The 180,143-nt window shown below is 71.4% G+C and carries 169 protein-coding genes, 1 tRNA gene and 3 pseudogenes (1 of these 173 only partly in view); 66 read left to right on the top strand and 107 right to left on the bottom strand.

The window, feature by feature from the left end; translation table 11 throughout:
* Positions 1-590 precede the first annotated feature (590 nt).
* Positions 591-1,577 carry a tryptophan--tRNA ligase gene (trpS, locus tag AC067U_RS12245; RefSeq protein ID WP_478829552.1) on the top strand — a complete coding sequence of 329 codons (987 nt, stop codon included), beginning with the start codon at positions 591-593 and terminating at the stop codon, positions 1,575-1,577.
* Between the two features lie 54 nt (positions 1,578-1,631).
* On the opposite strand, the gene proC is transcribed toward trpS, so the two are convergent.
* From proC to AC067U_RS12220, 5 genes are all read right to left on the bottom strand, one after another.
* Positions 1,632-2,441, bottom strand: a complete 810-nt coding sequence (gene proC, locus AC067U_RS12240; protein ID WP_478829551.1) for a pyrroline-5-carboxylate reductase — start codon at positions 2,439-2,441, stop codon at positions 1,632-1,634.
* Between the two features lie 112 nt (positions 2,442-2,553).
* On the bottom strand, positions 2,554-3,306 hold the full coding sequence (locus tag AC067U_RS12235) for an ABC transporter permease (RefSeq protein WP_478829550.1): 753 nt from the start codon (positions 3,304-3,306) through the stop codon (positions 2,554-2,556).
* Positions 3,303-4,154, bottom strand: coding sequence for an ABC transporter ATP-binding protein (locus AC067U_RS12230; protein ID WP_478829549.1), 852 nt, complete (start codon positions 4,152-4,154; stop codon positions 3,303-3,305). The genes AC067U_RS12235 and AC067U_RS12230 overlap by 4 nt, the downstream gene beginning before the upstream one ends.
* 79 nt (positions 4,155-4,233) lie before the next feature.
* Positions 4,234-4,758 carry a hypothetical protein gene (locus AC067U_RS12225; protein ID WP_478829548.1) on the bottom strand — a complete coding sequence of 175 codons (525 nt, stop codon included), beginning with the start codon at positions 4,756-4,758 and terminating at the stop codon, positions 4,234-4,236.
* An 86-nt stretch (positions 4,759-4,844) separates the two neighbouring features.
* On the bottom strand, positions 4,845-5,144 hold the full coding sequence (locus AC067U_RS12220; protein ID WP_478829547.1) for a peptidase: 300 nt from the start codon (positions 5,142-5,144) through the stop codon (positions 4,845-4,847).
* Between the two features lie 106 nt (positions 5,145-5,250).
* Here AC067U_RS12220 and AC067U_RS12215 point away from each other — a divergent pair, with 106 nt between their 5' ends.
* Positions 5,251-7,425, top strand: a complete 2,175-nt coding sequence (locus AC067U_RS12215; protein WP_478829546.1) for a protein kinase domain-containing protein — start codon at positions 5,251-5,253, stop codon at positions 7,423-7,425.
* 74 nt (positions 7,426-7,499) lie between these two features.
* Here AC067U_RS12215 and ilvD read toward each other — a convergent pair whose 3' ends face one another.
* The 4 genes from ilvD to AC067U_RS12195 all read right to left on the bottom strand — a co-directional run bounded on the left by ilvD (position 7,500) and on the right by AC067U_RS12195 (position 12,113).
* Positions 7,500-9,350 (bottom strand): dihydroxy-acid dehydratase, encoded by a 1,851-nt coding sequence (ilvD, locus tag AC067U_RS12210; RefSeq protein ID WP_478829545.1) that lies wholly within the window; start codon positions 9,348-9,350, stop codon positions 7,500-7,502.
* 156 nt (positions 9,351-9,506) lie between these two features.
* A complete protein-coding gene (locus AC067U_RS12205; RefSeq protein WP_478829544.1) occupies positions 9,507-10,163 on the bottom strand; it encodes a TetR/AcrR family transcriptional regulator in 657 nt (218 codons plus the stop codon).
* Positions 10,160-11,080: a sugar phosphate isomerase/epimerase family protein gene (locus AC067U_RS12200; protein ID WP_478829543.1), complete on the bottom strand. Its 921-nt coding sequence runs from the start codon at positions 11,078-11,080 to the stop codon at positions 10,160-10,162. The genes AC067U_RS12205 and AC067U_RS12200 overlap by 4 nt, the downstream gene beginning before the upstream one ends.
* A gap of 106 nt (positions 11,081-11,186) precedes the next feature.
* Entirely contained in the window at positions 11,187-12,113 is a 927-nt protein-coding gene (locus tag AC067U_RS12195; protein WP_478829542.1) for a Ppx/GppA family phosphatase, read from the bottom strand.
* A gap of 62 nt (positions 12,114-12,175) precedes the next feature.
* Here AC067U_RS12195 and AC067U_RS12190 point away from each other — a divergent pair, with 62 nt between their 5' ends.
* Positions 12,176-12,991 (top strand): DUF3109 family protein, encoded by an 816-nt coding sequence (locus tag AC067U_RS12190; protein WP_478829541.1) that lies wholly within the window; start codon positions 12,176-12,178, stop codon positions 12,989-12,991.
* Positions 12,992-13,527: 536 nt separating this feature from the next.
* Here AC067U_RS12190 and AC067U_RS12185 read toward each other — a convergent pair.
* Complete coding sequence (locus AC067U_RS12185) at positions 13,528-15,447, bottom strand: RNA polymerase sigma factor (protein ID WP_478829540.1); 1,920 nt, start codon at positions 15,445-15,447, stop codon at positions 13,528-13,530.
* Between the two features lie 189 nt (positions 15,448-15,636).
* Here AC067U_RS12185 and radA point away from each other — a divergent pair, with 189 nt between their 5' ends.
* Together radA and disA are read left to right on the top strand one after the other, a co-directional pair.
* Positions 15,637-17,040, top strand: a complete 1,404-nt coding sequence (gene radA, locus AC067U_RS12180) for a DNA repair protein RadA (protein WP_478829539.1) — start codon at positions 15,637-15,639, stop codon at positions 17,038-17,040.
* Between the two features lie 139 nt (positions 17,041-17,179).
* Positions 17,180-18,304, top strand: coding sequence for a DNA integrity scanning diadenylate cyclase DisA (disA, locus tag AC067U_RS12175; RefSeq protein ID WP_478829538.1), 1,125 nt, complete (start codon positions 17,180-17,182; stop codon positions 18,302-18,304).
* Between the two features lie 42 nt (positions 18,305-18,346).
* On the opposite strand, the gene AC067U_RS12170 is transcribed toward disA, so the two are convergent.
* Together AC067U_RS12170 and AC067U_RS12165 are read right to left on the bottom strand one after the other, a co-directional pair.
* Positions 18,347-18,928, bottom strand: a complete 582-nt coding sequence (locus AC067U_RS12170; protein WP_478829537.1) for a hypothetical protein — start codon at positions 18,926-18,928, stop codon at positions 18,347-18,349.
* 5 nt (positions 18,929-18,933) lie between these two features.
* Positions 18,934-19,761, bottom strand: a complete 828-nt coding sequence (locus tag AC067U_RS12165) for a hypothetical protein (protein WP_478829536.1) — start codon at positions 19,759-19,761, stop codon at positions 18,934-18,936.
* Between the two features lie 170 nt (positions 19,762-19,931).
* Here AC067U_RS12165 and AC067U_RS12160 point away from each other — a divergent pair, with 170 nt between their 5' ends.
* The 7 genes from AC067U_RS12160 (at position 19,932) to AC067U_RS12130 (ending at position 26,135) form a co-directional block, all read left to right on the top strand.
* A complete protein-coding gene (locus AC067U_RS12160; protein WP_478829535.1) occupies positions 19,932-20,537 on the top strand; it encodes a phosphatase PAP2 family protein in 606 nt (201 codons plus the stop codon).
* A gap of 29 nt (positions 20,538-20,566) precedes the next feature.
* The gene (locus tag AC067U_RS12155; protein WP_478829534.1) at positions 20,567-21,460 is read left to right on the top strand and encodes an HhH-GPD family protein; all 894 of its coding nucleotides are present in this window, start codon (positions 20,567-20,569) and stop codon (positions 21,458-21,460) included.
* Between the two features lie 153 nt (positions 21,461-21,613).
* Complete coding sequence (locus tag AC067U_RS12150; protein WP_365117561.1) at positions 21,614-22,171, top strand: SigE family RNA polymerase sigma factor; 558 nt, start codon at positions 21,614-21,616, stop codon at positions 22,169-22,171.
* Entirely contained in the window at positions 22,159-22,827 is a 669-nt protein-coding gene (locus tag AC067U_RS12145) for a hypothetical protein (RefSeq protein ID WP_478829533.1), read from the top strand. The genes AC067U_RS12150 and AC067U_RS12145 overlap by 13 nt, the downstream gene beginning before the upstream one ends.
* 16 nt (positions 22,828-22,843) lie before the next feature.
* Positions 22,844-23,551, top strand: a complete 708-nt coding sequence (gene cseB / locus AC067U_RS12140) for a two-component system response regulator CseB (protein WP_478829532.1) — start codon at positions 22,844-22,846, stop codon at positions 23,549-23,551.
* 8 nt (positions 23,552-23,559) lie between these two features.
* Positions 23,560-24,873 carry a two-component system sensor histidine kinase CseC gene (gene cseC / locus AC067U_RS12135; RefSeq protein WP_478829531.1) on the top strand — a complete coding sequence of 438 codons (1,314 nt, stop codon included), beginning with the start codon at positions 23,560-23,562 and terminating at the stop codon, positions 24,871-24,873.
* 104 nt (positions 24,874-24,977) lie between these two features.
* A complete protein-coding gene (locus AC067U_RS12130) occupies positions 24,978-26,135 on the top strand; it encodes a LamG-like jellyroll fold domain-containing protein (protein WP_478829530.1) in 1,158 nt (385 codons plus the stop codon).
* A 105-nt stretch (positions 26,136-26,240) separates the two neighbouring features.
* Here AC067U_RS12130 and AC067U_RS12125 read toward each other — a convergent pair whose 3' ends face one another.
* Together AC067U_RS12125 and AC067U_RS12120 are read right to left on the bottom strand one after the other, a co-directional pair.
* The gene (locus tag AC067U_RS12125) at positions 26,241-26,789 is read right to left on the bottom strand and encodes a M23 family metallopeptidase (protein ID WP_478829529.1); all 549 of its coding nucleotides are present in this window, start codon (positions 26,787-26,789) and stop codon (positions 26,241-26,243) included.
* A 418-nt stretch (positions 26,790-27,207) separates the two neighbouring features.
* Positions 27,208-29,730: an ATP-dependent Clp protease ATP-binding subunit gene (locus AC067U_RS12120; RefSeq protein ID WP_478829528.1), complete on the bottom strand. Its 2,523-nt coding sequence runs from the start codon at positions 29,728-29,730 to the stop codon at positions 27,208-27,210.
* A gap of 441 nt (positions 29,731-30,171) precedes the next feature.
* Here AC067U_RS12120 and AC067U_RS12115 point away from each other — a divergent pair, with 441 nt between their 5' ends.
* Positions 30,172-30,792, top strand: a complete 621-nt coding sequence (locus AC067U_RS12115) for an SCO3374 family protein (protein ID WP_478829527.1) — start codon at positions 30,172-30,174, stop codon at positions 30,790-30,792.
* Here the strand turns inward: AC067U_RS12115 and AC067U_RS12110 are convergent.
* The 7 genes from AC067U_RS12110 to AC067U_RS12080 all read right to left on the bottom strand — a co-directional run bounded on the left by AC067U_RS12110 (position 30,774) and on the right by AC067U_RS12080 (position 35,552).
* Complete coding sequence (locus AC067U_RS12110) at positions 30,774-31,112, bottom strand: histone-like nucleoid-structuring protein Lsr2 (RefSeq protein ID WP_478829526.1); 339 nt, start codon at positions 31,110-31,112, stop codon at positions 30,774-30,776. The two genes, AC067U_RS12115 and AC067U_RS12110, sit on opposite strands and share 19 nt — an antisense overlap.
* A gap of 160 nt (positions 31,113-31,272) precedes the next feature.
* Positions 31,273-31,827 carry an amino-acid N-acetyltransferase gene (locus AC067U_RS12105; protein ID WP_478829525.1) on the bottom strand — a complete coding sequence of 185 codons (555 nt, stop codon included), beginning with the start codon at positions 31,825-31,827 and terminating at the stop codon, positions 31,273-31,275.
* A gap of 9 nt (positions 31,828-31,836) precedes the next feature.
* Entirely contained in the window at positions 31,837-32,355 is a 519-nt protein-coding gene (locus tag AC067U_RS12100; protein ID WP_478829592.1) for a BlaI/MecI/CopY family transcriptional regulator, read from the bottom strand.
* Between the two features lie 250 nt (positions 32,356-32,605).
* Positions 32,606-32,773 (bottom strand): hypothetical protein, encoded by a 168-nt coding sequence (locus AC067U_RS12095; RefSeq protein WP_478829524.1) that lies wholly within the window; start codon positions 32,771-32,773, stop codon positions 32,606-32,608.
* 14 nt (positions 32,774-32,787) lie between these two features.
* Complete coding sequence (locus AC067U_RS12090) at positions 32,788-33,501, bottom strand: hypothetical protein (protein ID WP_478829523.1); 714 nt, start codon at positions 33,499-33,501, stop codon at positions 32,788-32,790.
* Positions 33,502-33,633: 132 nt separating this feature from the next.
* Entirely contained in the window at positions 33,634-34,110 is a 477-nt protein-coding gene (locus AC067U_RS12085) for a CAP domain-containing protein (RefSeq protein ID WP_478829522.1), read from the bottom strand.
* Positions 34,111-35,099: 989 nt separating this feature from the next.
* Positions 35,100-35,552, bottom strand: a complete 453-nt coding sequence (locus AC067U_RS12080; RefSeq protein ID WP_478829521.1) for an ATP-binding protein — start codon at positions 35,550-35,552, stop codon at positions 35,100-35,102.
* Between the two features lie 200 nt (positions 35,553-35,752).
* Here AC067U_RS12080 and AC067U_RS12075 point away from each other — a divergent pair, with 200 nt between their 5' ends.
* Genes AC067U_RS12075 through AC067U_RS12065 form a run of 3 tightly spaced genes read left to right on the top strand, consistent with a single transcriptional unit; the run spans position 35,753 to position 37,052 of the window.
* Complete coding sequence (locus AC067U_RS12075; RefSeq protein ID WP_478829520.1) at positions 35,753-36,604, top strand: helix-turn-helix domain-containing protein; 852 nt, start codon at positions 35,753-35,755, stop codon at positions 36,602-36,604.
* Positions 36,605-36,618: 14 nt separating this feature from the next.
* On the top strand, positions 36,619-36,786 hold the full coding sequence (locus tag AC067U_RS12070; protein WP_478829519.1) for a DUF397 domain-containing protein: 168 nt from the start codon (positions 36,619-36,621) through the stop codon (positions 36,784-36,786).
* Positions 36,783-37,052 (top strand): hypothetical protein, encoded by a 270-nt coding sequence (locus AC067U_RS12065; protein WP_478829518.1) that lies wholly within the window; start codon positions 36,783-36,785, stop codon positions 37,050-37,052. The genes AC067U_RS12070 and AC067U_RS12065 overlap by 4 nt, the downstream gene beginning before the upstream one ends.
* A 628-nt stretch (positions 37,053-37,680) precedes the next feature.
* Here AC067U_RS12065 and AC067U_RS12060 read toward each other — a convergent pair.
* The 5 genes from AC067U_RS12060 to AC067U_RS12040 form a co-directional block, all read right to left on the bottom strand.
* Positions 37,681-38,490 carry a type III pantothenate kinase gene (locus tag AC067U_RS12060; RefSeq protein ID WP_478829517.1) on the bottom strand — a complete coding sequence of 270 codons (810 nt, stop codon included), beginning with the start codon at positions 38,488-38,490 and terminating at the stop codon, positions 37,681-37,683.
* Positions 38,491-38,493: 3 nt separating this feature from the next.
* On the bottom strand, positions 38,494-39,516 hold the full coding sequence (gene nadC, locus AC067U_RS12055; RefSeq protein WP_478829516.1) for a carboxylating nicotinate-nucleotide diphosphorylase: 1,023 nt from the start codon (positions 39,514-39,516) through the stop codon (positions 38,494-38,496).
* Between the two features lie 2 nt (positions 39,517-39,518).
* The gene (locus AC067U_RS12050) at positions 39,519-41,303 is read right to left on the bottom strand and encodes an L-aspartate oxidase (RefSeq protein ID WP_478829591.1); all 1,785 of its coding nucleotides are present in this window, start codon (positions 41,301-41,303) and stop codon (positions 39,519-39,521) included.
* 95 nt (positions 41,304-41,398) lie between these two features.
* Positions 41,399-42,472 (bottom strand): pantoate--beta-alanine ligase, encoded by a 1,074-nt coding sequence (panC, locus tag AC067U_RS12045; RefSeq protein ID WP_478829515.1) that lies wholly within the window; start codon positions 42,470-42,472, stop codon positions 41,399-41,401.
* A gap of 11 nt (positions 42,473-42,483) precedes the next feature.
* On the bottom strand, positions 42,484-43,395 hold the full coding sequence (locus tag AC067U_RS12040) for a Rossmann-like and DUF2520 domain-containing protein (protein ID WP_478829514.1): 912 nt from the start codon (positions 43,393-43,395) through the stop codon (positions 42,484-42,486).
* A gap of 168 nt (positions 43,396-43,563) precedes the next feature.
* Between AC067U_RS12040 and AC067U_RS12035 the strand changes: the two genes are divergently transcribed.
* Positions 43,564-44,802, top strand: a complete 1,239-nt coding sequence (locus tag AC067U_RS12035; protein ID WP_478829513.1) for a threonine aldolase family protein — start codon at positions 43,564-43,566, stop codon at positions 44,800-44,802.
* Positions 44,803-44,889: 87 nt separating this feature from the next.
* Here the strand turns inward: AC067U_RS12035 and AC067U_RS12030 are convergent, their stop codons facing one another.
* Positions 44,890-45,090 carry a hypothetical protein gene (locus AC067U_RS12030; protein ID WP_478829512.1) on the bottom strand — a complete coding sequence of 67 codons (201 nt, stop codon included), beginning with the start codon at positions 45,088-45,090 and terminating at the stop codon, positions 44,890-44,892.
* A gap of 155 nt (positions 45,091-45,245) precedes the next feature.
* Here AC067U_RS12030 and AC067U_RS12025 point away from each other — a divergent pair, with 155 nt between their 5' ends.
* Positions 45,246-45,728 (top strand): DUF5937 family protein, encoded by a 483-nt coding sequence (locus tag AC067U_RS12025; protein ID WP_478829511.1) that lies wholly within the window; start codon positions 45,246-45,248, stop codon positions 45,726-45,728.
* A 186-nt stretch (positions 45,729-45,914) separates the two neighbouring features.
* Positions 45,915-47,462 carry a M28 family metallopeptidase gene (locus tag AC067U_RS12020; RefSeq protein WP_478829510.1) on the top strand — a complete coding sequence of 516 codons (1,548 nt, stop codon included), beginning with the start codon at positions 45,915-45,917 and terminating at the stop codon, positions 47,460-47,462.
* Positions 47,463-47,566: 104 nt separating this feature from the next.
* Here the strand turns inward: AC067U_RS12020 and AC067U_RS12015 are convergent, their stop codons facing one another.
* Positions 47,567-48,559 carry an SAM-dependent methyltransferase gene (locus AC067U_RS12015; protein ID WP_478829590.1) on the bottom strand — a complete coding sequence of 331 codons (993 nt, stop codon included), beginning with the start codon at positions 48,557-48,559 and terminating at the stop codon, positions 47,567-47,569.
* 149 nt (positions 48,560-48,708) lie between these two features.
* Here AC067U_RS12015 and AC067U_RS12010 point away from each other — a divergent pair, with 149 nt between their 5' ends.
* Both AC067U_RS12010 and AC067U_RS12005 read left to right on the top strand, forming a co-directional pair.
* Complete coding sequence (locus tag AC067U_RS12010) at positions 48,709-49,914, top strand: sensor histidine kinase (RefSeq protein ID WP_478829509.1); 1,206 nt, start codon at positions 48,709-48,711, stop codon at positions 49,912-49,914.
* A 23-nt stretch (positions 49,915-49,937) separates the two neighbouring features.
* Positions 49,938-50,615: a response regulator transcription factor gene (locus AC067U_RS12005; protein ID WP_478829508.1), complete on the top strand. Its 678-nt coding sequence runs from the start codon at positions 49,938-49,940 to the stop codon at positions 50,613-50,615.
* Between the two features lie 62 nt (positions 50,616-50,677).
* Here the strand turns inward: AC067U_RS12005 and AC067U_RS12000 are convergent, their stop codons facing one another.
* The 3 genes from AC067U_RS12000 to AC067U_RS11990 all read right to left on the bottom strand — a co-directional run bounded on the left by AC067U_RS12000 (position 50,678) and on the right by AC067U_RS11990 (position 53,402).
* Entirely contained in the window at positions 50,678-51,301 is a 624-nt protein-coding gene (locus AC067U_RS12000) for a hypothetical protein (protein ID WP_478829507.1), read from the bottom strand.
* A 221-nt stretch (positions 51,302-51,522) separates the two neighbouring features.
* Positions 51,523-52,896: a PH domain-containing protein gene (locus AC067U_RS11995; protein WP_478829506.1), complete on the bottom strand. Its 1,374-nt coding sequence runs from the start codon at positions 52,894-52,896 to the stop codon at positions 51,523-51,525.
* Complete coding sequence (locus AC067U_RS11990) at positions 52,893-53,402, bottom strand: PH domain-containing protein (protein WP_478829505.1); 510 nt, start codon at positions 53,400-53,402, stop codon at positions 52,893-52,895. Before AC067U_RS11990 ends, AC067U_RS11995 begins: the two co-directional genes overlap by 4 nt.
* Positions 53,403-53,482: 80 nt before the next feature.
* Between AC067U_RS11990 and AC067U_RS11985 the strand changes: the two genes are divergently transcribed.
* The 3 genes from AC067U_RS11985 to AC067U_RS11975 all read left to right on the top strand — a co-directional run bounded on the left by AC067U_RS11985 (position 53,483) and on the right by AC067U_RS11975 (position 55,850).
* On the top strand, positions 53,483-54,625 hold the full coding sequence (locus tag AC067U_RS11985; protein WP_478829504.1) for an NADH-quinone oxidoreductase subunit D: 1,143 nt from the start codon (positions 53,483-53,485) through the stop codon (positions 54,623-54,625).
* Positions 54,626-54,683: 58 nt separating this feature from the next.
* The gene (locus AC067U_RS11980) at positions 54,684-55,544 is read left to right on the top strand and encodes an arylamine N-acetyltransferase family protein (RefSeq protein ID WP_478829503.1); all 861 of its coding nucleotides are present in this window, start codon (positions 54,684-54,686) and stop codon (positions 55,542-55,544) included.
* A gap of 96 nt (positions 55,545-55,640) precedes the next feature.
* Entirely contained in the window at positions 55,641-55,850 is a 210-nt protein-coding gene (locus tag AC067U_RS11975; protein ID WP_478829502.1) for a hypothetical protein, read from the top strand.
* A gap of 10 nt (positions 55,851-55,860) precedes the next feature.
* Here the strand turns inward: AC067U_RS11975 and AC067U_RS11970 are convergent, their stop codons facing one another.
* Positions 55,861-56,724, bottom strand: coding sequence for an NAD(P)-dependent oxidoreductase (locus tag AC067U_RS11970; RefSeq protein WP_478829501.1), 864 nt, complete (start codon positions 56,722-56,724; stop codon positions 55,861-55,863).
* A 147-nt stretch (positions 56,725-56,871) separates the two neighbouring features.
* Here AC067U_RS11970 and AC067U_RS11965 point away from each other — a divergent pair, with 147 nt between their 5' ends.
* Positions 56,872-57,456, top strand: coding sequence for a TetR/AcrR family transcriptional regulator (locus tag AC067U_RS11965; RefSeq protein ID WP_478829500.1), 585 nt, complete (start codon positions 56,872-56,874; stop codon positions 57,454-57,456).
* A gap of 16 nt (positions 57,457-57,472) precedes the next feature.
* On the opposite strand, the gene AC067U_RS11960 is transcribed toward AC067U_RS11965, so the two are convergent.
* The 6 genes from AC067U_RS11960 to AC067U_RS11935 form a co-directional block, all read right to left on the bottom strand.
* Complete coding sequence (locus AC067U_RS11960; RefSeq protein WP_478829499.1) at positions 57,473-57,967, bottom strand: DUF3180 domain-containing protein; 495 nt, start codon at positions 57,965-57,967, stop codon at positions 57,473-57,475.
* Between the two features lie 71 nt (positions 57,968-58,038).
* Positions 58,039-58,638, bottom strand: coding sequence for a 2-amino-4-hydroxy-6-hydroxymethyldihydropteridine diphosphokinase (gene folK / locus AC067U_RS11955; RefSeq protein ID WP_478829498.1), 600 nt, complete (start codon positions 58,636-58,638; stop codon positions 58,039-58,041).
* Entirely contained in the window at positions 58,635-58,994 is a 360-nt protein-coding gene (gene folB / locus AC067U_RS11950; RefSeq protein WP_478829497.1) for a dihydroneopterin aldolase, read from the bottom strand. The genes folK and folB overlap by 4 nt, the downstream gene beginning before the upstream one ends.
* A gap of 123 nt (positions 58,995-59,117) precedes the next feature.
* Positions 59,118-59,561: a nuclear transport factor 2 family protein gene (locus AC067U_RS11945; RefSeq protein WP_478829496.1), complete on the bottom strand. Its 444-nt coding sequence runs from the start codon at positions 59,559-59,561 to the stop codon at positions 59,118-59,120.
* Between the two features lie 57 nt (positions 59,562-59,618).
* A complete protein-coding gene (gene folP, locus AC067U_RS11940; RefSeq protein ID WP_478829495.1) occupies positions 59,619-60,491 on the bottom strand; it encodes a dihydropteroate synthase in 873 nt (290 codons plus the stop codon).
* A gap of 60 nt (positions 60,492-60,551) precedes the next feature.
* Entirely contained in the window at positions 60,552-62,477 is a 1,926-nt protein-coding gene (locus AC067U_RS11935; protein WP_478829494.1) for a phosphatidylglycerol lysyltransferase domain-containing protein, read from the bottom strand.
* A 151-nt stretch (positions 62,478-62,628) separates the two neighbouring features.
* Here AC067U_RS11935 and AC067U_RS11930 point away from each other — a divergent pair, with 151 nt between their 5' ends.
* The gene (locus AC067U_RS11930; RefSeq protein WP_478829493.1) at positions 62,629-63,738 is read left to right on the top strand and encodes an alpha/beta hydrolase; all 1,110 of its coding nucleotides are present in this window, start codon (positions 62,629-62,631) and stop codon (positions 63,736-63,738) included.
* A gap of 59 nt (positions 63,739-63,797) precedes the next feature.
* On the opposite strand, the gene AC067U_RS11925 is transcribed toward AC067U_RS11930, so the two are convergent.
* Complete coding sequence (locus AC067U_RS11925) at positions 63,798-64,745, bottom strand: ABC transporter ATP-binding protein (RefSeq protein ID WP_478829492.1); 948 nt, start codon at positions 64,743-64,745, stop codon at positions 63,798-63,800.
* 142 nt (positions 64,746-64,887) lie between these two features.
* On the opposite strand from AC067U_RS11925, the gene AC067U_RS11920 reads away from it, so the two are divergent.
* From AC067U_RS11920 to AC067U_RS11905, 4 genes are all read left to right on the top strand, one after another.
* On the top strand, positions 64,888-65,577 hold the full coding sequence (locus AC067U_RS11920; RefSeq protein ID WP_478829491.1) for an ABC transporter permease: 690 nt from the start codon (positions 64,888-64,890) through the stop codon (positions 65,575-65,577).
* Positions 65,574-66,266 (top strand): ABC transporter permease, encoded by a 693-nt coding sequence (locus AC067U_RS11915; protein ID WP_478829490.1) that lies wholly within the window; start codon positions 65,574-65,576, stop codon positions 66,264-66,266. Before AC067U_RS11920 ends, AC067U_RS11915 begins: the two co-directional genes overlap by 4 nt.
* Positions 66,267-66,278: 12 nt before the next feature.
* Positions 66,279-67,262: an ABC transporter substrate-binding protein gene (locus AC067U_RS11910; RefSeq protein WP_478829489.1), complete on the top strand. Its 984-nt coding sequence runs from the start codon at positions 66,279-66,281 to the stop codon at positions 67,260-67,262.
* Between the two features lie 83 nt (positions 67,263-67,345).
* A complete protein-coding gene (locus AC067U_RS11905; RefSeq protein WP_478829488.1) occupies positions 67,346-68,512 on the top strand; it encodes a coiled-coil domain-containing protein in 1,167 nt (388 codons plus the stop codon).
* Positions 68,513-68,569: 57 nt separating this feature from the next.
* Here AC067U_RS11905 and folE read toward each other — a convergent pair whose 3' ends face one another.
* The 6 genes from folE to dacB all read right to left on the bottom strand — a co-directional run bounded on the left by folE (position 68,570) and on the right by dacB (position 76,155).
* Positions 68,570-69,175, bottom strand: coding sequence for a GTP cyclohydrolase I FolE (gene folE / locus AC067U_RS11900; RefSeq protein ID WP_478829487.1), 606 nt, complete (start codon positions 69,173-69,175; stop codon positions 68,570-68,572).
* A 118-nt stretch (positions 69,176-69,293) separates the two neighbouring features.
* Complete coding sequence (ftsH, locus tag AC067U_RS11895; protein ID WP_478829486.1) at positions 69,294-71,330, bottom strand: ATP-dependent zinc metalloprotease FtsH; 2,037 nt, start codon at positions 71,328-71,330, stop codon at positions 69,294-69,296.
* A 227-nt stretch (positions 71,331-71,557) separates the two neighbouring features.
* On the bottom strand, positions 71,558-72,097 hold the full coding sequence (gene hpt, locus AC067U_RS11890) for a hypoxanthine phosphoribosyltransferase (RefSeq protein ID WP_393573026.1): 540 nt from the start codon (positions 72,095-72,097) through the stop codon (positions 71,558-71,560).
* Between the two features lie 40 nt (positions 72,098-72,137).
* Entirely contained in the window at positions 72,138-73,154 is a 1,017-nt protein-coding gene (gene tilS / locus AC067U_RS11885) for a tRNA lysidine(34) synthetase TilS (RefSeq protein ID WP_478829485.1), read from the bottom strand.
* Between the two features lie 200 nt (positions 73,155-73,354).
* The gene (locus AC067U_RS11880) at positions 73,355-74,491 is read right to left on the bottom strand and encodes a zinc-dependent metalloprotease (protein WP_478829484.1); all 1,137 of its coding nucleotides are present in this window, start codon (positions 74,489-74,491) and stop codon (positions 73,355-73,357) included.
* Positions 74,492-74,676: 185 nt separating this feature from the next.
* Positions 74,677-76,155, bottom strand: a complete 1,479-nt coding sequence (gene dacB / locus AC067U_RS11875) for a D-alanyl-D-alanine carboxypeptidase/D-alanyl-D-alanine endopeptidase (RefSeq protein ID WP_478829483.1) — start codon at positions 76,153-76,155, stop codon at positions 74,677-74,679.
* A 150-nt stretch (positions 76,156-76,305) separates the two neighbouring features.
* On the opposite strand from dacB, the gene AC067U_RS11870 reads away from it, so the two are divergent.
* Together AC067U_RS11870 and AC067U_RS11865 are read left to right on the top strand one after the other, a co-directional pair.
* Complete coding sequence (locus AC067U_RS11870) at positions 76,306-76,797, top strand: inorganic diphosphatase (RefSeq protein WP_125541818.1); 492 nt, start codon at positions 76,306-76,308, stop codon at positions 76,795-76,797.
* A gap of 118 nt (positions 76,798-76,915) precedes the next feature.
* Positions 76,916-78,646: a threonine/serine exporter family protein gene (locus AC067U_RS11865; protein ID WP_478829482.1), complete on the top strand. Its 1,731-nt coding sequence runs from the start codon at positions 76,916-76,918 to the stop codon at positions 78,644-78,646.
* A gap of 157 nt (positions 78,647-78,803) precedes the next feature.
* On the opposite strand, the pseudogene AC067U_RS11860 reads toward AC067U_RS11865, so the two are convergent.
* A pseudogene (locus AC067U_RS11860) lies at positions 78,804-79,451 on the bottom strand (VTT domain-containing protein); the annotation flags it as partial.
* Positions 79,452-79,567: 116 nt separating this feature from the next.
* Positions 79,568-80,329 (bottom strand): MerR family transcriptional regulator, encoded by a 762-nt coding sequence (locus tag AC067U_RS11855; protein WP_478829481.1) that lies wholly within the window; start codon positions 80,327-80,329, stop codon positions 79,568-79,570.
* 135 nt (positions 80,330-80,464) lie between these two features.
* On the opposite strand from AC067U_RS11855, the gene AC067U_RS11850 reads away from it, so the two are divergent.
* Both AC067U_RS11850 and AC067U_RS11845 read left to right on the top strand, forming a co-directional pair.
* Positions 80,465-80,917: a hypothetical protein gene (locus AC067U_RS11850; RefSeq protein ID WP_478829480.1), complete on the top strand. Its 453-nt coding sequence runs from the start codon at positions 80,465-80,467 to the stop codon at positions 80,915-80,917.
* Positions 80,918-80,934: 17 nt separating this feature from the next.
* A complete protein-coding gene (locus AC067U_RS11845; protein ID WP_478829479.1) occupies positions 80,935-81,063 on the top strand; it encodes a hypothetical protein in 129 nt (42 codons plus the stop codon).
* 108 nt (positions 81,064-81,171) lie between these two features.
* On the opposite strand, the gene AC067U_RS11840 is transcribed toward AC067U_RS11845, so the two are convergent.
* The 6 genes from AC067U_RS11840 to AC067U_RS11815 all read right to left on the bottom strand — a co-directional run bounded on the left by AC067U_RS11840 (position 81,172) and on the right by AC067U_RS11815 (position 86,757).
* Complete coding sequence (locus tag AC067U_RS11840; protein WP_478829478.1) at positions 81,172-81,954, bottom strand: ABC transporter permease; 783 nt, start codon at positions 81,952-81,954, stop codon at positions 81,172-81,174.
* Complete coding sequence (locus AC067U_RS11835) at positions 81,951-82,940, bottom strand: ATP-binding cassette domain-containing protein (protein WP_478829477.1); 990 nt, start codon at positions 82,938-82,940, stop codon at positions 81,951-81,953. Before AC067U_RS11835 ends, AC067U_RS11840 begins: the two co-directional genes overlap by 4 nt.
* Before the next feature lie 123 nt (positions 82,941-83,063).
* Positions 83,064-83,660: a PadR family transcriptional regulator gene (locus AC067U_RS11830; RefSeq protein WP_478829476.1), complete on the bottom strand. Its 597-nt coding sequence runs from the start codon at positions 83,658-83,660 to the stop codon at positions 83,064-83,066.
* 38 nt (positions 83,661-83,698) lie between these two features.
* Positions 83,699-84,211, bottom strand: a complete 513-nt coding sequence (locus tag AC067U_RS11825) for a DinB family protein (protein ID WP_478829475.1) — start codon at positions 84,209-84,211, stop codon at positions 83,699-83,701.
* A gap of 138 nt (positions 84,212-84,349) precedes the next feature.
* Positions 84,350-85,807, bottom strand: a complete 1,458-nt coding sequence (locus tag AC067U_RS11820) for an aldehyde dehydrogenase family protein (protein WP_478829474.1) — start codon at positions 85,805-85,807, stop codon at positions 84,350-84,352.
* 71 nt (positions 85,808-85,878) lie between these two features.
* Complete coding sequence (locus tag AC067U_RS11815) at positions 85,879-86,757, bottom strand: helix-turn-helix domain-containing protein (RefSeq protein ID WP_478829473.1); 879 nt, start codon at positions 86,755-86,757, stop codon at positions 85,879-85,881.
* A gap of 381 nt (positions 86,758-87,138) precedes the next feature.
* On the opposite strand from AC067U_RS11815, the gene AC067U_RS11810 reads away from it, so the two are divergent.
* Positions 87,139-87,621: an ATP-binding protein gene (locus tag AC067U_RS11810; protein WP_478829472.1), complete on the top strand. Its 483-nt coding sequence runs from the start codon at positions 87,139-87,141 to the stop codon at positions 87,619-87,621.
* A 133-nt stretch (positions 87,622-87,754) separates the two neighbouring features.
* Here AC067U_RS11810 and AC067U_RS11805 read toward each other — a convergent pair whose 3' ends face one another.
* The 4 genes from AC067U_RS11805 to AC067U_RS11790 form a co-directional block, all read right to left on the bottom strand.
* The gene (locus tag AC067U_RS11805; protein WP_365110730.1) at positions 87,755-88,000 is read right to left on the bottom strand and encodes a DUF397 domain-containing protein; all 246 of its coding nucleotides are present in this window, start codon (positions 87,998-88,000) and stop codon (positions 87,755-87,757) included.
* 99 nt (positions 88,001-88,099) lie between these two features.
* Positions 88,100-88,276 (bottom strand): hypothetical protein, encoded by a 177-nt coding sequence (locus AC067U_RS11800; RefSeq protein WP_478829589.1) that lies wholly within the window; start codon positions 88,274-88,276, stop codon positions 88,100-88,102.
* Positions 88,277-88,396: 120 nt separating this feature from the next.
* Positions 88,397-88,930 carry a chloramphenicol phosphotransferase CPT gene (gene cpt / locus AC067U_RS11795; RefSeq protein ID WP_478829471.1) on the bottom strand — a complete coding sequence of 178 codons (534 nt, stop codon included), beginning with the start codon at positions 88,928-88,930 and terminating at the stop codon, positions 88,397-88,399.
* Between the two features lie 53 nt (positions 88,931-88,983).
* On the bottom strand, positions 88,984-90,195 hold the full coding sequence (locus AC067U_RS11790; RefSeq protein WP_478829470.1) for a DUF2786 domain-containing protein: 1,212 nt from the start codon (positions 90,193-90,195) through the stop codon (positions 88,984-88,986).
* A 507-nt stretch (positions 90,196-90,702) separates the two neighbouring features.
* Between AC067U_RS11790 and AC067U_RS11785 the strand changes: the two genes are divergently transcribed.
* Positions 90,703-92,571 carry a bifunctional 3'-5' exonuclease/DNA polymerase gene (locus tag AC067U_RS11785; RefSeq protein WP_478829469.1) on the top strand — a complete coding sequence of 623 codons (1,869 nt, stop codon included), beginning with the start codon at positions 90,703-90,705 and terminating at the stop codon, positions 92,569-92,571.
* Positions 92,572-92,691: 120 nt separating this feature from the next.
* Here the strand turns inward: AC067U_RS11785 and AC067U_RS11780 are convergent, their stop codons facing one another.
* The 5 genes and pseudogenes from AC067U_RS11780 to AC067U_RS11760 form a co-directional block, all read right to left on the bottom strand.
* Positions 92,692-94,026, bottom strand: a complete 1,335-nt coding sequence (locus AC067U_RS11780; protein WP_478829468.1) for a hypothetical protein — start codon at positions 94,024-94,026, stop codon at positions 92,692-92,694.
* Positions 94,027-94,193: 167 nt separating this feature from the next.
* A pseudogene (locus AC067U_RS11775) lies at positions 94,194-94,619 on the bottom strand (sigma factor); the annotation flags it as partial.
* Between the two features lie 57 nt (positions 94,620-94,676).
* Positions 94,677-95,153 carry an N-acetyltransferase family protein gene (locus AC067U_RS11770; RefSeq protein ID WP_478829467.1) on the bottom strand — a complete coding sequence of 159 codons (477 nt, stop codon included), beginning with the start codon at positions 95,151-95,153 and terminating at the stop codon, positions 94,677-94,679.
* Positions 95,154-95,209: 56 nt separating this feature from the next.
* The gene (locus AC067U_RS11765; protein ID WP_478829466.1) at positions 95,210-95,422 is read right to left on the bottom strand and encodes a hypothetical protein; all 213 of its coding nucleotides are present in this window, start codon (positions 95,420-95,422) and stop codon (positions 95,210-95,212) included.
* 246 nt (positions 95,423-95,668) lie between these two features.
* Positions 95,669-96,268, bottom strand: coding sequence for a hypothetical protein (locus AC067U_RS11760; protein ID WP_478829595.1), 600 nt, complete (start codon positions 96,266-96,268; stop codon positions 95,669-95,671).
* Between the two features lie 547 nt (positions 96,269-96,815).
* Here AC067U_RS11760 and AC067U_RS11755 point away from each other — a divergent pair.
* Complete coding sequence (locus tag AC067U_RS11755) at positions 96,816-97,022, top strand: hypothetical protein (protein ID WP_478829594.1); 207 nt, start codon at positions 96,816-96,818, stop codon at positions 97,020-97,022.
* On the opposite strand, the pseudogene AC067U_RS11750 reads toward AC067U_RS11755, so the two are convergent.
* Positions 96,998-97,138, bottom strand: a pseudogene (locus tag AC067U_RS11750) (helix-turn-helix domain-containing protein); the annotation flags it as partial. The gene AC067U_RS11755 and the pseudogene AC067U_RS11750 overlap by 25 nt on opposite strands.
* Before the next feature lie 214 nt (positions 97,139-97,352).
* Here AC067U_RS11750 and AC067U_RS11745 point away from each other — a divergent pair.
* On the top strand, positions 97,353-98,087 hold the full coding sequence (locus tag AC067U_RS11745; protein WP_478829465.1) for a DUF4232 domain-containing protein: 735 nt from the start codon (positions 97,353-97,355) through the stop codon (positions 98,085-98,087).
* A 496-nt stretch (positions 98,088-98,583) separates the two neighbouring features.
* On the opposite strand, the gene AC067U_RS11740 is transcribed toward AC067U_RS11745, so the two are convergent.
* From AC067U_RS11740 to AC067U_RS11715, 6 genes are all read right to left on the bottom strand, one after another.
* Positions 98,584-102,045, bottom strand: a complete 3,462-nt coding sequence (locus AC067U_RS11740) for a DEAD/DEAH box helicase family protein (protein ID WP_478829464.1) — start codon at positions 102,043-102,045, stop codon at positions 98,584-98,586.
* Positions 102,046-102,133: 88 nt separating this feature from the next.
* Positions 102,134-103,309 carry a restriction endonuclease subunit S gene (locus tag AC067U_RS11735; protein WP_478829463.1) on the bottom strand — a complete coding sequence of 392 codons (1,176 nt, stop codon included), beginning with the start codon at positions 103,307-103,309 and terminating at the stop codon, positions 102,134-102,136.
* Positions 103,306-104,826: a type I restriction-modification system subunit M gene (locus tag AC067U_RS11730; protein WP_478829462.1), complete on the bottom strand. Its 1,521-nt coding sequence runs from the start codon at positions 104,824-104,826 to the stop codon at positions 103,306-103,308. Before AC067U_RS11730 ends, AC067U_RS11735 begins: the two co-directional genes overlap by 4 nt.
* Positions 104,827-105,031: 205 nt before the next feature.
* The gene (locus tag AC067U_RS11725; protein WP_478829461.1) at positions 105,032-105,514 is read right to left on the bottom strand and encodes an NUDIX domain-containing protein; all 483 of its coding nucleotides are present in this window, start codon (positions 105,512-105,514) and stop codon (positions 105,032-105,034) included.
* Between the two features lie 110 nt (positions 105,515-105,624).
* Complete coding sequence (locus AC067U_RS11720; RefSeq protein ID WP_478829460.1) at positions 105,625-105,774, bottom strand: hypothetical protein; 150 nt, start codon at positions 105,772-105,774, stop codon at positions 105,625-105,627.
* Between the two features lie 13 nt (positions 105,775-105,787).
* Positions 105,788-106,531, bottom strand: coding sequence for a creatininase family protein (locus AC067U_RS11715; protein ID WP_478829459.1), 744 nt, complete (start codon positions 106,529-106,531; stop codon positions 105,788-105,790).
* Between the two features lie 115 nt (positions 106,532-106,646).
* Between AC067U_RS11715 and AC067U_RS11710 the strand changes: the two genes are divergently transcribed.
* Entirely contained in the window at positions 106,647-107,210 is a 564-nt protein-coding gene (locus AC067U_RS11710) for an HD domain-containing protein (RefSeq protein ID WP_478829458.1), read from the top strand.
* Here the strand turns inward: AC067U_RS11710 and AC067U_RS11705 are convergent.
* Positions 107,198-107,665 carry an NUDIX hydrolase gene (locus AC067U_RS11705; protein ID WP_478829457.1) on the bottom strand — a complete coding sequence of 156 codons (468 nt, stop codon included), beginning with the start codon at positions 107,663-107,665 and terminating at the stop codon, positions 107,198-107,200. The genes AC067U_RS11710 and AC067U_RS11705 overlap by 13 nt on opposite strands.
* The gene (locus AC067U_RS11700; protein ID WP_478829456.1) at positions 107,652-108,425 is read right to left on the bottom strand and encodes an XRE family transcriptional regulator; all 774 of its coding nucleotides are present in this window, start codon (positions 108,423-108,425) and stop codon (positions 107,652-107,654) included. Before AC067U_RS11700 ends, AC067U_RS11705 begins: the two co-directional genes overlap by 14 nt.
* 95 nt (positions 108,426-108,520) lie before the next feature.
* On the opposite strand from AC067U_RS11700, the gene AC067U_RS11695 reads away from it, so the two are divergent.
* The 9 genes from AC067U_RS11695 (at position 108,521) to AC067U_RS11655 (ending at position 114,823) form a co-directional block, all read left to right on the top strand.
* Positions 108,521-109,213 (top strand): HAD family hydrolase, encoded by a 693-nt coding sequence (locus AC067U_RS11695; RefSeq protein ID WP_478829455.1) that lies wholly within the window; start codon positions 108,521-108,523, stop codon positions 109,211-109,213.
* A gap of 110 nt (positions 109,214-109,323) precedes the next feature.
* Positions 109,324-110,226 carry a radical SAM protein gene (locus AC067U_RS11690; protein WP_478829454.1) on the top strand — a complete coding sequence of 301 codons (903 nt, stop codon included), beginning with the start codon at positions 109,324-109,326 and terminating at the stop codon, positions 110,224-110,226.
* The gene (locus tag AC067U_RS11685) at positions 110,219-110,860 is read left to right on the top strand and encodes a P-loop nucleotide/nucleoside kinase family protein (protein ID WP_478829453.1); all 642 of its coding nucleotides are present in this window, start codon (positions 110,219-110,221) and stop codon (positions 110,858-110,860) included. Before AC067U_RS11690 ends, AC067U_RS11685 begins: the two co-directional genes overlap by 8 nt.
* Positions 110,778-111,452 carry a class I SAM-dependent methyltransferase gene (locus tag AC067U_RS11680; RefSeq protein WP_478829452.1) on the top strand — a complete coding sequence of 225 codons (675 nt, stop codon included), beginning with the start codon at positions 110,778-110,780 and terminating at the stop codon, positions 111,450-111,452. Before AC067U_RS11685 ends, AC067U_RS11680 begins: the two co-directional genes overlap by 83 nt.
* Positions 111,449-112,036: a class IV adenylate cyclase gene (locus AC067U_RS11675; protein ID WP_478829451.1), complete on the top strand. Its 588-nt coding sequence runs from the start codon at positions 111,449-111,451 to the stop codon at positions 112,034-112,036. The genes AC067U_RS11680 and AC067U_RS11675 overlap by 4 nt, the downstream gene beginning before the upstream one ends.
* Before the next feature lie 35 nt (positions 112,037-112,071).
* Positions 112,072-112,425: a hypothetical protein gene (locus AC067U_RS11670; protein ID WP_478829450.1), complete on the top strand. Its 354-nt coding sequence runs from the start codon at positions 112,072-112,074 to the stop codon at positions 112,423-112,425.
* Between the two features lie 136 nt (positions 112,426-112,561).
* On the top strand, positions 112,562-112,729 hold the full coding sequence (locus AC067U_RS11665; RefSeq protein ID WP_478829449.1) for a hypothetical protein: 168 nt from the start codon (positions 112,562-112,564) through the stop codon (positions 112,727-112,729).
* A gap of 88 nt (positions 112,730-112,817) precedes the next feature.
* Positions 112,818-114,029, top strand: coding sequence for a JmjC domain-containing protein (locus AC067U_RS11660; RefSeq protein WP_478829448.1), 1,212 nt, complete (start codon positions 112,818-112,820; stop codon positions 114,027-114,029).
* A complete protein-coding gene (locus tag AC067U_RS11655; protein ID WP_478829447.1) occupies positions 113,963-114,823 on the top strand; it encodes an aldo/keto reductase in 861 nt (286 codons plus the stop codon). The genes AC067U_RS11660 and AC067U_RS11655 overlap by 67 nt, the downstream gene beginning before the upstream one ends.
* Here the strand turns inward: AC067U_RS11655 and AC067U_RS11650 are convergent.
* Positions 114,811-115,668, bottom strand: coding sequence for a hypothetical protein (locus AC067U_RS11650; protein ID WP_478829446.1), 858 nt, complete (start codon positions 115,666-115,668; stop codon positions 114,811-114,813). The genes AC067U_RS11655 and AC067U_RS11650 overlap by 13 nt on opposite strands.
* A gap of 527 nt (positions 115,669-116,195) precedes the next feature.
* Between AC067U_RS11650 and aspS the strand changes: the two genes are divergently transcribed.
* Both aspS and AC067U_RS11640 read left to right on the top strand, forming a co-directional pair.
* Positions 116,196-117,512, top strand: a complete 1,317-nt coding sequence (gene aspS / locus AC067U_RS11645; protein ID WP_478829445.1) for an aspartate--tRNA(Asn) ligase — start codon at positions 116,196-116,198, stop codon at positions 117,510-117,512.
* Between the two features lie 205 nt (positions 117,513-117,717).
* Entirely contained in the window at positions 117,718-118,230 is a 513-nt protein-coding gene (locus AC067U_RS11640; RefSeq protein ID WP_478829444.1) for a hypothetical protein, read from the top strand.
* A 67-nt stretch (positions 118,231-118,297) separates the two neighbouring features.
* Here the strand turns inward: AC067U_RS11640 and AC067U_RS11635 are convergent, their stop codons facing one another.
* From AC067U_RS11635 to AC067U_RS11615, 5 genes are all read right to left on the bottom strand, one after another.
* Positions 118,298-120,016, bottom strand: coding sequence for a relaxase/mobilization nuclease domain-containing protein (locus AC067U_RS11635; RefSeq protein WP_478829443.1), 1,719 nt, complete (start codon positions 120,014-120,016; stop codon positions 118,298-118,300).
* Between the two features lie 5 nt (positions 120,017-120,021).
* The gene (locus AC067U_RS11630) at positions 120,022-120,573 is read right to left on the bottom strand and encodes a MobC family plasmid mobilization relaxosome protein (protein WP_478829442.1); all 552 of its coding nucleotides are present in this window, start codon (positions 120,571-120,573) and stop codon (positions 120,022-120,024) included.
* 475 nt (positions 120,574-121,048) lie between these two features.
* Entirely contained in the window at positions 121,049-121,903 is an 855-nt protein-coding gene (locus AC067U_RS11625) for a DUF2637 domain-containing protein (protein WP_478829441.1), read from the bottom strand.
* Between the two features lie 359 nt (positions 121,904-122,262).
* A complete protein-coding gene (locus tag AC067U_RS11620; protein WP_478829440.1) occupies positions 122,263-123,546 on the bottom strand; it encodes a DUF3631 domain-containing protein in 1,284 nt (427 codons plus the stop codon).
* A 230-nt stretch (positions 123,547-123,776) separates the two neighbouring features.
* Positions 123,777-123,971 carry a hypothetical protein gene (locus tag AC067U_RS11615; protein WP_401169985.1) on the bottom strand — a complete coding sequence of 65 codons (195 nt, stop codon included), beginning with the start codon at positions 123,969-123,971 and terminating at the stop codon, positions 123,777-123,779.
* A 129-nt stretch (positions 123,972-124,100) separates the two neighbouring features.
* On the opposite strand from AC067U_RS11615, the gene AC067U_RS11610 reads away from it, so the two are divergent.
* Both AC067U_RS11610 and AC067U_RS11605 read left to right on the top strand, forming a co-directional pair.
* A complete protein-coding gene (locus tag AC067U_RS11610; protein WP_478829439.1) occupies positions 124,101-124,781 on the top strand; it encodes a helix-turn-helix domain-containing protein in 681 nt (226 codons plus the stop codon).
* Positions 124,778-126,388: a tyrosine-type recombinase/integrase gene (locus tag AC067U_RS11605; RefSeq protein ID WP_478829438.1), complete on the top strand. Its 1,611-nt coding sequence runs from the start codon at positions 124,778-124,780 to the stop codon at positions 126,386-126,388. The genes AC067U_RS11610 and AC067U_RS11605 overlap by 4 nt, the downstream gene beginning before the upstream one ends.
* Positions 126,389-126,510: 122 nt before the next feature.
* Here AC067U_RS11605 and AC067U_RS11600 read toward each other — a convergent pair.
* The 11 genes from AC067U_RS11600 to bldG form a co-directional block, all read right to left on the bottom strand.
* Positions 126,511-126,584 (bottom strand) — tRNA-Thr (locus AC067U_RS11600).
* A 122-nt stretch (positions 126,585-126,706) separates the two neighbouring features.
* Positions 126,707-128,287 (bottom strand): alpha/beta hydrolase, encoded by a 1,581-nt coding sequence (locus AC067U_RS11595; protein ID WP_478829437.1) that lies wholly within the window; start codon positions 128,285-128,287, stop codon positions 126,707-126,709.
* Positions 128,288-128,440: 153 nt separating this feature from the next.
* Positions 128,441-129,652: a DNA polymerase III subunit delta' gene (locus AC067U_RS11590; RefSeq protein ID WP_478829436.1), complete on the bottom strand. Its 1,212-nt coding sequence runs from the start codon at positions 129,650-129,652 to the stop codon at positions 128,441-128,443.
* 245 nt (positions 129,653-129,897) lie between these two features.
* The gene (tmk, locus tag AC067U_RS11585) at positions 129,898-133,212 is read right to left on the bottom strand and encodes a dTMP kinase (protein WP_478829435.1); all 3,315 of its coding nucleotides are present in this window, start codon (positions 133,210-133,212) and stop codon (positions 129,898-129,900) included.
* A gap of 191 nt (positions 133,213-133,403) precedes the next feature.
* Positions 133,404-136,250, bottom strand: coding sequence for a type I DNA topoisomerase (gene topA / locus AC067U_RS11580; protein WP_478829434.1), 2,847 nt, complete (start codon positions 136,248-136,250; stop codon positions 133,404-133,406).
* A gap of 298 nt (positions 136,251-136,548) precedes the next feature.
* The gene (locus tag AC067U_RS11575; protein ID WP_478829433.1) at positions 136,549-136,746 is read right to left on the bottom strand and encodes a hypothetical protein; all 198 of its coding nucleotides are present in this window, start codon (positions 136,744-136,746) and stop codon (positions 136,549-136,551) included.
* Between the two features lie 115 nt (positions 136,747-136,861).
* Positions 136,862-138,385 carry a DUF7059 domain-containing protein gene (locus tag AC067U_RS11570; RefSeq protein ID WP_478829432.1) on the bottom strand — a complete coding sequence of 508 codons (1,524 nt, stop codon included), beginning with the start codon at positions 138,383-138,385 and terminating at the stop codon, positions 136,862-136,864.
* 197 nt (positions 138,386-138,582) lie between these two features.
* Positions 138,583-139,149, bottom strand: coding sequence for a small secreted protein (locus AC067U_RS11565; protein ID WP_478829431.1), 567 nt, complete (start codon positions 139,147-139,149; stop codon positions 138,583-138,585).
* Between the two features lie 150 nt (positions 139,150-139,299).
* Positions 139,300-141,678: a sodium-translocating pyrophosphatase gene (locus tag AC067U_RS11560; RefSeq protein WP_478829430.1), complete on the bottom strand. Its 2,379-nt coding sequence runs from the start codon at positions 141,676-141,678 to the stop codon at positions 139,300-139,302.
* A gap of 284 nt (positions 141,679-141,962) precedes the next feature.
* Positions 141,963-142,391, bottom strand: a complete 429-nt coding sequence (locus tag AC067U_RS11555; RefSeq protein ID WP_478829429.1) for an ATP-binding protein — start codon at positions 142,389-142,391, stop codon at positions 141,963-141,965.
* A gap of 78 nt (positions 142,392-142,469) precedes the next feature.
* On the bottom strand, positions 142,470-142,811 hold the full coding sequence (bldG, locus tag AC067U_RS11550) for an anti-sigma factor antagonist BldG (RefSeq protein WP_365110777.1): 342 nt from the start codon (positions 142,809-142,811) through the stop codon (positions 142,470-142,472).
* Positions 142,812-142,892: 81 nt separating this feature from the next.
* Between bldG and AC067U_RS11545 the strand changes: the two genes are divergently transcribed.
* Entirely contained in the window at positions 142,893-145,346 is a 2,454-nt protein-coding gene (locus AC067U_RS11545) for a DEAD/DEAH box helicase (protein ID WP_478829428.1), read from the top strand.
* On the opposite strand, the gene AC067U_RS11540 is transcribed toward AC067U_RS11545, so the two are convergent.
* The 7 genes from AC067U_RS11540 to ssd all read right to left on the bottom strand — a co-directional run bounded on the left by AC067U_RS11540 (position 145,312) and on the right by ssd (position 150,351).
* The gene (locus AC067U_RS11540; RefSeq protein ID WP_478829427.1) at positions 145,312-145,698 is read right to left on the bottom strand and encodes an Rv3654c family TadE-like protein; all 387 of its coding nucleotides are present in this window, start codon (positions 145,696-145,698) and stop codon (positions 145,312-145,314) included. The genes AC067U_RS11545 and AC067U_RS11540 overlap by 35 nt on opposite strands.
* Positions 145,695-146,024 carry a TadE family type IV pilus minor pilin gene (locus tag AC067U_RS11535; RefSeq protein WP_478829426.1) on the bottom strand — a complete coding sequence of 110 codons (330 nt, stop codon included), beginning with the start codon at positions 146,022-146,024 and terminating at the stop codon, positions 145,695-145,697. The genes AC067U_RS11540 and AC067U_RS11535 overlap by 4 nt, the downstream gene beginning before the upstream one ends.
* Positions 146,025-146,112: 88 nt before the next feature.
* Entirely contained in the window at positions 146,113-146,310 is a 198-nt protein-coding gene (locus AC067U_RS11530) for a DUF4244 domain-containing protein (RefSeq protein ID WP_478829425.1), read from the bottom strand.
* Between the two features lie 36 nt (positions 146,311-146,346).
* On the bottom strand, positions 146,347-146,847 hold the full coding sequence (locus AC067U_RS11525) for a type II secretion system F family protein (RefSeq protein WP_478829424.1): 501 nt from the start codon (positions 146,845-146,847) through the stop codon (positions 146,347-146,349).
* Between the two features lie 260 nt (positions 146,848-147,107).
* Entirely contained in the window at positions 147,108-147,986 is an 879-nt protein-coding gene (locus AC067U_RS11520) for a type II secretion system F family protein (RefSeq protein WP_478829423.1), read from the bottom strand.
* Positions 147,983-149,131, bottom strand: a complete 1,149-nt coding sequence (locus AC067U_RS11515; RefSeq protein ID WP_478829422.1) for a TadA family conjugal transfer-associated ATPase — start codon at positions 149,129-149,131, stop codon at positions 147,983-147,985. The genes AC067U_RS11520 and AC067U_RS11515 overlap by 4 nt, the downstream gene beginning before the upstream one ends.
* Positions 149,128-150,351, bottom strand: a complete 1,224-nt coding sequence (gene ssd, locus AC067U_RS11510) for a septum site-determining protein Ssd (RefSeq protein ID WP_478829421.1) — start codon at positions 150,349-150,351, stop codon at positions 149,128-149,130. Before ssd ends, AC067U_RS11515 begins: the two co-directional genes overlap by 4 nt.
* Positions 150,352-150,804: 453 nt before the next feature.
* Between ssd and AC067U_RS11505 the strand changes: the two genes are divergently transcribed.
* Complete coding sequence (locus AC067U_RS11505; protein ID WP_478829420.1) at positions 150,805-151,665, top strand: HAD family hydrolase; 861 nt, start codon at positions 150,805-150,807, stop codon at positions 151,663-151,665.
* A gap of 450 nt (positions 151,666-152,115) precedes the next feature.
* On the opposite strand, the gene AC067U_RS11500 is transcribed toward AC067U_RS11505, so the two are convergent.
* A complete protein-coding gene (locus tag AC067U_RS11500) occupies positions 152,116-152,937 on the bottom strand; it encodes a Fic family protein (RefSeq protein ID WP_478829419.1) in 822 nt (273 codons plus the stop codon).
* 109 nt (positions 152,938-153,046) lie between these two features.
* On the opposite strand from AC067U_RS11500, the gene AC067U_RS11495 reads away from it, so the two are divergent.
* On the top strand, positions 153,047-154,126 hold the full coding sequence (locus tag AC067U_RS11495; RefSeq protein WP_478829418.1) for an ATP-binding protein: 1,080 nt from the start codon (positions 153,047-153,049) through the stop codon (positions 154,124-154,126).
* On the opposite strand, the gene AC067U_RS11490 is transcribed toward AC067U_RS11495, so the two are convergent.
* Positions 154,095-155,399 carry a polysaccharide deacetylase family protein gene (locus AC067U_RS11490; protein WP_478829417.1) on the bottom strand — a complete coding sequence of 435 codons (1,305 nt, stop codon included), beginning with the start codon at positions 155,397-155,399 and terminating at the stop codon, positions 154,095-154,097. The two genes, AC067U_RS11495 and AC067U_RS11490, sit on opposite strands and share 32 nt — an antisense overlap.
* A 228-nt stretch (positions 155,400-155,627) precedes the next feature.
* Here AC067U_RS11490 and AC067U_RS11485 point away from each other — a divergent pair, with 228 nt between their 5' ends.
* The 5 genes from AC067U_RS11485 (at position 155,628) to AC067U_RS11465 (ending at position 163,206) form a co-directional block, all read left to right on the top strand.
* Positions 155,628-157,901: a SulP family inorganic anion transporter gene (locus tag AC067U_RS11485; protein ID WP_478829416.1), complete on the top strand. Its 2,274-nt coding sequence runs from the start codon at positions 155,628-155,630 to the stop codon at positions 157,899-157,901.
* A gap of 197 nt (positions 157,902-158,098) precedes the next feature.
* Positions 158,099-160,096: an acetate--CoA ligase gene (gene acs / locus AC067U_RS11480; protein ID WP_478829415.1), complete on the top strand. Its 1,998-nt coding sequence runs from the start codon at positions 158,099-158,101 to the stop codon at positions 160,094-160,096.
* Positions 160,097-160,341: 245 nt separating this feature from the next.
* On the top strand, positions 160,342-161,751 hold the full coding sequence (gene nhaA / locus AC067U_RS11475) for a Na+/H+ antiporter NhaA (RefSeq protein ID WP_478829414.1): 1,410 nt from the start codon (positions 160,342-160,344) through the stop codon (positions 161,749-161,751).
* Positions 161,752-161,791: 40 nt separating this feature from the next.
* On the top strand, positions 161,792-162,250 hold the full coding sequence (locus AC067U_RS11470) for a phage holin family protein (protein WP_478829413.1): 459 nt from the start codon (positions 161,792-161,794) through the stop codon (positions 162,248-162,250).
* A complete protein-coding gene (locus tag AC067U_RS11465) occupies positions 162,247-163,206 on the top strand; it encodes an alpha/beta fold hydrolase (protein ID WP_478829412.1) in 960 nt (319 codons plus the stop codon). The genes AC067U_RS11470 and AC067U_RS11465 overlap by 4 nt, the downstream gene beginning before the upstream one ends.
* Positions 163,207-163,606: 400 nt before the next feature.
* Here AC067U_RS11465 and AC067U_RS11460 read toward each other — a convergent pair whose 3' ends face one another.
* The 3 genes from AC067U_RS11460 to nth form a co-directional block, all read right to left on the bottom strand.
* Positions 163,607-164,809: a MarP family serine protease gene (locus AC067U_RS11460; protein WP_478829411.1), complete on the bottom strand. Its 1,203-nt coding sequence runs from the start codon at positions 164,807-164,809 to the stop codon at positions 163,607-163,609.
* A gap of 13 nt (positions 164,810-164,822) precedes the next feature.
* Positions 164,823-165,584, bottom strand: coding sequence for an NUDIX hydrolase (locus tag AC067U_RS11455; RefSeq protein ID WP_478829410.1), 762 nt, complete (start codon positions 165,582-165,584; stop codon positions 164,823-164,825).
* Between the two features lie 119 nt (positions 165,585-165,703).
* A complete protein-coding gene (gene nth, locus AC067U_RS11450) occupies positions 165,704-166,489 on the bottom strand; it encodes an endonuclease III (RefSeq protein ID WP_478829409.1) in 786 nt (261 codons plus the stop codon).
* 297 nt (positions 166,490-166,786) lie between these two features.
* Between nth and AC067U_RS11445 the strand changes: the two genes are divergently transcribed.
* Complete coding sequence (locus AC067U_RS11445) at positions 166,787-167,461, top strand: Crp/Fnr family transcriptional regulator (protein ID WP_003981529.1); 675 nt, start codon at positions 166,787-166,789, stop codon at positions 167,459-167,461.
* 185 nt (positions 167,462-167,646) lie between these two features.
* On the opposite strand, the gene AC067U_RS11440 is transcribed toward AC067U_RS11445, so the two are convergent.
* The 4 genes from AC067U_RS11440 to AC067U_RS11425 form a co-directional block, all read right to left on the bottom strand.
* A complete protein-coding gene (locus AC067U_RS11440; protein WP_478829408.1) occupies positions 167,647-168,492 on the bottom strand; it encodes an MBL fold metallo-hydrolase in 846 nt (281 codons plus the stop codon).
* Entirely contained in the window at positions 168,489-169,394 is a 906-nt protein-coding gene (locus AC067U_RS11435; RefSeq protein ID WP_478829407.1) for an NUDIX hydrolase, read from the bottom strand. The genes AC067U_RS11440 and AC067U_RS11435 overlap by 4 nt, the downstream gene beginning before the upstream one ends.
* 129 nt (positions 169,395-169,523) lie before the next feature.
* A complete protein-coding gene (locus AC067U_RS11430; protein ID WP_478829406.1) occupies positions 169,524-169,988 on the bottom strand; it encodes a RidA family protein in 465 nt (154 codons plus the stop codon).
* On the bottom strand, positions 169,985-170,146 hold the full coding sequence (locus AC067U_RS11425; RefSeq protein WP_007264966.1) for a Sp36 family protein: 162 nt from the start codon (positions 170,144-170,146) through the stop codon (positions 169,985-169,987). Before AC067U_RS11425 ends, AC067U_RS11430 begins: the two co-directional genes overlap by 4 nt.
* Positions 170,147-170,192: 46 nt before the next feature.
* Between AC067U_RS11425 and bagA the strand changes: the two genes are divergently transcribed.
* Complete coding sequence (gene bagA / locus AC067U_RS11420; RefSeq protein ID WP_478829405.1) at positions 170,193-171,182, top strand: ATPase BagA; 990 nt, start codon at positions 170,193-170,195, stop codon at positions 171,180-171,182.
* Complete coding sequence (gene bagB / locus AC067U_RS11415; RefSeq protein ID WP_478829404.1) at positions 171,179-172,525, top strand: ATPase BagB; 1,347 nt, start codon at positions 171,179-171,181, stop codon at positions 172,523-172,525. Before bagA ends, bagB begins: the two co-directional genes overlap by 4 nt.
* A gap of 35 nt (positions 172,526-172,560) precedes the next feature.
* Here the strand turns inward: bagB and AC067U_RS11410 are convergent, their stop codons facing one another.
* Both AC067U_RS11410 and AC067U_RS11405 read right to left on the bottom strand, forming a co-directional pair.
* Positions 172,561-172,911: a WhiB family transcriptional regulator gene (locus AC067U_RS11410; protein WP_365111031.1), complete on the bottom strand. Its 351-nt coding sequence runs from the start codon at positions 172,909-172,911 to the stop codon at positions 172,561-172,563.
* Positions 172,912-173,453: 542 nt separating this feature from the next.
* Positions 173,454-173,768 (bottom strand): hypothetical protein, encoded by a 315-nt coding sequence (locus AC067U_RS11405; RefSeq protein WP_478829403.1) that lies wholly within the window; start codon positions 173,766-173,768, stop codon positions 173,454-173,456.
* Positions 173,769-173,844: 76 nt separating this feature from the next.
* Between AC067U_RS11405 and AC067U_RS11400 the strand changes: the two genes are divergently transcribed.
* Positions 173,845-176,130, top strand: a complete 2,286-nt coding sequence (locus AC067U_RS11400) for an NACHT domain-containing protein (RefSeq protein ID WP_478829402.1) — start codon at positions 173,845-173,847, stop codon at positions 176,128-176,130.
* 102 nt (positions 176,131-176,232) lie between these two features.
* Positions 176,233-178,563, top strand: coding sequence for a transglycosylase domain-containing protein (locus AC067U_RS11395; protein ID WP_478829401.1), 2,331 nt, complete (start codon positions 176,233-176,235; stop codon positions 178,561-178,563).
* Positions 178,564-178,701: 138 nt separating this feature from the next.
* Here AC067U_RS11395 and AC067U_RS11390 read toward each other — a convergent pair whose 3' ends face one another.
* Positions 178,702-179,163 (bottom strand): GatB/YqeY domain-containing protein, encoded by a 462-nt coding sequence (locus tag AC067U_RS11390; protein ID WP_478829400.1) that lies wholly within the window; start codon positions 179,161-179,163, stop codon positions 178,702-178,704.
* Between the two features lie 76 nt (positions 179,164-179,239).
* Between AC067U_RS11390 and AC067U_RS11385 the strand changes: the two genes are divergently transcribed.
* A protein-coding gene (locus tag AC067U_RS11385; protein WP_478829399.1) for a metallophosphoesterase crosses the window boundary here: on the top strand, positions 179,240-180,143 show its 5' portion. 35 nt of this gene lie beyond the right edge of the window; 904 of the gene's 939 nt are visible here — the first part of the coding sequence; it begins with the start codon at positions 179,240-179,242; the stop codon falls past the right edge of the window.

Below are 180,143 nucleotides of genomic sequence, written 5' to 3'. Positions count from 1 at the left end.
CCTCGGCGCTTTCCGGTTCCGGCGCTTTCGCGCTTTTCCCTTTCGGCGTTTCCGACTCTATCAGATCCTTGCGGGCCTGACTCCCAGTCAGCGGGTTTGTCTTCCTGGCTCGTTGAGCCGTTCCGACGAGGTGAGACCTTAGCGGAATCCTTGCCCCCGACCTAATCGGTGGCCGTGTCTTTCGGACACGGATTCCTCATTCGCAAATACGCATGAAAACGAGACGACGAAGTGCGTCGTTCGTTCGAATGAGTGGTGCGGAATGGCTGTCCGGGGACCGACCGGAGTCGACGCTCACGTCGGACAACTCGGAGTACTTTACGGACCTCGGAAGTCTGTGTCAACCCCCGTCCTGGCTCCCTGATCAAACCCCGGGCAGGGGCCGCCGCTCGGCTCTACGCTGGGCCCCATGACCACGCATGCACTCGCGCTCAGCCTTCGCTGGTGGGCCGCCTGACGGCGGCCCACCTTCGACGCGAGCACGCATGCGCTCCACGGCCGCCGCCTCGGCGGCCGTTCGTGTTTCTGCCCCTGGGCAGTCGGTCGCCGAGTACCGGCAGCCACCGACAACGACAGGGAGCACGACGGACATGGCAAGGGTCTTCAGCGGGATCAAGCCGAGCGGGCACATGACACTGGGCAACTACCTGGGCGCCGTACGGCAATGGGTCGCCGCGCCCGACGACGGGCTGTTCTGCGTCGTCGACCTGCACGCGCTGACCGTGGAGCACGATCCGGCACGGGTACGGCGGCTGAGCCGCCAGGCTGCGGGGCTGCTGCTGGCCGCAGGGCTGGACCCGGAGCGGTGCACCCTCTTCGTGCAGAGCCACGTGGACGAGCACACCCGGCTGGCGTACCTGCTGGAGTGCACCGCGTCCGACGGGGAGCTGCGCCGCATGGTGCAGTACAAGGAGAAGACGGCGAAGGCGCGGACCTCCGGGGAGCAGGTGCGGCTGTCGCTGCTGACCTATCCGGTGCTGATGGCCGCGGACATCCTCGCGTACGGGACGGACGAGGTGCCGGTGGGCGAGGACCAGCGGCAGCACGTCGAGCTGACCCGGGATCTGGCGGTGCGGTTCAACCAGCGGTACGGGCACACGTTCACGGTGCCGCGGGCCACGCTGCCGCCGGTGGCCGCGCGGGTGATGAACCTGCAGGAGCCGACCTCGAAGATGGGGAAGTCCGATGACTCCGGTCCGGGCATCGTCTATCTGCTCGACGAGCCGGAGACGGTGGCGCGAAAGGTGATGCGGGCGGTCACCGACAACGAGGGCGGGGTCGTGTACGACCGGGTGGCGCGGCCGGGGGCGGCGAACCTGCTGGACATCCTGGCCGCCTGTACGGGCGGGGACCCGGAGCGGCTGGCCCGGGAGTACGACGGGTACGGGGCGCTGAAGCGGGACGTCGCGGAGGCGGTGGTGGAGGTGCTGCGGCCGGTGCGGGAGCGGCACGCGGAACTGGCGGCGGATCCGGCCGCGGTGGAGCGGGTGCTGCGGGCGGGGGCGGAGCGGGCCCGGGGCCTGGCCCGGCCGGTGGTGGACCGGGCTTACGAGGCGATCGGGCTGCTCGTGCCCTGAAGGCCGGTGGCCGTCGGGCGGCGGGGCCCCGCGGGTGCGGGGCCCCGCTGCCGGTCAGCTGTTGCCGGAGGCGAGTTCGCGGCTGCGGTCGCGGGCGGCTTCGAGGGCGGCGATGAGGGCGGCCCGTACGCCGTGCTTCTCCAGCTCGACGATGGCGTTGATGGTGGTGCCGGCCGGGGAGGTGACGGCCTCGCGGAGCTTGACCGGGTGCTCGCCGCTGTCGCGGAGCATCACGGCGGCGCCGATGGCGGCCTGGACGATGAGGTCGTGGGCCTGGGCGCGGGGCAGGCCGAGGAGGATGCCGGCGTCGGTCATGGCTTCGACGAGGTAGTAGAAGTACGCCGGGCCCGAGCCGGAGAGTGCGGTGGCGGCGTCCTGCTGGGACTCGGGGACCCGGAGGGTCTTGCCGACGCCGCCGAAGATCGCTTCGGTGTGGGCGAGGTCGGCCGCGGTGGCGTGGCTGCCGGCGGAGATGACCGACATGGCCTCGTCGACGAGGGCGGGGGTGTTGGTCATGACGCGCACGACGGGGGTGCCGGGGGCGAGCCGTTCCTCGAAGAAGGAGGTGGGGATGCCGGCGGCGCCGCTGATGACGAGGCGGTCGGCGGGGACGTGCGGGGCGAGTTCCTCCAGGAGCTTGCCCATGTCCTGCGGCTTGACGGTGAGGATGAGGGTGTCGGCGCGCTTGGCGGCTTCGGCGTTGCTGACGGCCTCGACTCCGTAGCGGGTGCGCAGTTCCTCGGCGCGTTCGGCTCGGCGGGCGGTGACCAGGAGCTTCGAGGCGGGCCAGCCGCCGCGGATCATGCCGCTGAGCAGGGCCTCGCCGATCTTGCCGGTGCCGAGGACTGCGACTGTCTGGGTCATGCGGACTCACCTCGCCGAACGTCTTGAAAGCTCGTACGGCGTCATCCTCGCACCCGGGCCGTGGTCCGGGGTGGGCTGTCCGATGCGTGGTCAGGGGGCCGGGGGCTGCCGGTCAGGCGGTGCGGCGACGGAGGGTGGCGGCGCCGAGGGCGAGGACGAGCAGGGCGCAGCCGGCGACGACCAGGACGTCGCGGACGAAGGTGGCGGTCATGTCGGTGTGGGTGAGGACCTCGTTCATGCCGTCGACGGCGTAGGACATGGGGAGGACGTTCGAGATGCCTTCCAGGAGGGGCTGCATGGTGTTGCGGGCGGCGAACAGGCCGCAGAGGAGGAGCTGGGGGAAGATCACGGCCGGCATGAACTGGACGGCCTGGAACTCGGACGCGGCGAAGGCGGAGACGAACAGGCCGAGGGCGGTGCCGAGGAGGGCGTCGAGCAGGGCGACGAGCAGCAGCAGCCAGGGGGAGCCGACGACGTCGAGGCCGAGGACCCAGAGGGCCGTGCCGGTGGCGAGGAGGGACTGGACGACGGCGAGGCTGCCGAAGGCGAGGGCGTAGCCGGCGATGAGGTCGGCCTTGCCGAGCGGCATGGCGAGGAGGCGTTCGAGGGTGCCGGAGGTGCGTTCGCGGAGGGTGGCGATGGAGGTGATGAGGAACATCGTGATGAGCGGGAAGATGCCGAGGAGGCTGGCGCCGATGCCGTCGAAGGTGCGCGGGCTGCCGTCGAAGACGTAGCGCAGGAGCGTCAGCATCAGGACGGGGACCGCGAGCATCAGGGCGATGGAGCGCGGGTCGTGGCGGAGCTGGCGCAGGACGCGGACGGCGGTGGCGGTGGTGCGGGCCGTGCTGTACGTGGTGGCGGTCATGGCTGGGGCTCCCGGGGGCGGAGGCTCGCCCGGCGGAGGTTCGCCTCGTCGACGAGGTGGAGGAAGCCGGCTTCGACGGTCTCGGACCGGGTGCGGGCGCGGAGGGCGTCGGGGGTGTCCTGGGCGAGGATGCGGCCCTCGCGCATGAGGAGGAGGTCGTGGCAGCGCTCGGCCTCGTCCATGACGTGGGAGGAGACGAGGAGGGTGGTGCCCCGGGTGCGGGCGATCTCGTGGAAGAGGTTCCACAGGTCGCGGCGGAGGACGGGGTCCAGGCCGACGGTGGGTTCGTCGAGGACGAGCAGTTCGGGGGTGCCGAGGAGGGCGACGGCGAGGGAGACCCGGCTGCGCTGGCCGCCGGAGAGCCGGCCGGCGAGGGCGTGGGTGTGGGCGGCGAGGTCGACGTCGGCGATGGCCCGGTCGACGTCGGCGCGGCGGGATTCGGCGGCGGCGCGGCCGGGGTTGAGGACGGCGGCGAAGTAGTCGAGGTTCTGGCGGACGGTGAGGTCGTCGTAGATGGAGGGGGCCTGGGTGACGTACCCGATGCGGGAGCGGAGGGCGGGGTGGCCGGCGGGGTGGCCGAGGACGTCGAGGGTGCCGGTGACGTGGGCCTGGGTGCCGACGACGGCGCGCATGAGGGTGGTCTTTCCGCAGCCGGAGGGGCCGAGGAGGCCGGTGATGCGGCCGCGGGGGACGTCGAAGTCGATGCCGTCGATGACGGTGTGGAGGGTCCGTCCGGTACCGCGGCGGACGGTCAGGGCGCGGGCGCGGACGGCGGGTGGGCCGTCGGGTGTTGCGTCAGGAGGGCCGTCGGGGGGTTCGAGCGGCTGGCCGCCTTCAATATTCCTCATGTGATGAATATTGCTCCTGGCGGTGCCGGGGCGTCAATGGTGGTGACGCTCCGGCCGGACGGCTTCTTGCGCTTCCGGACTACTTCTTGCGCTTGGGGCGGCGGGCGGCCGGGTTGCCGGTACGGGCGCTGCGGCGCCGGGTGTACTCGGTGAGGGCCTTCTCGTACTCGGCGCGGTGCAGCGCCTCGCCGGGGGCTTCCTGGAGGCAGCGGAGGAAGTACGCGATGAGCGAGCCGATGAAACCGATCATCTTCAGGCCCTTGAGGGACGCCTCGTCGGAGGACGGCCGCCGGCGGCTCTTGAAGGATTCCCAGGTCTTGAAGAAGGCGATGGCGCTGGAGATCGCGAAGAGGACGACGACCGAGATGGAGAGGAAGGGGCCGACGTCGCCGATCTCCAGGCCCTCGTATGCGGCGCGCAACAGGAAGGCGGCGGCGATGGCGGTGATCAGGGATCCTGCAGCCATGCCGGCTCGGCGCAGGGCGTAGCCGTTGTCGTGGTTCACCCAGGTGGTGCCGAAGAACTTGATCGGCTCGGGCTGGGGGCCGGCGGGGGCCTTGTCGGCCTTGTCCTGCTGCTGCGCCTGCTGCTGCTCGTCGCTCACGCCTGCGATTATCCCCCGCCGGGGCGGGAGCGGCCGGAGCGGTCCGGGTGCCGGACGGCCCCGGCCACCGGGGCTGCGCGGACGGGTCAGCCGCAGCGGTTGGCGACGTAGCCGTCGCTGCCGGTCTTGACGTAGGCGTCCGAGACGAACTGGCCGTTGCCGACGCAGTCCCAGATGTTCGTGGTGCCGTACGGGCCGGAGATCGTGGTCCCCGTGGTCTGGCAGTTGATCGTCACCCACGCACCCAGCGGCAGGACCTTCACGACCGAGTAATTGGTGCCGGGCCCACTGCGGACGTTCACCCGGTAGCCCGGTGCGACCGGATACGAGTCGCCCGAGTCGGCCGTGAGGGTCTGCGCCTCGGCCGACTTGTTCTCCATGTCCATTGATTTCTCCCCCCGTTGAGCGTCCCGCTCGACGACTCGCGCAGGGTAGCAGGACATGGCTGAATCGCATGCACCATCGACTAGGCTCCCCCGGGGGTGGTTGCCGATGCGGTCGGCACGTTCGGAACAGGCCGAATTTCCCGAGTACGCCGGGCAGTACCGGCTGGAATCCGTGCTCGGTTCCGGCGGCATGGGCGTCGTGCATCTGGCCACCTCCGCGTCGGGGCTGCGGCTCGCCGTGAAGGTCGTGCACGGCGAACATGCCGTGGATCCGGAGTTCCGGGCGCGATTCCGGCAGGAGATCGCCGCGGCGCGGCGGGTGAGCGGGGCGTTCACCGCGCCCGTCGTGGACGCTGATGCGGATGCCGAGCGGCCGTGGATGGCCACTCTGTTCATCGACGCGCCGACGCTCGCCGAGCGGGTGCGGGGAGGGGTCCTCGACGGGCCCGAGGTCGCGCGGCTGGGGGCCGGACTGGCCGAGGCGCTGCGGGACATCCACCGGGCCGGAGTGGTGCACCGGGACCTCAAGCCGAGCAATGTGCTGATGGCGGCCGACGGGCCGAAGGTGATCGACTTCGGTATCTCCCGTCCGTACGACAGTGACCTGCGGACGGAGACCGGGAAGCTGATCGGGACTCCGCCGTTCATGGCGCCGGAGCAGTTCCAGCGGCCTCGGGAGGTCGGGCCTGCGGCGGACGTTTTCGCGATGGGGTCGGTGCTGGTGCACGCGGCGACCGGGCGGGGGCCGTTCGACTCGGACAGCCCGTACATCGTGGCGTACCAGGTGGTGCACGACGAGCCGGACCTCACCGGTGTCCCGCCTCGGCTGGCCCGGATCGTGGAGCGCTGCCTGGCGAAGGAGCCGGGCCTGCGGCCGTCGGCGGACGAACTGATCGCGGAGCTGCGCGCGGCGGCCTACCCGACGTCGGAGGACACGCGCGCCTTCATTCCGCAGCCCAGGCGTCCCATCAGGTCGGAGGCCTCGGCCCCCTCCCCCGCCGACGAGCCGACTCACCGGCGGGCGCGGGACGAAACGGCGCCCCCGGCCCCCGGACCCCCGGCCGGCAGTCGGTCGGGGCTGCGCGGTCTGCGTCACCGGACCATGGCGATCGCCGCTGCCGGACTGCTGCTGGCGTGCGCGGCGCTCGGCGGGTACTTCGCCGTCAGCACGTCCACGCCGGGGGAACGCCGTACCGCTGCGGGTTCGGGAAGGCCGACGTCGTTCCTCCCGTGGGCGGTACGGCTCGGGGAGGAGCGGGCGGCCAACCGGACGCCGGCCTGTGCCTGGGCCTCCGGTGCCCTGTACTGCTCGGCCACCGGAATCGCAGCCGCGCGTGTCGAACCCGGGAACGGTGCTCGGACCTGGTCGGTTTCCGCGGGCTCCGCCAGTGCGACGGGCACGGCCCAGAACAGTGCGCCGCGGTCAGCCGGAAGGCTCCTGATCACGGTGCCGGACGGAAGTGAGAGGCTGCGCGCGCTCGACCCCGCGTCGGGCGCCGAGCGCTGGCAGAAGCGGCTGCCCGGTGGCGCGAAGGTGATCGTCGCGGGCGACCGGGTGCTGGTCATCGGCGTCGACGGCGGGGTAACGGCGCTGGACGTGGCGACGGGCAGTGTCCGCTGGGACCGGCAGGTGGCGGGGGTGGGCTCGCTGTGGGCCGTCGGTCCCGGCGACGGGGCCGGCGAGCGGTTGTACGTGGCCACGCCGAGCGCTGATGCCGCGACGACGCGGATCTCGGCGGTCGATCCGGCGACCGGCCACGAGCTGTGGCAGGTCACGACCCCCGGGCTGGTGGAACCGGTCGGTGTCACGCGGGGCACGCTCCACCTGTTGCTGAACGACAAGCGATCCCGGGCGGGGGCGGTCGTCCGTCTCGATCTCGGCACCCGCACGACGCGGACACTCCGACTCTCCGCGCCGATTTCGCAGCCACAGGCGGAGGTCGCACCCGACGGCGTGATGTACGTGTTCGGCACCGGAGGCACGTTGACCGCAGTGGGCGATCGGGCCGAGCTCTGGCGCCTGGAAACCGGAGCGCCTCTCGCCTCCCACCCGGTTCCCTCGGACGGCCGGGTGTACCTGATGGCGTCGGACGGGCGGCTGCTCGCGGTCGACGCGGCCGTCGGCCGGCTGGTCGGGCAGACGGATCCCCGCATGGGCACCGGGCCCAACACGTATGCGGGCACCAGGCCCGCGCCGGTCGTCGCCGGGGGGCGGGTGTTCGGGATGGCGCCCGACGGGTCGGTGTTCGCCGTGGACGCGGCGGATCCCGGGGCGTGGTGACGCCGTGACGGCGAACCCCGCCGGTCCGGGAGGGCGGCGGGGTTCGCGGGGAAGCGGGGCGGGGGCCCGGCGGGTCAGCCGAGCTTCGAGACGTCGCGGACGGCGCCCTTGTCGGCGCTGGTGGCCATCGCCGCGTAGGCGCGCAGGGCCGCGGAGACCTGGCGTTCGCGGTTCTTCGGGGCGTAGACGCCGCCGAGGGCCTCGCGGCGGGCGGCCAGGGTCTCCTCGTCGACCAGCAGCTCGATGGAGCGGCTCGGGATGTCGATGCGGATGCGGTCGCCGTCCTGGACCAGGGCGATGGTGCCGCCCGAGGCCGCCTCCGGGGAGGCGTGGCCGATGGACAGGCCCGAGGTGCCGCCGGAGAAGCGGCCGTCGGTGATCAGGGCGCAGGTCTTGCCCAGGCCGCGGCCCTTGAGGAAGGAGGTCGGGTAGAGCATCTCCTGCATGCCGGGGCCGCCGCGCGGGCCCTCGTAGCGGATGACGACGACGTCGCCGTGGGTGACCTGCTTGGAGAGGATCTTCTCGACGGCCTCGTCCTGGGACTCGCAGACCACGGCCGGGCCCTCGAAGGTCCAGATGGACTCGTCGACGCCGGCGGTCTTCACGACGCAGCCGTCGACGGCGATGTTGCCCTTGAGGACCGCCAGGCCGCCGTCCTTGGAGTACGCGTGCTCGACGGAGCGGATGCAGCCGCCCTCGGCGTCGAGGTCGAGGCTCTCCCAGCGCTCGGACTGGGAGAAGGCGGTCGCGGAACGCTTGCAGCCCGGGGCCGCGTGCCACAGCTCCATGGCCACCTCGGAGGCGGTGCCGGAGCGGGCGTCCCACTTCGACAGCCAGTCCTCCAGGTTGGCGGAGTGGACCGTGGTGACGTCCTTGTTCAGCAGGCCGCCGCGGTGCAGCTCGCCGAGGATGGCGGGGATGCCGCCGGCCCGGTGGATGTCCTCCATGTAGTACGTGCCGCCGGGCGCGACGTTCGGCGCGACCTTCGCCAGGCACGGGACGCGGCGCGAGACCTCGTCGATGTCCTTCAGGTCGTAGTCCAGGCCGGCCTCCTGGGCGGCGGCGAGGAGGTGGAGGATCGTGTTGGTGGAACCGCCCATCGCGATGTCGAGGGCCATGGCGTTCTCGAACGCCTGGCGGGACGCGATGTTGCGCGGCAGGACCGAGTGGTCGTCCTGCTCGTAGTGGCGCTTGGTGATCTCGACGATGGTCCGGCCGGCCTCCTCGTAGAGGGCGCGGCGGGCGGTGTGGGTGGCGAGGACCGAGCCGTTGCCGGGCAGGGCCAGGCCGATGGCCTCGGCCAGGCAGTTCATCGAGTTGGCGGTGAACATGCCGGAACAGGAGCCGCAGGTCGGACAGGCGTTCTCCTCGATGCGGAGGATGTCCTCGTCCGAGACGCTCTCGCTGACCGCGCTGACCATCGCGTCGACCAGGTCGAGCTTGCGGACGGTGCCGTCGACCAAGGTGGCCTGGCCGGCCTCCATCGGGCCGCCGGAGACGAAGACCACCGGGATGTTGAGGCGCATGGCGGCCATCAGCATGCCGGGGGTGATCTTGTCGCAGTTGGAGATGCAGATCAGGGCGTCGGCGCAGTGCGCCTCGACCATGTACTCCACGCTGTCCGCGATCAGGTCGCGGGAGGGGAGGGAGTAGAGCATGCCGGCGTGGCCCATGGCGATGCCGTCGTCGACCGCGATGGTGTTGAACTCGCGGGGGATGGCGCCGGCGGCCCGGATGGCGTCGGAGACGATGCGGCCCACGGGGGCGAGGTGGGTGTGGCCGGGCACGAACTCCGTGAAGGAGTTGGCGACCGCGATGATCGGCTTCCCGATGTCCTCGCTCGCTACGCCCGAGGCGCGCATCAGGGCGCGCGCGCCCGCCATGTTGCGGCCGTGGGTGACGGTGCGGGACCTCAGCTCGGGCATCGGGTTCAGCTCCCCATGAGTATGGACATTGCTCACTACGAGGCTACGCCTCCTGATCGCGATACGGACAGGGCGTCCGGATCTCGGGACGGGAGGGTCAGTCTTCGGTCAGGGTTCCCTCAGGTCGGGCCGCCCTCGGGCCGGATCGCCATCGGATCAGGCTTCCGTCAGGTACCGCTGCAGGGTGGGCGCCACGAGTTCGACGATGGCCTCCGGGTCCGCGGACGCGAGGGGCTCGACCTGGACGACGTACCGGAGCAGCGCGATGCCGACCATGTGGGAGGCGGCGAGCTCGGCGCGGAACGTCGGCTCGGGGACGTCGAGGTCGGCCGCCACCCGCTCCAGGACGCGGCGCAGCACCAGCTGCCGGAGCACCTTGGCGGCGGCCTCGTGGGTGAGCGCGGACCGGATCACGGCGAGCAGCGGGGCGCGGGTGACCGGGTTCTCCCAGACGCCGAGGAAGTAGCGGGTGAGGCGTTCGCCGATGCCTTCGGGGCCCTCGCCGATCACGGCGGGGACGATGAGGGCGGGCTCCATGCTGACCTCGACGGCGGCGGCGAAGAGGTCGTCCTTGGTGCCGAAGTAGTGGTGGACCAGGGCCGGGTCCACGCCCGCGGCCTTGGCGACGCCGCGTACGGAGGTCTTGTCGTAGCCGCGCTCGGCGAAGACCTCGCGGGCTGCGAGGCGGATGCGTTCCTGGGTGCTGGGGCCGTCGTCGGCCGCGTCGCGGGGCGGGCGGCCGGGGCCGCGGCGGGGGCGCGGGGGTTCGGCTGCGCCGGCGGGGCCGGCCGGGCCGCGGGCGGAGGGGCTCATGAGCGCGGCACCCGCCGGTGGGCGTCGCGCCCGGCGGGCTTCGGGCCCGCGGGGGTGGCCGGATGCGGGGCGGCCCGGCGCGGGACCTGGGTGGTGGCGTTCGCGGCGGCGCCCGTGGCGGTGGCCAGGTGCAGGCGGGTGAAGGCCAGCGCCTCGGCGAGGTCGGCCTCGCGCTCCGCGGAGGACATGGCCCGGCGGGTGTTGACCTCGATCACGACGTGGCCGTCGAAGCCGCTCAGCGCGAGGCGTTCGAGCAGCTCGGCGCAGGGCTGGGTGCCCCGGCCGGGAACGAGGTGCTCGTCCTTGGCGGAGCCGTTGCCGTCGGCGAGGTGGACGTGGGCGAGCCGGTCGCCCATCCGGTCGACCATGGCGATGGCGTCGGTCCGGGCGGTGGCGGTGTGCGAGAGGTCGACGGTGAAGTGGCGGTAGTCGTCCTTGGTGACGTCCCACTCGGGGGCGTAGGCGAGCATCTCGCGGTCGCGGTAGCGCCAGGGGTACATGTTCTCGACGGCGAACCGTACGTCGGTCTCCTCGGCCATCCGCCAGATGCCGGTGACGAAGTCCCGGGCGTACTGCCGCTGCCAGCGGAACGGCGGGTGTACGACGACGGTGGACGCGCCGAGCCTTTCGGCTGCCGCCCGGGCGCGGCGGAGCTTGGTCCAGGGGTCGGTGGACCACACCCGCTGGGTGATCAGCAGGCAGGGGGCGTGGACGGCCAGGATGGGCACCTGGTGGTGGTCGGACAGCCGCCGCAGAGCTTCGACGTCCTGGCTGACCGGGTCGGTCCAGACCATCACCTCGACGCCGTCGTAGCCCAGGCGGCCTGCGATCTCGAAGGCGGTAGCAGTGGACTCGGGGTAGACCGAGGCAGTGCTCAGCGCGACCTTCGCGTTGGGGATCCGGACGGGTTCTGCCACGGGGACAGCGTACGGGCCGCTCAGCCGGGCGGCCCGGCCCGGGGGAAAACCCGTCCCTCCCCTCGGGCCCGCTCCGGCCGCTCCGGCCCGCTCAGGCCGGGCGCCCCTAACCCATGTGGTCCAGCCGTCGGAGGATCAGTCCCTCGCGCAGGGCCCAGGGGCAGATCTCCAGCTGGTCCACGCCGAAGAGGTCCATCGCGGCCTCGGCGACCATCGCGCCCGCCAGGAGCTGGCCGGAGCGGCCGTCGGAAACGCCCGGGAGCTCGGCGCGCCGGGCCGCCGTCATCGACGCGAGCCGCGGGACCCATTCCTCCAGGGCCTTCCGGCTCAGGTCCCGCTGCACGTACAGGCCGGCCGCCGAGCCCGCCGCGCCCGCGATCCGGGCCAGCTGCTTGAAGGTCTTGGACGTGGCCACCACGTGGTCGGGGGTGCCGAAGCGGCTGAACTCGCCGACCGACCGCGCGATCTGCGCCCGCACGTGCCGGCGCAGCGCCCTGACGTCCGCCTCGTCCGCGGGGTCACCCTGCAGCCAGCCGGCCGTGAGCCGCCCGGCGCCCAGGGGCAGCGAGACCGCCGCGTCCGGGTCCTCGTCGATGCCGTAGGCGATCTCCAGCGAGCCGCCGCCGATGTCCAGCACCAGCAGCTTCCCCGCCGACCAGCCGAACCAGCGGCGGGCCGCCAGGAAGGTCAGCCGCGCCTCGTCCTCCCCGCTCAGTACCTGCAGCTCCACGCCGGTCTCGGCCTTCACGCGGTCGAGCACCTCGTCCGCGTTCGGTGCCTCCCGCACCGCGGAGGTCGCGAACGGCAGGACCTCCTCGCAGCCCTTGTCCTCGGCCGCGATCACCGCGCCCGCGATCACCGAGACCAGCCGCTCCACTCCCTCCGGGCTGACCGCGCCGGAGTCGTCGAGCAGCTGCGCCAGCCGAAGTTCCACCTTGTGCGAGTGCGCGGGGAGCGGCCGCGCACCCGGGTGCGCGTCCACCACCAGCAGATGGATCGTGTTCGAACCCACATCAAGGACACCGAGTCTCATATGCGAAACGCTACTGGCCCGGACGAGGATGGGTGACCCTAGGGGCGCTTAGGCTTGGGTTTGTGCCGAATACGAAGAAGGCCAATACGAAGAAGACGGCGAAGACGGCGAAAACGGCCGGGCCGGCCGTCGAGCCCGATGAGAAGGGCCTCGACTTCCCCCGGGCCTGGGTCGAGTTCCCCGACCCCGCCGACGAGGAACAGGTCTTCCGCTGCGACCTGACCTGGCTCACCTCGCGCTGGACCTGCATCTTCGGCAGCGGCTGCCAGGGGATCAAGGCCGGGCGGGCCGAGGACGGCTGCTGCACGCTCGGCGCCCACTTCTCCGACGAGGACGACGAGAAGCGCGTCGCACAGCACGTGGCACGGCTGACCCCCGACCTGTGGGAGTTCCACGACGTCGGCAGCAAGACGGGATGGACCCAGTTCGACGACGACGGGGAGAAGCAGACCCGCCGCTGGAAGGGCGCGTGCATCTTCCTGAACCGGCCCGGCTTCGCGGCCGGCGCCGGCTGCTCCCTGCACATCCTGGCCCTGAAGGAGGGCCGGGAGCCGCTGGAGACCAAGCCGGACGTCTGCTGGCAGCTGCCGATCCGGCGGACCTACGAGTGGATCGACCGGCCCGACGACACCCGGGTGCTCCAGGTCACGATCGGCGAGTACGACCGGCGCGGCTGGGGTCCGGGCGGCCACGACCTGCACTGGTGGTGCACGTCGGCGACGTCCGCGCACGGGGCCGGCGAGCCGGTCTACGTCTCGTACCGGGCCGAGCTCACCGAACTGATGGGCAAGGACGCGTACGCCGTGCTGGTCGAGCTGTGCGAGGCCCGGCTGGCCTCGCTGCTGCCGATGGCGCCCCATCCGGCCGACCCGGTCTGAGTACTGTGATGCCGTGACGCCGTGATGCCGTGACGCCGTGACGCCGCGATCACGGTTCCCGGTGGTCCGGGTCCGGTGGTTCCAGCGCTGGGAGGGGTCGTGCGCAGACATGTCCGGGTGGTGGCGGGGGCGGCGGTGTCGCTGCTGGTGATCACGGCGGCCGCGGCGTGCGGGCCGGCGGACGGGGGTGACCCGGCGCCGGGCTCCTCGCCCCCGGGGACGACCTCGGCCGCGGTCACCGCGTCGCCGACGCCCACGACCACAGGCACAGGTGCCGGCACCGGCGCCGGCACGGCCGGCCCGACGCCGGCTTCCACGTCCGCTCCCTCGCCCGCGTCGACGTCCGTGGCCACGCCCCCGGCGGGCGGGAGGCCGACGGGCACGACGGCGCCCGCTTCCTCCTCCGCGCCGGCTCCTTCGTTGACCGGCACGCCGGCCAGGCCCGAGCCGAAGCCGCCGGTGTCCCCGTCCGTGCCTCCGCCGCGGGACTAGCGGGGCCGGAGGGACCAGCGGGACCAGAGCAACCGGGGTGTTCGTCAGGGGCCTGAAGGGGCCGGGGAAACGGTTCCGCCCGAGGAGGGCTCCGGGGTCGGGATCGGGGTCGACGTCTCGGTGGGCACGGGCTCCGGCGTGGAGGTGGCCGTCGGGCTCGGAGTCGGCGTCGGTGTGGGGCCCGGGGGGTCCGTGGGCGCCGGTGTCGGCGTGGGTGTGGGGGTGGCGGCCGGGGGCGGTTTCGGAGTGGCGGGCGGGCGGCCGCGGCCCTGGATCGCGATCACCGCGTCGCCCGGTTCCACGCCGACCCGGCCGGTCCACGGGCCCGCCGGCTGGCCGGCCCGGTCCACGGTGATCCACAGGGTGACCGATTCTCCCGGTGCCAGCGTGCCCCAGGTCCGCTCCGCCCGCAGCCACGGTGCGTCCGACCAGAGCCGCCACTGCACCGGGGCACCGCCCGACGCGGTGAGCCGGAGGTGGGTGATGCCTCCGCGGGAGACCGCGTCCACCTCGATCCGGCCCGGCCGGGCCGGGCCCGGCGGGGTGCCGGTGGGGGCTCCGGTACTGATCACCTCGACCGAGACGTCGGAGTCCGGGTGCGCCCGGCCGTTGTCCGCGAAACCGGGCGAGGCGCCGGCGCGGGCGGCGTTGCCCGCGTTCTCGTACGCCGGGTAGGGGCCGCCGTCCGGCTGCGCGGGTTCCTCGGCGCCACTGGCGGAGATGCGGGTCGCGCCCGCTCCCCCGGTGGGCTCGCCGGTGCTGGGAGCGCCCCGGTAGGCCGCCCACAGGGCCAGCACCGGCGCGGCCACCACGGTGGCGACCACCGTGGTGGTGACCGCCCGGGCCCGGATCCGGTCGCGGCGGGCGGCGCGGTCCCGGGGGTGCATCGGGAAGCCGGTACGGGTGAACCGGGGCGCGGTGGCGCGCACGGAACGGGCGGCGCCGATCCGGGCCGCGTGGACCGCCCCGCGCGGGGCGGGGACCAGCGGGAGGGCCGCCGTACGGGTGCCGCCGGAGCCGGGCCAGGGACCGCCGGCCCCGACCCGCTCGGCGAGCCGGCGGCAGCGCGGGCAGTCGTCGACGTGCCGGACCAGCTCGACGCGCAGCGTGGTGGAGAGCAGGATCTCGCTGTCGCCGGCGAGCCGGGCCAGGGCCGGACAGACGCCGGTCTCGACGACGGCGAGGGCGGCGCGGGTCCGCTCGACCTCGCAGGCGGCGCCGGAGAGCAGCTCGCGCGCGACGGCCGGGGGCGTGCCGAGCACGGCGGCGAGTTCGGGCACGGCGAGCCGGTGCCGGACGGCGAGTTCCAGCGCCTCGCGCTGCTCGGGGGTGGTACCGGCGGCTTCCGGCCAGGCGAGCCGGGCCAGCTCGGCCTGCTCGGCCGGCTCGGCAGCCTGCCGGTGGTCGGCCCCGGCCCCGGCCCCGGCCTCGGTGTCGTTGTCGTCGTAGGTGCCCGGGGCCGACGTACCGGAGGTCACGGGCGGGGCCGTCGACCCGGCGTGGGCGGCCGGTGCGCCGGTCTCCGGGCCGATCGTGCGCCCCCTGTGCTCCGGCGCACGCCCTGCGGAGTGCGCGCCCCCCGCTGCGGACCCCGGAGCGGCCCGTCCCGCCGGCCGGCCTTCGGTCCGTCCCGATCCCCGTACCGGTCTGCCGTGCCGGACGGCCCGCCGCTGCTCGCCGAGGCGGCGCAGACAGGCCCAGCGGGCCAGCGCGTACAGCCAGGACCGGCGCTCGCCCTCGCCGGGACACCGTCCCGGGTAGCGCTCGGCCACCGCCAGGACCTCGCCGAGCACCGCGACGGCGGCCCCGTGATCGCAGAGCACGGACAGGCAATAGGTGAAGAGGCCGTCCAGGTACGGCTCGTGCGGGGAGGCGGGCGGCTGCTCCTCCTCCGAGGGGGTACGCCCGTGCGCCCGGTGTGCGCCGGTGCACGTGTCGGGTTGTGCCTGACTGCTGCTGGTCACTGGGCGACCGTAGGCGGCGGGCCGGTGACGCCTTGGAAGCCTTGGGCAGTTTTAACCCTTACGGGTGACCAGATCGGCCAAAACAGGACAGCCTCCCTGACGCCCGCGGCCCGCGCCGACCCACCCACCGCCCCGCCCACCCCCGCCCGCGGCCCGGGCCTGTCGGTGGCGGCCGTTACGGTGGGGCGCATGGCTGCCCGTACATCCCGCTCATCCGCCAAGGACCGGCCGTCCTACCGCTGCACCGAATGCGGCTGGACGACCGCGAAGTGGCTCGGCCGGTGCCCCGAGTGCCAGGCCTGGGGCACGGTCGAGGAGTACGGCACCCCCGCCGTGCGGACCACCGCCGCCGGGCGGGTCTCCTCCGCCGCCCTGCCCATCGCGCAGGTGGACGGCCGGCAGGCGACGGCCCGGAGCACCGGGGTGGACGAACTGGACCGGGTCCTCGGCGGCGGGCTGGTGCCCGGCGCGGTGGTGCTGCTGGCCGGCGAGCCGGGCGTGGGCAAGTCCACGCTGCTGCTGGACGTGGCGGCGAAGGCGGCGAGCGAGGCGCACAAGACCCTCTACGTCACGGGCGAGGAGTCGGCGAGCCAGGTACGGCTGCGGGCGGACCGGATCAACGCCCTCAGCGACCACCTCTACCTGGCGGCGGAGACGGACCTGTCGGCGGTGCTCGGGCACCTGGACGCCGTACGGCCCTCGCTGCTGGTCCTGGACTCGGTGCAGACCGTCGCCTCGCCGGAGATCGACGGAGCCCCCGGCGGCATGGCGCAGGTCCGGGAGGTGGCCGGGGCGCTGATCCGGGCCTCCAAGGAGCGCGGCATGTCCACCCTGCTGGTGGGCCACGTGACCAAGGACGGCGCGATCGCCGGACCGCGGCTGCTGGAGCACCTGGTGGACGTGGTGCTGCACTTCGAGGGCGACCGGCACGCGCGGCTGCGCCTGGTGCGCGGCGTGAAGAACCGGTACGGCGCGACGGACGAGGTCGGCTGCTTCGAGCTGCACGACGAGGGGATCACCGGGCTGGCGGACCCTTCCGGGCTGTTCCTGACCCGCCGGGCGGAGCCGGTCCCGGGCACCTGTCTGACGGTGACCCTGGAGGGGCGGCGCCCGCTGGTCGCGGAGGTGCAGGCGCTGACGGTGGACTCGCAGATCCCCTCGCCCCGGCGGACCACCTCGGGTCTGGAGACTTCCCGCGTCTCGATGATGCTGGCGGTGCTGGAGCAGCGCGGCCGGATCAGCGCGCTGGGCAAGCGGGACATCTACTCGGCGACGGTGGGCGGGGTGAAGCTCTCGGAGCCGGCCGCGGACCTGGCGATCGCGCTGGCCCTGGCCTCGGCGGCGTCGGACACCCCACTGCCGAAGAACCTGGTCGCCATCGGCGAGGTCGGTCTGGCGGGCGAGGTGCGGCGGGTGACCGGCGTCCAGCGGCGGCTCGCCGAGGCGCACCGGCTGGGCTTCACGCACGCCCTGGTCCCGGGCGATCCGGGCAAGGTCCCGCCGGGCATGAAGGTGATCGAGGTGGCGGACATGGGCGACGCCCTGCGGGTCCTTCCGCGCAGCCGGCGGGCCCCCGCCAAGTCGCCGGAATAGTCGGTTCCGCCCCGTGTTCCCGGGCCCGGGCCCGGGAAGCTCCGGCGGGGCCACAGCATGCGCCGGTAGACTTTGGGCTGGTCCGCCCACCCCCGCGCACGCGGGGCGGGGCGGCGAAACCCGCGACCGGAGGAGTGCAGTGGCAGCCAAGGACGGGGCAGCAGCATCCGGAAAGTCCGGCGCGAGCTCCAAGCACGACGCGTTGATGCGCGCGTCGCTGACCGCCGTCGCCCCTGGTCAGGCCCTGCGTGACGGCCTGGAGCGGATCGTCCGCGGCAACACCGGCGGACTGATCGTCCTCGGCATGGACAAGGCCGTCGAGGCGATGTGCACCGGCGGTTTCGTACTGGACGTGGAGTTCACCGCCACCCGGCTGCGGGAGCTGTGCAAGCTCGACGGCGCGGTCGTCCTGGACAAGGACATCACCAAGATCCTGCGGGCCGGCGTGCAGCTGGTCCCGGACGCGTCCATCCCCACCGACGAGACCGGCACCCGGCACCGCACCGCCGACCGGGTGTCCAAGAGCTGCGGCTTCCCGGTGGTGTCCGTCTCCCAGTCGATGCGGCTGATCGCGCTCTACGTGGACGGGGAGCGCCGGGTCCTGGAGGAGTCCGGGGCCATCCTGTCCCGCGCCAACCAGGCGCTGGCCACCCTGGAGCGGTACAAGCTGCGGCTCGACGAGGTCGCGGGCACGCTGTCCGCGCTGGAGATCGAGGACCTGGTCACCGTCCGCGACGTGACCGCGGTCGCCCAGCGGCTGGAAATGGTCCGCCGGATCGCCACCGAGATCGCCGAGTACGTGGTCGAGCTCGGCACCGACGGCCGCCTGCTCTCCCTCCAGCTGGACGAGCTGACGGTGGGCATCGAGGCGGAGCGGGAACTGGTCATCCGCGACTACGTTCCCGAGCCCACGGCGAAGCGTTCCCGCACGGTGGACGCGGCGCTGGCCGAGCTGGACTCGCTGACCCACACGGAGCTCCTGGAGCTGCCCGTGGTCGCCCGCGCGCTCGGCTACACCGGCTCCCCGGAGAACCTGGACTCCGCGGTCTCGCCGCGCGGCTACCGGCTGCTGGCGAAGGTGCCGCGGCTGCCCGGGGCGATCATCGAGCGGCTGGTCGAGCACTTCGGCGGGCTGCAGAAGCTGCTCGCGGCGAGCGTGGACGACCTGCAGACCGTCGACGGCGTCGGCGAGGCCCGCGCCCGCAGCGTCCGCGAGGGGCTGTCGCGGCTGGCGGAGTCGTCGATCCTGGAGCGGTACGTCTGACGCCCCCGGTCGTCCAGCGCAATCAGCAGTACCAGGGGGGCGTCAGGAGGAGAGCTCCGGGTCCGGCTCGTCGCCCGGCTCCGGCTCCGCCGAGGGCGGTCCCGACGGCGGGGATCCGCTCGGCTTCTTCCCATGGGCTCCGTCGCACCACAGGTTCACCCTGACCAGCGTCGTGCCGTCCCGGTCCGGCCGGGGCGACGCGGTAGCCGTCCAGTTCCCCTTGCGCAGGCTCAGCGCGGCGATCGCGGGGTCGAGTGCGAGTCCGTCCTGCCAACCCCGCTCCCGGGCTTTCGCCTCGCTCTTGCGGAGCGCCGTGTCCACCGCCCCGGCGTCCGCTCCCGGGCCGTTCGACGCGGTCCCGGCGAGCCGTCCGGTCAGCCACTCCGTGCATTCGAACTGGATCATGTCCTGCGGGTCTCGGGCGACGGTGAAACCGGCCGCCTCCAGGGAGTCGGTCAGCTCCCGCACCACCGTGTCCACGGGGAGGGGCGGGCCGGAGTACCGCGGGGGCAGCGGCCCGAGGTCCTTCAGGGGATGGGCGCAGGCGGTCGCCGCGAGCAGCAGGGCTGCCGCGGCGGACAGCAGCCCGGTGGTTCGTATCCGCGCCCTCCGCACGTTCGGCACCGCCCTCAGTCCTGCTTGATCACGAAGGAGATCTGGGCGACGGGCATGCCGGGGGCCTTCACCTCGACCATGTACGTGCCGGCCACCGCGCTGCCCTCGGGCGGGTTCGCGCACTGACCGGCGGCGCTGAACTTCCGGTCCCACTCCAGCGTCTGGCTGGTCTGGCCCTGCGCGGTCACCCGGTAGAAGACGTTGCCGGGGCCCGGCGGGCAGTGGTCGGAGGACCAGACCGCCTTGCTGGTGCTGCCCTGAATGATGGTCAGCACGGCCTGCCTGGGCCCGAGATCGACCTTGCAGCTGGTGCCGGAGACGTTGCGCGCGACGAGTTCCAGGCGCGGCCGCTCGCCCGCCTCGTACTCGTTCTTCGCGCTCTTGACCTCCCAGCGGAGGGAGTTGGGCGCGCAGGTGGGCAGCGGGGAGGTCGCCGGGACCTGGCCGGCGCCGGCACCGCCGGACCCGCCGCCGGTACCCGTACCGCCGGAGCCGCCGCCCGTGCCGCCGCCCTGGTCGCCGTTCTTGCCGCCGCCGGAGTCCCCGCCGGTACCTCCCGAAGCGGAACCGCCGCCGGAGCCCGTACCGCCGCCTCCCGACTCGTCGCGGCCGCCCGGGGCTCCGGTGATGGCCGGGCCCTTGCCGGGGGCGCCGGGGGTGATGGAGGCGAGGGGATCAGGCCCGTTGCCCCCCTTGCCGTTGTCGTTCACCTTGCCCCCGCCGGAACTGACGGTCCATACGGCGAGGAGCGCGAGGAGCGCCACGACGGACGCCAGAACCGCCCTCCGTCGCCAGTAGATGGAGGAGGGAAGCGGCCCGACCGGATTGCGCAGTGATCCCACGGAGGGAACTCTACGAGAGTCCGGGAGTCGATCAGTGCCCCACATGCCGGGCGGCACAGGTGTTTTGGCGATGATCAGTCCGGAGGGGTGCGCGTGACCTCGGGCAACTGCGGGGATCCGGCCATCGGCGAGGCGAACCCACCAGTCCGCTTTACATACTCTTGGTGTTCATGGACAGCTCCGCGCTCTATCGCGACATCACCGACTTCGCGCACACCACCCCCGGTTGGGTCCGGACGACGGCCGAGGTGTGGACCGAACTCGGCCTGCTCCTCTTCGGAGTTCTGTTCCTCGCCCTCTGGTGGCGGGCCCGCGGCCTCGGCCCGCACGCCTTCGCGGCCGCCCTGCTCGCACCGCTGGTCACCGCCTTCGGGTACGTCGTCTCGGAGCTCGTGAAGTCCTTCATAGAGGAGGAACGTCCCTGCCGGGCCGTGGCCGGCGCGGCCGCCCCGCTGATCGACTGCCCCGCCTACGGCGACTGGTCCTTCCCCAGCAACCACTCCGCGATCGCCGGGGCCGCCGCGATCGCCATCGCCCTGGTCCTGCCCCGGCTGGCCCTGCTGACCGTGCCGATGGCCCTGCTGATGGCCTACTCCCGCGTCTTCACCGGCGTGCACTACCCCCACGACGTCGCGGTCGGCCTGCTCCTGGGCGGCGCGGTGGCCGCCGTCCTGATGATCCTGCTCACCGGTACGACCAGTCGGCTGATCAGCACCGTCCGCTCCAGCGGGGTCGGCCCGGCGGTCTGGTTCACCGGTCCGGGCCCGGCGCGGTAGGCCCCGTTCGTGCCAGGATGCGGAGTGTCATGACTGCTACCTCCGCCGCCGCGCACGCACTCCACGCCCCCGTCCTCGACTGGTTCGACCAGAACGCCCGCGACCTGCCCTGGCGCCGCCCCGAGGCCGGCCCCTGGGGCGTGATGGTCAGCGAGTTCATGCTCCAGCAGACCCCGGTCAAACGGGTACTGCCCGTGTACGAGCAGTGGCTCGCCCGCTGGCCCCGGCCCGCCGACCTGGCCGCCGAGGCCCCCGGCGAGGCCGTCCGCGCCTGGGGCCGGCTCGGCTACCCCCGCCGCGCCCTGCGCCTGCACGGAGCCGCCGTGGCCATAACGGAGCGCCACGGCGGAGACGTACCGAGCGACCACGCGCAGCTGCTGGCCCTGCCCGGCATCGGCGAGTACACGGCCGCCGCCGTGGCCTCCTTCGCGTACGGGCAGCGGCACGCGGTCCTCGACACCAACGTGCGCCGGGTCTTCGCCCGGACCTCCACCGGCGTCGAGTACCCGCCGAACGCCACCACCGCCGCCGAGCGGCGCCTCGCCCGGGAGCTGCTGCCACAGGACGAGGCCACCGCCGCCCGCTGGGCCGCCGCCTCCATGGAGCTCGGCGCCCTGGTGTGCACCGCGAAGAGCCCCGACTGCGCCCGCTGCCCGGTCGCCGGCCTGTGCGCCTGGCGGCTCGCCGGGAAACCCGCGCACGACGGGCCCCCGCGCCGCGGGCAGACGTACGCCGGCACCGACCGGCAGGTCCGCGGCAAACTCCTGGCCGTCCTGCGCGAGGCGGTCGGCCCGGTTCCGCAGGCCGTGCTGGACGCCGTCTGGGACGAACCCGTGCAACGGGCCCGCGCACTGGACGGACTGGTCTCCGACGGCCTGGTGGAACCCCTCGCCGGCGGCACCTACCGGCTGCCCCGCACATAAGCGGAACCTGTTTGTCAGTACCGCTGTTACACAACCTATGGCTAGCCGTGCGCCCACCGTGGTCTGGACCGGACAGCCTCGTGACAACGCGTCCGTACCTTCGAATCCACAAGCGACGGACGCGAAACGGTTGAGGAACGGAGGCGGTCTGAGATGGCGCACGGCGAGGTACTCGAATTCGAAGAGTACGTACGCACCCGGCAGGACGCGCTGCTGCGCAGTGCCCGGCGCCTGGTCCCGGACCCCACCGACGCCCAGGACCTCCTGCAGACCGCGCTCGTCCGCACCTACGGCCGCTGGGACGGCATCGCCGACAAGTCCCTCGCCGACGCCTACCTCCGCCGCGTCATGATCAACACCCGCACCGAGTGGTGGCGCTCCCGCAAGCTCGAAGAGGTCCCCACCGAGCAGCTCCCTGACGCCTCCGTCGAGGACGGCACCGAGCAGCGCGCCGACCGCGCCCTCCTCATGGACATCCTGAAGGTTCTCGCGCCCAAGCAGCGCAGCGTCGTGGTCCTGCGACACTGGGAACAGATGAGCACCGAGGAGACGGCCGCGGCGCTCGGGATGTCGGCGGGAACCGTGAAGAGCACTCTGCACCGGGCACTGGCCCGGCTCCGCCAGGAGCTGGAGAGCCGCGACCTGGACCTGAGGGCGCTGGAGCGCGGTGTCCACGTGCGTGACGAGGGGCGGGAGCGGTGCGCGGCCTGAGCGGCAGAGGTTCGCTGGTACTGGTGTCGGCGGGGGCGGTGGTCCTCGTCGGCACCGCGCTGTTCGTTGTGGGCTGCGCCTCCGGGGGCACCGGCCTCAAGGACGGCGGACCGGCCCGCACCGAGACGGTGGCCAAGACGGCCCCACCGCCGCTCCCCACCGGAAGCGGCGCGGCTTCCGCGCCGAAGGTGAAGATCGACCCGGTGGCACTGCTGAAGGCCGACCCGAAGGTCAGCCCGGAGATCAAGCGGGACCTCAAGCCGTGCACCGGCAAGGAGTTCCCGATCGACGTCAGCTACGGCAAGGTGACCGGCAACGACGTCCCCGACGTGGTGGTCAACGTCCTGTCCTGCGCCGACGCCATGGGGCTCGGCTCGTACGTGTACCGGGAGGACGACGACCGTCCGGGCACGTACGAGAATGTCTTCTCGGACGAACAGCCGCCCGTCTACGCCGAGATCGACCGGGGCGACCTGGTGATCACCAAACCGGTGTACGGCAAGAGCGACGCGCTCGCCTACCCCGAGGGGGAGGACGTGATCACGTACCGCTGGAGCGGCGCCAAGTTCACCGAGCACGACCGCGTGCACACCGATTACAGCAACGTGGTCGACGGCGGGGGCCAGCCCGCTCCGGCCGTGACAGAGAAGAACTAAAGGCGAGGCTTCCGCAATGGCCGAGACCCATGTGCTGTTCGTCGAGGACGACGACGTCATCCGCGAGGCCACGACCCTCGCCCTGGAGCGGGACGGATTCACCGTGACCGCCATGCCCGACGGCCTGTCGGGCCTGGAGTCGTTCCGGGCCAACCGCCCCGACATCGCCCTCCTCGACGTGATGGTGCCCGGCATGGACGGCGTCAGCCTGTGCCGCCGGATCCGCGACGAGTCCACCGTCCCGGTCATCATGCTGTCCGCGCGCGCCGACTCCATCGACGTGGTCCTGGGCCTGGAGGCGGGCGCCGACGACTACGTCACCAAGCCCTTCGACGGATCCGTGCTGGTCGCCCGGATCCGCGCGGTACTGCGCCGCTTCGGGCACGCGGGCGGCCCGGGCGCGGGCGGGAACGGCCAGGGCGACCCGGCCGCCGAGCGCGGCGTGCTCAGCTTCGGCGACCTGGAGGTCGACACCGAGGGCATGGAGGTCCGCCGGTCCGGGACCCCGGTGGCGCTGACCCCGACCGAGATGCGCCTGCTGCTGGAGTTCTCCTCGGCCCCCGGCACCGTCCTCTCCCGTGACCGGCTGCTGGAGCGGGTCTGGGACTACGACTGGGGCGGCGACACCCGCGTGGTGGACGTCCACGTCCAGCGCCTCCGCACCAAGATCGGGCAGGACCGCATCGAAACCGTCCGCGGCTTCGGCTACAAGCTCAAGGGTTGAACCACGGTATGAAGCGGTTCACCCTGCGCACGGGAATCCGCTGGAAGATCACTCTCGCCATCGCGGCCGTGGGCGCGCTCATCGCCATCGCGCTGAGCCTGGTGGTGCACAGCGCCGCCCGGGTGTCGATGCTCGACAGCCAGCGCCAAGTCCAGCTGGACCGGGTCCAGTTCATCTCGCGCAACGCCGAGGCCGGACGCAAGCCGGTGATGGGCGCCAAGCTGAACGACCCCGACCTGCCTTCACCGTTGCGCGACAAGGCACGGAACGGGCGGCGCGGCACGTACGTCCAGGAGAACCCGGGCGCACTGCCCGAGGTGTGGGCGGCGGTGCCGCTCGGCAACGGGCAGGTCCTCTCGATCCACAGTCAGTTCCGGGAGAGCGCCGATCTGATGCGCGACCTGGACCAGGCCCTGGTCGTCGGCTCGCTCTCGGTGGTCATCGGCGGGTCCGCGCTCGGCGTGCTCATCGGCGGCCAGATCTCGCGCCGGCTCCGCAAGGCGGCGGCCGCGGCCACCAAGGTGGCCCACGGCGATCCCGACGTACGGGTCCGGGACGCGGTCGGCGGCGTCGTACGGGACGAGACCGACGACCTCGCGCGGGCCGTGGACGCGATGGCCGACGCCCTGCAGGAACGCCTGGAGGCCGAACGGCGGGTCACCGCGGACATCGCGCACGAGCTGCGCACCCCGGTGACCGGCCTGCTGACGGCGGCGGAGCTGCTGCCGCCGGGCCGGCCCACCGAGCTGGTGCGGGACCGGGCACAGGCGATGCGCGTGCTGGTCGAGGACGTGCTGGAGGTGGCCCGGCTGGACAGCGCCTCGGAGCGGGCGGAGCTGCAGGAGGTCGCGCTGGGCGAGTTCGTGAGCCGGCGGGTGGCGTCGATGATGCCCGAGGCCACCATCCGGGTCGTCGCGGACGAGATCGTCAGCACCGATCCGCGGCGCCTGGAACGGATCCTGGGCAACCTGCTGGCGAACGCGGCCCGGTACGGGCGGGCTCCGGTCCAGGTGGACGTGGAGGGCCGGGTGGTCCGGGTGCGGGACCACGGTCCCGGCTTCCCTGAGGCGCTGCTGCGCGACGGACCGAGCCGGTTCCGCACGGGCTCGACGGACCGCGCGGGCGTGGGGCACGGCCTGGGACTGACCATCGCCGAGGGCCAGGCCAAGGTGCTGGGCGCCCGCCTGACGTTCCGTAACGTCGCCGCACCGGGCGGGTTCGACACCCAGGGCAAGGCGGCGGGCGCGGTGGCGGTGCTGTGGCTGCCGGAGCACGCGCCGACCACGACGGGGAGCTTCCCCATCGTCCAGCTGCCCGGCTGACCGGTCGTGAGGTCCGGTACCCGAGGCCGGCCCGGGTCGAGTCGAGGCCGTATCGGTACCGGTGGCCGTTCATCCGATGAGACGAATGTTTTAGCATCCCTGCCATGACTGACGGTACGGATCGCAACGGCAACCCCCACCCGGACCCCGCGGCGGGGAGCGGCGGATACGGCTACCCCGGCGGGGCGACGCCCGGCGGGTACGGGTACCCGCAGGCCGGACAGCCGAACCCGTACCAGCAGCCGTCGGACGCCCAGCCCCAGCAGCAGGCGTGGGCGGCCGGCCTGCCCACGCAGGCCTCCGGGTTCCCTCAGGCCGCTCCGCAGCAGGACTGGCAGCAGCCGGCGCAGTTCCCGCTGTCGGCCACGGACCAGCCCGACTGGCAGGCGCTGGCGGACGAGCACGAGTCCCGGCGCGGCCGCAAGAAGACGATGGTCATCGCGGGTGTCGGCGTGCTGGTGCTGGCCGTCGGCGCCGGCGCGGGCTGGTTCTTCCTGAAGGATTCGGGCCCGGACGACAAGCCGTCGGTGGCCGTCTCCGGCTCGCCGAGCCCGTCGGGTTCGGGCGGTGCCAAGCCCGCGGCCGGCGACTCCCCCACGGTGGAGGGCGAGCCCAATCTGCTGCGCGACCGCAATGGCCGGCTGCACATCGCCATGGGCTCGGACGCCCAGGTGGCCAAGCTGGAGAACCGCAGCGAGGTGCGCTTCAAGGGCAGTGCGAACTCGTACGCGCAGGGTTCCGAGCCGGCCGTGGACACCACGAAGAGCTTCACCGTGTCGGCCCGCGTGTACGGCACGTCCGAGCGGGGCTCGCGGATCGCGGTCAGCCAGGGCGACGGCGTCTCGTACTCCTTCGAGCTGGGCTTCGAGGAGTCGGGCGGGAAGAAGTCGTGGGTGTTCCGGGTCCAGACCGGCGACAAGGGCGCGGCGTCCACCGCCGTGCAGGCGCTCGGGGACGCGTCCAACGGCGTGAAGAAGTGGACGCTGCTGACGGGCACCTACGACGCCGAGAAGAAGCAGATCGCCCTCTACGTGGACGACAAGGCGGCCGGTACGGCCGAGGCGGCCGCGATCTGGTCCGGGCCGGGCCCGGTGCAGCTGGGACGGGCCCGCCACCACGGGATCTGGAGCGGTGCCTTCATCGGCGCGACGGACAGCGTCCGGGTGTGGAAGTCGGCGCTGACCGCGGAGCAGGTGGCCGGGCTGAAGGCCAACAAGCTCGACAAGAAGGTCAGGCCCGCGCACTCCTGGCTGGTCGGCTGAGCCGGCCCTGACCCGGTACGCCCCCGGACACCGGTGTGCCCCGGTCGTGGGAACGACCGGGGCATCGGTGAGCGGTACGACCTGCTGAGCGGTACCGGGTGAGCGTCAGATCTTGACGCCCGCGCCGCGGAGGAAGGCGACCGGGTTGACGGCGGAGCCGTAGTTCGGGGTGGTGCGGATCTCGAAGTGCAGGTGCGGGCCGCTGGAGTTTCCGGTGTTGCCGGACAGGGCGATCTGCTTGCCCGCCGCGACCTTCTGGCCGATCTTGACCTGGACCTTCGAGAGGTGCGCGTACTGCGAGTACGTGTTGTTGGCGTGCTTGATCACCACGGCGTTGCCGTACGCGGGGCCGTCGCCGGCGCCGTTCGGGCCGGCCTTCACGACGGTGCCGGCGCCGGCGGCCTTGACCGGGGTGCCGGTCGGGACGGCGAAGTCCTGGCCGGAGTGCTTGTGCGCCCACATGCTGCCGCCCTTGCCGAAGGTCGCGGACAGCGTGTAGTCGGAGACCGGCTGGGTCCAGGCCGGGGTCCCCTTGGCGGCCGGGGCGACGTCCGCGAAGGCGGTACCCGTGGCTCCGACGGCCAGGGCGGCGCCGAGACCGGCGACAACGACGGCGGTACGGATGCGGGGGGTACGGAAGGGCTTCGCAGACATACGGGGTCCTCCGGGGAAGGCAGGGTTTCGGATGAGATGCCGTGGGAACGGCCTCGACATTGATAACCCAAATGCCCTTCAAGCCTCAAAGGCCCCCATTACTACCCAAGCCCGTAGCCACGGGTGGTGTGTCCCAGAACGTTGACGGGCCCTTCCTGCGACGACCTCTTGTCTCTTATGCCTTTTGATCTACGAAAAGGTATCGTAGGTCCGTTTTGCCCTGTGCGGCTTGTCACCGGCTCCTGGTGCAACCGGCCCCGGAATTGTGGCGTGGAGCACGCCCGTTCCACTGTGCGCGCCTTCAAGGAGTGGAGGCGACAGGACACGCCCGCGGAGATATGAACGCGCACAAAGGGGCGGCCCCGGAACCGTCAACGGTTCCGGGGCCGCCCCTTTGTGGCTCCAGGCCCTGTCGGCCTTACGCGCCCTTGCTCAGGTCCGGGCCGGAGCCCGTCGCCTCGATCGGGGGAACGTCCGGCAGAGCCGACTTCTCCTCGCCGCGGAAGGTGAACTTGGCTGCCTCGCCCTCACCCTCCTTGCCGACGACCACGATGTGGCCGGGACGCAGCTCGCCGAAGAGGATCTTCTCCGACAGGATGTCCTCGATCTCGCGCTGGATGGTCCGGCGCAGCGGACGGGCGCCCAGGATCGGGTCGTAGCCGCGCTTGGCGAGCAGGAGCTTGGCCTCCGCGCTGAGCTCGATGCCCATGTCGCGGTCCTTCAGCCGCTCGTCCACCTTGGCGATCATCAGGTCGACGATCTGGATGATGTCTTCCTCGGACAGCTGGTGGAAGACCACCGTGTCGTCGACACGGTTCAGGAACTCGGGGCGGAAGTGCTGCTTCAGCTCCTCGTTGACCTTGGCCTTCATCCGCTCGTACCCGGTCTTCACGTCGCCCGTGGCGGCGAAGCCCAGGTTGAAGCCCTTCGAGATGTCCCGGGTGCCCAGGTTGGTCGTCATGATGATGACCGTGTTCTTGAAGTCCACGACCCGGCCCTGGGAGTCGGTCAGGCGACCGTCCTCCAGGATCTGGAGAAGGGAATTGAAGATATCCGGGTGGGCCTTCTCGACCTCGTCGAAGAGGACGACGGAGAACGGCTTGCGGCGCACCTTTTCGGTGAGCTGGCCGCCCTCTTCGTAGCCCACGTAACCGGGGGGCGAACCGAAGAGGCGGGAAACCGTGTGCTTCTCGCTGAACTCCGACATGTCGAGGGAGATCAGCGCGTCCTCGTCGCCGAAGAGGAATTCGGCGAGCGTCTTGGAGAGCTCGGTCTTACCGACACCGGACGGGCCGGCGAAGATGAACGAGCCACCGGGGCGCTTGGGGTCCTTCAGACCGGCCCGCGTACGGCGGATGGCCTGGGAAAGGGCCTTGATGGCGTCCTTCTGACCGATGACGCGCTTGTGCAGCTCGTCCTCCATGCGGAGCAGTCGGCTGGACTCCTCCTCGGTCAGCTTGAAGACCGGGATGCCGGTCGCGGTCGCGAGGACCTCGGCGATCAGGTCGCCGTCGACCTCGGCGACGACGTCCATGTCGCCGGCCTTCCACTCCTTCTCCCGCTTGGCCTTCGACGCGAGCAGCTGCTTCTCCGTGTCACGGAGCGAGGCCGCCTTCTCGAAGTCCTGGGAGTCGATCGCGGACTCCTTGTCCCGGCGGACACCGGCGATCTTCTCGTCGAACTCGCGGAGGTCCGGCGGCGCGGTCATCCGGCGGATGCGCATCCGGGAGCCGGCCTCGTCGATCAGGTCGATCGCCTTGTCCGGGAGGAAGCGGTCCGAGATGTACCGGTCGGCCAGGGTGGCCGCCTGCACGAGGGCCTCGTCCGTGATGGAGACGCGGTGGTGGGCCTCGTACCGGTCGCGCAGACCCTTGAGGATCTCGATGGTGTGGGGCAGCGACGGCTCGGCGACCTGGATGGGCTGGAAGCGGCGCTCCAGGGCCGCGTCCTTCTCCAGGTGCTTGCGGTACTCGTCGAGCGTGGTGGCACCGATGGTCTGGAGCTCACCGCGGGCCAGCATCGGCTTGAGGATGCTGGCGGCGTCGATCGCGCCCTCGGCGGCACCCGCACCCACCAGGGTGTGGAGCTCGTCGATGAACAGGATGATGTCGCCGCGGGTGCGGATCTCCTTGAGGACCTTCTTCAGGCGCTCCTCGAAGTCACCGCGGTAGCGGGAGCCGGCGACGAGCGCGCCGAGGTCCAGGGTGTAGAGGTGCTTGTCCTTGAGGGTCTCGGGCACCTCGCCCTTGACGATGGCCTGCGCCAGGCCCTCGACGACGGCGGTCTTGCCGACGCCGGGCTCGCCGATGAGGACCGGGTTGTTCTTCGTACGGCGGGACAGCACCTGCATGACCCGCTCGATCTCCTTCTCGCGCCCGATGACCGGGTCGAGCTTGGACTCGCGGGCCGCCTGGGTGAGGTTGCGGCCGAACTGGTCGAGGACCAGGGAGGTCGAGGGCGTGCCCTCGGCCGGTCCCCCGGCCGTGGCCGCCTCCTTGCCGCCGGAGTAGCCGGAGAGCAGCTGGATGACCTGCTGCCGGACCCGGTTCAGGTCGGCGCCCAGCTTCACGAGGACCTGGGCGGCGACGCCCTCGCCCTCGCGGATCAGGCCGAGCAGGATGTGCTCCGTGCCGATGTAGTTGTGGCCGAGCTGGAGGGCCTCCCGGAGCGACAGCTCCAGGACCTTCTTGGCCCGCGGGGTGAAGGGGATGTGGCCGGACGGAGCCTGCTGGCCCTGACCGATGATCTCCTCGACCTGCTGGCGAACGGCCTCGAGCGAAATCCCGAGGCTCTCCAGGGCCTTAGCGGCGACACCCTCACCCTCGTGGATCAGACCCAGGAGGATGTGCTCGGTGCCGATGTAGTTGTGGTTGAGCATCCGGGCTTCTTCCTGAGCCAGGACGACAACCCGCCGCGCGCGGTCGGTGAACCTCTCGAACATCGTTTATCGCTCCTCAGAGCGGTCGGGCAGTTCGGGGTCGGTCCCCGCCCTGTCCTTCCGCATGCTAGTCCCGCGGGGCGGGACAGCTCATTCCAACTGCCGACATCCGTCCACGGCTCACCCCCACGTCGGTGAGGAAAAACCGGCCTGAACAGCCGACAACTGCTCCAACCCGATGGTGCGAGACGATGTTCCCGCAGGCCAGGCAGATACCCGTCACACGTGTACGCCGATGGCGAACGGGAGCCGGTCAAATCAGCGTGTCGCCCCGATCCACTAGGAATGTCTTACCCGCCGTGACTGACACTCCATGCCCCCAGCACCCGTCCCCTCCGCTAAGGGCGAACACACTTGCGTCCCGAATGTGAGACCGGCGTTAACGGTGCGCATCCACAGGGCCGCTCAGCGTAACCGCCACCGGCCCGGGACGGTTGCTCCGGTATGGCTCCCACCGTCCCGCTGCCCAGGGTCGCGCCCGAGGAATCCGCCGGCCCGGAGTACGCCGGCGCCGGCCCGGAGTGCGTCGCACACTGCCGCTGGTACGAGCGGGTGCTCGGCTGGCCCGCCGAACCCGGGCCGCCCGCCCTGCTGCCCACCGGCGGGCCGTTCGACGTACTGGACCTGCCGGCCGCGGCGGGGACCGCGGTGCTGCGCCGCTCGCCCGCCGGGGTCACCGGGCCGGTGGCCCTGGCGGGCCGCCGCATGCGGTTCCTGGTGGCTCCGGGGAGCGCCGAGGAGCTGCCCGGGCTGCTGGACTGGCTGGAGTGGGGCGGGGTGGCCCTGGACCTGGCGGCGCTGGGCGCGGGCGGCACGATGGCCGCTCCGCCGCCGCCGGGATGGCCGGTCGAGGGCGCGGGCGCGCGGGAGCTCCCGGGGGAAAGCCACCGGGGGGTCACGCTGTGGCTGCGACCCCCCGAGCCGGGATGCGAGACCCGGCTGCCGTCCCTGGCGGCACCCGGCCGGACCGCCGGACCCGACCTCGTACGGCTGGTCGGTGCGGCGGCCACGGAATGCCACCGGGCCAGGCTCGCCGGGCTGCGGCGTCAGCCCCTGTTCTCGTAGGCCTCGCGAATGTCGGCCGGGACGCGGCCGCGGTCGTTCACGTTGTAGCCGTTGGCCTTCGCCCAGGCACGGATCTCTGCGGTGTCCGGGTTGCCGACCGAAGCGGCTGCACGGCCGCCCTTGGCACGGCCCGCGGCGGCGCGGCCACCGGTACGGCGACCGGCCTTCACGAACTCCTCCAGCGCGCCGCGCAGCTTCGCGGCATTGCCGCTGGTGAGGTCGATCTCGTAGGACTTGCCATCCAGCGCGAACGTGACGGTCTCGTCCGCCGTGCCACCGTCGAGGTCGTCGACAAGAAGGACCTGAACCTTCTGCGCCACCGGATTTCCTTTCATCGAAAATGCAGTACGCGGAAAGGAAACCGCTTTTGCCTGAAAAACACAAACCCCCGGGAGAGGTTCAGGCAGGCATCGGGACGGGAAACATACGCGATTCGGACATAGGGATCGCGCCGCGGATGGTTCTGACCGTTCCGATCGTTCAGAGGTGCAGAAGCATCCGACTGTTGCCCAAGGTGTTCGGCTTCACTCGTTCGAGACCCAGGAACTCGGCGACGCCCTCGTCATAGGAACGCAGGAGCTCGCTGTACACATCGGTGTCCACGGGCGTCTGACTCTCGCCGATCTCGACGAAGCCGTGCTTCGCGAAGAAGTCCACTTCGAAGGTCAGGCAGAATACCCGGCTCACCCCGACCTCGCGGGCGGTCTGCAAGAGCCGCCCCAGGATCCGGTGACCGACGCCGCCGCCCTTCAAGTCGCGGTCGACCGCCAGCGTACGCACTTCGGCCAGGTCTTCCCACATGACGTGAAGCGCCCCGCAGCCGACCACGAGCCCGTCGGCCTCTCGTTCCGCCACCCAGAACTCCTGGATGGACTCGTAAAGCGTCACCGGCGCTTTGTCGAGCAGGATCCGCTGCTGCGTGTACTGGTCGAGGAGCCGACGCAGCGCGAGCACATCCCCGGTTCGGGCCCGGCGGATCGTCACTGCTTTTGCAATTGCATCGGTAACCGGCTCAGCGGGAGAATCTTCTTCCATGGCGGGACGCTATCGCCCCGGCTCCGCGGGCCGCTCGGTCGTCTCGCCTTCCGGCGCGGCCTGCCCGCCGGCGGGGGGTTCCTGCGCGGCGGGCTGCCCGGGCGGCCCTGCGGGTTCCCCGGGGGGCTGCTCGGCGGGGTGTTCCGCGACTTGCCCGGGAGGCCCGGGAGGCTGTTCCGAAGGCTGCTCGGCGGCTTGTTCGTCGTCGTGCTGGACGATCCGGACCGCGTCGCGCAGGGCTTCCCGCTGTTCCGGCGACATCATCCCGAAGAACGCGACGAGGGCGGCCGCCGGGTTGTCGCTGGTGGACCAGGCTTCGTTCATCAGTGCGGCCGAGTAGGCGGCACGGGTGGAGACCGCGGTATACCGATAGGCGCGGCCCTCGGCTTCCCGCCGGACCCAGCCCTTCTGGTGAAGATTGTCCATAACCGTCATCACGGTGGTGTACGCGATGGAGCGTTCCTGCTGGAGGTCCTCCAGCACTTCCCGAACGGTGACCGGGCGGTTCCACTGCCACACCCGCGTCATGACGGCGTCTTCGAGTTCTCCCAAGGGGCGAGGCACAGCAGCACGATAGTGCGGGATGTCCGCAATTGCCCGGCTATTCGGCTCGACACCCGCCAAGAAAAGCGGGCGTGCTCCCTGATTGGGGGACGCACGCCCGTCTTTTGGTACGACGAGTAGTACAGGAAGTACGCATAGTGCGGGCAGTGGGGCAGCGGCCCTTTGCTACTTCACTATGACGACCACTTCACGACGGCAGGGCGACTGCTTCTTCCTACTTCTGAATCGGCTGGCCGGCCTCGGCCCGGGCGATCACGGCATCGACGGCCGCGTCTTCCTTGGCCTTGTTGGAACCGCCCTGGCTCTTCACGATCGTCACGACGAGACCGATGAAGAACGCGGCCATCACGATGGGGGGCACGAGCGCGGAGACATAGTCCATGCCCCACAGCGTAGCTACCCGGCCACCCTGGCGGCCGCCGGGGGCGGCGTCGGCTTGCGCCGTGGCGGAAACACCTCACCCGGCGTCGGCACCGGTCGGTCCGGCCTGGGCGCGGCGGGCCTGGACCCCGGGGCGGGCTTGGCCGGGACGGGCTTGCCGCCGCCTTCGTCCTCCTTGCCGCCGGAGGCCGACCTGGCCCCGGCTTCCCTCCGCCCGCCACCGGTTTCGCAGCCTCCCGCGGCTTCCCTGCCCCGGGAGGCTTCCCTGCCGGAGGTCTCCTTGCCCCCGGGGATGGCCTGCAGCCGGATGCGGGGTGCGCGGGCGGTGACCGTGCGACGCCGGAGCGAGCGCTCGGTGATGGCCCGGAACCGGGCGAGCAGCGCGGCGGCCACGGGATTGCCCCGCAGCGCCCGCAGCGCGGAGAGGTCGTCGGGCCCGGGCTCGTACCCGCCCGCGTGCGCGTCCTGGAGCAGCTCCAGGTACCCGGCGACGCTGCCCGGGAGGGCGTCCCGGTACCGCCGCAGATCCGCCAGCAGGAACGCTCTGAGCCGGCCCGCCTCGTCGACGGCATCGTCGACGGCGTTGGCGAGCCGGAGGCAGTCCTGCACCTCCGCGGCCGTCAGCGGACCGGTGGAGGACTGGAGGGCATGGGCGAGGGAGCGCCGCAACACGCGCAGCTCGGCGGGGCTGAACGCCATTCCGCCGCGGGATCCGTAGGGCGTGGGCATGCCCCGAAGATACGCGCTAATCGGACAAAATCCCTCGATGTAGGGGTTTGTGGGCGCGGCGTTGCGGGACGGCTCGCGTACCCCCGGTCCGACCGCGCGGGCGGGCGGACGGACCGGGGGTACGTCGGCCGGTCACTGGTAGCGGCAGACCGTGACACCGGTGGTGGCGCCGCAACCCAGCTTCGTGTAGTTCGTCTGGACCATGTTCCAGTAGTGGCCCCACTGCTTCTTGTAGCCCTCGGAGTTCGTGTCCCAGGGAGGGCCGGCCGCGTCGTACGCGGCTTTCTCGTTGGCCCACTGCGCAACCGCCCCGCTGGGCGGGACAGTCGACATGTTCTCGGCGCCGCTGGTGAAACTGGAGTCGTGCGCGAGGCTCCCGCCGGGGTGTGAGGCCGGGTTGTCGGCCCACCCCTGCGCGCCGGAGGCGAGTGCGCCGTCCCAGGTGAGGGGCGGGGCACCGTTCTGCTGGCGTATCTGGTTGGTCTGGTCGAGAAGCGCCTGCTGGTCGGCGGGGGTGACTTGGCCGGGAAGGCCGGACGAGACGGCGGACGCGGAGGCGCCCGTCCCCAGCACCATGCCTCCGGCCATCAGCGTTGCCGCGATGGCCATGGCCTGACGGTGTGCCCGAGAAAGACTTCGCATTTTCGCGACTCCCTGGTCGCACGGAAACAGCGGAGAGTGCCGACGTGGATCACGGCCGTCAACCGTCCTGGGGGTCAACCGCCATGGGCATGGGGCAGCACAGCCGGCACGCGCACGATGGCGATGAGTGAAGGGCGAATGCGATGCGCCATCGGCGACTCGGTGTTCTGATCGGGCGGCCGGTGGCCACCTCCGGGCGGCCCGTGGCCGCCTCCGGACGGCGCATGGCCGCCTCCATAGGCCAGCGTATGTCCGGGGGGCGGGGGCTGCGACCGGGGCGGGAAGCCGGACGCCGGGGCGGAGCGAGATGTGATGCGCAAGTGGGATGCACTGAAGGCGAATTGGCGGGTCTTCGGTGAGACGGAATCAGGGAAGTGCCCGGGGACTGCCCGTCAGTCCCAGTGTCATTACGCGCCGCCCGCCGGCGTCAAGGGCGCTCCCTCCGGTCGCGTCGGCAAGCCGATGGCCCTTCGGGCCACCCTTGACCCCGACGACCGTCACGCAACGACAAGGACTGTCGGGCCGCCCCCGGGGGATGGCACGGGAGGAGCCTTCGGATCCTGACGCTCTGGCGTTGCCGGGCACGAGCAGCGGCTCCCGCCCGGCCAGCCGCCCTCCGGGCGGACGCGGAAGTGAAGTCGATCAGATCTACGTAATCCAGCGCGGTCCAGGCGCACCAAATCGCTACGCGCTCCTCTTTCTCGGCGGATGCGGGCCGCCGAGGGCCGGACAGAGACCGCCATCGATCGCTACGCGCTTCCGGCATCTCGGCGGCCGGCAGGCCGATGGGGTCGGCGCGTTGAAATGACAGAGGACAGACGGCGCGGGCGATCGCCACGCGCTGCTGTGGGGATGGCGGCCGACGCCGCAACCGGCCGACGCTTGAATGCCCTTAGTGGTCTGCGAGTTGGGCATGGAAGGCGTCGATGGCGCCCATGGGTCGCGCGCCCCTGTGATCACGGCTCGCCCATGGGGTGGATTCCACACTCCGCCCATAGGAGTTTTCCTCCGGCGTCGCCGTAGAGGCCTCCGCCTCCGAGGGGATAGGCGCCCCAGTTGTCGGCGTAGGAGTGGACGAGAAACAGACCGCGTCCGTATTCGCCGCGGGCGGGTGGCAGGTGGGGCAGGCCGGTGCCGAAGGGGGCGGGAATGTAGGGGCTGCTGTCCCAGACGCTGATGCGGAGGCGGTCGGGAGACATGGCGCGGAGGCGGAGGGTGTACGGAGCGTCGGAGTGGGTGTAGGCGTTGGTGACCAGTTCGCCGGCGAGCAGCTCGGCGGATTCGACCAGCGCACCCATGGAGTGGGCTTCGAGAACCGACCGGAGCGTGCGGCGGGCGATACCCGGGGCTCGGGGATCCTGGGGAAGTTGGAGGGTATACGACCACGTTGGGGATACCGTGACAGGCATGTACGTCTCCGATTGCGGAGGGGTGCGGGGTGTCGGGCCCGGTGACCATGCCGCTCCGTCGAGCGGGGTGCTTCCAGGCGAGGCTGCCTGTCCCCAGGCTAGGGGTTCGCAAAGATGCATTGCGAGCTTCTCATGGAGTTCGATGCGGAAATCCCTCGTGTGAGTGAGGGAGCAACCGGTGTGGAGTCAGGAGGAGTTACGTGGCAGGGCGACCGGCACCAACTGCTCGCCGCGTCCGTCTGGGGACCGAGCTGCGGAAACTCCGTGAGCAGGCGGGGATGACCGCCAGCGAGGCAGCGGCCGAGATCGGCACCAGCTCGGGGCAGCTGAGCAACGTCGAGACGGCCCGGTTCGGCGTCAGCCCTGAACGTGTAAAGGCGATGGCACGGGCGTATTCGGCTACCAACACCGCGCTCGTGGAGGTGCTGGCCGGTATGGCCGGTGACCGCACCAAAGGCTGGTGGGAGCAGTACCGCGAAATCCTGCCGCCAGGACTGCTGGATCTGGCGGAGCTGGAGCACCATGCCCTCACTCTGAGGAACGCGTACACGGTCCACATCCCCGGGCTGTTGCAGACAGCCGATCACGCCCGGGAAGTCTTCCGCCAGGTCGTGCCCGAGCTCACCCCGCCGGAGGTCGAGCACCGGGTCTCGCACCGCATCAAACGGCAGGCAGTCATCTACCGGTCCGACCCCACCCCCTACACGGCGATCGTCCACGAGGCAGCACTGCGCATGAAGTTCGGCGGCCCGTCCGTCGCGAAAGGGCAGCTGAACCACCTGCTGAAGATGACTGAGCAGAGCCACATCCGGGTACTGGTGATCCCCTTCGACGCGGGAGCGTTTCCAGGGGCCGGCCAGTCAATCGGCTACGCCTCCGGCCCCGTCCCACAATTGGACACGGTCCACCTCGACCAGTCCCATGGCCCGGTCTATCTGGACGCAGAGGCCCAGTTGGCCAAGTACCGGATCCTGCTCGATCGAATGGAACAGGCTGCCCTCGCACCGCAGGAGAGCCGGGATTTCATCCACAACATCGCGAAAGCCCTGTGAGCGAAGGAGTCACGATGACCGATCATCCCGACTGGCGGAAGTCCTCCTACTGCGGCGAGGGGGACGCCTGCGTGCACATAGCCGAGCGGACCGGTGAGGTCGTAGTAGGCGACTCCGCGTGGACGGTCGTCTCCGTCACTCCCTCCGCCTGGACCACCTTCCTCCGGAGCCTCAAGAAATGATCGCCTTCGTCCGCCAGGTCGACGGCCTGCGTTACGACTTCGTACGCGACGGCGAGCGCCACGGCCGACCCGCCTATCGCCGAACCGACGGACAGGTCTGGTGCGTGTGGTCACCGGCCGACGGCTGGCACTGCGAACTCACCGACGGTCTCGTCACCGCCCACCCGCTGGAAAGCGAGGGCGAAGAACCAGAACCACCCGCCACGGTCTGGCGCAGCTTCAAGAACGACCGCTCCTACCTCTACGACCTCCACCGCCGCCCCTGACGACATCCCCCACGGACAGCCCCTCGCCCGCCATCCCGGCAGGAGCGCGTAGCGATCGATGGCGGTCTATGTCCGGCCCCCGGCGGCCCGCATCCGCCGAGAAAGAGAAGCGCGTAGCGATCTGGCGCGCCCGGACCGCCCTAAATTACGTAGATCTGATCCACTTCACCACCGCGCCCCGCCCGAAGGGCGGCCGGCCGAGCGGAGCCGCTGCCCGTACCCGCCAACGCCAGAGTCCTCGCCGCCTCGGTCCCCCATGCCATCCCCCGGGGGCGGCCCGACAGTCCTTGTCGTTGCGTGACGGTCGTCGGGGTCAAGGGGGGCCCGAAGGGCCATCGGCTTGCCGACGCGACGAAGGAGCGCCCTTGACGCCGGCGGGCGGCGCGTAATGACACTGGGACTGACGGGCAGCCCCCGGACACCCGCTCGCCCCGCCCAGCCGAACCCGGCTCCGTACACGCCGCCGGAGTCCCCTGCGGGGCATCGCCCCCACCCCGCCCCGGCCCGCTCAGGGGGTGGAGCGGGGCAGGCAAGTAGCCCGTACCCCGCCCCAGAGCCGAAGCAGAGCCCGGCAGTAGCCCGTACCCCGCCCGCCCCCGCCCCGCCCCCGCCCCGCCCCCGCCCCGCCTCACGCGAAGTTCGGCGCGTTCCGTTCGTACACCAGCCGCAGTCCGATCAGCGTCAGCCACGGTTCGTGGTCGTCGATCACCGAGGCCTCGCCCAGGACCATCGGGGCCAGGCCGCCGGTGGCGATGATGCGGACGTCCTCCGGGTCGCCGTGCGGGCCCGCCAGTTCCTTCGCCATCCGGGTCACCACACCGTCGACCTGGCCGGCGAAGCCGTACACCACGCCCGACTGCATGGCCTCGACCGTGGACTTGCCGATGACGTTCCGCGGGCGCGCCAGCTCGATCTTCCTCAGCTGTGCGCCCCGTACGCCCAGGGCCTCCATGGAGATCTCGATGCCGGGGGCGATGACGCCGCCCACGTACTCGCCGCGCGCCGAGACCGCGTCGAACGTGGTCGCGGTGCCGAAGTCGACGACGATCGCCGGGCCGCCGTACAGCGCCACCGCCGCGCAGGCGTTGATGATGCGGTCGGCGCCGACTTCCTTCGGGTTGTCCGTGAGGATCGGCACGCCGGTCTTGATGCCCGGCTCGACCAGCACCGCGGGTACGTCGCCGTAGTAGCGGCGGGTCACCTCGCGCAGTTCGTGCAGCACCGCCGGCACCGTGGAGCAGATCGCGATGCCGTGGATGCCGTCGCCCAGCTCGCTGCCGAGCATCGGGTGCATGCCCATCAGGCCCTGCATGAGCACGGCGAGTTCGTCCGCCGTGCGGCGCGGGTCGGTCGAGATGCGCCAGTGCTCGATGATCTCGTCCCCGTCGAACAGGCCGAGGACGGTGTGGGAGTTCCCCACGTCGATCGTCAGAAGCATCGGTTACACCGCCTCGCGCGGCTCGCTCGGGGCGGTCACGTTCGGGGCGGTCAGCGCACGGAGGTCCAGGCCGATGTCCAGGATCGGGGAGGAGTGGGTGAGGGCGCCGACGGCCAGGTAGTCCACGCCGGTCTCCGCGTAGGCGCGCGCGTTCTCCAGGGTCAGCCGGCCGGAGGACTCCAGCACCGCGCGGCCCTTGTTGTGCCCGCGGTTGAGGATCACCGCCTCCTCGGTCTCCATGGGGGTGAAGTTGTCGAGGAGGATCAGGTCGGCTCCGGCGTCCATGACCTCGCGGCACTGGTGCAGGGTGTCGACCTCGACCTCCACCGGCAGGTCCGGGAAGGCCTCCCGTACGGCCTTGAACGCCTGGGCCACGCCGCCCGCGGCGATCACGTGGTTGTCCTTGACCAGGGCGGCGTCCGAGAGCGACATGCGGTGGTTGACGCCGCCGCCGCAGCGGACCGCGTACTTCTCCACGGAGCGCAGGCCGGGGGTGGTCTTGCGGGTGTCGCGGACCTTGGCGCCGGTGCCTTCCAGCACGTCCGCCCAGCGGCGGGTGGCCGTGGCGATGCCGGAGAGCCGGCACAGGAGGTTGAGCGCGCTGCGCTCGGCCGTCAGCAGGTCGCGGGTGCGGCCGGTGACCGACAGCAGCACCTGGCCGGGCTCGACGCGGTCACCGTCCTCGGCGTGCCGCTCCACCTCGAAGGCGTCGGTGGCGACCACGGAGAACACGGCCTCGACGATCCGCAGGCCGGCGACGGTGCCCGCCTCGCGGGCGATGAAGTCGGCGACGGCGACGGCGTCCTCGGGGACGGTGGCGACGGTGGTGACGTCTTCCCCGCCGTCGAGGTCCTCGGACACCGCCATCACGGCGATCGCCTCGACGTCGTACGGGTCCAGGCCCGCGTCCGCCAGCAGCTGCGCCAGAGCCGGGTCCAGGCCGGACTCCTCGTCGCCGCAGCCGCAGCCGTCGCCGCAGCCGCCTTCGTTCTCGGGCTCGATCAGGGGGAGTTCGGGGGTGCTCACGGTTACGGCTCCTGGCTCGGGTGGCTCGGGGTGGGGCGTACGGACGTACGGGCGGGCTTGCGGGTCGGCGGGAAGTCCGCGGTCTCGGTCTCGGTCACGACCAGTGCGCGCCGCTGCGTACGCGACAGGCGTACCACGAGGTGGCGGCGCCAGGCGGTGTCGTCGCGGTCGGGGTGGTCCTCGCGCCAGTGGCAGCCGCGGGTCTCCTCGCGGCGGAGGGCGGCGGCGACCAGCACCCGGGCCACGCACATCAGGTTGGTGGCCTCCCAGGTGTCCACGCCGGGTTCGGCGGTCTTGCCGTGGACCTCCAGGGCGTAGAGCGCGGCGGCGTAGAGGGATTCCAGGGCGTCGGCGGCCTCGCGCAGCGAGTCCGCCGAGCGCAGGACGCCCGCGCCGCCGGTCATGATCCGCTGGATCTCGAAGCGGGCCTCGGCGGGGAGCAGCGGCCCCCGGGAGGGCACGGCCACGCCGGGGCCGCCTGCGGCCGGAGCGGTCCCGGTGTCGGTCCCGGTGTCGGCGCCGGCGTCGGCACCGGCGTCGGCACCGGCGTCGGCCCCGGTGATGTCGGCGGCGATGCGCTCCGCGAAGACCAGGCCTTCCAGGAGGGAGTTGGAGGCGAGCCGGTTGGCCCCGTGCACGCCGGTGCAGGCGACCTCACCGCAGGCGTAGAGGCCGGGCACGGTGGTGCGGCCGCGCGTGTCGGTGCGTACGCCGCCGCTGGCGTAGTGCGCGGCGGGGGCGACCGGGATGGGCTGGGTGACGGGGTCGATGCCGTGGGTGCGGCAGGCGGCGAGGATGGTGGGGAAGCGGTTCTCCCACATCTCGGCGCCGAAGTGGCGGGCGTCCAGGTACATGTGGGCGGCGCCCTGTTCCTGCATGCGGCGCATGATGCCCTTGGCGACGATGTCGCGGGGGGCGAGTTCGGCGAGTTCGTGCTGTCCGACCATGAAGCGGACCCCGTCGGCGTCGACGAGGTGGGCGCCCTCGCCGCGTACGGCCTCGGAGACCAGCGGCTGCTGGCCTTCGGCGTCGGGGCCGAGGAAGAGCACGGTGGGGTGGAACTGGACGAACTCCAGGTCGGAGACCTCGGCGCCGGCCCGGAGGGCGAGGGCGACTCCGTCGCCGGTGGAGACGGCCGGGTTGGTGGTGGCGGAGAAGACCTGGCCCATGCCGCCGGTGGCGAGGATGACGGCGGGGGCGTGGACGGCGCCGACGCCGTCGTGCTGGCCCTCGCCCATGACGTGCAGGGTGACGCCGGCGGTGTGCCCCTCCTCGTCCTGGAGCAGGTCGAGGACGAGGGCGTTCTCCACGGTTTCGATGCCGGCCGCGTGCACGGCCTCGACCAGGGCGCGGGAGATCTCGGCGCCGGTGGCGTCGCCGCCGGCGTGGGCGATGCGGCGGCGGTGGTGGCCGCCTTCCCGGGTGAGCTCTATTTCGCCGGTGTCGGCGTCGCGGTCGAACTCGGCGCCGGTGGCGATGAGCCTGCGGACGGCGTCGGGGCCTTCGGTGACCAGGAGCCGTACGGCGGTCTCGTCGCAGAGTCCGGCGCCGGCGACGAGGGTGTCGTCCTCGTGCTGCTCGGGGGTGTCGCCTTCGCCGAGGGCGGCGGCGATGCCGCCCTGGGCCCAGCGGGTGGAGCCGTCGTCGAGGCGGGCCTTGGTGACGACGACGGTGCGGCGGCCGGCGGCGGCGCAGCGGAGCGCGGCCGTCAGGCCGGCGACGCCGGAGCCCACGACCACCACGTCGGCTTCCAGGGCCCAGCCGGGGGCGGGGGCGTGCAGCCGTATACCGGTGCCCGTGCCGGGCCCGGTGCCGGCCGCGGCGCCCGTGGCGGCTCCGGTGCCGGTATCACTGCCCGTGGTCGCTCTGCCTGACGAGGTGCTCACGCGTGTGCTCCGAACTCCAATGGAATGTTGTCGATCAGCCGGGTGGTGCCGACCTTCGCGGCGACGGCCAGCACGGCGGGGCCGGTGTGGTCGGCCGGGATCTCGGTGAAGTCTGCGGGGTCGACGAGCGCGAGGTAGTCGAGCACCAGGGGTACGTCGGCGTGCGCGGCGTCGTCGAGGACGTGCCGGGCGGCGGCCCGTACGGCGTCCGGGAGGCCGGAGGCGGCCACCGACACGGCGTGGGCGTCGGCGGAGGCGCGGGTCTCGCCGAGTTTGGCGAGGGCGGTGGCGCGGGCCTCGGAGGAGCCGTGGGACTCGGCGCGGGCGGCCAGCGCGGCCTGCGCGGCGAGCCGGTCGCGTCCGGCGAACAGGGCGCGGGAGAGGGCGAGGGCGGTGTGCCGTTCCGGGTCGGAGAGGTAGCGGTTGCGGCTGGAGAGGGCCAGGCCGTCGGCCTCCCGGACGGTGGGGACGCCGACGATCTCGACGGGGAAGTTGAGGTCGGTCACCATGCGCCGGATCAGGGCGAGTTGCTGCGCGTCCTTCTGCCCGAAGTAGGCGGTGTCGGGCCGGGTGAGGTGGAGCAGCTTGGCGACGACGGTGAGCACGCCGTCGAAGTGGCCGGGGCGGGTGGCGCCTTCGAGGACGGTACCCATGGGGCCGGCGGTGACGCGGACCTGGGGTTCGCCGCCCGGGTACACCTCCTCGACGGCGGGGGCGAAGACCACGTCGGCTCCGGCCCGTTCGGCGAGGGCGAGGTCGGCGTCGAGGGTGCGCGGGTAGCGGTCGAGGTCCTCGTTCGCGCCGAACTGGAGCGGGTTGACGAAGACGGTGACGACGACCTGGCCGTCGGTGCCGGCGCGCTCGCGGGCGGCGCGGATGAGGGTGGCGTGGCCCTCGTGCAGGGCGCCCATGGTCATCACGACGGTACGGCTGCCGCGGCGCGGCAGCGCGTACAGCTCCGCGCCGGTGCCGATGAGCCGCGCGGGGTTCGTCGTGGTTCGGTCCGTCGCCGTTCGGTCGGTCGCAGTTGGGTCGGCCGCCGTTGGGTCCGTCGCCGTTGGGTCCGTCATCGTTCGGTCCGTCATCCTTCGTTCCCTCCGTCCCCTCCGTCCGCGAGGACGTCGAGGAGGTCCTCCGCGAGCTCGGGCTTCAGCAGGCCGTGCGCGAGGGCGCGGTCGGCGGTGGTGCGGGCCATCGCCAGGTAGCCGGCGACGGTCTGGGGGGCGTGCTTGCGCAGTTCGGCGACGTGCGCGGCGACGGTGCCGGCGTCGCCGCGGGCGACCGGGCCGGTGAGGGCGGCGTCGCCGGAGCGCAGGGCGTTGTCGAGGGCCGCTCCGAGGAGCGGGCCGAGCATCCGGTCGGGGTGTTCCACGCCGGAGGCGCGGAGCAGTTCCATGGCCTGCGCGACCAGGGTGACCAGGTGGTTCGCGCCGAGGGCGAGGGCCGCGTGGTAGAGCGGGCGGGACTCCTCGGCGATCCATTCGGGCTCGCCGCCCATCTCGATGACCAGGGCTTCGGCGGCGAGCCGCAGCTCGGCGGGGGCGGTGACGCCGAAGGAGCAGCCGGCCAGCCGGTCCACGTCCACGCTGGTCCCGGTGAAGGTCATGGCGGGGTGCAGGGCGAGCGGCAGGGCGCCGGCCCGGCAGGCGGGGTCGAGGACGGCGGCGCCGTACCGGCCGGAGGTGTGCACCAGGAGCTGTCCGGGCCGGACGGCACCGGTGTCGGCGAGGCCCTGGACGAGCGGCGGCAGCGCGTCGTCGGGCACGGTGAGCAGCACCAGGTCGGCGAGCTCCAGCACCTGGGCGGGGGTGACGAGCGGGACGCCGGGCAGCATGTCCTCGGCGCGGCGCCGGGATGCGTCGGAGACGCCGGACACGGCGACCGGCCGGTGTCCGGCCAGTTGCAGGGCGCGGGCCAGCGCGGGGCCGACCCGGCCGGCGCCGACGACGCCGACGGTGAGCCGGGCAGGGCGGTCCTGCTGTGTTGCGTTCACGCGGGGAGGGCCTTCCGTTCCAGTCCGCGAGGGGTACCGGACGATACGTCGCCATGCTAGCCCCTGGGGGGTGCCCGGCCCCTGTTCAGGCCGGGCCGGGCGGTCCCGGGGCGGGGCCTCCGTTAATGGAGGGGCGGCCGGGACCGGGCCGGGGTGATGATCGGCGGCATGAGCGACGAGGACACGAAGCGGGACGAAGAGCGGACGGCCCGGGCCGGGGGGACGGACGCGGCCGGAGAAGCGGCCCGGGAACGGGAGGACGCCCCGGACGGGGAAGCGCTCCCGGACGGGGAACCCACGGGCCAGGAGCGTTGGACCGCGGCCTGGCGCAAGGCGCCCCGGGCGCTGAGCCGGAGCGTGCGCGAGCCGGGGCTCGGAGAGCTGCTGGAGCGGCTGGCCGGGCTGTCGCACGACCCCGACGCACCGGTGGACGTCTACGGCGACGGGGTCGTGGCGGACCTGGAGCGCCGGGTGGCGGAGCTGCTCGGCACGGAGGACGCGGCGTTCTTCCCGTCCGGGACCATGGCCCAGCAGGTGGCGCTGCGCTGCTGGGCGGGCCGTACGGGGAACCGGCTGGTGGCCCTGCATCCGCTGAGCCACCCCGAGATGTGGGAGGGCGGGGCCCTGTCCGCGGTGTCGGGCCTGCGGACCACACATCCGACGCGCAGCCGGCGGCAGCCGACGGCCGAGGAGGTACGGGAGCTGCCGGAGCCGTTCGGGACGCTGATGGTGGAGCTGCCGCTGCGGGACGCGGGCTTCGTGCTGCCCTCGTGGGAGGAGCTGGAGGAGCTGGTGGAGGCCGCCCGGGAGCGGGAGGCCGTGGTGCACTTCGACGGGGCGCGGCTGTGGGAGACCACGGTGCACTTCGGGCGGACGCTGCCGGAGATCGCCGGGCTCGCGGACAGCGTGTACGTGTCCTTCTACAAGTCGCTGGGCGGGCTGAGCGGGGCCGCGCTGGCCGGGCCGCGGGAGTTCGTGGAGGAGACCCGGGTGTGGCGGCACCGGTACGGCGGCCAGGTCTTCCAGCAGTTCCCGCAGGCGCTGTCGGCGCTGGCCGGGCTGGACCGGGAACTGCCGAGGCTGCCGGCGTACGTGGCGCACGCGCGGGTGGTCGCGGAGGCGCTGGCCGCGGGGCTGGCGGAGGCGGGGGTGCCCTGGTTCGCGGTGCACCCGGAGGTCCCGCACACGCACCAGTTCCAGGTCTGGCTGCCGTACGACGCGGACCGGCTGACCGAGGCGTCGGTGCGGCAGGCGGAGGAGACGGGCACGGCGCTGTTCCGGGTGTGGTCGCCGGACGGCCCGCCCGGCCTGGCGGTCACGGAGGTGACGGTGACGGAGCCGGGCCTGTCGTGGACACCGGAGGACGTCCGCTCCGCGGTGGCGGACTTCGTGGCCCGGATCGGCTGAGGCGCGTCCTGCGCACCCCCGGCGGGGCTCTGGGCGCCGCGCGGAGCCCCGTGGGCACCCGGGTGCCGACGCCCGGTGCCGACGCCGTCAGTGGTGCGGCAGGAGACGGTGCAGGGCGGCGCGCCACGGGTGGCGGGCCGGGCGGCCGTCCAGTACCGCGCGGCACTGCTCGTACGAGCGGGCCGAGCGCACGGCGGCGAGGTCGTCCCGGCCGGGCGGCGGCGGCATCGGGTCGCCGTGCTGGGCCGCCCGGTAGCTGTCGATGAGGAACTGCTCGATCGCGGTCATCTCCCCACCCTCACCCCATTGGCGTAATCCCGCCCGTCGATGGACGGCCGGCGTCGAACGACGGGCGTAGCGCCGCGTCACCCGGACGCGCGGCGCGCCGGGCCGCCCAGCCCCGCCGCCGCGGGCCGCCGGGCCATCGTGGACAGAATGACCCGGTGAGCGTGAGCATCGACGTCGCCGACCCGCCCGCCGGGCGGATCCGCTTCGCGCCCTCGTCGCCGGCGGAGCTCTGCGTGGCCCTGCACGCGCTTTCGGAGCCCACCCGCCACCCCCGGCTCACCTCCTCCTCCGACGTCTTCACGGCCTTCGCCGGGGTGCCCGGGGGCACCCTCGCCCCGCCCTCGGCCGGACTCGCCGCCGGAGCCGGTTCGGTGGACCTGCTCCGGCGCCCGACGGAGGCGCTCGCGCACCCGATGCGGATGCGGCCGGGCCGGATTCCGGCGCGGGCGCCGTACACGACGGGCGAGTTGGCGAACGTGTACGGCATCACCGCGCCGGAGGTGTCCCGGCACCCGGCGGTGCCGAAGAAGGCGGGACCGCTGCGCACCCACCGTCAGGGGCACTGCGTCCAGCGCCGGTTGGACCTGTCCATAGCGGCGCGGATCGGCTCCGATTCCATCGAGGGAATCCTCCGGTAGCCCACGGCCGGCGGCGGAACGAAAAGCAAAGATCCAATTTCCGTTCCGCAACGGCGTGTTCGTGCTGCCGTCACACCGATAAACGGAATTCACGAACCGGAATCAGTGAAAAGTCTGGCCACGGAAGGCCCTTGGTGTCTAACGTGCGTCCACCGCAGATGACCTGCCTGTCGTGAAAGGACTTCCATGCCCTCACGCCGTATCGCCGTTGCCACCGCCACCCTGGCTGCCGCGGCCCTCGTCTCCCCCCTGCTGCTGGCCGGTCCGGCCGGCGCCACCAGCCCGCAGAGCGACGCCGCACGGGCCGACGCGCTCGCCCGGAAGCTGGTGAAGGAGTCCACCGGCAAGGGTGCCTTCAACCACCTCAAGGTCTTCCAGGGCATCGCCGACTACAACAACGGCACGCGCGTGGCGGGCTCGAAGGGGCACGAGCAGTCGGCCAAGTACATCGAGGCCGTGCTGAGGGCGTCCGGCTACCAGGTCAGCAGGCACGAGTTCGACTTCGTGTACGTCGAGACCCTCGCGGAGAAGCTCACCGTGAACGGGGCCGGCGGGCGCGAGGTCCCGATCAAGCTGATGACGTACACGGCGAGCGGCCCGGAGGGCGGAGTGACGGCGCAGGTCGCCGCGGCCCCGGTCGACGCCGACGGCACCAACGGCTGCGAGCCGGGCGACTTCGCGGCCGGCGCCTTCACCGGGAAGATCGCCCTGATCAAGCGGGGTGGCTGCACCTTCGCCGCGAAGCAGGCGAACGCGGCCGCGGCCGGAGCCGTGGGTGCGGTGATCTACAACAACACCGCCGGCGGCCTCAACGGCACCATAGGCGACCCGGCGGCGGGCAAGATCCCGACGGGCGGTGTCACCCAGGAGGAGGGCGAGAAGCTCGCCGCCGAGGCGGCGGCCGGGCCGGTCGAGGTCACCCTGGACATCCGCGAACTCCGCGAGAACCGGAAGACGTTCAACGTGATCGCCGAGACCCGCGGCGGCGACGCGGCCAACACGGTGTTCCTCGGCGCGCACCTGGACTCGGTCGCGGACGGCCCCGGCATCAACGACAACGGTTCGGGCTCGGCCGGCATCCTGCAGGTCGCCCAACGCCTCGCCCCCAGCCAGAGCAAGATCAAGAACAAGGTCAGGTTCGCGTGGTGGTCGGCCGAGGAATTCGGGCTGCTCGGCTCGGAAGCGTATGTCGGCTCGCTGACCGAGGAACAGAAGAAGCAGATCAAGCTCTACCTGAACTTCGACATGATCGCCTCGCCGAACGCCGCGTATTTCGTGTACGACGGTGACGACTCCGACGGTGTCGGGGCCGGCCCCGGCCCGGAGGGCTCGGCGCAGCTGGAGAAGGGCATCACCGACTTCCTCGACTCGAAGAAGATCCCGCACGAGGGCACGGACTTCTCCGGTCGCTCCGACTACGGGCCGTTCATCGAGGTGGGCATCCCGTCGGGCGGCACCTTCACCGGCGCCGAGGGCATCAAGACCGAGGCGCAGGCCGCGAAGTTCGGCGGACAGGCGGGTGTCGCCTACGACGTGAACTACCACGGCAAGGGCGACGACATCACCAACATCGACCAGAAGGCCCTGGACATCAACGTGGACGTGATCGCGGACGCGGTCGGCCACTACGCCTTCGACCTGGCGCCGCTGTCCAAGCCGGTGGTCTCGAAGCCGACCGACGGCTCCGCCGGCGGCGGCGGCCTCCACGCCGGCCACGAGCACGTCTCGGAGTAGCCCCCGCCGACCCGGCCCCCGCCTGCTCCCCCGCGGCGGGGGCCGGCCCATGCCGCTGGGCCCTGTCGCCGAAGCGGCGCCTGGCCCCACTTCGACGACAGGACCTACGGCCAGGCCGCCGCGAGGCCGACGGGCTGCGCGAGCCAGAGGAAGTCGCCCAGCCCGCCGCGGGCGGTGAGCTCCGCCGCCTCGCCCGCCGAGGCCAGCGCCCGTACGTACGCCGCCGGATCCGACGAGGCGAGGGCCAGCGGGGGCCGGGCCCCCGACACCCCGAGCGCGGCGAGCGCCTCGCGCTGCGTCAGCAGCACGGGCTCCGGGCCGGCCGGGCCGGACGAGGCGTCCGCCGAGGCCGACGCGGCCGACGCGCCCGCGGCAGCGCACGCGTCCAGCGCCACGTGGGCCGTCACGTCACAGGTGCCGTCCGGCACCGGCGCGACCTCGCGCCCCGCCCGGAAGCCGGTCAGGGTCCCCCACGACGGCCGGGTCCCGGCCAGGTGCGCGTAGTCCACTGCCACCGCCAGCCCGCGCGACAGCGTGCCCACCGCCGCCGCCCAGGCCTCGTCCCGCGTGCGGCCGATCTCCGCCCGGCCGCCCCCGCCGGCCTCGGGCTCCGGCCACCACCGGTCCAGCCAGTCCCGGTCGGCCGCCGAGAGCCGCCCGCCCGCCGTCTCGGTACCGTCCCGCGCGACCAGCACGTAGCGGCCGTCCTCCGCGAGGTCCAGCGGCACGTTGTCCAGCCACTCGTTCGCGAAGAGCAGCCCGGTCGTCCCCGCGGGCGGCTCCGGCACCCAGGCGATCCGCCCGTCCAGGCCCTCGGGGCGGGCCGCACGTTCCACCGCGTACGGCCGGACCCGCGCCGCGACCTCGGCCGGCAGCGCCGCCAGCACTCCGGTCAGCAGTTCCGCCCGTCCCGCGCCGACGTCCACCAGATCGAGCCGGTCCGGGCGGCCCAGCGCCCCGTCCACCCACAGCAGCAGCCGGGCCACGGCGCCCGCGTACAGCGGCGAGGCGTGCACGGAGGTGCGGAAGTGCCCGGCCGGCCCGGCCCCGCCCTCCCGGACGTAGAAGCCCTCCGGCCCGTACAGCGCCGCGTCCATCGCCTCGGCCCACCGCAGCGCCGGCCCGTTCCCCTTGCTCACCGCATCAAGGTTAGGGTCACCGTCCACCTTGGGGAGTACGACCCCCGTTCCCTAATCGCACCTGTGGTTGACTCCTTCACCTATCTCCTTTCCCTACTCTGGGTTACGTGCAGCGCCTCTACGACTTCCTCCGCAGACACCCGACGGGCGTCGACAGCTTCTGGGCTGTCCTGCTCTTCGCGTTCGGGATGCTGCAGGTCGCCGCGGGGTTCGGGTCGACGCCCGAGCGGCTCGTCGCCGTACCGGCCGTGATCGCGCTCTCCGCCGCCGTCGCGCTGCGCCGCAAGTGGACCGTGCCGATGCTCTGGGTGACCGTGGGCGCCGGCGCGTACCAGCTGGCCACCGGCTCCGAACCGACCCCGGCGAACTTCGCGATGCTGATCGTGCTCTACACCGTCGCCGCCGCGGACGTGCCCGCGTGGGTCTCCCGCACCGCCCTCGGCATCGGCCTGGCCGCGCCCGTCCTCAGCATGCTGCGCTGGCCCCTGCACGAGGCGACCAGCACCGGCGAGGTGGTCTTCACCCTGGTGATGCTGATGGTGATGTTCGCCCTCGCCTGGGTGATGGGCGACTCGGTCCGCACCCGCCGCGCCTACTACGCCGAGCTCGTCGAGCGGAACCAGCGGCTGGAGAAGGAGCGCGCCGCGCAGGCCCAGGTCGCCGTCGCCGCCGAACGCGCCCGGATCGCCCGCGAGCTGCACGACGTGGTCGCGCACAACGTCTCGGTGATGGTGGTCCAGGCCGACGGTGCCGCGTACGTCATGGACTCCGCACCCGAGCTGGCCAAGGAGGCCCTGCAGACCATCTCGGGCACCGGCCGGCAGGCCCTCGCCGAGATGCGCCGACTGCTCGGCGTGCTGCGCACCGGTGAGCCCGAGGCCTCCGAGGACTACGTGCCGCAGCCTGACGTGGAGCAGATCGAGGTGCTGGTCGAGCAGGTCCGGGCGGCCGGGCTGACGGTGGACTTCGAGGTCGAGGGCACCCCGCGGCAGCTCCCCAGCGGGGTCGAGCTGACCGCGTACCGGATCGTGCAGGAGGCCCTGACCAACACCCGCAAGCACGGCGGCCCGGACGCCCGGGCCAGCGTGCGGCTGGTCTATTTCGACGACGGGCTCGGCCTGCTGGTCGAGGACGACGGCCGCGGCGCGGCCCACGAGATGTACGAGGACGGCGGCGCCGACGGCGCCGGGCACGGAATGATCGGCATGCGCGAGCGGGTCGGTATGGTCGGCGGCACCCTGGACGCGGGCCCGCGCCCAGGCGGCGGTTTCCGGATCAGTGCCCTGCTGCCGCTGAAGAAGCAGCAGCCCTGAGAAGAGTGAGGTCGAGGTAGCGGATGTCCATCCGAGTGATGCTTGTCGACGACCAGGTGCTGCTCCGCACCGGCTTCCGGATGGTGCTAGCCGCCCAGCCGGACATGGAGGTCGTCGCGGAGGCCGGTGACGGCCTGGAGGCGCTGGAGGTGCTCCGCGCGACGAAGGTCGACGTCGTCCTGATGGACGTACGCATGCCCCGGCTCGACGGGGTGGAGGCGACCCGGCGGATCTGTGAACGGCCCGAGCACCCGAAGGTCATCATCCTGACCACGTTCGACCTGGACGAGTACGCCTTCTCCGGTCTGAAGGCGGGCGCGAGCGGGTTCATGCTGAAGGACGTGCCGCCGGCCGAGCTGCTCGCCGCGATCCGGTCGGTGCACAGCGGGGACGCGGTCGTGGCCCCGTCCACCACCCGCCGGCTGCTGGACCGGTTCGCCCCGATGCTCCCGACGACGGCGGCGGAGCCGCGGAACAAGGAGCTGGAGCGGCTGACGGAGCGCGAGCGCGAGGTCATGCTGCTGGTGGCGCAGGGCCTGTCGAACGGCGAGATCGCCGCCCGGCTGGTGCTGTCGGAGGCCACGGTCAAGACCCACGTGGGCCGCATCCTCACCAAGCTGGAGCTGCGCGACCGGGTGCAGGTCGTGGTCATGGCCTACGAGTCCGGGCTGGTGCGCGCCGGAGGCGGCGGAGCGGGCTGAGCCGATGTCACCACCGCCCCGCCGCCTCCGGTGGCGGGGCGGTGGGGCGGTGGGGGCGGGGCTCAGCGCTGGACGAACTCGCAGGTGCCCGGCACCACGGTGTCCAGGGTGGCCGGGTCCGCGATCAGCACGTCGAAGTCGAAGGAGCTCTCGCCGCAGTCGATCCGGTCGAAGCCACCGTTGCGGCTGATGATCACGTCGGTGCCGCCGCGGCCCTCGAAGGTGGTGGTGGCGCCGGACGAGGCGTTCCAGCCGTCCTGGTCGGTGAGCCGGTCCGGGCCGCTGCCGCCGATGAGCCGGTCGTCGCCGTCGCCGCCGACGAGGTCGCTGGGGATCGAGGTGTTGTTGGTGGCGATGTCGTTCTGGTCGCCCAGGGTGGCGGCGATCCGGGACACGCCCGTGGAGGAGCCGCAACGCACCGTGTGGGTGTTGACCGGGAAACAGCCGGGCCCGGGAGTGAGCGTGGACGTCGAGTCGGTGACGACGATCTGGCCGGCGACGACGGCGAAGACGACGCTGTTGGTCTCCCCCGGCAGGGCGGCGAAGTTGATCTGGCCGCCGCCGCGCGAGACGAGGGCGGGGTTGGCGGACGCCGGGGCTGCGAAGGCCATCGTCATCGTGAGCGCTGCCACGGCGGGTACGGCCAGGCGGGCGGCGGTGAGCAGGCGTGCGGGCTTGAGGTTCATCGTGCAGTCTGTCCCTTGAGTTGCCGATGGTGCCGAAAGTGCCGATCACGGACCGGATCGAGAGTCCGTCGGTTCCGCGTTACCCAGAGCGACCGCGCTCGTTGATCCCCTCACACATGGTTACCCCGGGTGCCCGGCACAACCGCCCGTACGGCCCATGGCAAACGGCCCAAGGCAGCCGAGCGGCGAGCGGCGGGCGGCAGGGCAGGAACCCGGCGGTCTCAGGTCATCCAGCGGTCCGGGCGGGCCGTGGCCCGGCCGGTCCGGGACCGGTCCGCCTGGGCGCGGAGCAGCTCCGCGGCCTGCCCGGCGTCCCGCAGCCGGGCGGTCACCGTGTCGTCCGCACCGGTGTCCACGCAGACGTCGGCCAGACCGCGGGCCCGCTCCCACGGGCCCTGGGTGAGCCGTACGCTCTGCACCTTGGCGTGCGGCACGATCTCCGTACGCCGGCACAGCCGGCCGTGCCGGGCCGCGAAGACCTCCGCGGAGACGGCCAGGCCGTAGCCCTTCCACCACACCGGGACCACCCAGCGCGCGCCGTGCGCGGGCGACGGGGCGAAGGACAGGGCGGACAGGTCCACCCCGGGCAGCACCCGGGCGACCACCGCGTGCGCCTCCTCGCGCGGGGCGACCGGGACCAGCACGTCGTTCTTCGAGCCGGCCACCGCCAGCTCCACCCGCACCCAGCCGCGCCGCCGCCACAGCAGCGGCTCGATGATCCGGACCGTCTGGACCCGGCCCGGCGGGACCGTCTCGTGGGCCCGGTCCAGCAGGCCGTGGTCCAACCGCAGCCCGTCCGGGGATTCCGCGACCGTCCAGTCGTACTCGGTGAGGAAGCGGCCGGCCGTGCCCGACCAGGCCGCGCCGAGCACCGGCAGCAGGGTCAGCAGGGTGGCCCACAGGTTGTCGCTGAGCAGCCACACCACCGCGGGAACGGCCAGGGCGGCCGCCACCGCGCCCCAGCTGGAGAGGGTGAGCAGCAGCGACCGCACCAGCCGTGGTGTGGGCAGCCGGAACAGCTCGCGCACCGGGGCCTCGCCCACGGTCACCGCCTCGGCGGGGGTGAAGCCGGCCGCCAGGGCGAGCAGCTCGGCGCGGAGCGCGACGGCCTCCCGCTCGCCCAGGAACGCCAGCTCGTCCTTGTCCTCCGTGCCGATGACGTCCAGCTTGAGCTTGGCGACGCCGGCGAAGCGGGCGAGCAGCGGCCGGGTCACGTCCACCGCCTGGAGGCGTTCCAGGCGGATGTGCGCGGTGCGCCGGAAGACCAGGCCGGTGCGGATGCGCAGCTCGGTGTCGGTCACCGCGAACCGGGTGAACCACCAGCTGAGCAGGCCGTAGGCGCTCGCCGCGACCACCACCCCGGCCGTGATCAGCAGGAGCAGGGCGGAGCCGGCCTGCTCGATCCAGCGGACCGCGCGGTCCCCCTGGTGGAAGAGCACGCCGGCGGTCGCCGCGATCGGCACCCAGGCCCGTCGCAGCGGGGTGAAGGGATGCAGTCTGCGTTCGGCGGCGGCCGCCGCCGACTCGTGCGGTTCGCTCGGCTCGTGCGGTTCGCTGGGCTGGTGCGGTTCGCTGGGCTGGTGCGGTTCGCTCACAGCCCCGCCGACCTTGCCTCGCCCAGCTCGGTGAGCCGGTCCCGCAGCCGTTCGGCCTCGGCCGGGTCCAGGCCCGGGATCCGGGCGTCCGTCGCCGCGGCAGCCGTGTGGAGCTGGATCGTCGCCAGTCCGAAGCGGCGCTCCAGCGGTCCCGAGGAGACCTCGACCAGCTGCATCCGCCCGTACGGGACCACCGTCTGCTCGTGCCACAGCACGCCCCGGCTGATCAGCAGGTCGTCGGCGCGCTCGGCGTACCGCCAGGAGCGCCAGTTCCGGCCGGCCAGCCACCATCCCCAGCCGAGCACGGCGATCCAGAACAGCCCGAGGGAGGCCCAGCCCGGCCCGATCCAGAGTCCCGACATGACAGCCGTGGCCACCGCCAGGGCGGTCATCCAGATGACCAGCAGCAGCCGCCGCACCGACAGCAGTCCGGCCGGAAGGCCCACCCAGCCTGGCCCGTCCTGCCCGGCCCCCGTCCCCGTCCCCGTGTCCGTCCCCGTGTCCATGTCTCAACCCTAGGACTCCCCGCGATCCGTCCTGTGGGACCAGAGAACGAGATCACGGCCCGGACTGAGAGAATGCCGCCATGACGGAGACCACGGTCGGCATCGGCGGCGCGGCGGAGAGCACCGACATGGTGCTCAACATCGGGCCCCAGCACCCTTCCACGCACGGCGTGCTGCGCCTGAAGCTCGTCCTCGACGGCGAGCGCATCCGCAGCGCCGAGCCCGTTGTCGGCTACATGCACCGGGGCGCCGAGAAACTCTTCGAGGCGCGCGACTACCGGCAGATCGTCATGCTCGCCAACCGCCACGACTGGCTTTCGGCGTTCTCCAACGAGCTCGGCGTGGTCATGGGCGTCGAGCGGATGCTCGGCATGGAGGTGCCCGAGCGGGCGGTGTGGATGCGCACCCTGCTCGCCGAGCTGAACCGGGTCCTGAACCACCTGATGTTCCTCGGGTCGTACCCGCTGGAGCTGGGCGGGATCACCCCGATCTTCCACGCGTTCCGCGAGCGCGAGGACCTCCAGGCCGTCATGGAGGAGATCTCCGGCGGCCGCATGCACTACATGTTCAACCGGGTCGGCGGCCTCAAGGAGGACCTGCCGGCTGGCTGGCTGGGCCGGGCCCGGGCGGCCGTCGCCGAGTGCCGGTCGCGGATGGACGTGTACGACAAGCTGGTGCACGGCAACGAGATCTTCCGCGGCCGGACCCGCTCGGTGGGTGTGCTGTCCGCCGAGACGGTGCACGCGTACGGGGTGTCCGGGCCGATCGCCCGCGCCTCCGGGGTCGACTTCGACCTGCGCCGCGACGAGCCGTACCTGGCCTACGGCGAGCTCCAGGACGTGCTGAAGGTGGTCACCCGCACCGAGGGCGACTGCCTGGCCCGCTTCGAGGTGCTGCTCGACCAGACGAACAACTCCCTGGACCTGGCCGACGCCTGCCTGGACCGGATGGCGGAGCTGCCGCCCGGCCCGGTCAACCAGCGGCTGCCGAAGGTGCTGAAGGCCCCGGAGGGCCACACGTACGCCTGGACGGAGAACCCGCTCGGCATCAACGGCTACTACCTGGTGTCGAAGGGCGAGAAGACCCCGTACCGGCTGAAGCTGCGGTCCGCTTCGTACAACAACATCCAGGCGCTGGTGGAGCTGCTGCCGGGAACGCTGGTCGCGGACATGGTCGCGATCCTCGGCTCGTTCTTCTTCGTGGTCGGCGATATCGACAAGTAAGAGGATTTCAGGGCCGATTGGACCCGGAGCCCCGGCTTCACGTGCTTAGGGTGGAGCCATGACATCCGGCATATTCGACGGCTACCTGCGTCGACTCGGTCTGCCCGACCCCGGCAAGCCCTCCGTCGAGGCCCTCTTCGCACTGCAGCGCGCCCACCTGGAACGCATCCCCTACGAGAACATCGGCATCCAGCTCGGCCGGCCGCCGGCCATCGATCCGGAGCTGTCGGTCCGCCGGTTCGCCGCCGGGCACGGGGGTTACTGCTTCCATCTCAACGGCGGTTTCTCGGCGCTGCTGGAGTTCCTCGGCTACGACGTGACCCGGCACGTCGGCGGGGTGTACGAGGACCCGCAGGAGCGGGGGGTCAACGGCAACCACATGGCGCTGACCGTACGGGTCGACGGCGAGGCGTTCTTCGTCGACACCGGGCTCGGCGACGGTCCGCACTCCCCGCTGCCGCTGCGCGAGGGGGCGTACGAGCAGGGCGGGTTCGGCTACTGCATGGAGCCGCTGCCCGGGCCGACGGCGCCGGGCTGGTCGTACCTCACCAGTGGCGGCCCGTTCCCGGTGGCCAACTTCCTTGCCGCGCCGGCCGCGATGGCGGAGTTCGCCGACGAGCACCTGCGGCTGTCCACGGCCGAGGACTCCCCCTTCCTGCGGACGCTCAGCCTGCTACGGCGCGACGCCGAGGGCATCGACCTGATGCGGGGGCGGGTGCTCACCCGGATCGACCCGGCCAAGGGGACGAGCGAGCGGGAGCTCGGCAGCGAGGAGGAGTTCTACGACGCCATCGCCACGGTGTTCGGGCGGGAGCTGGACGACCTGACACCGGAAGACCGCACGGTGCTGTGGAGGAAGGTGACCGCGGCCCACGAGGCGTGGCTCGCGGAGCGGGCTGCCGGGACCGTAGCGGACTGAGGGCCCGCGGCCGGGCCACCCCTGACGGGCGCGTACCGGCGTCGCAGGCCGGCCCGCCCGGTCCGGGTGTCGGTGCGGCCGGGCACACTTGGGCGCATGTCCGCCTCACCGCGCCGATCCTGCCCCGTCTGCGGCCGCGACTGTGCCGTCACCGCCGGCCGGATCGCCCGGCACGACCCGCCCGCGAGCCGGGGGGAGCTGGTCTCCTGCCCCGGCTCGCGGGCGCGGGTGGTGCTGGGCGCCGCGGCGCCCACCCTGGACGGCTTCGCGCTGCCCGAAATGCCGGGCCAGCTGCCGCTGTTCTAGCGCGGCCCGCTCACGCCGGGTCGGCCAGCAGGCCGACCAGCCGGGTGGTGCCGTCGGCGCCGTAGCCGGCCTCGATCCCGCGCCGGAAGAGGGCGGCGTGGGCGGCGAGGATGCCGGTGTCGATGCCCGCGGTGGTCGCCGTGTGCAGGACGTGCTCGACGCTGGCGGCGCACATGGCGAGCCGGGCGTCCTCGCCGCCGTGGTCGTCGGCGTCGATGGCGGCGCCGGACCAGTCGAAGAAGCCGGACAGGCTGTCGGCCAAGGCGCGGGCGTGGGGCAGGATGTCCGCCGCCGTCAGCCCGTTGGCACGGGCGACGGCCACGGCCTGCTGGAAGCCGGTGAACGAGGTCCAGAACACCGTCATGACCAGCTGGTAGTGGAGCTGGGCGAGGCCCGGCTCACTGCCCTTGAAGTCCGTGGCCCCGAGCACGTCGAGTGTCGCGCGGTGGGCCTCGTACGCCTCCTCCGCGCCACTGATGAAGATCAGCGAGTCGGGCTTGCCGACCCCGTCCGGGTTCACGGTGACCCCGCCGGTGAGGTACGAGGCGCCGCGCGCGGCCGCCCACGCACCCGCGGCCCGCGCCTTCTCCGGCACGTCGGAGGAGAGGTTGACCAGGACCCGGCCGGCCAGGTCGGCCCCGTCGAGGGACGGGTACATCGCGTCCACGTCGATCAGGCTGAGGACGGTGACGGGCGAGGCGGCCACGGCCTCGGCGGCGGTGGCCGCGCGGCGCGCGCCCCGGCCGACGAGCCCCTCGTCCTTGCCGGCGCTGCGGTTCCAGACGGTCACCTCGTACCCGGCGTCGAGGTAGGCGGCGGCCATGGCCTGCCCCATGGGGCCCAGGCCGATGACGCTGACGGTGTTCTTGCTCATGACGTACTTCTCCCCTTGAAGACGACCTGACGGGAACGAAGGATGGGAGCGAAGGATTGGAACGAACGCTCTATCCAGAACCCGGGACGACCGTAACACAGCACTGGAACGAACGCTCTATCCAAATCCCGGGGTACGATCGCGCCCATGAGCACACCCCTGGGCACCCGCGACCGCCTGATCCGCACCGCCTCCCGCCTGATGACGCACGGCGGCTACGAGAGCACCCCGGTGAAGCAGCTGGTCAAGGAGGCGGAAGCCACGCTGGGCTCGCTCTACCACTTCTTCCCGGGCGGCAAGCAGGAGCTCGCGGTGGCCGCGATCGCCTTCGGCGACGAAGAGTTCGCGCAGGTGCTCGCCCTCGGCCTGGCGTCCCGCCCGGACCCGGCGGAGGCGGTCGAGGCGGTGGCGGTGCTGCTGGCGGACGCCCTGCGGGACTCGGCCTGGCTGGACGGCTGCCCGGTGACGGCGACGGCGCTGGAGTCGGTGGGCCGCATGCCGGACCTCCAGGCCGCCTGCGCGGTGGCCGTCGCGAACTGGCGGCGACTGGTCCGGGAGAGGCTGACGGCGGGCGGGCTGCCCGAGGAGGACGCCCGCGACCTGGCCATCACGGTCATCAGCACCCTGGAGGGCGCGGAGATGGCCGCACAGGTGGAGCAGAGCCAGACCCCGCTGCTGGTGGCCGGCCGGCACCTGGCCCGGCTGATCCGCTCCTACGCGCCGGCGCCCTGACCCCGCGGCGGGCGGGTCAGGCGCGGGACGCGGCTTCCGGGCCCGGCCGGTCCTCGTCCTCGGGAAGCTTGCAGACGCGCTCCAGGAACAGGGCGGCCGCGATGACCGCCCACCCGGCCAGCACCGCGAAGCCGGCGTAGACGGCCTGGTCGCGGCGGGCCGGGACCTGGGTGAGGTCGGCCAGGAACAGGAACAGGCCCGTGCCGCCGTACATGCCGGCGACCAGGGCCGCGACCAGGGCGCTGGCCTGCCCGAAGACCACCGCGCGGGCCGCCATCAGCGGCTCGACCCGCTTGGCGCCCGGCCTGCGCTCGCGCTGGGCCTTCAGCCGGGAGCGCAGCGACAGGGCGGTCGCGAGGAGCACGACCGCGATGACCGCGAGGACGATCGGCGCGGCCAGCGGCACGCCCGGCAGGGTTCCGTAGGAGTTCCACATCCGGGCGCCCGCCCATGACAGGACGCCGGCGACGACGAAGATGCCGGCGAGGACTCCCAGCCTCAGTTGCTTCACGAACCCTTACCCCGTTCCCGTCCCGTTCCCGTCCCGCTCGTCCTGACCGCAGCGTCCAGGGTAGTGAACGACTACTCGGGGAGGTGGAGTTCCAGGTCCTGGCGGCGGGTGATGCCCGCAAGGTCCACTCCGGCCAGCAGCGCGGCGACCGGTCCGTGGCCGGGGATCCGCGCCTCGGGGTCGATGTCGTGCCACGGGGCCAGCACGAAGGCGCGCTGGTGGGCACGCGGGTGCGGCAGCGTCAGCACCGGGTCGGCCGACACCACGTCGGCGTACGCGATGATGTCGACGTCGAGGGTGCGGGCGCCCCAGCGCTCCTCGCGGACCCGGTGGAAGGCCTCCTCCACGGCGTGGCCGCGCTCCAGCAGGGAGGACGGCGGCAGGGTGGTCTTCACCGCGAGGACCGCGTTGAGGTAGGAGGGCTGGGACTCCGGGTCCACGCCCCACGGCTCGGTCTCGTAGACCGGGGAGACGGCCTTGACCCGCAGGCCGGGGGTGTCGCCGAGGGCGTCGACGGCACCCTGGAGGGTCTCCAGCCGGTTGCCGAGGTTCGCGCCGAGCGCGATGACCGCCCATTTGGGGTTGGAAAGCGTCACATCGGCCGCGTCGACGGTCTCGACGACGGAGGCGGGGACGGGCTGCACGGTGGGGTCGCTCTGGGTCTGGTTCACACGCGGCTCCGGGTGATCGTGATGGTCACGTCGTCGAACGGGACGGTGATCGGCGCGTCCGGCTTGTGGACGACGACCTCGACCTCGGCGACCGCCTCGTGCTTGAGGCACTGCTGGGCGATGCGCTCGGCGAGGGTCTCGATCAGGTCGACCGGCTCGCCCTGGACCACGTCCACGACCTCCTCGGCGACCACACCGTAGTGGACGGTCTTCGCCAGGTCGTCGTCGGCCGCCGCGGGACGGGAGTCGATGTGCAGCACCAGGTCCACGATGAAGGTCTGGCCTTCCTCGCGCTCCCGGGGGAAGACGCCATGGTGCCCGCGGGCCTTGAGGCCGCGCAGCGCGACACGATCCACGCGAATCACTCCTGCTTTCGTCGGTGCTTCGAAGATTCTTCGAAGTTGCTCCTCCGCCGAGTGCGGTCGGCGGCGTCTCCCTTCGAATTTACCTGCGATTAGCAGCAAACCCCGCCCGAGGGGTCACGCGGCGCCCTCTTCGTCCCCTTCGTCTTCCTCGGTCAGGACCGGAGAACCGTGGTGGGACCAGAGTCGCCACCCCTCGGATGTGCGTCGGAACACATTCGTCGCGACGACCAGCTGACCGACCAGTGGACCGAGGTCCTGGCCGTCCACCGCGGGGCCCCCGCTGAGGATGTTCTCGGTGCAGGTGACCACCGCCGTGTCACCGATCACGGCGACCTTGGTGTCGGTCAGGAAGAACTGGATGTACTCCGTGTGCGACATGATCAGGGCGTACGAGCGGAGCACCTCGCCGCGCCCGGTGAGCACCGGCCAGCCGGGGTGGACGCAGGAGATCTCGTCGTCGAGCCAGAGCCCCGACAGGGTGTCGAAGTCCCCCCGTTCCATGGCCTCGTAGAAGGCCGTATTGGTCTCTTCGACCGCCTCTATGTCGGTTCTGCTCACCTGTCTCCTTCGCCGTCTCCTTCGCCGCTGCCCCGCCGCGCCCCACGGGGATCCCCCTCACAGGGCTCCTTCCACGGCGCGGGCGACCCGAACCGCGTCGGCGGTGGCCCGGACCTCGTGCACCCGCACCGCCCAGGCGCCGGCGTCCGCGGCCAGGGCCGAGACGGCGGCGGTCGCGGCGTCGCGTTCGCGGGCGGGCGGCGGGGCGCTCTGCCCGTCCCCGGCCAGGACGCGGCCCAGGAAGCGCTTGCGGGAGGCGGCGACCAGCAGCGGGAAGCCCAGGGCGCGGAGGTCCCGCAGGTGGGCGACGAGGGCGAGGTCGTGCTCGGCCTGCTTGGCGAAGCCGAGGCCGGGGTCGACGACGAGCCGCTCGGGGGCGATCCCGCCGGAGATGACGGCGTCGATCCGGGCCCGCAGCTCGGCGGTGACCTCCGCGACCACGTCCCCGTACACCGCGAGCTTGTTCATGTCCTGGCTGAAGCCGCGCCAGTGCATGACCACGAAGGGCACCTCGGCGTCGGCGACGGCGCGGATCATGCCGGGGTCGGCGAGCCCGCCGCTGACGTCGTTGACGAGGAGCGCGCCGGCCGCGACGGCCTGCTCGGCCACGGCCGCGCGCATGGTGTCGACGGAGACGGTGACCCCTTCGGAGGCCAGTCCGCGGACCACCGGGACGACCCGGCGGAGCTCCTCCTCGGCGTCGACCCGGGTGGCGCCCGGCCGGGTGGACTCGCCGCCGACGTCGATCAGGTCGGCGCCCTGGGCCACGAGGTCCAGGCCGCGCTTGACGGCCGCGGTGGTGTCGAACCAGCGGCCGCCGTCGGAGAAGGAGTCGGGGGTCACGTTCACCACGCCCATGACCGCGCAGCGGTCCCACTCCGGCAGCCCCTCGACCCGGCCCCTGGCGGCGCGCCCGCGCATCGTGTTCATGCTGTCCAGGGTAGGGCTGCCTGATCGCCCCCGGCCCACGGGCCGGGGGCTGTGCCTGCCTCAGGCCGCCTGGACCTCGCGCTCGGGCCGGTCGGCCAGTGGGCTCAGGGAGTGCGCGGTGCGGCCGGTGTGGCCGGCGTTCCCTTTGGCGTCACCGTGGCCGGTGCGGTGTACGTGCGCGCAGGTGCGGACCGGCTTGGGGCGGCGGCGGCTCGCGAACAGGCGCGGCAGCGCCAGGGTGACGAAGCCCTCGGCCTGCATGGCGGCGAAACCGATGCGCGGCAGGTCGCGGGTGGAGCGGAAGACCACGAAACGGGGCTCCCAGCGGGGCTGGAACTTCGCGTTGAACTTGTACAGCGACTCGATCTGGAACCAGCGGGACAGGAACACCAGCAGACCGCGCCAGGCGCGCAGCACCGGGCCGGCGCCGATCTTCTCGCCGCGGGCGAGCGCCGAGCGGAACATGGCGAAGTTGAGCGAGACCTTCTCGATCTTCAGATCCGGGCAGGCCTGCAGGGCGGCGACGATCAGCAGCTCGTTCATGCCGGGGTCGGCCGAGCGGTCACGGCGCATCAGGTCCAGCGACATGCCGTCCGGGCCCCACGGGACGAAGTGGAGGACCGCTTTGAGGTCGCCGTACGGGCTCGCCGGGGTGCCCGCCGCGTCCTGGGGGTCCGTCCGGTGGGCGGTGGCGATGATGCAGTCGCCGTCGCCGGGCTCGCCGACCCGGCCGAGCGCCATGGAGAAGCCGCGCTCGGTGTCGGTGCCGCGCCAGGCCGCGGCGGCGGCCCGGACGTGCTCCAGTTCGGTCTCGTCGAGCTCGCTGACCCGGCGGACCTTGGTGGAGTAGCCGTTGCGCTCGATGCGCTTGACCATCTGCCGTACGTTGCGCATGGCGCGGCCGGACAGCGAGAAGTCCTTGACGTCCACGATGGCCTCGTCGCCGAGCTCCAGCGCGTCCAGGCCGGTCTCGCGGGTCCAGACCTCGCCGCCGGTCTCGCTGCAGCCCATCACGGCCGGGGTCCAGGAGTGGATCTTGGCTTCCTCCATGAACCGCTCGATGGCGCCGGGCCAGGCCTCGACGTCGCCGATCGGGTCGCCGGAGGCCAGCATCACGCCGGAGACGACGCGGTAGGTCACGGCGGCCTTGCCGCTGGGCGAGAAGACCACGGCCTTGTCGTGGCGGAGCGCGAAGTGGCCCAGGGAGTCGCGGCCGCCGTGCTTGGCGAGCAGCTCGCGGATCTTCGTCTCGTCCTCGGCGGTCAGCCGGGCGGCCGGGTGCTCCGGGCGGAAGGCGAGGTAGACGGTGGTGAGGGCGGTCAGCATGCCGAGGGCGCCGAGGGAGTAGCCGACGGTCCAGGACACCCGTCCGGCGTAGTCGACCGGGCCCTCGAAGCCGAACAGCCCGTAGATGACGTGGGTGATCTGCTCGTAGAGGCCGGGCCGGCCGATGACCCGGCCCGGGTGGGAGTTGACGATGACCAGGCCCAGGCCGATGGAGCCGGCGCTCATCAGGACGAAGTTGACCAGCGCGGTCCAGCGGCTGCGCGGGTCCGGAAGGGCCTTGAACTCGCCCTGGTGACGGATGAGCAGCGCGAGCAGGGCGGCCGCGATCACCACGCCGATGATCGAGTGGCGGTACGTGAACTGCGCCACGGCGCCGGCCGGCAGCAGGACGACGGCGGCCCGCCAGGCCCGGCGCTTGCGCCGCTTGAGGCCGTGGGCGAGGAGCAGCAGGAGCACGCCGGCGCTGATGGCCAGGGCCGCGGCGAACGGGCCGAGGGAGCCGGGCAGCACCTCGGTGACCGCGTGGATGCGGCTGTGCCGGAAGCGCGGGAAGACTCCCGCGGCGATGTCGAGGAGACCCACGACGGTGACGGCGGCGCCGACCAGCCCGGGAACCTTCTCCGGTCGTGGTCCGCGAAGAATCCGCCGCATACGGTTCGGAACCTGTCCGGACTTATCGGCATCTATCCTGCTAGACATCGCTTCCCGTTGCTCCGCGAGAGATCATGTGGCCGAAGGCCGCGACGGCCTCCGGGGTGTTGCGTCCACTAGGACGACATCGCGGGCGAGCGGGTTCACTCCGCTTCCGGAAAAACTCGACCTGCCCTCCAGAAAGTCGGCATAACTCATCATGGGTCTCACCAGTAATACGGTCCTGGTCCTGGCCATCGTTGCCGGTGTGCTGCTCTTCGCGGCCACGGTCTGGCTCTGGCCGCGCCTGTCCGGCCGCACCTGGCGCGCCATCACCGGCCGGATCGGCCTGCTGCTCGCGACCCAGCTGGCGCTGTTCTCGGCGGTCGGGCTGGCGGCCAACAAGTCCTTCCTGTTCTACGGATCCTGGGCGGACCTGTTCGGGCAGGAGACCTCGCTGGGCAAGGTCGTCGACCACTCGATGAGCAGCAGGGACATCAAGGTCGTCGACAAGCAGCAGCTGGACATCCCGGGCGGGGCCAAGCCGGCCGTCGGCGGGCAGATCCTGAAAGTGGCCATAGCCGGCGAGAAGTCCAAGATCAGCAGCCCGGGGTACGTGTACCTGCCGCCGGAGTACTTCCAGCCGCAGTACGAGAAGCAGAACTTCCCGGCCTCCATCGTGCTGACCGGCTACCCGGGCACCGCGGAGAACCTGATCAAAGGGCTGAACTACCCGATGACGGCCTTCAAGCAGGCCAAGGCGGGCAAGATGAAGCCGATGATCCTGGTCATGCTGCGGCCGACGGTGGCCCCGCCGCGGGACACCGAGTGCGTGGACATACCGGGCGGCCCGCAGACCGAGACCTTCTTCGCCCAGGACCTGCCGCAGGCGATCCGGACCACCTTCCGGGTCGGTGACAAGCCGCAGAACATGGGCTTCATCGGGAACTCCACCGGCGGCTACTGCGCCCTGAAGATGGCCGTGCACTACCCGCGGACCTTCGGCGCCGGCGCCGGCCTCTCCGCGTACTACGAAGCCCCCAGCGACGCCACGACCGGCGACCTGTTCCACGGCGACAACAAGCTCAAGAAGCGCGCCGACGTCCTGCACAGCCTGAGGAACAAGCCGCCGACGGGGACGTCCTTCCTGGTCACCAGCAGCGAGCAGGGCGAGGGCAACCTCGGCGACACGAAGAAGTTCATCAAGTCGGTCAAGGGCCCGGACCGGGTCTCCTCGATCATCCTCGACAGCGGCGGCCACAACTTCAACACCTGGCGCCGCGAGATCCCGCCGATGCTCGAATGGATGAGCGGCCGCATCCACGCCTGACGCCGCGGGCCCGCCCGGTCCGGAAGACACGGCCCCGGCCATGATCCGCCGGACAGGCCCTAAGCCCGCCGCAACGCCCGGTGCACCCCCTCCGCGGTGAGTACGCCGGCCAGTGCGCCGGAGGCCGGGTCGGTGACCCCGATCCGGCCCGAGTCCTCCTGCAGCAGCAGCGCCAGCGCCTCCCTCAGCGAGGCCCCGAGCTCCACCGAGGCCCCCGGCACCGGCCCCTCGGCGGACCCCAGGTCGGCCGCCGTCACCGGGGTCACCGCGAGCCGCTTCAGTCCCCGGTCCGACCCCACGAACGTGGCCACGTAGGCGTTGGCCGGCTCGGCCAGCACCGTCGCCGGAGCGGCGAACTGCTCGATGGTGCCGTGCCCGTAGACGGCGATCCGGTCCCCCATCCGGACCGCCTCCTCCAGATCGTGCGTGACCAGCAGGACGGTCTTGCGCACCGCCTTCCGCAGCGCCAGGAACTCCTTCTGCAGCCGCTCCCGGACCACCGGGTCCACCGCTCCGAACGGCTCGTCCATCAGCAGCACCGGCGGATCCGCCGCGAGCGCCCGGGCCACGCCGACCCGCTGCCGCTGTCCGCCGGAGAGCTGCTCGGGGTACCTGCCGCCGTACACCGACGGGTCCAGGCCGACGAGTTCGAGCAGCTCCGCGGCGCGCGCCCGGGCCCGCGCCCTGGGCGTGCCGAGCAGCCGCGGCACGGTCGCGGTGTTCTCCAGGACCGTCTTGTGCGGGAACAGCCCGACGTGCTGGATCACGTACCCGATCCGGCGGCGCAGCTCGACCGGGTCCGCCGCCGCGATGTCCTCGCCGCCCAGCAGGATCCGCCCCTCGGTGGGCTCGATCAGCCGGTTGACCATCTTCATCGTGGTCGTCTTGCCACAGCCCGAGGGCCCGACCAGCGTCACCAGTTCCCCCTCCGCCACCTCGAAGGAGAGGCCGGAGACGGCGGTGGTCCCGTCGGCGTACCGCTTGGTCACCTGCTCGAATCGGATCACCTGATCATCATCGCCCACCCGGACCACGGTTGTGTGAAAGGTGTGTTGCCCGGTTGCGAATGATTCGCGCCACCGCCGCGGGGGCGGGTTATGGTCACTCCGGTGCACATGCGCACACGAGTTCGGTGACGGGGGTGAGGGTGTGGCGGCGCGGAACTGCCTGGTGGCGAACGACTGGATCTGCGGGGAGTACCTGCGCAGCCGCAGCCAGGAACTGACCGACGCCACCCTCCAGCACATCGGCATCACCCTGGCCGCCGTCTCCATCGGCGTGGCCGTCTCGGTCCCCCTCGCCCTGCTGGCCCGCCGCGGCCGCCGGTACGCCGCACCGGTCCTCGGCCTGTCCACGGTCCTCTACACGGTGCCCTCGCTGGCCATGTTCTCCCTGCTGCTCCCGGTGTTCGGCCTGTCGGCCGCCACCGCGCTCGTGGTGACCGGGCTCGTCCTCTACTCGCTGACGATCCTGGTCCGCAACGTGCTGGCCGGCCTGGAAGCCGTCCCGGAGGAGGTCAAGGAGGCCGCGCGCGGCCTGGGCTACGGGCCCGGCCGGCTGTTCTGGCAGGTGGAGCTGCCGCTGGCGCTGCCCGCCCTGCTCGCCGGGGTCCGGATCGCCACGGTGTCCACGGTGGCGCTGACCACCGTCGGCTCGCTCGTCGGCAAGGGCGGCCTCGGCAACCTGCTGGCCCCCGCGGTGGACAGCTCCTTCAAGGCACAGGTGCTCGCCGCCTCGGTGCTGTGCGTGCTGCTCGCCCTGGCCGCGGACCTGCTGCTGATCGGCCTGCAACGGCTGCTGACGCCGTGGACCCGCCTCGCGAAGGGAACCGGGCGATGACCGCCGGACTGCCGGCCGCCACCTGGGGCTGGCTGGCCGACGGCGCCAACTGGGCCGGGGAGGACGGGGTGTGGCACCGGCTGGCCGAGCACGTCTACGTCAGCGGCCTGGCCCTGCTGATCGCCTGCGCGGTGGCCCTGCCCCTGGGGCTGTTCCTGGGGCACCTGGGCCGGGGCGGCGCGCTCGCCGTCAACCTCTCCAACGCCGGCCGGGCCGTGCCCGTCTTCGCGGTGCTGGCCCTGTTCATGGTCTCCCCGCTGCGCAACGCGGGATACGTGCCCACGGTGACCGCGCTCGTGCTGTTCGCGGTGCCACCGCTGCTGACGAACGCGTACGCGGGCATGCGCGAGGTGGACCGCTCGGTGGTCGAGGCGGCCCGCGGCATGGGCATGTCCGGCGGCCAGCTGTTCCTGCGGGTGGAACTCCCCCTGGCACGAGGGCTGCTGATGACCGGCCTGCGGACGGCTTCGGTGCAGGTCGTCGCCACCGCCACGGTCGCGGCGATGGTCGGCCAGGGGGGCCTGGGCCGGATCATCACCGCGGGCTTCAACACGTACGACACCCCGCAGGTCATCGCGGGCGCCCTGCTGGTGGCCCTGCTGGCGCTGCTGGTCGAGGGGGTCCTGGTGGCCGCGGAACGGCTGCTGGCCCCGCCCGCCCGTCGCCGGACCATCACGAAGGCGCCCTGAATGGAGCAGAGAATGAGCAAGGCAACACGGATCCTCGGCGCCTCCCTGGGCACCCTGGCGCTGACGGTCTCCCTGGCCGCCTGCGGCGGCGACAGCCTGGAGAAGTCCAAGGACGGCGGTGGCGGGACGGGCTCCGGGGGCACCGGGACCAAGGGCAGGCTGGTGGTCGGGGCGGCCGGCTTCACCGAGTCCGGCATCCTGGCCGAGCTGTACGCGCAGTTGCTGCGGGAGGCCGGCTACAACGCCTCGATCACCACCGTGAAGAACCGGGAACTCTACGAGCCCGCCCTGGAGAAGGGCGAGATCGACATCGTCCCGGAGTACGCCGCCACCCTCGCGGAGTTCCTGAACGCCAAGGTGAACGGCCCGAAGGCGGCGGAGCAGAAGCCGGTCGCGTCCGGCGACGTCGCGGCGACCACGGCGGCCCTCGCCGAACTCGGCGCCCCGCTCGGCCTCAAGGCGCTCCCGGCCGGCAAGGCGGTGGACCAGAACGCCTTCGCGGTGAGCAAGGAATTCGCCGCGAAGAACAACCTCAGGACGCTCTCGGACCTCGGAAAGTCCGGCCTGAAGGTGAAGATCGCGGCGGGCGACGAATGCGCCGTCCGGCCGTTCTGCGCGGTCGGCCTGAAGTCGACATACGGAATCGATGTTTCCGGTATTGATCCGAAGGGCGTCGGAACTCCGCAGTCGAAGCAGGCCGTCAAGGACGGGGTCGACCAGCTGGTGCTGACCACCACCACGGACGCCACCCTGGAGTCCTTCGGCCTGGTCCTCCTGGAGGACGACAAGAAGCTGCAGAACGCCGACAACGTGCTGCCGGTGGTGCACGCCAAGGACGCCGGAAGCCCGGAGATCGCAGCCGCGTTGGGCAAACTGACGGACGCGCTCACCACGGCCGACCTCGCCGAACTGAACCGCAAGGTGGACGCCGAACGGGCCAAGCCGGCCGATGTCGCGAAGGCCTGGCTCCGGTCCAAGGGCCTGGTCCGGAACTGAAACAGGGTTGTGGGGTAACCGCCGGGAAACAGATTGCCCGGCGGGCACCCCACACGGGGGCCACGCGTTGTAAATTTCTGGCCATGCCCCGTGGACGCCACCGCAATCCCGAACCCCTGCACCGGCTGCTCACGCCTTCGGCGATCGCCGGTGTCTCGTTCACCAGCGCCGCCGTGGCCTGGGTACCCCAGGAGAGCCTGGTGCTGCGGCTGCTGGCGGCGCTCGCCGCGGCGACCGGGATCGCCGGCGCGGTGCTCCTGCGGACCTGGGACCGGGCGGCGGGCCGGCGGGTCGCCGAACTCGCCCGCGAGCGGACCAAGGACGAGTGGCGGACCGAAGAGCGAATAGCCGAGCTGGAGTCCGACCTGGAGGAGTCCCGGGCGCTGCGCGCCAAGCTGGACGCCAAGCTCCGCGCCAAGCGCGTGGAACTGGCCGGGCTCCGGGGCGAGCACGCGGCGCTGCTGCGGCGGTACGCCACGGCAGAGACGGAGCGGGCGAGCGCCCTGGAGGGACGCCGGCTGCTGGCCATCGAGGCGGGCGAAGCGGGCGGCAAGGGCGGATCAGGCACCTCGTCCCCCAAGCAGATCGCCGCGGCCTCCGAGGAGCGCACGGCCGCGGGCGCGGCCACCCCGGTGGGCTTCGCCCGGGCGAACGCGGCGCTGTCCGCGCTGGCCCGGCGGGGAACGCGCGAGCTCCCGGCGGCCAGGACCCCCGCCGCCCCGGCCCTCCCCGCCGCTTCCGCTGCCCCGGTCCCGCCGTCCGGCCTGGCCTCCGGTCCGGCCTCCGCAGGCTCTGCGGGCGGCCCGTCCGGCCTTCCCGCCCGGCGCCCGGCCGCGACGGTGGCCCCATACGCCGCCTCCCGGCGCCCGGCCTCCCGGGCCGAGGGCGGCTTCGACTTCTTCGGCACCAAGGGCGCCGCCGCCGGTGCCGCACGGGCCCGCGCGGCGATCGAGGCCGTGCAGCACGAGGACCTGGCGGACGTGGTGGGCGAAGAGGCCCTCGCGGCCCACAAGGCGGCCACCGCCACCCCGGTCCCGCCCACGGGCACCGCCCCGGCCGGCCCCGCAGAATCGATCACCCCGCCCGACGCGGCCGAGGCAACGGAAACGACGGAAGCGACCGTTCCGGAAGCATCCGCCCCCACCGACCCGGCCCACTCCGCCGATACCTCCGCACAGGTCATCGACCTGACGGAACACGACGAGACCGAGCCCATCGACGTGGTCCGCCTCCGCACCGCCATCTCCTAGGCCGCCCAGGAGCCAGGCCGCCCGGGAGCGGCGAGGACCGCCCCGGCCGCCCGTGGCTCAGCGGGCCATGATCAGGCTCATCGCCTCGTTGCGGGTGGCGCCGTCCCTCAGCTGGCCGCGGACCGCGGACGTGGTGGTCTTGGCGCCGGGCTTGCGTATGCCGCGCACGGACATGCACATGTGCTCGGCCTCGATCACGACGATGGCGCCCCGGGCCTCCAGGATCTCCATCAGGGAGTCCGCGATCTGCGTCGTGAGGCGTTCCTGCACCTGCGGGCGGCGGGCGAACACCTCCACCAGGCGGGCCAGCTTCGACAGGCCGGTGATCTTCCCGGACTCGGCCGGGATGTAGCCGACGTGCGCCACGCCGTGGAACGGCAGCAGGTGGTGTTCGCACAAGCTGACGATTTCGATGTCCTTGACCAGCACCATCTCGTCGTGGCCGAGGTCGAACGTGGTCGTCAGGACGTCTTCCGGCTGCTGCCACAGGCCGGCGAGGATCTCCCGGTACGCCCGCGCCACGCGCGCCGGGGTCTCCAGAAGTCCTTCCCGGTCCGGGTCCTCGCCGACCGCGATGAGGAGCTCTCGGACGGCCGCCTCGGCGCGCTTCTCGTCGAACTCGCCGATCGTGCCCTCGCCGTCCAGGGTCACTGGGTCGGTCATCTGTGCCTCGTTCCTGTGTTCACGTCGCGGGCATGCCGATGAAAAATGCCGCGCCCCCCAGGCTAGAACCTGGGGGGCGCGGCATCCATTCCGGGCTGATCCCGTACGTCAGCTCGGCTCAGACCTCGGGGCGGTCCTCCGGGGCCACCTCGATGCCCTTGTCCGCGGAGACGGGCGACGCGGCGGTGCTCGCCGAGATGCCGTTCGCCGCGTTCGTGAGCTGGAGCTCCTTCGGCGAGAGCACCGGCGGACGCGTCGACGGGGTACGGCGGGAGGAGCCGGTCCACGCGGGGCGGGCCGGGCGCTTGACCACGGTCGAGAAGATCTCGGCGATCTCCTCCTTGCCCAGCGTCTCCTTCTCCAGGAGCGCGAGGACCAGGTTGTCGAGGACGTCACGGTTCTCGACGAGGATCTCCCAGGCCTCGTTGTGCGCGGTCTCGATGAGCTTCTTGACCTCTTCGTCGACCAGCGCCGCGACCTCTTCCGAGTAGTCGCGCTGGTGCGCCATCTCGCGACCGAGGAACGGCTCGGTGTTGTCCCCGCCGAACTTGATCGCGCCGAGGCGCTCGGTCATGCCGTACTGGGTGACCATCGCGCGGGCCGTGGCGGTGGCCTTCTCGATGTCGTTGGCGGCACCCGTGGTCGGGTCGTGGAAGACCAGCTCCTCGGCCGCGCGGCCGCCCAGCATGTACGCCAGCTGGTCGAGCATCTCGTTGCGCGTGGTCGAGTACTTGTCCTCGTCGGGCAGGACCATGGTGTAACCCAGGGCCCGGCCGCGGGACAGGATCGTGATCTTGTGGACCGGGTCGGCGTTCGGGGAGGCCGCCGCGACCAGGGCGTGACCGCCCTCGTGGTACGCGGTGATCTTCTTTTCCTTGTCCGACATGATCCGGGTCCGCTTCTGCGGGCCCGCCACGACGCGGTCGATCGCCTCGTCCAGCATGTGGTTGTCGATCAGCTTCTTGTCCGAGCGGGCCGTGAGCAGCGCGGCCTCGTTCAGGACGTTGGAGAGGTCGGCACCGGTGAAGCCGGGGGTGCGGCGGGCGACGGCCGAGAGGTCGACGTCCGGGGCGACCGGCTTGCCCTTCTGGTGGACCTTGAGGATCTCCAGGCGGCCCTGCATGTCCGGGCGGTCGACGGCGATCTGCCGGTCGAAGCGGCCGGGACGCAGGAGCGCCGGGTCGAGGATGTCCGGGCGGTTGGTGGCGGCGATCAGGATGACGCCGCCCTTCACGTCGAAGCCGTCCATCTCGACGAGCAGCTGGTTCAGGGTCTGCTCGCGCTCGTCGTGGCCGCCGCCGAGACCCGCACCGCGGTGCCGGCCGACGGCGTCGATCTCGTCGACGAAGACGATCGCCGGGGCGTTGGCCTTGGCCTGCTCGAACAGGTCGCGGACACGCGAGGCACCAACACCGACGAACATCTCGACGAAGTCGGAACCGGAGATCGAGTAGAACGGGACGCCCGCCTCGCCGGCGACGGCGCGCGCCAGCAGGGTCTTGCCGGTGCCGGGCGGGCCGTAGAGCAGGACGCCCTTGGGGATCTTGGCGCCGACGGCCTGGAACTTGGCCGGCTCCTGCAGGAACTCCTTGATCTCGTGGAGCTCCTCGACCGCCTCGTCCGAGCCCGCCACGTCGGCGAACGTCGTCTTCGGGGTGTCCTTGGTGATCAGCTTGGCCTTGGACTTCCCGAAGTTCATGACCCGGGAGCCGCCGCCCTGCATCTGGTTCATCAGGAACAGGAACACCACGACGATGAGCACGAAGGGCAGCAGGGAGAGCAGCACGCTCAGGAACGGGCTGGTCTTGTCCGGGGAGACGGTGTAGCCGTCCGGGAGCACCCCGTCCTTGACCTTCGTGTCCAGGGTCTGCGCGAGCTGGACGCCCTGGTCGCCGATGTAGTTGGCCTGGAACTTGGTGCCCTTGTTGTCACCGAGCTGCTGGCCGTCCTTCAGCTCGATTTTGATCATCTGGCTGTCACCAGTGGTGAGCTTGGCCGTCTGCACCTGGTTCTGGTTGATCGCCTGGACGACCTCGCTGGTCTCCACCGACTTGTAGCCGCCGCCGGAGCCGACGACATTCATCAACACGACCACGGCGAGGACAGCCAGCACGATCCACATGACCGGCCCACGGAAGTATCGCTTCACGTCCATCCATACGGGGCGGTGATCGCCCCGTCCCTCCTGCCCGTAGGTAAATGCTGCTGTGAGTAAAGGCTGTTCTTCGGAATGTACCCCTGAATTGTCACCCGCGGCCCGACGGGACGGCTGACAGACCCGCTCTCGCATGCTCCAACGGCGGGCACGGCCCCAGGGTTCCCTCGGGTGGCCCCGGCTTCACCCGGGTTTCCCGCGGGCCCCCCGGGGCCGTCGCGCCGTTGTCAGCCGCCGTAGACGTGCGGGGCCAGGGTGCCCACGAACGGCAGGTTGCGGTACTTCTCCGCGTAGTCGAGGCCGTAGCCCACGACGAACTCGTTGGGGATGTCGAACCCGACCCACTTGACGTCGATCGCGACCTTGGCGGCCTCGGGCTTGCGCAGCAGGGTGACCACCTCGAGGGAGGCCGGCTCGCGGGAGCCCAGGTTCGACAGCAGCCAGGAAAGCGTCAGACCGGAGTCGATGATGTCCTCGACGATCAGGACGTGCTTGCCCTTGATGTCGGTGTCGAGGTCCTTGAGGATGCGGACCACGCCGGAGGACTGGGTTCCGGCGCCGTAGGAGGACACCGCCATCCAGTCCATGGTGAGCGGGGTGGACACGGCGCGCGCCAGGTCCGCCATGACCATCACGGCGCCCTTGAGGACGCCGACGATGAGCAGGTCCTTGCCCGCGTACTCTTCGTCGATCTTCGCGGCCAGCTCGGCCAGCTTCGCGTCGATCTCTTCCTTGGTGATGAGAACCGACTTGAGGTCGGCACCCATGTCCTTCACGTCCACCCGCTACATCACTTTCGTTGAGCCATCAGCCCTGCCGGATGACAAGTCTGCCACCCTGCCGCCGGGCCTCCACGCGGCCGGGCAGGTTGATGGCTCCCTGACCCCGCCAGCCGGTGATGAGTCGGTCGACTTCCTCGATGTGGCGGGCGAAGAGCGAGCCCGCGGGAGAACCCGCGGCGACCACGGCCCGGCGCAGCACGCGGCGGCGTACGGCGGGCGGCAGCGCGTAGAGCTTGGCGCATTCCAGCTGGCCGAGTTCGTCCCGGACGGCGGTGTCGGCCTGGGCGGCCCAGGCGTCGAGGGCGTCGGCGTCGTCCCGGGAGAGCTGGGCGGTCCGGGCGAGGGCCTCGACGACCCCCTTGCCGAGGGCCTTCTCCAGCGCGGGCAGGCCCTCGTGGCGGAGCCGGGAGCGGGTGTAGGCGGGGTCGGTGTTGTGCGGGTCGTCCCAGACGGGCAGGGCCTGGACCATGCAGGCCTTGCGGGCGGTCTGCCGGTCGACCTGGAGGAAGGGGCGGCGGTAGCGGCCGGTCCGGCCGGGTCCGCCGGACACCTCGGCCATGCCGGACAGGGAGCGGATGCCGGAGCCGCGGGCGAGGCCCAGCAGGACGGTTTCGGCCTGGTCGTCGCGGGTGTGTCCGAGCAGCACGGCGGCGGCGCCGAGCCGGTCGGCGGCTTCGTCGAGGGCGGCGTACCGGGCGTCGCGGGCGGCGGCCTCGGGTCCGCCGGAGCGGCCGACGCGCACCGCGACGGACTCCACCGGGGCCAGGCGGAGCGCGGTCATGCGGGTGACCACCTCGGCGGCGCGCAGGTCGGAGCCCGCCTGCAGCCCGTGGTCGACGGTGATGCCGCCGGCCCGGACGCCGAGTTTGGGGGCCTCGAAGGCGAGGGCGGAGGCGAGCGCCATGGAATCGGCGCCGCCGGAGCAGGCGACGAGGACGAGCGGCTGCTGCCCGTCCGGCCGGGGGGTGAGGTCGGTGAGGACGTCGTGGAGTACGCGGCGTACCGCCAGGCGTATCGCCGCGACCGCAGGATGGGGACCCATGTCCGGTGCCCTTCGGTGGAGTTCGAATGCCGAGCCGGGATGCTGGTCGGCAGGGGTGGCCGTGTGGTGCGCGCCACTGCCGGATGTCACTCAGAGTGCGTCGATGGTGACAGAACCGAGCCGTTCCCTGAGCATCGCACGCCCTTCCACGGCCCACGGTCCCTCGGAAGGGTGATGCTGCTTCCCCCAGTGGGACATGTTTACGCCTCTTCTCCGGCCCCCTTGCGGTGCACCCGGGCCACCCAGTCCGCGGGGCGGGCGATCTCCGCCTTGGTGGGCAGGGTGTTCGGGGAGGTCCAGACCCGGTTGAAGCCGTCCATGCCGACCTGGCCGGTCACGGCGCGGACGAACCGCTCGCCGTCCCGGTACTGGCGCAGCTTGGCGTCGAGCCCGAGCAGCTTGCGCAGGGCGGCGTCGAGCCGGCCGGCGCCGGTGGCCCGGCGCTTCTGGAACTTCTCCCGGATCTCGGCGACGGAGGGCACCACGTCCGGGCCGACCCCGTCCATGACGTAGTCGGCGTGGCCTTCGAGCAGGGACATCACGGCGGTGAGCCGGCCCAGGATCTCGCGCTGCTCGGGGGTCTGGACGAGCTCGACGAGGGAGGTGCCCTCGTCCCCGCGTTCGCCCTCGGGCCGGGCCCCCGCCAGGGACTGGGCGGCCTCGCGGAGCCGTTCCAGGACGCTCATCGGGTCCATGTCGGTGGCACCGAGGAACGACTGGATTTCGCCCTCCAGGTGGTCGCGGAGCCACGGGACGGCGGTGAACTGGGTACGGTGCGTCTCCTCGTGCAGGCAGACCCACATGCGGAAGTCCTGGGGGTCCACGTCGAGTTCGCGTTCCACGTGGACGATGTTGGGCGCGACCAGCAGCAGCCGGCCGCCGCCGGAGGAGCCGGGCAGGGCGCGGGAGACCGGCGCGAAGGTCTCGTACTGGCCGAGCACCCGGGAGGCCAGGAAGCTGAGCAGCATGCCCAGCTCGACGCCGGTGACCTTGCCGCCGACCGCGCCGAGCACCGCGCCGCCGGTCCCGGGGCCGCGGCGTTCCTGCATCCGTCCGAGCAGCGGGCCGAGGAGTTCCCGGAAGCCGGCCACGTTGGCCTTCACCCAGCCGGCCCGGTCCACGACCAGGACCGGGGTGTCCTCGACGGGAGTGCCCTCGGGGATCATCCGGGTGAACTCGCGCACGTGCCGTTCCGAGTCCCTGGCGTACGCGCGCAGCTGCGCCACGACGGCCCGGGCCTCGTCCCGGGTGACCTCCGGGCCGGGCCGCACCAGCCGGGTCGCGGTCGCCACCGCGAGGTTCCAGTCGACCATCTCCACACCACCGATGCTCGTCATGCGTCAACCGTACGTGGACCGGGGCCCGGGCGGAGCCCCGCGGACGGGGCCGGTGCCCGGTGCCCCGGGGCGGCCGGTGTCCCCGGAGCGGGCCGGAGCGGACCGGCACCGGGACCGGGCGGGCCGGACCGGGGACAAGGCAGGCCGGGATAGGGCAGGCCGGGACCGGGCGGGCCGGTGCCGGGTCAGCCGGACGCCGCCTGGCCGGCCGTGGCCACCGCGGCCGCGAGCTCGTCCAGGGCCTTCTCGGCGGCCTGGGCGTTGTCGGTGTCCGAGGCGAGGAAGGCGAAGGACAGCAGCCGGCCGGAGGGCGACACCGCGGTGCCGGCCAGGGCGTTCACCCGGGTGAGGGTGCCCGTCTTGGCGCGGACCAGGCCGGCGGCCGGGGAGTCGCCGGCGTTGCGGGCGCGCAGGGTGCCGGTGAAGCCGGCCACCGGCAGGCCGGTGAGGACGGGCCGGAGTTCGGGGTGGGCGGGGTCGGCGGCCTTGGCGAGCAGCCGGGTCAGCAGGGAGACGGACAGCTTGTCGGCCCGGTTGAGGCCGCTGCCGTCGGCGAACCGGCTGCCGCCGAGGTCCAGGCCGAGGCCGGCCAGCCGGCCGGCGACGGCCTTCTCCTCGCCCTCGAAGCTGGCGGGCGCTCCGGAGGCGAGGGCGGTCTGCCGGGCGAGGGCCTCGGCGATGTCGTTGTCGCTGTTGGTCAGCATCCGTTCGACGAGTGCGCCGACCGGGGTGGAGCGGGTGGTCGCGAGCGGGGCGACGCCGGCCGGGGCCTTGCCCCGGCCGGGGGTGCCGGTGACCTTGATGCCGCGTTCGCGCAGCAGGGCGGCGAACGCGGCGGCCGTGGCACCCGAAGGGTCCTGGCTGCGCGCCACCGGCCCGGAGACCGAGTCGTCGGGCCGGCCCTCGTCGGCGGTCAGGGCGGTGACGGGCGCGAGGTTGGGGTTGCCGCCGCCGATGGGGTGGGTGGCGGGGCCGGAGTAGAGCGTGTCGTCGTAGGCCAGCGTGACGGTGGTGGTGTTCGCGGCCTTGAGGGCCTGCGCGGTGTCGGCGGCCAGGGCGACCAGGCTGCCGCCGGATCCGGCCGGGGCCTTCTTCCGGGCGGTGAGCGACGGGTCGCCGCCGCCGACCAGCACGATCTGCCCGGCGCCGGGTCCGGCGACCACGGTGGTGGCGATGCGGTGCTCGGGCCCGACGGCGGCGAGCACCGCCGCCGCAGTGGCGATCTTGGTGGTGGAGGCGGGGGTCATGGCCTCGCGCGGCCGGGACTCGTACAGCACGGCACCGGAGGCGGTGTCCACGACGGAGGCGGCGCGCAGCCCGCCGAGCGCGGGATCGGCCAGCAGCGGCTCCAGGGCCGCGGCGAGGGCGGCCGGGTCGCCGGCGGGTGCGGGCGGGGCGGCCGGGACGCCTGAGGCTGCCCCCGGCCCGGGCGGGAGGGCCGGGCCGATGCCGGCGAGCACGGCCGGGGCGCTCGGCGCGGCCTGCGGAAGCGGCGCTTCTCCGTGATCTGCGCCACCCGTCCGGCTCCGGGAGGCGGCCCAGTCCCGCTCGGCCTTACGCTGGCCGGAGTCCCATGGACCCGCTGTCACCACGGCGGCGGCCGACAGGGCGAGGCCCGCGGCGGCCGAGCCTGCGACGAGCTGCCACGTTCTGATCAATGGCACCTCGGACCAGCCCCTTTCGCGATCACGTACATGCGTGAGGGACACTTAACCACTGCGTCTTGCCGCGAGCATGGCACCCCGGCCCCAGGGCTGGGCCGGACGCGCTATCACTCGTTAGCAATGAGCTGGCTGGACATGGAGGAGCAGGACGTGGAGTTCGACGTCACCATCGAGATCCCGAAGGGTTCGCGGAACAAGTACGAGGTGGACCACGAGACCGGCCGGATCCGTCTGGACCGTCGCCTGTTCACCTCCACCAGCTACCCGACGGACTACGGCTTCGTCGAGAACACCCTGGGCGAGGACGGCGACCCGCTGGACGCGCTGGTCATCCTGGACGAGCCGACCTTCCCGGGCTGCCTGATCAAGTGCCGCGCGATCGGCATGTTCCGCATGACCGACGAGGCGGGCGGCGACGACAAGCTGCTGTGCGTGCCGGCCTCCGACCCGCGTGTCGAGCACCTGCGCGACATCCACCACATCTCCGAGTTCGACCGCCTGGAGATCCAGCACTTCTTCGAGGTCTACAAGGACCTGGAGCCGGGCAAGTCGGTCGAGGGCGCCAACTGGGTCGGCCGTACCGAGGCCGAGGCCGAGATCGAGCGTTCCTTCAAGCGTCTGCAGGAGCAGGGCGGCCACTGAGCCGTTTGCCTGACCGATTGACCACGACGACGGGCGGTATCCCCACGGGGGTGCCGCCCGTCGCCGTGGATGAAACGGTTCCGCATACTGATACCCGGGTGCCAGGACGGGAGGATGTGTGGCGGCGGAAGCCGAGGGATCCGGAGGCTCCGAGGGGGCCGAGCGGTCCGAGCAATCCGAGGGGCCCGAAGGGCCGGAGGGGTCCGAGAGGTCCGAGAGGTCCGAGGACAGGAAGCCGAAGTCCGACGAGTCGCGGAGCGCGTTCGCCCCGCCGTCGGGGGCCGGGCCTGCGCCGGTGCCCCCGGAGGACGCCCCGACCTCGGAGTTCGCCCTCCCGACGGGCACCCATCCGGTGCACGGCGAGTCGCGGGGCTCGGCCTTCACCACCCCCAGCACCTACCGGGCGGCGCACTCGCCGCCCGCGCACGCTCCCGGGCCGGGGTCGGGGGCGGAACCGGGCCGGATGACGGAGTCCCCCTGGCAGGACCGGATGCGGACCATGCTCCGGATGCCGGTGGACGTCCGGCCGGTGGCCGAACCCGCCCAGAAGCCGCCCGAGGCGGGCCCGCCGGTGGGCCGGGTCCTGGACCTCACCCTGCGTATCGGCGAGCTGCTGCTGGCCGGCGGCGAGGGCTCCGAGGACGTGGAGGCCGCCATGTTCGCGGTGGCCCGCAGCTACGGCCTGGACCGGTGCGAGCCGACCGTCACCTTCACCGTGCTGTCGATCACCCACCAGCCCTCCCTGGTGGACGACCCGGTGTCGGCCACCCGGGCGGTCCGCCGGCGCGGCACCGACTACACCCGGCTGGCCGCCGTCTTCCGGCTGGTGGACGACATCAGCGCGCCCGAGATCGAGATCACCCTGGAGGAGGCGTACCGCCGCCTCGCCGAGATACGGCGCAACCGGCACCCGTACCCGACCTGGGTGCTCACCGCCGCGGCCGGACTGCTGGCCGGGGCCGCCTCCGTGCTCGTCGGCGGCGGCGTGCTGGTCTTCTTCGCGGCCGCGATCGGCGCGATGCTCGGCGACCGGCTCGCCTGGGCCAGCGCGGGCCGCGGGCTGCCGGAGTTCTACCAGTTCGTGATGGCCGCGATGCCGCCCGCCGCGATCGGCGTGGCATTGAAGTTCGCCGAGAGCGACGTCCGGGCCTCGGCCGTGATCACCGGCGGCCTGTTCGCCCTGCTGCCCGGGCGGGCCCTGGTCGCGGCCGTGCAGGACGGCCTGACCGGCTACTACATCACCGCCTCCGCCCGGCTGCTGGAGGTGATGTACCTGTTCATCGGGATCATCATCGGCGTGCTCGCGGTGATCTACCTCGGCCTCCAGTTGGGTGCCGCGCCGGACCCGGACGACGTGCTGCAGATCCCGTCCCGGCCGCTGCTCCAGATCGCCGCCTCGATGGTCCTGGTGTTCACGTTCGCGATCCTGCTCCAGCAGGAGCGGTCGACGGTGTGGATCGTGACCCTGAACGGCGGGGTGGCCTGGGTGACCTTCGGGGCACTGACCGCCGGCGGCCTCCCGCCGGTGCCGTCCACCGCGATCGCGGCGGGCCTGGTCGGTCTGTTCGGGCAGCTGTTCTCGCGGTACCGCTTCGCCTCGGCCCTGCCGTACGTCACGGCCGCGATCGGGCCGCTGCTGCCGGGCTCGGCCACGTACTACGGGCTGCTGTCCATCGCCGAGAACCGGCTCGACGCGGGCCTCGCCTCGCTGGTGAAGGCGGCGGCCATCGCGCTGGCGATCGCGATCGGGGTGAACCTCGGGTCGGAGACCTCGCGGCTGTTCATGCGCCTGCCGGGGGCGGCGAGCGCCGCCAAGCGGCGCGCGGCCAAGCGGACCCGCGGCTTCTGAGCCGCGCCGGATCCGGCCGGACATGCCGGTGGGGCCGGTCCACCGTGGCGGACCGGCCCCACCGGGCACGGGAAGGACGTACGGCTACACCCGCACGGCCGCGTGTCTACCGCTTGGCGTGCCGGCCACGGCCGCCCTGCGCCGGGGCGCTCTCGCCCGGTGCCAGGGCCTCCGCCTCGGCGGCCTCGCGGGACTCCCTGCGGGCCTTGAGCACCTCGAAGACCACCGGGATGACGGAGATCAGCACGATGCCGACCAGGATCGGCTCGACGTTGGTCTTGATGAACTCGATCTGACCGAGGAAGTAGCCCGCGACGGTGACACCGGCACCCCAGCCGATGCCGCCGATGATGTTGTACGTCAGGAAGGTGCGGTACTTCATCGAGCCGGCGCCCGCGACCATCGGCGCGAAGGTCCGGATGATCGGCACGAAACGGGCGAGCACGATGGCCTTGGGACCGTGCCGGTCCATGAACTCGTGCGCCTTGTCCAGGTTCTCCCGCTTGAACAGCTTGGAGTTCGGCCGGTTGAACAGCTTCGGCCCGAAGAACTTGCCGATCATGTAGCCGACCTGGTCGCCGATGATCGCGGCGGCCACGATCAGCGTGCAGACCAGCCACAGCGGCTGCGTGATGTACTTCCCGTCCGCCACCAGCAGACCGGCCGTGAACAGCAGCGAGTCACCCGGGAGGAAGGCGAACAGGCCGGACTCCGCGAAGACGATGACCAGGATGCCGATGAGGCCGAAATGCGAGATCAGGTAGTCCGGCGAGAGCCACTCCGGGGCGAGGGCGAGCGTGTACACGAGATCCGGGCTCCTGAGTTCGGGGGGCGGTGCGGAAGACGGTTGCTCCTCGATTATCAACGCACACCGCAAGCCACCGGTTCCAGGCCCCGGACCGGGGGAATCCCCCGGTCCGTTCAGCCGGCCCGGCGCACCGCGTTGGCCGCGATCGCGTCCCGCAGGTGCTCGGCGAGGCCCGGCCGGATGCCGTCGTAGAACGCCTTGAACCGCTCGTCCGCGACGTACATGTCGCCCAGGCAGGCGTGCAGCTCGTAGGAGCAGTCGTAGAACCAGCGGCAGATGTGCTGCCGGTGCTCCTCCGCCATGTCCCTCGCGCGCTCACCGTCGGCCGGCTCGCCGTCCTCCATCAGTGCCGAGTAGCGGGCCCCCCAGTCGGCGGCCTCCCCCTGCATCCGCTTCCAGTCCTCCTTGGTGTAGGAGGCGGCCCGGCGCTGGGACTCCGCGTACTGGTCGGTGCCGCCCCACCGCTCCTCCGCCTCCGCCTCGTACTGTGCGGGGTCCTTGTCCCCGAAGATCTCGAACCGCTCTTCGGGGGTGAGGTTGACGCCCATCTTCTGTGCCTCCATCGCATGCTCCACGGCCTTGGCCATCTGCCGGAGCCGTCCGATCCGGTCCGTCAGGAGCGCGTGCTGCCTGCGCAGGTGCTCCTGGGGATCGGCGTCGGGGTCGTCCAGCAGGACCGCGACCTCTTCGAGCGGAAAGCCGAGCTCCCGGTAGAACAGGATCTGCTGCAGGCGGTCCAGGTCGGCGTCGTCGTACCGCCGGTGGCCCGCGCCGCTGCGGCCGCTCGGGGAGAGCAGCCCGATCTCGTCGTAGTGGTGCAGGGTGCGCACCGTGACTCCGGCGAAACCGGCCACCTGGCCCACGGAGTAGCCCATCGCTTCCGCTCCTCTGATCGGGTACGCGCTTCACTGTGGGCCCTCACGCCGCGTGAGGTGCAAGCCCGTATCGGAGCGTGCCGAGCCGCGAGCGCCTCCGCGATACGGGGCGAATTGTCCGCCTACGTTAGGCGGATGACCCGCGCCGCCCGCGCTCTGCTCCCCACGATCCTCCCCGCGCTGGCGGTCGGGGTCGGCTGCGCCCTGCTCTTCGTCGGGGTGAGCGCGGCCGCGGAGCGGCTGGAGGGGGTGCTGTGGGGGACCCTGCCGGACGCGGTGGGTCTGGGCCCGTACTCGATCCCCTGGATGATGATCGTGCTGACGGCGACGGGTGCGCTGGAGGGCCTGGTGGTGTGGAAGGTCTACGGGCACGCCGGCCCGGACCCGGCCACCAGCGGGCTGGTGGAACGGCCGATGGACCCCCGCTGGGTGCCCGGCCTGCTGATCGCCGGCGGGCTGACCCTGGCCGGCGGGGTCAGCCTCGGTCCGGAGAACCCGATCGTCGCCGCGAACGTGGCCCTCGTCTACGCGCTGGGGCACCGGATGTTCCCGGACTGGGCGGGCTCGCCACCCGGCAGGGCTGGCTGAGCCTGTTCACCGCGGCCGTGCTGGTGCCGGCCCCGGGGGTGATCCCGATGCTGTGCCTGGCCCTGCTGCCGGCCTGGCTGCTGGTGACCGGCCGCCCGCTGATGCAGCTGACGGCGGACGGCCGGTCGGTGCGCAGTGCGGGCTAGCGGCCGGTGCGGGCCGGCGGCCGGTGCGCAGTGCGGGCTAGCGGCCGGTGCGGGCCGGAGGCCGGTAGCCCCTTCGGGGTGGGTCCGGTCCGGTCCGAAGGGCACGGCCTAGCGGCTCAGGCCGCGGAAGCGGCCCACCGCCAGCGGGAAGAACACCGCGAGCAGCAGGAGCGGCCAGAGGACGGCCAGCAGGGCGGCGTGCTCCGAGGCCCATGAGGAGGACCCGGCCGCCGGGTTGGCGAAGAGGTCGCGGACGGCCGTGGCGGTCGCCGACATCGGGTTCCACTCGACCACCGCGCCCAGCCAGCCGGGCATCGACGCGGGCGTGGCGAAGGCGTTGGACAGGAAACCCACCGGCCACACCAGGATCTGCACCGCCTGCACCAGCTCGGGCCGGCCGGCCAGCATCCCGAGCCAGATCCCCATCCACAGCATGGCGAACCGAAACAGCAACAGCAGCCCGAACGCGGCGAGCGCGGCCGCCGGCGAACCGTGCGGGCGCCAGCCCAGCAGCAGCCCGACGACGGCCAGCACCGCCAGGCCCAGGGCCGACTGGAACATGTCGGCAAGGCTGCGGCCCACCAGCACGGCCGACGAGGACATCGGCATGGACCGGAAGCGGTCGATCACACCCTTGTTGAGGTCCTGGGTGACCGCGGTCATCGTCGCCTCCAGCCCGAAGGCCATGGTCAGCGCCAGCATGCCCGGCACGAGGAACTCGACGTACTCGCCGTCGACCCCGCGTCCGCCGCCGACCAGGAAGCCGAACATCAGCAGCATCATCACCGGGAAGACCAGTCCGACCACCACGGCCACCGGCCTGCGGCCCCAGTGCGCGAACTCCCGCCGGGTCATCGTCCAGGAGTCCTGCACCATCCACGGCATGCTCATGCAGCCACCTCCGCCTTCGCCGACTTCTCCGCCTTGCCGGTGTTCTCCTGCTTCGTCCGTCCGTCCCGCGCCGGGTGCTCGCCCCGGTCCGTGAGGTGCAGGAACACCTCGTCTAGGGTCGGGCGGCGCAGTGCGATGTCCGAGGCGGCCACCCCGGCCGCGTCCAGCGCACGGACCACCGCCGCCAGGTCCGCGGCCCCGGACGCCGGCAGGCGCAGCCGCAGCTCGTCCTCCGCGGCGTCCGCGCCGGGCAGCGCCCGTACGGCGGCCGCCAGCGCCGCCTCGTCCGCGAGGGCCACCTCCACGCGGGCCCCGCCCACTCTGGCCTTCAGCTCGTCGGCGGTGCCCTCGGCGGCCACCCGCCCGCCGTCGACCAGCGTGATCCGGTCGGCCAGCCGGTCGGCCTCCTCCAGGTACTGCGTGGTCAGCAGGACCGTCGTACCGCCGCCCGTCAGCGAGCGGACCGCGGCCCACACCTCGGCCCGGCCGCGCGGGTCCAGGCCGGTGGTCGGCTCGTCCAGGAACAGCACCTCGGGCTCGGTGATGAGCGAGGCCGCCAGGTCGAGGCGGCGCCGCATGCCGCCGCTGTACTGCTTGACCGGCTTGCGGCCGGTGTCGGCCAGGCCGAAGCGCTCCAGCAGCGCGTCCGCCCGCGAACCCGCCGGGCGCGCGCCCAGGTGGTGGAGCCGGCCGAACATCTCCAGGTTCTGCCGGCCGCCGAGTTCCTCGTCCAGCGCCGCGTGCTGACCGAGCAGGCCGATCCGCGCCCGGACCGCCGCCGCCTCGGTCCGTACGTCGTGTCCGGCGACCCGGACCAGGCCCTCGTCGTGCCGCAGCAGGGTGCTCATCACCCGGACCGCGGTGGTCTTGCCGGCCCCGTTGGGGCCGAGGACGGCGTGCACGGTGCCGGGCCGCACCTCCAGGTCGAGCCCGGCCAGGGCCGGTTTCCCGCCGTACCGCTTGTGGACGCCCTCGAGCACGATCACCGGAAACCACTCCTCTATTAGTCAAACTTGAGTAGCTGGGTCGGCCAGAGTAAGGCCGGGCTCCCAACTAGTCAAACTTGATTAACGCGAGCCGGCTGACCTCCGGGGCCCCTCCGGCGGGGCTCAGGAGCCGGCCAGTACCCCCTGGAAGGGGTCGCCGCCCTCGCCCGAGAACGCGTACGCGCCGCCTTCGATGCGGCCGATCAGCCCCCGGGTCCACTCCGCCTCCACATCGGCCGAGTGCACCCACATGTGCATGATCTCGCCGATGTGCCCGAGCTGTTCCGGGCCGCCCTCCGGCGTGTAGTAGTCCGTCACGGCTTCGCGCCACTCCGCGAGTCCCTCCAGCCTGCGCCGCAGCAGTTCCAGCGTCTCCGCCCGCGGCAGGTCGGGCATGAAGCCGAGTGCCGCGGAGAGCGAGTCCCGCTTCTGGTCGTACGAGGACAGGGCGGCGCGCAGCAGCGTGAAGTACTCCTCGCCGCCCGCGACGGTCAGCTCGTACTCGGTGCGCGGCGGCCCGCCCGCCGCGCTCGGGGCCACCTCGTGCTCGTGCAGCAGGCCCTGCTTGGCCATCTGCTTGAGCGCGTGGTAGATCGAGCCCGGCTTGGCGTTCGACCACTCATGGGCACCCCAGAACTCCAGGTCGTTGCGCACCTGGTAGCCATGGGCCCGGCCGTGCCGGCGGACCGCCCCGAGGACGAGAAGCCTGATCGCTGACATGCGGCCAGGCTATCCAGTCGCGGCAGGGGGCCGGCCGGTCAGCCCATGGCCTTGGCGCCGTCGATGGACTCCCGGAGGATGTCGGCGTGGCCGGCGTGCCGGGCGAACTCCTCCACCAGGTGGAGGAGCAGCCAGCGCATCGAGACCTTGGTGTCCTTGGGGAACCAGGGGGCTTCCGGCAGCGGGAAGGTCTCGTCCAGGCCGGGCAGCGCGTGCACGAACGCGGTCAGTTCCGCGGTGACGCCCTCCCAGAAGGCCAGCACGGCGGGGATGCTCTCGTCGCCGACCAGGTGGAAGCCGTCCTGCCAGCTGGTCCGCCCCTCCATGCGCTCGTTCGGGCGCTGCTGGGCCATCCGCAGCCAGGCCAGCTCGGTCTCGGCCGCGTGCTTGAGCAGGCCGGAGAGCGAGAGCTCACTGGCGCTGGGCCGACTCGCGGCCTGCTCCTCGGTCAGCCCCGCCGCCGCCTCCCGGAGCCCCGCCCTCTGGGACTCGACGAAGAGGAGGAGCGTGCCACGCTCGTCGCCCAGGACCTCGGTGGAAATCTGCGCCATGACCAACCCGCCTTAGCTGTGTTCCCTGTCGGGGTTCTTCCCGCTGACAGGAACCACGCTACGGAGCCTTGCGGTCAGCTTCGGTCCGCAATGCCGCCGGGATCCGGGATACGGGATACGGGATCCGGGATCCGGGGGCTAGAAGGGGAACCGGCTGCGTCCGTGCTGGACGGAGATCCACTTCTGGGTGGTGAAGGCTTCGACGGTGGCCTCGCCGTTGAGGCGGCCCAGCCCGGAGGCCTTCTCCCCGCCGAAAGCAGCCAGCGGCTCGTCCCCGATGGTGGAGTCGTTGACGTGGATCATCCCGGTCTCGATCCGCTCGGCGAACTTCACGCCGCGCTCCACGTCCCGGGTGTGCACCGCCCCGCTGAGCCCGTAGGGGGTCGCGTTGGCCAGCCGTACGGCCTCTTCCTCGCCGTCGAAGACGACCAGCAGCGCGACCGGGCCGAAGATCTCCTGGCCCATCAGCGGCGAGTCCTCGGGAAGCCCGGTCAGCACGGTGGGCTCGACCAGGTTGCCGCGCGTGGAGCCGCGGACCAGTGCCGTCGCGCCCTCCTCGACCGCGCGGTCGACGAGCGCGGTCAACGCCTCGGCGTGGAAGGGGTTGATCAGCGGGCCGATGTGGGTGTCCGCGTCGTGGGGGTCGCCGGTCCGCAGGGCCCTCACCCGGGCGGTGAACTTCTCGGTGAACTCCTCGGCGACGGTCCGGTCCACGAGGATCCGGTTGGCCGCCATGCAGACCTGGCCCTGGTACACGAAACGGCTGAAGACGGCCGCGTCCACGGCGTAGTCCACGTCCGCGTCGTCGAGCACGACCAGCGCGCTGTTGCCGCTGAGCTCCAGGACGGTCCGCTTGAAGTGGCGCGCGGCGACCGCGCCGACGTGCCGTCCGACCCGGTCCGAGCCGGCGAAGGAGATCACCTTGGGGACGGGGTGGGTCAGGAGCGCGTCGCCTATCTCGGCTATGTCGGTGACCAGGACGTTCAGCAGGCCGGCGGGCAGCCCGGCGTCCTCGAAGATCTTCGCGATGACCCCGCCGCCGACCACCGGGGCGTTCTGGTTCGGCTTGATCACGACGGCGTTGCCGAGGGCGAGGGCGGGCGCGACCGACTTCAGCGTCACCAGGAAGGGGAAGTTGAACGGGCTGATCACCGCGACCACGCCGACCGGGAGGCGCTGGACCCGGTTCTCCTTGCCGGACACCGGCGAGGGCAGGATCCGCCCCTCGGGGCGGACGGCCAGCTGGACGGCCTCGCGGAGGAACTCCTTGGCGAGGTGGATCTCGTACTCGGCCTTGGGGCGGGTGCCGCCGAGTTCGTCGATCATCGCCTCGACGATTTCCTTCTCGCGCTCCTCGGTGATGTGGAGGGCGCGTTCCAGGACCGCGCGTCTGGCGTACGGACTGGTCGCGGCCCATTCGGCCTGGGCCCGCTCGGCCGCCCGGTAGGCCCGGTCCACCTGGTCGACGGTGGCGACGGTGATGGCGGCGAGCTTCTCCCCGTTGTACGGGTTGACGTCGATGATGTCCCACGATCCGGTACCGGCCAGCCACTCGCCGTCGATGTACTGGTGGGCCAGGTCCTCGAATATGGACATGCCATCCCTTACTGCAGGCGCGCACCCGTGCGCTGCACCGGAGACTGATCAGACGTCATACTACGTGCGAATCAAGACAGTTGGAGGAGGCCGCGGAGAAGATCCCGGGTCTGGCCGGGGTCGGGGCAGTCGTGCTGGAGGCGTTCCATCGCCCTGCCGTACTGCGCCACTTCCTCCTCCTTGTCCAGGTAGAGGGCACTGGTGAGCTGTTCCAGATAGACGATGTCCTGGAGGTCGGACTCGGGGAACCGGAGCAGTGTGAACGCGCCGCTCTCGCCCGCGTGCCCGCCGAAGGAGAAGGGCATCACCTGGAGCCGGACGTTGGGCCGCTGGGAGATCTCGATCAGGTGTTCCAGCTGTCCGCGCATGACGGCCCGGTCGCCGTACGGGCGGCGCAGGGCGGCCTCGTCGAGCACGGCGTGGAACAGCGGGGCGTTCTCGGAGACCAGCACCTTCTGCCGCTCCTGACGGAGGGCCACCCGGCGGTCGATCTCGGCCGCGGTGGCCCCGGGCATGCCGCGGCTGACCACGGCGTGTGCGTACGCCTCGGTCTGCAAGAGCCCGTGGACGAACTGGACTTCGTAGATCCGGATGAGTGAGGCGGCGCCTTCGAGTCCGATGTACGTCTGGAACCAGCCGGGCAGGACGTCGCCGTAACTGTGCCACCAACCGGCCGCGTTGGCCTCGCGGACGAGGCCCAGGAGCGACTCGCGCTCGGCGCCGTCGGTGACTCCGTAGAGCGTGAGGAGGTCCTCCACGTCCCTGGCCTTGAAGCTCACCCTTCCCAACTCCAAGCGGCTGATCTTCGATTCGGATGCGCGGATCGAGTAGCCGGCTGCCTCGCGGGTGATCCCGCGGGATTCTCGGAGCCGCCTGAGCTGAGAGCCCAGGAGGATGCGGCGCACCACAGAACCGCTGGCTTCTGCGGTCACGAGTCCTGCCCTCCCCATCGCGTCGAGTGCTGTGCTCCCCCGTAGCCCGCGGCACGGGAGGTACCCCCAGCTGGGACCCCCGTATCCCCAGGGCCCGAAGTCTGCCACCAAAACGCATCGGGCCGTACTCGTTCTGTAACGGAATCCGGCTTCGCGGAAAAGAAGTCCGTAAGTAGTCGCGGGAAGAAATGGCCAAGAACCGTCACGGGAGCGGACAGGCCGGGCGCGTGCACGTGCATCTGCCCTTGCATCCAGCTTCGGCATTGGGAACGATGGTGCCGCGCACCTGCGTGCTTTCCGCGCCGGCGCCGGACCCACCCCGCAGTTCTTTCCTGGACCCAGCCGCCGCTCGGTCCGCGAATCCCGGGAGTGCCTCGCATGGGGATGAATGGATCGACCATGCTCGAGCCGTTACGGCAGGGGCTGCCCCCGGTCGACCCCACGGCCGTCTCCGGGTCCGCTTCCTGTGCCCTGCCCGCCCGTTACGAGGCGGTGCGGGGCGCCCGTTCGTTCACCAGGTCGACGCTCTGCCAATGGGGCCTGGAGGACCGCTTCGACGACGTCTCCCTGGTCGTCTCCGAACTCGTCACCAACGCGCTGCGGCACGCCGTCCCGCAGGACGCGCGGGCCGGTGAGCAGGAGCCGCCGGTCCGACTGCACCTGATGCGGTGGAGCACCCGGCTCGTCTGCGCGGTCCGGGACCCCAGCGAGGACACCCCGGGGGGGTCCTTCGCGCCGGAGAAGACGGACGAGAACTGCGACGCGGAGTCCGGGCGGGGGCTTTTCCTGGTGGACTCGTACAGCGACGGCTGGGGCTGGCACCCGCTCGCGGGCCGACTCACCGGCAAGGTGGTCTGGGCTCTGTTCCTGTTGCAGGACTGAGCGGCGCCTTTCACGCCCTTGTGCATGCCAGTGGCCGGGATTGATCAGTGCGATCAATCCCGGCCACTGCACGTGCATGGCGTGATCTTGAGGGTTCTGCCGGTCGGCGGCGGCTCGCCCGGTGGGTCAGCGATCAGCTGATGAGGTGATCGAATTCACCGTCCTTGGCGCCCAGCAACAACGCCTCTATCTCGGCCGGCGTGTAGACGAGCGCAGGCCCGTCAGGAAACCGCGAATTGCGCACGGCAACGTCGCCGCCCGGCAGCTTGGCAAACTCCACGCAGGAACCCTGCGAGTTGCTGTGCCTGCTCTTCTGCCAGGTCAGGCCATACATAGAAGCCAGTTCTGCAGCTGCCATCCCGTTGTACGCGTGGTCCACAGGAAGCCCCCGAAAGCAGATGTCAACTGCACCGGATCATAGCTGTGTTCATACGCGCATGCATGGGCAGATGCACGTGCACGCGGGGTGTTCCCTTGATCACTTACCGGTGGGTTCGGGGCGTGCCAAAGCCGATTCGCGGGTGATCCGGGTGGCTCGGTCCAGGTCACGCCGCTGACGCACGCCGATCGGGACCATCCGTCGGCTCCGGATCTTGCCGCGGGCCGATGTGAACTTACGCAGCACGTCACTGCCTCGGTAGGCGACGTGCGTAATTCCGGCTGCGCCGAGTGACGGGGCCGGGAACGGGGGATGGCGAAGGAACGAGGGATCGCGACGGAACGAGGGATCGCGACGGAACGAGCGGATGAACGGGCGGAGGGCGCGGCCCAGGGCTCAGACGGTGCGGGCGGCAATGGCCCTGGCGCAGTCCAGGGACTCGGTGTGCGTCGTGTCGACCTCCACGTCGTAGTGGACGCCCCGGTGCACGAGGTCCGCCTGCGAGGCGGCCATCCCCCGCGCCCGGTCCCCGCGCGCGATCTCGCGGGCCGCCGCGGCCCCGCTCTCGCAGCGGACGCCGACCCACAGCACGTCAAGGCCCTCCAGGGCCTTGCGCCAACGCCCCTGGGACTCCGCCCCGCCGAGGAAGACGTCGTCGACGATCACCCGGGCCCCGGCGCGGGCCATCGCCGCGACCCCCGCCATCCACGCCGCCTCCAGAACCCGGAACTGCGGTCCGATGCCGACCCCGCCGTCGGGCGCGAACTCGATGCCCTCGGCCGACTCCAGCACGGACGGTGGCATCGCGTCGACCAGCGCGTCGACGGCGGCGGCCAGCCATGGTTCCGGCAGGACCACTTGCAGGCACCGGACGATCCCGGACTTGCCGGAGCTGGAGCCACCGTTCAACACGATCACCTGAGTCTTCACGCGCGTCACGCTAAGGGAGCCGCGCGCGTCCCCCGAAACGGTTTTCGGGCGCCTCAGCGGCGTCGGGAGGGCACCTCGGGACGCCTGCGCCCCATCTGCGCCGCGTCGGCGGCCGCCGTCCCGTCCAGCCACCCCGCGTGGTCGGTGGCCCCGCGCAGCCGCGTCGTCGTGGTCCGCGGGAACATCTCCTCGGCCCGCTCCCCCACCGCGACGTCCCGCGCCACCAGCGCGGGCAGCAGCTCCGGGCCGCCCGCCCCGGCCGCCTCTCCCGCAGCCTCCTCCGCCGCGTGCTCGGCGGTCTCGGCCAGCCGGTGGCCCAGCCGACTGGCGTACGCCAGCAGGAAGGACTGGCGGAACGTCTTCGTGCGCTTGCGCCCACCGGCCCGCTGGCCCGCCTCCGCCCGGGTCATCGCCGCCGTGCCCTGCACCAGCAGCGAGGTGTACAGCAGCTCGACCGCCTCCAGGTCGCTCTCGAAGCCCACCACCGTGGAGAACCCGAAGGCGCTGTTCCACACCGCGCGGCACCGGTTCGCCGTCGCGACCGCGTCGAGGAGCACCGCCTTGGCCTCCTCGTACGGGGGCTCCACACCGATCCGGCAGGCACCCGGGGTCTGCGCCGGACCGCCGCCCCGGACCGCCAGCAGCGCCTCGTCCACCGTGTGCCGGGCCATCAGCTCCTGCGCCTTCGCGCTGAGCGCCTCCGCCTCCTCCGGATAGGTCGTCGCCTCGGCCTTGGCGAGCAACGCCCGGATCCGGGCCAGCATGCGCGGTTCGATGTGCGCGGCCTCGGGCAGGTCCGCGGGATCGCCCGGAACCGGGCCGACCGGCTCGATCGACGGCAGCCGGATCAGCAGCCGGAGCACCTCCAGGACGGCGGTGGCGAGCGTGAACCGGTCCGCCTTCTCGCGCCGCGCGAGCCGTTCGGCGTAGGTGTCGTCCCCGCCCCACCACGCCTCGTACGCGGTCCACCGGGCGGGCAGGCGCGCGTAGCGGCGGCCCTCCGCTGCGAAGAGGTCCTCGGCGATCCGCAGGTGCTGCTCGTCGAGGTCCCGCCGGACCAGCCGGAGCACGTCGGCCGGCTGCCAGCCCCGCTCCCACGCCTGCCGTACGTACGCCTGCCCGCGCGCCAGCAGCACCTGCCCGACCGCACCCCAGCCGGCCGCATCGGCGGCGAGCAGCGAGGCACCGGTGTCCAGCCCGGCGTCGTCCTGGGCATAGAGGGCCGCGCCAAAGGCGCGCTCAACGGTCTCGACGGGATTCGACATCACCCCTCCAGCTTGTCACCCAGCCCACCCACCCCTCCACGGGCCATGGAGGGGGTCCGCCGGCCCCCGGCCGCACGGCGCCCCCACGAACCCCGCCACCGTGTGCGCAGGCACGCCCACGAACCCCGCCACCGTGCGGGCAGGCGTGCCCACCGACCCCGCCACCGTGTGCGCAGGCACGCCCGCCAACCCCGCCACCGTGTGGGCAGGCACGCCCGCCAACCCCGCCGCCGTGTGGGCAGGCGTGCCACAGGGCGGCACGGGTGGGCACACGGCACCCCGGTCCCGCGAGGGCTCGCGCAGCCTCCCTCCGCCCCGACCCCGCTCCCGAGCCGGCCCCCCCCCCCAGGGCGCAGCACCGCACCGGGCGCGGAGCCCGACCAGCCCGCGCGCCGCCCCGGCGCGGCCCCGCGCGGGCGTCGCGGAGCCCAACCCGGCCGCGCCCTCGCCGGTAGCCCCCGCGCGCCACACCACAGGTTGTCGGACCCGGCTGCCACACTCGCACTCATGAGCGACCCCGCGCCCCGCTGGCTCCTCGCCGAGGACGGCGACGGCCACTGGCTCGCCCTACCCGTCCCGGGCACAGGCGCACCCGGCCGACAGCACGGGCACGGGGACGGGCAGGGCCCCGGGAACGGGTCGGGGCACGGGTACGGGTACGGGCAGGACCCGGGGAACGGGCCGGGGCCCGGGCACGGACAGCAGCCCGGACACGGTCAAACCCCCGCACACCCCACCGCGCCCGCCCCCCTCAAAACCCCCGACCCCGCCACCGCCCTCCGCGCCGCCCCACCCCACACCCGCTGGATCTGGCGCTCCACCCCCGCCCTCTACCCCCGCCTCCTCGCCGCCGGCCTCCGCGCGGACCGCTGCTACGACATCGAGGCCGCCGAGCTCCTGCTCCTCGGCCACGAGGGGCGTTCCGGCCTGCCCCGGTCCGCCGCGGCCGCCTGGGCCCGGCTCACCAACAGCCCCGTACCGCCCGACCCTCCCCAGCGCGCCGCCGAGCCCGGCACCCAGTCCTCCCTCTTCGACCCGCAGCCGGCCGCCCCGCTCGCCCCCGAGGCCCTGCTCGCGGTCTACGCCGACCAGATGCGCCGGCACGACGCCACCGCGCACCCCGACCGCATGCACCTGCTGACCGCCGCCGAATCCGCCGGTTTCCTGGTGGCAGCCGAAATGCACCGGTCCGGCCTGCCCTGGCGGGCCGACACCCACCGCGCCCTGCTCACCGAGCTGCTCGGCGAGCGGTACGCGGGCGGCGGCGAGCCCCGCCGCCTCGCCGAGCTCGCCGACCAGGTCTCGGCCGCCTTCGGCCGGCGCGTCCGCCCCGACCTCCCCGCGGACGTCGTCAAGGCGTTCGCCGAGGCCGGGATCAAGCTACGGTCCACCCGGCGCTGGGAGCTCCAGGAACTCGACCACCCCGCCGTGGCTCCGCTCCTCGCGTACAAGAAGCTGTACCGGATCTACACCGCCCACGGCTGGGGCTGGCTCAAGGACTGGGTGCACGACGGCCGGTTCCGCCCCGAGTACGTTCCGGGCGGCACCGTCACCGGCCGCTGGGTCACCAACGGCGGCGGTGCCCTGCAGATCCCCAAGGTGATCCGGCGGGCCGTGGTCGCCGACCCCGGCTGGCGGCTCGTCGTCGCCGACGCCGACCAGATGGAGCCGCGGGTCCTCGCCGCGATCTCCCGGGACCCCGGCCTGATGGAGATCGCGGGACGCCCGGAGGACCTGTACACCTCGGTCTCCCGGCACGGCTTCTCCGGCGACCGCGCCCAGGCCAAGCTGGCCGTGCTCGGCGCGGTGTACGGCCAGACCTCCGGGGACGGGCTGAAGAACCTCGCCGCCCTGCGCCGCCGCTTCCCGCGCGCCGTCGCGTACGTCGACGACGCCGCCCGCGCCGGTGAGGAAGGGCGCCTCGTACGGACCTGGCTGGGCCGCACCTGCCCGCCGGCTGCCGGCTCCGCCGATGCCGGCGAGGAGGCCGGTCTCCCGCAGGCACCCGGGCCCGACGGCGGGGGCGGCTCCGGCGGGGACGGAGCCGACGAATGGGGTCCGGGCTACGCCTCGGCCAACCCCCGGGCCCGCGGCCGCTTCACCCGCAACTTCGTGGTGCAGGGCAGCGCGGCCGACTGGGCCCTGCTGATGCTCGCCGCGCTGCGCCAGGCCATCGCCGCCGGCGGGCTCCGCGCCGAGCTGGTCTTCTTCCAGCACGACGAGGTGATGGTGCACTGTCCGGCGGAGGAGGCGGAGGCCGTCACCGAGGCGATCCGGTCCGCCGCCGATCGGGCCGGACGCATCGCCTTCGGCGACACCCCGGTCCGGTTCCCGTTCACGACGGCCGTGGTGGAGTGCTACGCGGACGCGCGCTGAACGGAGCCGCTCACCGGCCGACGGGCCCCCGAGCCTCGCCAGGCTCCGACCGACCGACCGGCCCTCCAACCCATCAGCCCACCGGCCCCACCGGCCCCACCGGCCCACGGGCTGATCAGTTCATCCGCCCACCGGCGGAGCCGCCGGGCTCGCGTAGAACCACTTCGGACTGAGCGCGAGCTCCTTCAGCTGGTCCATCGTCAGGGCCGGTTCCGGCCGGGTGGCCGGCCTGTTCTGGGCAACGCTGTTGATCGCGGAGACCACGACTCGCTTGCCGTCGGGCCGCATGGTGTCGACGGACCACCAGACGACGTTCTTGCCGCCCCCCTCTGCCGCTCGCTTTTCCGTCTTCACCTTGGTGCCGTCGGACATCACTGTTACGCCCGGCCCCTTGAACAAATCCGTGAGCGTCGGATCCTCGCTCTTCCACACCTGCGCATTCACGCCGACCTGCGACTTTCCCTTGGCGTCGTCGAGCACGACGAAGCCGTATTCCCCCTCGCCGCCGGTGTCCACGACCTTCGCGCCGTACTTCGGCACCAGGTTCTGCAACACCGCGAGCGTCGGCGGGCCGGCCATCGGCGGCATCGCCTCTTCCGGCTTGGAGGCGGGCAGGTCGTTCAGGGCAGGGTGCCAGGCGTCGGAGGTGACCAGGGCCTTCATGTGTGCCAGGGTCAGCGGCGGGTTCGGCCGGGACACCGGCCAGCCCTTCTCTGTCTGCGCGTTCCACTCGGACGCGTCGATCAGGAAACCCTGCGGGGTAAGCAGTGTGGCCCGCCACACCTTGGTCGCCACGCGCCGGTCCGGGTACTCGTAGCCCTGGAGCAGCAGCAGCCGGGACCCATCCGCCAGCTTCTCGGTCGTGCAGCTGTCGTGGTTCACCAGAACTTTCGATGGGCACGTCACCATCTGGCCCGCCGTGCCGCCGTTCGGGTCCGCGCGCGACAGTCTCACGCTGATGGCTGCCCTGCCGCTGCCGTCGTCGTAAATGCCGGTGACCATCGGAGGCCCATCCGTGCCCCGTGCTCGGGCCTCGGTGACGAGGGTCCCGCCCCGGGGCAGCAACGCCTTGAACGTCGCGATCATCTGCTCCGACGTGACGGCGCCAGTGCCCAGGCTCGGGTCGTCCTCGGCGTCGAACGCGTTCCTCTCCGTGCCGGAGCCCGGTCCGTTCGGCAGCGCCGCGACGTCGGCCTTGTCCGACCCGCCCTGCCTGCCGCGCCCGCCGAACAGTTGGCCGGAGTCGGAGTAGGCGCCGACGACGCCGCCGATCACGGTCATCGCGAGCACCGTCCCGGTGACCACGGCGGCCCGCCGACGGGTCACCATGCGCCGCCCGCGCAGCTCAGCCCCGTCCGCCAGGGCGCTCGGGTCGACCCGGAAACCTTCCCCCGTCCGCCGCAGGGCCTGTCCGAGGTCATCTTCGAAGGGCATGAGGAACCCACCTTCCACCATGGATCGCAGTTGATCGAAAGACCGAAAGAACGAGCCGGACACCCACCGGTGCAGCCGACGGAGCGCAAAGGTCCAACAGCACACACAACGCTCCGGCAGACCCCGGAACGATCCGGACGGGTCGGACCCGATCCGCCCGGTTCGTGATCAACGCCGCCCAACCCTGGGAGACTGCCGCCGAGTTGCTCCCACAACCGCCCGAGCGGGGGCGAGCTGAGGGTCCGTACGGCTGCCGAGCTGACGTTCATCACGTCGGCGGTCTCCGCCACGCTGCGGTCCTCCCAGTACCGCAGCGCCGGATCGCCACTGCGGCCGACCTCCCCGTCCGGGACCTCACCCACCGGCCGTTCGGTGGCCGAACGCCGCCGCCGGTGGGTGAGGAAGGCCCGCACGAGAACGGTCTGCGCGTACGCCGCCGGGTTGTCGATGCGGGGGATCCGCCCCCAGAGCAGATACATCCGCCCCAGGGTCTCCTGCACCAGAGCCTCGGCCAGGTACGTGTCCCCGCTGGTCAGCAGACAGGCCGACCGGTACAGCCGGCCGGTGCGCCCCTCCGCGAACTCGCGGAAGCCCTCCCTGCGCGGCTGCCTCATTCGCTCCCCCTCACCGTCCGTCTCACCCCTACGACGCGACGGTGACGGGGAAATGTTTCAGCAGTGCCCGGGAATCTCGGCCAGGTCGTGGAAGTAGGCGTGGAACTCCTCCCGGACGAACCCGTCCGACTCGTAGAGCGCCTGCGCCACCTCGTTGTCGTACGCCGTCTCCAGCTGCACCCCGGACGCCCCGGCTTCCCGGGCCCGCCGCAGCACTTCGCGCAACAGCGCCCGCCCCGCCCCCGTACGCCGCCCGGCCGGGGCGACGTACAGGTCGTTGAGGATCCACAGCGGCGCCATCGAAAGCGACGAGAAGGTCCGGTAGACCTGCGCGAACCCGACCGTCCCCCGCCCCGGCACCTCGGCGAGCAGCACCTGCGACTCCTCGCGCCGCACCCGCTCGGCGAGGAACGCCCGCGGCCGGTCCGGGTCTTCGACCTTCACCTCGTAGAAGTCCAGGTACCCGCGGAACAGCTCCGCGGCCACATCGAGGTCCTCCTCCCCCGCGACGCGCACCTCGGCGATGTCACCCATGTCCGTCTCCCCTCGTCTCCCCGCGCACCCGGACCCATTCTCCCGCCCCGCCCCGCTCAGCAGGGCACGGCAGCTCGTCCCAGTCCGTCCCGCTCCCCGGCGGACTCCTCATCGAACCAGTAGTCCCCTGCCGCCACGCACCGCAACGCCCGCCCCTCTCCCGGCGGCACCGCCACCGCGACGCCGGCGAACACCTCATCCCCGGCCGCCCCGATCCCGTCAAGGCTCCGGCTCAGGTTCAGGTTCTCGTACTGCGCGCTTTCGGACATGGGACGGCGACTCCTGTCGGCTGGCCGGATGAGTGACGGGGAAAAGCCCGCCCCATCCTGCTCCCCGCCCCACCCACCCGCACGCCGACACGTCCATTCGGCCGCACGGCCCTCACACGGCGCTCTCACGACGCCCCCGCCGGCCCACACGGTCTGGGGTCTTCCCGACTTCCGGCCGGACGGCATTGATGCGGCCGCAGTCTCGCCCGCCATGCCCTCAGGGACGCCCCGGGGCGTCACCATGGATCAGTTCGCGACCCACTCGTCCTTGTCAGGCCAGTAGGAGTAGTGCTTGCGGCCTTCCAGGGCGCTCGTGCGGAACGGCTTCCCGCCGTCGTCGACGCGGATCGTCCCGCGGCGGTCGCCACTGCTCCAGTCCACTTCCAGGTACCACGTCACGTCGTGTCCTTCGGTGTGGATGTCGAGGTTCAGGACCTGCGGATCGTGACGGGAGACCTTGAACGGGAAGCCCTTCGCCGGAACCACGTTGTCGCCGTCTTGACCGGCCACCGGCTTGACCCGCGGCTGCGCGTTGTCCAGGTCGATGTCGAACGTCTGCGGCGTGATACCGCTGCCGCAGCCATCGCCCATGGAGTACGACGGCCAGGGCAGCGCGGCCTTCCGGCCGACCACGCGCAGGTTGAGGCCGGTGAGGACCACCGACTGGTCCGAGTTCCCCGTCACGGTCAGCTGCAGCTCGCTGTCGCCGGCGCTGACGGCCCCCAGGGCGCGCGCCCACGTCCGCGTGTCGCGGGGATGGGGCGGCGGCGGAACGTTCGCCGGCGGCTGCTCCAGGAGGTAGTCCTCACCGCACGGCGCGTCCCAGTTGTACGAACTGATGCCCACGTTCGGCGCCCCGGCCCCGCTCTGCCGGGCGGGCGCCTCCGGCCCGGCCTTGGCGGTGGCAACCGGGTCCGCCGGGGAGGCACCACTCCCCGGTGAGGCAGAGGCGGAAGGAGATCCGCTGACGGATGCCGACGCGGACGGAGCCGCGGAGGCGACGGGGGACGGAAGCCCACTGCCCCTGCCAGGGGTCGCGGCCGCACCGGGCGCCCCGGCCTGCTGCCCACCGCGGCGCGCGTCCCCCGCCGCCTCGGCACCACCATCACCGCCGAGCCGGCTGATGCCGAACCCAGCCGGAATGGCAACGGCGACAACGGCCGCCGCGGCAATCCCGATCCGAAGCCGCGACGCCCGCCGCACACGATCCCCCGGATCGGCGGCAACGGGCTCGACGGCCACGGGCAACTCGGCCACGGACCCACGCTCGGGCTCTGAGGCGGGCTCGGGCTCCAGGTCGGTGTCGGGGCCGGGGTCGGCAGCCGGGGGTTGGCCGTTGGCAGCCGCAGCCACAGCCACAGCCGCGGTCACCGCCTCGCCCGAAGGAAGTGACTTGCCCTCCCCGGCCGGCTTCGACTCCTCCCCGCTGCTCCGGGACGAGGCAGCCGCCGAGGCGTCCGCCCGGCCGCGCCTGCGCGCCTCGTCGGCCACGATCCACTGCCGGTGCAGCTGCACGAGCTCGTCCGGGGTCGCCCCGCACGCCCTCGCGAACCGTTCCGCCGGCGCGTACTCCGTAGGGACGGCATCACCGTTGCAGTAGCGATGCAGCGTGGACGCACTCATGTGGAGCTGCCGGCCGAGCGCCCCGTAACTCCGTCCGGATCGTTCCTTGAACCCGCTCAGCAGTCCTGCGAAGTCGTCCGTCCCCGCTGCCAACTTCCCGATCCCCTCGTTGCGGCGTTCCCGGAACGCATTCCAACCACAGCGCGTTTCCCCTGGTCATGCCTCGTTCCGGCATCCCAGCCTCCCCCATTGTCCCCGGCCCGTTGTCCCACCCCACGCCGTGATCGCAAGGTCGGTGCAGCACCAGACAGCACGACCGGACCACACCGGACCACACCTCCGGATCCACAACGGGAAGTTGAGCCACATGCGCACCGTCCGCACCAGCACCGCCCTCGCCGCCACCGCCGCCCTGCTGGCGGGCCTCTCCCTGACCGCCTGCCAGAACGACGCCAAGGCCCAGGGACCACAGGCCACTTCCTCCCCCTCCGCCAACGCCAACGCCAACGCCAACGCCAACGCCAACGCCAACGGCCAGTCGAGCGCCTCCGCCGCGCCGACCGATGGCAACGCAGCGGGAAAAGCTCCCGGCCCGACCGCCCAGGGCGACGGCAAGAAGGGCGGAACGGTCACCCCCGGGAGCACGGACGTCCCGAACACCAGGGACACCACGGACGCCACGAAGGTCGCCACCTGCACCAGCGCTAACACCAAGGTCGTGGTCAGCAAGGTGTCACGCCCGATCAACCACCTCCTGTTGACCGCGACCAACACGGGCTCGAAGCCCTGCGCGGCCTACAACGCTCCGTTCCTGCAGTTCGATGACGAGCACTCCCCCACCGAGTTCATCGAGGACAGCCACCCGCAGGCCGTCGTCATACTCGACCCCGGCCAGTCCGCCTACGCCTCGGTCCTGCTCCAGCGGGAGGACATCAGCACCATCCGCACCACCAAGGTGCTCCGCGTGAACTTCGCCCCGCGCAACGGCCCCGGCTCCACCGGCTCCCCCGTCACCCTGACCCTCCCGGCGAACACGTCCAAGACCGACCAGGCAGCCGTCACCTACTGGCAGAGCAGCCTGTCCGACGCCCTCACCTACTGAGGGCACGACCACGCGAGCCCACGCGAGCCGGGCGAGCCCGCGGACATCGCACACCCTCCGGAAAACCGAAAGACCCAGGTCACGAATGATGTGACCCGGGTCTCCTCGGAGCCGCCTTCGGGATTCGAACCCAAGACCCACGCATTACGAGGCCCCACAAGATCATCCCGGGTGGTGCTGGGCGGTGCCGCAGAATCTCGTTTCCGCTGATCAGAGGCTTGCGGCCGTGATCACCATGACGTTGGGTCCACCCTAGTGCCACCCAGTCCGCTCACGCAGCGCTCACGCAACGGCAGCCGGAGCCTCAGCGCTTCCGCAGGTCCCTATGAGGCTCGAGAAGGGTGCTGCCACCCGCCCACTTCGTCCCGCACACATGGCAGATCACGTACCACTCATCCCCCGGCGCGCTTTCGTCCATGCGCCCATGCTGGCCCGTCCCAGGACACTCGTCGGTGACTTCCTCTTGACGCATTGCTTCTCCTCCGTGCCTAGTTGATCAGGCCGCGCCTTCTGCGGCGACGGCGGTCAAGCGGATCGAGTGGATGACGGACACCATGACGTCCACGTCGCCTTCGGGGAAGATCGCTTCGGGGCCGGTCGGTGCGAGTGCCGTGAACGGCGATTCGTACAGCGCGTCGACATCGATCGTGCCGTTGCGCGCCAGATAGTCGATCAGCTCGTTGACGAAGCGGAGCTGGTTCGCAGTGAACGTCTTGCCCTGCTGGAAGGCATCGAAGGCCAGGGCAGCTGCCTCCCTCTCCAAGCCGGTCAGGGACCGCAGGAACAGCCCCAGACCGCCGTTGGCGTCCTTGATGTAGGTGATGTCTTCCGCGGTGCCGATGCCGGCCTCGACGAAGATCGTCTCCAGCTCCGCCAGGTCCAAGGCAGTGATCTGCTTGTTGCGACGGATCTTCTGTACCGCGAGGTGGTCCTGGTGCGTGTTGAGGTAGATACGAATCTTCTGCTCGAAGCGGGTGAGGTCGGTACCGATCTCCATCCCCTTGAGCGAAGCAGCGGTCAGCTCCCCCAGCTCGTCCTCGAAGTCTGTGTATACGACGCCGCGCTTCGTCTTCTCGATCAGCCGGACAAGCCCGCGCAGGCGCCGCCGCATGGTCTCCAGCAGGGGCAGAGTCACGTCCTGCCACCACTCGTCGCCTGCGACTTCGTCGAGCAGGATCTGTTGGGCCTTGATCGCTGGGATCGTCAGCTGGTCGAGCAGGGCGGAGGCGATCTCCTGGACCTGGTCGCGAAGACGGGTGAAACCCGGGTCTCCGTTCGCCACGGCAAGCTGGAGACGGAGCGCGAGCAGATCAAATCGCTTGGCCTCCTCGCCGGCGTCATCCTTGTCGCGGAATGCAGTCGGAAGGCCAGCCAGATGGTCAATGGCCTGACCGTGTGCGTCGGGCGTGAACGCAAGCCAAGCATCGAAGTCAGCAAAGGTTTCGACCTGCTCGCGGTGCGGACGGACCAGGAAGTTGTCCGGGTTCATCGCTGTGACCTCGTCGTGCAGCCGATTGGCCAGGTCCCAGCGCAGGCCGGACTCACTGACCGTGCCATCCGACTCGGGGCGTGTCGCGGCCCCGGCTGCTCGATCCTCGCCGAAGTCTGCGGGCTCGCCTAGGGCGAGGAGCAGGTCAGCGCGGCGCTCGAAGATCCGCTGGCTCAGCGACGGGGCGACCTTGCCCTCAGCGCGCATCAGGTTCTGGTTGAAGAACTCGATGTTCTGGCAGAGGTCGAAGACGAGGAAGCCGTCCTTGCTCCGGTTGGGGCCGAAAAGGTCTGGGGCGAGCCGGGTGCCTCGGCCGATCATCTGCCAGAACTTGGTCTTGGACCGCACCAACTTGAAGAAGACGAGGTTGACGACTTCCGGAACGTCGATGCCGGTGTCCAGCATGTCCACGGAGATGGCGATCTGGGGGAGCTTCGACGTGTCGGAGAAGTCGTCGATCAGGCTCTGGGCGTACTCCTTGCGGTAGGTGATGACCTGCGCGAAGGCGCCCTTGAGGTGCGGGTAGTTCTTGTCGAACCGCTCAGCGATGAACTCCGCGTGGTGGTTGTTGGCCGCGAAGATGATGGTCTTGCCGAGCATGTCCCCGCCGTCGACCTTGAGGCCGTGCGACATGAGGGTCTGCAGGACCTTGTCGACCGTGTCGGCATTGAAGAGGTACTTGTTCAGCTCCTCCGTGGTGATCTCGTCAGGGATCGCACCGTCCTCGTTCCACTCCGTCTCGTCCCACTTCTCCTTGTCTTCGTCGGACAAGTCGTCGTATTTGATGCCGCCTCGCTGGAACTTCAGCGGCACATCGACAGCGCGTGGTGCCACCAGATAGCCCTCGGACACAGCCTCGTCCAGGCTATAGACGTCGGTGGGTACGCCGTCCTCAAGTTCGAAGCGCCGGTAGGTGTTCCGGTCGACCTCGTCCTTGGGAGTCGCTGTCAGGCCGACGAGAAGTGCGTCGAAGTAGTCGAAGATCGCCCCATACCGCTGATAGATCGATCGGTGTGCCTCGTCGATGACGATCAGGTCGAAGAAGCCAGGGCCGAAGAGCCGGCGGCCTTCAGCATCGGCCTGGTCGATCAAGTTCATCATCGTCGGGTAGGTGGAGACGAACACCCGGGCGTTGGGGTCCTTCTCCTCCAGCAGGTTGACCACGGGGGCACCCGGAAGGTGCTTCTTGAACTCGGTGGTCGCCTGCTTGACCAGGGCCTTACGGTCGGCGAGGAAGAGGATGCGCTTGGCCCAGTTGGCACGCATCATCAAGTCGCTGAGCGCGATCACGGTGCGGGTCTTGCCGGAGCCGGTCGCCATGACGAGAAGCGCGTGGCGCAGCGAATCCTTCTCGAAGGAGTCGGCGATCCGTCTAATCGCTCGGGACTGGTAGTGGCGGCCGGCGATCTGCTCGTTGATCGGCAGCTTGGCAAGACGACGACGGCTGGCCCGGCGCTGGATCAGGAGCCGCAGTTCGTCCTTGGTGTAGAAGCCCTGGACCTCACGGGGCGGGTAGTTGAGGTCGTCGAACAGGTAGGTGCGGTACCCGTTGGTGTAAAAGATGACCGGGCGCTGGTTGAACTGATCTTCCAGGGCTTTGGCGTAGAGCGTCGCTTGGAACTTGCCCTGCTTCGGATCGCGGGTGGTCCGCTTGGCTTCGACGACAGCCAGAGGTTTACCGTCGTCGTCCCACAGGACGTAGTCGACCTTGCCATTACCAGAGGGCGATGCCGAGGTAGGCAACCCAGTGACCGGGTACTCCCTGTCCTTCGGCTGATCCAGCGCCCAGCCGGCCTCCTTGAGAAGGAGGTCGATGATCAAGGTGCGGGTCTCGGCCTCGTTGTAGTCGTGGGTGTCCGGCTGTGCCTCGTTCGCGGCCTTGGCCGCCTTAATCTCCGCACGCAGCTGGGCAATCTCGGCGTCGAGGTCCTGGTTCTTCTTCCTCTCGGCAGCCAGTGCGGCATCCTGCGCGGCGTACTTCTCGGCCTGCGCCTTCAGCTCTGCCTGCTTGACGCTGCGTACCTCGGCAGGCATCGGCCGAGGTATCAGTGCGGTGTCGAACGCAAGCGTGGAGGCAGGAAGCAGGGACTGGTCACGGGTGTAGGTACGGGCCATCCAGTACAGGACGTGGAAAAGCTCGGCCACCGTGCGCACCGCATCCTTCGGCGCAACGGGGTTCTTGCGGTGCACGGCGGCATTACCCTGCCGACGAATCACGTCCATCTTCGTCCGGATTGCAGGGCCGGCCACCTTCACCAGCGTCGGCTCAGCAATCTGCGCTGCGAGATCACTTTGATACGGCAGCTTGAGCGTGCCATCAGCCTCGAAAAGCCACGCCACCGCGAGCTCCAGCACCCGTCGCGCGTAGAACGCAGAAGCCCTCGGGTCTGCGTACGCCAGCCGCTCTGCGTGGACTGCCTCGCGGTGCAGGTCAGGCCACTCGGCCTGGAGGAACTCAAAGTTGCTCACGATGGTGACCTTTCGCTGACGTAAGAAATAGGCGTACGAGTGCAGCGGACGCTCAGGCGAAGGGAGTTACATGATGCAACCCGGACTCTCAGCGGAACGCTCGGTACTGCAGCGATGCGAACAGCGAGTCAAGTTCGCCAAGTTGGTCAAGATATGACGCACGAGTCTTTTCAACTTGCGCCAGACTCCGCAAGAACCGATCCTGGCGCCCCAGTGACGGAATTGGGATCGAGAAGCTGCGAATCTGCTCAAAGTTCAGACCCGGCTTCGTTTGGCCGTACTGCATATGCGAAATCTGCATTTGCCCTCCAGATCGGAGGCTTAGGTAATAAGCGAGATACCTGCTACGCAGAGAGTCCTGATTGGGACGCAGGATCGCGACGTGCTGACTCACATATGCACCTGCAAGCACATCGGGTACGGCAGACACCCGACCGATAAGAGATCCAGTGATCGTGAGCAGCACGTCACCGCGCCGCACACACGTCCGTCGCGCTTCGGCATTATCCGGAGCTTTGACGAACTGGGCAGCGGAGGTATCGACATGATTCATCCGAACATCGAGCGAGCGAATAAAATGATCCCCCGCATCCGAATAATACTTAGCCCACCCCCTGCCGCCACTGGTAACAAACGAAAGATGGTCCCCTAGGGATTCGATCCGCTCTCGCGACTTCCCCATAAACATGTCGAGGAAGATAGACTCGGTGAGGTCCTCGAGAAGCGTTAGGGCTTCACGGCGCTTGACACGCAACGCGTCCACCCGATCCAGAACGGAAACGATTTTACGCTGTTCGGCAATCGGAGGCACGGGAAGATGGAGCCCAAGCAGAGATTCGCGACTCACTGTGGCTTGATTTACCCACTGCCGACACATCGACTTAAAAACGCCGCGCTGAAACTGCGCCTGTAGCCAGTGTGCCAGGTAGGCGGGAGCGAGCCGCTCTCGGTCTGTACGCAGGCGAAGGAAGTGGTTACTGAAAACCGTGGGCTCTTCAAGCCCGGGAAAAAGGAGCGTCTTCCCAACAAGCTCCGGACTGTTCGTTGCGTTAAAAAGCACATCACCCGAGCAGAGCAGCGTGTTGGTGGCCGACTTTTTATTGAGCGGCACATAGCGCTTCTTGGTCAGACTTAGACTCCCAGACCTAGTGATGTTATTCATACGAATCTGGAAGACGCCATCCGGGTCTTCCTCACCGCAAGCAAATCCAGACTTGACGTCAACAACCATTTCACCGAGTATCCGTTTTGCTGGCGCGCTCATCCCAGCAGCCCCTTCAACTCGCCCATTGATTGTTGAATCTCCACTTCAATCCGTGTCAGCTCGTCCATGATCTCGCCCGGCGCTCGGTGCTCGGCCTCCTCGTGAACGATCTCCTTATAGCGGTTGAGGCTCAGGTCGTAGCCCTGCGCCGCAATATCGTCCTTGGAGATGCAGAAGCTCCGCTCAGTCCGGGCCCGCTCCTGCTCACTGCCATTACGACGTCGCCAACGTGCCAGCACGTCCGGCAGGTTGTTTTTAGCCCGTTCATCGTCGCTCAACTCGCCATCGCTGACGAGCGGCCCGAGCTTGTCCTCCGGCAGCAGCGGCAAGCGCTTATCGTCGAGGCTCCAACCATCTGCCGTCACCTCGTAAAACCAGACGCTGTCCGTTCCCCCACTATTGGTCTTAGTGAAGAATAGAATGGCCGTGGAGACTCCAGCGTACGGTTTGAAGACTCCACTTGGCAGCTTTACCACCGCGTCCAGTTTATGTCCCTCAACAAGCAGCTTCCGCAGCTCCTTGTGTGCCTTGCTGGAGCCGAACAGGACCCCATCTGGGACGATGACTGCGGCTCGGCCGCCCGGTTTGAGTAGGCGCAGAAATAGGGCGAGGAACAGCAGTTCAGTTTTCTTGGTCTTGACTACTTTCTGTAGGTCAGCTGCCGTCGCGTCGTAGTCGAGACTTCCAGCGAAAGGAGGGTTCGCAAGGATGAGCGAGTAACGGTCTGCCTCGCCTGCCGCGCTCTGTGCGAGCGAGTCGCGGTAACGGATGTCGGGGTTCTCGACCGAGTGCAGCAGCATGTTCATGCTGCCGATGCGGAGCATGGTGTTGTCGAAGTCGAAGCCGTGGAACATGCTCTCGTTAAAGTGCTGCCGCTGCGCCGGGTCGAACAACGCCTCACGATGGGTGCGCTCCATGTACTCAGCAGAAGCCACCAGGAAGCCGGCCGTGCCGCACGCCGGGTCGCAAATCTCGTCGCCAGGCTGCGGGGCCATCATCTCCACGATGAGCTGGATGATGTGCCGGGGGGTGCGGAACTGCCCGTTTTGCCCAGCCGTAGCGATCTTGCTGAGCATGTATTCGTACAGGTCGCCCTTGGTGTCCTTGTCGCCCATATCGATGCCGTCGATCATGTCGACGGCTTTGGTGAGCAGGTTCGATGTCGAGATCGTGAAGCGCGCGTCCTTCATGTGGTGCGCGTAGGTGGAGTCCTCACCACCCACCGTGCGCAACCACGGGAAGACCTTGTCCCGCACCCGGCTGAGCATGGTCTCCGGGGACTCATTGACGAACACCGACCAGCGCAGGGACTTGGTCTCGTCTGTGTAGATCGGGTTCTCAACCGCTCGCCCCGTTCGGTTGGCCTTGTTCTCCTTGGCCTGTTCCAGTATGTCGAGGCGGCGGATGAACATGAGGTAGGTGATCTGTTCAATGACCTCCAGCGGGTTGGAGATGCCGCCAGACCAGAAGGCGTCCCACAGTCGGTCGATCTTGCTCTTCAGCTCACCTGTAATCACCAGAGCAGGCTAGCGGAGCCCCCGCCTGATCGGGAGCTCAAGATCAAATTCGACCCGATCCCGTTGTTTCGCACCTCTGCGACAAGCCGGCCTCCCAACTCCCCAATGCGCCTCTTGACTCAGTAGACCGGCCTCCGGAGGCTGCGACGAGCGTCTCAGCATGTCCACGGATCGCCGCACAGGCCCATGCCGGTCCGGTAAACGGTCAGGGAGCCGGTTCCGGCGACTGCCCGTGTTCAAGGTAGGAGGTCAGGCCCTTCGCTCGGGCGTTGATGCCTTCGGTGATCCGCCGCGCGAGGCGAGGGATGGTGAGCTCGGGCACCTGGTCAGCGTCGTGGAAGTCGTAGCCGCGGAGCTCGTCCGCTTGTAGGGCGATCTGTCGGCGGTCGTCGGCGCTCAGGCGACCGCCGTCGAAGAGGTAGAGGACCTTGTCCCCCTCGCCCGGGTTCGGCGCCCAGTCCACGACGAGCAGGCGGCCGATGCGCGGTGCGATGCCCAGTTCTTCCTGGACCTCGCGCACGCAGGCTTGTCGGGGCGACTCCCCCTCCTCGACGTAGCCCCCGGGGATGTCGCGGTAGTCCTTGTAGGACGGCTCGACGAGGAGGACTCGATCGGCTTCGTCGAAGAAGAGAGCGCCGGCCGCCATGCGGGGGCGGGCCATCTTCGCTTCGTGCTCGTTCTCACTCACGGATCGGACCCTAGCCGCCCGCGATAATGGCCACTCTGCGGGCCAGGTCGGCCACGGGTGGGACGGCCGGCCCATGGTGCCGCGTGTCCAGCCGATGACCGGTTCCCGGCTCAGGTAGTGGTGGTGCGCCTGCTCGGGGCGGCTTGTTCCGCTTCCAGCTGGGCGGCCCGGGCTTCGTCGGTGCCGTTCCAGGAGCTCAGCGTCCTGGCGACTTCGAGGCTGTGCCGTACGCCGCCGCTCCACGGGCAGGTCGGTTGCACGAGTGGTCTTTGCCTACGACGGGCGAACTGAGGGAACGCTCACCCTGCTGGCTTCGCCCAGGGCATCCAAGTGCCGCGCAAAACTGATCCGCAAGCTGTCCAATACGGCCTTGCCCTTCTCAGGTGTGGCGAGAGAAGGGAAACCGATCACCCCAGATTCGGTGGACGCGCTCATGCCCTGGACCAGCAGAAACGGACGGCTGCCGCCGTCGTGGTCGGCATCGGCGAACCCTCTTCGCACCAGCTCGGGAGCAGCATCCAGAAGGATCGAGGTCTCGATCTCGCCAGCGTGCATGTCGGCGTGGCGGTCGGAAACGAGACCGGCGTCGTCGCGGGCTCGGTCCCAGTCGGAGCTGAGGGGAAACAAGGAGACCGCGGGCCCGTCCACGTTTGCCTCCTGCACGACGTTGGACAGAACGTAGTTTCCGCCGTGGCCGTTGACGATCACCAGCTTGTGGATGCCGGAGCGCGCGAGGGAAGCGCGGATGTCGTCGATCATGGCGTAGAGGGTCTTGGCGCTGATACTGACGGTGCCGGGGAAGCCCGCGTGTTCGTGACTACACGACATGGTGATGGGCGGCAGCAGGTGCACCGGGTAGGTGCTGGCTAACTCCTGGCTGATGATGCAGGCGATCGCCGTGTCGGTGATCAGTGGGAGGTAGCGGCCATGCTGTTCGAAAGAGCCGATGGGGAGAACAGCCAGCGAGGGCTGCGCTTCCTGGACGTCCGAGCTTGTGGTGGTCGGTAGCAGGTTCACGGCACTCCCTCGGTTGGCTATCGCTCCGCCGTCATCTTCGGCGGCGACTGGCTGCAGGCGTGTCGGAATCCTGGCACGGGACTGATCTTGGGCCCTGCTGGGCATCGAACGGGCTATGGAGGAAGCGATGTTGGGGTGGGCAAGGCATGTAGCGGAGACGGAGCTCAGCACTGTGCTTCCCCGGCGGTGGGTGCATTCGCAAGGGGTGGCGACGCGCGCCTCCGGGCTTGGCCCTGCCCTGGCAGGGGACGCTGAGCTGTTGTCTGCTGCGGCGGTGCTGCACGACGTGGGCTACGCGCCCCGGCTGGCGGTGACGGGTTTCCATCCTCTCGACGGGGCCCGGTTCCTGCGTGACGAGCATGGTGCGGACGAGAGACTGGTGCGGTTGGTTGCGAACCATTCGTTCGCGATGATGGAGGCCGAAGAGCGTGGGCTGAGGGAGACGCTGGAGAGAGAGTTCCCGTTGCTGGACGAGCCGCTGCTCGTGGACGCGCTCGTGTACTGCGACATGACGACGACGCCCGACGGCGAGCAGACCACCGCCGAGGAACGGGTGGCGGAGATCGTAGGCCGCTACGGGGCGGACAGCCTCGTGGGGCGGTTCATCCGTCGGGCGGCGCCGGAGATCTTCGCCGCCGTGGGGCGAGTGGAGGCGGCGCTGGTGGCTCAGCCGAGGTAGGGGTACGTGCCGGCGAGGTAGTCGCCGATCTGCTGGCGCATGCTGGCGTGGATGTCGTACTGGTCGAGGTCCGCGGGCTGGATGAAGCGGACGCCGTCGGCTTCGTCGTTGATCGTGGGCGCACCCCCGATGGGGCGGCCGATGTAGGTGTTCTCGTACTGCTGGCGGATCTCGCCGTCGGTGTAGGCGACGATGTGCTTTGGGTTGGTGTAGACGCCGAGGAAGCCGGTGATCTCGGCGACGATGCCGGTCTCCTCCAGGCACTCGCGCACCGCGCACTGCGCGGCGGTTTCGCCGATGTCCTGGGCTCCGCCGGGCAGGGCCCACTGTCCGGTGTCGCGGCGGCGCTGTAGCAGGATGGCGCCGCTGTCGTCGACGACGAGCAGGTTGCTTGCGGGGATGAGGGTGTTCGCCTTCGGCGCTGTGGGGTCGTTGTAGTACTCAGTCCTGCCCATGTGCGGCGGTCCCCTCCTGGTCGGGAGTCCAGGGCCGTGCGGTGGCCCAGACGGCTTCGAAGCTTTGAGCGTAGTTGTCGAACCACCCTGCGCCGTCAGCCCTCTTGAGGTGCAGGAGGGGATTGGCGCTCGCCGGCCGGCCCCACACATGCGGGTTGACCAGCAGGTGGTCGTCGTAGCGGAACAAGGACGTGTAGAGCGTGGTGTCGTGGAGCCGCACTTCGCAGCCGGCCTCGGGCAGCAGTGGGCGGTAGTAGGTGAGGGAGGCTCGGATCTTGGCGGCGAGGGTGTCGCCGATGCCTTCCTCGCGTCCTCGGATGGCGACTGCCTGGCCGCCCGGGTCTCCGAAGCACAGGCGTACGCGGACGCCGTCGGCGGCCCGCTCTGCGAGCATCTCGGCGACCTGGGGGTTGGACTGGGCGAAGAACGTGCCGGAGAAGACCAGCACTCCGATCTGCTCCCGTGCCTCCTGGAGGAGGGTCAGCCACATGTCCCGGGGGACGCTGGCGCGGTTCTCGTAGGTGCCGACCAGTTCGCTGCCTAACGCGGCGGTGGGCTTGGCCGCCCGCGGCTGTGGGGCAGGCCAGAGGAAGGACTCCTCCACCCGGAGGTGTTGGGCGGCCCGGAACCGGTGACGTGGGTGAGGCACGCGACCGCCCAGCCAGCGGCCAACGGTCTTGGGGTCCACCTCGCAAAGCTCGGCGAGCGACTCGGGGGAGACGCCGCGCTGGGCGAGTACGGAGTGCAGTCGCTCGTTCACAGATATCATGCAAGCGGAGCCGGGAGTGATCGGGCAAGGACGTTTCGGGACGTTCCCGCGGCATGGGGAAAGGCGACTGTCCTTACGCTGACGCCATGCAGCTAATCGTCCTATGGGACATCGACCACACCCTCATCGAGAACGCAGGCGTCAGCAAGGAGATCTATGCCGCCGCCTTCTCAGCCCTCGTTGGTCACGCCCCTATGGGGTCGGCCCGGACGGAGGGCAGGACCGATCGGCTCATCATGCGCGGGATGTTCCAGCAGCACGGGCTGGAAGAGCCTGAGTGGTCTCTGGTTGAGGCGGCTCTCGCCGAGGCTGGCCAGAAGCGCTGGGAGGATCTGCGCCGTCGGGGGACGGCGCTGCCAGGAGTGCGCGACGTACTTCTGGTGGCATCGGCGCGTCCCGGCTGGGTGTCGTCGGTGCTGACCGGGAACATCGCGGCCAATGCCCGAGTGAAGCTGTCCGCCTTCGATCTCGATCCGCTGCTGGATCTGCCTGTTGGGGCGTATGGGGCCGATGCCGAGCAGCGGCCCGACCTCGTCGCGGTCGCGCGGGAGCGGGTCCAGCGCCTACGGGGCCTAGGTGGGGACGTCCCGGTCGTGCTGATCGGGGACACCCCCCGGGACGTCGAGGCCGCCCTCGCCACCGGCTCGGAGATCATCGCCGTCGCCTCCGGCATCCACAGCGCCGACGAGCTGGCTGCTGCCGGTGCGTTGGTCGTGCTGCCAGACCTGTCGGACACGGAACGGGTCATCGCGCTCCTGGAGGGCTTTGCAGGGCGCTGAAAACGTCCCGGGACGTCCTCGGGAGCGTCCGTATACGCGGTGATGCGGTCCCAGCCCCCTCGGCCACGATCAGGGCTCCAACGAGGCGACTGGCCGAAGGGGGCCCACACGTGATCGGGGAAGTCACCGGGATCCGCAGGATCCGGATGCTGTACCTGCAGCTTCTGTACCGCTGCAACTTCGAGTGCCTGCACTGCTTCCACGGCACGCGGCTTCAGCACGCCGACGCGTTCACCGCCGAGCAGGCCGCGAACCTCCTCACCCTCATGCGCGAGGAGTACGGCACCGAGGCCGTCACCCTGCTCGGTGGCGAGCCGTTCGTCTACAAGGAGCTCGCCCGTGTCGTCCGGTACGCCAAGCAGGAGCTGGGCCTCCAGGTCGAGATCTGCACCAACGGCTACCGGATCGAGCGCCGGCTCGCCGAGATCGCCCCGTACGTGGACCTGCTGCGGGTCTCGCTGGAGGGCATCGGCTCGACCAACGACCACATCCGCAAGGCTGGCAGCTACGAGAGCGCACTGCGCGCCCTCGACCTCGCCCGGGAGCTCGGCGTCCGCACTGGGGCCACCATGACGGTCACCTCCAGCAACATCGAGGAGGTGCTGCCCCTGGCACGCACTCTCCAGGACCTCGGCGCACGCCAGCTCAAGCTCCACTGCCTGCGGCCGGTCGGCCACGCCGCCAACCACCCCGAGCTCCTGATCACCGACTCCGCCGCGTACGCCCGTCTGCGCGAGCAGCTCCGGGAGACCCGGCTGTCGATCGAGGTGATCGTCGACGAGGACCTGTCCGAAGACGGCGCCCCCGAGATCTGCACCCCCGAAGGCGGCCCGGTGGAGATCGAACGGATCGAAGCCGATCCGCGCGGCGCGCTGACCATGTCCTGCAAGGCCGTCGGCAAGGACTCCCACGCCTTCTGGTACGACAAGCTCGCCGACCACATCGTCCACCGCCCCACCGCCACCGACGAGCTCACCCTCGCGGTGCCCGACGTGGTCTACGCCCGTGTCTGACCACCCGCGCTTCGAGAGCATCGAAGGGCTGCGCGGCACCGGCAAGTCGACGATCGCCCCGATGCTGGCCGCAGCCCGGGAGGCCGTCCTGGTCCCAACCGTGCCGGCCTTCTACCAACCGCTGCGGCGGGAGGTGGACAGACGGGAGAACGTGGAGGCCCGGATGTGCTTCTACCTCTCCGCCCTGTTCGCCGCGGCCGAGGACATCCGGCGGTACCTGTCGGCCGGCACCCCGGTCGTCGTGGAGAGCTACTTCACCCGCTGCCTGGCCAACCACCGTGCGCTCGGCGCCCGCCTTGGCATCACGCTGCCGCCGGATCTGCCGCAGCCGGTCACGTACTACCTGGTGTGCGCGGAGGACGAGCGCCAGGCCCGGCTCGCCGGCCGGGACAAGCCCGACTCCCGCTGGGACGCCCTGGTCGAGAGCGATTCATGCAGCGTCACCGACGCCTACGCCGGCTTCGCGATGCACCGCGTGGACACCACCGGCCGCGGCCCCGACGAGGTCCTCCAGGCGATCCTCACCACCAACGTCCAAGGAGCGCACGCCCGTGCAGACGCAGAGCCTGTGGGAGCACACCCTCACCTTCTTCCCCCAGTTCCTCGCCGCGCTGAGGGAGCACACCGCACCTGACGCCACCGTTGCCGTGGTCGGAGCCAGCGACGGCAAGTTCATCCTGCCGCTCGCCGCCGCCGGCTACCGCGTCGTCGCCATAGAGCGTGACCCGCTCGCCCTGCATGGTGGCGAGGTCCACCTTCCGGGTGACGAGCACGCCCACGCGCTGGGACTGATCGACCGGCTCAAGCTGGAGGAGCTCTACGACCGCGTGCAGGTGGTGGAAGAGGACTTCCTTACCGGCGAGCCGCTGGACTCGCCCTGCGACGCCGTGTGGACAAGCTGCTCGTGGCACTACAGCGCCAACCACCACCGCCCGCTTGCCGAGTTCGTCGACCGCATGCAGCGCCTCGTGCGTCCCGGGGGCCTGTTCGGCGCGGAGTTCATGATGCCCATCGAGCAGCGCCACTTCCTGGTCGAGCACTACACGTCCCCCGAGAAGCTCCGCCGCCACTTCATCGGCGACTGGGACGTCCTGCTCACACTGCGGACGACCGAGTTCACCGAGCGGGCCCACGTCGGGCAGCTCCAGGACCACACCCACCGCATGGGCCTGCTCCTGGCGGCCCGTACGCCCACCCTGCACCGCTACGGGAAGAAGGACCGATGAAGCACGAGTACGAGGCGAAGTTCCTGGCCGTCGACGTCGCCGACCTCCAGGACAGGCTGACCAGGCTGGGTGCCGTCCAGGCGTTCCCCCGCACCCTCCTCACCCGCAAGATCTTCGAGAACGACAACCTGGAAGGCGGCGCCTGGCTCCGCCTGCGGGACGAGGGCACCCGCTCCACGCTCACGCTCAAGCAGGTCACCGACTCCACCACGATCGACGGCACGACCGAGATCGAGACCGAGATCGCCGATCTGCACGCCATGGCCGACATCCTCCGTCGGCTCGGCCTGAGCGAGGTCCGCTACCAGGAGAACTACCGCGAGGAGTGGCGCCTGGGAGAGGTCGCCTTCGACTTCGACACCTGGCCCGACCTCCCCACCTTCATCGAGATCGAGGGCCCGGACGAGGCGTCCGTCCGCCAGGCCGCCGCCCTGCTCGAACTCGACTACGCCGAAGCCCGGTTCGGCAGCGTGGACGAGATCTACAAGAGCGAGGCCGGCCGCGACATCCTCGCCGAGCCCACCCTTCTCTTCTCGGACACCGAGAAGGCCGACCACACCCCCGTGGCCGTTCAGGCCGACTGAACCTTGAAGGCCGCGCAGTGCTTCTGGAACTGGCCATGTCGCCCCGAGTGATCCCTGGCATCGCCGACTTCGTACGCGGTGGGCTGCCCGCCCCGGCAGCCACCGACGACGGCAACCGGTGGGTGGACGGCCGCTGCTGGCTCTACTGCGACCAGCAGTGGACCCGCGTCCTGTGGATCGGCCCCGTCAGCGTCGCCGGCGCGCAGGCCCCGATGTACGCCTGTGGCCCCTGCATCCAGGAGCTCCAGGAGCGGGTCTGGCAGGCGATCCTCCTCAGCGACGAGCCGACTCGCCCGGCGCAACCCGGTCCACATCCCGGCATGGAGGCGCCCTCCGAGCCCAGCGGTGGACGGCACCGCGCGCCGGGACAGCGTCTGCGCAGCCCCTGAACGCAGGCCCCTGATCCCCGCCCCCGTGGTGAAACCCCACGGCCACGGGGGCGGCCCCTCGCAGCACCTGGCACCTCCGCACACCAAAGACTGCCCGCCGGACCCGGCGGGATATCGGTAGAGGAAGGAGCACCAAGTGAAGGACACCAAGCCCAAGCCCTCCGTCGAGGAGGGCCTCCTGGTCGCCGTGGAAGCCCTCGCGAGCGTCCACGACCGGCACGACAGCAACGCCTCCGACCCGGGACAGGGCGGCTCGGGCGACGGCCCCTGGCCCACCGGTGACGGGCTGAACCACGCGGCGTAAGCGCCGCCGGCTCCATGGCGGAGGGGCCGCGGTGCGCGGCCCCTCCGCCTTTCACGTCCCATCCGAGGCAAGGAAAGGGGAACGGTTTATGGAACACCGTCTGGTCCACGCAATCGAAGAGGCGCTGGGGTGGGATGGCCCGGCTCCGCTCGGCACGGAGTTCGCCCGGGGCAGCATCCGCGACACCGAGGTCGTCACCAGGATCCTCACGCCGCAGCGGCTGCTCGACATGGTCATGCGCCGGAGCGTGTCCAACCCGCAGTTCCGGTTCTTCAAGGGCGGGGAGGAGATGCACCCCGACGCGTACCTGAACCGGCAGGTCACACCGCGCGGGCAGGCCATACCGATGGCGGACATGCGCCGCGTCGGCAACCACCTGCGCGACGGCGCAACGCTGGTTCTGGACCAGTCGAACGTCTTCGACCCCACCATGGAAGTGGCGTGCCGGGCGTTGCAGTGGTGGTCACGCGAGAACGTCCAGGCGAACGTCTACCTGACCACGAACGACTCCTCCGGCTTCGACCTTCACTGGGACGACCACGACGTCGTCATCGTCCAGCTCGCCGGCAAAAAGCAGTGGGAAGTGCGCGGCGCCTCCCGTCCGGTGCCGATGTACCGGGACGCCGAGCGGAACAACACGCCCAGCGAGGACATCGTGTGGACCGGCACCATGAAGGCCGGCGACGTCATGCACATCCCACGCGGCTACTGGCACGCCGCCACCCGCGTCGGCCACGGCGACGGCCACAGCACCCACGTGACCTTCGGCTTCGCCAAGCGCACCGCCGTGAGCTGGCTGACCTGGCTGGCCGACTGGTCCCGCCAGGAGGAGATCTTCCGCCACGACCTCAACCGCTGGGACAGCCCCGATCGGCAGCAGGACCAGCAGCAACGGCTGACCGCCGCGGCCTCCCACCTCATCGCCACCCGCGACGCGTCGGAGTTCCTGCGGCGCCGCGAGCAGGAAGCCCCTCCCGGCCGCTACGTCCCCTTCCTGGACATCTTCGGCCCCCTGGAGGCCGCAGTGTGCGTAACCGACTTCCCGCCGGCGATCACGGAGGACGGGGAGACGGTCGTCGTGGAGGCGGCGGGCAAGAAGCTCACCTTCGCGGCCAAGGCCCTGCCCGGCCTCCGCGTGCTCCTGAGCGGGCAACCCGTACGGCTCGACGAGGCCACCCGTGAGGTGGGCGCCGAGGTGGAGTCACTGGCGAAGATCCTGGTGGAGGAGGAACTGTGCGCGAGTCTGACCCCCGAATTGTCCTCGGGCTACACCGGTCTCGTTACGAACGCCGGATCCTGACCAGCGCGCTGGACCTGGGCATCACCGCGATCGACACCAGCTTTAACTACCGAGGCTTCACCGCCCACGCCACACTGGCTGATGTCGCCGGCGATCTCCTGAACCGCTTCACACTCTCCACGAAGGTCGGGTTCTTCCCCGCCGCCGGTCAGGCCGAGCACTCCCTCGACCCTGCCCGTTTGCGAGCGGCCCTGGAACAGACCAACCGTGACCTCGGCCGAGTGCCGGACCTGGTGTTCCTGCACAACCCGGAACGCTCCCTCCCTTCCCCCGCCGCTGCGGCAAGGGACGCCCTCGGGCAGGCATGTGCCACCCTGGCAACAGCCGTGTTGGAGGGCCTGTGCGGTACTTGGGGCATTTCCACCTGGGATCCCCGCCCCCTGCCCGACCTCGTCGACGCCACCCTGCCTAGGCCCGCCGTACTCATGGTCCGTGCCGGTCTCCTCGCCGGCATCGATGTCCTCGAAGCCTCCGAAGCACTCTCAGCCCAGTGGGACATAGCGCCAGAACAGGTCTGGGGGATGAGCCCCTTCGGGGGCGATGCGGCCGACCCCGTGTGGGGACAGCTGGACCCCCGCGTCTTCATCTCAGACGCGGACGACGCCCTCTCCGCCCTCCAGGCCGTGTTCCGCACGGCCTTCTCGCTTCCGGAGGTGGGAAGGATGGCCGTCGGCACGGACAGCCTCACCCACCTCCAGGAGCTGATCGACGCACTCCGGTACGAGCCCGATGTCGGCAGGCTGCGGACGTACCGGCAGATCCTCCGGGAGCGGGCCGACCGTCAGGCGGACTGAAGGTCCGCCGCCACCTGCTCCGCCATCTGGCGGGCGGGTGCGAGGCGCGGGTCCTCGGGGTGCGCGTCCGGGGCAAGGATCTTCGCGCAGACGAACAAGGTCATCAGCTTGCCGTCCCGGCTCTCCAGGTCGTGCCGCCGCTCGTGGCGCACACGCTCGGCGAGATCCGGGACGGCCAGCGAATTGCCCCACAACGAAGCGGCATCCAGCCCGCGCGGGGCCAATCCCCAGTCCTCCCAGTCGAACAGGGAGAACTCCGGCCCGGTCATGTTCGCCCAGTTCAGATCGGCATGCGCCGGCTGCCACTGCCGTACCTCGGTGTCGACACCATCCGGGAGGAAGCGGTGTACCGCCTCCGCCACCCCGCCCTGCGTGATCGTCACGGTGTCGGGAGTCGCCACCCGGCTGGTGCTCTGCTCTGAGAGGGCATCCAGGGAGCGGTTCAGCGCTTCCCACCACGCTTCCGGCAAGAGCGGATCAGCCACCAGCACGCTGTTACCCACTGGAGCGCCGGGCAGCAGGTCAGTCTCGTCAGCACGCCACATCACCGGCTCGTCCCGCTGCCGCCACGCCGCACCCCGTCGCCACTGCGGCATCGCGACGCCATCCAGCAGCGCGGCACACTCAGTGCCGTTCCAGCCCTGGTTTCCGATCTTCTCGAAGCGGCGCCGCTCAACACGAACCCAAGTGTCACGATCCGTCCTGGCGCCGAGTGACCGGCGTTTGCGTACAAGCGTGGCTGGATCCAGCTGCGTTCGAAGCATCCGTTCGACTTCGTCGAGGACGATTTCAGTCGGCTCAACTCGCAAGTCGAAAGCGACGGTAGTTGATGCGGAAGACGGCACTGGACCTCCTTGGCGACTGACCGACGTTAGCAAGTAGCGCGCCCCAGGGAGGCCAAGAGCCATAGGTCTGATGCCGCGGCATACGGGCGTCTGCAGGGCGGACCGCGTTCGTCTTTCTGCGGTGAGCTACCCGACAGAGCGACCCGAGCTCTGGGGCTCGGCACCACTGACCCGCTCCGTCAGTGATCTCGCCATTCGGCCAAGTCCTCTTCATCTCCGTATTGCGTTGCAGGAGCCCTGCGCGCTCCCTACCCTCTTGCCCAACGCGTTGACGGAGACGAGTAGCCAAGGATCACGCGAGCAGAGAGAGCCGCCGGTAGCTGGGAAGGCGGACTCGCGCCCGAGGTGAAGACCCTCCTGAGCGCGGGGAGGAACGGCCGCTCGGCCCAATGCCCCGCCGGTTCGCCCCCGTCATCGGGCTGAATGAGGCTGCTGCCCTCGGATGGCGGCGAAAGTGCGGTGGTACCGCGAGTTCCCTTCTCGCCCGCACTCCCAAGGGATCATGACGACGCCCCTGGAGGGCTGCGATGATCCACACTACGAGCCGCGTTCTGACCTGTGACCTACGCGGCCACATCGACCAGACCGTCTCCGTGTCCGGCTGGGTGAACGCACTCCGGCTGCAGCGCAGGATGCAGTTCGTGATCCTGCGGGACCACTCCGGCATGGTCCAGGTGGCCCACAAGCGCGACGGCGGCCCGCTGGAGGAGCTCCTCGAGTCCCTCACCCCGGAGTCCGCCGTACGGATCACCGGACGCGTCGTCGACGCGCCGCAGGTCAAGCTCGGTGGCTTGGAACTCGTCCCCGAGTCGGTCGGGGTGCTGAACCTGGCGGAGACGCCGCTGCCGATCGACGAGCACACCGGGCCCGAGCACCGGCTCGACTGGCGCTTCCTCGACGTCCGCAAGCGGGAGACCGCGCAGCTGGTGTTCACGGTGCAGACGACCCTGGAGCAGGGCCTGCGCGAGTACGCCATGGAGCATGGCTGTACCGAGATGCACACCCCGAAGCTGATGGGGACCGCCTCGGAGTCCGGGGCGGAAGTGTTCAAGCTCGGGTACTTCGACCGGTCGGCGTACTTGGCGCAGTCGCCGCAGTTCTACAAGCAGATGGCCGTGGCGGCCGGCATCGACCGGGTCTTCGAGATCGGTCCGGTCTTCCGGGCCGAGCCGTCGTTCACATCCCGGCACGCGACCGAGTTCACCGGTGTGGACGTGGAGCTGTCGTGGATCGACGACGTCGAGGACGTGATGGTCTTCGAGGAGCGGATGCTCGCTCACGCTATCGCCAAGGTCGCCGAGGCCCACGGGGAGCGTATCCGCGAGGTCTTCGGGATCGAGGTCGCGGTGCCCGAGACGCCGTTCCCGCGGATCACGATGGCGGAGGCGCAGGAGGTCCTGCGGGCCGGCGGCTGGGACCCGGAGGGGTTGAAGGAGGACCTGGACCCGGACGGCGAGCGTCGGATCGCCGCGCACATGAAGGAGCAGACCGGGCACGAGTTCGCGTTCATCACGCACTACCCGGCGAGCATCCAGCCCTTCTACCACATGCGCCCTGCGGACCGGTCGGACCTGACGCTCAGCTTCGACCTGCTGTGGAAGGGGCTGGAGGTCACCACTGGTGCCCAGCGTGAGCACCGCTCCGACGTGCTGCTGAAGCAGGCGGAGGAGAGGGGCATGAGCACCGAGCCGATGCAGGACTACCTGAACATCTTCCGCTTCGGCTGCCCGCCGCACGGCGGCCTCGGCGCCGGCCTCGGGCGGATCCTGATGGTCATGCTCGGCCTGGACTCCATCCGCGAGGCGGCCTTCCTCTTCCGCGGCCCGAACCGACTCGCCCCCTGACCGGGCGCGATGTGCCGCTGGCCCGCAGCCGACGTGCTGGCGGGCCAGCGGCACGAGCAGATCAGTAGCGACAGGAGAACCAGGAGCCACTCCGGAACTACAAGGAACTAGCTGGCATTAGCCGGTAGACATACTGCCTGCTGACATGCCAGAGTCAGCCCTGCCGCCAGACGACAGGACTGGCGGACAGACTCGGGGAGGAACCATGGAGCAGGAAGCCCAGCAGCAATTCGTGTCGGTGCCCGTACCGAGCCAGTACGTCACGCAGGTTTACGCCTACCTCGCAGAGCTGACCGGAGCCACGACCGTTACTCCCCCCGTCTCCGCGGTTCCGCCGGTTGTTTCCGGGGCGGAGTCGCCGGATGGCGACGCGCTCCCGGTCGTCGAGTGGACCGTAGAGGACTTCCGCAGGCTGGCCATCGAACCCCTGGGCTCGGTGCAGGCCGTTGTGCGCATCCTCGACTTCCTGGCAGAGCAGCCTGACACGCGGGTGAGCTACACCTCCATCGCCAACCACCTGGGCATGGAGAAGAAGAGCCTGCAAGGGAACCTCTCGGCATTCACTCGCGCCGTACGCAAGCACTACAAGCGCCGCAACTGGCCGATGACGTGGGTGGAAGCGCTCACGAACGAGCCCGGGCTCAAGTCGGAGTTCTTCTACACGATGAGCGCATCCGTCGCCGAGCGTTGGACGAGGGCACGCGCTGCCCAGGGCTGACCTGGGTAAAGAAGCGGGGGGAGTGAGATCAACTCGCTCCCCCCGCTGTCTTCTTGTCATCACCTGGCTAGCGACGAGGCCTACCGGGCTGACTTGCAGACGGCGCAGGTGTCGTGGCTGGCGACGCGTTCGGGGCCTGCTGACCAGGGAATGTCACGCCATTGGCAACGGTACGGCGGCGGGCGGCTTCGGCGCGGGGGTTGGGGCTGGGATTGCGGCTGGTGTGCTGGAGGCGGGTGATCAGGACTCGGGCGGGTTGGCGGGCTGTGGCCAGTTCGCGCTGGGCTGCGGCTTCCTTCAGGAGCTGGTGGGGTTGATGGCCTCGGGCTTCGGCGTCAGCCAGGAGGGCGGCGAGGGCGGGCCAGCTGGGGTCGGTGAGAATGCGGTCGGCCTGGTCGGGGACGGCGGCACGTATGTCGTGGGCGAGGGTGCGGCGGCCTTCCTCCCTCGGTCGACGCTGCTCGAGTACGACGAGCGTGGGGGCGAGAGCCTGGTCGGCGGCTGCCTGTAGGTGGTGGAGGGCTTGGCGGGCGGCGTCAGCCTGGTGGGCATGGCCCTTGGCCTCGTGCCAGCGGTTGGCGATGATCCCGGCCCACAGGAGGGCGGCTAGGAGTGCGGCGAGGGCGCTGCCGTCGGGGCCGGTGGCGGTGTGGATGACGTCGCGGGCCGCGTTGCGGATCGCATAGGCGGCGCGGTCTTCGGCTCGGATGTGGGAGCGCTGGGCGCGCGCGAACGCCTTCGAAGCGGCCTGGAGTTCGGTGTGGAGGTGGGTGGGTGCTTTCTGGGCGGTGGCTTCGAGGAGTTCACCAAGGGCGGTGATGTGCGCCTGGGCGTGGGTGTCGTCCGCGAGGTCGGTGCGGAAGGTGTCGAGGGCTTCAGTGGCCTGGTGCCAGGGGGTGGCGGGGCGGTTGCGGCGTGCGGTGGGGTGTTCCTCGGGCTGGTCGGCTTCGAGGCGGGCCTGGATTTTGGGGAGGGTGAGGTCGGGAGCGATCTTCCCGCCGGGGTGGAAGACCTGTTCGCCGTCCTTGTTGAGGTCGCCGGGGCGGCCTGCGGCGTAGCCGAGGAGGTCTCCGGAGGGGCCGCGGCGAGCCTTGATCGCGATGCCGTCGGCTTCGAGGTAGGCGAGAAGTTCCTCGGCGGTGTGGGCGTGGGGGATGGCGGCGCGTATGCGGTCCTGGAGCCATTCGCGGCTGGTCTGTTCCCAGCCGAGGCGCTGGGCCTTGTGCATCTCGGCCTGGGTGGGAGCGCGGGTGCCGGTGCGGTCGCCCTTCCTCAGGCGGCGCAGGCCGTAGTCCTTCTCGATCTCGCGGCAGGCGTCGCCGACGCGGATGCCACTGTCGTGGAGCTTGGGGCGGCGGCCGTCCTCGCGGACGGTAGTGGCGAGGATGTGGATGTGGTCGTCGGCGTGGCGTACGGCGATCCAGCGGCAGGCCAGGTCGTCGCCTTCGGGGGCTATGCCGGCTGCGGCGACGATGCGCTGGGCGATTTCGCCCCACTCGGCGTCGGAGAGGTGACGGTCCTCGGGGGCGGCGCGGACGGGGCAGTGCCAGACGTGGTCGTTGATCTTCTTGCCGAACTCGCTGTTGCGGAGCCGGACGGGTTCGTCGAGGTAGCGGGCGAGCTGGGTGAGAGTGGCGTTCTCGTCGCGACCGGGGTCGGGCATGGCGAGCATGGCGAAGCCGGCCACGATGTGCGGGTCGGTGTGCTCGTCGTGGCGGCCGGGTCCGTAGAGGTAGGCGAGCAGTCCGCGGGTGTTGGCGCCGGAGGGCTTGATGGCGGCGATCACGACGGTCAGGCCTCCTGCGGGTCGGCGGGCTCACGCAGGGCCTCGGCGATCAGGGTGAGCAGGTCGTGGAGCTCGTCAAGGCGCTGGCGTATGTCGGGCGGGGTGAGGTCGCTGTTCAGGGCGCGGGCGATCTGGTTGATGTTGACGCCGATGCGGTTGCACTGGCGCAGGACCTGGGCGCGGAAGACGTGGGTGCGGCGGCGGTCCTCGGACAGGGGCAGGTTGGCGGTGAACCGCCCGTTGATGAACGCGAGGACGATGTCGGCTGCGAAGCCGGATTCGCCCTTGTAGCCGTGCTCGGCGGCGGCCTCCTGGAGGCGGCGGCGTTCGTCGTCGGTGAAGCGCAGTGGGCCGACGCGATCACCGCGCTTGTTGCCGGTGAAGCGGCGGATCGTGGGCTGGACGCTCGTCACCGTCGGCTCGCCGGCGGCGGGCTCGGCGCTGCGTTCGGCGTGGAGGATCTCGCGCTGGACGGCGTGGAGCGTGTCCTCGTCGGGGCCGCCCTCGGACCCGACCTCACGGTCCGGCGCCCCCTGGCGCTGGACCGTCTCTGCCACCCCCGGGGCGGAGATCCCCGAAGGCCGACCTTGAGTCGGACTCGGGGTACTACTGGCTCCGCCAGGAGCCAGTAGTACCCCGAACGCGGTCCGCCAACGGGCGTTCTGCCCAGACTGCTTCGCGACCAGCGAGGGCGTGGAGTCGAGGTCGTTCGGGTCGAGCGTCACAGGGTGCTACTCCGATGCGGGGGGGGGTGACTGGCAATACGGGACAGGTGAGGTCGGCAGGCAGGCACCAGCGGCGTTGCACAGGCTGCGGCGCACGGTCAGAGAGGTGACGACCGGAAGGCTGGCGGTCCCCGGAATGTGCCGGATGGCTGCCCCGTCGGAGGGGACCGTGGTGTGCGGATCGCGGGCTGGGGACCGGGCCAGTGGAGAGGGGACGGGGAACGCGTGGTGATCGACGGGGACCGTGGCTGTCAGACAGCCACGGTCCCGTCCAGCCTTACCGGCGTTGACCTGCGGTGAATATCGGTCAGGATCCGGGCGGGGTTCCGGTCAGGGCTTGCTGCTTGCGGAGGTCCACAAGCTCCTTCTTCACCATCCCCAGGCGCTCGTTGCTGATGGAGTGGCCCTCGCCCTCGATGGCCGACCGCATCTGCTTCAGCGTCGGCTCCCCTTCCAACCTCTCCACAATCGCGAGGAAGTCATCCAGGTCACCGGTTGTCGGGCGGCCGACCTTCCGGGAGGGGACGGCGGGCACTTTGCGGGCACCGGCATCCAGGTCCGGCTCTGCTGCGGCCTCGGCGCCGTTGTCACCGGAATCCTCCGGCTCCTCGCCTGCGGGTGCAGGCGGTCGTCCGACAGATCGCACATCGTCGTTCGGGAGCTGGGCTGCGATCGCCGCAAGGTGGGGGCGGTCGTCCGAGAGGCGTGGGGAGGCGGGTTCGGCGACGTGCTGGTGGATCTGCCGCATGAGTGCGCCGAAGGCCATGAGGGCGGCTGCTGGGGGGATGGCGGCGATCACGTAGTCCAGGAGCGGGACCTGGGTGGTGCCACGTGTGCCGTAGACGCCGGCCACGTTCAGGGCGATGGAGCCGAGGGAGCCGGTGGCGGTCAGGGCGATTGCCCACCAGTCGGTCATGCGACGCAGGCTGGCGCGGAGCATCAGGAGCTCGCCGGACACGATGAACGCGTCCAGGGTGGCGGGCCAGGCCCACTGGCGCTCCGGGGCGTTGCCCAGGCCGTGGCGTCCGGCGACCTCGGCCAGATGGGCGTAGGACAGCCAGAACCCCGCGGCGGTCAGCGCGACGATCATGCATCCGGCGGCAGCCAGAACGTACCGCTCGGCGGCCAGGGCGGTTCTGAGCGTGGGGGTGGGTGTGGTCAAGCGGGTGCACTCCAACGGCTGAGGTGTGGCCACCCGACTGCGGGTGGCCGTGAAGGGTGGAGACTCGTCCCACTCGTCCCGCCGCTGGTCAGGGCAGGTACGGGTGGTCGGCCGATGTCGACCCGACTCGTTGCGTGGGACGGGAAGTCCGGGTCGGGACGGCCTGTGGGACGACTGGGGACGGGTCGGTACGGTGGCCGATCAGCAGGCCGCGCCGAGACCCTCGGAGGGGACTGCGAGCCGCGCCCTAGGTGTTCGGCCAGGTCAGCGGCGCGGTGATGCCGGGTTGACCCGTTGCGGCGTCCTGACCCGTCCCCACACTGACCTGCGCAGGGACGGGTGGGACGAGTTGAGGCGGGTCACGGCCCGGTGGGGGGTGCTGCCTCGTGGGCGGGTTTCTCCGGCGGGCAGTACCGGGTCCAGGCGTCGGTGAACTGCGCGAAGGTGAAGCCCTTGGCCTGGTTGCCGCCGGGGAAGCGGCGGTTGCCAGAGCTGATGCCGTAGTCGGTCAGCAGGGCCCGCAGCTTCAGCGGGGTGAGCCCGGCGGAGCTGATCTCAGCCCATGGCGCCTCAGGGTCGGCATTGAGGAAGTTCAGCAGGTCGGCGGTCCGCAGGGCGGGCGGGTTGCCGACACTGGCGAAGGCTTTGCGGATGTCGGTCAGGATGCGGGTCTTCAGCCCGCCGTCCTGGTCCCGCCCGGACTCGTAGTCCGTCATGGCCTTGCACGCCGTACGGGCGATCATCGGCCAGCGTCCGCCCGCGAGGTCGGCGACGCTGATCAACGGCTCCCAGGTATCGGCGGCGCGGTCGTCGACCGGAAGCGTGGGCTCCAGTGCGAGGGCCTCGTCGCGGACGCTGGCGAGCCAGGCCGCGAGCCGTTCCCGGAGTGCCCTGACCTTCAGATCGTCGCGGCCGTAGCGCCAGGAGGTGACCTTCTCAGCGACGGCGCGTCGGCGCATGCGGATGACCACGGACCGGTCCATGATCGTGTCGGGCAGGTCCCCGATGCCGGCCAGGGCGGCCATGGCGAAGGTGGAGAACTTCTGCACGTCGTGGTTCGGGCCCGAGACGCGCAGGGTGGGGCGGTTGCGCTGGTGGCCCGCGTTGAGCAGGCCGCGCATCTCCTCGTTCTTCTCCGCGACCTTCGCCGACCCGAAGATCGTGTCGACCTCGTCCACCAGCAGCGTGGGCGGATTCGCGTCGCCGATCGAGCGGAAGATCGCCGCCGCAGACGCGTTGACCGTGATCAGCGGATCGTGGACCGCCTCGATCAGGACCTCCAGCAGCCGCGACTTCCCGCACTTCTTCGCCGGTCCGACCACCGCGAGGCGCGGGGCGTGTTGCCACACCGTCTGGAGGTGGGTGGCTGCCGCCCACAGCGTGGCTGCGGTTAGCGCCTCCTCGCTCGGCATGACCACGTAGCGGCAGATCGTGGCCCGCAGCTCGTCCAGGATCCGCTCGCCCTCCGAGGCGTGCGTGAGCGGCTTCGGAGGGACGTCGGCCTCACCAGGGGATTCGATGGCCGCGTCGAGGTCCCCGGCCTGTGCGTCTTGCAGGTGGGCACCAGGCTGGCCGGGGATCGCGACCGCCGGCCAGGTCGCCTTGACAGGTGCGGCAGGGGCCATGGATGTCGTAGGTTCCAAGGGGCAGCTCCTTCTCGTGTGGCCGCGTGCGTGCTGGCCACTCGGGTTGACCGTGTGATCGCGGGTGGGGATGTTGCCGGGGCCTCCGACGTTGGCGCGTCGGGGGCTCACTCGTTTCGCGTGAGCCCTTGGAGGAGCCGGGCGACGACGAACAGTACGTCCGACCCCTGGCACAGTCCAGCGTTTCTGTGTCAGCTCCGCGCAGAATGGTCTGCTACCTTCTCTCGCCCTCAAGCGGCCAGGCCCAACAGGTTCACCAGGTCCGCCGTCACCACGCGGTACGCCTTGCCCAGCCGCAGGACCTTGCACGGATACTCGCCCCGCTTGGCCAGCTCGTAACCCTTGCTCCGCCCGAGACCCAGCGCGCGATTGCTGGTGTCCAGGTCAATGGCCACTGGAAGGGCCAGCACTTCCTCCCGGCTCATCCACTTCGACTGCCCCACGTTCTCGTCGTCGCGCACGCGGCGCTCCTCTCTTCACAGCCCACGGCGAACACGTCATCGCATCCGTCTCCGGGCCTCGAATACCAAGTGTGAAAAAGCTAATGTGTCTCCATGACACAAACTCGATTCGATGATGGAGATGAGGACGACGTTCCCGAATGGGCGGACCGGGTTATGGCCGATGTGGCCCGTGAAGTCCGGCGGCGAAGGAAGGAGATGGGGTGGAGCGCACAGGAGCTGGCCGACAGGTGCGAGGCGATCGGCTTCCCGATCCCGCGCAACGTCATCGCCAACATGGAGTCCGGCCGTCGCGCCGTCCTGCCGCTGGTCGAGGTGATGGTGCTGGCCAAGGCCCTGCACACGCACCCGATCCACCTGATCTACCCCGTCGGGTACATCGCAGAGGTCCAGAAGCTCCCTCTCACCTATCCCGTGAACACGGAGAAGGCGATGCGCTGGTTCGCCGACCTGGACCAGACGTTCACCGCCGGCCCGGCCAACCACTCCATGCTTCACGACCACCTCGCCCATGGCGAAGCGTTGGCCGAGGCTTTGGCCGCGATGAAGGGCGAGGCCCGCCAGCAAGAGGTTGCCGACCAGGCAGCCGACGACAGCGAGCGCGCTCAAGCCCTTCGCGCCCAGGCCGATTTCGCTGAGCGGGCCGCCCGCGCCAAGTACGCACTCCGCAACGTACGCAGAGAGATCTACGCGGAGGGCGGGTACCTCCCCGACCTTCCGACCACACTCACCGACGTCGACCCCGACGAAGGCTACGAAAGGAACACCGTTTGAAGGGCTCCACCTACCGCCGCTGCTCCTGCCGCGACCCCAAGACCGGTAAGGAACTCGGCACTTCCTGCCCCAAGCGCAACAGCAGGAACCACTGCACCTACTCCATACGCCAGGAGCTGCCTTTCCGCGAGGACGGCAGCCGGCGTTCGTTCGCCCGTGGCGGGTACACCAACGTCAAGGCGGCACAGGCCGACCTCGACCACGTGCGCGCTCTCCTCGGGCTCGCCAAGGCCGACGACCCCGAAGGAATCCAGCTCGTCGCCGAGATGCTGGCGGAGGTCAGCGGCGAGAAGCTGCCCCTGCCGGACGTGGAGGAGACGCGGCGGCGACTCAAGGCCGGCCAGGACCTCGTCGGGAGTCTGACCGTCGCCGAGTGGCTGGACCGGTGGCTGGCGGGCAAGCGGATCCGGAAGTCGGGCATCAGCCGGTACGAGACCGACATCCGCGTGCACCTCAAGCCTCACATCGGGCACCGGCGCCTCGACCGGCTGCGCGTAAGCCACCTGAGCGAGATGTTCACGGCCATCGCCGACGGCAACGCGGAGGTCCTGGAGCAGAACGCCCAGCGGCGGGCTGCCGTGGAGGAGTTGGCGACGATCCCGTGGAAGGGGGCCGAGAACCGTGCTCGCCGGAAGGCACTGAAAGCGGCGCTCGACGCGATGCCGGCCTTCCGCCGAGTCACCGGCCCCGCCACCCGCCAGCATGTGAAGGCGACGCTCCGCGCGTCCCTGAACGAAGCGATCGGGCAACAGATCATCACGTTCAACCCGGCGGCCCACGTCGAGATCGACCCAGTGCGCAAGCCCAAGGCCCTCGTGTGGACCGACGAGCGGGTCGCCAAGTGGGAGCAGAACGGTGAGAAGCCGTCCCCCGTGATGGTCTGGACGCCGGAACAGACCGGCGCCTTCCTCGACTTCGTCGCCGGCGACCGGCTGTACGCGATGTGGCACCTGATCGCGTTCCGCGGTTTGCGCCGTGGTGAGGCGTGCGGGCAGCCCTGGTCGGAGACCAACCTCGACCGGCACTCCCTCACCGTGACCGGCCAGCTGGTACAGGCCGGCTGGGACGTTGAGGCGTCCGAGCCGAAGACCGATAGCGGCTTCCGCGTCGTGGCGCTCGACGACGACACCGTCGGCGTCCTGGAGCGGCACCGCAAGCAGCAGGAAGCCGACCGCTTGGAGTGGGGGTCGGCCTGGGTGAACACCGGGCTCGTCTTCACCCAGGAGAACGGCTCCTGGCTGCACCCGGGCAAGGTGACCGATCTCTTCGAACGGCTCGTGGCAGCCTCCGGGCTGCCGCCGATCCGGCTGCACGACCTCCGGCACGGCGCTGCGACGCTCATGCTGGCTGCCGACATCGACATCAAGATCGTGTCGGACACGCTCGGGCACAGCGACACCCGGATCACGCGCGACATCTACCAGAGCGTGCTCCCCCACGTCGGCAAGAGCGCCGCCGAGGCCACCGCGAAGCTGGTTCCCCTTCAGCGCAAGGCCGAGCAGGAAGCGCAGGCCAGCAAGGCCGCCAAGGAGGCCAAGCGCGCCGCGAAGGCGAAGGCCAAGGGGAAGAAGAAGGCCAAAGCCAAGAAGGCCGCCAAGAAGGGCTGACGGCCCCTCCGCTCACGCATCGCTCACGCACGCAAACCTGCGCCACCCCAGCCGCGTGTCCCGCCATGCCCCGAGCAACAGAAAACCCCAGGTCACGGGTTGTGTGACCTGGGGTTTCTCTGAGCCGCCTTCGGGATTCGAACCCGAGACCTACGCATTACGAGTGCGTTGCTCTGGCCAACTGAGCTAAGGCGGCATGCTGCGCTGACAATCGTCCCGTCGCGGAAAGGCTGTCATCAGCAGCGGCGCTAAGTCTACAGGGTTAATCCCGGTGCCCCGAACCAGGCCGGGGCACCCGGCGTGGGACGGGTGTGCAGGTCAGCACTTCTTGCCGTCCGCGGGTGCGGCGCCCTCCAGGAGGTAGCGGTTGATCGCGGTGTCGATGCAGTCGCTGCCGCGCCCGTACGCCGTGTGGCCGTCGCCGTCGTACGTCAGCAGGATGCCCGAGTCGAGCTGGCCCGCCAGGCCCTGGGCCCATTTGTACGGGGTCGCCGGGTCGCGTGTGGTGCCGACCACCACGATGGGCGGTGCGCCCTTCGCTGCCGTGCGGTGGGCCGAGCCGGTGGCCTTGGCCGGCCAGTACGCACAGTTCAGCGAGGCCCAGGCGAAGCCCGCGCCGAAGACCGGGGAGGCCTTCTCGAAGGAGGGCACGGCGGCCGTCACGGCCTCCGGTCCGGTGAAGGCGGGCGGCTGGTCCAGGCAGTTCACGGCGGCGTTGGCGTACATCAGGTTGGCGTACGAGCCGTCCGGTTCGCGTTCGTAGTAGCTGTCCGCCAGCGAGAGCAGTCCGGCGCCGTCCCCGTCCATCGCCTGCTCGATCGCCTCGCGCAGCTGCGGCCACGCCGACTCGTCGTACAGTGCCGCGATCACTCCGGTGGTGGCGAGGGCCTCACCGAGCGGACGGCCCGGCTCGCCGGTCGGCACCGGCTTCGCGTCGAGCGTGCGGAAGAACTCCTTCAGCCGCTGCGCCACCTGGTCCGTGCTGCCCCGGCCCAGCGGGCAGTCGGTCTGCTTCGCGCAGTCCCGGGCGAAGGAGCGGAAGGCGGTCTCGAAGCCGGCGGTCTGGTCCCGGTTGAGTTCGATCGCCGTGCGGGTGGGGTCCATCGCGCCGTCCAGCACCAGCCGGCCGACCCGGCCCGGGAAGAGGTCGGCGTACGTGGCGCCGAGCAGGGTTCCGTACGAGGCACCGACGTAGGTCATCTTCTCGTCCCCGAGCACCGCGCGCAGTACGTCGAGGTCGCGGGCGGCCTCCACGGTGGAGACGTGCGGGAGCACCCTGCGGGAGCGCTCCGAGCAGCCCGCCGCGAACTCCTTGAAGGCCTCGACCAGCTTCGCCTGCTCCGCGCCGTCGTCCGGTGTCTGGTCGACCTGGGTGTACGCGTCCATGCGCGGCCCGGTCAGACACTCCACCGGCGCGCTGCGGGCCACACCGCGCGGGTCGATGGAGACCATGTCGTAGCGGGCGCGGACCGGGGCCGGGTAGCCGATGCCCGCGTACGCCTGCAGGTAGCCGATGCCGGAGCCGCCGGGTCCGCCCGGGTTGACCACGAGGGAGCCGAGCCGCTTGCCGGGGCCGGTGGCCTTCTTGCGGGCCACCGCGAGCTCGACGTCCTGGCCGGACTCGGGGTGTGCGTAGTCCAGCGGCGCCTTCATGGTCGCGCACTCGAAGCCCGGTACACCGCACTCCCGCCAGCGCAGCTTCTGGTCGTAGTAGGAGCGGAGCTTCGCCGGGGGGTCCACCGGGACGGCGGGGGCGGCCTGGGCCCGCCCGGCACCGGTGGCTCCGCCCGCGGAGGCCGAGGCACGCTGGGCCGAACCGCTCGTGGTGCACCCGGAGAGCAGCAGCCCGGCGGCTGCGATCACGGTCCCGGTGGTGCGCAGCAGGCGACTGGTGTCCATCCCGCGAGCCTACGTCCTGATGCCCGCGCGGCGGCGATCTTCCCGGGCCGGTACGCCCGCACGGCCCGCGTCCGGCACCCGCCCGAGGCCGCTGTTTGCCCGTACGGGTGAGCGGTCAACCGGGGGCAGCCGGAGGGGCCGCCGGGCAGGTGGTCAGCCGGCGCGGAGGGCCATGGTCATGGCCTCCACCGCGAGCAGCGGGGCCACGTTGCGGTCCAGTGCCTCCCGGCAGGCGATGATCGCCTCGATGCGGCGCAGGGTCCGCTCGGGGCCGCCGGCCCGGGCCACCCGGTCGAGGTCGCCCCGTATCTCCTCGTTGGCGATGGCCACCGAGGAGCCCAGCTGGAGGGCGAGCACGTCCCGGTAGAAGCCGGTCAGGTCGATGAGGGCGAGGTCGAGGCTGTCGCGCTGGGTGCGGGTGCGGCGCCGCTTCTGCTTGTCCTCCAGCTCCTTCATCACGCCGGCCGTGCCGCGAGGCATCCGGCCGCCGGCCCCGGCGGGGGCGCCGAGCGCGGCCTTCAGGTCCTCGGTCTCCTTGGCGTCGATCTCTTCCGCGACCTGCTTGGCGTCTTCCGCGGCGGCGTCGACCAGTTCCTGAGCGGCCTTGAGGCAGGCGCCCACGTCGTCGACGCGCAGCGGCAGCCGGAGCACTGCGGCACGGCGGGCGCGGGCGCGCTCGTCCGTGGCCAGGCGGCGGGCCCGGTCGATGTGCCCCTGGGTGGCGCGGGCGGCGGCCGCGGCCGCGGCGGGCTCGATGCCGTCCCGGCGGACCAGGAGGTCGGCGACGGCGTCCACCGACGGGGTGCGCAGCGTGAGGTGCCGGCAGCGGGAGCGGATCGTGGGCAGCACGTCCTCCAGCGAGGGCGCGCACAGCAGCCAGACCGTCCGCGGGGCGGGTTCCTCGACGGCCTTGAGGAGGACGTTGCCCGCGCCCTCGGTGAGCCGGTCGGCGTCCTCCAGCACGATGACCTGCCAGCGGCCCACGGCGGGTGAGAGCTGGGCACGGCGGACCAGGTCGCGGGTCTCCTTGACGCCGATCGAGAGCAGGTCCGTACGGACGATCTGGACGTCCGCGTGGGTGCCGACCAGGGTGGTGTGGCAGCCGTCGCAGAACCCGCAGCCGGGCGCGCCGCCGAGGGCGCGGTCCGGGCTGGTGCACTGCAGGGCGGCGGCGAAGGCCCGGGCGGCGGTGTCCCGGCCGGAACCGGGAGGCCCGGTGAAGAGCCAGGCGTGCGTCATCTTGGAGGCGGCGGGCGGCGGCTGCCCGGCCTCGGTGGCGGTGACCAGCGCGTCGGCGTCCCGCGCGGCGGCGGCCAGCTGCGTCTCGACGCGCTCCTGGCCCACCAGGTCGTCCCATACGGCCATGCCGCCGCCTCCTTCCTCGTCCGTTCTCGTCCGTTCTCGGTCCGTTCCCGTCCCGCGCGGTCGGGGACGGTGTCCTGCCTGTCATGCGGGTCCCGGCCCGTGAGCTCCCGGCCCGTGCCCCACCGACCATTGTGGCGGGCGCCACCGACAAGCCGGTCCGCACGCCACCCCGGCGCGGCCCGTGCCGGGTGCCGGGGGGCCGCGGGCGCCGGGGGTGCCGGGGGTGCCGAGGGTGCCGGGGTGCCTCAGCGGCGACGTCGGCGCGGCGGCTCCTCGCCGTCGCCCTCGTCTCCGTCCCGGTGCGGACCGAGCAGCTCGTCGGCCAGCGTGGGGAGATCGTCCAGCGGGGTCTCCTCGGCCCAGTCGGAACGGCGGCGGGTACCGGCCGCCGGGTCCACCACGGGCAGCTCGCGCGTGGCGTCCTCACCGCCGGAGGCGGCCGGCCGCGCGTCCCGGAAGAAGCCCGGGGGCACCCGGTCCACCGGCGACTCCCCGGGGCGTACGGGCGGCAGCACGGCCGTCTCGGCCGCCGGATCGCCGCCGGGGCGGACCGGCGGCAGCACCGTCGTCTCGGCAGCCGGGTCGGTCTTCCGGAGGTTCGCCTTCGGAGCGGCCGGGTCCACCTTCGGGACCGGCACGGTCTCGGTGATGTCGTCCGGCCTCAGCACCCGGCGGTCCGGCCCGGTGGCCACTGCCGGGGTCTCGACGGTCACGGCGTCGTCCGGGTGCCCGGCCGGAGCAGAGCGCTCGGCCGGGGCCGGAGCCTCGGCGGGCACCGAAGCCCGGGCCGCCGCAGCCGCACCGTGAGCGGTAGCCGCAGCCGCACCGTGAGCGGTCGCCGCGGCTTGGGCCGCCTCGGCCGCGGCTGCCGCCGCCGCGGCGGCCGCGGAGGCGGCCGCGACCCGGCGCGCCTCCTCCGCCTTCAGCAGGGCCTCCTCCGCCCGGCGCTGCTTCTCACGGCGCTTCGCCTCGGCCTCGGCCCGCAGCCGGGCCTCCTCCTCGGCCTGCTTCCGCAGCCGCTCCTGCTCCGCCCGGAGCGCCTTCTCCTCGGCTTCGGCCCGGAGCCGCTCGGCCTCGGCACGCTGCCGCTCCTCCGCCGCCCGCCGGGCGGCCTCTTCCTCCGCCCGCCGGCGCTCTTCCTCCGCCTTGCGGGCAGCCTCTTCCTCCGCCCGCCGACGCTCTTCCTCCGCCCGCGCCCGGGCCTCGGCCTCGGCACGCTGACGTTCCTCCTCCGCCTTCCGGGCGGCCTCCTCCTCGGCCCGCTTGCGCTCCTCCTCGGCCTTGCGGGCGGCCTCCGCGGCCGCGGCCTCCTCGGCCGCCTTCCGCTTCGCCTCCTCCTCGGCCCGCCGCCGCGCCTCCGCCTGCGCCTGCAGCTCGGCCTCGGAGAGCGGCAGCATCCGGTCCAGCCGGTGCCGTACGACCGTGGTCACCGACTCCGGGTCCTGGCCGGCGTCCACCACCAGGTAGCGCCCCGGGTCGGCCGCCGCCAGGGTCAGGAATCCGGCGCGCACCCGCTGGTGGAACTCAGCCGGCTCCGACTCCAGCCGGTCGGGCGCCTCCGTGAACCGCTCCCGGGCCGCCTCCGGCGACACGTCCAGCAGCACCGTCAGGTTCGGGACCAGTCCGGTCGTCGCCCACCGCGAGATCCGGGCGATCTCCGTCGGGGAGAGGTCGCGCCCGGCGCCCTGATAGGCGACGGACGAGTCGATGTAGCGGTCGGTGATGACCACGGCGCCGCGTTCCAGGGCCGGTCGGACCACGGTGTCCACGTGCTCGGCGCGGTCCGCCGCGTACAGCAGCGCTTCGGCGCGGTTGGACAGGCCGGCTGAGGACACGTCCAGCAGGATCGAGCGCAGCCGCTTGCCGATGGGGGTGGCTCCGGGCTCGCGGGTCACCACCACCTCGTGGCCCTTGCTCCGTATCCAGTCCGCGAGCGCCTGCACCTGGGTGGACTTGCCGGCGCCGTCGCCACCCTCCAGGGCGATGAAGAACCCGGTGCCGGACGGCGCCTGCGGCGGCTCGCCGCCGCGCAGCGCCTCTCGCAGGTCGCGGCGCAGCGGTACGCCGCTCCGGTCGTCGGCACGGGCCAGTACGGTCACCGCCACCGGCAGCAGCAGCGCGCCGACCAGCATCAGCGTGAAGGCCGCGCCGCCGTGCACGAAGGCGATGCTGTCGGGGCCCTCGCCGCCCAGCCGGTGCGGGCCGATGGCGGCCGCCAGGAGGGGCGCGGCGATCGCGCCCACCGCGATGGCCACGCGTACGACGGCCTGGAGGTGCTCGGTGACCCGGGCCCGGCGGAATTCCTCGGTCTCCTGGTCGATGAGGGTGTGACCGGTGTTCGCCGCGACGCCCGCGGTCACGCCGGCGAGGGCGCTCAGGAACACCACGGTCGCGAGGTCCGCGACCAGGCCGGTCAGCAGCAGCGCGAGTCCGGTGACGGCTATGGCCAGCGCCAGCAGGCGGCGCCGGGACAGCGCGGGCAGCACCTTGCCGGCCTGGCTGGCCCGGATGCCGGCGGCGGTGCCCGCGGTCAGGGCGAACACCAGCAGGGCGAAGCCGGCCGGGCCGCCGCCGAGGTCGAAGACGTGCAGGACGGACACGGCCACCGCGCAGGACACCGCCCCGGCGACCGCGGCGCAGGCCAGGACGAGCAGCGGGACGGCTCCCGTACGGCCCTTCTCCGGGCGGTCTCCGGTACGGGGTGCGCGCAGGCCCTCCAGGGGCGAACGGGGGCGGGGCGTCTTGGTGCCGGGCAGGATCAGCGGCAGCAGCAGCGAGACGGAGGCCGCGAACAGGCCGGCCGCGACGTACGAGCCGAGGGCGGCGCGGTTCTCCGCGAACCAGTCGACGCCCAGGCCGAGCGCCTCACCGACCAGGGTGGCGGCGAGCAGCGCCGCGGCGGCGACGGGCAGTGCGGCGAAGCTTGTCCGGAGCGTCAGCCGACGCAGCGCGTCGAGGTGGTCCGGGAGCGGGCGTACGGTCGCCCCCTCGGGCGGGGGCTCCGGCAGCAGGGCCGGTGCGGCGCCTTCCTTGGCGACGGTCCACAGCCGCTCGGCGACCCCGGCGACGAACACGGTCGCGAGGAGGGCGGTCAGGGCGTGCGCCGGGATCCAGTCCAGCCAGAGCGGGGCGACGACGAACAGGGCGATGCGGAGTCCGTCCGCGCCGATCATGGTCCAGCGGCGGTCCAGCTTGCCGCCGTGCTCCTTGGGCGCGAGGAGCTTGTCGAGCGGGCCCAGCAGCACCGCGCCGGTGAGCAGGGTGGCGAGGACGCGGACCCCGAAGACGGCGGTGACGGCGAGCGCGGCGCCGCGGTAACCGCCGCCGAAGGCGGCATCGGCCACCGCGGCCTGCAGCGCGAGCAGGACCAGGACCAGGAGGGCCAGGGCATCTCCGATGCCGCTGACGAGCTGGGCGCTCCACAGGCGGCGGAGCCGGGGCGTGCGCAGCAGGGCGCGCACCGCCCGCTCGCGGGAGTCCGCGGCCAGGGCTTCGTCGTAGGTGGGGTTCACGGGGTCCTTCCCGGAGGGCACGACCGTTGGTTGCTCGGCTCGCGTCATCCGCCCAGCCTATCCGCTGCGCTCGGCATGGCGGAGGTGAGCGGCAGCCCGCACCCGGGAACGACGAAGCCACCGCCGGAGCGGTGGCTTCGGTTCCACGCTGCGCGATACGGCGCGCCCCGGTCGTTCCGGTGTGCCCACCCGTTCCGCCCTGCGGAACGTTTGCCCACACCGGGCGGGGTATGACCCGGTCAGTCCTCGGTCGGGGCGGCGGTCGTCTTCTTGGCGGCGGCCGCCTTGGCCGTGGTCTTCTTCGCCGTCGTCGCCTTCGCCGTCGTCTTCTTCGCGGCGGCCGTGGTCTTCTTGGCGGCCGTCTTCTTGGCAGCGGTCTTCTTCGCGGCCGTGGCCGTCTTCTTCGCCGGGGCCTTCTTCGCGACCTTCTTGGCCGGCCCCTTCGCCCGCTTCTCGGCCAGCAGCTCGTAGCCCCGCTCGGGCGTGATCGTCTCGACGTCGTCGTCCCGCCGCAGCGTCGCGTTCGTCTCGCCGTCCGTCACGTACGGACCGAACCGGCCGTCCTTCACGACCACCGGGCGCTCGCTCACCGGGTCCGTGCCCAGCTCCTTCAGCGGCGGCTTGGCCGCGGCGCGGCCCCGCTGCTTGGGCTGGGCGTAGATCGCCAGCGCCTCCTCCAGCGTGATGCTGAAGAGCTGGTCCTCGGTCTCCAGGGAGCGGCTGTCCGTGCCCTTCTTCAGGTACGGACCGTAGCGGCCGTTCTGGGCCGTGATCTCCACGCCCTCGGCGTCCGCGCCCACCACCCGCGGCAGGGACATCAGCTTGAGGGCCTCGTCCAGCGTCACCGTGTCCAGGGACATCGACTTGAAGAGGGACGCCGTCCGCGGCTTCACCGCGTTCTTGCCCGTCTTCGGGGTGCCCTCGGGGAGGATCTCCGTCACGTACGGGCCGTACCGGCCGTCCTTGGCGACGATCTCGTGCCCCGACAGGGGGTCCTTGCCCAGCGGGAACTCACCGCTCGGCTTCGAGAACAGGTGCTCCGCGTACTCCACGGTCAGCTCGTCGGGCGCGAGGTCCTCGGGCACGTCGGCCCGCTGGTGGCCCTCCGCGTCCTTCTCGCCGCGCTCGATGTACGGGCCGTAGCGGCCGACCCGCAGCACGATGCCCTCGCCGACCGGGAAGGAGGAGATCTCCCGGGCGTCGATCGCGCCGAGGTCGGTGACCAGCTCCTTCAGACCGCCGAGGTGGTCTCCGTCGCCGTTCCCCGCCGAGGAGGCGTCCGCGATCTCGCCCTCGCCGCCGAAGTAGAAGCGCTTGAGCCACGGCACGGACTGCGCCTCGCCCCGCGCGATGCGGTCGAGGTCGTCCTCCATCTTCGCGGTGAAGTCGTAGTCGACGAGCCGGCCGAAGTGCTTCTCCAGCAGGTTGACGACGGCGAAGGACAGGAAGGACGGCACCAGGGCGGTGCCCTTCTTGAAGACGTAGCCGCGGTCGAGGATCGTGCCGATGATCGACGCGTAGGTCGACGGGCGGCCGATCTCGCGCTCTTCGAGCTCCTTGACCAGGCTCGCCTCGGTGTACCGGGCCGGCGGCTTGGTGGCGTGGCCGTCCGCGGTGATGTCCGAGGCCGAGAGGGCGTCGCCCTCCGCGACCTGCGGGAGTCGGCGCTCGCGGTCGTCAAGCTCGGCGTTGGGGTCGTCGGCACCCTCGACGTACGCCTTCATGAACCCGTGGAAGGTGATGGTCTTGCCGGACGCGGTGAACTCGGCGTCCCGGCCGTCCGCGGCGGTGCCACCGATCTTGACGGTGACGGAGTTGCCGGTCGCGTCCTTCATCTGGGAGGCGACGGTCCGCTTCCAGATCAGCTCGTACAGCCTGAACTGGTCGCCGGTCAGTCCGGTCTCGGCGGGCGTGCGGAAACGATCACCCGAAGGCCGGATGGCCTCGTGGGCCTCCTGCGCGTTCTTGACCTTCCCGGTGTAGACGCGCGGCTGCGGCGGCAGGTAGTCGGCGCCGTACAGCTGGGTGACCTGGGCGCGGGCGGCCGCCACGGCGGTCTCCGACAGGATCGTGGAGTCCGTACGCATGTAGGTGATGAAGCCGTTCTCGTACAGCTTCTGGGCCACCTGCATGGTCGCCTTCGCACCGAAGCCCAGCTTGCGCGACGCCTCCTGCTGGAGGGTGGTCGTGCGGAACGGGGCGTAAGGGGAGCGGCGGTACGGCTTGGACTCGACCGAGCGGACCGCGAAGGAGGTGTCGGCGAGGGCGGCCGCCAGGGCGCGCGCGTTCGCCTCGTCCAGGTGCAGGACGTCGCTCTTGAGCTGCCCGTTCGAGCCGAAGTCGCGGCCCTGGGCGACACGCCGACCGTCGACCGTGTTCAGGCGGGCGACCAGCGAGGACGGGTCCGAGGCGTCGCCGGCCCGGCCGGTGGAGAAGGTGCCGGTCAGGTCCCAGTACTCGGCGGAGCGGAAGGCGATGCGTTCGCGCTCGCGCTCGACGACGAGACGGGTGGCGACGGACTGCACGCGGCCCGCCGAGAGTTTCGGCATGACCTTCTTCCAGAGGACCGGCGAGACCTCGTAGCCGTAGAGGCGGTCGAGGATGCGGCGGGTCTCCTGGGCGTCGACCATGCGCTGGTTGAGCTCGCGCGGGTTGGCGACGGCCTCGCGGATCGCGTCCTTGGTGATCTCGTGGAAGACCATGCGGTGGACGGGGACCTTGGGCTTGAGGACTTCCTGCAGGTGCCAGGCGATGGCCTCGCCCTCGCGGTCCTCATCGGTGGCGAGGAAGAGCTCGTCGGACTCGGCGAGCAGGTCCTTGAGCTTCTTGACCTGGGCCTTCTTGTCCGCGTTGACGACATAGATCGGCTGGAAGTCGTGCTCGACGTCCACGCCGAGGCGGCGCACCTCACCCGTGTACTTCTCGGGCACCTCCGCCGCGCCGTTCGGGAGGTCGCGGATGTGCCCGACGCTCGCCTCGACGACGTATCCCGGGCCGAGGTAGCCCTTGATCGTCTTCGCCTTGGCAGGGGACTCGACGATGACGAGTCGGCGGCCGCCCTTTGCGGTCTCGCTAGTCGGGGACAACTTGGCTCTTCTCTCCGGTCGGCACTCGGTCGCAGTACGGCGACGCTGCGGAGTGTGACGGTACAACCCGCCCCCGTGTCAAACGGCACGTGCCCGCAACGGCCACTCGAACGGTAACCCGACTAGTGCCCTTCGTGCCGCCCGGATGTCGCGCCGGGCCCCTGTCGATCACCGGCCCGAGTGGCCTGGGGGCCGTCTGGCCCCGCCCCGGACCCGGTCCGGGGGATCATGCCGGGCTCGCCCCGTTTCCGCCCGGACAGCCGCCCGGGTCGCCCCGGACCTGCCGGGTCACGGCCGCTCAGAGGCGGCTGAGGCACCACACGCCGAGGGCCAGCGAGATCCCGCCGGCCAGCAGGGCCGCCGGAACGGCCACCGCGGGGCGTACGCCGTCCGCGACGGGCGCGCGGTTCAGTGCGCGCGCCCCCGTCCAGGCCAGCAGAGCGGCTCCGAACAGCAGGAACACCGTCGCGGCGAAGACTGCCGGACCGCTTTCCATGCCGTTCCCCTTCCCCGGAGCCGCTCCCCCGGCGTTCCCCCGGTTTCCCCCGGATTTTCATCGGCTCGGCGAGCCTCGCAGTCCAGGTGGTACACCGGGCGAACCCGAGGTGAATTCAGCGTTCCAGCGCCTCGGAGGGCTCCAGGAAGCCCTGCTCCACCAGCAGCCGGATGGCTTCCGGCGTACGGTCGCGCAGCACGACCGGGTCCTCCTGCACCAGCTGGGCGATCGCGTCCAGGATCCGTCCCGCCGTCAGCGATCCGTCGCACACGCCTGCGAAGCCCGCGCCGACCGTGTCCACCTTGGTGGCGCGCCGCATGCCGCGGTTCTGCCGGAGCACCACGTGCTCCGGGTCCTCCGCCCCCGGCGCGCCGACCTGCTCCTGCATCACCTCGACGGCCAGCCTGAACCGGGCCTCCAGCAGCGCCGCGTCATCGTGCCGACGCAAGTAGTCCTGACGGGCGAAATGCGCCCGCACGGTCTCCCCGAGCGGCTGCTCCACCGGGTGCGGCCACTCCTCCACCACGATCGAGGGCTCCTCGGCGTCACTGCGGCGCAGCGTGATCCAGCCAAATCCGACGGCCTTGGTCTTGCGGGCCTCGAACTCGTCCAGCCAGTCCTCGTACCGCTCCGCGTACTCCCCCGGGTCGGTCCGGTGGTCGCCCGCGTCCCGCAGCCAGAGCTCCGCGTACTGGGTGATGTCCTGCACCTCGCGCTGCACGATCCACGCGTCGCAGCCGCGCGGCACCCAGGAGCGCAGCCGGTCCCGCCAGTCCTCGCCCTCCACGTGCTGCCAGTTGGCCAGGAACTGCGCGTACCCGCCCGGGTTGAGGTGCTCGCCCGCCTGCTGCACCAGGGTGCGGCACAGGTCGTCGCCGCCCATCCCGCCGTCCCGGTACGTCAGCCGGGCGCCGGGCGAGATCACGAAGGGCGGGTTGGAGACGATCAGGTCGTACGTGGCGCCGCCGACCGGCTCGAACAGGGATCCGGTGAGCAGCTTCGCCTCGGGGGCCCCGGAGAGGGCAAGGGTGAGCCGGGTGAACTCCAGGGCCCGCGGGTTGACATCGGTGGCGGTGACCCGGGTGGCGTGCTGGGTGGCGTGCAGCGCCTGGATGCCGGATCCGGTGCCGAGGTCGAGGGCGGAGCCGACCGGGGTGCGGACGGTGATCCCGGCGAGGGTGGTCGACGCGCCGCCGACCCCGAGGACCACCGCCTCCTCGCGGCTGCCGATGCCTCCGGCCCCGCCGACCGCACAGCCGAGGTCCGAGACGATGAACCAGTCCTCCCCGTCCGGGCCGCCGTACGGTCGCACGTCGACGGTCGCGTGCACGGTGTCCTCGCCACCGTCGGTCCGCTCGCGCCGCAGCCAGCCGTCGGCCAGGGCCTCTTCGGCCGGCAGCGCCTGCGCGGCGTGCGCGTACGGCACGGGCCGCTGCAGCAGGAACAGACGCACCAGGGTCTGCAGCGGGCCGTCCCCGCGGGTGGCGCGCAGGGCGGGCACCGTCTCGCTGCGGGCCAGTGCGGCGTAGGCGGGGGCGCCGAGCAGGTCGAGCAGGCCGTCGGCGGTGAAGCCGGCGGCGAGCAGGGCCGCGCGGAGGGCTGCGGCGCGGTCGGGCGAGGGAAGGCTGCTGGTACTCACGCATCCATTGTGTCGGCTGCCGTCCACGATCCGTGCGACCGCGGGCGGCCCTGTGGAAAACCCCGGAAACCCCTGCGCCCGGGAGCGGTGCCGTGGAGGACCGCCGGGAGCCGGACCGGCGGGACGCCGGGGGCCGGGGCCGGGCGAGCCCGGTCCGCCCCCGAACGGCCCGCGGACAACCCCCGGACCGCCCGCGGTCAGCTCTGCGCGGGCGAGGGCACGACGCTGGCCTGACAGCCCTTCTGCGCGGCCATCGCCTTGTCCAGCCCGCCGGCCTTCAGCTTCTCGCGGGCGGCCTTCTCGTCCGCGGAGACCTTCTCCAGACCGGTCGAGAGGTCATCGAGGCCCGCGGCGAAGTTGTTCTGGTTCGTGGCGTCGAGCTGGTCCGTCTTCGTCTTGAGTTCGGCGTAGCCCTTGGCCGTGTCGTCGAAACCCTTGGCGGCGGCGTCGGCTGCCGCCTTGGCGTCCTTGCCGCCCGGGTCACCGGCGTCGCGCAGGGCCAGGCTGATCGACCCGAACGCCTCGGACATGGTCTGGAAGGCGGCCGAGTCGGTCTGCTTGACCTCGTCGGGCTTGCTGCTCTCGGTCGCCACCCGCTTCAGGTCGGCATTGGCCGCTTCGATCTTCTTGTACTCGGGCTGCCACTTGTCGCAGACCTTCTTGGCCCAGTCGCTGGACTTGTTGTCGCTTTGTTCGCTGCAACCGGACAGCACGAGCATCAGCACCGCACCGCCGGAGACCGCGGCAGCAAGCTTCTTGTTCACCGGATTGGTCCCTTCCAAGGCTCTCGGCCCGGAAGATACACGCCGACCATCGGGGTGTGCGGAAAAGCGGACGGACGGCGCGTCAGTCCGCGCCGTCCGTCCGCCGTTCAGACCTACCGTCTCCGGGTTCCCGCCCGGGTCCGGATCAGATCAGGAAACCACCGCCGGGTCCGTCTGCTGGGACACCCGCTCGGTGGCCCCGCTGGTGCTGTCGTCGCCGACGGCGATGCCGCGCTTCTTCGACACGTACACGGCGCTGACGATGACGATGATGGCGAGGGCCGCGACGACGGCGCGCACGACGGGGTTCGCGTCATCCCCGTAGCTGAACTGGACGACGGCCGGGGCGATCAGCAGCGCCACCAGGTTCATCACCTTGAGCAGCGGGTTGATGGCCGGGCCGGCGGTGTCCTTGAACGGGTCGCCGACGGTGTCGCCGATGACGGTCGCGGCGTGCGCCTCGCTGCCCTTGCCGCCGTGGTGGCCGTCCTCGACCAGCTTCTTGGCGTTGTCCCAGGCGCCGCCGGAGTTGGCCAGGAACACGGCCATCAGGGTGCCGCAGCCGATCGCGCCGGCCAGGTACGAGCCGAGCGCGCCCACGCCGAGGGTGAAGCCGACCGCGATGGGGGCCATCACGGCGAGCAGGCCGGGCGTGGCGAGCTCGCGCAGCGCGTCCTTGGTGCAGATGTCGACGACGCGCCCGTACTCGGGCTTCTCCGTGAAGTCCATGATCCCCGGGTGCTCGCGGAACTGCCGGCGGACCTCGTAGACCACGGCTCCGGCGGACCGGGAGACCGCGTTGATGGCGAGGCCGGAGAAGAGGAACACGACCGCGGCGCCCAGGATCAGGCCCACCAGGTTGTTGGGCTGGCCGATGTCCAGGCTGAGGCCGAGCTGGTCGCTCTTGGCCCCGACGTCCTTGACGGCGCCCGTGATCGCGTCGCTGTACGAGCCGAAGAGCGCGGCGGCCGCGAGCACGGCGGTGGCGATGGCGATGCCCTTGGTGATGGCCTTGGTGGTGTTGCCGACGGCGTCCAGGTCGGTGAGGACCTGCGCGCCGGCGCCCTCGACGTCGCCGGACATCTCGGCGATGCCCTGCGCGTTGTCGGAGACCGGGCCGAAGGTGTCCATGGCGACGATCACGCCGACCGTGGTGAGCAGGCCGGTGCCGGCCAGCGCGACGGCGAACAGCGCGAGCATGATCGAGGTGCCGCCGAGCAGGAATGCGCCGTAGACGCCGAGGCCGATCAGCAGCGCGGTGTAGACGGCCGACTCCAGGCCGACGGAGACACCGGCCAGGACGACGGTCGCGGGGCCGGTCAGCGAGGACTTGCCGATGTCCCGGACGGGACGGCGGTTGGTCTCGGTGAAGTAGCCGGTGAGCTGCTGGATGAGGGCGGCGAGCACGATGCCGATGGCCACGGCGACGAGGGCGAGGATCCGCGGGTCGCCGCTGTGGTTGATGATCGCGGGGTTCTCGACCCCGGCGAGCTCCTTGTAACTGTCCGGCAGGTAGGCGAAGACGGCGATGGCCACCAGCACCAGGGAGATCACGGCGGAGATGAAGAAGCCGCGGTTGATGGCGCTCATGCCGCTGCGGTCGGTGCGGCGCGGGGAAACGGCGAAGATGCCGATCATCGCGGTGATCACGCCGATGGCGGGGACGATCAGGGGGAAGGCCAGGCCGAGGTCGCCGAAGGCGGCCTTGCCGAGGATGAGGGCGGCCACCAGGGTGACGGCGTAGGACTCGAAGAGGTCGGCGGCCATGCCCGCGCAGTCGCCGACGTTGTCGCCCACATTGTCGGCGATGGTCGCGGCATTGCGCGGATCGTCCTCCGGAATGCCCTGCTCGACCTTGCCGACCAGGTCGGCGCCGACGTCGGCGGCCTTGGTGAAGATGCCGCCGCCGACACGCATGAACATCGCGATCAGCGCGGCACCGAGGCCGAAGCCCTCCAGCACCTTGGGCGCGTCGGCGGCGTAGACCAGGACCACGCACGAGGCGCCCAGCAGACCGAGCCCGACGGTGAACATGCCGACCACGCCGCCGGTCCGGAAAGCGATCTTCATGGCCTTGTGGGCCACGGCGGTGAGGTCCTTCTCGGGCTCGCCCGGTCCGGGGGTGGCCTCGCGGGCGGCCGCGGCGACGCGGACGTTGGCGCGGACCGCCAGGCGCATGCCGATGTAGCCGGTGACGGCCGAGAACAGGGCACCGACCAGGAAGAAGGCGGAACGGCCCGCCCGCTGCGACCAGTTGTCCGCGGGGAGCAGGAAGAGCAGGAAGAAGACGACGACGGCGAAGATGCCGAGGGTGCGCAGCTGGCGGCCGAGATAGGCGTTGGCGCCTTCCTGGACCGCTGCCGCGATCTTCTTCATGCTGTCGGTGCCTTCGTCGGCGGCGAGTACCTGGCGGACCAGGAGTTGTGCGACGACGAGTGCGGCCAGAGCGACGGCCGCAATGACGAACACGATCAACCGATTGTCATCGGTGAGTACCGCGGCCGCCGAAGGGGTGAAGAGCCCCGTCATACGTCCTCCTTGACGTGATGAGCTCAAAGATGTGGACGGATTGTAGGGAGCCTCACCGGATCAAAACAGTACGCGGGAAACGGAATTGGCCTTCTCTTGCTCCTCAGCAAAAGATCGCGTCACTCCATTACCCTCGAAAGCGGTAATGGGGCAAAAGCATTGACGGTCGCCCATTGATCCACTTCAACGAAAAAGGCCCTGCTCAGCAGGGCCTTGAACGTTTATGAATAAGATCGGAAAGCGCGATGGGCCGATCGGGTGAAGATCGAGAAAAAGGGCGGACTCTAGGACAGTTCCGGAGCGCCGGCCACGGGCCAGCTCATGCGGATCACCCCGCCCGATTCCCCACTGGTGACCTCGACGTCGTCGACGAGCCCGCGGATCACCGCGAGGCCCATCTCGTCCTCGTCCTCCGCGTCCTGCTCCGGGCCCGAACCGGCACCCGGGGCCGCGCCGGACGGACCTGCCACCTCGTCGACGACCTCGATGGAGAAGAGCTTCTCCTCGTCGTTCAGCACGACCCGGACAGGAGTGGTGACACCGCTGCCGAGGTGCAGCCCGACGGCACGCGAACACGCCTCGCCGACGGCGAGGCGCACCTCGTCGAGCACGGCCTCCTCCACGCCGGCCCGCCGCGCCACGGCTGCCGCCACCAGGCGGGCCGTACGCACGTGCTCGGGCTGGGCGCTGAAGCGGAGTTCAACGGTGGCCATGTACTCCCCCTCGGACTACGGACGTGCCTTACAGGGGCCCGGGCCTGACGGCCCGGCACCCCCGCTGCTCGATGGACGTCAGTCGGTGGCGGCGACGGCGTCTTCCACCGAGGTGTGGATCGGGAAGACCTTCGTCAGACCGGTGATGCGGAAGATCTTCAGGATGCGCTCCTGGTTGCACACCAGCCGCAGCGAGCCCTCGTGTGCGCGGACCCGCTTGAGGCCGCCCACGAGCACACCGAGGCCGGTGGAGTCGAGGAAGTCCACTCGCTCCATGTCGACGACCAGGTGGTAGCTGCCGTCGTTCACCAACTCCACCAACTGCTCGCGCAGCTTGGGCGCGGTATACACATCAATCTCGCCACCGACCTCGACGACCGTGCGGTCGCCGACAGTGCGAGTCGACAGGGACAGGTCCACGGATCCTCCAGCACCTTGCTATCGAGCGGCGCCCCCCAGGGGCCTCCCCACCCGAAGGTAGTGGAGGGATTGGCTGCCGCAATGGCATTCAATCACTTACCGGCAGGCGTGCACGACGCCTTCTGCCCATTGTCCCCGACACCGGTGACACACTCGGTTGCAATGGCCAGTACTCACCGTCCCAGTCGGCCCACGGCCGCCACGGACCCCCGACCCACTCCCGCCACGGTCCTGGACCGCCTGTCACGGGGGCCTGGCCGGGCTGCGCGCATCACCCATACGGAGCATCTGCCCCCTCGGGCAGGCCGTCATGCCGTCTGGCCGGATCGCGTCCGAACGGATGTCGTAGCCGCCATTCGGGCGGCGGGCATCGAGCACCCCTGGGAACACCAGGCCGCGGCCGCCGAGCACGCGCTGGACGGCGAATCGGTGGTCGTCGCCACCGGCACCGCCTCCGGCAAGTCCCTCGCCTACCTGGCCCCCGTCCTGACCGCCCTCGCGGACGGTGCGGAAGCGCCCAACGGCCGGGGGGCGACCGCCCTCTACCTGGCCCCCACCAAGGCCCTGGCCGCCGACCAGCGCCGCGCCGTACGGGAGCTGGCCGCCCCGCTCGGCAACGCGGTCCGGCCCGCCGTCTACGACGGCGACACGCCCGTGGAGGAACGGGAATGGGTCCGCCAGTACGCCAACTACGTGCTCACCAATCCCGACATGCTGCACCGCGGGATACTTCCGGGCCACCCCCGCTGGTCCTCCTTCCTCCGTGCCCTGCGCTACGTGGTCATCGACGAGTGCCACACCTACCGGGGCGTCTTCGGCTCGCACGTCGCCCAGGTCCTGCGCCGCCTGCGGCGGATCTGCGCCCGCTACGGCTCCGAACCGGTCTTCCTGCTCGCCTCGGCCACCAGCAGCGACCCGGCGGCCGCCGCCTGCCGCCTGACGGGCGTGCCGGTCACCGAGGTGGTCGACGACGCCTCACCGCGCGGCGAGGTGGTCTTCGCCCTGTGGGAGCCGCCCCTCACCGAGCTCGCCGGCGAGCGGGGCGCCCCGGTGCGCCGCACCGCCACGGCCGAGACCGCCGACCTGCTCACGGACCTGGCCGTGCAGCGGGTCCGTACGGTCGCCTTCGTCCGGTCCCGGCGCGGCGCCGAGCTGATCGCCCTCATCGCCCAGGAACGGCTCGCGGCGGTGGACCGCTCCCTGCCCGGCCGGGTGGCCGCCTACCGGGGCGGCTACCTGCCCGAGGAGCGCCGGGCCCTGGAGCGGGCCCTGCACTCGGGCGAGCTGCTCGGCCTGGCCGCCACGACCGCGCTGGAGCTGGGGGTGGACGTCTCCGGCCTGGACGCCGTCCTGATCGCCGGCTATCCGGGCACCCGGGCCTCGCTGTGGCAGCAGGCGGGCCGGGCCGGCCGGTCCGGCCAGGGCGCCCTGGCCGTGCTGATCGCCCGGGACGACCCGCTGGACACGTACCTCGTCCACCACCCCGACGCACTGTTCCGGCAGCCCGTCGAGGCCACCGTGCTGGACCCGGACAACCCGTACGTGCTCGCCCCCCACCTGTGCGCGGCCGCCGCCGAGCTGCCGCTCACCGAGGCCGACCTGCCCCTCTTCGGCCCCGAAGCGACCGGCCTCCTCCCCCAGCTCGAATCCGCGAAGCTGCTGCGCCGCCGCGCCACCGCCTGGCACTGGACCCGCCGGGAACGGGCCGCGGACCTGGCCGACATCCGGGGTGGCGGAGGCCGCCCGGTCCAGATCGTCGAGGCGGACACCGGCCGGCTGCTGGGCACGGTCGACGAAGCCGCCTCCCACACCGCCGTGCACGACGGCGCGGTCCACCTCCACCAGGGCCGGACGTACCTGGTCCGGCACCTGGACCTGGAGGACTCGGTGGCCCTGGTCGAACCGGCCGACCCACCCTTCTCCACCACCGCCCGCGACACCACCTCCGTCTCCATCCTCGACACCGAGACCGGGATCCCCTGGGGCGAGGCCCGGCTCTGCTACGGCTCCGTGGAAGTCACCAACCAGGTCGTCTCCTATCTACGGCGGAAACTGATCACCGGCGAGGTCCTCGGCGAGTCCAAACTGGACCTGCCGCCCCGTGTCCTGCGCACCCGGGCCGTGTGGTGGACGGTCACCGAGGACCAGCTGGACGCGGCCGGGATCAACCCGGAGATCCTCGGCGGCGCCCTGCACGCCGCCGAGCACGCCTCCATCGGCCTCCTCCCGCTGTTCGCCACCTGCGACCGGTGGGACATCGGCGGGGTCTCGATCCCGCTCCACCCGGACACGCTGCTGCCCACCGTCTTCGTCTACGACGGCCACCCCGGCGGCGCCGGATTCGCCGAGCGGGCCTTCCGGACTGCCCGCCAGTGGCTGACCGCGACCCGGGACGCCATCGCCGCCTGCGAGTGCGAGGCCGGCTGCCCGTCCTGCATCCAGTCCCCCAAGTGCGGCAACGGCAACGACCCCCTGCACAAGCGCGGCGCCGTACGCCTTCTCAGCCGCCTCCTGGCAGGCGCACCCCCCGAGTAGCCCCGACCCGCTCCGCCGAGGTGTCTCCGGGCGGGCCCGCGCGCGAGCGGATGCGGACCGTGAACGGGCCGGCCGCGGCCTCGGCGGTGGCTTCCGCCGCCTCCCCTTCCACGGTGCACCGGGCCAACCGCGCGCCCTGGGCTTCCACCACCCTCCGGGCCGCCGCGCAGGCGGCCTGCGGGCCGTGCGCCCAGGCCGTGGCGGACGCCAGGGCGGCCAGGTCGGCGGCGGCCGCCGCCCGGTGCCGGGCCACCACGGCCTGGCCGAGCAGCAGCACGCCCCCGAAGACCGCGCCCAGCACCGTGGTCACGAGCGCCGCCCACACCGTCGCCGAGCCCCGGTCCCGGCTCACGGCGGCGGCCCCACACTGTCCTCGGCGAGCGCCACCGCCGCCGCTCCGAGCCGGACCGGCAGCCCGGCCGGCCCCGGGGCGGGCGCGGTCACCCGCACCCGCCAGAGGTCGCCCGTCCGCCGCACCTCCACCTCCGCCCCGTCCGGGGCGGCGGCCTTCGCCGCCGCCACCGCCTCCCCGGCCGGCTCGGACCGTGCCACCGCCCGGGCCCCCGCCCTGGCCGCGTCCACGCACCGGATCTGCGCGGCCGCCGCCATCAGAGCCCACACGAGCAACGCCGCGAAAAGCACCAGGGCCGGAATCACAAGAGCCGCCTCTGCCGTCACATATCCGCCGTCGCCCGTCGCATACCCGCCCTCATCGGGGGCCTCGGCGGGGACGCCGTTTCCGGGGCACCGGCCGTCCTCCTTTTGATCAGAACGGCACATCGAGTGCCTTCCCGATCGTCGCCTGAAGTGCCGACGAGACCACCTCGCTCGTGACGACCTTGTACAGAACCGCCGCGAACGCACAGGCGGCAATGGTCCCCATGGCGTATTCCGATGTCGACATTCCGGCGTCGCCGCCACGGCCGGCCAGTGCGCTCCGCAGCCGCGCCCAGATGATCCTCATGACAACCTCCTGTGAATTTCAGCTATTGATGTGATTTCAGTTGCCGGAGAGGAGACCGGAGGCCATTCCGATCACCACCGGCGCCACGCCCACGGCGAGAAAGGCGGGAAGGAAACACAGCCCCACCGGTGCGGTCACCAGAACCGCCGCCCGCTGGGCCCCGGCCGTCGCCCGCCGGGACCGCTCGTCCCGCAGGGCCGCGGCGATCCGGGAGACCGGCTCCGCCGAGGGCGCCCCCGTCCGGGCGGCTCGCTCCAGACAGTCCGCGAGGCCGGCGGCGCGCGGTATCTCCGCCAACCTCCCCCACGACGCTCCGGGTTCGCCGCCCAGCCGCAGCTCCGCCCCGGCCAGGGCCAGCCGCTCGCCCACCGGGCCACCCAACGACTCCCCCACCACTTCGGCCGCCTCCACCGGCCCGGCGCCGGCCGCCAGGCAGGCGGCCAACAGGTCCGCGGCGAAGGGCAGCTGACGCTCGGCCTCCCCCGGCGCCCACCGGGAGGCAGGCCCGAGCTCCCGCCGACGCCGCCACGGTGGCAACAGGCCCGGCACCCAGCACCGCGCGCGGTGCGGCGTCCGGCCCCGGCACGGCTCAGTGGAACCGGCGCCCTCCGCCCGGAGCGGCCCGCCCGCCCGGAACTGCCCGCCCGCACGGAGCGGCCCGCCAGTCCGGAGGAGCCCGCCCGCACGCCGCCGCACGGCCCGTCGCCGTATCCGTCCGGCCGCCGCCACGGCCACCCCCGCCGACACCGCCGCCAGCCACAACACTGTCCCCAGCCTGTGGATCCCGGATCCGTCCATCACCCCTCCCCCGCCCGCACGATCCGCCGGCACCACAGCAGCCCCAGCGCCTCCAGCACCCCACCCACCACCAGGCACCCCACTCCCAGCGGGCTGTGCAGCAAGACCCGCAACGGGTCCGCCCCCAGTCCCGTCCCGATCAGCAGCCCCACCAGCGGCAACAGGGCCAGCACCACCGTCGTCGACCGGGCGCCCGCCAACAGGGCCCGGAGCGACTCCGCCCGGTCCCGCTCCGCCCGCAAGGCGGCCTCCAGCCGCTCCAGCCCGGCGGCCAGGCCCGCACCCCCGTCCACCGAGACCCGCCAGCACGCCGCCATCCCGGCCAGCCCCTCAGCGCCGGGCTCCCGGGCCGCCTCCCGCAGCGCCCCGGGCACGTCCCCGCCGAAGGCCGCGGCAGCCAGTACCGCCGACTCCTCCGCCCCCGGCACGGCCGTCCGGCGTATCGCCGCGCCCAGCGCCTGCCCGGGCTGCGCACCCGACCGCAGCTCCCCCACGACCGAGCCGCACAGCGCCACCACCGCGGCCGCCCGCCCTTCGCGCTCCCGGGCCAGCCGCCGGGCCCGCAGCCGCCGCCTGAGCACCGGGACCGCGAGGACGCCCACCACCAGCGGAACCGGCGAGCGGCCCGCCAGGGACACCATCAGCCCGGCCGCGAGACACGCACCCTCCGGCCACCACCGGCCCGCCAAGGCCCGCAGCCCGGCCGCCCGCCGCTCCCATGGCGAACCCCGCGCCGGAACCCCCGGCCCCGCCCCGGACAGCAGCAGCCTCGCCCGCCCCGTCGGCCGACGGCCGCCGGCGAGCAGCCGGACCGCCACCCCGGCACACAGCACCGCGGTCAACCACGGGACCGCGGCCACCACCGACGACTCGCTCATCGCACACCCCCGAGCAGCGGCCGCAGTCGCTCCCAGCCCTGTTCCCGTACGAATCCCCGCGCCGCCCACCGCAGCGCCGGCACCGTGACCACCAGCCCGGCCGGATCCCGCTCCAGGACATGCACCTCGGCAACCCTGCGCCGGCCGCCGCGGTCCCGGGCGAGATGGATCACCAGGTCGAGGGCAGCGGCCAACTGGCTGTGCAGAGCGGCCCGGTCCAGCCCGGCCGAGGTACCCAGGGCCTCCAGCCGGGCCGGCACATGGGCCGCCGCGTTGGCGTGGACCGTGCCGCACCCGCCCTCGTGGCCCGTGTTGAGCGCGGCCAGCAGGTCCGCGACCTCCGCACCGCGCACCTCACCGACCACCAGCCGGTCGGGCCGCATCCGCAGGGCCTGCCGGACCAGGTCCGCCAGGGTGACCAGGCCCGCCCCCTCCTGGTTGGCCGGGCGGCTCTCCAGCCGGACCACGTGCGGGTGGTCCGGTCGCAGTTCGGCCGAGTCCTCGGCGAGCACGATCCGCTCCCCCGGTCCCACCAGCCCGAGCAGGGAGCTCAGCAGTGTGGTCTTCCCGGTGCCCGTTCCGCCGGAGACGAGGAAGGACAGCCGGGCCTCGACGATCGCCCGGAGCAGCCTGCGGCCGCCCGGCGGCAGGGTACCCGCGGCCGTCAGCTCGTCCAGGGTGAAGGCCCGGGGCCGCACCACGCGCAGCGAGAGACAGGCCGAGCCGACTGACACCGGAGGGAGCACAGCGTGCAGCCGGGTGCCGTCCGGCATCCGTGCGTCCACCCACGGCCGGGCGTCGTCGAGCCGCCGCCCGGCCACCGCGGCCAGCCGTTGTGCCAGCCGGCGCACCGCGTCCCCGTCGGCGAAGGTCACCCCGGTCAGCTCCAGGCCGCCGCCGCGGTCCACCCACACCCGGTCCGGAGCGGCCACCAGCACGTCCGTGACGGCGGGATCCGCGAGCAGCGGCTCCAGGGGGCCCGCGCCCACCAGCTCGGACCGCAACTCGGCTGCCGCACCGAGCACTTCGGTGTCTCCCAGCAGTCTTCCCTGGGCCCGCAACGCCGCCGCCACCCGGGCCGGGGTCGGATCGGCCCCGCTCTCCGCGAGCCGTGCCCGCACCGCGTCCAGAAGTCCCGTACTCATACCGGCACCCCCTGGCCCGCCCCGAGCGCGCGCCGCCAGAAGCCGTCGCAGAACCGGGCCAGCGGCCCCCAGACGAAGGTCCCCGGCGGCTCGCCCCGGGCCAGCCACTCGGACACCCCGAGCTCGACCGGCATTTCTCCCGCGAGCGGCAGCCGCAGCAGCCCGGCCACCTCGTCCGGGTCCAACTCGCCCGCCAGCCGGGCCCGGACGACCACCCGGACGTCGCGGGCGACCCCTTCCAGGGCGTCCGCGACCCTGCTCGCGGCCGCCACCGAACGCAGCTCGACCGGAACCACCATCAGCACCAGGTCCATCTGGGCGAGCGCCTCGGCCATCACCTCGTCCACCCGGCGGGGCAGGTCGGCCACCACCACCCCGCCGCGCCGCCGGGCCGCGGCCAGCACCGAACGCATCGCCGCGGGCGGCACCTGCACCCGTTTGCCCCGGTCCCAGCTGAGGAGCCGCAGCGAGTGCAGTTCGGGTAGGGACTCCTCCAGTGCTCCGGCCGCGACCCTGCCGCGCGAGGCGGCGAAGTCGGGCCAGCGCAGCCCCTCGGCCCCTTCCCCGCCGAGCAGCACGTCCAGCCCTCCGCCGAACGGGTCCCCGTCGACCAGCATGGTCCGCTCGCCGGACCGGGCGGCGGAGATCGCCAGGGCGCACGCGAGCGTGGATGCCCCGGCCCCGCCACTGCCGCCGATCACCCCCACGGTGAGGGCGGGCCGGCCCGCCCCCTCGGCCACGTCCGCGATCCTGTCGACCAGCCACTTCTCCGACTCCGGCAGCCACAGCACCTGTTCGGCGCCGAGTTCCACCGCCCGCTGCCACACCGCCGGGTCGTCGCGGTCCCGGCCCTCGGCCCGCCCGACGAGGAAGACCGCGCTCCGCCGGGGCGCGCCCCGCACCCGGCCGGCGACGTCCTCTCCGACCAGCACCAACGGGGCCTCGTCCCAGCCCGCGGAACCCGGCGACCCGCCCCCGGAGGACCCGTCGGAGCCAACCACTCCAACAGCCCCACTGGCCGCACCGACCACACCAGCCCCGACTGACCCGGCCGCCCCGCTTTGCTCTGGCACCGCATAGGACACATGCGGCTCGGCGCCTGCGGCTGCACACAACCGCAGCAGGTCGTCGAGGAGCACCGGGTCCTCGGTGATGATCAGCGGCCTGCCGGCACCGGATCCGGCCCGTTCCAGCAGTTCCCCGGATGTCGTTCCCACCACGATCTCCGCCCCCTTCTCACAGCAAATCCGACGACCACGCACTTCGCGGTCGGAATCACCGTGCCGCACCCCGCAAAAGGAAGTGGATCTTGCTCAAGAACTGTGGATAACGAGAAGCCTGTGAATAACCCGATCACCCTCGCGGACGAGTTCCACAGCGCTCCGGATCCACTACACAGAGTGACGAATCCGGGGGATCGAGGTCCGCTGCCACGCAGGCCCACGCAGGGCAGGAAGAGCCGGGGAGCGATCCCCCAGGGGCGGAATCCGGGGTGTCAACCGTGCCCGGACATGCGACGACCCCCGCCGGGGGGGGAGAGCGGGGGTCGTCCCCACGGCCGACTCGGGGGGGGAGGAGTCGGACCGGGTTAGCACGGTCGCGAACGATCCGTGACTTCCATGGTGTACCCGAGAGCCTTCTCAGGCAAACCCACGCGCCACACCTTACGCCGAATGGTGGGCGCATATGCTCGGCTCGTGGAAAACCAGTCCTTGTCGCACTCCTTGCCTCGCACTGCAGCCTTCTTCGACCTGGACAAGACGGTCATTGCGAAGTCGAGCACACTGACGTTCAGCAAGTCCTTCTACCAGGGCGGGCTGATCAACCGGCGGGCGGTCCTGCGCACCGCGTACACCCAGTTCATCTTCCTGGCCGGCGGTGCCGACCACGATCAGATGGAGCGGATGAGGGAGTACCTCTCCGCCCTCTGCAAGGGCTGGAACGTACAGCAGGTGAAGGAAATCGTCGCCGAAGCCCTGCACGACCTCATCGACCCGATCATCTACGACGAGGCGGCCTCGCTGATCGAGGCCCACCACACGGCCGGCCGCGACGTGGTGATCGTGTCCACGTCCGGAGCCGAGGTCGTCGAGCCGATCGGCGAGATGCTCGGCGCCGACCGCGTCGTCGCGACCCGGATGGTCGTCGGCGAAGACGGCTGCTTCACCGGCGAGATCGAGTACTACGCCTACGGCCCCACCAAGGCGGAGGCCGTCCGCCAACTGGCCGAGTCCGAGGGCTACGACCTCGCGCGCTGCTACGCGTACAGCGACTCGATCACGGACGTCCCGATGCTGGAGGCGGTCGGCCATCCGCACGCGGTCAACCCGGACCGGGCGCTGCGCAAGGAGGCGGTCGCCCGGGAGTGGCCCGTCCTCGTGTTCAACCGGCCGGTCCGGCTCAAGCAGCGGCTGCCCGCACTGTCGATGCCGGCCCGCCCTGCACTGGTCGCTGCGGCCGCGGTCGGCGCGGCCGCCGCCACGGCCGGGCTGGTCTGGTACGCGAACCGCCGCCGCGCCAACGCCCTCGCCTGAGTGTCCCGTCCGCCGGACGGCCCGTCGGCGCCCCTCCTGACCTGGGGCGACACGGGCCGTCCGATTCATCCCGGATGGGCCCTGAAAGTAAAGATGTGTGGCGAGGGGTACCACTTGCTCCTGAAGCGAGGTACAAAGGAGTCACGGCCCGCGAGACCGAAGAACATCCGAGAGGATCATCTTTAGAACGCAGCAAAGGCCCACGGACCGAACGCAGGACCGCTTGGCACCCACGCGACGTCGACCCGTCGATTACGGGCCAGCCGCACCAGGTAACCGGGCAGAGATCCCGACCTGATGGGCAAGTATCGAGGACGCTTGGTAACTGGGCGGAAATGCCAGCGGCGACACCATGAGCAGTACGGTGTCGCCGCAACCCGTTGTCCGGCGGAACAGGGCGCCCGGGCAGGACCGCGCCACCGCCCCGGCCCGGAGCCGTAGCCCGTAGCCTCAGGCCGCGCCGCGCTGCAGCGCCTCGCACACCGCCGTGGACTCCCGCACCCCGAGCTCGACCGCCTTCCCGCAGTGCGAGATCCAGGCCGCCACCCCCTCCGGGGTCCCGGAGACGTAGCCGTCCAGGGCCGCCAGGTACGCCGCCCGGCCCAGTTCCGCGTGGCCGACCTCGGCCGGGCAGATGGCCTTCGGGTCCAGGCCGCTGTTGATCAGCACGATCCGCTCGGCGGCCCGCGCCACCACCCCGTTGTACGAGCCGAACGGCCGCAGTGCCAGCAGCTCGCCGTGCACCACCGCCGCCGCGACCAGCGCCGGAGCCGCCCCGCCGGCGATCACCAGCTGCGAGAGGCCCTCCAGTCGGCCCGCCACCTCCTGCGCGCTCGGCAGCGGCAGTTCCACCAGCGGCTCGTCCACCGGCTCACCCGGCAGCCGCGGCCGGCCGACCGTGTCGCCCGGCACCGCGGAACCCGCCGCGACCAGGTGCAGCCGGGCCAGCACCCGGAGCGGCGACTGCCGCCAGATGCTCAGCAGCTGGCCCGCCTCGGCGGTCAGCCGCAGCGCCGCGCCCACCGTCCGCGCCTCGGGCTCGGTCCCGAAGTCGGTCCGGCGCCGGACCTCCTCCAGCGCCCAGTCCGCGCCCGACAGGGCCGCGCTGCCCCGCGCCCCGCGCAGCGCCGCCTCGGAGGAGATCTCGTTGCTGCGGCGGCGCATCACACGGTGGCCGTAGACCCGGTCCACGGCCTTGCGTACGGACTCCACGGACTCGGGCACGCCCGGCAGGCCCGCGAGGGCGGCGAGCGGATCGGCTGACGTACTCATAAGTAGGGAGCCTACGCACTGTGCCCCCGTAGCACCGACACCACCTTCGAGTGGTCTTCTTCACTCACTTCGACCACGAAGCGCAATCATCGCACTACGCTAGGTGAACATGAAGATCGCTTTCGTGGGAAAGGGCGGCAGCGGCAAGACGACGCTGTCCTCCCTCTTCATCCGCCACCTCGCCGCCAGTGGAGCCCCGGTCGTCGCGGTGGACGCCGACATCAACCAGCACCTCGGGGCCGCCCTCGGACTCACCGAGGCCGAGTCCTCCGCGCTGCCCGCCATGGGGGCCCATCTCCCGCTGATCAAGGAGTACTTGCGCGGCACCAACCCGCGCATCGCGTCCGCCGAGACGATGATCAAGACCACCCCGCCCGGCGCCGGGTCCCGCCTGCTGCGGGTGTGCGAGGACAACCCGGTCTACGAGGCGTGCGCCCGCCCGGTCCTCCTGGACGGGCCCGACACCGGCACCGGCGTGAGCGACGGGGCCCCAGGGGCCCGCGGAACCCACGGGGCCGACGGGGCCGGCGGCGGCAACGCGGTACGGCTCATGGCGACCGGGCCGTTCACCGAGTCGGACCTGGGGGTGGCCTGCTACCACTCGAAGGTCGGTGCGGTCGAACTCTGCCTCAACCACCTGGTCGACGGCCCGGACGAGTACGTGGTGGTCGACATGACCGCGGGCTCGGACTCGTTCGCCTCCGGCATGTTCACCCGCTTCGACATGACCTTCCTGGTCGCCGAGCCGACCCTCAAGGGGGTCTCCGTCTACCGCCAGTACAAGGAGTACGCACGGGACTTCGGCGTGGCGCTGCGGGTCATCGGCAACAAGGTGCAGGGGCCGGACGACATCGAGTTCCTGCGCGCGGAGGCCGGTGCGGACCTGCTCACCACCGTCGGGCACTCGGACTGGGTGCGCGCCATGGAGAAGGGCCGGCCGCGGCCGTTCGGGCTGCTGGAGGCGGAGAACCGGACGGCTCTGCGGCTGCTTCGGGAGGTGGCCGACGCCTCCTACGACCGGCGTGACTGGGCCCGGTACACCGAGCAGATGGTGCACTTCCACCTGCGGAACGCGGAGAGCTGGGGCAACGCCAAGACGGGGGCCGACCTGGCGGCGCAGGTCGACCCCGGGTTCGTCCTGGGCGAGCAGCGGACGGCTACTCCTCTTCCTGTTCGTCAGCCGGCGTGACCCCCCTGGGCGCCGCGGGAGCGCCCGGTGCCGGAGACGGCGCCGGGCCGGCGGCCAGGAACCTGGCCCAGCCCTCCTTCGGCGCCTCGCCGACGTCGAGCGTCCGCATCCACTCCACGTGCTTGGGGTCCTGGGCGTCCAGCCAGTCCACGAGTTCGCGGAACGGCACGCAGCGGACGTCCTTCTGGGCGCAGACGAACTTGATGGTCTCCTCGATGGCGCGCATGTACGTGCCGCCGTTCCAGGACTCGAAGTGGTTCCCGATGATCAGCGGCGCGCGGTTGCCCCGGTAGGCGCGGTCGAATGCCTGGACGAGCCCGTCGCGCATCTGGTTGCCCCAGTACTCGTGCTGCGCGGGGTCGCCCTGGGAGGTGGTGCCCGACTGGTTGACCATGAAGTTGTAGTCCATGCTCAGCGTCTCGATGGCCCGCCCGGGGATCGGGACCAGCTGGAGCGGGATGTCCCACAGCCCGTCCGTCTTCTTGGGCCACTTCTGCTTGCTGATGCCGCTGGAGTCGTAGCGGAAGCCGAGGTTCTTGGCCGCGAGCATGAAGTTCTTCTGGCCTTCGAGACAGGGGGTGCGGGCGCCGATGAGCTCCTTGTCGTAGTCGAAGGGGAGGGCCTTCTCCTGCTGCAGTCCGGAGTTGCCCTTCCAGTTCTTGACGAAGGTCTTGGCCTGCTGGATCTCGCTCCGCCACTCCTCGACCGACCAGGTGCCGACCCCGCCCTCGGGTCCGCAGAAGTGGCCGTTGAAGTGGGTGCCGATCTCGTTGCCCTCCAGCCAGGCCTCGCGGATCTGGGTGGCGGTGGACCGGATGCCCTCCAGGTCGCCGAAGCCGATGTCGGAGCGGCCGGGCTCGTGCTGGGGTCCGGCGTAGAGGGAACGCTTCTCCTCCGGGAGCATGTACACCCCGCTGAGGAAGTAGGTCATCCGGGCGTTGTGCTCCTTGCCCACCCGGCGGAAGTGGGAGAAGAGCTTCTGACTGTCCTCTCCGGCGCCGTCCCACGAGAACACCACGAACTGCGGCGGCGTCTCGCCGGGCTTGAGCCTCTCCGGCTTCCGTACGTTCGGCTGCGGGCCGGTGTACGAGGTGGACCCGTCGCCGATCAGCCGCAGCACACTGCCGGGTGCCTCCGGCGCCCCGGCGCCCTGCTTCGGGCCGTTCCGGCCCGCGCCCCGGTCCTTGCCGGACTCCGAGCTGCAGCCGGCGACGCCCAGGACCAGGGCCGCGGCGACCAGACTGCCGGCGATCTTCGTTTTGGCGGCCGTCATTCGTCCACCTCTCCTCGCTGACGCTGCTTCCGCGCCGCAACGTCCCACGCGGGCGTCTTTTATGAATGTGTGACAAGCCGGAAAAAATGCTTATTCACCCTCGCGAGGGAACTTGTGGACCATTTGCCCGCTTTGTCGAGCAATCGCCTTTACTCTCCATTACCATCCATTTACCGAGTGTTGAGACTCCCGCCGCTTCACCCTCCGTGCCCAGAGGAGACGGGACCTATGACCAACCCCCGCACCGCGGACCTCTCCGCATCCCTGACCGTCTTTCTGATCGCCTTGCCGCTCTCGCTCGGCATCGCCCTGGCCACCGGCGCACCGCTCCAGGCGGGGCTGGTGGCCGCGGCGGCCGGCGGGATCGTCGCCGGGCGGTTCGGCGGCGCACCGCTCCAGGTGAGCGGTCCGGCCGCCGGACTCACCGTCGTCACGGCCGAGTTGATCCAGCACTACGGATGGCGCACGACCTGCGCCATCACCGTGCTCGCCGGCGTCTGCCAGCTGGGCCTCGCCCTCCTGCGCACCGCCCGGTCCGCGCTGATGGTCAGCCCGGCCATCGTCCACGGCATGCTCGCCGGCATCGGCGTGACCATCGCGCTCGCCCAGCTGCACATCGTGCTCGGCGGCACCCCGCAGAGCTCGCCCGTGGCCAACGTCCTCGGGCTGCCCGGCCAGTTGGCCGACCCGCATCCGGCCGCGCTCGGCATCAGCGTGCTGACCCTGGCCGTCCTGCTCGCCTGGCCCCGGCTGCCCGGCCGCGCCGGCCGCCTCCTCGGCCGGGTGCCTCCGGCCCTCGCCGCGGTGGCGACGGCCACCGTGCTCGCCACCGTGGCCGGGCTCAGCCTGCCCCGGGTGGACCTCCCCTCCTGGAGCAGCCACGCGCTGCCCGGACTGCCCGAGGGCCCGGTGCTGGGCATCGTCGCGGCCGTTCTGACGATCACCCTCGTGGGCAGCGTGGAATCCCTGCTGTCCTCCGTGGCCACCGACAAACTGATCGCGACCGAGCGCGGCACGGAGAACCGCCCGCCGCGCGCCGATCTCGACCGCGAACTGCGCGGCCAGGGCGCGGCGAACATCGTGTCCGGCGCGCTCGGCGGACTGCCCGTCACCGGCGTGGCGGTGCGCAGCGTGGCGAACGTGAAGTCCGGTGCGGTCAGCCGGCGGTCATCGATGCTGCACGGTCTGTGGATCGTGCTCGCGGCCGCCCTGCTGGTGCCGGTGCTGGACCTGATCCCGCTGGCCGCCCTCGCCGCGCTGGTCATGGCGGTCGGCATCCAGATGGTCAACATCACCCACATGCGGAGCGTCACCCGTCACCGCGAGTTCCTCGTCTACGTGACCACCGTGGTGGCCGTGGTGCTGGGCGGGGTGCTGGAGGGCGTCGCGATCGGCATCGCGGTCGCGGTGGCCGTGGCCCTGCACCGGCTGGCCCGGACCCGGATCACCGTGGACGAGGCCGACGGGGTGTACCAGGTGCGGGCGCGCGGACAGCTGACCTTCCTGGCGGTGCCCCGGCTGAGCCGGGTGCTGGGACAGATCCCGCACCAGACGCACACGGTGATCGAGCTGGACGGCTCGTTCATGGACCACGCGGCCTACGAGACCCTGCAGGACTGGCAGGACTCCCACGTGGCGCACGGTGGCTCGGTGGAGGTGACGGGCAGGTCCCTGGCCCGGCCCGGCGAGCACCAGGTCGTGGGCCCGCGCGGGGCACACCAGTGCTGCCGGCCCTGGACGCCCTGGCAGAACCACTGCGACCAGCGCACGGCCGAACCGGCCGCCGAACCGCTGAGCGGCGGGGGCCGGCTGGCCAGCGGGATCGGCGTGTTCCAGCGGGACACCGCCCCGCGGGTCCGCGAGGAACTGGCCCGGCTGGCGCGCGAGGGGCAGCGCCCCTCCCAGCTGTTCCTGACCTGCGCCGACTCCCGGCTGGTCACGAGCATGATCACCTCCAGTGGCCCCGGTGACCTGTTCACCGTCCGCAACGTCGGCAACCTGGTGCCGCTGCCGGGCGCCGAGTCCGGGGACGACTCGGTGGCCGCCGCCATCGAGTACGCCGTGGACGTGCTCAAGGTCGACAGCATCACCGTGTGCGGGCACTCCGGATGCGGGGCGATGCAGGCGCTGCTCAACTCCTCCCCCGGGATGCCGACGACCCCGCTGCGCCGCTGGCTGCGTCACGGGCGGCCGAGCGTGGAGCGGATGGTCAGCCGGCACCACGCCTGGGCGCGGATCTCCGGCCGTCTGCCCGCGGACGCGGTGGAGCAGCTCTGCCTGACCAACGTCGTCCAGCAGCTGGAGCACCTGCGGCAGCACGAGGCGGTGGCGCGCCGGCTGGCCGAGGGGACGCTGGAGCTCCACGGGATGTACTTCCACGTGGGTGAGGCGCAGGCGTACCTGCTCTCCGAGGGGCAGGACTTCTTCGACTGCCGGGTCTTCGACAGCGTGACGCCCGCGGCCCGCCGGGGGTCGCCGGAGGCCGCCGCGGCTTCCGCGTGAACCGCTACGCTCCCTGATCCGTGCAACCGTACGGCCCCTTCCTGCGCCCTGCAGTGGGAAGGGGCCGTACGCGTCCCCGAGCGGCCCGTTCCGGCGCCCTCGGCCGCGGCCACCAGCACCGATTCGGCCGCCCGGCCTATAGGTCTAAACCAATTTTACGGTTACCCCTTGTCACCGGGGCGTCCGCCTGATGAGCTATGCCCGGGGACACAACGGACACCCTGGGAAAGGGAGATGTCGTGAGCAACGAAAGCCTGGCCAACCTCTTGAAGGAGGAGCGGCGATTCGCGCCGCCCGCCGCGCTCGCCGCCGCCGCGAATGTCACGGAGCAGGCGTACGAGCAGGCGGACGCCGACAGGCTGGGCTTCTGGGCCGAGCAGGCCCGGCGGCTGACCTGGGCCGCCGAGCCGACCGAGACGCTCGACTGGACCAACCCGCCCTTCGCCAAGTGGTTCGCGGACGGCACGCTGAACGTCGCCTACAACTGCGTGGACCGGCACGTCGAGGCCGGCCACGGCGACCGGGTCGCCATCCACTTCGAGGGCGAGCCCGGCGACAGCCGCGCGATCACCTACGCGCAGCTCAAGGACGAGGTCTCGCGGGCCGCGAACGCCCTCACGGAGCTGGGCGTGCAGGCCGGCGACCGGGTCGCCGTCTACCTGCCGATGATCCCCGAGGCCGTCGTCGCGATGCTGGCCTGCGCCCGCGTCGGCGCCGCCCACTCGGTGGTCTTCGGCGGCTTCTCCGCCGACGCCGTCGCCTCCCGCATCCAGGACGCCGACGCCAAGCTGGTCATCACCGCCGACGGCGGCTACCGGCGCGGCAAGCCGAGCGCCCTCAAGCCGGCCATCGACGAGGCCGTGGCCAAGTGCCCGCAGGTCAAGAACGTGCTGGTGGTGCGGCGTACCGGCCAGGAGACCGAGTTCACCGAGGGCCGCGACGTCTGGTGGCACGAGCTCGTCGGCCGCCAGTCCACCGAGCACGCCCCGCAGGCCTTCCCGGCCGAGCACCCGCTCTTCATCCTGTACACGTCCGGGACCACGGGTAAGCCCAAGGGCATCCTGCACACCTCCGGCGGCTACCTCACCCAGGCGGCGTACACCCACCACGCGGTCTTCGACCTCAAGCCGGAGACCGACGTCTACTGGTGCACGGCCGACATCGGCTGGGTGACCGGCCACTCGTACATCGTCTACGGCCCGCTGGCCAACGGCGCCACCCAGGTCATGTACGAGGGCACCCCGGACACCCCGCACCAGGGCCGGTTCTGGGAGGTCGTGCAGAAGTACGGCGTCACCATCCTCTACACCGCGCCCACCGCCATCCGGACGTTCATGAAGTGGGGAGACGACATCCCCGCCAAGTTCGACCTGTCCTCGCTGCGCGTGCTGGGGTCGGTCGGCGAGCCCATCAACCCCGAGGCGTGGATCTGGTACCGCAAGCACATCGGCGCGGACCGCTGTCCGATCGTGGACACCTGGTGGCAGACCGAGACCGGCGCCATGATGATCTCCCCGCTGCCCGGCGTGACGGAGACCAAGCCGGGCTCCGCGCAGCGCCCGCTGCCCGGCATCTCCGCGACCGTGGTGGACGACGAGGCCCGCGAGGTGCCGAACGGCGGGGGCGGCTACCTGGTGCTGACCGAGCCGTGGCCGTCGATGCTGCGCACCATCTGGGGTGACGACCAGCGGTTCATCGACACCTACTGGTCGCGTTTCGAGGGGAAGTACTTCGCCGGCGACGGCGCCAAGAAGGACGACGACGGCGACATCTGGCTGCTCGGCCGGGTCGACGACGTGATGCTGGTGTCCGGCCACAACATCTCGACCACCGAGGTCGAGTCGGCCCTGGTCTCGCACCCGGCGGTGGCCGAGGCGGCCGTGGTCGGCGCCGCCGACGAGACCACCGGCCAGGCGATCGTCGCCTTCGTGATCCTGCGCGGCAGCGCCTCGGAGAACGACCAGCTCGTGGCCGAGCTGCGCAACCACGTCGGCGCCACCCTCGGGCCGATCGCCAAGCCCAAGCGCGTCCTGCCGGTCGCCGAGCTGCCCAAGACCCGGTCCGGCAAGATCATGCGCCGTCTGCTGCGCGACGTGGCCGAGAACCGCGAGCTGGGCGACGTCACCACGCTGACCGACTCCTCGGTCATGGACCTCATCCAGACCAAGCTGCCCTCCGCGGCGTCCGAGGACTGACGGCTCCGGAGGGCTGAGAGCCTCCGGGCCGACGGCTTCCGGGGGCCGACCCACCCACTAGGTAGGAAAGGGGCATCCGGCGCACATAGCGCCGGATGCCCCTTTCCTGCTTAAAGTGTGATCAACACACGACTCCGCGCTACGCCCTGTAAAGTATTGAACGAGTAAATACTTAAGAGGTGTGCCGGGAAGTCTGGTCGGCAAGAACGTTTGGCCTGCCCATCGACCGACCGGAGGTGCCCACCGTGGCCGCGCCCAGCCCCACCGACCACACGAGCCGCAAGCTCCTGGGCAGGCTCTCGCTGCCCGAGCGCCAGTACGTGGTCGACGCCCTGCGCGCCGAGACCGTCGGCGGCGTGCTCCTCCTGGTGGCCGCGGTCGCCGCGCTGATCTGGGCGAACACCCCCGGCATCAGCGAGAGCTACCGCACCGTCCGCGACTTCCACTTCGGTCCCGCCGCCCTCGGCCTGGACCTGTCGGTCCAGCACTGGGCCGCCGAAGGCCTGCTCGCGATCTTCTTCTTCGTGGCCGGCATCGAACTCAAGCGCGAGCTCGTCGCGGGCGACCTCCGTGATCCCAGGGCAGCCGCCCTCCCGGTGATCGCCGCCATCTGCGGCATGGCCGCCCCCGCCCTCGTCTACACCGTGGTCAACCGGACCGCCGGCGGCTCCATGGCCGGCTGGGCGGTCCCGACCGCCACCGACATCGCCTTCGCGCTCGCCGTCCTCGCGGTCATCGGCACCTCCCTGCCGTCCGCCCTGCGCGCCTTCCTGCTCACCCTGGCCGTGGTCGACGACCTCTTCGCCATCATCATCATCGCGGTGTTCTTCACCGCGAGGATCGACTTCCTGGCCCTCGGCGGTGCCCTCGCCGGCCTCGTCCTGTTCTGGTTCCTGCTCCGCAAGGGCGTCCACGGCTGGTACGTCTACGTCCCGCTCGCCCTGGTCATCTGGGGCCTGATGTACAACAGCGGGGTCCACGCCACCATCGCCGGCGTCGCCATGGGCCTGATGCTCCGCTGCACCCGCCGGGAGGGCGAGGAGCACTCCCCAGGCGAGCACATCGAGCACCTGGTCCGGCCCGTCTCCGCCGGTCTCGCCGTACCGCTCTTCGCCCTGTTCTCCGCCGGTGTCTCGCTCTCCGACGAGGCGATCACACAGGTCTTCACCCGGCCCGAGACCCTCGGCGTGGTCCTCGGCCTGGTCGTCGGCAAGACCCTCGGCATCTTCGGCGGAACCTGGCTGGCCGCCCGCTTCACCAGCGCCTCCCTCAACGAGGACCTCGCCTGGCCGGACGTCTTCGCCGTCGCCTCCCTCGCCGGCATCGGGTTCACCGTCTCCCTCCTGATCGGCGAACTCGCCTTCGCGGGTGACGACGTCCTCACCGACGAGGTGAAGGCCGCCGTCCTGATCGGCTCGCTGATCGCCGCGGTCTTCGCCTGCGTCCTGCTCAAGCTCCGCGACCGCACGTACCGGGCACTGACGGAGGCGGAGGACCGCGACGACGACCGCGACGGCATCCCGGACATCTACGAGGAGCACAACCCCGCGTACCACCTGCGGATGGCGAAGATCTACGAGGAGAAGGCCGCCGAACACCGCCGCCGGGCCGAAGCGGCGGCCGGGTCCAGCACCGACAGCAGTCGTCCGGCATGATCTGAGTGACGACAGGACGCGAAGACATGAGGAGAGTGCGATGAGCGCAACGGACCAAGGGGCACAGGGGGCCGAGCGCACGCTCGGCCAGCTGGTCGCCTCGGCCACGGCCGAGATGTCCGCCCTGGTGCACGACGAGATCGCGCTCGCCAAGGCCGAGATCCGCGAGGACGTCAAGCGGGTGGGCGTCGGCGGCACGGCCTTCGGCGTCGCGGGCACGCTGGCCCTGTTCTCGCTCCCCGTGCTGAGCTTCGCGGCCGCCTACGGCATCCACAACCTGGGCCTCGGCCTCGCCTGGTCCTTCCTGATCGTGGGCGTCGCCTTCCTCCTGGTCGCGGCCCTGCTCGGGTGGATCGCCGTCGCCAAGTTCAAGAAGGTCAAGCCGCCGGAGAAGACCATCGCCTCGGTCAAGCAGACCGCTGCCGTGATCCAGACGGTCAAGCCGCACCCGCGGCCGGTCAGTGACAGGGCTGTGGGTGTGGCACGCTCGTCGTCATGACAGCGACCGCCCCCGATCCCAGCACCCCGCCCACCGCCGCGTCCGCGGTCCGGATCGGCATCCCCGGCGACCGTGAGGTGATCCACCGGGACGTCGCCGCCAACGGGGCGCGGTTCCACGTCGCCGAGCTGGGGGACGGGCCGCTGGTCCTGCTGCTGCACGGCTTCCCGCAGTTCTGGTGGACCTGGCGCTACCAGCTGACCGCACTCGCCGACGCCGGCTACCGCGCGGTGGCCATGGACCTGCGCGGGGTCGGCGGCAGCGACCGCACCCCGCGCGGGTACGACCCCGCGAACCTCGCCCTGGACATCACCGGCGTCGTACGGTCCCTCGGCGAGCCGGACGCCGCCCTCGTCGGCCACGACCTGGGCGGCTACCTGGCCTGGACGGCGGCCGTGATGCGGCCCAAGCTGGTGCGCCGGCTGGTGGTCTCCTCGATGCCGCACCCGCGCCGCTGGCGGTCGGCGATGCTCTCCGACTTCGCGCAGAGCCGCGCCGGCTCCCACATCTGGGGCTTCCAGCGGCCGTGGATCCCGGAGCGGCGCCTCCAGGCGGACGACGGGGCGCTGGCGGCCGAACTCATCCGCGAGTGGTCGGGGCCGCGACCGCCCGAGGAGGAGGCGCTCCAGGTGTACCGCCGGGCCATCTGCATCCCGTCCACGGCGCATTGCTCGATCGAGCCGTACCGATGGATGGTGCGCTCCCTGGCGCGTCCCGACGGGTTCCAGTTCAACCGGCGGATGAAGCGCCCGGTGCGGGTGCCGACCCTGCACCTGCACGGCTCGCTGGACCCGGTCATGCGGACCCGCAGCGCGGCCGGTTCGGGCGAATACGTCGAAGCTCCTTACCGCTGGCGGCTGTTCGACGGCCTCGGGCACTTCCCGCACGAGGAGGACCCGACGGCCTTCTCCACCGAACTCGTCAACTGGCTGAAGGACCCCGAGCCCGACCGCTGACCGGCCACTGACCGGCCGCCGGCCGACCGCTGACCGGCGGCCGGCGGTTGGCGCACTCGTCGCACACCCGTCCCACAACCGTTCACATGCCCGGCGCATAGGCCAATTGGCCGCCCCCAAGGCGGTTACGGACCTTGGGGCACGGGCAGACGTCGGAGTATGGGCTGGACGCACGACTACGGTGACTCCGCACGCGAAACCCGCCCGGCCGCCGCGCCGGGCAGCCACAAGAGGGTCGGCCAGAGAGGCCACGACCCCCACCTCGGGATTCCGCGCATCCTGCGCCGCCGGGCCCGCTGGGTCTCGGCCCGCCTGCGGCACCAGCGCACGTAGACCGCAGCTCTCCGGTTCGTGCCGGACCCGGCCCGCGCCCCGGCAGCAGGCCGGGGCGCAGGCCGGATCAGAGGGCGCAGCCCTGGCTGTCGACCCGCTGCTGGGCCGTGGCGCCGAACCGGATGTCGTCGCGGATCTCGTCCACCGTCAGCGCGTAGCCGGTGTTCCGGTCGTCGAGGGACTTCGCGAAGACCACCCCGTACACCTTGCCGTCGGGCGTGAGCAGCGGGCCTCCGGAGTTGCCCTGACGGACCGTCGCGTAGAGCGAGTACACGTCGCGGCGCACGGTGCCGCGGTGGTAGATGTCCGGGCCGTTGGCGTTGATCCGGCCGCGCACCCGCGCGGAGCGCACGTCGTACGAGCCGTTCTCCGGGAAGCCGGCCACGATGGCATCACTGCCGCCCGTGGCGTCCTCCTCGGTGAACTCCAGCGGCGGCGCCTTCAGCTTGGGCACGTCCAGGACGGCGATGTCGCGCTCCCAGTCGTAGAGCACGACCTTGCCGTCGTACAGCCGGCCCTCGCCGCCGATCTGCACGGTCGGTTCGACCACGCCGCCGACCACGTGCGCGTTGGTCATCACCTTGCCCGGCGCGAAGACGAAGCCGGTGCCTTCGAGGACCTTGCTGCAACTGGGCGCGGTGCCCACCACCTTGACGATGGACCGCTTGGCCGCTTCGGCGACCGGGCCGCTCGCGAGGGCCGGATCGGGCGGCTGCACCTCGGTGATGGGCTCGTTCGAGAACGGGCTGAACACCTGCGGGAAGCCGTTGCGGGCGAGGGTGGAGCTGAAGTTGGAGAACCAGGTGTCGGCCTGGTCCGGCAACACCCGGGACACGCCGAGCAGCACCTTGGAGTTGCGTACTTCCTTGCCCAGCGTGGGAAGTGACGTACCGGCGAGGGCGGAGCCGATCAGCCAGGCCACCAGGAGCATGGCCACCACGTTGACCAGCGCGCCGCCGGTCGCGTCGACCACCCGCGCCGGCGACCAGGTGATCTGCCGTCGGAGCCGGTTGCCCAGGTGGGTGGTGAAGGCCTGCCCCACCGAGGCGCAGACGATGATCACCACCACGGCCGCGATCACCACCGGGGTGGAGACCTGGCTCCCGTTGTCGGTCGCCTTGTCCCAGACCAGCGGGATCAGGGACACGGCGATGAGGCCGCCGCCGAGGAAGCCGATCACCGACAGGATGCCGACGACGAACCCCTGGCGATAGCCCACGATCGCGAACCACACGGCGGCGACCAGCAGCAGGATGTCCAGCACGTTCACGTGGGCCACCGTCTCATGCGCGCCAGTCGAGCGGGACCTCACGTGATCGGTCCCACGGCTTTTCCCAACCCGCGAAGTGCAGTAGCCGGTCGATCACTCCGGCGGTGAAACCCCAGACCAGAGCGGATTCGACGGTGAAGCCGGGGCCGTGGTGGCCGCTCGGATGAACCACCGTGACCCGGTGCGCCGGGTCCGTGAGATCCGCCACGGGCACGGTGAACACGCGCGCGGTCTCGGCGGGATCGACGGCACCGACCGGACTGGGAGAGTGCCACCAGCCCAGGACGGAGGTGACGACGAACTGGCTGACCGGGATGTACAGGCTCGGCAGCACGCCGAACAGCTGCACCCCGGCCGGGTCCAGCCCGGTCTCCTCCTGGGCCTCTCGCAGCGCGGCGCGGAGCGGCCCGGTGGTGCGCGGGTCGCCGTCCTCGGGGTCGAGCGCGCCGCCGGGGAAGGAGGGCTGTCCGGCGTGCGAGCGGAGGCTGCCGGCCCGCTCCATCAGGAGCAGCTCCGGCCGACCGTCCGCGCCCTCCCCGAACAGGATGAGGACGGCGGACTGGCGGCCGCGGCCGTCGGAGGGCGGCAGGAACCGGCTGAGCTGCTGCGGCTGCACGGTACGGGCCGCCCGGGCGACGGGCTCCAGCCACTCCGGCAGTCCGGCCGTGCGCAGGACGACGCCGTCGTCCTCGTACGTCGCCCTGTGCGCGGCCCGGCGCACCTCGTCGGCGGCTACGGCCCGGTCCGTGAGCCCGCTCCGGTCGGCTCCTGTCATACGCACCCCGTTCTTCGTTCTGCATGCTGCGTGCTGCGTGCTGCCCGTACCCGCAGCAACGCGGGCCGGTGCCTGATTCGTTCCGCCCGGGACCCACCCCGGCCGGCCCTCCCTGCCCGCTACGACGCGGAGCCGCCCAGGGGCGGTGCCGGCGTGCCCGGATAATCCGGGGGCGGGCTCAGCCGCTGGCCCGGGTAGCCGCCCATCTCGTACTTGAGCAGCTTCTTGGCCTTCTCCGGGTCCGTCTCGCCCTCCCCGTAGGCCGGGCAGAGCGGTGCGATCGGGCAGGCTCCGCAGGCCGGCTTGCGGGCGTGGCAGATCCGGCGGCCGTGGAAGATCACCCGGTGCGAGAGCATGGTCCACTCGCTCTTGGGGAAGATCGCGCAGATCTCCGCCTCGACCTTCTCCGGGTCCTCCTGCTCGGTCCACTTCCACCGGCGGACCAGCCGCCCGAAGTGGGTGTCCACGGTGATCCCGGGGACCCCGAACGCATTGCCGAGGACCACGTGCGCCGTCTTCCGGCCCACGCCCGGCAGCTTGACCAGGTCCTCCAGCCGGCCCGGCACCTCGCCGCCGAAGTCGTCGCGGAGCGAGGCGGACAGCCCCATCAGGGCCTTCGCCTTCATCCGGAAGAACCCGGTCGGCCGGATGACCTCTTCCAGTTCCTCCGGTACGGCCGCCGCCATGTCCTCCGGGGTCGGGTACTTCGCGAAAAGGGCCGGGGTGGTCTGGTTCACCCGGAGATCGGTGGTCTGTGCGGACAGGACCGTGGCGACGAGCAGCTCGAAGGGATTCCGGAAGTCGAGCTCCGGATGGGCGTAGTAGTAGACCTCGCCCAGCTCACGATTGATGCGCCGGGCGCGGCGGACCATCGCGAGGCGGGATTCCGTTTTGGTCTTTCCCACAGGCTTCTTGGGGGAAGCTTTGCCCTGCGGGCGGGTCTGGGCCGCGGTCGCCTCCTGTTCGCCCACAGCTGAATCGCGGGCCGCGGTCACTCGCGCGGACCCCTTGGCCTGTGCTCTCACCGGCTTATTGGACACTCCGCCAGCCTAAGCCCGGGCGATGACACCCGGCCGGACCTCCGGTAACACCACCCAGCACACCCGTACGTCCGGCATCCTTGTGATTGATCGCACTGTTTGAACCGTCCGGCAAAATGGGGAGCACGGTCCCCTGAGCTGGTCGACATAGGAGAGAGACTCGTGGACGACGTTCTGCGGCGCGCCCCGCTCTTCGCGGCGCTCGATGATGAGCAGGCCGCGGAGCTCCGCGCCTCCATGGGCGAGGTGACCCTCGCACGCGGTGACGCCCTGTTCCACGAGGGCGACCCCGGTGACCGGCTGTACGTGGTCACCGAGGGCAAGGTGAAGCTGCACCGCACCTCCCCCGACGGCCGCGAGAACATGCTGGCGGTGCTCGGCCCCGGTGAGCTCATCGGCGAGCTGTCGCTCTTCGATCCGGGCCCGCGCACGGCGACCGCCACCGCGCTGACCGAGGTCAAGCTGCTCGGCCTGGGCCACGGCGACTTGCAGCCGTGGCTGAACGCCCGCCCGGAGGTGGCCACGGCCCTGCTGCGCGCCGTCGCCCGCCGCCTCCGCAAGACCAACGACCAGATGTCCGACCTGGTCTTCTCCGACGTCCCGGGCCGTGTGGCCCGTGCCCTCCTGGACCTGTCGCGCCGCTTCGGCGTGCAGTCCGAGGAAGGCATCCACGTCGTGCACGACCTGACGCAGGAGGAGCTGGCGCAGCTCGTCGGCGCCTCCCGCGAGACGGTGAACAAGGCGCTGGCCGACTTCGCCGGCCGTGGCTGGCTCCGCCTGGAGGCGCGTGCCGTGATCCTGCTGGACGTGGAGCGGCTGGCGAAGCGGTCGCGCTGACGCGGTCCGGCCGTGTGGCTGTACGTCGTGTGAGGGGGTCCTGCCCGGGCTGGGCGGGACCCCTCGCGCGTTCCGAGCTCGGCCCCGACCCCGTCAGCCGGAGCGGGGCACAGGCACACGCTGCGCGGCCGGCGCGGGCCGGTGTGCCGTGTGCCCACACGGCCGCGTAAACCGCACGGCCCGGCCTACTCCGGGCCGCCCGGGATCAGGCCGTGCTCGCGCAGGTACTCCAGCTGGGCCCGTACGGACCACTCCGCGGCCGGCCACAGGGACCGGTCCACGTCGGCGTAGACGTGCGCCACGACCGCCTCGGGGGTGGCGAAACCGTTCTCCACCGCGGTCTCCACCTGGGCCAGCCGGTGCGCGCGGTGCGCGAGGTAGAACTCCACCGCGCCCTGCGCGTCGTCCAGCACCGGCCCGTGGCCGGGCAGCACCGTGTGCACCCCGTCGTCCACCGTGAGGGACCGCAGCCGGCGCAGGGAGTCCAGGTAGTCGCCCAGCCGGCCGTCGGGGTGGGCCACCACCGTGGTGCCGCGCCCGAGGATGGTGTCGCCGGTGAGCACCGCCCGGTCCGCGGGCAGGTGGAAGCAGAGCGAGTCCGCGGTGTGCCCCGGGGTGGGGACCACCCGCAGCTCCAGGCCGCCGACCCGGACGGTCTGCCCGGCCGCCAGACCCTCGTCACCCAGCCGCAGCGCCGGGTCGAGGGCCCGCACCTTGGTCCCGGTGAGCTCGGCGAACCGGCCGGCCCCCGCGGCGTGGTCGGGGTGGCCGTGGGTGAGCAGGGTGAGGGCGATCCGCTTGCCGGCCCGCTCCGCGGTGTCGATGACGGCGCGCAGGTGGGCCTCGTCCAGCGGGCCCGGGTCGATCACCACGGCGAGCTCGGAGCCCGGCTCGGAGACCAGCCAGGTGTTGGTGCCGTCGAGCGTCATCGCGGACGGGTTCGGGGCCAGCACGTTGACCGCACGGGCCGTGGCCGGCCCGGAGGCGACCACTCCGCGGGGCTGCCCCGGCAAGGCTCCGGCATTCGTCATGGTGTGCCTCCCGCGGGTCCCACGCGCTTGGTGAACTCGTCGTGACCGGGCCAGCTGAGCACCACCCCGCCGTCCTCCCCGAGCGCGGCGCGGGCCAGCACCGGGGTGAGGTCCTGGCCGGCAGCCGCGGCGAGGGCCGCGGCGGCGGTGCCGTACGGCTCCAGGGAGCGCAGGGTCGCGATGGTGGGCGGCATCATCAGCAGCTCGCCCTTGTCGTAGCCGGCGGCCGCGTCGGCCGGGCGGGTCCACACCGTCCGGTCGGCCTCGGTGGAGGCGTTGCGGGTGCGCTGCCCCTCGGGCAGGGCGGCGACGAAGAACCAGGTGTCGTAGCGGCGCGGCTCGAACTCCGGGGTGATCCAGCGGGCCCAGGCGCCCAGCAGGTCGGAGCGGAGGACCAGCCCGCGGCGGTCGAGGAACTCGGCGAAGGAGAGCTCCCGCGCGACCAGGGCCCGGCGGTCGGCCTCCCAGTCGTCACCGGTGAGGTCGGGGATGAGGGTGCCGTCGGCGGGGCCGGCCAGCAGGACGCCGGCCTCCTCGAAGGTTTCGCGGACCGCCCCGCAGACGATCGCCTGGGCGGTGCGGGCATCCGTACCGAGCCGGTCCGCCCACTCCTCCAGGGAAGGGCCGGCCCAGCCGATGCGGTGGTCCTCGTCGCGCGGGTCGACGCCGCCCCCGGGGTAGGCGTACGCGCCGCCGGCGAAGGCCATGGAGGCGCGCCGGCGCAGCATGTGGACGACGGGGCCCTCGGACGTGTCGCGGAGCAGCATCACCGTGGCGGCGCGCTTGGGCGGGACCGGGGTGAGGGAGCCGTCGGCCAGGGCCCGGATCCGGTCGGGCCATTCCGGCGGGTACCACTGGCCTCCGGCGGGGGTGGCGGCGGGGGCGTGCTCGCGCTTCGACATGGCCGGATGCTACGACCATCCGGGCCGATGTTCGAGACCTCACCGCCGCGGGGGCCCGCACCCCGCCCCGGTGCGGGCCCCGTGTACGGGCCGGCCGGCGGTGTGCGGGTCGGCCCGCGATGACCGGGGTCAGCCGGCGATCTCGACCTGGAGCTCGACCTCGACCGGCGCGTCCAGCGGGAGGACCGCCACGCCGACGGCGCTGCGGGCGTGCACGCCCTTCTCGCCGAAGACCTCGCCCAGCAGCTCGCTGAAGCCGTTCAGCACGCCCGGCTGGCCGGTGAAGTCGGGGGCCGAGGCGACGAAGCCGACGACCTTGACGATCCGCGCGACCTTGTCCAGGTCACCGATGACCGACTTGACCGCGGCCAGGGCGTTGAGCGCGCAGATGCCCGCCAGTTCCTTGGCCTGCTCGGCGGAGACCTCGGCGCCGACCTTGCCGGTCACCGGGAGGGAGCCCTTGACCATCGGCAGCTGGCCGGCGGTGTACACGTAGTTCCCCGAGCGCACGGCCGGCTGGTAAGCGGCCAGCGGGGGAACGACCTCGGGAAGCTTCAGGCCGAGCTCGGCCAGCTTCGCCTCGACGGCGCTCATGCCTTCTCCCGCTTGAGGTAGGCCACGAGCTGCTCGGGGTTGTTCGGGCCGGGCACGACCTGGACGAGCTCCCAGCCGTCCTCGCCCCAGGTGTCCAGGATCTGCTTGGTGGCGTGCACGAGCAGCGGGACCGTCGCGTATTCGAACTTCTTGGTCATGGGCCCGAGCGTAGTGCCTGTGCGGGAGTGGTTACGCTCGTTGGTTGTGAGCAGGCTCCAGGTGGTCAGCGGCAAGGGCGGAACCGGGAAGACCACGGTCGCCGCGGCACTCGCGCTGGCCCTCGCGCGCGAGGGCAGGCGGACACTTCTGGTGGAGGTGGAGGGCAGGCAGGGGATCGCGCAGCTCTTCGGGAGCGAGGCGCTCCCCTACGAGGAACGGAAGATCGCCGTGGCTCCGGGCGGCGGGGAGGTCTTCGCGCTCGCCATCGATGCGGAACGGGCGCTCCTCGACTACCTGCAGATGTTCTACAAGCTGGGCTCTGCCGGGCGCGCCCTGAAGAAGCTGGGCGCGATCGACTTCGCGACGACCATCGCGCCGGGGCTGCGGGACGTGCTCCTCACCGGCAAGGCGTGCGAGGCGGTGCGGCGCAAGGACAAGGCGGGCCGGTTCGTCTACGACCACGTGGTGATGGACGCTCCGCCGACCGGGCGGATCACGCGGTTCCTGAACGTCAACGACGAGGTGGCGGGGCTCGCGCGGTTCGGGCCGATCCACAATCAGGCCCAGGCGGTGATGGGGGTCCTCAAGTCCCCGGAGACCGCCGTCCACCTGGTGACGCTGCTCGAGGAGATGCCGGTGCAGGAGACCGCGGACGGCATCGAGGAGTTGCGGGCGGCCGGGCTCCCGGTGGGCCGCGTGATCGTCAACATGGTGCGGCCGCACCACGTGGACGAGGAGGCCCTGCGGGTGGCCGCCGGGGAACGGCGGGCCGGGGTGGCGAAGGCGCTGTCCCGGGCCGGGCTGGGCGGGGCCCGGCGCGGCGGACCGGCCGAGCTGCTGGTGGGGCCGCTGCTGGAGCAGGCCGCGGAGCACGCCGAACGGGTACGGCTGGAGCGCGGGCAGCGCGCCGTACTGGCCGGGTTCGACGTGCCCTCGTACGAACTGCCGCTGCTCGGCACGGGGATGGATCTGGCGGGGCTTTACGAGCTGGCGACGGAGCTGCGCAAGCAGGCGGGGGAGGGCGAGGGCGAGTGAGCGAGGTCGGAGGGTCCGGGGTGGGGGACCCGGGGACGCTGGCGGTGGACGCGCTGCTGGACGACCCGGACACCCGGATCGTGGTGTGCTGCGGCGCGGGCGGGGTCGGGAAGACGACCACGGCGGCCGCGCTGGGCCTGCGGGCGGCCGAACGCGGCCGCCGGGTGGTCGTGCTGACGATCGATCCGGCGCGGCGGCTGGCCCAGTCGATGGGGATCGACTCGCTGGACAACACCCCGCGGCGGGTGGCGGGCGTGGCCGGCGAGGGCGAACTGCACGCCATGATGCTCGACATGAAGCGGACCTTCGACGAGATCGTCGAGGGGCACGCGGAGGGCGATCGGGCCCGGGCGATCCTGGAGAACCCCTTCTACCAGTCGCTCTCGGCCGGGTTCGCCGGCACCCAGGAGTACATGGCGATGGAGAAGCTCGGGCAGCTGCGAGCCCGGGACGACTGGGACCTGATCGTCGTGGACACCCCGCCGAGCCGGTCCGCGCTGGACTTCCTGGACGCGCCGAAGCGGCTGGGGTCCTTCCTGGACGGGAAGTTCATCCGGGTGCTGATGGCTCCGGCGAAGGTGGGCGGCCGGGCCGGGATGAAGTTCCTCAACGTCGGCATGTCGCTGATGACCGGGACGCTGAGCAAGCTGATGGGTGCCTCGCTGCTGAAGGACGTGCAGACCTTCGTGGCCGCGATGGACACGATGTTCGGCGGGTTCCGCACCCGTGCGGACGCGACGTACCGGCTGCTGCAGGCGCCGGGGACGGCCTTCCTGGTGGTCGCGGCGCCCGAGCCGGACGCGCTCCGGGAGGCCGCCTACTTCGTGGAGCGGCTGGCCGAGGAGCGGATGCCGCTGGCCGGGCTGGTGCTGAACCGGGTGCACGGCAGTGGTGCCGCGCAGCTCTCCGCGGAGCGGGCGCTGGCCGCCGCCGAGAATCTTGAAGAACCCGGCATTGTCGATCAGGAGTCCGGGAAAGCTGGTCTCCGTGACTCCGGCGCGGACACTCCCCCGGCCGCGGACGGGCTCACCGTCGACGGGATCACGACCGACAACCCGACGGACGGGATCACGAACGACGACACAAGTCACGACACGAGCCACGACACTGGCGACGAGATCACGACGAACGAGATCACGGCCGGACTGCTGCGCCTGCATGCCGAGCGGATGCAGGTGATCGCGCGCGAGCAGCGCACGCGTGACCGCTTCACCTCACTGCATCCCGAGGTGGCGGTGGCCGAAGTGGCGGCCCTGCCCGGCGATGTGCACGACCTCGCCGGGCTTCGGGCCATCGGTGATCGGCTCGCGGCCGCCGGTTCCCGGCCGACCGGAGACGGTTGAGCGCGAACGCCCGGACGGTGGACCTGTGCGGGCGGTTACCCGGCCGCGGCGTAGGTCTCGTACGCGACGTCGACGTCCGTGCCGACATCCACGGTGAGGATGCCGGTGCTGCGCTCGTACTCCGTGCGGGCCGTTTCGAGCAGCCGTCGCCACGAGGTGACGGTGGGACGCCTGCGCAGCAGCGCACGCCGTTCCCGCTCGGTCATTCCGCCCCACACGCCGAACTCGACACGATTGTCGAGCGCGTCTGCCAGGCACTCCGTCCGCACCGGACATCCGGTGCACACCGCCTTGGCCCTGTTCTGTGCCGCTCCTTGAACGAACAGTTCATCCGGATCGGTAGTGCGGCAGGCTGCCTGCGCACTCCAGTCGGTAACCCAGCCCATGCCGGCGCCGTCCTCTCCCGAATCGAGGCTCCCCCACGGCGGCAGCGGCATATTCACCGCTGCCAGTTGAGGACGTTACGGAAGGCGGGCACAGTGCAACACCCCCGACGGGCCCAATCTTGAATGGTCCGAACGGACTATGGGTAAGCGGCAGATCACCCGACGGAGTGATCGAGCGACATGCCCGGCCAATCCGGCAGTTCGGGTGGAATCGGAGGAGCTCCAGCCGATGGAGGCGAAAGATTCGGACATGAGTCCACCCCATTCGGGAAGGGTGAAAATCAAGCCGAGGGGTTGATGTCGCCGGGCACTGCTGTGACAGTTGAGAGCAGCTTAGGCCAAGGCATTCGTGTGTGTCCGGCGAATGAGAACGTAGGCGCCCCACGTTGCCATGTCGCCAAGTTCAGGGGATGGGGCACCCGAACCCGGCGCAGGCGCAGCGACGCTCATGCCACTCGTTTGCGCCAGAAGAGGGCTTGCCGGTCAGGACGGGGTTCCGGCAAGGAGTGGGGGCCGGCCCCGGCCGGGTGAGCGGCCGGCAGCTATCCGTCCTGCTCCTGGGTGAGATCGCCGGTGATCCTGGCACGCCTGACGGACTGTTCGCCGGGTCCGGACATCCGCTGCCTGAGCGCGCCGCCCTCGACCTCGACGTCTTCGGCCTCCTGCCGGCGGGCGGCTGCGCGGTCCGACGTCGTCAGCCATGCCTGGACCGCGCCACCCACCACCACGAGCACGGCCGTACAGAGCCACCAGGCCAGTGTCCACTTCTGCGTCAGCATGCCCGTCGCGACGTTCACGGCGGCCGCCACGGCGACCGTCCCGCCCGCCGCCAGCACGCGTCTGCCCCTTGTCGCCATACGCAACTCCCCATGGTGTACGTAGCATTGCGGGGATCGCTCACTCTTCCGCCCACTTGTACCACGGGGGGCGCGCATGCGCGGTAGATGGAAGCAGCAGATCAAGGGGGTGACCGCCGAACGCGTGGTGCAGACCCAGATCCAGATCGTCGACGGCGACGCCGTCACGGAGACGGACCGCGCCGCACGCGAACTGCGCACCGCCGTCCGGACCCGGCTGGGCGACGAGATCGGGCGGCTCAGGCTGGAGCACCCGGGGCGGATCCCGGTCCGCTGGTCCCCCACCGGGCGGCCCGTCCGGTCGTCGGCCGACGCGCTGGGCGTGGCGAGCATGGCGCTCACCGGCGATGTGAACCAGGTGCCGGAGTTTCTCCGGAGCCTGCCCCGGCGCCAGCTCGTCGTGCTGGGCCCGCCGGGTTCCGGCAAGAGCGTGCTGGCGTTGCTGCTGGCCTGGGACCTCCTCAAGACCTGGCGGCCCGGCGAGCCGGTGCCGGTGCTGATGCCGCTGTCGTCCTGGCGGCCGTCGGCCGGGTTGCGGGAGTGGATGGCCGAGCAGATCGGGGAGTTCGGTCCGGGCCGTCGGACGGGCCGTCGTGCACGCGCGGCCGACAGGGCGAAGGCCCTGCTCGACGAGAACCGGGTGATGCCCGTGCTCGACGGCCTGGACGAGCTGCCACCGGCGCTGCACGCGCGCGCGGTGCAGGCGATCGACGCCGCCGTCGCGGAGGGGCTTCCGCTGCTCGTGACGTGCCGGAGCGACGAGTACGAGCGGACGGCGCGGGAAAGCGGCCACTACCTCACGCGGGCGGCGGTCGTGGAGCTCGCCCCCGTGACGCCGCAGGACGCGATCGCCTATCTCGAACGGTCGACGGTGGCCGGCGACCGCCGCTGGGACGAGGTGTTCGACGTCCTGCGCGGCCGCCCCGACTCGGCACTGGCCGCCGTCCTGTCCTCCCCCCTGATGCTGTACCTGGCCCGCACGGCCTACCAGGCGAGCGCGACCGATCCCGCGGAGCTGTTGTCGCAGGAGCGGTTCGGCACCCGGGAGGAGATCGAGTCCCATCTGCTGGAGTGCTACCTGCCCGCGGTCTACACCGAGTCCTCGGCGCCGCGCTACCGCGTGGACCGGGCCAGGCGGTACCTGGCGACCATCGCACGCCAGATGCAACGCGACGCGACCTCCGACTTCGCCTGGTGGCAGGTCCATTCCCCCGTCACCGGGCCGGTCGTGGTCACCGCGTTCGGCTGTGCGTACGGTTGGCTCATCGGCCTGCTGTTCAGCTTCCGGCACGGGATCCTCTCCGGACTTACGATCGGAGCCGCCGGCTCCGTTCTGCACGTCGTCCTCCGGCAGGAGCTGAGCCACGTGCACGTCACCGAGGACGTTCTGCGCGATCCGCGTGGGGTGCTCCGCCAGTACGCGCTCATCGGCATCCTGTCGGCTCTCGGCGTGGCGTCGTTCACGGGAGCCGCGGTCGGTGGCTGGCTGGTCCTCGCGCTGGGCGCGGCGCCGGGATCGGTCCTCGGCTTCAGCGTGCTGGCCGGCGGGTTCGCCGGGTTCGCCACGCTCCTGGGGTCGGCCTGGGGCTCGTACCACGTGTCCCATGCGTGGTACTGCCTGACAGGCCGGCTTCCGTGGCGGTACTGGGCGTTCCTCGACCACACCCACGAACTCGGAGTGCTGCGCCAGACCGGCGCGGTCCACCAGTTCCGCCACCTCCGGGTCCAGGAACAGCTGGGCGGAAAGGGCAAGCCGTCAGTCCGGTCGGTCTACAGCGAAAGGACCGCCGCACGGCGCTGGACGTTCCTCCTTCCGGTCCTGCCCACGGCCGCTGAGGCCCTGACGGCACTGGCATTGCTCTTCGTCATGGGCTTCCTCACCTCCACCGACGGCATGACCTACGCACTGCGCTTACGCTCCGGAGACCTGCCGTCGAAGGAGCCCCAGTACTGCGAGGGCTACTGCTCGCACGGCGACGTATGGACGTGGAAGCTACCGCGCGGATCGTCCCGTCGGACCGTGTGGGACGCGCCCCGGACCGATCGGGTCTCCTTCGTGGAGTGGAGAGGCAAGGTGAGGGTCACGGGCTGTTCCGGGGGCGCCGTGGAGGTGGCCCTCCAGCTGGCGGACCGTCCGCCGGTGTCCTTCGTCCTGGAGGAAAGCGGCTGGCGGGGCGTGTCGTCGAAGGCGCCCCTGCCCGAACCCGTCGAGCTGGGGGAAGAGTCGGCCTCCGTCACCCTGCGCAGGGTGGACGACGAACGCTGCGACGCCGTCTTCTCGTGGATGGACATCGGACTGGGCCGGGACGGAAAGGAAGTGGCCCGGGAGCGGTTCGGTATCCCCCCGCCCGCCAAACCGTGAGGTGGACATGGCGCACCCCTGGATGTCACGGTCTGGTACTCGAACCTCCCGAGAGGCCCCCGCTCCCACGGAAAGCCGCCGACGACGGATTAGGCTTCCCCCATGGCAAAGAAGCGCTCGGGCGGAGGGCTCTCGGGGAGTCAGCAGGCCGCCAAGTTCCTCGGTGTGTCCGTCCTCTCCGGAGTCGTGCTCGCCGGCATCGCGATCCCCGGCGCCGGAGCCCTGGGTCTGGCCGCCAAGGGCACGGTCGAGGGGTTCGACGAGATCCCGGCCAATCTGAAGACTCCGCCGCTGAGCCAGCGCACCACGATCCTGGACGCCGAGGGTGGCCTCATCGCCACGGTCTACTCGCGCGACCGGACGGTGGTGCCGATCACGGCCATCTCCCCGTACATGCAGAAGGCGATCGTCTCGATCGAGGACTCGCGCTTCTACGAGCACGGCGCTATCGACCTCAAGGGCATCCTGCGCGCGGTCAACCGGAACGCCCAGGAGGGCGGCGCGGCACAGGGCGCGTCCACGCTGACCCAGCAGTACGTGAAGAACGTGTTCGTCGAGGAGGCCGGCGACGACACCACCAAGGTGCGCGAGGCGCAGGAGAAGAGCCTCGGCCGCAAGATCCGCGAGCTGAAGTACTCGATCCAGGTCGAGGAGGAGCTCGGGAAGAAGAAGATCCTCGAGAACTACCTCAACATCACCTACTTCGGGCAGCAGGCGTACGGCGTCGAGTCCGCGGCGCACCGCTACTTCAGCAAGTCCGCCAAGGACCTGACGCTGGCGGAGTCGGCGATGCTGGCCGGCCTGGTCCAGTCGCCGAGCCGGTACGACCCGGTGAACGACTCCACCGAGGCCATGCAGCGGCGGAACGTGGTCCTCCAGCGGATGGCCGAGACCAGGGCCGTCTCGCAGGCCGAGGCGGACGCCGCGAAGGCCACGCCGGTCCAGCTGAAGGTGACCCGGCCGCGGAACGGCTGCATCACCGCGGTCAAGGGCGCCGGCTTCTTCTGCGACTACGTGCGGAACACCTTCCTGTCCGACCCGGTGTTCGGCGCGACCCGGGAGGACCGCGCCAAGGTCTGGAACCAGGGCGGTCTGACGATCCGTACGACGCTGGACCCGCAGGGGCAGGAGTCGGTCAACGAGTCGATCAAGGACCACGTCGACCAGACCGACAAGGTGGCGACGGCGGTCACCCTGATCGAACCGGGCACCGGCCGGGTCATGGCCATGGGCCAGTCCAAGCCGTACGGCTTCGGGAAGAACGAGACGCAGATCAACTTCTCCGTGGACAAGCGGATGGGCGGCTCGAACTACGGGTTCCCGACCGGCTCGACCTTCAAGCCGTTCGTCGCGGCGGCCGCGATCGAGCAGGGCATCCCGGCCACGAAGATGTACAACTCCCCGTACGAGATGCCGTACCCGAGCCCGGTGCAGACCTGCGGCGACAAGCCGTGGGTCAACGTCCGGGACCGGGACAAGGTGGCGAACGAGAAGCGGTCCGAGGTCGGCCCGTACGCCCTGCGCGAGGCCATGGCGATGTCGGTCAACACGTACTTCGTCGAGATGATCGGTGACATGGGCCTGTGCCCGCTCAGCGAGATGACCAGCAAGCTGCGCGTCATCCCGGCCGACGGCACCAAGCTCAAGCAGGTGCCGGCGATCTCGCTGGGTACCGAGGGCATGTCCCCGCTGACCATGGCCAACGCCTACGCGACCTTCGCCAACCGGGGCACGTACTGCACGCCCGTCGCCATCGAGTCGATCACCGACGCGCACGGCAAGGCGCTGACCGTGCCGAAGACCAAGTGCGAGCGGGTGATGTCGGAGAACACCGCCGACACCATCAACACGCTGCTGCTCGGCGTGGTCGACTCCGGTACGGGCCGGCAGTCCGGCCTGAGCGACCGGCAGAGCGCGGGCAAGACCGGTACCACGGACGAGCGCTACAACGCCTGGTTCGTCGGGTACACGCCGAACCTGGCCGGGGCGACCTGGGTCGGTTCGGGCGGCGCCAAGCAGGTCTCGATGGAGAACATCACCATCGGCGGCGAGTTCTACCCCGAGGTCTACGGCGGCGGCCTGCCCGGCCCGATCTGGAAGCAGGCGGTGTCCGGTGCCCTGTCCGGGCGCCCGGTGGAGAACTTCGTCCAGGTGCACGTGCCTGAGTCCAACCAGCCGGCTCCGGGCGGTCGCGGCCGGCCCGAGCGCCCCGGCAAGCCGGGCGGCGACAACAAGCCCGGTGACAACCGGCCCGGCGGGCGCACCGGCGGTGGTGCGGGGGCCGGCGGTGGCGGTGCCATCGGCGGCGGCGCGGGGGCCGGCGGCACGGACGCCGGGGGCACCGGCGGCAACCCGACCAACCCCTTCCCGGGGATCACCCTGGAGCCGGGCTTCATCGGGGGCGGCAACAGCAACGGCGGCCGCGGCCGCTGACCGGCCGCAGGTACGTGCGTACGACACGCACGCGCGCGAGCACGACGGACACGAAAAGGGAGGGCTCCCGGCCGACCGGCCGGGAGCCCTCCCTCATGTTCATCCGCGAGCGTCAGGCGCCCGCATCATCCGCCCGCGTCAGGCGAGGAGCTGCTTGACCACGGCCGCGACCCGGCCGCCCTCGGCCAGCCCGGCCACCTTCGGGTTCACGATCTTCATGACGGCGCCCATGGCGCGCGGCCCCTCGGCCCCGGCCGCCTTCGCCTCCTCGACCGCCTGCGCCACGATCGCGCGCAGCTCGTCGTCGGTGAGCTGCTTCGGCAGGTACTCGTCCAGGACCTTGCCCTCGGCGATCTCCCGCTCGGACTGCTCGGCCCGGCCGCCCTGGGCGAAGGCGTCGGCGGCCTCGCGCCGCTTCTTCGCCTCCTTGGCGATCACCTTGAGCACCTCCTCGTCGGAGAGCTGACGGGCGGTCTTGCCGGCCACCTCTTCCTTGGTGATCGCGGCGAGCGTGAGCCGGAGCGTGGACGAGCGCAGCTCGTCGCGCGCCTTGATAGCGGTGGTGAGGTCGTCCTGGAGCTTGGCCTTGAGCGTGGTCATGCCCCGAGTGTGCCAGGTGCTCCCGGGGTGCCGCCCACTCGTTTTCCGCGTCCCCGCGGTCTGCGACGATGTGTGCATGCGTGCGCGTTACGGAGTTCCCCTGAAGGTGACCGCGGGTCTCGCCGCGATCGGGGCAGCCGGTGTGGCCTACGCCGCCGGTTTCGAGGCCAGGTCCTTCCGACTGCGCCGGGTGACCGTCCCGGTGCTCCCGCGCGGCATGCGCCCCCTGCGGGTCCTACAGGTCTCGGACATCCACATGGTGTGCGGGCAGCACAAGAAGCGCGCCTGGCTGCAGTCGCTCGCGGGTCTTCGCCCGGACCTCGTCGTCAACACCGGCGACAACCTCTCGGACACCGAGGGCATCCCGGAGGTGCTCGACGCGCTGGGTCCGCTGATGGACTTCCCGGGCGTGTACGTCTTCGGCTCGAACGACTACTACGGCCCGCGGCTGCGGAACCCCGCCCGGTACCTGCTGGAGAAGGTGCAGGGCCGGCACGGGCTGAACGGCAACAAGCCGGTGGTCGGCGCCGTCCATAACCCGTGGGAGGAGATGCGGGACGCGTTCGACGCGGCCGGCTGGCTGAACCTCACCAACACCCGGGCCCGGCTCAAGCTGCACGACGTGGAACTGGCCTTCACCGGCCTGGACGACCCGCACATCAAGCGGGACCGATACGAGCAGGTGGCGGGCGGACCGCAGCCGGACGCCGACTTCTCCATGGGCGTCGTACACGCGCCGTACCTGCGCTCGCTGGAGGCGTTCACCGCGGACGGCTACCCGCTGATCCTGGCCGGCCACACGCACGGCGGGCAGCTGTGCGTCCCCTTCTACGGGGCGCTGGTCACCAACTGCGATCTGGACACCGACCGGGTGAAGGGCCTGTCCACCCACGAGACGAACGGCAACCGCGCCTACCTCCACGTCTCGGCGGGCTGCGGCACCAACCGGTACACACCGGTCCGCTTCGCCTGCCCGCCGG

It is taken from the genome of Streptomyces sp. NPDC043853 (assembly GCF_056436025.1).
This window is presented reverse-complemented; position numbering and strand designations above follow the sequence as displayed.

Excerpts from the sequence above, each read along its gene's own strand:
- trpS (WP_478829552.1), top strand. The coding sequence starts at position 591 with ATGGCAAGGGTCTTCAGCGGGATCAAGCCGAGCGGGCACATGACACTG.
- proC (WP_478829551.1), bottom strand. The coding sequence starts at position 2,441 with ATGACCCAGACAGTCGCAGTCCTCGGCACCGGCAAGATCGGCGAGGCC.
- AC067U_RS12235 (WP_478829550.1), bottom strand. The coding sequence starts at position 3,306 with ATGACCGCCACCACGTACAGCACGGCCCGCACCACCGCCACCGCCGTC.
- AC067U_RS12230 (WP_478829549.1), bottom strand. The coding sequence starts at position 4,154 with ATGAGGAATATTGAAGGCGGCCAGCCGCTCGAACCCCCCGACGGCCCT.
- AC067U_RS12220 (WP_478829547.1), bottom strand. The coding sequence starts at position 5,144 with ATGGACATGGAGAACAAGTCGGCCGAGGCGCAGACCCTCACGGCCGAC.
- AC067U_RS12215 (WP_478829546.1), top strand. The coding sequence starts at position 5,251 with ATGCGGTCGGCACGTTCGGAACAGGCCGAATTTCCCGAGTACGCCGGG.
- ilvD (WP_478829545.1), bottom strand. The coding sequence starts at position 9,350 with ATGCCCGAGCTGAGGTCCCGCACCGTCACCCACGGCCGCAACATGGCG.
- AC067U_RS12205 (WP_478829544.1), bottom strand. The coding sequence starts at position 10,163 with ATGAGCCCCTCCGCCCGCGGCCCGGCCGGCCCCGCCGGCGCAGCCGAA.
- AC067U_RS12195 (WP_478829542.1), bottom strand. The coding sequence starts at position 12,113 with ATGAGACTCGGTGTCCTTGATGTGGGTTCGAACACGATCCATCTGCTG.
- radA (WP_478829539.1), top strand. The coding sequence starts at position 15,637 with ATGGCTGCCCGTACATCCCGCTCATCCGCCAAGGACCGGCCGTCCTAC.
- AC067U_RS12160 (WP_478829535.1), top strand. The coding sequence starts at position 19,932 with ATGGACAGCTCCGCGCTCTATCGCGACATCACCGACTTCGCGCACACC.
- AC067U_RS12155 (WP_478829534.1), top strand. The coding sequence starts at position 20,567 with ATGACTGCTACCTCCGCCGCCGCGCACGCACTCCACGCCCCCGTCCTC.
- AC067U_RS12150 (WP_365117561.1), top strand. The coding sequence starts at position 21,614 with ATGGCGCACGGCGAGGTACTCGAATTCGAAGAGTACGTACGCACCCGG.
- cseB (WP_478829532.1), top strand. The coding sequence starts at position 22,844 with ATGGCCGAGACCCATGTGCTGTTCGTCGAGGACGACGACGTCATCCGC.
- cseC (WP_478829531.1), top strand. The coding sequence starts at position 23,560 with ATGAAGCGGTTCACCCTGCGCACGGGAATCCGCTGGAAGATCACTCTC.
- AC067U_RS12130 (WP_478829530.1), top strand. The coding sequence starts at position 24,978 with ATGACTGACGGTACGGATCGCAACGGCAACCCCCACCCGGACCCCGCG.
- AC067U_RS12125 (WP_478829529.1), bottom strand. The coding sequence starts at position 26,789 with ATGTCTGCGAAGCCCTTCCGTACCCCCCGCATCCGTACCGCCGTCGTT.
- AC067U_RS12120 (WP_478829528.1), bottom strand. The coding sequence starts at position 29,730 with ATGTTCGAGAGGTTCACCGACCGCGCGCGGCGGGTTGTCGTCCTGGCT.
- AC067U_RS12115 (WP_478829527.1), top strand. The coding sequence starts at position 30,172 with ATGGCTCCCACCGTCCCGCTGCCCAGGGTCGCGCCCGAGGAATCCGCC.
- AC067U_RS12105 (WP_478829525.1), bottom strand. The coding sequence starts at position 31,827 with ATGGAAGAAGATTCTCCCGCTGAGCCGGTTACCGATGCAATTGCAAAA.
- AC067U_RS12100 (WP_478829592.1), bottom strand. The coding sequence starts at position 32,355 with ATGACGCGGGTGTGGCAGTGGAACCGCCCGGTCACCGTTCGGGAAGTG.
- AC067U_RS12095 (WP_478829524.1), bottom strand. The coding sequence starts at position 32,773 with ATGGACTATGTCTCCGCGCTCGTGCCCCCCATCGTGATGGCCGCGTTC.
- AC067U_RS12090 (WP_478829523.1), bottom strand. The coding sequence starts at position 33,501 with ATGCCCACGCCCTACGGATCCCGCGGCGGAATGGCGTTCAGCCCCGCC.
- AC067U_RS12085 (WP_478829522.1), bottom strand. The coding sequence starts at position 34,110 with ATGGCCATCGCGGCAACGCTGATGGCCGGAGGCATGGTGCTGGGGACG.
- AC067U_RS12080 (WP_478829521.1), bottom strand. The coding sequence starts at position 35,552 with ATGCCTGTCACGGTATCCCCAACGTGGTCGTATACCCTCCAACTTCCC.
- AC067U_RS12070 (WP_478829519.1), top strand. The coding sequence starts at position 36,619 with ATGACCGATCATCCCGACTGGCGGAAGTCCTCCTACTGCGGCGAGGGG.
- AC067U_RS12065 (WP_478829518.1), top strand. The coding sequence starts at position 36,783 with ATGATCGCCTTCGTCCGCCAGGTCGACGGCCTGCGTTACGACTTCGTA.
- AC067U_RS12060 (WP_478829517.1), bottom strand. The coding sequence starts at position 38,490 with ATGCTTCTGACGATCGACGTGGGGAACTCCCACACCGTCCTCGGCCTG.
- panC (WP_478829515.1), bottom strand. The coding sequence starts at position 42,472 with ATGACGGACCCAACGGCGACGGACCCAACGGCGGCCGACCCAACTGCG.
- AC067U_RS12035 (WP_478829513.1), top strand. The coding sequence starts at position 43,564 with ATGAGCGACGAGGACACGAAGCGGGACGAAGAGCGGACGGCCCGGGCC.
- AC067U_RS12030 (WP_478829512.1), bottom strand. The coding sequence starts at position 45,090 with ATGACCGCGATCGAGCAGTTCCTCATCGACAGCTACCGGGCGGCCCAG.
- AC067U_RS12020 (WP_478829510.1), top strand. The coding sequence starts at position 45,915 with ATGCCCTCACGCCGTATCGCCGTTGCCACCGCCACCCTGGCTGCCGCG.
- AC067U_RS12015 (WP_478829590.1), bottom strand. The coding sequence starts at position 48,559 with ATGGACGCGGCGCTGTACGGGCCGGAGGGCTTCTACGTCCGGGAGGGC.
- AC067U_RS12005 (WP_478829508.1), top strand. The coding sequence starts at position 49,938 with ATGTCCATCCGAGTGATGCTTGTCGACGACCAGGTGCTGCTCCGCACC.
- AC067U_RS12000 (WP_478829507.1), bottom strand. The coding sequence starts at position 51,301 with ATGAACCTCAAGCCCGCACGCCTGCTCACCGCCGCCCGCCTGGCCGTA.
- AC067U_RS11990 (WP_478829505.1), bottom strand. The coding sequence starts at position 53,402 with ATGGACACGGGGACGGACACGGGGACGGGGACGGGGGCCGGGCAGGAC.
- AC067U_RS11985 (WP_478829504.1), top strand. The coding sequence starts at position 53,483 with ATGACGGAGACCACGGTCGGCATCGGCGGCGCGGCGGAGAGCACCGAC.
- AC067U_RS11980 (WP_478829503.1), top strand. The coding sequence starts at position 54,684 with ATGACATCCGGCATATTCGACGGCTACCTGCGTCGACTCGGTCTGCCC.
- AC067U_RS11975 (WP_478829502.1), top strand. The coding sequence starts at position 55,641 with ATGTCCGCCTCACCGCGCCGATCCTGCCCCGTCTGCGGCCGCGACTGT.
- AC067U_RS11970 (WP_478829501.1), bottom strand. The coding sequence starts at position 56,724 with ATGAGCAAGAACACCGTCAGCGTCATCGGCCTGGGCCCCATGGGGCAG.
- AC067U_RS11965 (WP_478829500.1), top strand. The coding sequence starts at position 56,872 with ATGAGCACACCCCTGGGCACCCGCGACCGCCTGATCCGCACCGCCTCC.
- folP (WP_478829495.1), bottom strand. The coding sequence starts at position 60,491 with ATGAACACGATGCGCGGGCGCGCCGCCAGGGGCCGGGTCGAGGGGCTG.
- AC067U_RS11935 (WP_478829494.1), bottom strand. The coding sequence starts at position 62,477 with ATGTCTAGCAGGATAGATGCCGATAAGTCCGGACAGGTTCCGAACCGT.
- AC067U_RS11930 (WP_478829493.1), top strand. The coding sequence starts at position 62,629 with ATGGGTCTCACCAGTAATACGGTCCTGGTCCTGGCCATCGTTGCCGGT.
- AC067U_RS11915 (WP_478829490.1), top strand. The coding sequence starts at position 65,574 with ATGACCGCCGGACTGCCGGCCGCCACCTGGGGCTGGCTGGCCGACGGC.
- AC067U_RS11910 (WP_478829489.1), top strand. The coding sequence starts at position 66,279 with ATGAGCAAGGCAACACGGATCCTCGGCGCCTCCCTGGGCACCCTGGCG.
- AC067U_RS11905 (WP_478829488.1), top strand. The coding sequence starts at position 67,346 with ATGCCCCGTGGACGCCACCGCAATCCCGAACCCCTGCACCGGCTGCTC.
- folE (WP_478829487.1), bottom strand. The coding sequence starts at position 69,175 with ATGACCGACCCAGTGACCCTGGACGGCGAGGGCACGATCGGCGAGTTC.
- ftsH (WP_478829486.1), bottom strand. The coding sequence starts at position 71,330 with ATGGACGTGAAGCGATACTTCCGTGGGCCGGTCATGTGGATCGTGCTG.
- hpt (WP_393573026.1), bottom strand. The coding sequence starts at position 72,097 with ATGGGTGCCGACCTCAAGTCGGTTCTCATCACCAAGGAAGAGATCGAC.
- tilS (WP_478829485.1), bottom strand. The coding sequence starts at position 73,154 with ATGGGTCCCCATCCTGCGGTCGCGGCGATACGCCTGGCGGTACGCCGC.
- AC067U_RS11880 (WP_478829484.1), bottom strand. The coding sequence starts at position 74,491 with ATGACGAGCATCGGTGGTGTGGAGATGGTCGACTGGAACCTCGCGGTG.
- AC067U_RS11855 (WP_478829481.1), bottom strand. The coding sequence starts at position 80,329 with ATGGGCTACTCCGTGGGCCAGGTGGCCGGTTTCGCCGGAGTCACGGTG.
- AC067U_RS11850 (WP_478829480.1), top strand. The coding sequence starts at position 80,465 with ATGACCCGCGCCGCCCGCGCTCTGCTCCCCACGATCCTCCCCGCGCTG.
- AC067U_RS11840 (WP_478829478.1), bottom strand. The coding sequence starts at position 81,954 with ATGAGCATGCCGTGGATGGTGCAGGACTCCTGGACGATGACCCGGCGG.
- AC067U_RS11830 (WP_478829476.1), bottom strand. The coding sequence starts at position 83,660 with ATGTCAGCGATCAGGCTTCTCGTCCTCGGGGCGGTCCGCCGGCACGGC.
- AC067U_RS11825 (WP_478829475.1), bottom strand. The coding sequence starts at position 84,211 with ATGGCGCAGATTTCCACCGAGGTCCTGGGCGACGAGCGTGGCACGCTC.
- AC067U_RS11820 (WP_478829474.1), bottom strand. The coding sequence starts at position 85,807 with ATGTCCATATTCGAGGACCTGGCCCACCAGTACATCGACGGCGAGTGG.
- AC067U_RS11815 (WP_478829473.1), bottom strand. The coding sequence starts at position 86,757 with ATGGGGAGGGCAGGACTCGTGACCGCAGAAGCCAGCGGTTCTGTGGTG.
- AC067U_RS11810 (WP_478829472.1), top strand. The coding sequence starts at position 87,139 with ATGCTCGAGCCGTTACGGCAGGGGCTGCCCCCGGTCGACCCCACGGCC.
- AC067U_RS11790 (WP_478829470.1), bottom strand. The coding sequence starts at position 90,195 with ATGTCGAATCCCGTCGAGACCGTTGAGCGCGCCTTTGGCGCGGCCCTC.
- AC067U_RS11785 (WP_478829469.1), top strand. The coding sequence starts at position 90,703 with ATGAGCGACCCCGCGCCCCGCTGGCTCCTCGCCGAGGACGGCGACGGC.
- AC067U_RS11780 (WP_478829468.1), bottom strand. The coding sequence starts at position 94,026 with ATGGTGGAAGGTGGGTTCCTCATGCCCTTCGAAGATGACCTCGGACAG.
- AC067U_RS11770 (WP_478829467.1), bottom strand. The coding sequence starts at position 95,153 with ATGGGTGACATCGCCGAGGTGCGCGTCGCGGGGGAGGAGGACCTCGAT.
- AC067U_RS11765 (WP_478829466.1), bottom strand. The coding sequence starts at position 95,422 with ATGTCCGAAAGCGCGCAGTACGAGAACCTGAACCTGAGCCGGAGCCTT.
- AC067U_RS11745 (WP_478829465.1), top strand. The coding sequence starts at position 97,353 with ATGCGCACCGTCCGCACCAGCACCGCCCTCGCCGCCACCGCCGCCCTG.
- AC067U_RS11735 (WP_478829463.1), bottom strand. The coding sequence starts at position 103,309 with ATGAGCGCGCCAGCAAAACGGATACTCGGTGAAATGGTTGTTGACGTC.
- AC067U_RS11710 (WP_478829458.1), top strand. The coding sequence starts at position 106,647 with ATGGAGGAAGCGATGTTGGGGTGGGCAAGGCATGTAGCGGAGACGGAG.
- AC067U_RS11705 (WP_478829457.1), bottom strand. The coding sequence starts at position 107,665 with ATGGGCAGGACTGAGTACTACAACGACCCCACAGCGCCGAAGGCGAAC.
- AC067U_RS11695 (WP_478829455.1), top strand. The coding sequence starts at position 108,521 with ATGCAGCTAATCGTCCTATGGGACATCGACCACACCCTCATCGAGAAC.
- AC067U_RS11675 (WP_478829451.1), top strand. The coding sequence starts at position 111,449 with ATGAAGCACGAGTACGAGGCGAAGTTCCTGGCCGTCGACGTCGCCGAC.
- AC067U_RS11670 (WP_478829450.1), top strand. The coding sequence starts at position 112,072 with ATGTCGCCCCGAGTGATCCCTGGCATCGCCGACTTCGTACGCGGTGGG.
- AC067U_RS11660 (WP_478829448.1), top strand. The coding sequence starts at position 112,818 with ATGGAACACCGTCTGGTCCACGCAATCGAAGAGGCGCTGGGGTGGGAT.
- aspS (WP_478829445.1), top strand. The coding sequence starts at position 116,196 with ATGATCCACACTACGAGCCGCGTTCTGACCTGTGACCTACGCGGCCAC.
- AC067U_RS11640 (WP_478829444.1), top strand. The coding sequence starts at position 117,718 with ATGGAGCAGGAAGCCCAGCAGCAATTCGTGTCGGTGCCCGTACCGAGC.
- AC067U_RS11615 (WP_401169985.1), bottom strand. The coding sequence starts at position 123,971 with ATGAGCCGGGAGGAAGTGCTGGCCCTTCCAGTGGCCATTGACCTGGAC.
- AC067U_RS11610 (WP_478829439.1), top strand. The coding sequence starts at position 124,101 with ATGACACAAACTCGATTCGATGATGGAGATGAGGACGACGTTCCCGAA.
- AC067U_RS11595 (WP_478829437.1), bottom strand. The coding sequence starts at position 128,287 with ATGGACACCAGTCGCCTGCTGCGCACCACCGGGACCGTGATCGCAGCC.
- AC067U_RS11590 (WP_478829436.1), bottom strand. The coding sequence starts at position 129,652 with ATGGCCGTATGGGACGACCTGGTGGGCCAGGAGCGCGTCGAGACGCAG.
- tmk (WP_478829435.1), bottom strand. The coding sequence starts at position 133,212 with ATGACGCGAGCCGAGCAACCAACGGTCGTGCCCTCCGGGAAGGACCCC.
- AC067U_RS11575 (WP_478829433.1), bottom strand. The coding sequence starts at position 136,746 with ATGGAAAGCGGTCCGGCAGTCTTCGCCGCGACGGTGTTCCTGCTGTTC.
- AC067U_RS11560 (WP_478829430.1), bottom strand. The coding sequence starts at position 141,678 with ATGACGGGGCTCTTCACCCCTTCGGCGGCCGCGGTACTCACCGATGAC.
- AC067U_RS11555 (WP_478829429.1), bottom strand. The coding sequence starts at position 142,391 with ATGGCCACCGTTGAACTCCGCTTCAGCGCCCAGCCCGAGCACGTGCGT.
- AC067U_RS11545 (WP_478829428.1), top strand. The coding sequence starts at position 142,893 with ATGGCATTCAATCACTTACCGGCAGGCGTGCACGACGCCTTCTGCCCA.
- AC067U_RS11530 (WP_478829425.1), bottom strand. The coding sequence starts at position 146,310 with ATGAGGATCATCTGGGCGCGGCTGCGGAGCGCACTGGCCGGCCGTGGC.
- AC067U_RS11520 (WP_478829423.1), bottom strand. The coding sequence starts at position 147,986 with ATGAGCGAGTCGTCGGTGGTGGCCGCGGTCCCGTGGTTGACCGCGGTG.
- AC067U_RS11515 (WP_478829422.1), bottom strand. The coding sequence starts at position 149,131 with ATGAGTACGGGACTTCTGGACGCGGTGCGGGCACGGCTCGCGGAGAGC.
- AC067U_RS11505 (WP_478829420.1), top strand. The coding sequence starts at position 150,805 with ATGGTGGGCGCATATGCTCGGCTCGTGGAAAACCAGTCCTTGTCGCAC.
- AC067U_RS11500 (WP_478829419.1), bottom strand. The coding sequence starts at position 152,937 with ATGAGTACGTCAGCCGATCCGCTCGCCGCCCTCGCGGGCCTGCCGGGC.
- AC067U_RS11495 (WP_478829418.1), top strand. The coding sequence starts at position 153,047 with ATGAAGATCGCTTTCGTGGGAAAGGGCGGCAGCGGCAAGACGACGCTG.
- AC067U_RS11490 (WP_478829417.1), bottom strand. The coding sequence starts at position 155,399 with ATGACGGCCGCCAAAACGAAGATCGCCGGCAGTCTGGTCGCCGCGGCC.
- AC067U_RS11485 (WP_478829416.1), top strand. The coding sequence starts at position 155,628 with ATGACCAACCCCCGCACCGCGGACCTCTCCGCATCCCTGACCGTCTTT.
- acs (WP_478829415.1), top strand. The coding sequence starts at position 158,099 with ATGCCCGGGGACACAACGGACACCCTGGGAAAGGGAGATGTCGTGAGC.
- AC067U_RS11470 (WP_478829413.1), top strand. The coding sequence starts at position 161,792 with ATGAGCGCAACGGACCAAGGGGCACAGGGGGCCGAGCGCACGCTCGGC.
- AC067U_RS11465 (WP_478829412.1), top strand. The coding sequence starts at position 162,247 with ATGACAGCGACCGCCCCCGATCCCAGCACCCCGCCCACCGCCGCGTCC.
- AC067U_RS11455 (WP_478829410.1), bottom strand. The coding sequence starts at position 165,584 with ATGACAGGAGCCGACCGGAGCGGGCTCACGGACCGGGCCGTAGCCGCC.
- AC067U_RS11440 (WP_478829408.1), bottom strand. The coding sequence starts at position 168,492 with ATGACGAATGCCGGAGCCTTGCCGGGGCAGCCCCGCGGAGTGGTCGCC.
- AC067U_RS11435 (WP_478829407.1), bottom strand. The coding sequence starts at position 169,394 with ATGTCGAAGCGCGAGCACGCCCCCGCCGCCACCCCCGCCGGAGGCCAG.
- AC067U_RS11430 (WP_478829406.1), bottom strand. The coding sequence starts at position 169,988 with ATGAGCGCCGTCGAGGCGAAGCTGGCCGAGCTCGGCCTGAAGCTTCCC.
- AC067U_RS11425 (WP_007264966.1), bottom strand. The coding sequence starts at position 170,146 with ATGACCAAGAAGTTCGAATACGCGACGGTCCCGCTGCTCGTGCACGCC.
- AC067U_RS11410 (WP_365111031.1), bottom strand. The coding sequence starts at position 172,911 with ATGGGCTGGGTTACCGACTGGAGTGCGCAGGCAGCCTGCCGCACTACC.
- AC067U_RS11405 (WP_478829403.1), bottom strand. The coding sequence starts at position 173,768 with ATGGCGACAAGGGGCAGACGCGTGCTGGCGGCGGGCGGGACGGTCGCC.
- AC067U_RS11400 (WP_478829402.1), top strand. The coding sequence starts at position 173,845 with ATGCGCGGTAGATGGAAGCAGCAGATCAAGGGGGTGACCGCCGAACGC.
- AC067U_RS11395 (WP_478829401.1), top strand. The coding sequence starts at position 176,233 with ATGGCAAAGAAGCGCTCGGGCGGAGGGCTCTCGGGGAGTCAGCAGGCC.
- AC067U_RS11390 (WP_478829400.1), bottom strand. The coding sequence starts at position 179,163 with ATGACCACGCTCAAGGCCAAGCTCCAGGACGACCTCACCACCGCTATC.